This is a genomic window from Tautonia rosea, assembly GCF_012958305.1.
Lineage (GTDB): Bacteria > Planctomycetota > Planctomycetia > Isosphaerales > Isosphaeraceae > Tautonia > Tautonia rosea.
Map to the genome: position 1 here is coordinate 461,372 of NZ_JABBYO010000001.1, position 224,089 is coordinate 685,460.

Annotated in this window: 167 protein-coding genes, 1 tRNA gene and 1 pseudogene (1 of these 169 only partly in view); 102 read left to right on the top strand and 67 right to left on the bottom strand. The window is 61.2% G+C overall.

Annotated elements, in window-relative coordinates:
• Positions 1-106 carry the 5' portion of a thiaminase II gene (gene tenA, locus HG800_RS01850; RefSeq protein WP_169973067.1) on the bottom strand. The gene continues 572 nt to the left of window position 1, outside the view, so only the first 106 of its 678 coding nucleotides appear in the window; it begins with the start codon at positions 104-106; the stop codon falls past the left edge of the window.
• Between the two features lie 238 nt (positions 107-344).
• Here tenA and argH point away from each other — a divergent pair, with 238 nt between their 5' ends.
• From argH to HG800_RS01875, 5 genes are all read left to right on the top strand, one after another.
• Positions 345-1,721, top strand: coding sequence for an argininosuccinate lyase (gene argH, locus HG800_RS01855; protein WP_169973480.1), 1,377 nt, complete (start codon positions 345-347; stop codon positions 1,719-1,721).
• A gap of 96 nt (positions 1,722-1,817) precedes the next feature.
• Positions 1,818-2,747 carry a hypothetical protein gene (locus HG800_RS01860; RefSeq protein WP_169973069.1) on the top strand — a complete coding sequence of 310 codons (930 nt, stop codon included), beginning with the start codon at positions 1,818-1,820 and terminating at the stop codon, positions 2,745-2,747.
• A 105-nt stretch (positions 2,748-2,852) separates the two neighbouring features.
• Positions 2,853-4,145 carry a diaminopimelate decarboxylase gene (gene lysA, locus HG800_RS01865; RefSeq protein ID WP_169973071.1) on the top strand — a complete coding sequence of 431 codons (1,293 nt, stop codon included), beginning with the start codon at positions 2,853-2,855 and terminating at the stop codon, positions 4,143-4,145.
• A 310-nt stretch (positions 4,146-4,455) separates the two neighbouring features.
• Positions 4,456-7,275: a HEAT repeat domain-containing protein gene (locus HG800_RS01870; RefSeq protein ID WP_169973073.1), complete on the top strand. Its 2,820-nt coding sequence runs from the start codon at positions 4,456-4,458 to the stop codon at positions 7,273-7,275.
• 123 nt (positions 7,276-7,398) lie between these two features.
• A complete protein-coding gene (locus tag HG800_RS01875; RefSeq protein ID WP_390622602.1) occupies positions 7,399-8,535 on the top strand; it encodes a sigma-54 interaction domain-containing protein in 1,137 nt (378 codons plus the stop codon).
• A gap of 36 nt (positions 8,536-8,571) precedes the next feature.
• On the opposite strand, the gene HG800_RS01880 is transcribed toward HG800_RS01875, so the two are convergent.
• The 8 genes from HG800_RS01880 to HG800_RS01915 all read right to left on the bottom strand — a co-directional run bounded on the left by HG800_RS01880 (position 8,572) and on the right by HG800_RS01915 (position 17,625).
• Complete coding sequence (locus tag HG800_RS01880) at positions 8,572-9,918, bottom strand: carboxymuconolactone decarboxylase family protein (protein WP_169973075.1); 1,347 nt, start codon at positions 9,916-9,918, stop codon at positions 8,572-8,574.
• A 79-nt stretch (positions 9,919-9,997) separates the two neighbouring features.
• A complete protein-coding gene (locus HG800_RS01885) occupies positions 9,998-10,381 on the bottom strand; it encodes a hypothetical protein (RefSeq protein WP_169973077.1) in 384 nt (127 codons plus the stop codon).
• 24 nt (positions 10,382-10,405) lie between these two features.
• Positions 10,406-11,371: a DUF1559 domain-containing protein gene (locus tag HG800_RS01890; protein ID WP_169973079.1), complete on the bottom strand. Its 966-nt coding sequence runs from the start codon at positions 11,369-11,371 to the stop codon at positions 10,406-10,408.
• A 1,100-nt stretch (positions 11,372-12,471) separates the two neighbouring features.
• Entirely contained in the window at positions 12,472-13,383 is a 912-nt protein-coding gene (locus tag HG800_RS01895) for a hypothetical protein (RefSeq protein WP_169973081.1), read from the bottom strand.
• A gap of 354 nt (positions 13,384-13,737) precedes the next feature.
• Positions 13,738-14,340, bottom strand: coding sequence for a hypothetical protein (locus HG800_RS01900; RefSeq protein ID WP_169973083.1), 603 nt, complete (start codon positions 14,338-14,340; stop codon positions 13,738-13,740).
• An 86-nt stretch (positions 14,341-14,426) separates the two neighbouring features.
• Positions 14,427-14,999: a DUF4190 domain-containing protein gene (locus HG800_RS01905; RefSeq protein WP_169973085.1), complete on the bottom strand. Its 573-nt coding sequence runs from the start codon at positions 14,997-14,999 to the stop codon at positions 14,427-14,429.
• Between the two features lie 109 nt (positions 15,000-15,108).
• Positions 15,109-16,671 (bottom strand): glutamine-hydrolyzing GMP synthase, encoded by a 1,563-nt coding sequence (gene guaA, locus HG800_RS01910; protein ID WP_169973087.1) that lies wholly within the window; start codon positions 16,669-16,671, stop codon positions 15,109-15,111.
• Between the two features lie 282 nt (positions 16,672-16,953).
• The gene (locus HG800_RS01915; RefSeq protein ID WP_169973089.1) at positions 16,954-17,625 is read right to left on the bottom strand and encodes a hypothetical protein; all 672 of its coding nucleotides are present in this window, start codon (positions 17,623-17,625) and stop codon (positions 16,954-16,956) included.
• Positions 17,626-18,027: 402 nt separating this feature from the next.
• Between HG800_RS01915 and HG800_RS01920 the strand changes: the two genes are divergently transcribed.
• From HG800_RS01920 to HG800_RS01980, 12 genes are all read left to right on the top strand, one after another.
• Positions 18,028-18,795, top strand: coding sequence for a DUF433 domain-containing protein (locus HG800_RS01920; RefSeq protein ID WP_169973091.1), 768 nt, complete (start codon positions 18,028-18,030; stop codon positions 18,793-18,795).
• A gap of 149 nt (positions 18,796-18,944) precedes the next feature.
• Positions 18,945-19,433 (top strand): hypothetical protein, encoded by a 489-nt coding sequence (locus HG800_RS01925; protein WP_169973093.1) that lies wholly within the window; start codon positions 18,945-18,947, stop codon positions 19,431-19,433.
• Between the two features lie 138 nt (positions 19,434-19,571).
• Positions 19,572-20,552, top strand: coding sequence for a 30S ribosomal protein S2 (rpsB, locus tag HG800_RS01930; protein WP_182830343.1), 981 nt, complete (start codon positions 19,572-19,574; stop codon positions 20,550-20,552).
• Between the two features lie 271 nt (positions 20,553-20,823).
• A complete protein-coding gene (gene tsf, locus HG800_RS01935) occupies positions 20,824-21,696 on the top strand; it encodes a translation elongation factor Ts (protein WP_169973095.1) in 873 nt (290 codons plus the stop codon).
• Between the two features lie 201 nt (positions 21,697-21,897).
• Entirely contained in the window at positions 21,898-22,701 is an 804-nt protein-coding gene (pyrH, locus tag HG800_RS01940; RefSeq protein ID WP_169973097.1) for a UMP kinase, read from the top strand.
• Between the two features lie 99 nt (positions 22,702-22,800).
• A complete protein-coding gene (gene frr / locus HG800_RS01945) occupies positions 22,801-23,361 on the top strand; it encodes a ribosome recycling factor (RefSeq protein WP_169973099.1) in 561 nt (186 codons plus the stop codon).
• Between the two features lie 96 nt (positions 23,362-23,457).
• Positions 23,458-23,531 (top strand) — tRNA-Val (locus HG800_RS01950).
• A 110-nt stretch (positions 23,532-23,641) separates the two neighbouring features.
• Positions 23,642-24,871, top strand: coding sequence for a tyrosine-type recombinase/integrase (locus tag HG800_RS01955; protein ID WP_169973101.1), 1,230 nt, complete (start codon positions 23,642-23,644; stop codon positions 24,869-24,871).
• A gap of 697 nt (positions 24,872-25,568) precedes the next feature.
• The gene (locus HG800_RS01965; protein ID WP_169973105.1) at positions 25,569-25,910 is read left to right on the top strand and encodes a DUF1580 domain-containing protein; all 342 of its coding nucleotides are present in this window, start codon (positions 25,569-25,571) and stop codon (positions 25,908-25,910) included.
• A 324-nt stretch (positions 25,911-26,234) separates the two neighbouring features.
• A complete protein-coding gene (locus tag HG800_RS01970; RefSeq protein ID WP_206352087.1) occupies positions 26,235-26,993 on the top strand; it encodes a hypothetical protein in 759 nt (252 codons plus the stop codon).
• Positions 26,994-26,996: 3 nt separating this feature from the next.
• On the top strand, positions 26,997-28,739 hold the full coding sequence (locus tag HG800_RS01975; RefSeq protein ID WP_169973107.1) for a DNA polymerase: 1,743 nt from the start codon (positions 26,997-26,999) through the stop codon (positions 28,737-28,739).
• Between the two features lie 373 nt (positions 28,740-29,112).
• Positions 29,113-29,400, top strand: coding sequence for a hypothetical protein (locus tag HG800_RS01980; protein ID WP_169973109.1), 288 nt, complete (start codon positions 29,113-29,115; stop codon positions 29,398-29,400).
• A gap of 119 nt (positions 29,401-29,519) precedes the next feature.
• On the opposite strand, the gene HG800_RS01985 is transcribed toward HG800_RS01980, so the two are convergent.
• Positions 29,520-30,029: a hypothetical protein gene (locus HG800_RS01985; RefSeq protein ID WP_169973111.1), complete on the bottom strand. Its 510-nt coding sequence runs from the start codon at positions 30,027-30,029 to the stop codon at positions 29,520-29,522.
• A 35-nt stretch (positions 30,030-30,064) separates the two neighbouring features.
• Here HG800_RS01985 and HG800_RS01990 point away from each other — a divergent pair, with 35 nt between their 5' ends.
• From HG800_RS01990 to HG800_RS02015, 6 genes are all read left to right on the top strand, one after another.
• Positions 30,065-30,757 carry a hypothetical protein gene (locus tag HG800_RS01990; RefSeq protein ID WP_169973113.1) on the top strand — a complete coding sequence of 231 codons (693 nt, stop codon included), beginning with the start codon at positions 30,065-30,067 and terminating at the stop codon, positions 30,755-30,757.
• Positions 30,758-31,137: 380 nt separating this feature from the next.
• Positions 31,138-31,473, top strand: a complete 336-nt coding sequence (locus HG800_RS01995) for a hypothetical protein (protein WP_169973115.1) — start codon at positions 31,138-31,140, stop codon at positions 31,471-31,473.
• On the top strand, positions 31,439-31,984 hold the full coding sequence (locus tag HG800_RS02000; RefSeq protein WP_169973117.1) for a hypothetical protein: 546 nt from the start codon (positions 31,439-31,441) through the stop codon (positions 31,982-31,984). Before HG800_RS01995 ends, HG800_RS02000 begins: the two co-directional genes overlap by 35 nt.
• A gap of 37 nt (positions 31,985-32,021) precedes the next feature.
• Positions 32,022-32,444: a hypothetical protein gene (locus HG800_RS02005; RefSeq protein ID WP_169973119.1), complete on the top strand. Its 423-nt coding sequence runs from the start codon at positions 32,022-32,024 to the stop codon at positions 32,442-32,444.
• Between the two features lie 1,133 nt (positions 32,445-33,577).
• Positions 33,578-38,497 (top strand): SdrD B-like domain-containing protein, encoded by a 4,920-nt coding sequence (locus tag HG800_RS02010; RefSeq protein WP_169973121.1) that lies wholly within the window; start codon positions 33,578-33,580, stop codon positions 38,495-38,497.
• Between the two features lie 116 nt (positions 38,498-38,613).
• Complete coding sequence (locus HG800_RS02015) at positions 38,614-39,225, top strand: hypothetical protein (protein ID WP_169973123.1); 612 nt, start codon at positions 38,614-38,616, stop codon at positions 39,223-39,225.
• A 194-nt stretch (positions 39,226-39,419) separates the two neighbouring features.
• Here the strand turns inward: HG800_RS02015 and HG800_RS02020 are convergent, their stop codons facing one another.
• The 5 genes from HG800_RS02020 to mutM all read right to left on the bottom strand — a co-directional run bounded on the left by HG800_RS02020 (position 39,420) and on the right by mutM (position 48,465).
• Positions 39,420-39,608, bottom strand: a complete 189-nt coding sequence (locus HG800_RS02020; protein ID WP_169973125.1) for a hypothetical protein — start codon at positions 39,606-39,608, stop codon at positions 39,420-39,422.
• 77 nt (positions 39,609-39,685) lie between these two features.
• Entirely contained in the window at positions 39,686-41,665 is a 1,980-nt protein-coding gene (gene ftsH, locus HG800_RS02025) for an ATP-dependent zinc metalloprotease FtsH (protein WP_169973127.1), read from the bottom strand.
• A gap of 118 nt (positions 41,666-41,783) precedes the next feature.
• Complete coding sequence (locus tag HG800_RS02030) at positions 41,784-43,799, bottom strand: sensor histidine kinase (protein WP_315851948.1); 2,016 nt, start codon at positions 43,797-43,799, stop codon at positions 41,784-41,786.
• Positions 43,800-43,981: 182 nt separating this feature from the next.
• Positions 43,982-47,449 (bottom strand): carboxypeptidase-like regulatory domain-containing protein, encoded by a 3,468-nt coding sequence (locus HG800_RS02035; protein ID WP_169973129.1) that lies wholly within the window; start codon positions 47,447-47,449, stop codon positions 43,982-43,984.
• Positions 47,450-47,559: 110 nt separating this feature from the next.
• Positions 47,560-48,465 (bottom strand): bifunctional DNA-formamidopyrimidine glycosylase/DNA-(apurinic or apyrimidinic site) lyase, encoded by a 906-nt coding sequence (gene mutM / locus HG800_RS02040; protein ID WP_169973131.1) that lies wholly within the window; start codon positions 48,463-48,465, stop codon positions 47,560-47,562.
• Positions 48,466-48,704: 239 nt separating this feature from the next.
• On the opposite strand from mutM, the gene HG800_RS02045 reads away from it, so the two are divergent.
• The 16 genes from HG800_RS02045 to HG800_RS02120 all read left to right on the top strand — a co-directional run bounded on the left by HG800_RS02045 (position 48,705) and on the right by HG800_RS02120 (position 60,580).
• The gene (locus HG800_RS02045) at positions 48,705-49,535 is read left to right on the top strand and encodes a DeoR/GlpR family DNA-binding transcription regulator (protein WP_169973133.1); all 831 of its coding nucleotides are present in this window, start codon (positions 48,705-48,707) and stop codon (positions 49,533-49,535) included.
• A complete protein-coding gene (gene pduL, locus HG800_RS02050) occupies positions 49,532-50,209 on the top strand; it encodes a phosphate propanoyltransferase (protein ID WP_169973135.1) in 678 nt (225 codons plus the stop codon). The genes HG800_RS02045 and pduL overlap by 4 nt, the downstream gene beginning before the upstream one ends.
• A gap of 127 nt (positions 50,210-50,336) precedes the next feature.
• A complete protein-coding gene (locus HG800_RS02055; protein WP_169973137.1) occupies positions 50,337-50,681 on the top strand; it encodes a BMC domain-containing protein in 345 nt (114 codons plus the stop codon).
• A 4-nt stretch (positions 50,682-50,685) separates the two neighbouring features.
• A complete protein-coding gene (locus tag HG800_RS02060; protein WP_152050788.1) occupies positions 50,686-50,973 on the top strand; it encodes a BMC domain-containing protein in 288 nt (95 codons plus the stop codon).
• A 109-nt stretch (positions 50,974-51,082) separates the two neighbouring features.
• Positions 51,083-51,361, top strand: a complete 279-nt coding sequence (locus HG800_RS02065; protein WP_152050787.1) for a BMC domain-containing protein — start codon at positions 51,083-51,085, stop codon at positions 51,359-51,361.
• Between the two features lie 25 nt (positions 51,362-51,386).
• Positions 51,387-52,580: an acetate/propionate family kinase gene (locus tag HG800_RS02070; protein ID WP_169973138.1), complete on the top strand. Its 1,194-nt coding sequence runs from the start codon at positions 51,387-51,389 to the stop codon at positions 52,578-52,580.
• A 38-nt stretch (positions 52,581-52,618) separates the two neighbouring features.
• Entirely contained in the window at positions 52,619-52,945 is a 327-nt protein-coding gene (locus tag HG800_RS02075; protein WP_169973140.1) for a EutN/CcmL family microcompartment protein, read from the top strand.
• Positions 52,946-53,001: 56 nt separating this feature from the next.
• A complete protein-coding gene (locus HG800_RS02080) occupies positions 53,002-53,292 on the top strand; it encodes a hypothetical protein (protein ID WP_169973141.1) in 291 nt (96 codons plus the stop codon).
• A 99-nt stretch (positions 53,293-53,391) separates the two neighbouring features.
• A complete protein-coding gene (locus HG800_RS02085; protein ID WP_169973143.1) occupies positions 53,392-54,819 on the top strand; it encodes an aldehyde dehydrogenase in 1,428 nt (475 codons plus the stop codon).
• 22 nt (positions 54,820-54,841) lie between these two features.
• Complete coding sequence (locus tag HG800_RS02090; protein ID WP_152050782.1) at positions 54,842-55,096, top strand: EutN/CcmL family microcompartment protein; 255 nt, start codon at positions 54,842-54,844, stop codon at positions 55,094-55,096.
• A gap of 2 nt (positions 55,097-55,098) precedes the next feature.
• A complete protein-coding gene (locus HG800_RS28120; RefSeq protein ID WP_315851956.1) occupies positions 55,099-55,896 on the top strand; it encodes a hypothetical protein in 798 nt (265 codons plus the stop codon).
• Complete coding sequence (locus HG800_RS02100; RefSeq protein ID WP_315851955.1) at positions 55,799-56,023, top strand: EutN/CcmL family microcompartment protein; 225 nt, start codon at positions 55,799-55,801, stop codon at positions 56,021-56,023. Before HG800_RS28120 ends, HG800_RS02100 begins: the two co-directional genes overlap by 98 nt.
• A gap of 41 nt (positions 56,024-56,064) precedes the next feature.
• Entirely contained in the window at positions 56,065-57,024 is a 960-nt protein-coding gene (locus HG800_RS02105; protein WP_169973149.1) for a class II aldolase/adducin family protein, read from the top strand.
• Between the two features lie 77 nt (positions 57,025-57,101).
• Positions 57,102-58,208 carry a lactate/malate dehydrogenase family protein gene (locus tag HG800_RS02110; RefSeq protein ID WP_169973151.1) on the top strand — a complete coding sequence of 369 codons (1,107 nt, stop codon included), beginning with the start codon at positions 57,102-57,104 and terminating at the stop codon, positions 58,206-58,208.
• Positions 58,198-59,511: a hypothetical protein gene (locus HG800_RS02115; RefSeq protein ID WP_169973153.1), complete on the top strand. Its 1,314-nt coding sequence runs from the start codon at positions 58,198-58,200 to the stop codon at positions 59,509-59,511. The genes HG800_RS02110 and HG800_RS02115 overlap by 11 nt, the downstream gene beginning before the upstream one ends.
• A 202-nt stretch (positions 59,512-59,713) precedes the next feature.
• A complete protein-coding gene (locus tag HG800_RS02120; RefSeq protein WP_169973488.1) occupies positions 59,714-60,580 on the top strand; it encodes an SPFH domain-containing protein in 867 nt (288 codons plus the stop codon).
• A 39-nt stretch (positions 60,581-60,619) separates the two neighbouring features.
• Here HG800_RS02120 and HG800_RS02125 read toward each other — a convergent pair whose 3' ends face one another.
• From HG800_RS02125 to treZ, 4 genes are all read right to left on the bottom strand, one after another.
• Entirely contained in the window at positions 60,620-60,886 is a 267-nt protein-coding gene (locus HG800_RS02125) for a hypothetical protein (RefSeq protein ID WP_169973155.1), read from the bottom strand.
• Entirely contained in the window at positions 60,868-62,289 is a 1,422-nt protein-coding gene (locus HG800_RS02130; RefSeq protein WP_169973157.1) for an efflux RND transporter periplasmic adaptor subunit, read from the bottom strand. The genes HG800_RS02125 and HG800_RS02130 overlap by 19 nt, the downstream gene beginning before the upstream one ends.
• A gap of 96 nt (positions 62,290-62,385) precedes the next feature.
• Entirely contained in the window at positions 62,386-63,507 is a 1,122-nt protein-coding gene (locus HG800_RS02135) for a Gfo/Idh/MocA family protein (protein WP_169973159.1), read from the bottom strand.
• Positions 63,508-63,659: 152 nt separating this feature from the next.
• Positions 63,660-65,564, bottom strand: coding sequence for a malto-oligosyltrehalose trehalohydrolase (treZ, locus tag HG800_RS02140; protein WP_169973161.1), 1,905 nt, complete (start codon positions 65,562-65,564; stop codon positions 63,660-63,662).
• Between the two features lie 217 nt (positions 65,565-65,781).
• On the opposite strand from treZ, the gene hslV reads away from it, so the two are divergent.
• Entirely contained in the window at positions 65,782-66,321 is a 540-nt protein-coding gene (gene hslV / locus HG800_RS02145) for an ATP-dependent protease subunit HslV (protein ID WP_169973163.1), read from the top strand.
• A 55-nt stretch (positions 66,322-66,376) separates the two neighbouring features.
• The gene (hslU, locus tag HG800_RS02150; RefSeq protein WP_169973165.1) at positions 66,377-67,747 is read left to right on the top strand and encodes an ATP-dependent protease ATPase subunit HslU; all 1,371 of its coding nucleotides are present in this window, start codon (positions 66,377-66,379) and stop codon (positions 67,745-67,747) included.
• A gap of 18 nt (positions 67,748-67,765) precedes the next feature.
• Here hslU and HG800_RS02155 read toward each other — a convergent pair whose 3' ends face one another.
• The 7 genes from HG800_RS02155 to HG800_RS02185 all read right to left on the bottom strand — a co-directional run bounded on the left by HG800_RS02155 (position 67,766) and on the right by HG800_RS02185 (position 75,250).
• A complete protein-coding gene (locus HG800_RS02155) occupies positions 67,766-69,064 on the bottom strand; it encodes a BaiN/RdsA family NAD(P)/FAD-dependent oxidoreductase (RefSeq protein WP_169973167.1) in 1,299 nt (432 codons plus the stop codon).
• 78 nt (positions 69,065-69,142) lie between these two features.
• On the bottom strand, positions 69,143-70,450 hold the full coding sequence (locus tag HG800_RS02160) for an AAA family ATPase (protein ID WP_169973169.1): 1,308 nt from the start codon (positions 70,448-70,450) through the stop codon (positions 69,143-69,145).
• Entirely contained in the window at positions 70,447-70,908 is a 462-nt protein-coding gene (locus HG800_RS02165; protein WP_169973171.1) for a PilZ domain-containing protein, read from the bottom strand. Before HG800_RS02165 ends, HG800_RS02160 begins: the two co-directional genes overlap by 4 nt.
• 170 nt (positions 70,909-71,078) lie before the next feature.
• Positions 71,079-71,585 carry a tRNA (adenosine(37)-N6)-threonylcarbamoyltransferase complex ATPase subunit type 1 TsaE gene (gene tsaE, locus HG800_RS02170; protein ID WP_169973173.1) on the bottom strand — a complete coding sequence of 169 codons (507 nt, stop codon included), beginning with the start codon at positions 71,583-71,585 and terminating at the stop codon, positions 71,079-71,081.
• Positions 71,586-71,592: 7 nt separating this feature from the next.
• Positions 71,593-72,543, bottom strand: coding sequence for a thiamine-phosphate kinase (locus tag HG800_RS02175; RefSeq protein ID WP_169973176.1), 951 nt, complete (start codon positions 72,541-72,543; stop codon positions 71,593-71,595).
• Positions 72,544-72,556: 13 nt separating this feature from the next.
• Positions 72,557-73,699 carry a glycerate kinase gene (locus HG800_RS02180; protein WP_169973178.1) on the bottom strand — a complete coding sequence of 381 codons (1,143 nt, stop codon included), beginning with the start codon at positions 73,697-73,699 and terminating at the stop codon, positions 72,557-72,559.
• A 135-nt stretch (positions 73,700-73,834) separates the two neighbouring features.
• Positions 73,835-75,250, bottom strand: coding sequence for a trypsin-like peptidase domain-containing protein (locus HG800_RS02185; protein ID WP_315851949.1), 1,416 nt, complete (start codon positions 75,248-75,250; stop codon positions 73,835-73,837).
• A 467-nt stretch (positions 75,251-75,717) separates the two neighbouring features.
• Between HG800_RS02185 and nadA the strand changes: the two genes are divergently transcribed.
• Positions 75,718-76,656, top strand: coding sequence for a quinolinate synthase NadA (gene nadA, locus HG800_RS02190; RefSeq protein WP_235963186.1), 939 nt, complete (start codon positions 75,718-75,720; stop codon positions 76,654-76,656).
• 61 nt (positions 76,657-76,717) lie between these two features.
• Here the strand turns inward: nadA and HG800_RS02195 are convergent, their stop codons facing one another.
• The gene (locus HG800_RS02195) at positions 76,718-76,903 is read right to left on the bottom strand and encodes a hypothetical protein (RefSeq protein WP_152050764.1); all 186 of its coding nucleotides are present in this window, start codon (positions 76,901-76,903) and stop codon (positions 76,718-76,720) included.
• 290 nt (positions 76,904-77,193) lie between these two features.
• Between HG800_RS02195 and HG800_RS02200 the strand changes: the two genes are divergently transcribed.
• The 3 genes from HG800_RS02200 to sixA are packed head-to-tail and all read left to right on the top strand — an operon-like array spanning position 77,194 to position 79,879.
• Complete coding sequence (locus HG800_RS02200; protein ID WP_169973180.1) at positions 77,194-78,444, top strand: ornithine cyclodeaminase; 1,251 nt, start codon at positions 77,194-77,196, stop codon at positions 78,442-78,444.
• Between the two features lie 47 nt (positions 78,445-78,491).
• The gene (locus HG800_RS02205) at positions 78,492-79,343 is read left to right on the top strand and encodes a dimethylarginine dimethylaminohydrolase family protein (RefSeq protein WP_169973182.1); all 852 of its coding nucleotides are present in this window, start codon (positions 78,492-78,494) and stop codon (positions 79,341-79,343) included.
• Between the two features lie 41 nt (positions 79,344-79,384).
• Positions 79,385-79,879, top strand: coding sequence for a phosphohistidine phosphatase SixA (sixA, locus tag HG800_RS02210; protein WP_169973184.1), 495 nt, complete (start codon positions 79,385-79,387; stop codon positions 79,877-79,879).
• Positions 79,880-79,924: 45 nt separating this feature from the next.
• Here sixA and ppk1 read toward each other — a convergent pair whose 3' ends face one another.
• Positions 79,925-82,156, bottom strand: coding sequence for a polyphosphate kinase 1 (gene ppk1 / locus HG800_RS02215; protein WP_169973186.1), 2,232 nt, complete (start codon positions 82,154-82,156; stop codon positions 79,925-79,927).
• Between the two features lie 25 nt (positions 82,157-82,181).
• Complete coding sequence (locus HG800_RS02220) at positions 82,182-83,120, bottom strand: deoxyribonuclease IV (protein WP_235963187.1); 939 nt, start codon at positions 83,118-83,120, stop codon at positions 82,182-82,184.
• Between the two features lie 334 nt (positions 83,121-83,454).
• On the opposite strand from HG800_RS02220, the gene HG800_RS02225 reads away from it, so the two are divergent.
• Positions 83,455-83,814: a hypothetical protein gene (locus HG800_RS02225; RefSeq protein ID WP_169973188.1), complete on the top strand. Its 360-nt coding sequence runs from the start codon at positions 83,455-83,457 to the stop codon at positions 83,812-83,814.
• Positions 83,815-83,818: 4 nt separating this feature from the next.
• Here the strand turns inward: HG800_RS02225 and HG800_RS02230 are convergent, their stop codons facing one another.
• Complete coding sequence (locus HG800_RS02230; RefSeq protein WP_169973190.1) at positions 83,819-84,817, bottom strand: DUF1559 family PulG-like putative transporter; 999 nt, start codon at positions 84,815-84,817, stop codon at positions 83,819-83,821.
• 267 nt (positions 84,818-85,084) lie between these two features.
• Between HG800_RS02230 and HG800_RS02235 the strand changes: the two genes are divergently transcribed.
• From HG800_RS02235 to HG800_RS02255, 5 genes are all read left to right on the top strand, one after another.
• Positions 85,085-85,582 (top strand): DinB family protein, encoded by a 498-nt coding sequence (locus HG800_RS02235; RefSeq protein WP_169973192.1) that lies wholly within the window; start codon positions 85,085-85,087, stop codon positions 85,580-85,582.
• A 448-nt stretch (positions 85,583-86,030) separates the two neighbouring features.
• Entirely contained in the window at positions 86,031-89,162 is a 3,132-nt protein-coding gene (locus tag HG800_RS02240; RefSeq protein WP_169973194.1) for a PSD1 and planctomycete cytochrome C domain-containing protein, read from the top strand.
• A gap of 63 nt (positions 89,163-89,225) precedes the next feature.
• Positions 89,226-90,704 carry a DUF1501 domain-containing protein gene (locus HG800_RS02245; RefSeq protein ID WP_169973196.1) on the top strand — a complete coding sequence of 493 codons (1,479 nt, stop codon included), beginning with the start codon at positions 89,226-89,228 and terminating at the stop codon, positions 90,702-90,704.
• 101 nt (positions 90,705-90,805) lie between these two features.
• On the top strand, positions 90,806-92,077 hold the full coding sequence (locus HG800_RS02250) for an alpha/beta hydrolase (protein ID WP_169973198.1): 1,272 nt from the start codon (positions 90,806-90,808) through the stop codon (positions 92,075-92,077).
• A 99-nt stretch (positions 92,078-92,176) separates the two neighbouring features.
• Positions 92,177-92,977: a GNAT family N-acetyltransferase gene (locus HG800_RS02255; protein ID WP_169973200.1), complete on the top strand. Its 801-nt coding sequence runs from the start codon at positions 92,177-92,179 to the stop codon at positions 92,975-92,977.
• 46 nt (positions 92,978-93,023) lie between these two features.
• Here the strand turns inward: HG800_RS02255 and HG800_RS02260 are convergent, their stop codons facing one another.
• A complete protein-coding gene (locus HG800_RS02260; protein WP_206352090.1) occupies positions 93,024-94,088 on the bottom strand; it encodes an SMP-30/gluconolactonase/LRE family protein in 1,065 nt (354 codons plus the stop codon).
• 254 nt (positions 94,089-94,342) lie between these two features.
• Positions 94,343-95,371, bottom strand: coding sequence for a diguanylate cyclase (locus tag HG800_RS02265; RefSeq protein ID WP_169973202.1), 1,029 nt, complete (start codon positions 95,369-95,371; stop codon positions 94,343-94,345).
• Positions 95,372-95,686: 315 nt separating this feature from the next.
• On the opposite strand from HG800_RS02265, the gene uvrA reads away from it, so the two are divergent.
• A complete protein-coding gene (gene uvrA / locus HG800_RS02270; RefSeq protein WP_169973204.1) occupies positions 95,687-102,133 on the top strand; it encodes an excinuclease ABC subunit UvrA in 6,447 nt (2,148 codons plus the stop codon).
• 18 nt (positions 102,134-102,151) lie between these two features.
• On the opposite strand, the gene HG800_RS02275 is transcribed toward uvrA, so the two are convergent.
• From HG800_RS02275 to secA, 5 genes are all read right to left on the bottom strand, one after another.
• Entirely contained in the window at positions 102,152-103,129 is a 978-nt protein-coding gene (locus HG800_RS02275) for an AAA family ATPase (RefSeq protein ID WP_169973206.1), read from the bottom strand.
• Positions 103,130-103,369: 240 nt separating this feature from the next.
• On the bottom strand, positions 103,370-107,317 hold the full coding sequence (locus HG800_RS02280) for a S8/S53 family peptidase (protein ID WP_169973208.1): 3,948 nt from the start codon (positions 107,315-107,317) through the stop codon (positions 103,370-103,372).
• Positions 107,318-107,718: 401 nt separating this feature from the next.
• Positions 107,719-108,141: a DUF3467 domain-containing protein gene (locus tag HG800_RS02285; RefSeq protein ID WP_169973210.1), complete on the bottom strand. Its 423-nt coding sequence runs from the start codon at positions 108,139-108,141 to the stop codon at positions 107,719-107,721.
• A gap of 232 nt (positions 108,142-108,373) precedes the next feature.
• Complete coding sequence (locus HG800_RS02290) at positions 108,374-109,741, bottom strand: 3-deoxy-D-manno-octulosonic acid transferase (RefSeq protein WP_169973212.1); 1,368 nt, start codon at positions 109,739-109,741, stop codon at positions 108,374-108,376.
• 272 nt (positions 109,742-110,013) lie between these two features.
• The gene (gene secA, locus HG800_RS28125) at positions 110,014-113,643 is read right to left on the bottom strand and encodes a preprotein translocase subunit SecA (RefSeq protein ID WP_169973214.1); all 3,630 of its coding nucleotides are present in this window, start codon (positions 113,641-113,643) and stop codon (positions 110,014-110,016) included.
• A 381-nt stretch (positions 113,644-114,024) separates the two neighbouring features.
• Here secA and HG800_RS02300 point away from each other — a divergent pair, with 381 nt between their 5' ends.
• From HG800_RS02300 to HG800_RS02310, 3 genes are all read left to right on the top strand, one after another.
• On the top strand, positions 114,025-114,687 hold the full coding sequence (locus tag HG800_RS02300; protein ID WP_390622599.1) for an MBL fold metallo-hydrolase: 663 nt from the start codon (positions 114,025-114,027) through the stop codon (positions 114,685-114,687).
• Between the two features lie 103 nt (positions 114,688-114,790).
• The gene (locus HG800_RS02305; RefSeq protein ID WP_169973216.1) at positions 114,791-116,230 is read left to right on the top strand and encodes a UTP--glucose-1-phosphate uridylyltransferase; all 1,440 of its coding nucleotides are present in this window, start codon (positions 114,791-114,793) and stop codon (positions 116,228-116,230) included.
• Between the two features lie 155 nt (positions 116,231-116,385).
• On the top strand, positions 116,386-117,465 hold the full coding sequence (locus HG800_RS02310; protein ID WP_169973218.1) for a mannose-1-phosphate guanylyltransferase: 1,080 nt from the start codon (positions 116,386-116,388) through the stop codon (positions 117,463-117,465).
• A 21-nt stretch (positions 117,466-117,486) separates the two neighbouring features.
• Here the strand turns inward: HG800_RS02310 and HG800_RS02315 are convergent, their stop codons facing one another.
• Positions 117,487-118,464, bottom strand: coding sequence for a sugar phosphate isomerase/epimerase family protein (locus tag HG800_RS02315; RefSeq protein WP_169973220.1), 978 nt, complete (start codon positions 118,462-118,464; stop codon positions 117,487-117,489).
• Positions 118,465-118,862: 398 nt separating this feature from the next.
• Between HG800_RS02315 and HG800_RS02320 the strand changes: the two genes are divergently transcribed.
• Genes HG800_RS02320 through HG800_RS02330 form a run of 3 tightly spaced genes read left to right on the top strand, consistent with a single transcriptional unit; the run spans position 118,863 to position 124,003 of the window.
• Positions 118,863-121,382 (top strand): hypothetical protein, encoded by a 2,520-nt coding sequence (locus HG800_RS02320; protein WP_169973222.1) that lies wholly within the window; start codon positions 118,863-118,865, stop codon positions 121,380-121,382.
• Positions 121,379-122,308 carry an ABC transporter ATP-binding protein gene (locus HG800_RS02325; RefSeq protein WP_169973224.1) on the top strand — a complete coding sequence of 310 codons (930 nt, stop codon included), beginning with the start codon at positions 121,379-121,381 and terminating at the stop codon, positions 122,306-122,308. Before HG800_RS02320 ends, HG800_RS02325 begins: the two co-directional genes overlap by 4 nt.
• 27 nt (positions 122,309-122,335) lie before the next feature.
• On the top strand, positions 122,336-124,003 hold the full coding sequence (locus HG800_RS02330) for an ABC transporter permease (RefSeq protein WP_169973226.1): 1,668 nt from the start codon (positions 122,336-122,338) through the stop codon (positions 124,001-124,003).
• Between the two features lie 41 nt (positions 124,004-124,044).
• Here the strand turns inward: HG800_RS02330 and HG800_RS02335 are convergent, their stop codons facing one another.
• Together HG800_RS02335 and HG800_RS02340 are read right to left on the bottom strand one after the other, a co-directional pair.
• On the bottom strand, positions 124,045-124,917 hold the full coding sequence (locus HG800_RS02335; protein ID WP_169973230.1) for a hypothetical protein: 873 nt from the start codon (positions 124,915-124,917) through the stop codon (positions 124,045-124,047).
• A 56-nt stretch (positions 124,918-124,973) separates the two neighbouring features.
• Positions 124,974-126,977 carry a hypothetical protein gene (locus HG800_RS02340; protein WP_169973233.1) on the bottom strand — a complete coding sequence of 668 codons (2,004 nt, stop codon included), beginning with the start codon at positions 126,975-126,977 and terminating at the stop codon, positions 124,974-124,976.
• Positions 126,978-127,104: 127 nt separating this feature from the next.
• On the opposite strand from HG800_RS02340, the gene ruvX reads away from it, so the two are divergent.
• The 5 genes from ruvX (at position 127,105) to glgA (ending at position 134,165) form a co-directional block, all read left to right on the top strand.
• Entirely contained in the window at positions 127,105-127,605 is a 501-nt protein-coding gene (ruvX, locus tag HG800_RS02345; RefSeq protein ID WP_169973244.1) for a Holliday junction resolvase RuvX, read from the top strand.
• The gene (locus tag HG800_RS02350; RefSeq protein ID WP_169973247.1) at positions 127,602-128,462 is read left to right on the top strand and encodes an SDR family oxidoreductase; all 861 of its coding nucleotides are present in this window, start codon (positions 127,602-127,604) and stop codon (positions 128,460-128,462) included. The genes ruvX and HG800_RS02350 overlap by 4 nt, the downstream gene beginning before the upstream one ends.
• A gap of 65 nt (positions 128,463-128,527) precedes the next feature.
• Complete coding sequence (locus HG800_RS02355; protein ID WP_169973250.1) at positions 128,528-129,013, top strand: hypothetical protein; 486 nt, start codon at positions 128,528-128,530, stop codon at positions 129,011-129,013.
• Positions 129,014-129,770: 757 nt separating this feature from the next.
• Positions 129,771-132,785, top strand: coding sequence for a PVC-type heme-binding CxxCH protein (locus HG800_RS02360; protein WP_169973252.1), 3,015 nt, complete (start codon positions 129,771-129,773; stop codon positions 132,783-132,785).
• Between the two features lie 147 nt (positions 132,786-132,932).
• Positions 132,933-134,165 carry a glycogen synthase gene (glgA, locus tag HG800_RS02365; protein WP_169973254.1) on the top strand — a complete coding sequence of 411 codons (1,233 nt, stop codon included), beginning with the start codon at positions 132,933-132,935 and terminating at the stop codon, positions 134,163-134,165.
• Positions 134,166-134,228: 63 nt separating this feature from the next.
• On the opposite strand, the gene HG800_RS02370 is transcribed toward glgA, so the two are convergent.
• From HG800_RS02370 to HG800_RS02385, 4 genes are all read right to left on the bottom strand, one after another.
• Positions 134,229-137,648 (bottom strand): beta-ketoacyl-ACP synthase 3, encoded by a 3,420-nt coding sequence (locus tag HG800_RS02370; protein ID WP_169973256.1) that lies wholly within the window; start codon positions 137,646-137,648, stop codon positions 134,229-134,231.
• Between the two features lie 131 nt (positions 137,649-137,779).
• Positions 137,780-138,040, bottom strand: a complete 261-nt coding sequence (locus HG800_RS27165) for an acyl carrier protein (protein ID WP_169973258.1) — start codon at positions 138,038-138,040, stop codon at positions 137,780-137,782.
• Positions 138,041-138,242: 202 nt separating this feature from the next.
• Positions 138,243-138,980 carry a CPBP family intramembrane glutamic endopeptidase gene (locus tag HG800_RS02380; protein WP_169973259.1) on the bottom strand — a complete coding sequence of 246 codons (738 nt, stop codon included), beginning with the start codon at positions 138,978-138,980 and terminating at the stop codon, positions 138,243-138,245.
• Positions 138,981-139,000: 20 nt separating this feature from the next.
• Entirely contained in the window at positions 139,001-142,903 is a 3,903-nt protein-coding gene (locus HG800_RS02385) for an FtsK/SpoIIIE domain-containing protein (RefSeq protein ID WP_169973261.1), read from the bottom strand.
• 374 nt (positions 142,904-143,277) lie between these two features.
• Between HG800_RS02385 and HG800_RS02390 the strand changes: the two genes are divergently transcribed.
• From HG800_RS02390 to HG800_RS02405, 4 genes are all read left to right on the top strand, one after another.
• Positions 143,278-143,880, top strand: a complete 603-nt coding sequence (locus HG800_RS02390) for a D-sedoheptulose-7-phosphate isomerase (RefSeq protein WP_169973263.1) — start codon at positions 143,278-143,280, stop codon at positions 143,878-143,880.
• A 30-nt stretch (positions 143,881-143,910) separates the two neighbouring features.
• The gene (locus tag HG800_RS02395; RefSeq protein WP_169973265.1) at positions 143,911-144,909 is read left to right on the top strand and encodes an ROK family protein; all 999 of its coding nucleotides are present in this window, start codon (positions 143,911-143,913) and stop codon (positions 144,907-144,909) included.
• A gap of 22 nt (positions 144,910-144,931) precedes the next feature.
• Positions 144,932-146,113 carry a mandelate racemase/muconate lactonizing enzyme family protein gene (locus HG800_RS02400; protein WP_169973267.1) on the top strand — a complete coding sequence of 394 codons (1,182 nt, stop codon included), beginning with the start codon at positions 144,932-144,934 and terminating at the stop codon, positions 146,111-146,113.
• Positions 146,114-146,795: 682 nt separating this feature from the next.
• Positions 146,796-147,044 carry a hypothetical protein gene (locus tag HG800_RS02405; protein ID WP_169973269.1) on the top strand — a complete coding sequence of 83 codons (249 nt, stop codon included), beginning with the start codon at positions 146,796-146,798 and terminating at the stop codon, positions 147,042-147,044.
• A gap of 86 nt (positions 147,045-147,130) precedes the next feature.
• On the opposite strand, the gene HG800_RS02410 is transcribed toward HG800_RS02405, so the two are convergent.
• Complete coding sequence (locus tag HG800_RS02410; protein ID WP_169973271.1) at positions 147,131-148,342, bottom strand: hypothetical protein; 1,212 nt, start codon at positions 148,340-148,342, stop codon at positions 147,131-147,133.
• 253 nt (positions 148,343-148,595) lie between these two features.
• On the opposite strand from HG800_RS02410, the gene HG800_RS02415 reads away from it, so the two are divergent.
• The 4 genes from HG800_RS02415 to HG800_RS02430 all read left to right on the top strand — a co-directional run bounded on the left by HG800_RS02415 (position 148,596) and on the right by HG800_RS02430 (position 153,418).
• A complete protein-coding gene (locus HG800_RS02415) occupies positions 148,596-149,141 on the top strand; it encodes a pyruvoyl-dependent arginine decarboxylase (protein WP_169973500.1) in 546 nt (181 codons plus the stop codon).
• 161 nt (positions 149,142-149,302) lie between these two features.
• Positions 149,303-150,511, top strand: a complete 1,209-nt coding sequence (locus HG800_RS02420) for a homospermidine biosynthesis protein (protein WP_169973273.1) — start codon at positions 149,303-149,305, stop codon at positions 150,509-150,511.
• Positions 150,471-151,490, top strand: a complete 1,020-nt coding sequence (locus HG800_RS02425; RefSeq protein WP_169973275.1) for an L-threonylcarbamoyladenylate synthase — start codon at positions 150,471-150,473, stop codon at positions 151,488-151,490. Before HG800_RS02420 ends, HG800_RS02425 begins: the two co-directional genes overlap by 41 nt.
• A 290-nt stretch (positions 151,491-151,780) precedes the next feature.
• Positions 151,781-153,418, top strand: coding sequence for a hypothetical protein (locus tag HG800_RS02430; protein ID WP_169973277.1), 1,638 nt, complete (start codon positions 151,781-151,783; stop codon positions 153,416-153,418).
• 49 nt (positions 153,419-153,467) lie between these two features.
• Here the strand turns inward: HG800_RS02430 and HG800_RS02435 are convergent, their stop codons facing one another.
• The gene (locus tag HG800_RS02435; RefSeq protein ID WP_169973279.1) at positions 153,468-154,373 is read right to left on the bottom strand and encodes an alpha/beta hydrolase; all 906 of its coding nucleotides are present in this window, start codon (positions 154,371-154,373) and stop codon (positions 153,468-153,470) included.
• A gap of 341 nt (positions 154,374-154,714) precedes the next feature.
• On the opposite strand from HG800_RS02435, the gene HG800_RS02440 reads away from it, so the two are divergent.
• Positions 154,715-155,284 carry a hypothetical protein gene (locus HG800_RS02440; protein WP_169973280.1) on the top strand — a complete coding sequence of 190 codons (570 nt, stop codon included), beginning with the start codon at positions 154,715-154,717 and terminating at the stop codon, positions 155,282-155,284.
• A 240-nt stretch (positions 155,285-155,524) separates the two neighbouring features.
• On the opposite strand, the gene HG800_RS02445 is transcribed toward HG800_RS02440, so the two are convergent.
• The 5 genes from HG800_RS02445 to HG800_RS02465 all read right to left on the bottom strand — a co-directional run bounded on the left by HG800_RS02445 (position 155,525) and on the right by HG800_RS02465 (position 161,216).
• Complete coding sequence (locus HG800_RS02445) at positions 155,525-156,166, bottom strand: SpoVG family protein (RefSeq protein ID WP_169973282.1); 642 nt, start codon at positions 156,164-156,166, stop codon at positions 155,525-155,527.
• A gap of 34 nt (positions 156,167-156,200) precedes the next feature.
• The gene (ispE, locus tag HG800_RS02450; protein WP_169973284.1) at positions 156,201-157,106 is read right to left on the bottom strand and encodes a 4-(cytidine 5'-diphospho)-2-C-methyl-D-erythritol kinase; all 906 of its coding nucleotides are present in this window, start codon (positions 157,104-157,106) and stop codon (positions 156,201-156,203) included.
• A 546-nt stretch (positions 157,107-157,652) separates the two neighbouring features.
• On the bottom strand, positions 157,653-158,975 hold the full coding sequence (locus HG800_RS02455; RefSeq protein ID WP_169973287.1) for a glycosyltransferase: 1,323 nt from the start codon (positions 158,973-158,975) through the stop codon (positions 157,653-157,655).
• Positions 158,945-160,156, bottom strand: coding sequence for a WD40 repeat domain-containing protein (locus HG800_RS02460; protein WP_169973289.1), 1,212 nt, complete (start codon positions 160,154-160,156; stop codon positions 158,945-158,947). Before HG800_RS02460 ends, HG800_RS02455 begins: the two co-directional genes overlap by 31 nt.
• Before the next feature lie 19 nt (positions 160,157-160,175).
• Positions 160,176-161,216 (bottom strand): hypothetical protein, encoded by a 1,041-nt coding sequence (locus HG800_RS02465; RefSeq protein WP_169973291.1) that lies wholly within the window; start codon positions 161,214-161,216, stop codon positions 160,176-160,178.
• A 259-nt stretch (positions 161,217-161,475) separates the two neighbouring features.
• Between HG800_RS02465 and HG800_RS27880 the strand changes: the two genes are divergently transcribed.
• A complete protein-coding gene (locus HG800_RS27880) occupies positions 161,476-161,601 on the top strand; it encodes a hypothetical protein (protein WP_261345872.1) in 126 nt (41 codons plus the stop codon).
• 591 nt (positions 161,602-162,192) lie between these two features.
• Here the strand turns inward: HG800_RS27880 and HG800_RS02470 are convergent.
• Positions 162,193-162,696, bottom strand: coding sequence for a tetratricopeptide repeat protein (locus tag HG800_RS02470; RefSeq protein ID WP_169973293.1), 504 nt, complete (start codon positions 162,694-162,696; stop codon positions 162,193-162,195).
• A gap of 323 nt (positions 162,697-163,019) precedes the next feature.
• On the opposite strand from HG800_RS02470, the gene htpG reads away from it, so the two are divergent.
• From htpG to HG800_RS02485, 3 genes are all read left to right on the top strand, one after another.
• Complete coding sequence (gene htpG / locus HG800_RS02475; RefSeq protein ID WP_169973294.1) at positions 163,020-164,900, top strand: molecular chaperone HtpG; 1,881 nt, start codon at positions 163,020-163,022, stop codon at positions 164,898-164,900.
• A gap of 194 nt (positions 164,901-165,094) precedes the next feature.
• A complete protein-coding gene (locus tag HG800_RS02480) occupies positions 165,095-165,436 on the top strand; it encodes a DMT family protein (protein ID WP_169973296.1) in 342 nt (113 codons plus the stop codon).
• 50 nt (positions 165,437-165,486) lie between these two features.
• Positions 165,487-166,605, top strand: a complete 1,119-nt coding sequence (locus HG800_RS02485) for an esterase/lipase family protein (RefSeq protein WP_169973298.1) — start codon at positions 165,487-165,489, stop codon at positions 166,603-166,605.
• A 118-nt stretch (positions 166,606-166,723) separates the two neighbouring features.
• Here the strand turns inward: HG800_RS02485 and HG800_RS02490 are convergent, their stop codons facing one another.
• Positions 166,724-168,637, bottom strand: coding sequence for a POT-type proton-dependent oligopeptide transporter (locus HG800_RS02490; protein ID WP_169973301.1), 1,914 nt, complete (start codon positions 168,635-168,637; stop codon positions 166,724-166,726).
• A 723-nt stretch (positions 168,638-169,360) separates the two neighbouring features.
• Between HG800_RS02490 and HG800_RS02495 the strand changes: the two genes are divergently transcribed.
• From HG800_RS02495 to HG800_RS02505, 3 genes are all read left to right on the top strand, one after another.
• Complete coding sequence (locus HG800_RS02495; protein WP_169973303.1) at positions 169,361-171,418, top strand: S9 family peptidase; 2,058 nt, start codon at positions 169,361-169,363, stop codon at positions 171,416-171,418.
• Between the two features lie 149 nt (positions 171,419-171,567).
• The gene (locus tag HG800_RS02500; RefSeq protein ID WP_169973305.1) at positions 171,568-172,530 is read left to right on the top strand and encodes a sulfotransferase family protein; all 963 of its coding nucleotides are present in this window, start codon (positions 171,568-171,570) and stop codon (positions 172,528-172,530) included.
• A gap of 72 nt (positions 172,531-172,602) precedes the next feature.
• Positions 172,603-174,255 carry a formate--tetrahydrofolate ligase gene (locus tag HG800_RS02505; protein WP_169973307.1) on the top strand — a complete coding sequence of 551 codons (1,653 nt, stop codon included), beginning with the start codon at positions 172,603-172,605 and terminating at the stop codon, positions 174,253-174,255.
• A 15-nt stretch (positions 174,256-174,270) separates the two neighbouring features.
• Here HG800_RS02505 and HG800_RS02510 read toward each other — a convergent pair whose 3' ends face one another.
• Positions 174,271-174,804, bottom strand: coding sequence for a TlpA family protein disulfide reductase (locus HG800_RS02510; RefSeq protein ID WP_169973308.1), 534 nt, complete (start codon positions 174,802-174,804; stop codon positions 174,271-174,273).
• Between the two features lie 1,840 nt (positions 174,805-176,644).
• The gene (locus tag HG800_RS02515) at positions 176,645-177,499 is read right to left on the bottom strand and encodes a SirB1 family protein (RefSeq protein WP_315851951.1); all 855 of its coding nucleotides are present in this window, start codon (positions 177,497-177,499) and stop codon (positions 176,645-176,647) included.
• Positions 177,500-177,709: 210 nt separating this feature from the next.
• Between HG800_RS02515 and HG800_RS02520 the strand changes: the two genes are divergently transcribed.
• Together HG800_RS02520 and HG800_RS02525 are read left to right on the top strand one after the other, a co-directional pair.
• Complete coding sequence (locus HG800_RS02520) at positions 177,710-178,546, top strand: transketolase (protein ID WP_169973505.1); 837 nt, start codon at positions 177,710-177,712, stop codon at positions 178,544-178,546.
• Between the two features lie 79 nt (positions 178,547-178,625).
• On the top strand, positions 178,626-179,606 hold the full coding sequence (locus HG800_RS02525; RefSeq protein ID WP_169973310.1) for a transketolase family protein: 981 nt from the start codon (positions 178,626-178,628) through the stop codon (positions 179,604-179,606).
• Positions 179,607-179,647: 41 nt separating this feature from the next.
• Here the strand turns inward: HG800_RS02525 and HG800_RS02530 are convergent, their stop codons facing one another.
• A complete protein-coding gene (locus tag HG800_RS02530) occupies positions 179,648-180,664 on the bottom strand; it encodes a glycosyltransferase family 2 protein (protein WP_169973312.1) in 1,017 nt (338 codons plus the stop codon).
• Complete coding sequence (locus HG800_RS02535) at positions 180,624-181,739, bottom strand: sugar transferase (protein ID WP_169973314.1); 1,116 nt, start codon at positions 181,737-181,739, stop codon at positions 180,624-180,626. The genes HG800_RS02530 and HG800_RS02535 overlap by 41 nt, the downstream gene beginning before the upstream one ends.
• A 185-nt stretch (positions 181,740-181,924) precedes the next feature.
• Between HG800_RS02535 and HG800_RS02540 the strand changes: the two genes are divergently transcribed.
• The 4 genes from HG800_RS02540 to HG800_RS02555 all read left to right on the top strand — a co-directional run bounded on the left by HG800_RS02540 (position 181,925) and on the right by HG800_RS02555 (position 188,391).
• Positions 181,925-183,013, top strand: a complete 1,089-nt coding sequence (locus HG800_RS02540) for a glycosyltransferase (RefSeq protein ID WP_169973316.1) — start codon at positions 181,925-181,927, stop codon at positions 183,011-183,013.
• 77 nt (positions 183,014-183,090) lie between these two features.
• On the top strand, positions 183,091-184,656 hold the full coding sequence (locus HG800_RS02545; RefSeq protein WP_169973318.1) for a glycosyltransferase family 39 protein: 1,566 nt from the start codon (positions 183,091-183,093) through the stop codon (positions 184,654-184,656).
• A 13-nt stretch (positions 184,657-184,669) separates the two neighbouring features.
• Entirely contained in the window at positions 184,670-186,997 is a 2,328-nt protein-coding gene (locus HG800_RS02550) for a hypothetical protein (protein WP_169973320.1), read from the top strand.
• Positions 186,998-187,053: 56 nt separating this feature from the next.
• Positions 187,054-188,391: a glycosyltransferase family 4 protein gene (locus HG800_RS02555; RefSeq protein ID WP_169973322.1), complete on the top strand. Its 1,338-nt coding sequence runs from the start codon at positions 187,054-187,056 to the stop codon at positions 188,389-188,391.
• On the opposite strand, the gene HG800_RS02560 is transcribed toward HG800_RS02555, so the two are convergent.
• A complete protein-coding gene (locus HG800_RS02560) occupies positions 188,376-189,188 on the bottom strand; it encodes a hypothetical protein (RefSeq protein ID WP_169973334.1) in 813 nt (270 codons plus the stop codon). The two genes, HG800_RS02555 and HG800_RS02560, sit on opposite strands and share 16 nt — an antisense overlap.
• A 142-nt stretch (positions 189,189-189,330) precedes the next feature.
• Positions 189,331-190,446 carry a hypothetical protein gene (locus tag HG800_RS02565; protein ID WP_169973336.1) on the bottom strand — a complete coding sequence of 372 codons (1,116 nt, stop codon included), beginning with the start codon at positions 190,444-190,446 and terminating at the stop codon, positions 189,331-189,333.
• 403 nt (positions 190,447-190,849) lie between these two features.
• On the opposite strand from HG800_RS02565, the gene rsfS reads away from it, so the two are divergent.
• Positions 190,850-191,389: a ribosome silencing factor gene (gene rsfS, locus HG800_RS02570; RefSeq protein WP_169973344.1), complete on the top strand. Its 540-nt coding sequence runs from the start codon at positions 190,850-190,852 to the stop codon at positions 191,387-191,389.
• Between the two features lie 55 nt (positions 191,390-191,444).
• Positions 191,445-193,289, top strand: a complete 1,845-nt coding sequence (gene argS / locus HG800_RS02575) for an arginine--tRNA ligase (protein ID WP_206352091.1) — start codon at positions 191,445-191,447, stop codon at positions 193,287-193,289.
• A gap of 301 nt (positions 193,290-193,590) precedes the next feature.
• On the opposite strand, the gene HG800_RS02580 is transcribed toward argS, so the two are convergent.
• Positions 193,591-194,154 carry a hypothetical protein gene (locus tag HG800_RS02580; RefSeq protein ID WP_169973346.1) on the bottom strand — a complete coding sequence of 188 codons (564 nt, stop codon included), beginning with the start codon at positions 194,152-194,154 and terminating at the stop codon, positions 193,591-193,593.
• Positions 194,155-194,493: 339 nt separating this feature from the next.
• On the opposite strand from HG800_RS02580, the gene HG800_RS02585 reads away from it, so the two are divergent.
• The 12 genes from HG800_RS02585 to HG800_RS02640 all read left to right on the top strand — a co-directional run bounded on the left by HG800_RS02585 (position 194,494) and on the right by HG800_RS02640 (position 208,042).
• Positions 194,494-195,681 (top strand): hypothetical protein, encoded by a 1,188-nt coding sequence (locus HG800_RS02585; RefSeq protein WP_169973348.1) that lies wholly within the window; start codon positions 194,494-194,496, stop codon positions 195,679-195,681.
• A 367-nt stretch (positions 195,682-196,048) separates the two neighbouring features.
• Positions 196,049-196,318, top strand: coding sequence for a 30S ribosomal protein S14 (gene rpsN / locus HG800_RS02590; protein ID WP_152050692.1), 270 nt, complete (start codon positions 196,049-196,051; stop codon positions 196,316-196,318).
• 307 nt (positions 196,319-196,625) lie between these two features.
• Entirely contained in the window at positions 196,626-198,095 is a 1,470-nt protein-coding gene (locus HG800_RS02595; RefSeq protein ID WP_169973350.1) for a neutral/alkaline non-lysosomal ceramidase N-terminal domain-containing protein, read from the top strand.
• A gap of 316 nt (positions 198,096-198,411) precedes the next feature.
• Positions 198,412-198,942: a bifunctional pyr operon transcriptional regulator/uracil phosphoribosyltransferase PyrR gene (gene pyrR / locus HG800_RS02600; protein WP_169973509.1), complete on the top strand. Its 531-nt coding sequence runs from the start codon at positions 198,412-198,414 to the stop codon at positions 198,940-198,942.
• A gap of 55 nt (positions 198,943-198,997) precedes the next feature.
• Entirely contained in the window at positions 198,998-199,963 is a 966-nt protein-coding gene (locus HG800_RS02605) for an aspartate carbamoyltransferase catalytic subunit (RefSeq protein WP_169973352.1), read from the top strand.
• Positions 199,964-200,114: 151 nt separating this feature from the next.
• Positions 200,115-201,416 (top strand): dihydroorotase, encoded by a 1,302-nt coding sequence (locus HG800_RS02610; protein ID WP_169973354.1) that lies wholly within the window; start codon positions 200,115-200,117, stop codon positions 201,414-201,416.
• A 176-nt stretch (positions 201,417-201,592) separates the two neighbouring features.
• Complete coding sequence (locus HG800_RS02615) at positions 201,593-203,101, top strand: STAS domain-containing protein (protein ID WP_169973356.1); 1,509 nt, start codon at positions 201,593-201,595, stop codon at positions 203,099-203,101.
• Between the two features lie 91 nt (positions 203,102-203,192).
• On the top strand, positions 203,193-203,852 hold the full coding sequence (locus HG800_RS02620) for an NYN domain-containing protein (protein ID WP_169973358.1): 660 nt from the start codon (positions 203,193-203,195) through the stop codon (positions 203,850-203,852).
• A 367-nt stretch (positions 203,853-204,219) separates the two neighbouring features.
• Complete coding sequence (sucC, locus tag HG800_RS02625) at positions 204,220-205,467, top strand: ADP-forming succinate--CoA ligase subunit beta (protein WP_169973361.1); 1,248 nt, start codon at positions 204,220-204,222, stop codon at positions 205,465-205,467.
• A 131-nt stretch (positions 205,468-205,598) separates the two neighbouring features.
• Positions 205,599-206,483, top strand: a complete 885-nt coding sequence (sucD, locus tag HG800_RS02630) for a succinate--CoA ligase subunit alpha (RefSeq protein ID WP_169973363.1) — start codon at positions 205,599-205,601, stop codon at positions 206,481-206,483.
• 137 nt (positions 206,484-206,620) lie between these two features.
• Entirely contained in the window at positions 206,621-207,124 is a 504-nt protein-coding gene (locus tag HG800_RS02635; protein WP_390622603.1) for an NUDIX domain-containing protein, read from the top strand.
• Between the two features lie 567 nt (positions 207,125-207,691).
• On the top strand, positions 207,692-208,042 hold the full coding sequence (locus HG800_RS02640) for an RNA recognition motif domain-containing protein (RefSeq protein WP_169973367.1): 351 nt from the start codon (positions 207,692-207,694) through the stop codon (positions 208,040-208,042).
• Positions 208,043-208,491: 449 nt separating this feature from the next.
• Here HG800_RS02640 and HG800_RS02645 read toward each other — a convergent pair whose 3' ends face one another.
• Entirely contained in the window at positions 208,492-209,109 is a 618-nt protein-coding gene (locus HG800_RS02645; protein ID WP_169973369.1) for a SprT-like domain-containing protein, read from the bottom strand.
• A gap of 269 nt (positions 209,110-209,378) precedes the next feature.
• On the opposite strand from HG800_RS02645, the gene HG800_RS02650 reads away from it, so the two are divergent.
• The 3 genes from HG800_RS02650 to HG800_RS02660 all read left to right on the top strand — a co-directional run bounded on the left by HG800_RS02650 (position 209,379) and on the right by HG800_RS02660 (position 214,741).
• Entirely contained in the window at positions 209,379-210,881 is a 1,503-nt protein-coding gene (locus HG800_RS02650) for an arylsulfatase (protein ID WP_169973371.1), read from the top strand.
• A gap of 382 nt (positions 210,882-211,263) precedes the next feature.
• Positions 211,264-213,225: a DUF1549 and DUF1553 domain-containing protein gene (locus HG800_RS02655; RefSeq protein WP_315851953.1), complete on the top strand. Its 1,962-nt coding sequence runs from the start codon at positions 211,264-211,266 to the stop codon at positions 213,223-213,225.
• Positions 213,226-213,370: 145 nt separating this feature from the next.
• On the top strand, positions 213,371-214,741 hold the full coding sequence (locus HG800_RS02660; protein WP_235963191.1) for a DUF1501 domain-containing protein: 1,371 nt from the start codon (positions 213,371-213,373) through the stop codon (positions 214,739-214,741).
• A 17-nt stretch (positions 214,742-214,758) separates the two neighbouring features.
• Here the strand turns inward: HG800_RS02660 and HG800_RS02665 are convergent, their stop codons facing one another.
• From HG800_RS02665 to HG800_RS02690, 6 genes and pseudogenes are all read right to left on the bottom strand, one after another.
• A complete protein-coding gene (locus tag HG800_RS02665; protein WP_169973375.1) occupies positions 214,759-215,538 on the bottom strand; it encodes an SDR family NAD(P)-dependent oxidoreductase in 780 nt (259 codons plus the stop codon).
• A gap of 84 nt (positions 215,539-215,622) precedes the next feature.
• Positions 215,623-217,761, bottom strand: coding sequence for a DUF1501 domain-containing protein (locus HG800_RS02670; protein ID WP_169973377.1), 2,139 nt, complete (start codon positions 217,759-217,761; stop codon positions 215,623-215,625).
• A 77-nt stretch (positions 217,762-217,838) separates the two neighbouring features.
• A complete protein-coding gene (locus HG800_RS02675) occupies positions 217,839-219,212 on the bottom strand; it encodes a DUF1552 domain-containing protein (RefSeq protein ID WP_169973379.1) in 1,374 nt (457 codons plus the stop codon).
• Positions 219,209-222,484, bottom strand: coding sequence for a DUF1592 domain-containing protein (locus HG800_RS02680; protein WP_169973381.1), 3,276 nt, complete (start codon positions 222,482-222,484; stop codon positions 219,209-219,211). Before HG800_RS02680 ends, HG800_RS02675 begins: the two co-directional genes overlap by 4 nt.
• Before the next feature lie 213 nt (positions 222,485-222,697).
• A complete protein-coding gene (locus tag HG800_RS02685) occupies positions 222,698-223,738 on the bottom strand; it encodes a sugar phosphate isomerase/epimerase family protein (RefSeq protein ID WP_169973383.1) in 1,041 nt (346 codons plus the stop codon).
• 132 nt (positions 223,739-223,870) lie between these two features.
• Positions 223,871-224,089, bottom strand: a pseudogene (locus HG800_RS02690) (hypothetical protein); the annotation flags it as partial.

The window sequence follows — 224,089 nt, forward strand, 5'->3', positions numbered from 1 at the left end:
GTCCGTCTGTCAGGCCCGAGACAAAGGGGTGTTCGAGGATCGCATCGTAGATCGGCACGATCGCGTTCCAGAGCTGTTCCGTAAATCGGGGATCAAGCGGGGCCACGTTGAATTCGCTCCACCACGGACCATCGTTGTCAGGGAATGAATGCCATCATATTCCGCCTGTGATGATGGCCAGGAATTGTGCAAACGGCAAGAATTCCTCGTTGAGATCCGTGCTCGCCCCACCTCCATCGACGGCCCTCCAGCGGCCGATTGACTTCGTGAGGCGAGCCTGCCTAAGCTAGGAAATGTCCTGCTGTTTCCTTGGGCAGGTGAAGTGTCGGATGGAGGTTGAGATCGTGGCCGAGAAGCCCTGGGGAGGTCGGTTCGCCGATCAGACCGACCGCCGGGTCGAGCAGTTTACCGAATCCATCTCCTTCGATCGCCGCCTTTTCGAGCATGACATCCGGGGATCGATCGTCCATGCTGAAATGCTCGCTCGGGTCGGACTTCTGTCCGAGGCTGAGTGCGAACAGATTGTGCAAGGATTGCTTGAGATTCGCGCCGAAATCGCCGAAGGGCGGTTTTCCTTCTCGATCGGGAAGGAAGATATCCACATGCACATCGAGTCGGCGCTCATCGCCCGGCTCGGAGACATCGGCCGAAAGCTGCACACGGCCCGCAGTCGCAACGATCAGGTTTCGACCGATGTCCGTCTCTGGACACGGGATGCGATCGACACCATTGCTGGCCGCCTTCTGGAACTGCAACGCTCCTTTCTCCATCTGGCTGATCGCCACCCCGATCTCATTCTGCCCGGATACACCCATTTGCAGCGGGCTCAGCCGGTACTTGCGGCCCATTATGCCCTGGCTTACGTGGAGAAACTGGCCCGCGACCGCGACCGATTGAGCGACGCTCGCCGCCGACTCAACCTGCTTCCTCTCGGAGCTGCTGCGCTGGCGGGCACGACCTTGCCGATCGACCGGGCATTCGTGGCCGAGGAACTCGGCTTTGACGGTGTCGCGGCCAACAGTCTCGACATTTCCAGCGACCGCGACTTTCTGGTCGAAACCGTCTTCTGCCTCACACTCATTGCCGAGCACCTCTCTGGGTGGGCTGAGGAGTGGATCCTCTGGAGTACCCAGGAGTTCAACTTCCTGACCCTGCCTGATGCCGTTTGCACGGGCAGCAGCATCATGCCCCAGAAGAAGAATCCCGACGTTCTCGAACTGATCCGAGGCCGCACTGCCCGAGTCGTTGGTGCCTTGCAGACCTTGCTCGTGCTGATCAAGGGACTTCCCCTCGCCTACAACCGCGACCTTCAGGAAGACAAGCTCCCCCTCTTCGATGCGGTCGACACTGTTACCTCCTGTCTCGAACTCGCCTCCGTCGTCGTTTCGGGGGCAAGCCTGAACCACGATCGGATTGCCTCTCGCCTTGAGGAAGGCTTCCTCGACGCCACGACCCTGATGGAGTACCTGATCCTCAAAGGAGTCCCCCAGCGCACTGGACACGAAGTTGTCGGCAAGCTCGTCTCCCTCTGCGAATCCCGATCGTGCCGCCTCGCCGACCTGCCTCTCGACGACTTCCAGGCCGCCTGCCCGGCCATTGCAGCAGACGTCGTCCACTCCCTCGGCGTCGCGAATGCCGTCAAGGCCTTCCGTTCATACGGCTCCACCGCGCCCGATCAGGTTCAGAACCAGCTTGAAGAGTGGCGGAAGCGATTGGCGTGATGACAGGTCGCAAGTAGTCACATATCAGTCTGTGCCGATGCAATTTGATCCGGGTAAATCGACGATCTTCTCCGACTCCTCGATCCGGCAGCCACCATGCTCCTCGACCGCATCACCAGCCTCCTGCAATCGTGCGACGGAAACGCCCCGGCGTTGCCGCCGACGATGCTCTACAACGAGAACTGGCTCTTGCGGCTGGCGATTGACTGGCTGGCCACGCACCGGGACGAGGCGGCGGGATGTCCAATTGCGCCGAGGCCTTCGGCGACCTGGTTTGCCGAAGGATGGCTTCCGTCGGCCTTCCTGCCGAGGTTCAGGAAGGATCGCCTGGCCGAGTCGTGGACCCATGCGGACGGAGTCATCGGTCACTTCGAAACGGGCAACCGAGGGTGGGCCGACGTGGTCCTCAATCCCCTGGCGGCGCAACTCGTCGTCGTGGAGGGGAAGATGTTCAGCAGGTTGTCGGCCGGTGTGAAGAATGCCCCCTGGTATGATCAGGCGGCACGCACGGTGGCCTGCATGGCTGAAATCCTGCGACGAGCCGACCGCCACCCGATCGAACTGGACCACCTGGCATATGTCCTCATCGCCCCTCGGAAACGCATCGACGAAAGCGTTTTTGCCGATGAGATGGCGCGTGGTGCCATCCTCCGCAAGGTCCGTCGCCGGGTCGAGGACTACGCCGGCACCCGAGACGAATGGTTCCGCGATTGGTTCGTACCCACGATCCGACAGCTCGACCTGGTGTGCTTGGCCTGGGAAGAGCTGATCGAAACCATCGCCTTTCACGATCCGGCCTCGGGTCAGGAGTTCGACGCCTTCTACAACGCCTGCCTGTTCTTCAACCGTCCCCAGGCCGTGACCATGCTGCACGATCTCCGCTCCGGCCCCGCTCCTGCTCCTGAGCCCGAACTGGAAGGTCTGGACGATCATGCGATGATTCCTGCCCGCGTGGGTGACAATCTCCCCGACCTACCCTCGCCCCGTGATCCGATCCGAGAGGCCGCGATTCGCAGGAAAGGCTAATGGGCTCGCCCCGCGCAACCGTCTTCTCCGTCATCGAGCACAGAAACGAAACGAACCGTCTCTCTCTGGCGGGCTTTCGCTCGCCCAACCCGGAACGATCCCCCAATGGACCACTTCCACTACCGCGACCACGAACTCTACTGCGAAGACGTTTCTGCCCGAACGCTAGCCGATCGCTTCGGCACCCCGCTCTATGTCTACAGTGCGGCGGCGCTCGTCGGACGGCTCAACGAACTTCACACGGCCTTCGCCGAACTAAATCCGCTCGTCTGCTACTCGGTCAAGGCGAACTCGAACCTGGGCATCCTCAAGCTGATGGCCGAGCACGGCAGCGGCTTCGATGTCGTCTCGGGAGGCGAGTTGCACCGCGTCACCACGGCCGGGGGAGAGGCGTCGAAGTCGGTTTTCGCCGGGGTCGGCAAGACCGATGAGGAGATCCGAGACGCCCTTCGTGCCGGAGTGCTCCTCTTCAACGTTGAGAGCGAGGCCGAGCTCGACGCCATCGACGCCGTCGCCCGCACCGAAGGGGTGAAGGCTCCGATTGCTTTGCGGGTCAATCCCGACGTCGATCCGAAGACCCACCGCTACATTTCGACCGGAAAAAAAGAATCGAAGTTCGGTATGGACATCGACCGCGCTCTCCGGGCGGCCGATCGCGTCCTGAGCATGGATGGCCTGGCCATGACCGGTCTTCACATGCACATCGGCTCTCAGATCACCAGTATCGAGCCCTACGCTCGTGCCTCGGCCAAGGCCGCCGAACTGATCAACCAGTTGCGTGGGATGGGCCACAAGATCCAGTGGTGCAACATGGGAGGAGGATTCGGGATCGACTATCGAGGGGGAGAGTCGAAGCCGCTCGCCGCGTTTGCCGAGGTCATGGTTCCCGTCCTCAAGCCCACCGGATGCCGACTGGCGATGGAGCCCGGCCGGTCGATCGCCGGTAACGCGGGCATTCTCCTCAGCCGGGTCATTTTCAACAAACAATCGGGAGACAAGCGGTTCGTGATCCAGGACGCGGCGATGAACGATCTGATCCGCCCTGCCCTTTATGAAGGATTCCACCGCATTTGGCCCGTCCGGGTTCCCGAAGGTTTGCCGACCTGGCCCGAGGACTTCGAGGCCAACATTCCCGGCACTGAACCCCGAGACATTGTCGGCCCGGTCTGTGAGAGCGGAGACTTTCTCGCACAGGACCGTCCCTTGCCTCCGGTCGCTCGCGGTGATCTGCTCGCTGTCTTCTCGGCTGGGGCTTACGGTATGGTCATGGCCTCAAACTACAACACTCGTCCTCGAGCCGCCGAAGTGCTTGTCAGTGGTTCTGACGTCCGGCTCGTCCGTCGCCGGGAAACCTTCGACGACCTGATCGGGCCTGAGATGGTGGCGTTGGAATCGTAACGGGATTCAACCGTTCGCTCCCCATCGCCACCACGGGGCCGGTTGTGGCGATCATCTCGGTTCCGATCGATCCTCAGCCCCTAACGGCCGCGGAATTCGTGCCGGGAGAGGCGATCGTACCGCAATCTGGACAATTCCTTCATCCCGAGAGCCGTCTTGTGGACAATCATCGGTCATCATTCCTATAGCCATTGGTCTTTGGGCACTCGGTCTCTGCGTGCCTGTTTCGAGTTCCGGACCCGTACTGCGGTCAGGCAACCTTTATTCTTGTCCCTCTCGAATGTTCGACCCTAACGACGAGGCCCGCACCATGCTCCCGAACCCGATCCCCCGCAATCGCGAGCCGGGCCGAGCCGGTGCCCTCGGCCGGGTTCTTGCGACGATGGCAGTGGTCCTGGCGACTGGAGCCATCGGCCCGATCGTTCGCCCTGCGACAGCCCAGCCTCCAGGCCTCGATCGCTTTGCCAAGCCTCCGGAAACCCCACTTGAGCTCTGGTCCGCCATCTCCTATCTGACTCGGGTCGGTCTGACGGATCAGGCTGTCCCACTGATCGACCAGTTCCTTGCGGCCAACCCCGACGACGACACCCTGATCGAACTTCGTGACCGCTTCGGCATTGGCTCGATCCTCAAGCTCCAGGATGATCCCCGGACCGCCAACCAAGTGGTCGAGATTCTCACTCGACTCAACGCTGCCGTGCGTCGCAACGCTCAACGCGAGGATCGGATTCGACGCTATGTCGGCCTCTTGACCGGCTCACCGCTCCAGCAATCCGAGGCCCTGACCCGCCTCGGTGAATCTGGCCCCTATGCAGTGCCCGTCCTCCTCGAAGCGATTGACGCCCAGCCGGTGGATTCCCCCGATCGAGCCTTGCTCGTCGCCAATATGGGACGCCTGCAGCGCCGCGCCGTTCCGGCCTTGATCGCCGGGCTCGATGCTCCCAACCCGCAGCTTGCCGCCGATGTTGCCTCGGCCCTCGGGCGGATTGGTGATCGTCGCGCCTTACCCTTTCTGATTGCTGAGGCCTCCGCGACCGACTCCGATCGTGCTCCGCTGCCCGCCGAAGCCGCCGAGGCCGTGCTTCGGCTGACCGGCCGTCCACTCGACGAGATTCCCCAGCCTCCCGCGCGATTCCTTCTCGACGAAGCCAAACGCTACCTCCTCGGAGCGTACGAATTTCCCGGCAATCAGGTCGTTCTCTGGTCCTGGCAAGATGGGCAGGGGACCGTTGTCCCCCGCAACGTCGATTCCGCGGAAGTGGAAACTGTCTTCGGTCTCCGATTCGCCGAAGCGGCTCACGCGATCGCCCCGGACGATCCGGAAGCCGACGCCATTCTGACCACGTTTCAGGTTCGAGAGGTGCTTCGTCAGCGTGACCCGGCAGAACTCTCGGTCCCTGGCGAGTTGCCGGAAGATCTGGCCTCCGAGCTCCTCGGACTCGGCCCCAATGCGCTCGCCGACGCTCTGCGACTGGCCCTTCAGTCGAAAAAGTATGAGGCTGCCCCAGCCCTCATCACTGCGCTGGCCATGAGCGGCAACGCCGAGATGCTCGCCGCAGACCCCCCCTCTCCCATCGTCCAGGCCCTGTCTGCCCCCGACCGCAGAGTGCAACTTGCCGCGGCGCGGGCCATCGTCACCCTTGACCCCGCTCGGCCGTTCCCCGGATCGAGCCGGGTCGTGCCGAGCCTCGCCCGATCACTCGACAGCACCCTGGCCCAGCCTCAGATTGTCGTGGTCAGTGGCAGCACTTCGACGCTGACGACCCTGGCCTCCTCCCTCCGTGATCGTGGTTTCGAACCGATCACCGCATCCAGCGCCGAGGAAGGGTTTCTGCGAGCCGCCGAATCCGCGGGGGTCGATGCGGTGATCGTGGATCCCGCCTTCCTACGCGGGCCTCGTGATGCCCGCGACCTCCTGATTGATCTCAGGGCCGATGCCCGCACCGCCCGGCTTCCCGTACTCTTGACCTTACCGATCGACCCGGCCAGAGCCCTCGCTCGGGCCGAGGAATACCAGTTCTTCCAGTCCGAACGTGAGCCGAACGACGTTCCCGCGCGATCCGCTCCCGTCGCCTTTGTCGGCCGCCCCCGGCGTGCTCAAATCAACGGTCGATTGTCCCCCACCGATCGCCCCCCATTCGGCCAGCCCACGCGTGAGTGGCCGCCACAAGAAGTCCAGGAGGCCCCCGAGGATCCCGCATTCGCTCCGCAGGATGTCCCACCGACACCAGAGCCCGTCGCAGATATCTCCGGCGATCTCTACGCCCTCGGCACGCTCCGATCAGGCGATACGATCTCCGCAATCATCGAGCCGGCTCCTGGAAGTACCCTCAAGCCCACCGATGTGGTCCTCTGGCTTGATCGCCGTGAGGGTCCGAAGGGCGTGCCGGTTGCTCAGGGAATCGGATCGCTTTCCGCTCGCATCGACGTTCCAGGCGTTTATGACCTTCGTGTCCAGGCGGCCGAACGATACCTCTACGGGTATCTGGCCATGTACAAGCTCGATCTCAGCATTTATGACTACGATTTTGCCGTGGCTCCGCTTAGCGGCACGGTTCGTCTGAGTGTCGAGGAACTGGCCAAACAGTTCGACCATGTGTCGTTGCTCGCGGCTCCGGGCGACCCGGCCGCCCTGGAAAAGGCCCTGTACCGCGCCTGGAACGAGGCCGGTCTTCGTCCCAGTTCACCCGAGGAACGCCTGGCGATTGTGCAAACGGCCGCCGAGACCCTGGCTCAGATCGCTGAACGTCCCGATGGTCCCTTCGCCACCGAGATGGCTAGCGTCGTCCCGGCCTTGCAACGTTTGATGGCCGATCCGAGGTTCGCTCCTGCCGCCGCTCGGGCCCTTGCAGTCGTGCCGACCCTGCACGCCCAACGAGCCCTGGCAGACAAGGCCTTTGACACGTCGCGTGCCCTGGAATCGCAGCGAGCCGCTGCGGATGGACTCCGGCAAAGCGTCGGGAGGTTTGGCCCCTTGCTCTCGCTCGATCAACGGAGCCGTCTGGTTCGGGCCAAAGACCGCGCTGACGACCCCGAATTGAGATCCGCGTTGCAGGGAGTCATCGATCTCGTTCGAGGATCGCTCAGCGCCACGTCAAGCCCACCCGAGCCATCCGCCAGCACCGATTGATTCATCAACGAGAGAAAATGCTGGGCCCTGAGGATTGGGGCCAGACCTGGAAGGGTCGGTCAGCACTTGGCGATTGCTCCCGGTGCCTGACCGACCCCAGGAAGGACGCGAGACGAGATGGCCATGCCCTCACCTCTGAGTGACCGACCCGGCTTCGGCTCCCGATCGGGAAACCCTGTCGACGCGTCTTCGGGGCTTCCCGGGGTCATCAGCGGCAGCTCGATCATGCTCGAAGTTGCCAGGGTCACTCGCCAGGTTGCCCGCTCTCGGGCATGCGTCCTCATCGTCGGAGAAACCGGTGCGGGCAAGGAATTGATCGCTCGGGCAATCCACGACCTTAGCCCCCGAGCTTCCGGACCATACATCCGGGTCAATTGCGGTGCACTGACGGAGAGCCTGCTCGAATCCGAACTGTTCGGGCATGTCAAAGGGTCGTTCACCGGGGCGGTCGAGAACCGAACCGGCCGATTCGAGGCGGCTCATACCGGCACAATCTTTCTCGACGAAATCAACAGTACGTCACCCAAGCTTCAGGTGAAGCTGCTCCGCGTCCTTCAGGAAGGAGAGTTCGAACGCGTCGGCGACGTGAGTACCAAGAAGGTCGATGTCCGTGTCGTGGCCGCGACGAACCGTGAACTCCGCGAAGAAATCGACGCCGGGCGCTTTCGGGAAGACCTTTACTATCGCCTCAATGTCGTCCCGATCGATCTACCTCCGCTCCGAGACCGTCGCGAAGACATCCCGCCACTCGTGACCTTTTTCCTCGCACGCTACAGTGACCAGAACCAACGAGAGATGCGTCAGGTCGATGCGGAGGCGATGAAGCTCCTCGTTCGATACGACTGGCCCGGCAATGTCCGGGAGCTTCAAAACTACGTCGAACGTGCTGTTGTGCTGGGCGAAGGGCCGGAACTCAAGCCTGAGCACCTCCCTCCCCAACTCCGCGGCGAGGCCCCTCCCCGACCCATTCGGGGAAGGTCTCCCGATCTCGACACCTTGATCTCCGACCTCGTCCGTCGAGGCCTTCTGGCTGCTGGACCAAATGCCGATGAGTTGATTCATCGGATCGTTGCTCCCGTCGAGCGTGAGCTGATTCAGCAAGTGCTCACATCCTGCGATCGCGTGCAGATCAAGGCCGCCGCTCGTCTCGGGATCAATCGTAACACCCTGCACAAGAAACTGACTGAGTACGGGCTGGACACCCCCACCTCCAACGGTGAGCCATCCTCCCCTGCTCCGGTCGACCGGGACGAGCTATAAGTTTTCTCATCCCGGTTCGACCTCGGCACTCGATTCTCATTCCAGAGGCAGCGCGGCGGCTTCGGTCAATCGATTGAAAAAGACCGACTCGGCAACCACGGCAATGAGCTCTGCCACTTCGTGATCCGACAAGAAGGATCGGACCTTTGCCACATCGGCATCCGTCACCAGCGCCGGGTCCACGGTGAGCCGCTCGGCAAATGCCAGAACACGCCGTTCCGACTCCGTGAAGTCCGACCGATCCCCGTCCAGAGCCTGGATCTGCTCGTCCGAGGCTCCCAACGCTCGGAGTCGGTTCAGGGCATGACCGATCGCATACCAGGCTCGATCGTGCCGAGCCGAAACCCAGGCAACCTGTGCCCGGAGCATCGGATCGAGCGACCCTTCCTGCTCGGCTGCCTTGAGGATCGCGACGCGTTCGACCCCGACTCCTGGAAACTGAGCCAACAATCGCACCCAGTGGGGGAGCGGTTCGTCGGTCCCGGCAACGCGATCACCCAGCCGCTTCGCTGCCTCCTCCGGTGCAGGAAGCTCAAGAAGAAGAGGACGTTCGCGACACGCTGCCAGTTTTGCCATGACGACCTCCCACGACTCCAGGCGGGGACGCGCTTGGGGGGCGGCAACACGAGTTCCTCCCGGCGCTCGTGTCGGACCGATCGGCGCTACTCGGGTCATGACCGAGTCGAAGGTTGGGTCGAGTGAGGACAAATAATCCCGATATTCTTCCTGAGGGATGTTCAATGCTCCTGTCCAGCGATTCATGGCATTAAAGCTGGAAACAACATAGATAATCTCTGAAATCTGAGAGTCGGAATACCATGATCGGAGTGATTCGAGGGATGTTTCGCCAAGCTCAAGCGGATTGAGCGTCATCGTCTTGGCCATTGTGTACGCAGCCCGATCTGCGGGGCTTGCCTCGGACCAGTCGCCATCAAGCAGGGCGATTTCTGAGTCCGTCACTCCCACGGCCATCAGTTTGCTCTCTTGATGGCCCAGGCAATACGTACAATTGTTGGCCCGCGAGACGATCCAGAACAGTTTGGTCTGAAACGGGTATCCGAGTGACATTCCCGGTTCGTCCCGTTTTGGGAATCCCCCCGACGCAAAGCCGGCGGGAAGGTACCACTTCCTCATGCGCCCATTGTTCACGACTGACCATGCTCCCGCTCCCGCGCGCTCCTGTTCCTCGGGAGTCAACTGCGGCAGTGGCAATCGGGGGCGAGCCTCCTTCGACCACTCCAGCGCCCGCTTCAACTCGGCTCGGTTCTCGGGAATCGGATTCGGTTGATCCGCCTCCCCCTCCTGCGCAGAGGCCGGTGAGGAACCGAGAACGCCGGGCAGGAGGACAATTGTCATATATTGTAAATATCTGAGATAATTCATGAGAAATACTCCTGTGAGGTTGCGAATCAAATGCTCGGAAAATCGTCGAGAAAGACCATTCATCAAGAGATGGCCCGGATTACTCCGCTCGGATGACACTGAGGTCCGGTGCCGTCGAGATGAGGTACACGACCTGGGACTGAATCCTTCGACCCTCGGGCGTCTCAAGCGTGAGGGCGACTGGACAGCACAGCTTCTCCCCCACCACGGACTCACCCGACAGGAGCCGGTATTCGGCCAGACGACGACCGGCGAGCCAGTCGTCGTCGGCAACCCGCAAGGACGGTTCGGACTCAAGAGGATCGGTATGCGACCGCCCCGATTTCCAGGCATCAAGCACCGCGACAAGCGTCTCACGGGCACGCGATTGATCGAGACTTCGGTTCGGTGGCCGTTGATCTGTGCATCCGAGTGCGCAGACGGCGATCAAGGCCGCAAGAGGAGCGGCGTGGACTCGAGTCATGACGGAATTCCCCGAAATCAAGGTTCAGAACGCGTCGGCCGAGATGACCTCGCCACCATTCCGCGTCCCCAACGCTCTCCAGGTTTCGAGTGCGACCGTCTCCTTGATGAACCGGACCGACCCGTCCGCCATCCCGACATTGACCCCGCCCGGATGGCGGCTATTGGCAATGGTCATGATCCGCGAGGGTGGGAACATGCACGACACCGAGTTTGGAGGGCCAGAGTGCCAGTAACTCGTCGTTGAGTGATAACCGTACGTCCAGGGAGCTCCCACGTCGCTGACCCGCTGAAACTGGAGATCGCGCCAATCCATGTTCCGACACAGCTGCACGGCCTCATCGGCATTGGCCGGATAGGTCTGCGGCCAGAACGTGTCGCCCTCCCGAGTCGCTCGGGTGTTATCAAAATCCCCCAGTACGTGCTCGCTGAAGGCTGCGGTCTGGCTCAGGCCGTCGCGAATGTTGGCTGCCTTGATCCCTACCGAGGCAAAGAACAGCCCATTGGGGGCAGGTAATCCGGCGTTCACTCCGCTCGGGTCACTGGCACCATGCCACATGACGACACTCGTCCCTTCATTCACCCGATAATTCGTTCCCCCCCACCCCATTGGCAGCTCGGCCGTATCCGAAGGACAGAGTAAGAGTTCAAGATTCGTCGTCGTGACCGTCCGGTTGTCCAGGCCAGACCAGGACAGGTCAAAGTTCAACGCACTGGCGACCGTTGCCTGCTCCACATACGGCAAAATGCGGGCAATCGACGAAAATGAGGTGTCGAACGGGATGGTTCGTCCCAGCGGAAAGGTCCCATTCGCGTCGTGGTACGTATGGAGCGCAATTCCGAGTTGCTTCAGGTTGTTCAAACACTGTGCACGCCTTGCCGCCTCGCGAGCACTCTGGACCGCAGGCAAGAGTAAGGCAATCAGCACGCCGATAATTGCAATGACGACCAACAACTCAATCAAGGTAAACGCGCGTCGGCGCAAGTTCATCAGTCTGTTCCTCTCGTCTTCTTCGGGAATCGTGAGATGCGCAATCGACTCGATTGCGACGCCTGAATGGGAACGGCGACACGATAGTGAAGACGGAGTCACGCTCGTTCAAAAACGGATTCGTCCGATGTCAACACGGTTCGACCTTGGTCCTCTCCTCGGTACGTGCGAGTCACCTCGTTGCTTCGCAACCAGGAACGAACATTCCCGGAGAATCTCAGGAGAGTCCGGTCGATCATTCGCACAGTCATGCTGAGCAAACGGTCGAGAGGGACGTTTCATGCGAATTCATTGCGAAATGAGGACAGCACGGTCCGCGAGCGGACTGCGGGTTGGCAACGACGTGTCAGACGAGACTGCGACGCGCGGGCTCCGCCTCAGTCGAAGAGTCGAGGAGGATGGAAGATCCCACTGCTCAGGGGGGAGAAGTGCAGCAGGGGATCTAAAAACGGGAGGATGTGGGGATCGGTCGATGGGTTCTGACACGAAGGCCCGTTGAGTGCCCAGTGTTCGAAGGTCGGAGGCACCAACGGAGCAGGTGATGAACTTGGAACTGCCGGTGCATTCGAGCATCCCGGCCCATCGCAGGGCTGCCCCGGAGCTGGAACGGGTTTATTGGTGTTCGGGATGTGCTCAAGGTCGCCTGTCAGTCCAAGCACGTTAATAATTGCATCATCACCGGCTCGGCTCACATAGGAGCCACAGTGCTGCGCCTGGGCTGAGGAACCAAGAGACGCAACTGTCACCAGCACGATCAGCACCCACCCCAACGTGAGGAACAGGTGTTTTACCCGATCAACATCTGGAAGACGTTGCAAATCCATACGGGCGAGCGTCTCGAGGGATCGACTGGAGTGATGAGCACACGACGCATCAGGCTCGAACGGCCCGATCGAAGAAGTTGACTAATTATCAATAACGCATTCGGATCCGGATCGCAAGTGGGTCTCCCTTTCAATTTTATTCTCTCCGTTCCTGGCAGGATTGCCGCAGGCCGAGCCCGACATGGGGGAGTGCCCGGATTCTCCAATCCGGACCCTCCCCCTCGGGATTGTCCACCAGGAACGCACTGTCGATCGTTTCGCTTCAACGGCGCCAACTCAAACAGCTGGCTCCTCCGCCGGCTCTGGCGAATCAGTAGGTGCGGGCTCGTCGACCTGTTCCGGCGAATCGGTTGCCTCTGCGTCTCCAGGCGGGCTGGCCGGAGCCTCCTCTTCCGTGGCGGGCTCACCCACGGCCGCTGGAGTTGCTTCTGCTTCCGCATCGGGAGCGGGATCAGCCGCTTCGGTGCCCTGTGAAGTCAAGATGATCCGGCCATCCTTGACCTCGATACTCTCAAACTTCGAGAACAACTCGCGCTGTTCCGGATTATCCGCCATGGATTCGGCGAGATTCTGGCCCCGGACTTGGTCCATCACCTCGTCGGGAACGGGCTCCCCTTTCACCTCGGCCTCCTGAATTTGGAGGACGAGCAGGCCATTTCGGAGGAAGACGTCAAAGGTTCCAGACGCATTAAAGTAACGCCCGTCCAGCTTGTCGGTCCCGAGGAGCTTTTGCCCGAGATCCTCCACCGGAATGCTGACCTGACCGCGGAGCTTGTCCCCCTCAATCGTGAAGTGGACCCGTCCCTCGGCCTCTGCAACGACGTGCTGCGCCACGAGATTGAACTCGTCGCTGCTCAGCGACAGTTCTTCCTTGCGGCCTTCATCCATCGCCTCCTTGAAGGTCTCCCAGCGGGCGATGACCTCCTGACGCTCCTCTTCGGCGAGCTGGATCTCGGGCAGCTCGACCGGTGCGGGATCGGTGTACTCCTCGATCACACCGATCAGCTTCCCTCTGGCAAAGAAGACCAGCGCGATGATCAGGATCACGGTGACCACGAAGAGAATGCCCGAGATCAGGCATCCCCAGAACAAGCACCCCGGCCCCTTGCGCTCCGGAGGAGCCGCAGGGGCCTGAGGTTCCTGATACATGTCAAACTTCTCGGGTCCGAACGGGTCGCTTTGCGACATGGATCGCCTCGGTCAAGATGGAATCAACGAAGATGTTTCGGGTGATTCGTTTGATCGCGTGAAGTTGCGATCATGAATAACCCCTTTCAAGCAGTACTGCCGTGAACGAGCAGGCAGGCCCGTCACCGGCAAACCCTTGCAAGCGCCCCGATCTCGACCACCACGTCTTGCCTGTTCGAAGCAATCCAGGGCATCTTCGGCGGGTCGAGACGTGTTCGCGAACGAGGGCACCTGCAATCGATCGCTTGTTTCCAAAGAGTGTATCGCATCCCGAGCCAATTTCTTACGGGATCCCGCTCAAAATCGCTCGTCACTCTGCCCGGAGGTTCTCCCTCGAACCCGCGTCGGACACGATCACCGGAACTGGCTCCGGTAGATCATGGAGAGGACGTACAGTCCAATCACGGCCCATCCCATGCCGAGCAAGAGCCCGAACCGTTCGCGCCAGTGCATCGGCGCGGGTGACCGTCGTGTTCCCCGTCGCCTCCTTCGGAGCCACCCTCCGGCCAGGAGCGACGCGGTCACATACACGGCCATCAACGGCGTGCCGTAGAAGAAACAGATCTCCGCGGCCGAGGGATCAACGATCGGCGGAGACTGACCTCGTGCGCTCGATCGCCGCCCAACGATGATCGGCGGCCAGAGCAGCCAGGCGGCCGTCCCGTGTGCGAACCAAAGGAGCGTTCCCGATCTGAAGCGTCGGTGTCTGCCTCGCCGACGCTCCCAGAGCAACAGGGGCACCCCCACCAGCGAGGCCCCACCCAGCACCGCTCCACCCAGCACCACGAACGATTCACCGAGCGACGTCTCATCACGGAAGATCGGCAACCCGACGGCCAGTCCCACCCCGATCCCTGCCACCACGATCATCAGTTCGCCGATCGTCGGACGCGGTCTTCGGGGAGCAGGTGTGACTCGCGAGGTCGTCTTCGAGCCTTGACTATCGGTCGGGTCCATGACCGTTCCTCTGCGATGTGAAGCCGTCCAAGGTCATCCGATCAGCCACACCCGCCGTCGGGCCTTTCTGAATTCCAAGAGTGGATTCAATTCAATTCAGGCAACTCCGGAGGATTCGGCAAACCTTCGATGGAACGGCGCAATCCAGGGTGATGCAGCCGGATGGACCCCTTCGGGAAAGAATCATGGCTGATCGATGCGTCGCCGTGCTCAATGATCATCTGGCCATCATTCAGCCGCTGAATCAGGACGTTCGGTCGGTCGACAGACTCGAGGGCGTGGGCCGGTGCGAACGTATGCTCCGTAACGGCCATCTCACGCTCTGCACTTCCTCTCACCAAAACCATCGTAAAGCCGAGCACCACCAGCATCGTCAACACGGTGAGCCCGATCCAGACATATCCCAGGATCAGCCCGGTTCGTGCCAGGGCGTCTCCACCGAGCCTTCCGTTCGATTTCCGGATTTCTCCCCGCGCCACGTGACCCGAGACCACCGCTGTGACGGGGCCCACGACGGGAAGGAAAAACCCAGCGATCCCCGCCACCAGGCTCACGATCGCCAACCGTTCGGTCGGCAACTCGTGGGGCACCAGCTTCTCCGGCACCTCTTCGAACTCCGGGTCGTATGCGTGCTCGGTTGAGGACCAGGAGGCAGACATGGCGCATGCTCCAGGCAGGGCAAAAGGAGACGGTTCAATCGTTCGGAATCAAAGAGTCTTCGCCTGATGGCCGGCATTCTTTCCGACCAGTTCAAAAAAAAGACCTCGATCACTCCCACTCAATCGTCCCTGGTGGTTTGCTCGTAATGTCGTAGGCCACCCGGTTCACGCCCTTCACCTCGTTGATGATCCGGCTCGACGCCCGAGCCAGCAGCTCGGGGGGCAACCTTGTCCAGTCGGCGGTCATGAAGTCATCGGTGTCCACGCATCGCAGGGCGACGACGTTTTCGTACGTTCGCCCGTCTCCCATCACCCCGACCGACTGCACCGGCAACAACACCGCGAAGGCCTGTCCCGTTGCGCGTTCCAGGCCTCCGGCACGCAGCTCTTCCAGGAAGATCGTATCGGCCCGCCGAAGCACTTCCAGCCGCTCTCTTGTAATTGCTCCCAGACATCGAACGGCCAGACCGGGACCGGGGAACGGGTGACGCCAGACCTGGCTCTCAGGCAATCCCAGCTCGATCCCGAGCCGTCTCACCTCGTCCTTGAACAGGTCGCGCAGGGGCTCGATCAGCTCGAAGCCGAGTTCCGCCGGCAAGCCGCCCACGTTGTGATGATGCTTGATCGTCGCCGCGGGGGCATCGGCCGAGCCTCCACTTTCAATGACGTCAGGATACAAGGTCCCCTGCGCCAGGAACCGGGCGTTCGGAATTGACTTCGCCTCATCCCGAAACACGTCGATGAACGTGTGGCCGATCTTCACCCGCTTCTCTTGCGGATCGGTCAGGCCGTCGAGCACCTTCAAAAACCGCTCCGAGGCGTCGATCACCCGGAGTTCGGCCTTCGAATGCTTGCCGAACATGTCCACGACCGCGGCCCGCTCCCCCGCTCTGAGCAAGCCATTATCCACAAAGATGCAGACGACTCGTTCTCCCAGCGCCCTCGCCAGCAAGGCCGCCGTCACCGAGGAATCGACCCCGCCCGATACCCCGCAGACGACCCGCTCGTCCGGCCCGACCTGCCGCCGAATCGCCGACACCGCCTGGTCGAGATACGCCTCCATCGTCCAGTCGCCCGCACTTCCCGCGATCCGGTCGAGGAAGTTCCCCAGGATATGAGCCCCGAGCGTCGTGTGACTCACCTCCGGGTGAAACTGGAGTCCGTAGACCTCCTTCGATCGGTGGCGGACCGCCGCCATCGGGCATGTTGCGGTCGCTGCGAGCCCCTCAAAGTCGGGGCTGAGCGTGTGCACCTGATCGCCGTGGCTCATCCAGACCGTCGTCCCCGTCGTCACCTCGGCCAGGAGCGGCGAAGCGTCGTTGACCTGCGTCAGGGCGGCCGGCCCGTACTCGCGAGACGGGACCGAGTCGACCTTGCTCCCGAGCGCCTGACAGGCCAGTTGCATCCCGTAGCAGATGCCCAGAATCGGCACGTCCAGCTCGAACAGTCCCGGGTCGCATTTCGGCGCGTTCAGCTCATAAACGCTTGACGGGCCTCCGGAGAGGATGATGGCCATCGGGTCCAGTTCTTTGACCCGATCGGCCGTGATGTCGTGCCGGACGATGATCGCAAACGCTCTCCGCTCCCGGACACGCCGGGCAATCAACTGAACGTACTGCGAACCGAAATCGAGCACGAGAACCGGACGCCGGGACGGATCGGCGGGCTGCATCGGTGGGGCGAACCTCAAGGACGGCCAGGAAGGGGAGTCGCGAACCAAGCCGTCATCCTAATCCGACCAACCACCCTTTGAGAATCGCAATCGCCCCAAGATCCCCTGAGCCGTTCGATCCGATTGAGCATCTTCAACCCTCTCACCCGTTTGCGGGGGAGAGAATGGCCGACAGGTCGGGTGAGGGGGCCGCTGACGAATCCCCAAGCACTGCGTCCTTGCCCTCGCCCCGATTGCGGGCAAGCACGTCCTCCCGCCGACTGCATCCCCCTTCTTCCCTCATCACGATTCGACCGGAGGCTCCTGCTCCATCAGCGGCATCGGCCGTCCGGCACTCGCCTGTCTCAGCCGCGCCACGCTCGGCGGCGGGGTGAGGATTTCCGAAAGAATGATCGCCTCCCGGAGCCGATTCAGGTTCACCCCTTGCTCCCCTCCCAGGTTCGCCCAGGCCGAAAGACCCGGCGGCAGCACCGCCCCTCGTGATTGCGACCCTCGAGTCGCTTCGGCCGAAATCGGTCCCAGCCCTCGTTGAATCTCAGCCTCGTCCATCCGGGCATCATCGTAGATCGCATAGACTTGCTGGATGTCCGCCGGGACCGGGCGCGGCGTGCGAGGCGATTCCCCGACCCGGTTCGGAGGGGAAGCCGTTTCTTCCGCCTTCTTCGGTTGCGAGCGACTACTCCGGGCCGCACAGCGGTTCGTGTCTCGCGGCGATTGAGCCCGGCCGGGGCTCGTCCGCGATCGCTCTGGAGCATTTCCTCTCGGGGCTCTCGATGGTGTTTGTGGCGCTCGCGAAGGTCCGCCCGGTGGCACGGGTCGAGGACCGATGCGCTCTCGGACCGGAGGTTGCGGCGCCTCAGCTTTCCCGAAAACCTGATTCAAGGCCCAGATCACCAGGAAGATCGCAGGCACCAGATACTGAATCGAAAACTCGGCCCAGAGCAGCGGTGGCATGGCGATTCTCTCCCGGCAGCGTCGGTCGGCGGATCCCGCGTGTTTGCTTAGCCTATTCTAGGCACACTCCCCCGTTCGGCGAAACGTCGCCCTTGCCATCCTCTCTTAGGATCGCCTCCCCCGATTCGCCCCGACTCCTAGCTGATCTGGATCGCCAGAAGAGTTTTCCTCATCCGTTCAATCCATTTTTTGTGACTGGACCTCCCAGATTTCCCGATGATATCCCCAAAGACACGTCGCAATTGAGGACCGATCCGCCCCCCGCCGTTGGTCGTCGAGGGGCGGCCGAGGACCGCGCCGGGATGAGACGGCGACTTCCCACACGGCAACCGGGCTGATGATCACGGACCCGCCCGGTCATCGTGCCGCTTGAACTCCTCTCCTGGGACGCTCCTTGTCATCATGGACATGCACCCCTCGAACGGTTCGCCGTCGTCGTCGGAATCGAGCTTCAACTCCTCATCCTCGATGGCCTTTTCGTCGCTGATGAGCCTGTCTCTGGTTGATCCCGACCCCTCTCACTTCGAACACCTCACCGCGAGCCTGCTCGCCTCGGTCGATCCCGAGGATGCTCAGGAGCGCCTGCTGGTCGAACTCCTGATCCTCGCCGCCCAGCGCCTCCGCCGTGCTTCGCTCGCCGAATCCGAGGCCGAGATCCCCGACCTCTCCTGGTGCCGCTTCCAGACCCTCGCCGATCGGAACTTCCGCGCCGCCCTGAAGGACCTCCGCCAGCACCGCGACCACAAGTCCGCTCCCGTTGCCTCTCCCGCGACCAGAAACCGAAAGGGCTCCCGAACTTCTTCCCAGGCGGGTGAAGCGAATCCCCTTCCCGAGCTTCCCCCCCCTCCTCCTGAATCGACCCCCGAGGAGATTGCCGACGCCTACGCCAACTGGCGCATTCACATTGCCCTCGTTCGTAGCATGAGCGAGGAATGGCCCGTCATCCTCCGCCTCCGCCGCGAGGTCGAAGACGTCGCTGCCTGGCTCGCCGACGGCAAGACCGAGGAGGAGCTGATGACCTGGTATCCCGGCCTCACCCGAGCCGACATTGCCGCCTGCCGCGCCTGCGACGCCGAAGGCCTCTGTGGCCCATTCGACCCCGCCGACGGCCCCTACCCGCCCGGCTTGCCCGTTCTCGACGACCTGCCTGACGAAGAACCCGAGACCTGAGCGTCCCTCAATCACCAACGCCGGAGATCACACATCCTGGCTTGAGGGCCGGGGAGAACGAACGATCGACTTGCGTTTCTCAACGGAGGTTGGGACCTTCGAACTCCCCCGCGGTGACCTCTCTTCTCCCCTTCCAGGGTTCCAGATTCATGCCGCATCGAAGACGGATCACGGTCGCTCGCCTGATGGGAATGGTCGCGGTCGTCGCGCTGTGTCTCGGTGGGGTGTTGCAAGTCCGCACCTGGTTCCTGGGCTGGTTAACGGCGCACAACCGCTCACAGGCGATCGTGTCGGCGGAGGCGTTCGAGGCAAGAGAGCCGGTCGAGTTGGCCTTTGCCGCCCGGTTCCTGGACGGGGCAGAACTGGCCAGGCGATCGGGGGAACCATTCAACGCCTTGATCCTGCAAGAGGCAGCCCTGGCCTGCCTCCGACGCGCCGCCTTTGCCCGGGAAACAGCGGCCTACTGGCGGTTTGCCGAACAGACCGCCCCGGCCTGGCCCACCGGCGCGGGAACCGGCCGTGCCCGAGCCTTCGCATCGAACGCCGAAGGGAGGTTCGCCTACGAGGTCGCCCTGCCGATCCTCCGGCACTACGACGCCAGGACTCCCACGTTTGACGATTCCCTCCGAGGTCGGTAAACTTGGCGGCTCGACCGAGTCGTGTTCCGTGTTGACCGAACCCACTCGACCATCCCGATAGCAAGGCCGCCCCGAGGGCACGTCGCCCCCGGACCATCGGCCGGACGACCATCTGACTGCCCCCGGAGGGGATTGCTCGTGGCGATCGCTGTGAAGGACTTGATCGAAGCCGGCGTGCACTACGGCCACCGCGCCAGCCGCTGGAACCCGAAGATGAAGCCGTACATCTACGGCAAGCGCAACCTGATTCATATCATCGACTTGAAGGAGACCGTCCGCGGCCTTCTGCGGGCGACCAAGTACTTCAACCGCGTCGCCGCTGGCGGCGGCCTGATCCTCTTCGTCGGCACCAAGCGCCAGGCCGTCGACATCGTGGTCGAGCACGCCACGAAGTGCGGTATGCCCTACGTCACCGAGCGATGGCTCGGCGGCACCCTGACGAACTTCCAGACCATTCGCAGCCGCCTCGACCGCCTTGACGAGCTGGAGCAGACGCTCGACAGCGACATGGCCCTGACCTACTCAAAGAAGGCCCTCAGCACGCTGAACCGCGAGCGCCGCAAGATTTCGAGGAACCTCGAAGGCATCCGGCACATGACTCGCCGGCCCGAGGCCATGTTCGTCATCGACCCGCACCGCGAGAAGATCGCCGTCAGCGAGGCCCGGAAGCTCGGCGTCAAGGTCGTCGCCCTGATGGACACCGACTGCGACCCCGACGTCGTTGACCTGCCGATCCCCGGTAACGACGACAGCATGCGAGCCATTGAGCTGATCCTCGACCGCCTGACTGCCGCCATCATCGACGGCAAGGCCGCCGCTCCTCCCGAAGCTCAGCGCCCCGAGCCGGGTCAGCCGGGTGGACAGGGCCAGCGCGGTCGGCTCGAACGACGAGGCTCCGGCCCGCGGCCAGGAGACGCCCCAGGTGCTCCTGTCGCGGCTCCCGGTGCTCCGGCGTCCGCCCCCGCTCCGGCCGAGTCCGGCGAGGCGACTGCGTCGGCCGAACCGGCTCCCCCGAGCGAATCGGCTGCCGAACCGCAAGCCCCTTCGGCCGCTCCCGAGGCTCCTTCCTCACCTGAGGCCACCTCGGACGAGCCGCAGCAGCCTCCCGCGCAGGGCTGATCTTGCTCCGAGCCTTGCCTGATTCCCCGATCCCTGGCCGTCGGTCGAGTGTTTCGCTCCCGACGGCCAGCGTCGCTCCCGACCGAACGCTGCTTCGAGCCACTGCTCCGGCCCGCCGTAAGGCACTTTAGACCCAGCGTTCTCTGGCCACGAAGGTCAGTTCTGCCCATTCGCTCGGACCGAGCCCGACCGCCGCAGTTCTCGGACACGAGTCAAACATCGTCGTTCCTGTTCTCAACATCACTGCCCGCCTGCCAGGGAGACCCGCACGATGGCCGAGATTACGGCCCAGGCTGTCAACGAACTTCGCAAACGCACCGGACTCGGACTGATGGAGTGCAAAAAGCTCCTTCAGGAAGCCAACGGTGACGGTGCCAAGGCCGAGACCCTCGCCAAGGAACGCGGCATGGCCAAGGCCGCCGGTCGAGCCGGTCGCGCCGCCACCGCCGGCCGAGTCGAGGTCGTCATCTCCGAGGATGGCCGCTCCGGCGCCATGGTCGAGTTGAACTGCGAGACCGACTTCGTCGCCCGCAACGACGATTTCCGCAAGGCTTCCGTCGAACTCGCCGACCTCGTCCTGGGCCTCAGCTCGACCGGGGTCATCGACGCCTCAACCCTCAAAGATGAGAACGTCGGCTCAAAGTCGCTCCACGAGTTCCTCCTCGACCTCAACTCCCGGACCGGCGAGAACGTCCAGTTCACCCGGGCCGCCCGACTCTCGCTCGACGGCCCCGGCCGGGTCGATGCCTACGTCCACCATGACAACAAGTCCGGGGCAATCGTTTCCCTGAAGTGCCCGGACGACGCCACCGCCGGAAGCGATCGTGTGATCGCCCTGGCCAAGGACCTGGCGCTTCAGGTCGTCGCCACTCGGCCCCTCGCCGCCCGTCGCGATGAGGTTGCCGCCGACGCCGTCGCCGAGCAGAAGCGCATCTTCATCACTCAGGCCGAAGACAAGCCCGAGAACATTCGCGAGAAAATCGCCGACGGCAAGCTCAACGCCTGGTACGGCGAAATCGTCCTCGTCGATCAGGTCTTCGTCAAGGACCCCTCACGTAAGGTCCATGAGGAAATCGCCTCGGTCGGCAAGGAGATCGAACTGGGTCATTTCGCTCGGCTCGCCGTGGGTGAATCAGCCGATTGATTTCCATCGCCCGATCGTAAAACGACGTTCGTTTTTCAAAGCGTCAGCGGTTGAGGGGTCGTGCCTGGTGAGTCTTTCGTGGGTTGAATCGCCCCAGGTCGCCCCTCAACCTTGAACACTCCTGGATTTCATTGTCATTTCAAGCATTTGAACCGACGGCCTCGCGTTTCCCCCCCGCCTCTGACCTTCGAGGATGACTTCATGGACCCCGCCCCCCCCACCGACGAACCTCCTGTGTTCCGTCGCGTCCTGCTCAAGCTCTCCGGAGAAAGCTTCGCCCGCCCCGGCGAAGGGGGGATCAACGCCGAAGAGGTTCGCCGGATCGCCGACCAGGCAGCCCGGGTCGCTCGCCAAGGTGTTGAGCTGGCCATTGTCGTCGGCGGCGGGAACATTCTCAGAGGCGCCACCTTGGCCCGCGGCTCCGATGTCATCAAGGAAGCGACCGGCCACTACATGGGGATGATGGCCACGGTCATCAATGGTCTGGCCCTGCAAGATGCCCTCGAAGGCATCGGCTGCGAAACGCGCCTGATGACCCCGATTCGCATGGACGAGGTCGCCGAACCGTACATCCGCCGGCGAGCCCTCAGCCATCTCTCCCTTGGCCGCATCATCATCCTTGCCGCTGGGACCGGCAGCCCCTTTGTCACCACCGACACGGCGGCCGCGCTGCGAGGCAAGGAGCTGGAAGTCGACATCATCCTCAAGGCAACCCGCGTCGACGGGGTGTACTCCGCCGATCCGGAGAAGAACCCCCATGCGGTCCGTTACGAGGCTCTGAACTTCGATCAGGTCATGCGGGAGGACCTGAAGGTTATGGACGGCGCAGCCATCGGCATGTGCCGCGATAACCGCCTTCCGATCATCGTCTTCAACTACAAGCGTGAAGGGAACATCGAACGGGTCGTCGCGGGAGAGTCGATCGGCACGTGGGTCAGCGACAAGCCCCGTCCCACTGCTCGGTCGGCCGAGACTGGCCAGCCGGCCCCGTCCCCGTCACAATAGCAGACACTGGGACGAGACCCAATCCGCAAGAACGCAATCGCGGTCTCGTCTCTGTACCCGCTCCCGAACCCGATTCCCCGCAAGGTAGGGGCCGAGCCCATGAGTAGCGAAGAGATCACGTTCGAGGCCGAAGAGCGGATGGAGAAGTCCGTCTCCTTGCTGGCCGACCAGCTTCGGGGCATTCGCACCGGTCGGGCCAATACCGGGCTCGTCGAGTCGATCCGGGTCGAGTACTACGGCTCCCCGACCCCCTTGAAGCAGCTGGCAAACCTGAGTACCCCCGAGCCCCAGCAGATTCTGATCCGCCCCTACGACACTGGGATCATCGGCGACATCATCAAGGCCATTCAGACCTCCGACCTCGGCCTGACCCCAAACTCAGACAACAAGGTCGTCCGCCTCAATGTCCCTCCCCTCTCGGTCGAGCAACGCAAGAAACTCGCCAGTCGCGTCAAGGATCTCGCCGAAGAGGCCCGGGTCTCCATCCGCAATATCCGCCGCGACGCCAACAAATCTACCGATGCCGAGACGGCCGATAAGCTCCTCACCGAAGACGATCAGACCCGCACCAAGGATGAAATCCAGACCCTGACCAAGAAATTCGAGGGGAAGGTCAACGACCTCGCCGAGAAGAAGGAAGCTGAGATCATGGAAGAGTGACCTTCCCCCGCCGGCTCCCTCCCGGGTCTGCTCACCACCCCCTTGACCTGCCCCCGCCTCTCCGTCATAATCATCCTGGTATGGCAGACCCCTCTCGGGCGATTAGCTCAGTTGGCTAGAGCGCCAGTTCGACACACTGGAGGTCACAGGTTCGAGCCCTGTATCGCCCATTCTCCCTTAGTGTTGCCGATTCCTAGACTTAGGTAACTCATCCGACAACGGATGACGCGGCCCAAGACTCCGAGAAAGCCGGTACTGTACCGGGTTGGAGGATTGATCCGTGTCGAATCGTCCCGTTCGGACCCCTTCCTATCGCCATCACAAGCGATCCGGCCAGGCCGTTGTGACCCTGAACGGCCGAGACCATTACCTCGGACCCCACGGCTCTCCCGAAAGCCGGGCCGAGTATGATCGACTCATCGCGGAGTGGCTCTCCAATGGGCGACGATCGCCCAAGACGGCCTCCCGATCGCGTGGCCGGTCCGGCTCCGGCTCGGACCTGACCATCAATGAGATGCTCTTGGCCTACCTCCGATTCGCGGAGGGTTACTACGTCAAGAATGGGACGCCTACCCAAGAGCCGGACAACATTCGGTGGGCCGTCCGACCTCTCCGGAAGCTCTATGGACATACGTTGGCCCAAGACTTCGGGCCTCTGGCGTTGAAGGCCGTCCGCCAAACCATGATCGACTCCGGGCTCTGCCGGGCGGAGATTAACCGGCGGGTGGGTCGGATCGTTCGGGTATTCAAGTGGGCCGTCTCCGAGGAACTCATCCCGGCGGAGGTTCACCACGGGCTCCGAGCTGTCTCCGGCCTCCGGTTCGGCCGATCCGAGGCCAGGGAATCGGACCCGGTTCGACCCGTTCCCGATGCGTTCGTTGATGCCATCGAGTCGTTCGTCTCCTGCCAGGTTTGGGCGATGGTCGAATTGCAACGGCTCTCCGGGATGAGGCCGGGAGAGGTGGTCTCGATGCGGACCATCGACCTCGATACCACGGGCCGAGTCTGGACCTACACTCCGGCCGATCACAAGACCTCGCATCATGGGAAGGCCCGGACAATCTTCCTCGGTCCACAAGCCCAAGCGATCCTCAGGTCGTGGATCCGGACCGAGTTGGAGGCTCTGTTGTTCTCCCCGGCGGAGGCGGAGGCCGAGCGGAAGGCCGTGATGCGAGCGGCCCGGAAAACGTCCGTCCAACCCTCCCAGCGGAACCGAGCCAAGCCCCGGCGGAAACGCAAGCCGGGCGATGCCTACACGGTCGAAAGCTACCGGCGGGCCATCGCACGGGCCATCAAGCAAGCCAACACCGAACGGGCCGAGCGGGGCCTCCCGCCGATCCCGCATTGGCATCCTCATCAACTTCGCCACAATGCGGCGACCCGGCTCCGGAAGGAATTCGGGCTCGATGCTGCTCGGGCTGTCTTGGGCCATTCGAGCCCGATCGTTACCGAAGTCTACGCGGAACTTGATGCGATGAAGGCGGCGGAGGTGATGGAGCGTGTTGGGTGAACCATAAACTCCGGCCCCAATGGCCGGGGCCGGAGGGAGGTGAAATTGGACAAGCCAAGGTACATCTCGGTCCGATTGATTGGCGGAGAGCCTGGGAAAGCTGATATAAACAAGTGCAGGACAATAGGAGTTTCTTGGGGGAGTCATGTTGGGCCTTGCTTCCTCCACAAAACCCCCAACGGTCGCTGGATTTTGGAGCGGGTGGAATATGGGAAGGGTCCAGGGGACGGAGTCGGCTGGGAGGTGACACTCGATGAGGCGATCGAAGAATTGGTGAAAAGGTACGGGAGTGTGCCCGAGTCTATCGGAGTGTTCGAGTTCCTAGAGGATATGTCTGAATCCCCAACCCCCCCTTGGGGAGGGGAAATCGGCTGGCGTTGTTTCCGGTGCGAGGCCAGAAACGCGGCGAATAGCGAACTCGAAACCCAAATCATCGAGATACTAAAAAAAGCCAGACGACCGCTCTCGGGTGCGGACATTGCAAAACGGACCAATCGGAAAAATAACTCGAATCTCCGGTCTTCTCTGTCGAAGCTGGTCAGAATCGGACAAATCGTAAAGCTCTCCGGGAAATCGGGTTATGTGGCACCCTAGCCCATTTGTCATGACAAAACCAAGTTGGCGGGTCGAGTACGCCATTTTTTGATAGGTTCGTAATCTGACGCGAACAATTGTGTTCCGTCGGGAGACGAATCGAATGATAGAACTCTCACTCGAAACACTCATCCCCATTGGCCAGGTTCCGGACCTCATCCCGTCCAGCCGGGCCGGGAAACGGGTTCATGTCAGCACAATCTGGCGGTGGGTGTTGGCCGGAGTTCGAGGCGTCCAGTTAGAGACCGTCACGATTGGCGGTTCTCGGTACACCAGCCGGGAGGCCGTCCAACGGTTCGTGGAACGGCTCTCGGAGGCCAGGGAGAGAGGCCTCGGAGGTTCGCAAGGTGATCCGACCCCGACGGCTCGAAACCGGCGGACCGAGGCCCAACGGCTCCGAGATTCGGAGCGGGCGGCTCGGGAGCTGGAAAAGGCCGGAGCATGAAGGGGGCCGGACCCGTGCGGAATCCGACTATCCTGATGGGTCTCGGTTCCGGACAAGAGGCGTGGCTCATCGTTGAGCTGGGCACTCTCCGGTTCCGGCTCGAAATCGAGAACGGGAAATCGACCGTGGAATCCCTGACACTCGATGAGTTGAAAACTCAATACCCCCGTCAGGCGAACCTATTGGCCGATGTTCTGGCGGAGGCAGTCCGGGCGGACCCGCCTCGGAGTTGAGCAAAACGCGGAGAGCCGTCGGGGGGCCTAATCCCCGACGGCCCTCAATGGTGCTTTCTATCCCGCCGTGCGAAAGACAGGAATCCAGCACGTGAATTCTAATCGAACCAAGACCCAACACAACAGTAGCCAATCCGGGGCCGACTCTGACCGGCCCGACCCGGCCCCCGGCCAGTTGGAGTTCCCGACCGAGGGAACCGAGACCGAAAGCGAGGCCAGGCCCGTAACCTTCGCCAACGGGAGCGGCCCTCCGATCCCGGAGCCTCCCTTGACCGAGGCCCCGGTCTCCGATCCCGACCCGTTCGACCCGGCCAGGCTCCGGCTCTCGCAAGACTTCGGGGCATCGTTGGGTGTTCGCAAGGTGTTGACGCGGGTGCCGGTCGATAAGCCGAACAAGTCTTGGTGGGTCCGGACTCATCCCGATCCCGCATTCCGGTTGCCCACCGGCCTCTTGGAGACGGGAGACGACCGGGAGCGTTACTTGGTCGATCCGAACCTCTGGCCGGAGCTGGCGGCGGAGCCTACGTTCTCCCCCGTCATGCTGGTCACGTCCGTCTCCCGAAATGGAGTGGTGTTCCTCTGGCCGATCAAACTCCCCGGTCCGGACGGGAAACCCAACCCGTGGCACCAATCGGCCCTCGATGCGGCGGAGCGGGCTCGGTCCTCTTGGGTCCGGGTCTACGCCAACATGGCGTTGGGGGCCTATAGCGTCGATGAATCGACGGCGATCCGGGATGAGCCGGATTGGCCCCCCGAATCGTTCCGGGAGCTGCTCTCCATCGCGTTCCGGGATCGGTTCATCCGGGAGTGGGATCATCCCGTGTTGAAGCAATTACGCGGAGAGGCGTAGACCATGACCTCCGGCGGGCTCGATGCCTTCCGGGAGGTTTGGTTGGTCGATACGGAATTCCGGGCCGATCCCGGCGAACGGCCCGACCCCGTGTGTCTGGTGGCCCGCGAATTCCGAAGCGGCCGGACCCTCCGGCTCTGGCGTGATGACCTCTTGGGCCGTCGGGAACCTCCCTTCCCGACCGGCCCCGATGCGTTGTTCGTGGCCTACTTCGCTTCGGCGGAGCTGGCGTTTTTCCTGGCGGTCGGTTGGTCCCTCCCGGATCGCGTTTTGGACCTCTTTTGCGAATTCCGGAACCGGACCAACGGCCTCTTCCTTCCCCACGGGGCCGGGCTCTTGGGTACGATGGCCTGGCATGGGCTCGATGCGATGGCAGGAGCCGAGAAAGACTCGATGAGGGAACTCATCCTCTCGGGAGGCCCGTGGTCCGCTTCGGAGCGGGTGGCGATTCTCGACTATTGTCAATCGGATGTTGATGCGTTGGCACAACTCCTCCCGGCGATGCTGCCGGAGCTGGACCTCCCCCGTGGCTTGCTTCGGGGCCGATACATGAGGGCCGTGGCCTCGATGGAGCATCGCGGGATTCCGGTTGATGTTCCGACCCTCCGACGGCTCCGGGCCGGTTGGGAGGCGATTCAAGACCGACTCATCTCCGAGGTTGATGCCCGGTTCGGCGTGTTCGACGGCCGGACGTTCAAGGCCGATCGGTGGGCCGATTGGCTCCATCGGAACGGCCTGGCCTGGCCTCGGACCGAGATGGGAGCGTTGGCCCTCGATGATGACACGTTCCGGGAGATGGCCCGGACCCATCCCGACCTGGCCTTGATGCGGGAACTCCGGGCCTCCCTGGGAAAGCTCCGACTCCAAGACCTGGCCGTTGGCTCCGATGGCCGGAACCGGGCGATGCTCTCTCCCTTCCGGTCTCGGACGGGCCGGAATCAGCCGAGCAATTCGCGGTTCGTGTTCGGCCCGTCGTGTTGGCTCCGAGGTCTCATCAAGCCGGAGCCGGGCCAGGCCGTGGCCTACGTTGATTGGAGCCAACAGGAATTCGGCATCGCGGCGAGTCTCTCCGGCGATGCGGCGATGGTGGAGGCGTACCAATCGGGAGACCCCTATCTTGCGTTCGGCAAGCAAGCCGGTCTCATCCCGCCGGACGGGAGCAAGGCGACTCACAAGACCGAGCGGGAACTGTGCAAGGCATGTATCCTCGGAGTCCAGTATGGCATGGGTGCGGAGGCGTTGGCCCGTCGGGTCGGGAAGCCCACGGCCTACGGTCGGGAGCTGCTCCGGCTCCACCGATCGACCTATCCGAACTTCTGGAAATGGTCGGACGGGGCCGAACACCATGCGATGCTCCGAGGTTGGCTCTCCACCGTGTTCGGCTGGACAGTCCGGGTGGGTGCGGAGGCCAACCCTCGGAGCCTCCGGAACTTCCCTTGCCAGGCGAACGGGGCCGAGATGATGCGTTGGGCGTGTTCCCTGGCCTCGGAGCGGGGCCTCGGTCTCATCGCTCCGATCCACGATGCCTTGATGGTGGAGGGGCCGTCCAACTCCATCGAGACCATCGTGGCCGAGACCCAATCGGCGATGGTGGAGGCGTCGGAGGCCGTCTTGTCCGGGTTCCGCCTCCGGTCCGATGCGGAAATCGTCCGATGGCCCGATCGGTACATGGATGATCGGGGCCGGGAGTTCTGGGAGCGGGTGTCGGCGTTGCTCCCGGAGTCGGCTCGGTCCGAGGTGGGATGATGAGAGAAATAAACTTGATTGCGTTGTTTGTTGGTTCCCTCTCCAAGACTCGGGAGGTTCTGCCGGGAAGGACCCGAGTGTTGGTAGGTTCTTCCGAGTCGAGCAAGGCCCAACCTGATTCGGGAACTCACACGATTGGAGACAGTCTTACTCACTTCCCAAGGTATCGGCCGACTCGATGGTCCCGGTCCGGGTCGGGTAAATTCAAACTGATTCCGAGGCCGGTTCCCATGCACTTCCCCAAGAGGCTCTCTCGGGAGAACCTAAGCTGGAATCGACGGGCCGGAGACTCCGAGGTCCAGGAGCGTCATACTGGAAACCGACCGGCCGGGAGAGGTTCCCGGATTGGCCCAAGACCAGAGAGATACCGGCCATGAAGACCAACCATACCGCCAGTTTAATGGCCGTCTTTTTCGTTGCGGTTTTGACCATCGTGGCCGGAGCCGACGGGTTCCGTCCGTCCGTCTCACAACGGCTCTTGCAATTGGAGATGGAGTTGGAGGAGACGCTAGAGCGGGCCGAGCTGGCGGAGGCGGAGGCGGCGGAGCTGGCCATCGAGTTGGCGGAGGCCGTGGAAACCTTGGAAGTGGAACAAGCCCACCGGGAGCAAGCGGAGCGGCGGTTGGCGGAGTGTCTGGAGAACCGAGCCTCTGACAAATGACCTGTGCGGAAATGCTCCCAACCCGTGCGGAAATGCTCCCAACCCGTGCGGAAATGCACCCCCTGCCCTTCTCTGTCTACTCTCTGTTCTCTGAATAAAGAGACTATTGGGATCGCTTCTTATCTCTCCGAGCTAATCCCAAAGCCAGCGGCAAGCAGACAACCGCAGCACTCAAAAATGCCCAACATGAAAGCCAGGCTGAAGACTGCAACCGCATTGGAGTTGATTTCAGAGAGGTCCGCCGCAAAGAAGACCAACACCATCAAAAAACAGACAGCCGCCGATGCCAGACAGAACACGCTCAGGACAAGCCAACGGATAATCGACCCAATTCCCAATCCTGAAAGTATCGGGGGGATTGTCAGCGGAAGAATCAAATAACCGTAAGCCGAAACAGCGGGATGGAGTGCGACCCCCAAGGCATTGGTGACAATTCCATTTTCCGGGAGTCCGTCCTTAATCCCCGTCTCCCATAAAGAAGTGAGAAGTAGCCAAGTGCCCAAAACGATTGGCATTCCAATGACGACCAGCCCTGGAAGGATGCGTCGAGCGGGAGCGCCGTCACCACGGCGAATTGAAGGTCTCCGAGAGTCTCCCGGTTCTTCCAGGTTGATTTGAAGGTTGGCCATGATGCGGTCCTCAATGCCATTTCGGAGGTCTGTAGTTGAGCAAAACCGGACAATGCTCGCAAGCGATCCGCCTCGACCCGTTCGACCCCCAACGGCTCCGCCTCCCTGACGAACGGATCGGGAGAGCCGGGCCTCCCCGCCATGCGGAGGGAGAGCCGTTTCTCCGAGGTCCGATCCCCTATGGTTGGGTGGCCTGTGCGGCAATGCTCCCCGGTCCGGGTTTCTCCCTGGCGATGCTCTGCCGGTTCCTCCGGGATCGGTTCCCGGCCAGGCCGAAGCGATTCACGATGGCCGAGTATGCGGCCGGAGTCGGGGCCTCGGTCTGGACGGTCCGCCGGTCCTTCCGGGAGGCGGAGCGGGCCGGGTTGATTTTGGTCGATCAAAAATCCGGCCGGAAACCGACCGTGGCCATCATCGACCCGACCGAGGCGGAGACCGACTCCGGCCGTCCGCCTCTGTATGGGCCGGTCCCTTGGAGCTGGTGGTATCGGACCCTCCGGCTCCCTGGCAAGGCCCCCCAAGTGGCGGGAGTGTGCTGGACCCTGGCCGGTTGGGAACGGTCGGGATCGGTGGAGCTGGTCTTGGGCGATTGGTCGGAGTGGGGCCTCTCCCGGTATGCGGCCAGTCGGGGCCTCGATGCCTTGGAGCGGGCCGAGCTGGTGGAGGTCCGGAAGAAAATCGGCTGTGCGAGTCAGATTACTCTTTTGGGAGAATCCGGTGGCCGATAGTCGGGAACCACCAAAATGTAGCCCGGTGGTCCCACCCGTAAGTGGTGTCAAAGTCTGGGGCCGGATGAATGCCCCCCGGCTCGGAGGCTAACTCCCTCATTCGATGAGCCACAACCCTGATGAGGAGCATACAGCTGACCACATCGTGGAAATGATGAGGGCAACCGTAGGCGGCCAGGGTGGCCGCCTCTGATCTGTCGAATTTACACTCCTCCACCAGTATTCTGGCCATTTGGTTCATAGCGTCATGGCGGCTGCGAGGCTTCGGAATTGGGCGACCTTTCATCGGGATTCCTCCGTTGTGCAGGGCATGCATTCGGTAACATAGTTCACGATGACCGGGGCATTCCTCGGATCGTAGGTTAAATTGGACGAATCGCATGGGTTGGAAAACCATCAACAGAAGCCGATACTACTACCGATCCCGCCGGGAGAATGGCCGGGTCCGGACCGAATATGTCGGGTCGGGCCAGGCGGCGGAACTCATCGCAACGCTGGACCTCTCCGACCGGGAGGAACGACAAGCCGAGCGGGAGGCGGAGCGGGCCGAGAGGGAAGCGGCGGAGCGGGAGGAGCGGGAGCTGGCGGATTGGTTCGGCCGAGTGGAGGCCGTGGCGGAGGCGGCTCTCATCGCGGCCGGGTTCCATCGACACAACCGAGGCGAGTGGAGGCGGAGGCGAGATGGCCAAGACGAACACACTCCCGGCCAAATCTGAGGCCGAAACCGAGATTCCTCGAACGGCGGAGGAACTTCGCTCCCTCTTGGATCGGGCCAAGTTGGGAGACCGATCAACCCTCCCCCAAGTCCGAGCCTTGCTCTCCGACCCGGAGCGGAGTCGATGGTATGTCGAGAATCTCGGCTCTCCGCCAAATTGGCTGAAAAACCACATGGCGGAGCGGGTGGCCCCGAAAGACTTGATGGTTCGGGAGTCATTCCACCGAAAGCTCGATGAGGTCCGGGAGGAACTGGCCGGACCCGACCCGACCCCGATGGAGCGACTCTTGGCCGAGCGGGCGGCATGGTGTTGGGCGGAGGTCAACATCCGTCAGATCAGTTATGAGCAAGCCGAGAATCTCACTCTCCGCCAGGCCGAGTTCCAACAGAAGCGAATCGACGCGGCCCACCGTCGGTTCCTCTCGGCCATCAAGACCCTGGCCACCGTCCGCAAGCTGGCCCTCCCGGCTCTCCGCATCAACGTTGCACAGAACCAAGTGAACCTCGGTTGATTCGTCCGAGCGGCCCAACATCGAGCTGGAGACGATCATGGCGGACCGACCCGAACACTCCGAGACCACGGCGGAGGCGAGAGGCCAGGCCGTTGAAGCCTATGCGGCCCGGTCGGACGTTTCCGAGGCGGCTCGGATCGCGGGAGTCGATGAGGCGACGTTCCGCCGATGGCTCGACTCGAATGCGGAAATCAATGCCGAAATCAACCGGGCCAGATTGGAGCGGGCCTCCCGGCTCCGGGCGGAGGTCCGGGAATTGGCCTCGGAGGCGATGGCCTCTCTCCGGGAACTGGTGTCGGACCCCAACACTCCACCGGCCATTCGGCTCCGGGCCTCTCTGGCGGTTCTCCAAGCCTCCGAGGCGACGAAGGCCGAGACCATCGGCCCAACCGACCCGGCCGCGATCCGTTCCGAGTGGAACCAGAGAGACTTACTCTCCCGGATCGGCCTCGGTCTGTAGCCTTCCGACCTCCGACCCTCTCTCCGCCTTTTTAGGGGCCTCTGGTGGCCTCTGGGAGGCGTTTCCATTGAACGGCCGAAGTTGACCCTCCGGTCTCCGCCGGGCCGTCTCCGGGCCTCTGATGGCCCCACAATGCAAGGCCGTTGCAACGGTCCGGGATGGGTCCGCCTCCGACCCGTTTCGGTCCGAGTTGTTTACCGGATTTCTACCGGATTGGCCCGGTAGTCTCGGAGACCCGATTGGCCGATCGTCCGCCCATTTACTGACTTGCGACAAATAAGCATGAGAGGCGTTGCAATGGGTTGCGAGTCGATGGAGGATCGGCTAAAGTGCTTTCCAACGTTGGAGTTACACTGGCTTCACTCCGACGTTTTGGGCCAATCGACACACTGGAGGTCACAGGTTCGAGCCCTGTATCGCCCATTGACTTCGATCAGTCTTCGTTTTCTATACTTTAATTCACGTTCGACATCTCATGGAACTTGATATGGCCTTAGCGATGTTTCGCTGAGGTTTTTTATTGGTGGACAGAGCTCCTGAGACAAGGTTGGGATGAATCTGGCCGCTTCAGGTCAGGACAAAGGTTTCTGAGGGGCTGTGCAGAACGGAAAAGAGAGAGTTGGGGTAAATCTGTTGGTTTTGACGATCTTGCTACTTGATTTTTTTTATTGCTAAGGAATAGACTTGAGATGTGGGTTGTTCTTGATGGATGACCACGCGGCTAAGAAAGCCGGCACAAGCCTCAGGAAAGGGCTTGTGTCGGCTTTTTTGTTCATATGTCATCGTGTTCTTTTATGAAAAAGAAGGGATGATCTATGAATCGATGTCAACTTTGTGGTTTGGATGTTGTTTCCCAGGATTAAACCCTGGGGGAATGAATCGATCAGATCAGGCGATTGCACTCGCGATCGGGTCGCTTGAGGCTTCGCATTGCTTCAAGCGGCCGTGAAGTGTTGTCGCTGAGGACTTTGGTTGAGCCTAGCGCGCCGGTCGAGCGCCGGTGAGCGGGTGTTTGCGCGCCTCTTGCGGGGCACCAACGTGATCACGACGCCCCGCAATAGGAGCGGGGAGAGCATCTCATGTCTTACACTCTTCACTTATCGAGAACCCGATCTCTGTTGTGTCACGATCTCGTGACTCTGCGATCGGGTCGGACCCGGCGAGCCAGGGGCCGCCGGTTGGAACGGCTCGAAGATCGGACACTGCTGTCCCAGATCTTCGGTCAGCTTTATGAAGACATGGATGGCGACGGCCTGAGGGATGTGGGCGAAGTGGGCATCGAGGGGGTTGAGGTTCAGCTTCTCAAGTTCAATATCTTGGATGGCTCGACCTCTGCCTACCAAACGACGACCACCGATGCCCTGGGAAGGTACTCGTTTGGCAACGATGGCCAGCCCGTTCCTGTCGGGAACTACCTGCTCCAAATTGCTCCCGAAGCGGTTGGGGCCGTGCAGACCTATCCGATGGTCGAACACTCCGCCCGACCGTATTTCCTGAGCATTGATTCGGAGAACCAGACCATCGGCGCCTGGTCCGACAGTGAATTGACCGATCCGACCGCAGGCTGGATCGATGAGATTCCCACGTCGGGGCCGGAAAGTACCCACTCCTACTTCCTCAACGGCGACTTCCTCTTCCAGTTCGGTCCGCAGGGGGTCGCACCGTCTCGGGTTTCGTTCTCGGGGATGGCCACGGTTGTGACGACCGCCTCACCGGGAGGCGATGCCGACGGCGATGGCCTGGCCGACGTCTCGGCCACGATGACCTCGCTGGAACTCAACGGTATTCTCCGCTCGGAACAGCACGAGCAGGGGTACCAGGGAACAATCTCCCTTTCGCTTCAGGATTCGCCTGCGTCAGACGGACTGATCGAGGCACGACACGATTCCGAGGAACTGGCTGACGGTACCTTTGAGCTGTTCGTCTCGCTCGATGTACCAGAGCGGTTCAATGTTACCTCTCCCCTCACGAACCGTACCGCGATCGGGTTCATTGCTCGGGAAATTGCTCGCTTCCCGGCCTTTGGCCACGTTTATGAGCAACGCGGAACAGAGCCGCCGGTGGCGCTGTACAACGAAGGCGGTGAGCAGCAGGGTCAGCTGTTCTTCTCGTCGATGACACCGACACCGGGGGCCGATTTCGGGGTCTTCCGCCTCGGTGCGATTGAGGGAAAGAAGTTTGAAGATGTCAACGGAGATGGTGTCTTTGATGAGGGCGAGCCTGGCCTCGAAGGCTGGGAGATCGTCATCGAGAGCCTCGGGACCGAGCTCGACACAGATGATGGTGGGAGCCCTGGGGGTGGTCAGGCTGGCCCTCCTCCAGGACACGGTCATGCCCCTGGTGGCCCGGTTACGGTCACGACCGGACCCGACGGTTCGTACCTGCTCGAAGGCCTGGGGCCGGGCTATTACAAGGTCACCGAAAGCGTGGCGCTTCCCTGGGTGCAGACGCTGCCGGGGGCACCCGATTTCTCGTACACGATTCTCCTCACGAGCGGCGGGACGGAGATCCTGAATTTCGGCAACGTCCTGCAACTGGGCGGGATTGATTATGGCGACGCGCCCGAAAGCTATGGAACGCTGTTGGCCGACGACGGACCCCGGCACGAGATCGTCAGTGCGTTGCGGCTGGGGGGCTCGGTCGATCCCGAGGAGGATGGACAGCCTGACGGGCTGGCACTGGGAGACGACCTGGACGGCAATGACGACGAAGACGGCGTGAACTTCACGTCCGCCCTGGTCGCCGGCAGGGTCAATACGATCATCGTCAACGCCTCGGGGGCCGGCAACCTCAGCGCCTGGCTCGACCTGGATGGCAACGGGGTCTTCGACCCGACCGATCAGGTTGTGACCGACGAGCCGCTCGTGGCGGGTGAGAACGAGGTCGAGATCGACCTGACCGCGATCGGCGAGCTGGAGGAGGGCGTCGACACCTTTGCCCGGTTCCGGTTCAGCACCGACGTCGGGCTCGGACCGCTTGGCGAGGCGAGCGACGGCGAGGTCGAAGACTACGCCGTGACGATTTACGCGGCCTCGGACGTGGGGATCATCATCGGCCAGGTCTTCGAGGACCTTGATGGCGACGGGCTTCGCGATCCGACCGAAGTGGGCCTGAACGACTGGACGATCGAGCTGGTCAGACTCGACGGGGTGGTCGTCGCCTCGACGATCTCGGCCACCGATGGCGACAACGATGGAATGTACGCGTTCGTCGATATCATCCCGGGGACCTACGAGGTTCGTCAGCTCGTGCCCGAAGGGGACGTGACCTGGTTGCAGACCTACCCTGGTGGCGAGAGCGGCGCCGTCTCCTACTTCATCGACGTTGTCCCTGGCCAGATCGGCAGCCCGCCCTACGTGGTTGCTGCGAGCGATGGCACCGCGACCTGGCTGGCGGACCTGGGGCCGGGGGTTGATACGTTTCCGTTGCTGGCGCAGTTCTCGCTGCTCAGCGGGGGCGGCGGGGCCGGTCACGGCGGCGATCCCTTGAACTTGACCCTCTTCGGCACGGGGGTGGTCGAACGCTTCGCCGCGACCGACGAGGACGGGGATGGCACAGCTGAGACGGTGCCGGCGACCTTCCAGAGCCTCGAACTCTCGGGTTATGTCATGGTCGGAGGGCACGAGGGTACGCCCGGTGAGATCATGGGGCCGGTCACGGTCCGGCTCTTGCAGCCGGCGACGGGCCAGTTCGGCGGAAGCAGTGAGCACGGCGAGGAGGAAACGGAAGACGGAGCGATTCCCGTTTCGTTCTCGATGCTCCTTGAGATCGACCTGACCGAGCTGGGGATGGGGGTTTACACCAGCAGCGGTACGCCTGTCTCGTTCGACGGCGGCGTCTTGCAAATTCCTTACGTGGGCACCGACATCGCGCACGAGGGTGGTGGTCCTCCGATCCAGTTCAATGACGGTGCCGGGTCGATCTATCGACTCGTTGCGGGGCATCTCATGCCCGCCTATGGAATCGACTTCGGCAACTTCGCCGATGTCTCCGTGAGCGGCGTGGTGTTCGACGACTCCGATCTCAACGGGGTTCAGGGTCTCGATGAACCGGGCCTGGCCGGCGTGACGATTATGGTGCAACTGGCCGTGGAGGAATCGGACCACGGCGGCGGCCACGGCGGCGGCGGTTCGGCCGGTGGACATGAAGAGACTGAACCGACGGTTTTCCTCACGCTTACCGATGCCAACGGCATGTGGTCGCTGGCGAACCTGGGACCAGGAACGTACACGATTCAGATCATCCCAACAGGTGCCTACAAGGCAAGCTCGGGAGATCCGAACGATCTGCTCACAACCGTAAGCTTCGCAAGTGGCGATGTGATCACGGAGATCAATGGCGCCCTGGCGCAGCGCGATTACGGCGATGCGCCCGATCCGACCTATCCGACTCTGATCGCCTCGGACGGTGCCTCTCACGTGGTGACGGAGAACTTCCGACTCGGCGAGCTGATCGACGGGGAACCCGACGGACAACCGACGCCCGGCGCCGATGGCGATCCGAGCGACGACGGTGTGACGTTCGCCTCGACGGTGCTTCTGACGGGTCAGGAGACGACGATCACGGTGCACGTTTCGCTTGAGGGCGGCACCGGATTCCTCGATGCCTGGGTCGATTTCAATGCAGACGGCGACTGGGACGACCCCGGCGAGCAGATCTTTGTGTCGCAGGAAGTCGTTGAGGGTGAGAACCTGCTCCCCTTCACGGTGCCGATTGACGCCTCGGCAGGCGTCACGACCTTCAGTCGGTTCCGTCTCAGCCGGACCGGCGAATTGGCCCCGACCGGCGATGACGCGGCCGGCGAGGTCGAGGACTACTTGCTGTCGTTCAACGCGGCGCCGACGATCACCGCTCCGGCGGGTCAGGCGGCGAAGGAGCGAATCACTGGCGGCTTCGAGCTTGGCACGCTGGTCGATCCTGGTGACGAGGGTCCCTGGTCGGTTGTGGTGGACTGGGGTGATGGCACGATCGAGACCCTGACCGTCGATGAGGCAGGCGCGATCGATCCGAGTTCGCATCGGTATCTGACTGCGGGAACGTTCGAGGTCACCGTCTCGGCCACGGATGACGACGGGGCCGAGGGGCCGTCGAGCAGCTTCGAGGTCGTGGTCGAACCAACCCCGGCGACTCCGGGAGACATGGACCGCGACGGTCTGACCGACCTGGTTGACTACACCTCTCACGTCGGCTCTGGCGGCCGGTTTGAGATGCGGCATTCCTCGGACGGCAGTGCCCTCGTGGTGCCGCTCGGAGAGGCGGGGGACATCCCGGTACACGGCGACTTTGATGGTGACGGCATCATCGACGTGGCCGTCTTCCGCCCGAACGTTGACATCACTGGCGACGGCATTCCGGATGCCGCCGGATGGACGATCATCGAATCGTCGACCGGCAGCACGAGAGAGGTCCTCTTCGGTGCTCCGGGTATGATGGACCTGCCCGTGCCGGCCGACTATGACGGCGACGGGAAGGCCGACATCGCCACGTTCCGACCGGACAGCGACCTGACCCCTGGCGCGGCTGAGTGGTTCATCCTGCCCAGCGGCACCGGGATGGCCTATTCGTTTGCCTTCGGCGCAGCGAACCTGATGGACCTGCCCGTGCCGGCCGACTATGACGGCGATGGGAAGTCCGACATCGCCACGTATCGATCGGTGAGCGATCTGCTTGCGGCGTCGGCCCAATGGTTCATCGTCCCCTCGTCGACGAATCTCGGATATGCCGAGGCCATGGGTGATGCCGGAAACCTCGCGGCTCCGGGCGACTATGATGCGGATGGCCGGATCGACCTGGCGACCTTCAGCCAGACTTCCTCGATGTGGAGGATTCACCACAGCTCGACGCAGGATGTACAGTCGATCCTCTTCGGGACGATCAGTACCCGCACGGTTCCACTGCTGGCCCCCCTGGTGAGCCGTTTGGCCGCCACGGATCATGCCCTGGGAACGGGATCGGCCTCGGCTGCCCGGCTTGCAGCGATGAATGATCATTCGAAAGCGCTTCAGATCGTTGATCTGGCGCTGGATGATCTGGACGACTGGCGGTGGAACTGACCACTGCGCCCTGGCTCGCCGGCCGAGTATTCTCGGTCGGTGGGTCAAGGGTTTGTTGCCAAATTCTCTGGTTTGATTGTTCAGTTCAGTCTGCGTTCGAATCGGAGGATCATCCGATGAAAGTCATCTGCGATGTTGATAAGTTTGGCCTGAAAGCCTGGTCGAGGGCGGGTCGATGGCAGCCCTATGCCGTGGGTCTGGCAGTGGTTGTGACCGTCTGCCTATTGAGTTCAACGACCAGGGCCGGGGTACAGGTCAGGGACCGGGTGTCCGGTGCGGGAGACCAGGCCCTCTCGCAAGCTGAAGGTCGAAACATCCAGACGTTACTGTATCACCATTCCCTGCTCATTCGGCACGTCGTTTTTGATTATGAAGATGAGCATGGATCTGGGGTAATGACCTTGACCTGGGTAAGCGATCCCGACTCCTATCCGTGGCTCGTGGAAACGCTCCAGCAACACGTTGCACAGATGCAGGACCGTCTGGAGCGTGGGGCAAGGATTTACCAACGTGATTTGGTCTTCCGGGCGATCTTTGATTTTGCGAGCGAGATCAGCTTTGAGTCTCAGTTCATCCCCGGTGGAGTCCTGGTCTTCGAGACGAGCCACAATCCGCTGGTCGCTGAGTTCATCCGGCTCCATGCGGAGAAGGTGAACCTCTTTCTTGAACAGGGACAGTCAGCCTTGCTGCCAGTCTCTGCGCGAGGAGGTCGGGGACCCAAACCATGATGATGATGGATAGGGGTCTTTGGAGCGGGTTTCGAACCGTCAGATCGACGCTCCGAGGATCCGGGGAATCCTGATTAAACGTGACCGGCCCTGATGGGATGACCCATCAGGGCGGCTTTGCGTTGGAGGTGGGAGGACTCCTGAGGGTCGATCAGAACGGAACCATCGCGACCGGGAGTTGTTGGAGCTTCGCGTCAAAGCTCTGGGACCGAGGATTTCCCGTCCCCCGAATCGGGGTGCATTCCCTGGTGGATCATGGCCATGCGTTCGCGGTGGCGGAACCAGGAGTTGAAGATTCCAGCAACGGAACCGGAAAGAATTGCGACAATGGCGATCCACGCAAACCAGGGGATCGAACCGATGGCGGTCCAAACACTCGACATGAGGAAGCCTCCGACACGAGCAAGGAGCAGAATTGCCTGCGACGCCCAGCATGATCGAGCGGGCGAAGACCAGGTGTTCAGGAGGGGGTTCGCTGTTCCTGTAGATTTCTTGTAGAATTACGTTCGGGTTCAGGTTCGTTCGGATCAGTGGTTTCTTGGAGGAATGATCGGGTCGGGTGCGGACTGGATTGGTCCGGATCGCCCGGAATCGTCGGCGAAGGAGCCGGGTCGGGGTAACGATTGAGGACTGAGAGGAGCTCGGCGGCGTCGATTGTCTCGCGATCGAGCAGCCGTTCAGTCAGGGCGACGAGGGCATCCGCACGGCGTCGGAGCACGGAATGTGCCAGGGCGAGCGCGTCGTCGAGGATCCGGCGGACCTCAAGGTCGATCTCTCGGAGGGTCCGTTCGCTCCAGCCGGGGCCACCCTGACCGGAGGAGGGGTCGATTCCGTAGCAGACCCGGCCGAGGTTGGGGCTCATGCCGAAGTCGGTGACCATGCGGCGGGCGATCTGGGTGGCGCGTTGGAGGTCGCTGGTCGCACCGTCGGAGATGGAGCCGAGGGCAAGTTCCTCGGCCGCGGTGCCGCCGAGAAGCCCGGCAAGGCAGTGCAAGAGCCACTCGGTCGTGTGGAGGAAGCGGTCTTCCTCGGGTCGATACATGGTGAAGCCGCCCATGCCATTGCCCCGGCCGATGATGGTGACCTTGTGGACGGGGTCGGTGCCGGGAAGGCTGGCGGAGACGAGGGCGTGGCCGGCCTCGTGGACGGCGATGCGTCGGCGCTCGTCGGGCCGCATGATCCGGCCACGGGTCTCGGGACCGGCAAGAATGCGTTCGAAGCCCTGTTCGAAGTCGGCCCGCTCGACGCGGTCCTTCCCCTTGCGGGCGGCCAGCAGGGCGGCCTCGTTGACGAGATTGGCCAGCTCGGCACCGGCGAAGCCGGAGGTCATGGCGGCAACCTGGCGGAGATCAAGCTGATCGCAGAGGGGGATCTCTCGGGAGTGGACCTTGAGGATTTGTTCTCGGCCGGAGAGGTCGGGGGGATCGACCCGGATGTGGCGGTCGAATCGCCCAGGGCGGATCAGGGCGGGATCAAGCGTTTCGGGGCGGTTGGTGGCCGCCATGACGATGATGCCGCTATTGACATCGAAGCCATCCATCGCCACGAGGAGCTGGTTGAGGGTCTGGTCGCGCTCGTCCTGGGCTCCGGAAGCGCCGGAGGACCGGACCTTGCCGATGGCGTCGATCTCGTCGATGAAGATGAGGCAAGGGGCCTTGGCCTCGGCCTTGGCAAAGAGGTTGCGGACCCTGGCGGCGCCAACGCCGACATACATTTCCATAAAATCGGAGCCTGATAAGGCAAAGAACGGGACCCCTGCTTCGCCCGAGACGGCTCGGGCGAGCAGAGTCTTGCCGGTGCCGGGTGGGCCGACGAGGAGGACACCTTTGGGGATGCGACCGCCGAGTGCGGCGTAGCGTTCGGGAGTCTTGAGGAAGCCGACGACTTCCTGGAGTTCCTCGACGGCCTCGCGAAGCCCGGCGACGTCGTTGAAGGTGACGCGACGGGTCGATTGGTTGCGGGCGTTGGATTTACTGCGAGTGAAGGCCATCGCGGGGCCGAGCCCGCCTCCCCGGGTGATCAGGAAAAGGCCGAGCAAGAGGAGGACGACCAGGCCGAGGGTGGCGATGCCGGAGGCAAGGGGGCCGATGTCTCTCGTGAATTCATAGTCGTCGGCATGTTGATCGAGGAGTTCGGTCAGGTTCGGGTCGGCCTGAGCGCCCGACCAGGTGGCTCGGACCCGTCTCGGCTGGCCGTCGGCATTGAGGGAGCGGAGCTCGGCGTCGAGGCTCCGCGTCCCCAGTTGGACCGACTTGACCTGTCCCTCGATCAGGTTGCGTCGGAACTGGCCGTAGGTCCAGGACTCGATTGCCGAGGCGCGATGGTTCATGATCGCGGCGATGGAAAAGAGCATCAGGACGGTGGCGATCGCAAGGCCCCAGATGAGGGGTCGATTCCATTCTGACGCGTTTCCTGAGGAAGGTGACTGATGCGCGCTCATCGGGGTTCGTCTCGGTGATCGATGTCAGGGCGAAAGCGATGGGAATCCGTAGTCGACGGTCAATCGAAAAGACGAGAGAATGGTGATATTTTAGAAAATGTTGAAACGAATTGTCGTATTATGATTCAGAATCTCCGGGATCGATCCGGAATCCAGAGCGGGCCTTGAAGGCTTCGGGGCGGGAGCGTCGATCGGGAGTGGCCGGGATGGCTACGCCAATGGTCGAGGCGGCGGGGTGGTGTTCGATTCGGCGGGCTTTGGACAGGTCAATGGTGCCGTCGGAGAGGGCGACCTCGATGCGACGATCGCCGGGGAGTTGCTGGGGAATGATCACGGTGAAGGTGCTACCCCGACCGGGTTCGCTGTCGAGGGTCACGTCGCCGCCGAGCATCCGGGCCAGTTCCCGGACGATCGAGAGGCCGAGCCCGGTTCCCTGGTGCTCTCGGATCAGGACGTCGGCCGACTGGCCGGGGATGCCGGCCTGGCGGAACTTCTCGAAGATGACCTCGCGGTCCTCGGCTGCAATGCCGACACCGTTGTCGGCCACGGCGACGACGATGGATCGGCCTTCGGCTTTGGCCGAGAGGATTACGCGGCCTCCTTCGGGTGTAAACTTGATGGCGTTGGAAAGGAGGTTGTAAACGATCTGTCGGAGTTTCCCCTGGTCCTGTCGCACGAGCGGGATGGCCTCGTCGAGCCGGCATTCGAGCTCGATGCTTTTGCGCTCGGCCATCGGGCGCATTTGCACGGCGAGGGTTTCGCAGACTTCTCGGACGGAGAAGTCGTCGGAGCGGACCTCCATCTTGCCGGACTCGATTTTGGCGAGGTCGAGGATGTCGTTGATCATCGCGAGGAGCATGCGACCACTGTTCTGGATGTTCGACGCATAACGGCGCTGTTTCTCGCTGAGCTGTTCGTTTCCGGAGAGGACTTCGGAGAAGCCAATAATGCTATTTAAGGGTGTTCGGAGTTCGTGGCTCATGGTGGCGAGGAAATCACTCTTGATCCGGTTCATCTCGTAGAGGGCCATGTTGGCCTGGGCCAGCTCATCGACTTTGCGGTCGAGATCGCCGTTGACGTCGCGCAGTTCCTGCTGCATGGCGACGAGGTTGTGGAGCATGCGGTTGAAGGCGTGGGAGAGCTCCTCGAACTCGTCTCCGGTCTGGATGCGGCTGCGGATATTGAGTCGGCCGGCGGCGATGGCGTCGGAGACCTCGCGGAGGTGCTTGACCGGACGGACGATGATGTAGCGGACGATCGTCCAGGAGGCGAACATTGCCAGGATGGCTGTAACCAGGGCCGTGGCGATCAGGATGGCTCGGTTGCGGTTGATGGCCTTGTTGGTCTGCTCCATCGGCAGCTTGACCAGAACGACGCCGGCGAGGTCGCCGGGTTGGGTGCGGGCGTACTTGCCCGTCTCGTCGAGGCGGATCATGTCATGATACTGGGCGGCGTAAGAGAGGCCGGGTTCGTCGTCGAGGGGGGGGGGCTGCGGATCGATCTGTTGCAGGCCGGAGGTGGGGGCGTCGTCATCCACGCTGGTCATCTCGATCGGCACCATCGCAGGGACCGAGTCGGAGGCGGGGCTGGCGTGGCAGGAAGCAATGCAGCCGGGACGAAAGAGAACGGCTTGCACATAGGTATATTCCGAGCGATCCTGGCCGATTTCGGTGTATTCGGCCGGAGTACCGTCGGGGAAACTGTAGGGGCGAGTCACGCCGTTGACGTCCCAATCGCCGCGCTGGCGGACGGCGGCCTGGAGAAAGCGATCAACGATCCGGCGTTCGAATTCGTCGCGAGGGCGGCGGTCGGCGTCCTCGGCAAACGGCTTGACGACGTGCCAGTCGAAGTGCTGGAAGCCGTCTTTGGGGGTCAGTTCCCGAGACACCTTGTCGACGATCGGGGCCAGTTCGGGACGGACGAGCGCAGCCTTGAGGTGAATCTCCTCAAGGATTGGCTTGACCTGCATCCGGGCGGCCTGACGGCTCTGGCCGATGACCAGGCTTTCGGTCTTGCGACCGTAGATGTAGAAGCTGATCGTGACCAGCAGCAGAATGCCGCCGCCGAAGATAAACCGGCACTTTCGCTCCAGGCTCGTTTCGCCGAGCAGGTGCTTGAAGGTGCGATACGACACCGGCGGTCTCCGTCGGGACGCTCGGAGAACGAAACGATCCGCCGACGGACGCGACGAGGTCCGAGCAGCGGGTCTTGAGACGCTTGCGATCGTCGGCGCGGGTCCTTCCTGGATTCAAATTCAGGATACCCGATCGTGGCAAGGCCGCCTAGATGACCCTCGCCGCTGCCCCGGAGGAGGGATTATTCGTCGGACGGATTGCCGAGGACGGCTCGAACGGCGAGGGGACCAGCCGAATGATCGTTGGCCGGAGGGACCTCGATGACGAGCGGCTCAATTGTGCCCTTCACCTGGAGGGTGTGTGTCCCGGTTTCCAGGCCGTGCAGGAGAGCCGAACCGGTCGTGTCGGTGCGGAGCGTGAGCGGCCATCGGGCTGCATACGGACCCTCGGAGCGGACGACCCGAAACGGCTGGTCGGGGGCAGGCCGATCGTTGGCATCGACGAGTTGGAGCAAGACAGGGACGCCGGGCTCCGGGATGTCGAGGGCAAGGTCCGGGAGGGGTTCCCCGTCGGTGACCAGGAGCTCGATGCTGGGTGAGGTCCAGACCTGATCACGAGCCGCCTGGACGAGGTAGCGGCCGGGAGTCAGACCGGAAAGGGCGAACGAGCCGTCGGCCCGGGAGGTGGTTTCGAGACTGAGGGCGAGGGAAAGCGCACCGCTTCCTTGATGTTGGGCCGAGACCTGGATCTGGCCGAGGCGGTCACCGATCGGTTTGCCTCCGATGGTGACGAGTCCTGAGACGGTGATCGGAGGCGGAAGGACCACGCGAGGCGCTTCAGCGTCGGCATCGTCGGCCCGGAAGACGATCGCGCCGTTCGACCCGGGAAGGCGGACGGCGACGGAGGGGCCAGGGAGTCGGCCGGCAGGCTCCTCATTGCTGAGGGAGATCCAGCCGCCTTTCCAGAAGAGGCGGCCCGAAGCGTCGGTGATTCCTTCGCCGATTGGCTGCGCGAAGGAGGGGGAAAAGAGCAAGGCTCGAGCGCCGAAGGCGGGGACCTCGCCGTTTTCGAGGAAGACGCGAGCGGCCGAAGGAGGGACTGGGAAGCGTTGCTCCTGGGAGGCTAGGGTATTCGCAGGGGCGGCGAGTTCCAGGCGATTGATGCCCTGGGCTAGCTCGACATCGATGGGGCCAAGCGACTGGTGGTCCTGGTCGATGGCCCGGGTGATCCAGAGGGACGCGGTGCCGACCGGGAGCGGCCCGATCCGGAATCGGCCGGTTTCGCGGTCGTGCAGGACGCTCGGCTCGAACCGTCCGCGTGCAGGATCGCGGGCAACATCGACCCGATCGTTTCGAACCTGGAGGCCGTGGCGGGGCAGCAGGAGGCCGTCGAGGTAGGCGACCGGTTCGGCCCGGAGTTCGACCTTCTGGTCGTCGTCGGAGTTCAGTTCGATGGCGCGGCCGAGGATGGCGACCGGGGCACGGAAGAGCTTGGCGGCCGGGTTCTCGGAGAAGGTGAAGATTGGAGGTGGTTCGAGGCCGTCGAGGATACCTCGGATGCGGTAGGAACCGCTGGGAAGTTCGGTGAAGCGGGCCAGGCCGGTCTCATCGGTGGTTGCGGCGAAGTCGGTCGATTCCTCCCAGTCAACGAGCAGGACCGTTCCGCGGGCGGGCTGGCCGTCCGTGTTCTGGAGTCGGACCTGGAGCGTGGCGGGGCCTCGACGAACGGCTCGGAGCGGGATCGGCTCGGCATTCGGCTCGGCGGCGGAGACGGCGACCTGGGCGGTGGCCTCGTAGAACGGCTCGGCGCGGTCGGGGTTGGGGTGAAGCTTCGAGTCGCGGAACCGGACGAGGACGAGATGATGTCCAGGTGCCTGGAAGGCGTGGGATCCGATGCCGCTGTCATCAACCGCGAAGGAGGAGGAGGAACCGGACTGGGGCAAGGTGATGAAGAAGTCTCGGGAATTCAGTGGTGTCCCATCGGGGAAGAGGACCCGAAAATGCCGCTCAGTGGGGCGGGGTTGGAGCGACAGGGAGTGCGCGACCGTCTGGCCGTCGGCGACCTCGATGCCCTCGCTGATGCCGAGGACGGGAGCCTCGTTTCCGACTCTGGGGAACATGACACGAGCCTGAGGGAATTGCCCCTCCCCCGCTTGAATGCGATACGTCCCAGGCAGGAGGTACTCGAAGCGGACGACTCCGTCGGGGCCGGTGGAGCCGATCGGGAAGATCCGGGAGAAAGGGTCGACAGCGTCGGGGGCGCGAGGGATGCCGATGATCATGGTCCGAGGGAACAAGTTCCCGTAGGGACTCACGTAATCGAGCCGGACCCCCGCGTTCGGAAGGGGCCGGCCATCCTTCAGGACGGTGACGAGCAGGGTTCCCCCCCGATCGGCCAGCGTGATTTCGAGAGGGGGGCGATCGGGGGTGTCCGGGAAAGGAGGCGGGGCGTACGCCACTGCCGGGGGCTTGTCCTTCGGGGAGACGATGACGAGGAGGGTGCTTGTGAACTTATGGAACGGGCCGGTGATGCGGAAGTTGCCGTGGGCGTCGGTCGTGGTCGAGCGTTGCTCGCCCACGAACCGCATGCCGGTGTTGAACTCGGCCCGGACAGCGACATAGGCCTCGGAGACGGGAAGGCCCCGGGTATCGGTGACGATCCCTTCGATCCAGGTGATTTCCTGATTCTCGTTGGCACGACGCACGAACCCGGGCAGATCGTGCGGGACGCCGGGCGGCCGCTCCGTGGCGGGGCCGACGATGAGCCCTTCAATACGGCGGCCGGGGACGACCGTGGGTTTCACCTGCTCGACCCGAACCGGCTGGCCGTCGAGGAAGGCCCGGAGGGTTTGCGGTCCAGGCTGAACCTGGCGGAGGGAGAAGCGGCCGTCGGCGTCGCAAACGGCCCGAGAAGCGTTCCAGGGGGTTTCTCCGATGCCGACGGTGTCGATCTTGCCGATCAGGCCGGGAGCAATCCGTCCTTGAACCTCGCCGAAGCGGGCCAGGTGGGGGACCTGTGGCTGTACGGTCTGACCTCCGACGACCTCGAACCAGCCGGTCGCACCGAAGCCGATTTCGGGGACGATGAAGCGGAGACGCTGCATTCCCTCGACCCAGCGGAGGCGAAGAAGACCATCGGCGTCGGTCTGGGTGGAGAGTCGGGCACTGGTCTCCTGATGGAAGCCGAACCGGCGACCCTCGGGAAACAGTTCAACGGAACAATGAGCGAGGGGGAGACCGTCGGGGCTGAAGAGCCGGATCTCGGAAGTACCGGTCGGGGGGCAGAGAACCTGGAGGCGGGGTTCTCCGCGTTCGCGCATCCAGCGGGTCTCGGCAGAATCGATGTACTGGTCCTCAGCCCTGCGCCGGAAGGACTCGTTGAGTGGGCCTCGGCCGAGGTGGATGATGTCCCAGGTTGAGGTTCTGGTGTCCTGAACCTGGACACGGCAGAGTGGGCCGTTCGATCCATCAGGTCCGGCGTGGAGGTTCAGGACGCGGAGCGGAGTCCACTGGAAGCGGCCATTCGCGTCGGTGGTGACGGTCGTTTCGGGGTGACCCCCTTGCGAAAAGGAGAGGGAGACGAAGGCGGCGGGCTGGTCGGTCCCGACGAACACGGCTGTCCCCTCGACCACCACAAGCCGATCATCGGATGAAAGTACCTGGGAAGGAATCAGGAGCATCCCGAGGAAGGCGAAAGGCAGGCGAATCATGGGAGTCGCTCCGATCGGGCCGCTGCGTCCGAATCGTCGAGGAGAAACCACGCCCTGAGACGCTTGAGCGTCGTTGACGATTCGATCGGATGAGAAGAGTTCAAGAATTCTTATGATGGGGTGGTGTGATCCTTCCTGGGTCGTTTGCGAGTGGGGGGAAGCGACTCGACTGGGCCATCGCCGGGCTGACAGGTGGGGCAGAAATGGCTGGAACGGCCGATGAGGCCGGCAATTCGGGCGCGGACGATCGGAGTCTGGCAGACCTTGCAGGGTTCGCCGGTGCGTCCGTAGACATGATTGATGGCGAGGAAACCACCTTCGAGGCCAAGAACGGTGCGGTACCCCTGGTCGAAGCTGGAGCCCTCGGCGGCGATGGCGTCGGCAAGAACCTCGCCCATGGCACGGTGCATGAGGTCGATGGAGGGACGATCGAGCGAGTTGGCAGGACGCTCGGGATGGATGCCGGAGCGGTGGAGGATCTCATCCGCATAGATATTGCCGATGCCGGCGAGCACTTTCTGGTCGAGCAAGGTGGGCTTGATGGGACGGGAGGTCCGGGAGAGCCGGGCGGCAAGGTCGTCGGCCGAAATGAGCAGGGCGTCGGGACCGTGGGATTTGGAAAAGGCGAGTGTGGCGGAATCGAGGTCGGGATACCAGGCGATCCGGCCGAGCCGCCGGGGGTCGTTGTAGTGAACGGCGGCGTAAGGTTTGGGATCGGCCATCGAGAAGGTGAGCCGAATGTGCCGGGCCAGCTCGGAATCGACCAGATAAAAGGCTCCGGTCATCCTCGGCTGGATGACGATGATCCCTCTGGGTGCAGTCAGGATGATCACCACCCATTTGCCGCGGCGATTGACCGATTCGACGCGTGCGCCTCGGCCGTTGCGTTCGAGGCTTTTGGCGTCGCAATTGGAAAGGAGATGGGGATCGATGACCGTGAGTTTGCGGATGATACGGCCCTGCAAGGCGGGCCGGAGGCCGCGAACCATGGTTTCGACCTCGGGAAGCTCGGGCATGGGAGTCGACTCGATCGTGATCGGGGATTCCAGGGAATCGAAGAAAACGGAAAACATTGAATTGTATTGTACGCCTTCGCGGATCGTTCACGAGCGAATCACCGATTGATCGCAAACGATCAGAAATGTTTCCGGAATCGCGCAGAAACGATCATTTTCTCCAGCAGGTTCTTGACGGGGTTCGGTCAGTATTGGAATCTAGTGAAGGATCGTGTGAGAACGCTGCCGGAAAGGGTGACATGTTGGTCGAATCGCGGCGTCGGACCTTGCTAGACCTGGTGAGCCGACAGGGCTTTGCGACCCTGGAGGAACTGGTGAAGGCGACCGGAGCGTCGGAAAGTACGATTCGGCGCGATCTGGAAGCCCTGGATCAGGCAGGGGCGATCAAGCGGACCCACGGCGGAGCAGTTTGCTCGGGCGAGGTGCGGTCGATGCCAGCGCTCGATGACCGGGTGACGACTGCTGCCGAGGAAAAGCGGGCGATCGGCCGGGCCATTTGCGACCTGATCGAAGATGGCGAGACGGTCTTACTGGACGGTGGGACGACCACCCTGGAGGTGGCTCGGGCTTTGGTGGGGCGGCCCTTGCAAGTGGTGACGAATAGCTTGCCGATTGCGGCGCTGCTGGCATCTAGCAAGGAAACCGACCTGATCCTGATCGGCGGGTACGTTTACCCCCGAACTGGCGTGGCGATGGGGCCCCTGGCCGTGGCCACGATGCAAGGCATCCGAGTACGCCGGGCAGTGCTGGGAGCAGGTGGAATCACTGGTGAAGGCGTGTTCAATTCGAACAGCCTGCTGGTCGAGACCGAGCGACAAATGATGACATGCGGGCAGGAAATCCTGATCGCCGCGGATCATTCGAAGTTTGGCCGCCAGTCCCTTTCGAAGCTTTGCGGGCTTGATGAGGTCGACCGCGTGGTGACGGACTCTCAGCTTTCCGACCCGGATCGGGAGATGCTGGAGGAGGCCGGTGTGGCGCTGACCATCGCTCCGATCAACCCGATTGAAGACAACTCCGACCATCGAACGTCGGCCCGAACCCCTGGATCGAGGAGCGTCTCCCGATGAGCGCGACCGCCGCGATCAGCCGAGGACAGATTGAACAGGTTGTTCGGTCGATCCTTCAGCAGCAATTCAACGGCAACGGCCAGCAGGCAACCGGATATCGACCAAACCTGGTGGTGAATATCTCAGCCAGGCATGTCCACCTGACGCAGGAACATGTGGACATCTTGTTCGGCCAGGGGTATCAGCTCACCGAGATGAAACGGCTTTATCAGGCGACCGATTTTGCAAGCAACGAGACGGTGGCGGTCGTGGGCCCACGTCAACGGATGATTCCGAACATCCGCATCCTGGGTCCTTGCCGGAAGTTCAGCCAGGTCGAGCTGTCATTCACCGATGCGATTAGCCTTGGGATTGATGCTCCCGTACGAATGTCGGGGGACATCGAAGGAACGCCGGGCTGCTTGTTGATCGGGCCGAAAGGGAGCGTCGAACTGACCAAGGGGGTCATCCGGGCCGAGCGGCATGTTCACATGGGGGATCGTGACGCCGAGTACTACGGCGTGAAGGCGAAGGATCGGATGAACCTTCGGATTCATGGCCCCTGCCCGACCACACTGGAGGGCCTGCTGGTTCGGACCCATCCGGACTGGAAGCTGGAGGTCCACATCGATACCGACGAAGGAAACGCGAGTGACCTGGTTCATGCGACCAAGGTTGAACTGATCAAACCGTGAGGTTCGGAGCGAGGCCGCTGGGCTTCGATCGCCGTCACTCACCGACACCGACCGACACCACTACGAACCATGCCGAGGATTCGGGGAGCGTGACCCCGGTCGACGGCCGAACTGCAGGGGACCGATCATGGCCAATGGATCCATCCACGAAGCACTCGGGATGATCGAAACAAAAGGATTCGTCGCGTTGGTCGAAGCGACCGATGCGATGCTCAAGGCGGCCAACGTTGAGCTGGCCGGCTGGGACAAGGTCGGCAGCGGCCTGGTCACGGCGTTTGTCGTCGGCGACGTCGCGGCGGTCAAGGCAGCTGTCGATGCTGGAGCCGCGGCCGCAAGTCGCATTGGCGAAGTCCTGAGTGTTCAGGTGATTCCGCGACCGCATGAGGAGCTGGGCGGTGTCTTGAGTTTTGCCAAGGCCAAGGCGGCAGCTCAGGCCGGCACTGCGTCCACCCCCAAGAAAGAGGGAGCCTGATCCCATGGCGAGCGGAAATGCTTCCGGAGAGGCGCTCGGGATGATCGAGTGCCGAGGACTGGTCGGCATCATCGAGGCGACCGACGCAATGCTCAAGGCGGCCAATGTGACCCACGTTGGTCGGATCAGCGTGGGCGGAACGTACGTCACCACGGTGGTTCGTGGGGACGTGGGGAGCGTTCGGGCAGCGGTCGAAGCCGGGGCCGAATCGGCCAGCCGGGTGGGAGACCTGGTCTCGGCACATGTGATCCCGAGGCCGGACCCGGCCGTGCTTGGCACTTTCTTCGCCTGAGTCGGTTCGGCCGATCGGGCCGATGATTGTCCTGGGCAGTTGTGCGGGAGGGCCTGTCCTCCCGCCTTGCATCGCTCCTCTCACCCCATTCCATGATCGAGAACCATTTATGAACGGCTCGGCACTGGGCCTGATCGAGACGAGAGGGCTCATCGGCCTGATCTACGCGTATGACGCGATGCTCAAGGCTGCGAATGTTGAAGTTGCCACGGCGGTCATCAAGCTCGACGGCGGCGTGGTCAGTGGCATTATCCGGGGCGACGTGAGCAGCGTTCGGGCCGCGGTCGAAGCTGGGGCTGAGGCCGCGGCCCGTTGCGGCGAGCTGCACGCGGCGCATGTGATTCCCCGGCCCGACCCGGCCGTGGTTGCCGCTTTCGTCGGCAAATGACCCGGATGCTTGAAAGGGACGCGCGATGAAGATTCTGGTCGCCAACCTCGGTAGCACCAGCTTCAAGTACCGCTTATACGACCTGGGCGCCCCGGGAGAGCCGATGCTGGCTCGGGGAGCGGTCGAACGAATCGGTGCGCCGCAGTCGAAGGTGGCATTCAGCTCGTCGAAAGGGAAGACCGACGGCGAGCAGCCGATCCCTGATCACGGGGAGGCGGTGCGGCTTTGCCTGGCGCAACTGACCGATCCGATGCTGGGGGTGATTGCATCGGCTGACGAGGTTGCCGCGATCGGATTCAAAGCGGTTCATGCGAAAGGTGTCAGCGGCGTTCAACGGGTTGATGAATCGCTTCTGGTCGCAATGGAAGCGTTCAATGATGTCGCTCCCGCACATAATCCCCCTTATGTGAAGGCGATGCGGATGCTTTCCGAGCGGTTCCCGGCGATGTCGCTGGTCGCGGCCTTCGAAACCGGATTCCATGCCACAATCCCGGACCGAACCCGACGGTACGCGGTACCAGAAGCATGGGCGACGGAACACGGCGTGCTTCGCTGGGGATTCCACGGCGCAAGTCATCGATACATCGCAGAGCGGTCGGCAGAGCTGATCGCACGTCCGGGCTTGAAGGTGATCTCGTGTCACCTTGGGGGAAGCTCGTCCCTATGCGCAATCAAAGAAGGAAAGTCGGTCGCCACGAGCATGGGAATGAGCCCGCAATCGGGTCTCTTTCAAAACAACCGAGTGGGAGATTTCGATCCGTTCGCCTTGCCTGCGGTCATGCGGGCGACGGGGATGTCATTCGAGCAAACCCTTAGCGTGCTGGCGTCTCAGTCGGGATTGCTGGGTCTCTGCGGAGTGAATGACCTCAGGGACGTGGAGGCGGCGGCGGATTCGGGAGATGCGAAGGCCCAGCTTGCGCTGGAGATGTTCGTCACCTCGATCCGGCACTATCTCGGCGCCTATCTGGTGGAGCTGGGGGATACAGACGCAATCGTGTTCACGGCGGGCATCGGTGAAAACTCGTCCCGGATTCGATCGATGGTCTGCCAGGGGCTTGAGTTCTTCGGCATTCACCTGAATACCGAGCTGAACGAAGCGGTTAGCGGCGAACACAAGATTTCGTCGGCGGACAGTCGTGTCGAGGTCTGGGTCATTCCGACGAATGAAGAGATTATTGTGGCTCGCCAGGCCCGTGATCTGTTGTCGGGAGCGGTCTGAGTGGTGGGAACCGGTCTTCAGGAAATCGGAGCGCATTGATGTTTGTTGCCCGAGTGACCGGATCGGTGGTCGCGACCCAAAAGGTTGTGTCGATGACCGGGCACAAGCTGCTGACGGTTGAGCCGTACCGGGTCGATCCCGAGTCGAACACGCGTCTGGTTCCGACGGGCAGAACGTTCGTGGTGGTCGATACGCTCGGGGCAGGGCTTGGTGAGATGGTCTTGATCTGTCAGGGGTCAAGTGCCCGATTGACGCCAGAAACGGAGAAACTGCCGATCGATGCGGTGGTGATCGGATTGGTGGACACGGTGGACATTGGCGGTACGGTCGTGTTCTCGGGTCGAGACGATGCCCGTAACCACTGATGATCACCAGACAGGAGCCGAGACGGTGGGGGCGATTCGGATGCGGACTGGAGATCATGCTGGCCATCCTTTTTGCCCTGGTCCACTCCGCGGTGGCCTGGCAGGTGTCGGGATGGTGGCCACAGGTGCTCTCGTTACCACCGAACGCACCGGCGCGAATCCTTTTCTCAATCTACTGGTGGCCACCGATGCGATTGCTTGGAGTGGTTGCCGCCGAAGCCGGGGCTCCGGCGGGAGGGATCACCAACCTGATGCTCCTTCCACTGGGCTGGATCACCTGCTTCGTGTACGGGTGGCTGACCGCGATCGCCATCTGTTTTCCCTTTCGAATCAAGAGACGTCGATAAACTGAATCACGAGCCCATCGGCCGGTCGATTGAACGAGCGGTTGATGCCGGGCGCGGCCCGGATTGGGCCAAGCCCTTCGCCTTCCCAGGGTGATCGCCATGCAACCGATGACCGAGGACCTGATTCGCAACGTGGTGCAGCAAGTGCTGTCTCAGATGGGCGGCAACGGCTCGCAGGCGAGTCCGATGGTGTCTCGCCCGAGCGGGAACGATGGCGTCTATCCGACGGCGGATGCTGCGGTGGCGGCGTCGGAGGCAGCCTTCCGAGCCTTCCGCCTGCGTCCCCTGGCCGACCGGGACCGGGCGGTGAAGGAGATCAAGCGGCTTTGCGTCGAGCGGGCCGAGGAGTGGGGTCGGAAGGAACTGAGTGAGACGAAGATCGGTCGCCTCGATCACAAGATCGCCAAGCTGCGAGACGCGATTCCGCCGATCCCGGGGGTGGAGTACCTGCGGACCGAGAACAACGCCGGCGACAACGGGTTGACCCTAACTCAGTATGCCCCGTTCGGTGTGATCGGCGCCATCACCCCGGTCACGCACAGCCTTCCGACCCTGGCAAGTAACGCGATCAACATGCTTGCAGCCGGGAATACGGTGGTCTTCAACGCGCATCCGTCAGGGGCAAACATCGCGGTGGAAGGGGTTCAGGCGTTTAACCGTGCAATCCGGGAGGCGATCGGCCTGGATGACCTATTGACGATTATTCATCCGCCGACGATTGAATCGGCCGACGCGCTGTTCAAGCACCGCGGGGTGAAGTTGCTCGTGGTGACTGGTGGGCCGATGGTTGCGCGAGCCGCCCTGGCGAGTAACAAGCGAGCCATCGTGGCAGGACCGGGGAATCCGCCGGTGGTGGTGGATGGGACGGCCTGCGTCGACAACGCGGCCAAGTCGATCATCACCGGGGCAGCGTTCGATAACAACCTGCTCTGCATCGGTGAAAAGCAGGTGTTCGCTACCGCGGATGTTTTCGATAAGTTGATGGATGCGGTGGGGCGTTTCGGGGGCTATCGGCTCGATCCGCACCAGATCGACGCCTTGACTCGGGCGGCATTCGTGAAGGGGGATGATGGGAAAGCCCATGTGAACAAAGATCTGGTCGGGAAGGACCCGGACGTGCTGGCGCGGTTTGCCGGCGCGACGATTCCGGCGGGGACCCAGATCTTGTTCGGGGAGACCGGAGCGGATCATTTGTTCGTCGAGCATGAACAGATGATGCCGTTTATCCCGTTTGTGCGAGTCACGAACGTGGATCGGGCGATCGAGCTGGCGAAGCAGTCGGAACACGGCTACGGCCACACGGCGATCCTGCACTCTCGGGACACGACCGTGATGGACAAAATGGGGCGAGTGATGGACTGCACGATCTTCGTCATCAACGGGGCTTGCGTTGCGGGGCTCGGAACGGGAGGCGAAGGGGTGGGCTCGTACTCGATTGCTGGTCCAACGGGTGAAGGGGTGACGACTCCGTTGACATTTACCCGCCAGCGACGCACGGCGATCATCGGCGGCATGCGATTTATTTGAGAGCGACTCGGAGGATTGACCCGTGCAGATCGGCCGTGTTCTTGGTTCAGCGACCTCGACAATCAAGCATCCGACGTTCCAAGGGGAGCGGTTGATTGTGGTGCAGCTGGAAGGAACCGACGGCCGAGATGACGGTGATCCGGTGCTTGCCTTCGACCGGCTCGGGGCTGGGAAGGGAGATCGGGTGATTTTGACCAGTGATGGACGAGTCTTACAGGGGATGCTGGGCCGGAATACGCCTGGCCGGTGGAGTGTCCTGGGGTTGCCGGATTCATGACCGTGCCAACGATCGGACAGGTCGATGATGCTGTAAAGGCCGTGCTGGAAGGCTTTCGCCAAGCACCGCGGCCCGATCGTCGATCGTCTGGCGTCTTCGCGGGACGATTACTCGGTGAACGTCAGGTGGAACGATTGGGGGGCGAGATTCGAGAAATTCGGATTGCTCCCACAACGGTTATTACGCCCATCGCCCGTGATCTCTTGAAGCGTCGAGGGATCCTGATCCGATGGATTTCTGAGCGGCTCGCGGGACGAACCGGAGAGTGGGGCTTCGTGATTGAGGAAGGAGTGGCGATGTCGGATACGATCCGGCGGTCGCTGCTCGCCTCGGAGGGGGCCTGGAACGAGGCGGGTCAAGACGTTTTCGACGCGGCGAATTGGGTTGCGAACGAGGAAGGGCGGGGTGCGGTCGTCCTGACCGATCAAGGGTCGGTGGCGTGCTGGCTGGCTGCACAGATGGCCGGCGTTCGATCGGCGGCTCCAGGAGATGCGGACGGGGTGGCCCGCGCGGTCGAGCATCTGGGGATCAATCTGCTGGTCCTTGAACCCGCCAGACATTCGCTTCCTTCGCTCCTGCACTGCGTGAAGGTATTCAGAAAGTCGGGTGCTCCCGAATGTCCCGACTGGCTTGATGGGAGGCCCGACGATGCGAATCGGCGAGGTGATCGGCCGCGTGACCTGCTCTCAGCTGCACCCGAGCGTGCGAAATCCCCGATTTCTGGTGGTCGTCCCGATGACTCGGGAGGCCATCACCGAAGGCTCGTCCAGGCGAGGGGAGGAGCTGGTCGTGTTCGATGAGCTGGGTGCGGGCCGGGGGGAGCTCATCGGAATCAGCGAGGGGGGAGAGGCGGCCAACCCATTCGGACCAAAGAAGGTTCCGATCGACGCGTATTGTGCCTGCCTGCTTGACCAAATCAACGTTTGAAATCACCGCGAGCGCGATCTCAATCACAGGAGCCTTAGACGATGTCAGTCAACGGAAATTTCATGGGAGAATGGAAGCTTCGTGAAGAGATGTGCGAGGTGGGCCGTCGGGTCTACGCCAAGGGATTTGCCGCGGCCAACGACGGAAATATCAGCTACCGGCTCGATGAGAATCGAGTGCTGTGCACGCCGACCCGAGTCTCGAAGGGGTTCATGAAGCCGGATGACCTGTGCATCGTTGACCTCGACGGCAATCAGGTTTCCGGAAAGCGGAAGCGATCAAGTGAGATTCTGCTGCACCTGACAATCATGAAGCAGCGGCCGGACGTTCGGGCCGTTGTGCACTGTCATCCGCCGCATGCGACCGCCTTCGCAGTGGCCCACGAGCCAATTCCGAAGTGCACGATGCCGGAGTTCGAGGTGTTTTTGGGAGAGGTGGCGATCACCCCGTACGAGACGCCGGGTGGTCAAGCGTTTGCCGATACGGTGATTCCTTACATCAAGGATACCGACACGATTCTGCTTGCGAATCACGGCACGGTGACGGCGGGCAGTGATCTGATGGATGCCTATTTCAAAACAGAGATCATCGACGCCTATTGCCGCATTCTGATCCTGACCAAGTCGCTGGGGGGGCCGAAGTATTACAACGACGCAAAAGCGGCCGAACTCATCCGGCTGAAGCCGGGGATCGGTGTGCGAGATGTACGGTTGGAGCTGGGGCTCGAAAATTGCGACCTCTGCGGGAACAGCCTATTCCGTGAAGGCTACAGTGAGTCGTTCAAGCCGGAACCGCATGCGTTTATTCCCGATAAGTTCCAGCAGGCCGTGCAACAGGCTGCCTGTGCGATGCCGAACCAACCCGCAAAGGCGGATGGAGCTGAGTTCGAGGCGATGGTTCAGGCGATCACCGATCAGGTGATGCGGGTGATGGGGGGTGGTGCGGGATCGTCGGGCAACGGGCAGGCAGGCGGATCGGGATCGTACGCAGGGGCGTGCTGACACTCTCGGCGCGAGGCGTCGGGAATTTCTCCCAGATCACGACGGAACAGAATCGCGAACGAGAAGAAGGTGGAGAGATGAGAGTCAGCATCGTCGGTGGCGGCGGCCTGGTGGGATCGTGCACCGGTTTCGCCTTGCAATGCGGCGGAGTGGTGAGCGAGATCAACCTGATCGACGTGAATGGCGACCTATGCCGAGGCCAGGCGCTGGATATCCTTCACGGTGCTCCGCTGGTCGCCGATCAACGCATTCGGGCAACCGGATACGAGTCGATCCCGGAGACCGACCTGGTGTGCATTACTGCCGGGTTGCGTCGGAAGCCGGATGAAAGCCGATTGGACCTTATCAATCGCAACGTGGAGTTGTTCCTGAAAATTCTCGACGATGTGATGGCCGCTGGCCTGCGACGCGACTCGGTTGTTCTCGTGGTTTCGAATCCGGTGGATGTGTTGACTTATCTTGCGACCAAACGGACGGGGTTGCCGTCGTCACAGGTGATCGGGCTTGGGACGATGCTCGACTCATCGCGATTCCGAGGGTTAATTGCCGAGGCCATCGGCTTGCCGGCCACACAGGTGACGGCGACGATTCTGGGCGAGCACGGTGACAGCATGGTTCCCATCTGGTCGGCAGCACAAGCGGCGGGGCTTCCGCTGGAGAAATATCCGGGCTGGACACCAACGACCGGTGATGAGCTGTTCAAGCGAACCAAGGGCAGCGGTGCCGAGGTGATCAAGCTGAAGGGGGGAGCGGGCTTTGCGGTCGGGATTTCGATTCGCGAAGTGATTCATGCGATCGCCCTGGATTCGAGGCGCATCTTACCCGTCTCTTCGCTGGTAAACGGGCAATACGGGATGAGTGATGTGTGTACCTCGGTCCCGACGGTGGTGGGTCGTGGAGGGGTACGGGCTCAACTCGAGATCGACCTCTGGCCGAAGGAAGTGTCAGCTTTGCAACAATCCTCTCGGGTCTTGCGAGAGACGATTGACATGGTTCTGCAGAAGAACCCAGGGGCGGCGAAGGCGGCCTCGGGGGCTGGTGTCTCTGCAAAGCCTCAGGGTGGCGGCCTTCCTTCGGGCAACGGAGCTGCTCGGGTCACGATGGGAAGCGGTGGGGCGAACGTGGCGGCCCGTCCGAGGGTGACCATCTCCGGGCAGTCGGGCGGAGGACGAAGTGGTTACTAAGTCGCTCGATCGCAAACTGGCGGCGATTCATGCCGATCCGCAGGGATGTCGGGAGTTCATCCTGGCCGACGCCAAGGATGCGGACATGGCCTTCGGCATCGGTGCGCCCGGGCAATCTCCTGAGAATCACGCCGGAGAGGTCCGCTTCCGGACGTTGCAAGAGTATCGTGATCAAATTCGACTGAATACGCGGCAGGGGTTGATCGACATCATGTTGATGTCGGCCAGCTCAAACTATCAACTGACGATTGAAGAACGATTATTTGATGGCTCGCACGTGACTCCGGCTATTCGGGCGAACGATGCCACGGATGTTCACCTGGCCAGGGGGTCTCGTTACGCGCAATATCCGGCACAGCCGCATCGGTCGGCTTTGCTCGATCATGCGATGTGCGGTCATGTCGATTGCGCTCCGGAGGAGCGATCGCTGGGGGCCGATCTGGGCCTGTATAGCGTCACGTTTAACAATATTCCTGAGCACGATTTTCATACGCTTGAACAATTTCATGTGTTTCGAGAGGAAGCCGAGCGGAAGGGATTTCGTTATTTCTTGGAAGTGTTCGACCCAAACGTGTCAGGGACGATTGATCCGAACGTGTTGCCGCACTTCCTGAATGATATGATCGCTCGGATGCTGGCCGGGGTGGCAGGAGCGGGACGCCCGGTCTTCCTGAAGATCGTCTACCACGGGCCGAAGGCTCTGGAAGAACTGGTGCGGTACGATCCTCATCTGGTGGTTGGTATCCTGGGAGGATCGGCGGGGACCACCTTTGATGCGTTCCACCTGCTGGCCGAGGCGAAGAAATACGGCGCGAAGGTGGCGCTCTATGGTCGCAAGATCAATAATGCTGAAAATCAACTTGCGTTTATTCAATTCTTGCGATTGATCGCCGATGGAGAGATTGGCGCGTCCGAAGCGGTTCGAGCCTATCACGCGGTGCTGGATCATCTGGGGATTCGTCCTCTCCGACGGCTGGAAGACGATCTGAAGCCATTGGCGACCTCGATGAGCTACGGAGGGGGATCGACCTCGGTTGTGGTCCCGCCGAAGCCGGAACCGTCGTCCCATGAATTAGCGGGCGATGGGGCGGGAACGATCGCCGTGAATGTTCCAAAGGCCGGTTGTGACTGCGGATGTGGCACCTGCGGAGATGTCCGTCCGTCAACGTTGAATGCGGACGCGGCGAGCAAGCACGATCGGGATGGGTTTCCGACCCGAGAGGGGGGCTTGCCTGATTTCGCCAGGATGGATGTTGCCCAGCGGCTTGAGTATCATCGTCGCCGCCTGGGGCTGGGACGCTGAGACGAAGCCGAGACATATTGACCTTTCTCGTCGACCGAGACCAAGACACCGTGATTGGTGATCGACCGACTTAATGAACCGCCTCGAACAGCGAACCTACTCCGGAATCCGATCGTTTTCGAATCGATTAACTGGGCCAGGTGGCCCCGGAGTGGTTGCGATGGATGAACTGGACGATCCGACCAAGAAGCCCGATCAGCCGATGCTGGAGTTCGAAGTGGATCCGGTCTCGGGTTTCGCCTGGCTGGCAGGTTTCCTGGTGTTGCTGGGGTTGGCGATCCTCGTGCTGATCATCGGCGCGGTCAACGAATCACCCGCGTCGATTATCGGGTCGATTATTGGGATCTTGGCGGCGATCGTGGGTCTGGCGGGCTTGTTCACCGTTAGCCCGAATGAGGCGAAGGTTCTCCAACTGTTCGGCGAGTACAAGGGAACAGTGCGGAGGCCGGGTCTCCGGTGGGTCAATCCGTTCTATTCGAAGGTGGCCATCTCGACGCGGGTGAGGAATTTTGAGAGCGGAAAGCTGAAGGTCAACGACCGCAACGGCAACCCGATTGAGATTGCGGCTGTGGTTGTCTGGAAGGTGGTGGACACGGCAGAGGCTCTGTTCCACGTCGATCAGTATGAGCATTTCGTCGAGGTCCAGAGCGAGGCGGCGCTTCGAAACCTGGCGACCGGATACGCCTACGACGCTCATGTCGAAGACGAACTCTCGCTCAGGGGGAATACGGCCGAGGTCGCCGATCACCTGCGGACGGAAATTCAAGATCGGCTGTTCAAGGCCGGGGTCGAGGTGATTGAAGCCCGCATCAGCCATCTGGCGTATGCTCCGGAAATTGCCGGGGCGATGCTTCAGCGGCAGCAGGCCGATGCCATCATCGCGGCTCGGTCCAAGATCGTTGAAGGGGCGGTCGGCATGGTCGAGATGGCACTGGGGATGCTCGAAAGCCAGAGCCTCGTCGACCTGGACAACGAGAAGAAGGCGGCGATGGTGAGCAACCTGCTGGTTGTGCTTTGCAGCGACCGCGGCACGCAGCCGATCGTGAACGCCGCGCACCACTCGCAATAAGCGATACGACTCTTCCCCGGCCTCGTGAATCGTTGAGGATCAGAGGTCGGGGTCGATCAGGTAGGGGATGTCGGGATGGTCCGGGCAGGCGTACTCGCCGGGCCAGGGACGCCCGGTGGCGATGCGGAGGAACTTTGCCACGAACGGCCGGCGATCGCAGTAGGACCAGTCGCGGGCGAAGGCCCCTGGGATTTGAGGGTCGGGGCGGAGGTGGCGGCTGACGGGGACCGTCCGGAACAGAGCGATCAGGAGCCAGAATCCGACGGCAAGGCCCGCGATCGCTTGCATCAAGGATCGGGTGGCCATCGGCTCCCTTCCTTTCGTCGGTTGTGTCGTCTGGGGAGGAGGAGGACGGTCTCTCCCGACTCCAGTCCCTCGAGGACGACGAGACGATCCGTCGTCCCGCGATCGACGCGGACCGGTCGCAGTACCTGTCCGAGAGGGGTCTCGACGACACAATAAGGGCCACCCTCGTCCCAGGCGACGGCCACGGAAGGGACGGTGAGTGCCGGGGTGGACGGGCCGGTCTGGAGGACGACCTCAGCGGTCATCTCGGGGAGGAGACCGGACGGGGCCTCGTCCAGGGCGAGCCGTACCCGGAACTGGTGCCACTCGCCGAAGTGATACCAGTCGGGGGTCGGGAGGAGATCGACGCTGCTCACCCGCGCCGGAGAGGAGCGGCCAGGGAACGCCTCGAACGAGGCGGTCGCCTGCTGGCCCTCGTCGACGAGGGAGGAGAGCCGCTCGTGGACCTGGATCTCGACCTCGAGCCGGGAGAGATCGGGGAGCACGAAGAGCGGGAGATGGGGATAGACCTCCGCCCCTTCGCGGACCTGATAGTATTCTCGCCAGGCGATGTCGGCGTAGAGGACCGTGCCGTCGTGGGGGGCGGTCATGGTGCAGTGGGAGACCTGCTGATCGAGGTGTTCCTGCCGGGCCTCGGCCGCGTTGAGGGCCTCGGCGGCGAAGGCCCGAGAGGTCTGGGCACGCTCGACGCGGGCTTCGAGGTCGCGGAGCTGCTTCTCGACCGTGGTGCGGAGGAACGTCTGGAGCGCGAGCTCGGCGTTCTCCCGGGCAATCTCGGCGCGGAGGCGGGCCAGTCGCTGCTCGGCCAGGTCGGCGGAGGCGAGGTAGCCGAGCGTCCCCATGCGTTGGGACCAGCTCAGCGAGTCCTCGGCCCGAGACAGCTCCACCCGAGCCATCGCCAGCTCGGTCTCGAGGCGTCGCTCCTGCTGGACGCGATCCCCCTCCCGGAAGGCGATCAACTCGGCCTGGGCGACCGCGAGGTCACGTTCGGCCACGGCCAGGGACGATCGACAGCGGTCGACCTCGATCCGCTGGAGCCGCGCCTGTTCCTCATAGACGCTCGGGTCGAACCGGCAGATCGGGTCGCCTTCCTTGACCGTCGAGCCTTCGGGGACGATCTCGATGATGCGGGTCGGGAGTGCGATCCCGAGCGTGCCGAGGGTCGGAGGGACGCCGGAGACGAGGTCGATCTCCGGGATCATGGTCGTCTGCGTCGCCGCCCGGACGACCCCCGAATGGACCAGGGTCGGCCCGACCGGCTCGACCCGGACACGCCCCCTGCCCTCGTCGAGCCAGCCGGGACCATCGCCATCGGGAGTCTCCCGATGGGAGAACGCCAGGGCGATCGGGACGACCGACAGCACGAGCCATGCGGCCCGCCCGAGTCGGAGTTGAGCCCGCATCAGGAGACCCCTTCCTGCCTCTGACAATTGTCATCTCGGGGCGATTGTCGCAGGAGTCTGACAATTGTCAAGAGGCAGGAGGCGATCGCTTGGGGGTCAGGGGGTTGCGAGGGGGGTGTCGATCCAGGTTCGCTCGGCGTGGGAGCGGAGGGTGGCGTCGGCGACGAGCTGGGCGTTAAGTCCGTCGAGGAAGGAAGGGACGGCGTCTCTTCCTTCGACAATCGCGGAGACGAACTCCCAGATCAGGTCGTAGCGGAAGATGGTGGCGGGAGCGCCCTCGTTGGGGTCTCGGGGGCTGGAGGCGGGCTTGAGGTAGTGCGGGGGGACCGGCTCGGGGGCGAGGTCGTGCCCGGTGCGGCCGATGAGGATGGTATTCGGCTCGTGCAGGCGGTAGACGGCCGAGCCTTCGGAGCCGTTGATCTCGGCCCATTCGTGGCCGAAGCCGTCGCGATGGTAGCCCTTGGCGAGGGTCGTGCCCTCCCAGACACCGGTGGCGCCGGATTCGAACTCGCCGATGATGCTCGACCAGTCGTCCACCTGCGAAGGGGGGCATGAGGCGCCATCGGCGGTGCGGTCGCGGGGAGCGAAACGAGCGACGGCCCCGCAGATGCGAGCGATCGGGCCGAGCAGGTCGATGGCGAAGTCGATACGGTGGATGGTCATGTCGAACAGGTCGCCAGCACCGGCGGTGTCGGTGTACTGTCGCCATCCCCAGCTCGTTTCGGGCCAGTCGAGGAAGCGTTGCGAGCGGAAATGACGAGGCTCACCGAGGGCACCAGACTTGACCAGATGCCGGAGGTAGCGCATGGAGGGGGCGAAGCGGTAGGTGAAGGCGGTCATGTGGACCACCTGAGCATCGCGGGCCGCTTCGTACATGGAGCGGACCTCGGCGGCATTCAGGCCAAGGGGTTTCTCGCACATGATGTGCTTGCCGGCCTTGGCGGCGGCCTCACTGATGGGGCGGTGGGTAAAGTTAGGGGTGGCGATGACAACGGCGTCAACGTCAGGGTCATTGACGATGTCTTCATAATTTGTGGAAACCCGGTCGATCCCCCACTCGGTTTTGCGACGTTCGAGCATTGCGGGGTCGGTGTCGCAAGCGGCGACCAGCTCGGCTCGGGGGTCGATGCGGATACCGGGAACGTGGTGATAATCGCTGACGGCCCCCGCACCAATCAGTGCAATGCGGACGGGAGGCTGGTTGGATCGGATCGACATGGCTAGGGGGTGATTCCAGAGACGGAGATCGAAACAAAGCGTTCCCACGCGATTGGAACGCGAACGATCCCATCATCGCCGGATCGAGGGCGATTCGCACGCCTTCGGCGGCTGGACCACCTCTGTTTTTTCCAAAGGCAGCGCCTGCTGGGTCAGGATGGCCACGCGCGAAGGATGACGCTTGCGGGGCCTTCGAAGCGGATCGAAGGGGCCGGACCGTCGACGGAGATACCTGGAGCACGGCCGTCGGGGACGAACGGGCGATCGTCGGTCGTCAGCACGAGCTGGCAACGATCCAGGGCCAGGCCCTTCAGTTCCGGGCGGCCGACCAGGGAAACGTCGGCCGGCCCTCCCAGATGCATGCAGATGAGGAGAGAAGGGCCGTCGGAGGCGTTTTGACGGAGCAGAAGGGTTTGGTCCGACAGCGGAAACGCAAGGGCGGATTGCATCTGCCCATCGCGCAGAGCAGGTTCCGAGCGTCGAAGAATCGTGAGGGTTCGGAACAGTCGAAGGGTCGAGGCGTGAGGCTCTCGCTCGGGTTCCGACCAGTCGAGCTTGCTGTTCGTGAAGGTGGATTCGGCCTGGGGATCGGGGATACGGTCGCGGGAGTCAGGATCGGCGAAGGCGGCGAAGTGACGGAACTCCTCGCGTCGGCCTTCGGTGACGGCACGACCGAGATCCTCGTTGTGATCGGTGAAAAACTGGAACGGGGCCGAGGTTGCCCACTCTTGCCCTTGAAAGATCATGGGCGTTTGCGGGCCACACAGGAGCAAGGCGGCGGCGGCGCGATAGGCGGCAGGATCGCAGAAGTGGTGCAGGCGGTCACCGAGGGCCCGGTTGCCGATCTGGTCGTGGTTCTGGATACAGACGACCATCCGGGCGGGTGGTATGCCGGTCGGGTCGGTGCCTCGATGTTCGTCACGGTTGAGCGAGTGTTGGCCTGTATAGAGCCATCCTTTGTTGATGCAGGTTGCGAGTTCAGTCATCGATCCGGTGAAGTCACGGTAATAGCCTTCGTGCTCGCCGGAGAGGGCCACTCGGACGATGTGGTGGAAGTCGTCGGCCCAGACTCCGTCGAGGCCCCATCCCCCCTGCCCTTCGGGGCGGATCATGGGGGCGAGATTGCGGTGATCCTCGGCCACGATCACGAGCTCGCGGTCGGAAACCGACTGGCGAACCCGGGCGGCGAGGTCGGCAAGGAACGGGCGGTCGCTGTCGTCGATGATTGCGTGAGTCGCGTCGAGTCGGAGTCCGTCGAAGCGGTATTCGTGGATCCAGTGGAGCGCATTCTCGATGAAGAACTGCCGGACGAGCGTATTGTGAGGGCCGTCGAAGTTGAGACTCTGGCCCCACGGGTTTGTGTGGGTTTCGGAGAAGACGTAGGGGCTGAAGGCGGGGGGATAGGAGCCGTCTGGCCCGAAGTGGTTGTAGACGACATCGAGGAGGACAGCCAGGCCGAGTCGGTGGGCTTCGTTGATCAGAAGGCGAAGGTCATCGGGCGAGCCGTAGCAGCGGGCGGGAGCATAAAGGGCCGCGCCGTCGTATCCCCAGTTCCGGTTGCCCGGGAAATCAGCCACGGGCATCAACTCGATTGCGGTGACGCCGAGATCTCGGAGATACGGCAAGCGATCAAGGACGCCAAGAAAGGTACCTGCTGGGGAAAAAGTCCCGACGTGAAGCTCGTAGACGATGAGATCTTCGAGCGTAATGCCGGTCCAATCAGGATCGGTCCAGCGGAACTGGTCAGGATCAACGACCTCGGAAGGGCCATGAACCCCTTCGGGTTGAAACCGGGAGGCGGGGTCGGGGAACGTGCCGGAGCGAATCGTATAGCGGTAGCGCGTTCCAGGACCGAGCCCAGGGACGAGGGCGCCGAACGTGCCATCCGCGAACCGCTCCAAGGGTTCGGCGCGAGGGGAGTTGCCTTCAATGACCACGGACACCGTGTCTTCCTTCGGAGCCCAGACGCGAAAGCGGACCCCATCGGCTTCGGGCCAGGCCCCAATCGAGGGGCGCCAGTGAGAGACGGGGGTTTTCGATCGAGGCTCGGCGGACATCGATTTCCCTTTGGTGTTTGTTGAGAGATCAGAGGTTGGAGTGTGCCAACCTACCGTGCTCAGTCCCCTTCTCGCAATCGAGAGGAGAATGGTTGTCCCGTAGGAGGGGGAACAAACGTCCCTTGGCGAGCGGACGATCGCGGGCATAGGATGCCAGCATTGCCTCGCACCTTGCGTGCCGAGCAATCCACACCGTTTTCGGAGGAGAATCGACCCGATGACCTGGCATGCGACCACCATCCTGACTGTTCGACGAGGAGATCGCGTCGCTCTGGGAGGCGACGGCCAGGTGACCCTGGGCAACCAGATCATGAAGGCCGACGCCGCGAAGGTCCGCCGATTGCTCGACGGCCGGGTGCTTGTGGGGTTTGCCGGTAGCGCGGCCGATGGGTTTGCCCTGCTCGAACGGTTCGAGGCGAAGCTGAAGGATTATCCCAACAACGTCCCGAGGGCGGCCATTGAGCTGGCCAAACTCTGGCGGACCGACCGTGCTCTACGGCGGCTTGAGGCCCTGTTAATCGTGGCCGACGAGCGGCATAGCTTGCTATTGAGCGGGTCGGGAGACGTGATCCAACCGACTGATGGCATCCTCTGCGCTGGATCGGGAGGGGCCTATGCCCTGGCCGCAGCTCGGGCTCTCGTTGCACACACCCAACTCTCCCCGGGCGAGATTGTGCGGGAATCCTTGAAGATCGCTGCGGGGATCGACATTTATACGAATGAGAGCCTCACGGTCGAGGAACTTCCGGGATCATGAGCGTGCGAAACCGGCAAGATGCTTTCGACTTCCCCCGATCATCGGAGTTTCCCGGATGAGCGACGACCTGACTCCCCGACAAATTGTAAGCGAACTGGACCGCGATATCGTCGGTCAGCACGACGCCAAGCGCGCCGTCGCCCTGGCCTTACGCAACCGATGGCGACGCCGACAGTTGGATGAGGAGATTCGGCGTCAGGTGACGCCGAAGAATATCCTGTTGATCGGCCCGACGGGGGTCGGCAAGACGGAGATCGCTCGGCGGCTGGCGCAACTGGTGGGGGCTCCCTTCGTCAAGGTCGAGGCGACGAAGTTCACCGAGGTTGGCTATTACGGGCGCGATGTCGAGAGCATGGTCCGCGAGTTGGTCGAGGCGAGCATTCTGCTGGTCAAGGCCGAGGAGCGTCAGCGGGTTGATTCGGAAGCGAGGGATCGAGCCGAGACGAAATTGCTCGACCTGCTCTTGCCCGAGGTGCCGGCACCGTCTCGAGGGGCCTGGGCCGCGACGCCGACCGGGGAGGTGGATGAAGCCGCCGAACGACGGAAACGGACCCGGGAAAAGATGAAGACACGCCTGTCCGCGGGAGAGATGGAAGACGCCGAGGTCGAAATCGTAATTCCTGGTCGGTCGATGGCCCCGGTCTCGATTCTCGGGGCAGGAAACACGGAACAGATGGAAATGGATTTACAGGGCATGTTCGAAAAACTCATGCCCAAGCCGAGCCAGACCCGGCGCATGGCGGTTCGAGATGCCCGGCCCCTCTTGATCGAGCAGGAGGCCGAGGCCTTGCTCGACCCGGAGAAGATCAACCGGGCGGCCTTGGCCCTGGCTGAGGAGTCGGGGATCATCTTCCTTGATGAGATTGACAAAATTGCAGGAGATGAAGGGGCGAGCCGAGGACCGGACGTCTCACGACAAGGGGTTCAACGCGATCTGCTCCCGATCGTTGAGGGGACGACCGTGACGACCAAGTACGGCCCCGTCCGGACCGATTTTGTGCTGTTTGTCGCGGCGGGAGCGTTCCACCGATCGAAGCCTTCGGACCTGATGCCAGAGCTGCAGGGTCGGTTTCCGATTCGGGTTGAATTGAACGACCTGACTCAAGAGGACTTCGGCCGCATTCTCCGAGAGCCCCGTGCCTCACTCGTCCGACAGTACCAGGCGTTGCTCGGCACCGAGGGGCTAAAGCTTGAATTCACTGAGGATGCAATCGACGCGATGGCCGAGATCGCCTTCTCTGTCAACCGATCGACACAGAATATCGGAGCAAGGCGCTTGCATACGATTTTAGAACGGGTGGTTGAGGAGATCAGTTTCGACGCTCCCGACCGGAGAGGGAAGCGGGAGGTAATCGATGCGAACCAGGTGCGGTCAGTGCTTGCTCCGCTGACCGAGGATGAGGACCTGAGCCGGTACATCCTCTGAGAATCGACGTATGAGGACTCAGACCGAGTCTCCCGCAAGCCATCCGGTACTCCAGGCACCCTGGAAATTGTAACCGCCGATTCGGCCGTCGAGGTCGAGCAGTTCGCCGATCAGGTGAACACCTGGCTGAACTCGGCTTTCGAGGGTGGCGGGATCGACCTCGTCGAGCGCAACGCCTCCGCTGGTCACCTCGGCCTTGGCAAATCCGAGCGTTCCGGCGATCGGGATGCGGAGGGACTTGATTCCGGCAAGAAGTCTGCGGCGCTCATCCCGAGAAAGTTCGGGGCCGACGCGGTCATCGGGCACGGAGCAGGCACGCATCAGGGCGGTTGTCAGTCGTCTGGGAAGCTCCTCCGGCAGCAGATTGGAAACCAGACGGCGGCCGGATCGAGCTGAGGCCTGGAGCTGGGCATCGAGTGCTTCGAGGCGGATATCGGGAACGAAATCCAGTTCGAGCGTCAAGGAACCCGGACCTTCGTAACGGGCGACAGGGCCACTCACATCGAGAATTGCCGGGCCGGTCAAGCCGAAGTGGGCAAAGAGAACCGCCTCGCGACGTTCGCTAAGTTTCGGGCCTCCAGGGACAAGAACGCGGGCCAGGGTGTCGGGGATCGTGATTCCTTTGAGGTCACGTATCCAATCGGCCTCGATGCGGAGGGGAACCAGGGCGGGCCTGGGTTCGATGATCGTGTGCCCGAACGATCGGGCAATTTGGTATCCGTCTCCCGATGTGCCACAACCGGGATACGACTGGCCGCCCACGGCAAGAATCACCCGCCGGGCTCGGAGCGGTCCGTCAGGAAGATGGATGAGGAAGGCGTCGTCCTTAGCTTCGACCTCCCTGACCGGGCAATAGGTCCGAAGCTCCGCGCCGCTGCGTTCGAGGCGACGAACCAGGGCGTCAAGCACGTCGACCGCACGGTCCGAGACAGGAAAGAGCTTGCCGTTGCCTTCAATCTTGGTGGCAACGCCTTCGGTTTCGAAGAGTCGGACGGTTTGTTCCACACTCAACGCTTTCAGAGCCGGCGCAAGGAAGCGGCCGTTGGGACCGAAAGCCTCCATGATGCTTCGGGAGCCTCGGGCCTCCTTCGGGTTGAAGGCGGGGTCGATGGCACCAGAGACAAAGGAGTGGTCTTTCAGTCCGCGGGCGTTCGTAATGTTGCAACGAGTGCCCCCAGACATAAGGATCTTCACGCCCGGGCGGCGGTTTTTTTCCAGCAGCAACACGCGGCGGCCTCGCTCGGCTGCACGGAAGGCGGCGAACAAGCCCGCAGCTCCGGCACCGAGCACAGCAACATCATAGTCAACATCGATCACGGGATGGCCTCAGGCGCGGTGGGGGGATTCGCAAGCATTATAGCGAGTCACGTGACGCGTTGAGGCGAAGGACAGGGTTCAAAGGACGGTGAAATAGTTCCCCGCGGCGAAGTCAAAGTATTCCGGTTTCAGTTCGAGAGGCAGGTCATTGTAAATGCAGTAATTGCGGATCTGGAGCAACAGGTCGCGTGGTTGGCAGCAGCGGAACGGGCGGTTGACGCGGGTGTAGTGTTGGGCGATGAGATAGTCGACAGCCTCCTGGTCAATGACTTCGAATCCGAGCTTGGGGGCGAAGATGCGGATCATCTGGCGGAACATGTCCTCGGTCGGATCGACGGCATTAATCTTGTAGGGGATGCGGCGAAGGAAGGCTTCGTCAACAAGGTCCTTGGGTTCAAGGTTTGTTGAGAATAAGATTAGCTGATCGAAAGGGACCTGGATCTGTTTGCCGTTGGGGAGTCGAAGATAGTCGTAACGTTTTTCGAGGGGGACGATCCAACGGTTGAGCAACTCGATCGGTGCCATGCGTTGACGGCCGAAGTCATCGATCAGGAAGGTCCCGTTGTTGGACTTCATCTGCAGGGGAGCTTCGCAGATTTTGTTGTCCTTGTCGAAATAGATTTCAAGAGCGTCCATGGTCAGTTCGCCACCAGCGACGATGGTGGGTCGTCGGATCTCGACCCACCGATCATCCTGGTCGTCTTTACGGAGGATTCCTCCGCGTCGGGCCTCGATCGGCTCGTGATTGGTCGGATCGAAGAGTTTGAGGATCTGACCTTCGACGAGGATCGTACGGGGAATCCAGACGGTCGTGCCGAAGCATCGGGTAATTCGCTCGGCGATGCTTGTTTTGCCATTGCCGGGATAGCCGTAGAGGAACATCCCCTTGCCTGAATTGATTGCTGGGCCGAGCACCTGAAACATGGATTCGGAGATGAGAAGATCAGAGAATGCGCGGCGAAGGTCGGCCTCCTTGGGATGTTCCTGGGCAATGGTCTGCGCTGAGACGGATTCCAGATAATCGGCGAAGGGAACCGGAGCCGTTCCGACATAGGCACACTCTTCCAAATACCCTCGGGCTCGGGATCGACCTGCGTCTGTGAGCGAGAAGTAGTAGTCGTTGGCGGCGGCGGTATCGGTGTAGGTGACAATCTGATTCGCCTTCAAGCCACGGAGGAAGTCAGGAAACGGCCCGAAGGGTAATCCCAACTCGTCGGCAATGCGACGCCCTGAGGAAACGCCGACACCGAGCAAGAACTTCAAAACGAGCGACTCAACCAGTGCGGGATTCAGACCGGCCGAGGAAAAGTCGGTCACCACCTTCGGCCGAAACTGCCTGGAATCGGAGGATTCGAAGGAGGGAAGGGTACTTGGTCCGGCACTCATGAGAACATCCCTCCAGATCGTGGCAAGGGGGGAGGAATGAGCTTCTGCTCTTCTCGGGAAACGCCGAGACCGAAGAGAGCGGCTCGAAGGGTTTCCCAGGTGCAGTCTTCCCGGAATCGGAGTCCGACTTCGGAGGGACAGCCCATGACAATTCGGATCAATCCGGGGCGTGCGACCCGGATGACGGTTCCTTCAACCCATGCTTTCTGCCCGGGGTCTTTCGGACAGAACCAGACGGCAGACCGTTGAGGAGGAGCGGAGTGGATTCGGAACCCGGCCCCACTCTGGCTGATGTCCCGAAGGGCCGCGCTCGTGATCCGCCACGCTCCACCTTGCCACCAACCGATCCAGCACTCACTTCCGTTCGAGGCATAGCGGGTCTGCTCTCTGCGGTCGAGGATCTTTTGGACCTGCTGGGAATCGACAACATAATCGTCGAAGTGTCGCAACTTGGGCATGGAACGACTCACAAGGGGATGGAAGGGAGGTTGACTCCTTTCGGACATCCGACCCGCTTGCGTCTCATGACCGAGCAACCAGGCCGGGAAGCCCGAGGCGCGGATCGATCCCCCTCTCTCGCCGAGCGCTCAGGTTCCCGGCAGAAGCGTAGGTCGCGGTCTGAACGTGGTCAACGATTCCGGAAGGCTTGATCACTGAAAGGGAGTCGGTCGGCGATTTGCTTCAGGATTGATGGGCGAGCACGGATCACCAACCGTCGCGATTCAACACCGGTGGGCTGAAGGTCGAGCCACCAGGAGGTTGCGGGAAGCCGGTCGGCAAATCGATCGGCCCACTCGATCAGGCAGACGCCCGGTCCTTCGAAATCATCGACGATGCCCAGGGAGTCAAACTCTTCCGGATCGTGAAGACGATAACAATCAGCGTGAAAAACAGGTAGCCGGCCTGCATATTCGTGGATCAAGAGAAACGTTGGGCTGGCAATGGCTCCCGGAGCAACACCAAGGCCCTCGGCAATCGCTCGGCTGAGCCGCGTTTTGCCTGCCCCGAGTGGTCCGACGAGGCCAATGACTGTTCCTGGCTCGATGACCCCGGCGCTTGCGTGTCCGATCTGCTCGGTCTCGGCTTCCGAGGCGAGTTCAATGATCAGGGAGTCCGCATTGAGGTGAATCTGCATGAGTTGGTCACTGATCTGAGGCGAGGTGGTCGAAGCCCTTTAGCTGGATCGGCTCGATAAGAGAGTCGAGACGGCGAATTCTCATGCCGGGTTCAGATTCGATGGTCCCAACCCGGTGCAAGCGAACACCCGAAGGAGGAGAGGCGAGGAGGTCCTCTGCGGCCTCTGGGGCAAGAACCACGCACAGCTCGAAGTCTTCCCCGTCGCAAAGCGCGTGATCCAAGGGGGAGCGGCCGGAACGATCCGCGAGCATCTGGGCATCGGGGTGGATCGGGATGGCGTCTGCGTTGAGTATTGCGCCGAGGTTGCCACTTTGCTCAAGAATATGTCCAAGGTCGGAGACGAGTCCGTCGGAGAGATCAATCAAGGCGTGCACGAAAACTCGATCGAGCAATGCAAGCGCCTCGTCGATTCTGGGCTCCGGGTGCAGATGACGTCCGAGCAGGCTGCCACCAAGGGGGCCGGTGACGAGGACAGCATCGCCGGTTTTGGCTCCGGATCGAAGAATGGGGCCGGGCGGTACTGCCTCTCCGGTCACGGTCACGCAAACGACGAGGGGCCCATCCCAGGCATTTGTGTCGCCTCCGGCGAGCGCGACACCGAATCGATTGGCCAAAGGGGTCATCCCGTTCATCAAGCCATCAGCGATCGACGCGGCTTGATGTCGGGGAAGGGCGACCGAGACAAAGGCTGCGACGGGTCGAGCAGCCATTGCGGCAATGTCCGAAAGATTCACGGCCAGGCATTTGTAGCCCACCGCCTCTGCGCCGTGTTCGGCCAGCAAGAAGTGGCGGCCGTCGAGGAGCATATCGGTTGTCACAACAATGGGAACGTTCTCGGAAGGAGGACGGAGCAAGGCACAATCGTCGCCAATTCCGAGCATGACCGCAGGATGGGAGGAGGCACGTTGCTGGATGCGTCGAATTAACTCAAATTCGCCGATGAACCCGTTGGGCATGGTTCAGCCTCCTTTATGCACGACCTCGCCCGGCCAGGAAGGCTCGCACGGCCTGCTCGGAGGCCCGTTCGAGCAAGGAAGCGGCATGGGCGATGGCGTCTTCGAGGCTCATCGGGCGGTCGCATAGACTGAAGTAGGCCGAGAGACCTTGATCCAGGAGCGCTTCGGCTCCTGGCTGGATGCTTCCGGCAAGGGCGAGGACCGGACATCCGTACTCGGCCGCCGAGCGGGCAACTCCGGCGATTGTTTTGCCGTGTGCCGTCTGTTCGTCGAGGGAGCCTTCAGCCGTGAGGCAAAGGTCCGCATCCTTGAGACGATCGGCGAGACCGATGGTCCGGGAGATGAGATCAACTCCCGGCTGGAGCGTTCCTCCGGCGAAGGCGACCAGCCCCGCACCGAGCCCCCCGGCGGCTCCGGCTCCGGGTTGATCAGCGACCGAGCGGCCGAGGTCACGGGCGATCACCTCGGCAAGCCAAGCGAGATTGCGGTCGAGTTGCTCAACCATCGACGAATTCGCCCCTTTCTGGGGGCCGTAGACGGCAGAAGCACCCTGAGGACCGCAAAGGGGGTTGGTGACATCGCAGGCCACGGCAAGCTCGACGTGATCTAGGCGAGGATCCCGGTTTGTAGAGTCGATCTGATCAAGCCGAACGAGTGCCCCGCCGCCGGGGGGGAGGTCTCGGCCATCGACGTCGAGCAGGCGGAATCCGATGGCCTGGGCCATCCCCGCGCCTCCGTCGTTGGTGGCGCTGCCACCGATCCCCAGGACGATCCGGTCAACTCCTTGATCAAGCGCGGCAAGAATCAGATCACCGGTCCCACGAGTGGTGGTGAGGGTCGGATCGCGCTGGGACTCGGGAACGAGGACGAGTCCGGACGCGGCGGCCATTTCGAGGAACGCCGAGCGACCGTCTCCGGAGAGTCCGAAGCGAGCGTCGAGCGTTTGACCGAGCGGACCTGTGACCGCGACGGTCCGGAAGGTGCCGCGGGTGGCGGTGACAAGGGCATCGACTGTGCCTTCGCCCCCATCGGCCATCGGAATTTCATCCAGGGACGCTTGAGGACACGCGTGAAGGACCCCCCGAGCGATGGCTTGGGCGGCCTCGACGGCTGAAAGACTCCCTTTGAATTTATCGGGGGCAATGACAATTTTCATGGAACATCTCGGGGGTCGATCGAGTGCTCAACGATAGCCTATCGGCCAGGCTCTTCCAAGCAAAACGCCGAGAGGCGTGAGCAATCAGGGCTCCCGCCTCTCGGCGCGTAGGATGGAATGAATCTTCGGAAGCGATTATCGCAGGGTCGATCCTTCTGCCTGAGCCTGGTAAACCTCGGTCAGACTGAGTGTACCCTGGTGAAGAATGCTTTGTCGCACAATGTAGTAAGGAACCGTTTGTGATCCGACTGATTCCGCCTGTCGGAGAATATACAGGATGTTATCGGGTCGAATCGTTTCGAGATGACGGTCGCCAACGTGCATGCCAACCAGAATGTCTCCGGGGCGGATCGCGGCACGGTCTGCCAGGCCTCCGGGAAGGATTTCGCGGACGTAGAGTCCCCCTCGGAGCTTTGTAGAGGCGATGGCGACATATTCTTCCGAGACGTGCTGCGTCTTGAGTCCCAGCAATCGCCAGAGTTGCTCCTCGGCGCTGGGAGCGGGAGCGGCCGGGCGATTCGATCGGCTGATCGGCCGAAGTTTCATCGCGAGCTCTTGACGGCGGCCTCCTCGCTCGACGATGAGCGCTGTCGGTGTGTCCTGGCTGACGTCGAGCAAGGCACGTTCCAGATCGATCGGGTTTGTCACCGCAAGCTTATCAACCTGAACGAGTTGGTCACCGGGCTTCAATCCTGCATCTTCAGCCGGACTTCCGCCTTCGATCGTGGAAACGACGACCCGACGGACCCCGTTGATCATTCGCTCGGCAGTGATCAGACCGTGCCACGATCCCGAAAGCTTTCGGGTGCTAAGCATCTCGGCCGCAACAGGTTTGACATCGTCGATCGGTAAGGCAAAGCCGATCCCCTGAGCACCGGCTCGGGTGGCGACGTTGATGCCGATCAACTCACCATCAATATTGATGAGCGGGCCTCCCGAATTCCCGGGATTGATGCCGGCGTCGGTCTGGATCAAGTTCCGATAAATCTGATCATCGGCGAGCGTGACGTTTCGGCCGAGAGCGCTGATGATGCCGGTTGAAGTTGTATTTTCGTATCCGAAGGCGTTGCCGATGGTAATGACAGTTTCACCGATCATCAGATCGGATGAGGTCCCGATGGTAATGGCCGGTAACGACCGCCCTGCATCTACTTTCAGCAAGGCCAGGTCCATCGACCGGTCCTCCTGGAGGACTCGGGCCGGATAAGAGGAGCCATCGGAGAGATAGACGCGGATATCCTGCACCTTATCCACGACGTGCTGATTCGTCAGGATAAAGCCGCGTTCATCCAGGATGACCCCGGTTCCCATGCCGCTGACTAGGGGGCGACGGTTTTCCTCGGGAGAAAAGGGCCATCGACTGTTCGAGGCAGCTCGCTTCTCGCTGGTAATGTTGACGACGGCGGGGAGCGACCGTTCAATCGCTTCGACCAGAGGCGTGCGTCGGGAGGTCGAGTCCGCGAACGCGGTCGATGCGTCCCAAGCCAACGCTCCGACCGTCGTCAACAACAGCCAGAACATCCAACGCCGCTTCATCCAGGGCAAGAGCACGTTGGTGGTCCTCTCTGGGGGTCCGATGTTCGCCTTCGCCGAGCCGCTCGCACGGTCGGTCATGATTGTTGCTAGAGATCGTCTCTGGTGAGGATTGGCTTTCGCCTCTGGCAAGGCGGTTTTGGCAAGGCAACCCGAAGGCCCGTACGACCCGAACAACCGACCCTGGATCGGGCTTGATTTTCGGAGTTTTCGTCATTCAGCCGAGCGGTCGAAGCGAAGCGAACGGCGCGGAGACAGGAGACTGGCTCATCGCTTCTCTTTGAAATTGATGCCGAGGTCCGGCAAGGTGAGCGCTCGGAAATGCGAAGCGGTGGGAAAGACCTCGCACGGCCTTCTCGGATTGCCCATAATGAACCGAACACCCCTGGGTGTCGTAGAAGTTGGAACACCTGTCCGCCGGAACGAGAGGACCGGCTGGTTCGTGGGTTCTTCCTCCGCCACGTAAAAAACAAGGAATTCCAACCTTGCCTGCCACATCGATCGATATTTATGACGAAATCGAGGCCCTGAAGGTCGAGAAGGATGCAACGATCCTGGCGCACTATTACCAGGACGGCGAGATCCAGGAACTGGCCGACTTCACCGGCGATAGTCTTAAACTCGCCAGGGCCGCGACCACTGTCGACACGGGGACCATCGTTTTCTGCGGCGTTCACTTCATGGCCGAGACAGCCAAGATGCTGAACCCGGAAAAGCGTGTCCTACTGCCCGACCTTCAAGCCGGTTGCAGTCTGGCCGATAGCTGCCCGGCTCCGCTCTTAAAGCGTCGGCAAGATGCACTGCGGGCCGCCGGAAGGCATTTTCAGACAGTCACTTACATCAATAGTTCGGCGGCCGTCAAGGCGATCTCCGACTGGATTGTGACCTCAGGTAACGCTGAGGAGATCGTTCGAAAGATCCCCGAGGACGTCGAAATCCTCTTCGCGCCCGACCGGCATCTCGGCTCGTATCTCGAGGAGGTCACCGGTCGGAAGATGATTCTCTGGGAAGGGGCGTGCATGGTGCATGAGGTCTTCAGCGTGACCGATTTGCTGAAGATCAAGCGCCGCAAGCCCGAAGCGAAGACCATCGCTCACCCGGAATGCCCGGTAAACATTCGGGAACATGCCGATTATATCGGCGGGACCGAAGCGATGATTCGTTTCGTGGAAGGCTTTGCCGAGCCGACGGAGTTCATCGTTGCCACCGAGGCCAATATGCTCTGGCAGTTGCAGCATGCGGTGCCCAGACACACCTATTTGCCCGCGCCCGGGATTACCTGCGCTTGTAATCTTTGCCCTCACATGGCACGCAATACGCTCGAAAAGTTACGGGACTGCCTGAAAACGGGCGAGCCAGAGATTCAATGGCAACCAGAGTTTGAGCGTGCAGGAGAGGTTCTCCGCCGCAGTCTCTTGAAGTGACAGGGACGCTGAGAGACGCGGTCGAGTCCTGCTGGGAATGCTCGACCGCGTCTCAAACTGCTCATCGTCTTCGCTTCTCGGCCGAGGCGAGTCCCTTGGAGATGAGGTCGAACGCTTCCGCCGGCTTGAGGTCTTCCAGGATGTCGAACATGACCGAGAGAACCCGGCTCACATCGGCCGCGTTGATCTGAACCTTCGGCGTGTCGGCCCGACGGGCGACTTCTTGATAGAATTCGGTGAGTTTCATCGGCGCGACTCCTCGTGGGTTCCGTGGGGCGATCGTCAGCGTCGTTAGAGACCTGGATCGGAGGTTCACAAACTCCGACCTGCTTCAACGATTCCATCGAAATGAGTCGTTTTTGGAGTTCAACGCGAAGAATTTGGCTTTTTGATTCCGATTCTTCCGACTGAGGCGATGATTCGGTCCGCAAGCCAGGTGATTTCTTCCTTTGTGTGTTTGCAAATGCAAGACATCTCACTCGTCTGTCTGGCACAGGCGTACGAGGTCTACAAGGAACCCGAAGGAGTCTGACGGTCATGGCTCATACTGAGGCGAATCCTGGAGATTCCGGTCCGATCGAGGAGATCGAGGTTCGGGGTCACATCGTCGATTCGCTCCTGTTGCCGAAGATCCTCGACCGCATTCTCCAGATGGGAGGAACCTTCGAAATCCGAGAGTGCTCGATCGGTACGCGTCGGATCGATCCGAGCCGAGCCCTGATTGCGGTCAGGGCGGGCACGGCCGATCGACTCGATGAAATCGTCGGCGATCTGATCGAGCATGGGGCCTGGCCGATCCACCCTGAAGATGTCCGGAGTGAATCGGCAGATGTGGCGGGGGCCTTCCCCGAGGGGTTTTACAGTACGACGAATCAGCCGACGCAAGTGCGCATTGGTGGCCGATGGATCGACGTGTCGGATCAAGAGATGGATTGTGGGATCACGATCAACGAGGCGGAATCGACGGCGCGGTGTCTCCCAATGGCGGATGTGATGTTGGGGATGCCGATCGTAGTCGGCCACGATGGTGTTCGTGTCTTGCCAATGGAGCGCCCGAGAGAGTCCAGTCCGTTTGCGTTCATGAGTTCGAGCGTTTCGAGTGAGAAGCCAAAAGCCGTCAGTTTAAGGGGTGTTGCTGAGTCAATCCGAGCGATGCGAGACGCTGGGAAGAAGGTACTTCTCGTGGGGGGACCGGCGATCGTTCATACGGGGTCGGCCGGACATGTGGCGCGGCTGATCCGAGAAGGATGGATCCAGACCCTATTCGCCGGCAACGCTCTGGCAACCCACGATATCGAACAGGCTTTCTTCAACACGAGCCTGGGTGTAGACCTGGAGCAAGGTGAGGCCATTGAGCATGGTCACGAGAACCATCTAAGAGCGATCAACACGATCCGAAGAATCGGAGGAATTCGCCAGGCGGTCGAGAGGGGCCGATTGACCTCGGGAATCATGTTCGAGTGTATTCGGGCAGGGGTCGACGTGGTGCTCGCCGGTTCAATCCGGGACGACGGTCCGTTACCCGATGTCATTACTGATACCCTTGAGGCGCAACGAGCCATGCGAGCCGCCTGCAAGGACGTTGGGTTTGCGCTGCTCATAGCCTCGGCCCTTCATGGGATCGCCACGGGGAATCTCTTGCCGGCGTCGGTTCAGGTGGTCTGTGTCGACATCAATCCGGCGACCGTGACGAAACTGGCGGATCGGGGGACGTTTCAGACAATCGGCATGGTAACCGATGTCGAGCCGTTTCTTCGATCGCTCGCGCTGGAGTTGACCGGCGCGTAAAGGGGTTTCCGGGGAATCGTCTCTCCGATCGATCGGGAGTGTTCGCCATGTCCTCGACGCGACGGATCTTGATGTGTGCGCCGAAGCATTTCAGGATTGAATATGAGATCAATCCCTGGATGAATCGGCGCGTCGGGAGTGATCCGGACGAGTCGGGTCGGCAATGGCAAGCACTCCACGATGCGTTGATTGCACTGGGCGTGACCGTCGAATTGATGGACCCGGTTCAGGGGTTGCCGGATCTGGTCTTCACGGCCAACGCAGGCTTGGTGTACCGGGATCTCTTTGTCAGCTCACGATTTCGATACGGAGAACGGCAGGGAGAAACGCCTATCTTCGATCGCTGGTTTGCCGATCATGGATTCACCGTTGAGCACACGCCGAGCGATCACCACTTCGAGGGGGCCGGCGACGCCTTGTTCTGTGGCGAAACCTTGTTTGCGGGCTATCGGTTTCGCTCCGACGCAAGGACGATGCAGTGGGTCGGCGACCGGATTGGGGTGGAAGTCTTACCCCTGGAGCTCGTCGATCCAAGGTATTATCACCTTGACACCTGCTTTTGTCCGATTGCTCCGGACGCGGCGATCTATTTTCCTGGAGCGTTTGATGAGTATGGTCGATCGGTCCTCTGGGACCGTATCCGATCCTTGATTGAGGTGTCGGCAGAGGAGGCGTTCTCGTTCAGTTGCAATGCCGTTGTGGTCGGCCGATCGGTGGTCCTGAACGAAGGAGCGCCGAAATTGGCGAAGGCTCTCGAACGCCACGGCTACCGGGCGATTCCCTTGAAACTGACCGAATTCATCAAGGCCGGAGGCAGTGCCAAGTGTCTCACCTTCCGGCTCGATGGTGAGGATGCCGCCCTATGGCGTTCGACCGCGGACCGATCCAAGGCCGTCTGACACAGCCGTCAGCGCGTCAATTTCCGAGAGGTTCTCAAGCCGTGCGACAGCTTTTTGTCTTGCGACACGGAATCGCCGTGGCTCATGGGACTCCGGGATATGAGGATGATGAGCGTCCGTTGACCCCCAAGGGACGAACACGATTGAAAGAGCAGCTTCGGGGGCTCAAGGTGCTCGAAGTGATCCCCGATCGGATCCTGTCCAGTCCCCTGCCCCGAGCTCGAGAGACGGCTGAAATCGTGGCGAGGGGCCTCGGGATCGAGGATCGCCTGGAGTTGGTTCCTGAACTTCGTCCGCACGCTTCGTCATCATCGATCCGTCGTTGGCTGGACGTGATACCCGGCGATTCGGTCATGATCGTCGGCCACAATCCTGCCTTCTCGGAATTGATTTCTGTCTTGCCGCTTGGCCCGGGAACTCCGTTCATCGCGGAGCTGAAAAAGGGCGGTCTTGCCAGCTTCCAGGTCGATCCAAACGGGCGATACACGTTGGAGTGGTTGATGACGCCTCGAGTGTTGAGACGGCTTCGAACGTGATCTGAACGACTCAAGAGAGGCTCAACTCGTGTGTCGGGTAGAGACTTACTCCGATCCTGGACGATCGGGCAACTGGAGTCGACACAGGGCGTCCCGCATGGCTTCGGGAAACTCGCGACGGACGGCTTCTTCTTGCAAGGCGGTCTGGGCACGCAGGGGGGGGGCATCCGGTTCAGGACGGAGCCGCTCGTAACTGCCGTCAGGGCGGAGAAGTCGCGATTTGGTGTTGTCGACCAGATAGACGCCGAGCAACTCTCGGACAATCCGAGCGTGAAGTCGGGGATCTTCGATCGGAAACATCAACTCGACGCGGCGATTGAAGTTGCGCGGCATCCAGTCGGCCGAGGAAAGGTACACCTCAGGATCGTTGCCATTCTGGAAGTAGGCGATCCGGGAGTGCTCCAGGAACTTGTCGATGATACTCAGGACCCGGATGTTTTCCGAGACTCCCGGAATTCCGGGTCGGAGGCAGCAGATCCCTCGAATGATGAGATCGATCTGCACGCCTGCCTGAGAGGCGGCATACAGCGAGGCGATGGTACGGGGGTCGACCAGTGAATTCATCTTGGCGATGATCCGGGCCGGTTTGCCGGCCTCGGCGTTCCGACGCTCGCGGTCGATCATCTCCAGGACACGGTCGACCAGGTGATACGGAGCAACCACGAGTTTCTGCCAATCGTGGCCCTGGGAGTATCCGGTCAGGAGGTTGAACAGGGCCGAGGAGTCGTCACCGAAATCGGGGCGACAGGTGAACAGCCCGAGGTCGGTGTAGAGCCGAGCGGTCGTCGGGTTGTAGTTCCCTGTGCCGAGGTGGATGTACCGACGAATCCCATCCGGCTCTCTCCGGACGACGAGCGCGGCCTTGCAGTGAGTCTTGAGGCCGACCATCCCGTACACGACGTGCACACCGGCCTTCTGGAGCATCCGGGCCTTGACGATGTTGTTTTCCTCGTCAAGCCGGGCCTGAATTTCGACCAGGACCGTCACTTGCTTGCCGTTGCCGGCGGCCCGGGCGAGGGCGTCGATGATCGGGTTATCCTCGGCGGTTCGGTAGAGGGTTTGCTTGATGGCGAGGACTTGGGGATCGACGGCTGCATGTTCGACGAACTGAACAACGGCGTCGAACGATTCGAAGGGATGATGGACCAGGATGTCCCGATCTCGGATGGCCTCGAAGATACTGGCGTTTGAGGCCAGGGCCGACGGAAGTCGTGGCTCCCAGGGGGTTTCCTTGAACTCCCGGTACCCTTCGATCTTGCAAAGCGAGGCCAGGGCCGAGAGGGCGACCGGGCCGGGAACCCGGTAGACATCGCGGTCGTCGAGGTCGAGCGCCGGGGCATTCTGAAGCAGCGACACAAAGGTCTCATCGGCCCGATCGGAAATCTCCATGCGGACGGCATCGCCCCACATCCGTTTGCGGAGATTTTCCTGAATAATCGAGAGGAGGCTCGATTTGACGTCGCTTTCCTGGATGCTCAGGTCGCTGTTTCGGGTCACGCGGAAGGCGGCATGATCGACCACTCGGAAGCCGCCAAAGAGGGAATCGAGTCGGGGACCGATGACGTCTTCGAGCAGCACGAGGCGATGCTGACCAACCTCGTCGGAAGGAAGCCGAACCAGTCGGCTGAGAACCGAAGGAACCTGGAGCACCGCGTAGAGCTGCCGGGGGGCCTGGGAATCAGTCCGATTGCGGTTGCGCTCCTGACGCTCTAGGCGGAGGATCAGGTTGAGACTCTTGTTGTGCAGGTGCGGAAAGGGGTGGGCAGGGTCAATCGCCAGAGGCGTGAGAACCGGGTAAACCTCGGTTTCGAAGTAGGTGTCCAGAAAGGTATTCTCGTCAACGGTCAACGCGTCGGGGCTGACGACCACGATACCGGCCGAGGCGAGCTTGGGCAGTAGGTCGTCGATCCAGGTTTCGTATTGGCGGGCGACAAAATCGCGGGATCGACGGCCGATCTCGAGCAGTTGGGTCAGAGCGCTCAGGCCATCGGGGGGAGGATCCTGCGGTTCCAGTTGCTCGTAGATCTGAGCCTGAAGTCCAGCGACACGAACCTCAAAGAACTCGTCGAGGTTCGAGGCGGTGATGGCCAGGAACCGGAGCCGTTCGAGCAAGGGGACAGAGGGATCGCGAGCTTCTTCAAGGACTCGCTCGTTGAAGTCGAGCCAGCTTAGCTCGCGATTGATGAACAGTGAGGAATCGAGCGAGAGGCCGTCGGGAACCCCCTCGGGAGTCGCGTAAGGGATGGGGATGGTCTCAGATCGCGTTGGCTCGGACATCTCGGACGTGCCTTCCTCGCCAAATTCAGGAGGCCCGAGCGGCTCGGGAGGCATCAGTCGCGTCGCGTCGGGCCCGAGTCTCCAGATCGCGGAGCACTCGGAGGTTGATCGCGTCGAGGTCCTCGCCGCCCTCGGTCCCCTTGGGCGTTTCCAGGATCATCGGCAGCGCGGCGAATCGCGGGTCGGCCACGAGATGGCCAAACGGCTCCAGACCAAGCTGGCCCCGGCCGATCCCCGCGTGGCGATCGACGCGGCTCCCGCACGGCTTGACGCTGTCGTTGAGGTGCCAGACTCGGACCCGATTCAGGCCTACGATCCGATCCAGCTCCCCGATCGTTTCATTGTACTCGTCTCGAGTGCCCAGCCGATAGCCCGCCGCGAAGACGTGGCAGGTGTCGACGCAAATTTCCAGGCGATCGGCATCGTGGACCCGGTCAAGAATGGCCCTCAAGTGCTCGAACCGATGCCCAAGGCAACTTCCCTGTCCCGCCGTGGTCTCCAACGCGATGTGAGCCTCAAATCCGCTCGTTCGTCGGTGAATCTCATCGAGTCCCAGAGCGATGCGGGAGAGCCCAGCCTCCTCGCCACTGCCAACATGAGCGCCAGGATGGGAGACGAGATGCAGAATCCCGAGTGCCTCGGCTCGCTCAAGTTCGATCACCATGGCGTCAATGGACTTGTGCCAGAGTTCATCGTCGGGGCTGGCCAGGTTGATCAGGTAGGAATTATGGGCGACCGGAGATCCGACGCCGGTTTCCGAAAGGCTCTGGCGGAAAGCGGCCACCTGTTCGTCGGTCAGGGGTTTCGCCTTCCATTGATTGTTGCTTTTGGTGAAGACCTGAACGCAATCCATCCCCAGCGCCGAGGCGGCCCGCACGGCTCGATCGTGTCCCCCGGCGATGCTCATGTGGGCCCCAAAGGTCCGCGAAACCCATTTCGATTGCGAGCGAGCCTTGGTGGGCATCCTCGTTCCTTTCCGAAGGCGGGTGGGTGGACGGTCCAGGGTTGACCTGATCCGGGGCTGTTTCGGCACTGTATCGCAACCCCAGAAGATCGGCCATGTCAGGTCTCAACCCGGCAGACTGAGAATCCCATTGGTGATAGGATGGTTCACCATTGAAACCCCGTCCGAGTTTCGCCCCGCCTCCTTGACGCCATCAAGCCTGAATCCCTCCTCGACAGCCCATCGGAACGCCGTTATGCCCCGCATCTCCTCACGGTTCTTGACGGCGATGGTGGTCACTCTCGCGACAATAGGAGTGATTGGGGCGGCGGGTTTGAATTGGGGAGGGCACACGATGGCCATTCCGGGAGGTCTCGGAGGCGGGATCGGCGAGTTCGAGACGACAGGATGGGCAGGTCGATTGATCGTCGGTCCCTTCTGGTTGCCGAACTGGATGGTTGTCTTTGCTGCGGGAATCGTTTGCTGGTGCTCCTGGCTCCGGGCGGTTGGGATCGGACGGATACCTGCGGTACTGCCCATTGCGTTCGTGCTCTATGGGATTGCGCACGCGGGGGCGATGGTCTTCCTGTTCTCGGGAGGGCCGAGGGCGACCCTCGGCCCCGGCGCTCCGCTGACAGTTCTGGCGTTTGCAGCGATGTTGCTGATGATTCTTCAAGACGTGCTTCTTGCCAGCAAGCATGGGCAGTCGCAATGACGGATCAGGGTTCGCTGGGTTCGGGAGGCGAAGGTGCCTCGGGAGATTCGTCTCCGGTGAGGTCGCTTCGATAGGTCCCGAGCGAGGCCCAGACCGCAGGGTTGATCGTCCGGGCGTACACCCGGACACTCCCATCCATCAGGAGCACTCGCACCCCTTCCACATGTCCGCTCGATGCTCCCATGAGGGCGGTCCGTCCTTGTTCGTCGATGCAAGACCGAGGGTTCTGCGGCGCGGAAGCGTGGGTATAGAGGGTTGATTGCCAGCCGAGCTCGAGCCAGGAACGACCGGCTTCGGTCTGGAGGAGAACGTCGGGAAGGTCGGGACACCCCTCCCGAGGGACCGGGCCGGGAACGAGCTGGTAATCTCGAAGTGTTTCGCTTGAGGTTGCGGCTGTGCCGACCAGTCGTTCAGAGAACGCTGCGGTGTAAGCCGCACCATCTCCAGCCTCCACCTCGGCGAAGCTCATCGAGATACCCGGTGCAAACGGCCCGCGCCGGCCTTCGGGTTGGTCTCCGGTATTGGCCCGATAGTTCAGCGGTGCTGGAAACACGCGAGACGTGGCGATCGGGTCGGACGGGCAGACAAAATCGGGGAGGTATCGCTCCGAAAGTGGTTCGGTGAGGGGTGGTGCCGGTTCAGGATCGATTTGGAGATCGATTCCGGTCACTTCGGTCCTTCCCAATTGTTGGAGCATCAATGCCAGAGGTCCTTGCGACGCGTCATTCAGGTCATCCAGCGGGGCAATGTAGGGCGTAAACTGGGTGACCTGTTCATACAGTTGCAGCGCGAGTCCGATTTGCTGCAGGTTTCGGGAACAGGTGGCCGATCGAGCGACCTCCCGGCTTTTCGCCAGGCCGATCATCAGCAATAGGGCGAGGATGGCGACCACGACGATGACGACCAGAACCTCGGCCGGTCCAATTCCCCTGCGGATTCCTCGACGAGCGTCGTTGTGATCGAGCCGGGCTGTCGTGCGGAAGGTGTTGGAGCGTGCGTGCATGGGGAATTCCAGTCAGTTCTGGGTCGACGTGGTCGTCACTGTGAAATCGGTCCAAGAAAATCGTTCGGCGAATGATCGATCGTCAGCCAGCAGCAGTTCAAGCGTCGTGTCCGAACCGGATCGAACGCCCAAGGCCGATCGAGTCTTCGGGAAAGCGGTTGCGACGATGACGGATTCTACGGAATAATTCAGTAGCGTGAGTCTCTCTCCTCTTGTCCACCCACAGTGATGATCGCTCGACGTAGTCGCGGGCGGAGAACGTACGAAATGGCCGACGAAACGCTGCTGGACTTGCTCGACGACGTACGCGGCAAGACGCTCAAGGAATTGCAGAACCTCGACGACACCCACGCTCGCTGGGCGCCACCCGGTCTTCAGAACTCGTGCCTCTGGCATGCCGGCCACGCCTATGTGGTCACCGAGTTTCTGACCATGAAGAGCCTTGGGCGAGAGCCCCAGATTCCCGAGGGATGGTTCAAGATGTTCAGCTGGGAAAGCAACCCGGCGCACCTTTCCCCGGACAACTGGCCTCCTCTTGAGGAGGTCGTCGCGGCCCTGAAGGCACAGCACGAACGGCTCCGAGGCGTGATTTCGGATCTGACTCCCGAACAACTCGCCGCCAACGAGCCCGGCAATCCGAATCATTCGGTCCGGTACGGCATCGTCCACGGACTTCACGACGAAGCCCGACATAGCGGCGAAATCTCCCTACTCCGGAAACTGATGAGTCGGACCTTCGTGGTCCAGTCTCCTCCAAACTTCTGATCAGAATTGGTGGCCTCGCAACGGACCACGGCGAGGAAAGTCGGACCCGGCCTGCGTTACGGACTGGCAGGCCCGGGTTTGACTCTTATACTATTTCTGATCAACATTCGCCAAAGCGGGTGAACGAATCCCCTCGTTTTGGCGTAGAACGGAAATCTGAGTCACGAGAACATCTTCGTCACACGGGAGTTGGGCTGAGGAGTTCACTCACGAAATTGGTCCATGAACCGACGATCATAAACCCCACCCACCCTGGCGGCCGGAGTGGAAGCGTTCGGAGACAATCGATCCCGATCAAGCCAACGGGAATCAGCGTGTACAACCTCGATCATTCCGCTTCGCAAACAGCCCCCATCCCTCCCCACCTCCGTTGACAACGAGCCTGGCCGAAGACCCAGGCCAAGTTACCCCCGCCACCAAAAACCGAGCCGACTCGGGAGCCGAATCGATGAGACCGCCGACCCTCGCGACGACGCGATCCCTCGTTCTGGCCGCCTGCTGGGCGGTGTTTGCCACGGTGCCATCGCTGGCCGCCGATGATGCGAAACCCGAACGTCGGATCGACTTTGGCACTCAGATCCGCCCACTGTTGTCGGATGCCTGCTTTGCCTGCCACGGACCGGATTCGGCGACTCGAAAGGCCGATCTTCGGCTCGACCTGCGCGACGAGGCGCTTGCTGATCGGGGAGGGTATTCCGCGATCATCCCCGGCGACGTCGACGCAAGCGAGTTGTTTCACCGGATCACAAGTGAGGACGAACTCGATCGAATGCCTCCGGATTCGCACGAAGCGTTGACGGCCGAGCAGATCGAGTTAATCCGGACCTGGATCGAACAAGGGGCCGAATGGGAGGACCATTGGGCGTTCGTTCCGCCAACCAAGCCCCAGCCTCCTGCGTTTGAGGATGATTCCTGGGTCCGGAACCCGATCGATCGCTTTATTCTTGACCGATTGATCAAGGAAGACCTGGAACCGTCTCCCGAGGCGAATTCTGAGGCCTTGGTGCGGCGGGTCTATCTCGACCTCACGGGGCTTCCCCCGACTCCGGCAGAGGTCGATGCTTTTCTAACGGATGATCGCGAAGACCGTTACGAACAACTCGTCGATCGGCTCCTTCAATCGCCTCGATACGGCGAACACATGGCCCGATTCTGGCTTGATGCGGCGCGATATGGAGACACGCATGGGCTGCACCTCGACAACTATCGAGAGATGTGGCCCTACCGCGACTGGGTCGTCAACGCCTTCAATCGCAATCTTCCTTACGATCAGTTCGTCATCGAACAACTCGCAGGAGACCTCCTGCCTGACCCGACCCGCGAACAGCTCATTGCCACCGGATTCAATCGGGCCCACGTAACCACGAGCGAAGGGGGATCGATTGAGGAAGAGGTCTATGTCCGCAACGTCGTTGAGCGCGTCGATGCAACCGGGACCGTCTTTCTTGGCCTTACCGTGGCCTGCGCCCGATGCCACGACCACAAGTTCGACCCGATCTCGGCGAAGGATTACTACTCGCTGTTCGCCTTTTTCAACTCGATCGACGGCAAGCCACTTGATGGCAATGCCAAGGCCCACCCGCCGGTCATTCAGGTCCCCTCGCCCGAGCAGGAGGCCGAACGAGCCAGGCTCGACGAGCAGCTCGCGGCGATCAAGGGGCGCATCTCCGAAGCTGTTTCCGCTGTCGAGTATGACCCCGCCGCCGACGATGACCGTGGTGAGTATGTGCGCCGCAACGACTTCGTTTGGATCGACGATACCCTTCCTCCAGGTGCCAAGCCCTCGGCCGAGGCTGACTGGTCGTTTGTTTCCGAACCGGATCACCCCGTCTACTCGGGTGAGAAGGCTCATCTACGAATCGCCGAGGAGCAGAGTCAGCACTTCTTTACCGAGGCGTCCCAGGGTTTGCTCGTGGGTGAAGGAGACACGCTATTCGCCCATGTCTTCCTTGATCCAATCAACCCGCCGAAGGAGATCATGCTCCAGTGGAATACCGGATCGTGGAAGCACCGGGCCTACTGGGGAGAGAATGTGATCGACTACGGGGCCGATGGCACTACCGAGCGGCGCTCGAAGGGACCATTGCCAACCACCGGGGAATGGGTCCGGTTGGAGGTTTCTGCCGCGGAGGTTGGCATCGAACCCGGCACGACGATCACTGGGATGGCGTTCACCCAGCATGGCGGCAAGGTTCGGTGGGACGCCGCCGGTCTACGTACCTGGACCCCGCAGCCGGGGAAGACCTACACGAGTCTCGCGTCGTGGGTGCGTGACCAAAAAGTTCTCGGCGACAAGGCCGGGCTTCCGGGTCCGATCCGCGCCATCGTCGAAAAAGCCCCGGCCGATCGCTCGAACGACGAAACGCAGCAGCTTCGTGACCATTTTGTTCGCCACGCTTACGCCCCATCCCGATCGACGTTGAGCCCCATGCTCGACGAGCTGGCCGCGGTCGAATCGGCGAGCAAGACACTTGAGGAGGCGATCCCGACGACTCTGGTCTGGAAGGAAATGTCCGAACCGAAACCCGCGTTCATCCTCAATCGAGGCGAGTACGAGGAGCGAGGGGAAGAGGTTGGTCGCGCGACTCCTGAATTCCTTCCCGCCATGCCCGAGGGAGCGCCGCTCGACCGCATGGGTCTGGCACTCTGGCTCGTCGATCGCTCCAACCCCCTGACCGCCCGGGTGGCTGTCAACCGTCTCTGGCAGCAGGTCTTCGGCACCGGCCTGGTGAAGACCTCTGAAGACTTTGGTTCTCAAGGGGACCCGCCGAGTCATGAGGAACTGCTCGACTGGCTCGCCGTCCAGTTTCAGGATGATGGCTGGGACGTCAAGACGTTCATGAAGCGGTTGGTCACGTCTGCGACCTATCGGCAAACGTCCCGGAACACTCCTGAACTGAACACGCGAGATCCGAAAAACGTGTTACTCGCCCGGGGACCGAGGTTCCGGCTCGATGCCGAAACGCTCCGCGACCAGGCGTTGGCCGTGTCTGACCTGCTCGTCGAACAGGTGGGCGGTCCGGGTGTCAAGCCCCCGCAACCGTCCGGACTCTGGGAGGCGGTCGGTTATACAAGCAGCAACACGGCGAAGTTTCAGGCCGACACTGGGCGCGAAAAGGTCCACCGCCGCAGTCTCTACACCTTCTGGAAACGGACGGCTCCGCCGCCGCAGATGACGACCTTCGATGCTCCCTCTCGGGAGTCTTGCACGGTGCGTCGAGAGCGGACGAACACGCCGCTCCAGGCATTGCTGTTGCTGAACGACCCGCAATATGTCGAGGCGGCCCGCGGCCTTGCCGAGCGGACGCTTCAGGAGGCTGGCCCGTCGGTCGACGATCGGCTGACCCACATGTTCCGTCTGGCCACCGCTCGTCGTCCTGAAGCGGATGAACATCAGGAGTTGCGTGCGGCCTTCGAGGAGCTCCTGACCTCCTATCGATCCGAGGTCGAGGAGGCCCGGGCGCTCATTACTGTGGGCGAAACACAACCCGACCCGGCGTTCGATCCGGCCGAACTTGCCGCCTGGACCATCATCGCGAATACCTTGCTCAATCTGGACGAAGTGATTGTGAAGGGCTAACCCCCCGCCCCTGACCTCTTCCCCGCATCCACACACCGACTCGGAATCGAGAGGAACGCGAGCATGGACCCGATCCTCGAACGCATCCAGACGATGACGCGGCGTCACTTCTTCGGCCGGGGGGCCGTGGGCCTGGGCACCGCAGCCCTTGCCTCGCTCTTGCCCGATCGAGCCGCCCAGGCCATCGGTGCCGATCAGGACCGACCGCCCCTCTCCTCCGGTGGCCTGCCCGGCTTGCCTCACTTTGCCCCAAAAGCGAAGCGGGCCATTTACCTGTTCATGTCCGGAGGGCCTTCACAACTCGATCTGTTCGACTACAAGCCGACCATGAACGAGTGGTTCGACAAGGATTTGCCCGAGTCGATCCGCCAGGGGCAGCGGCTGACGACGATGACCAGCGGTCAGACGCGGTTCCCGATCGCACCGTCGCGTTATGCGTTTCAGCAGCATGGGAATTCGGGTGCCTGGGTCAGTGAACTCTTGCCGCACACGGCAAAGATGGTTGACGACCTGGCGATCATCAAATCCATCAACACCGAGGCCATTAACCACGACCCGGCGATTACCTATATCTGCACCGGCCACCAGTTACCCGGCCGCGCGAGCATGGGATCTTGGCTCGGCTATGGTCTCGGGTCGATGAACGAGAACCTGCCCGCGTTCGTGGTCATGACGCCAAGCTGGACCGGCCGAAAGGATGCCCAGGCGCTTTACAACCGGCTTTGGGGTTCCGGATTCCTGCCGAGCAAGCATCAGGGGGTTCGCTTGCGGACAGACGGTGATGCCGTGCTGTTCCTTTCCGACCCTCCGGGGGTCACCTCGACGAAACGGCGGCGGATGCTCGACTCGCTGGCGACGCTCAACCAGAAGCATTATGACGAGTTCGCCGACCCTGAAACGCAGGCACGCATTGCCCAGTATGAAATGGCCTTCCGGATGCAGTCGTCGGTTCCCGACCTGATGAATCTGGCCGACGAACCGAAGCATATCCTCGATATGTACGGCCCGGATGTTCAGAAGCCTGGAACCTTCGCCTACTGTGCCCTCATGGCTCGTCGCCTCGCTGAGCGAGACGTGCGTTTCGTTCAGCTGTTCCATCGCGGCTGGGACCAGCACGGCAACGTGGCGGGCGATCTGCCGAAGCAGTGCCAGGACATCGACCAGCCGAGCTGGGCTTTGGTTCAGGATCTTAAGCAAAGAGGGCTGCTCGACGATACGTTGGTCATTTGGGGAGGTGAGTTCGGACGAACCATTTACTGTCAGGGCGGTCTGACCCGAGAGAATTACGGTCGAGACCACCACCCGCGCTGTTTCACCATCTGGATGGCGGGTGGTGGCATCAAGCCTGGCATCGTTCACGGCGAGACGGACGAATTCAGTTACAACGTCGTTCAGGATCCGGTGCACATTCATGAGATGAATGCCACGATCCTGCAATGCCTCGGGATCGACCACAAGCGATTGACCTACAAGTTCCAGGGGCTCGACATGCGATTGACGGGTGTCGAGGATCACGGCCCGGTTCGAGCCTTGCTCGCCTGAGCTGTCTCGGTCATGCTCAAGAGGCCCACGGTTGGCTTTGTCCAGTCGTGGGCCTTTTCGCATCCAGTTCGACTGCTTCCTGATGAGAAGGAATCCCTGGGATGAACGCCCCTGCCCTGCTCCGTTGGACTGCGTCGCTGACGCTGGGTCTGCTATTGATTGCACCAGAATCGATGGCCCAGCCTGAAGGATTCAACTACGACGAATCCAAGGTTCCTGACTATTCCTTGCCCGATCCCTTGCTCGCCGAGGATGGCTCAAAGGTGACCAGTGCCGACGAATGGCGTCTTTCAAGGCGCCCCGAGGTCCTCCGCCTTTTCGAGGATTACGTCTACGGCAAGACTCCGATCGGTCGTCCCGAGGGGATGCGATGGGAGGTCTTCGAGTCCTCCGAAGGGGCAATCGGCGGGCTTGCCAGGCGTAAGCAAGTTCGCATTTTCTTCAGTGAAGACGACAACGGCCCTCGGATGGACCTGCTCCTCTACACGCCGTCCAATGCTGAGGGACCGGTTCCAACATTTCTGGGCTTGAACTTCAGGGGGAATCACACGGTCTTTCCCGACCCTGCGATCCGCTTGCCCGAGGGTGGCGACGACTCCGTTCGAGGAGAACGCCGGGGAAGATGGCCGGTCGATACGATTGTCTCGAACGGCTACGGCCTGGCGACGATCTGGTATCACGACATCGATCCCGATGTCAAGGATCAGTGGAGTGATGGAGTTCATCCTCTGGCCTATGCCGAAGGCCAGTCGGAACCGGGATCAGGCGAATGGGGATCGATCGGCGCCTGGGCCTGGGGTCTCAGCCGGGCCCTCGACTATCTGGAAACTGATGATCACGTCGATGGTTCTCGTGTGATCGTGATGGGCCACTCTCGACTTGGCAAGACCTCACTCTGGAGCGGAGCGCAGGACGAACGTTTTGCTCTGGTCATCTCGAATGACTCAGGGTGTGGAGGGGCGGCTCTCAGCCGCCGTCGGTTTGGCGAAACGGTCGAACGCATCAATACCTCGTTCCCCCACTGGTTTACGGATCGGTTCAAGCGGTTCAATGGAAATGAAGATGAACTTCCGGTCGACCAGCATATGCTCATTTCGCTCATCGCTCCTCGGCCCGTTCTCGTCTGCTCGGCGGAAGAGGATTTGTGGGCTGACCCTCGGGGCGAATACCTTTCCGCCAAGCATGCCAGTCCGGTCTACGAATTGCTTGGAACTGACGGCATGGCAAGTCGGGAGATGCCGGGCCTCAATGAGTTGATCTCGAGCACGATCGGATATCATCTCCGTCCGGGTGGTCACGATGTCACCGACCGAGACTGGGAGGTGTTCATTGAGTTCGCCAACAGACACCTCGGGAGATCAAACTCGCAGTGATCAAGGGTTGAACCGCGGTTTCATCATTTCCTGAGGTTGAACTGCGGCCAATCGTCCTTCGATCGGACCCACGAGTCCAGTCAGAGGCAGGGGCGTTTAATGAGGCTTCCTCGCAGTCCGGTCGTGTCCTGGGGGCGGTCGTCGAAGGACCTGCTGTTTGGTCCGCTCGACCCGCCCGAGACTCGCTCGGAATTTCTCACTCACAAACGGCCAGGATTCGAGTTCCGGTTGCGGGACGGACGCTTGGTATTCCTGACACCGGTTCTTCCGGAAGATCGTCTCCGACTCGAAGCGGCGTTTGAACAATTGTCCGATCAGTCTCGCGTGTTCCGATTCTTCCGCCAGCGCGATCGGCTCAGCGAGGAGGAGATCCGGCAGTTCATCCAGGTAGATCAGGTCGATCACGTTGCCTGGTGTGCGCTCGATCTCCCCGATCCGCCCTTCGATGGTCTTGGCAGTGGCCGGTTGATCCGAGATGCGAGCGATCCGGAGACGGCGGAGGTTGCCGTCACCGTGATCGACGCGGCTCAGGGGTATGGCCTCGGAACGGTTCTGCTGGCTGTCCTGGTGCTCCGTGCGAGGATGCTGGGGATCTCGCGGATGAAGGCATATGTCTTGCCGGCAAATACTGTGGTAGTGCAGTGGCTCAAGAGTCTCGGATGGTCGACGGTCCGGGACGAGGATTCTCTTGAGTTTGAATTCTCAACGATTTCCGATCCGATACAGGCTCCGCAGTCCCCCTCCCGGCAACGGTTCGAACAGCTCTTGCTCGAACTGCAGCGGCCATTCACCGATTCGCTCAATAGCCTGGCGAATCCCCGGTCGAGTGACAGTCCGACACCAGTGAGCGGTGACTTGGAAGGCCACGTTCCCGCTCCGGAAACGGATGAGGCATCTTGACCGAGGGATCTTCTGTTTGGCAGATCCCTCGGCGCGATCAAGAGTGTTAATCCTCAAAACCAAGGCCCTGAGTTGCGGTCTGGATTCGGCAGAAGTGCATATCAGCCGAAACATAGAGCGTGCTGCCGTCCTCACCCCCGAAGGTGCAGTTGGCAGTTGCCTCACCGGTATTTAGCGTGCCGAGGTGAGTCCCGTCGGGAGCGAAAATCAAGACGCCACCGGGTCCGGTGGCAAAGAGGTTGCCGAGTCGGTCGACAGCCATTCCATCAGGTAATCCCTTCACCTTGCCGACCTGATCGGTCGCATCGGCGAAGACCGTGCCCTCACCGAGCGTGCCATCTTCCTTGACGGGAAAAGCCATCCAAATTGCCTGTTCCGGGTCGGAGTTGGCGACGTAGAGGATCGATTCATCGGGGGAGAAGGCGATCCCGTTCGGACGGGACATCTGATCGGTTAATAGTGTTAACGTTCCGTCGGGAGACAGGCGGTAAACCCCCTGGAACGGGAGTTCCTTGGCCGGGTCGTCGACGTTCTTCGGCAAACCGTAGGGGGGATCGGTGAAATAGAGCGAGCCGTCGGACTTGAACACGGCGTCGTTCGGGCTATTCAGGCGTTTCCCATTGTATGTGGCGGCGAGGGTTTCGAAGGTCCGGTCCTCGTTAAGGCGTGCGACACGTCGGTCGCCATGCTGACAGAGAATGAGCCGTCCATCAGCATCGAACAACAGGCCATTGGAGCCGGGTTCCTCGCCAGTGAACTGGTTCGAGCCCGTATACCCACTCGGCTTCAGAAAGGTCTTAAGCTCCCCGTCCTTCGTCCAGGCGAAGACGGTGTTGCGGGGGATGTCGGAGAACAGGACTGCCTGCTGTTCCGACCACCAGACCGGCCCCTCGGTCCACTCAAAACCGGACGCGAGAATTTCCAGCCGGGAATCCGCTGAAATCAGGTTCCGAAAGCGCTCGTGTTTGACCTCGATCGTTCCTAGTGATTCATAAGGGGCAGTCGCCGCCTCCTGGGCCTGTACGGTCAGCTGGATCGCAAAGGCCAGGGCCATCAGAACAGCAGCCGAGGCCCACGACGCAGGCCTCGCTTTGTGTCGAAATCGATTCATGGATCGGCTCCGGGAGAGGCGAGCAGGATCTGCTTGACCCACGGAACTACGGGATCGAGATCACCGGCCCTGCTCGCCTCAAGGCCGGTGGAGACGATCGAAGTTAGTCGAGCCTGGTCTGTCGGGCAACGGGCCGGCGCAGGTCAGAGTGGTTCCCGGGTCCGATTTCTGGAGATAATCCGATCCCTTCTCCGCCACGAATCAGCGGGCCGATCCGTGAGCCAGGAGATCGAGCGTGATATTCGATCCGTTGCTTAATGAGTTCCCGTAGTAGGTAATTTCAAGGGGATGGGAGAACGAACCGAAGAGTTATGCACAATCGGCGATCGGTCGTGACGTGGACTCAGTTCTCGGAAGTGGGTGACACAATTCCGTCCCCGTTGCTTCGAGCGGTAGAGGGCCTGATCAGCGTGATCGAGCAGCATGTCCGGGGTCGACGTTGATGGGCCCGACGTCCCGACGCCGAAGCTTGCCGTGATCGGTGCTTCACGCCAGACCCGATCAGCAATGGAACGTCGGAGTCGCTCGGCCAGGGCAATTCCCTCCGGAGCACTGACTCGGGGCAGGAGCACCACGAACTCCTCGCCGCCATAACGCGCAATCAAATCGCGATTTCGAACATTTACCCGAAGAACGTCGGCGACGCCAATCAGGACCTCGTCCCCCGCGGGGTGCCCATAGGAGTCGTTGTAGTGCTTGAATCGATCCACATCGAGTAGAATTACGGTCAGCGGTTGGGACGACTGGTGACTGAGCTCGAAACTCGATTCGAAGAGCCGATGAAAGTGACGGCGATTTCGAAGACCCGTCAACGCGTCCGTAATCGCCATGTCCGCCAGCCGCTCATTGCGCAGCTCCAGTTCCTGCTTCAGGGCTTCGAGTTCGTCGGAGCGGCGGACCAACTCCTCTTGCATCTCCAGAATGCGTCGGGCAATCTCAACCCGCGCAACCAACTCATCGAGATTCAAGGGCTTACTCAGGAAGTCGTCAACCCCGGCGCGATAGCCTGCCATCCGGGCATCGATTCCCGAGCGAGCCGTGATGAGGATGAAATACGTATAGAGTGATTCGGAACGACCCCGGAGACGTCGACAGAGTTCCAACCCATCAAGCCCTGGCATCATCCAGTCTGAGATCACCAACCGGATCGATCGATCCGCCACCAGTCGGAGTTCTGCCTCCAGACCGTTGGGAACAACCTCGATTTCATGTCCCAGCCGCCGCAACGCACCGACAATCAGGGTCGCGCTCACCGGGTCGTCTTCCGCGACTAGGATTTTCATCAATTGCATCGATGGGCGAATCCGGGATTGGGACGGCGATCACGAATCGTCAGGGAGAGCCGAGCGGTTGAGGCTGGACTCTCTCGATTCCTCGTATCGGACAAAGAACCCTAGAGCGCGGTTTCCTTGAATTCAGGTTTGTGTGGACACAATTCGACTCTTGATGCTTGCATGCAACGTAGGTCGTCGTTCATCGCTGGGTTTTCACGGGGTTGACTCCTGGACAGACGTACTCAACCCCGCTAGACTCTACGTCGTTGAACGGTTTGCAGAATCTGCACCAAGGATCGGATAAGACGGAAGGAACCTGCAGGGATGGCCAGCTCCGACATCGTGATCCGGGGCGCCCGAGAGCACAATTTGCGGGATATTTCCTTGCAATTGCCTCGTGGTGCGTTGATCTGCTTCACGGGAGTGTCGGGATCGGGAAAAAGCTCGATGGCGTTCGACACGCTGTATGCCGAAGGGCAGCGGCGTTATGTCGAGAGCCTTTCCAGCTATGCTCGGCAGTTTCTTGGCCAATTGCCGAAGCCCGATGTGGATCGGATCGACGGGCTAAGTCCTTCCATTGCGATTCAGCAGAAGACCGGCGGTCGAAACCCTCGCAGCACGGTTGGAACGATCACCGAGATCCACGACCATCTGCGCGTCCTCTTTGCCCGGGTTGGTCGGCAGCACTGCCCATCGTGTGGGCAGTTGGTTTCGGCGCAGACCCGCGAACAAATTGTCGCCCAGATCCTCGATCAGCCGGTCGGAACGGCGATCACCCTGCTTGCTCCGATGATCCGTGGGCAAAAGGGGGAACATCGTGACTTGTTTGCCGACCTTTCCCGAGCCGGATATGTCCGGGCCCGAGTCGATGGCCGAGTCATCGCTCTGAGCGATCCTCCCGCGCTCGACCGTCAGGTCAAACACGAAATCGAGGTCGTGATCGACCGGATCAAGCTTGGGCCGTCCGTTCGATCGCGACTGGCCGAGGCGGTCGAGTCTGCCTTGAAGCTGGGTGGCGAGACGGTCATCGTGGCGATCGAAGGGCGGCCGGATCTGATCCTCTCCTCGCGGTATGCCTGCGTTCCGTGCGGGATCGGCTTTGATGCTCCAAGCCCTCAGCTCTTCAGCTTCAATAGTCCGCAAGGGATGTGTCCATCATGCGATGGGCTCGGCATCCGACACGATTTCGCCGCCGACTTGCTGGTACCCGACTTAACACTCTCGGTCTGGGAGGGGGCCATTGCCCCACTCGGACCGGTCAGAAAACTTGGGAAGTGGAAACGGCACCTGTTTGAAGGATTCGCCTCAAACCTCGAAGCGGACGAGGGTGGTCCGAAAAAAGGAACGCTCCTTCGTTCCCCATGGGAGGAACTCGCTCCCGAGCACCAGCAGGCCTGGCTCTATGGAACCGGCGATCGGGTGATCGTATATCGATGGAAGAACCGAAGCCGTCACTGGTCGCACCCGGGAACCTGGAAGGGAATCGCCAACGAACTCCTCGAAAAGTACCAGCATGCCAAGGGAGGTCCTCACCGGGCTGGGCTTGAGCCGTACATGAGGAGCATGACCTGTCCCGACTGCGAGGGTGCCCGGCTGAACCCCAGGGCTCGCGCCGTTCGGGTGGGCGATCGTTCCTTATCCGAATTGGAGGCGATGGACCTTGGTACCCTCTCTCGATGGTTCGAGCGTCTCAGTGGCGCGGGGAATCCAGAACTCCCCAGCGATCCCGAGCCGTTGACTCCCCGATCCCTGACGATTGCCGAGGAATTGCTTAAGGAAATCCGAGGCAGGCTGCGGTTTCTGACCGATGTGGGCCTGGATTACCTGACGCTCGATCGCTCGGCACCGACCCTTTCCGGAGGTGAGGCGCAACGCATTCGGCTGGCGAGCCAGGTCGGGGCGGGGCTGGTCGGGGTGCTTTACATTCTCGACGAACCTTCGATTGGGCTCCATCCGCGAGACAATGACCGACTCATCGCCACCCTTCAGCGGCTTCGAGACATCGGAAATACCGTTGTCGTCGTTGAGCACGATGAAGACACGATGCGGGCAGCCGACACGATTGTCGACTTCGGACCTGGCCCAGGCATCAAAGGGGGGGAAGTGATCGCTCAGGGAGATCTGGCCACCATCTCCAGGAATCCCAAAAGTCTGACTGGACAGTACCTTTCGGGGCGGAAATCCATCACGGTGCCAGACCGCCGCAGGGGACCCGCAGAGAAGGTGCTGAGGATTGTCGGTGCTCGCCAAAACAACTTGAAAACCATTGACGTCTCGATCCCGGTGGGTCGATTCGTGTGTGTGACCGGGGTGTCGGGCTCGGGGAAAAGTTCGTTGATCGGAGACATCCTTCGGGAAACACTTGCCCGCGATTTGAACGGAGCGAAGACCGAGCCGGGCCTGCATGATCGGATCGAGGGCGTCGAACTGTTCGATAAGATCATCGACATCGATCAGTCGCCGATCGGTCGAACACCGCGATCGAACCCGGCCACCTACATCAAGCTCTTTGACGAGATTCGAGACCTGTTCACGAAACTCCCCGACTCGAAGACCCGAGGGTACAAGCCCGGCCGATTCAGCTTCAATGTTCCCGGAGGCCGTTGCGAAGCCTGTCAGGGGAACGGGTCGAACAAGCTGGAGATGGATTTCCTGGCCGATGTCTGGGTCACGTGCCCTGTGTGCGAGGGAAAGCGATTTAATCGAGAAACGCTTCACTGTCGATTCAAAGGCAAGAGTATCAGTGACGTGCTCGAAATGGACGTTCAGGAAGCGCTTGAACACTTCGCCAACGTGCCGAAAATCGGGGCAATGCTCAAGACCTTGCACGATGTCGGACTCGACTACCTGAAACTCGGCCAGCCCTCACCAACCCTCTCCGGCGGCGAGGCCCAGCGGATCAAACTGGCTCGGGAACTGGTGCGCAAAGGGACCGGGAAAACGCTTTACGTCCTTGATGAGCCGACAACCGGCCTGCATTTTGAGGATATCCGCCGCCTACTTGATGTCTTGCACGGTTTCGTTGAGCAAGGAAACACGGTGGTCGTGATCGAGCACAACCTCGATGTGATCAAGACCGCCGACTGGATTCTCGACCTTGGACCCGAAGGAGGGGCTGGCGGTGGTCAGATCGTTGCGGAAGGAACTCCCGAGGAGGTTGCCCGGGTACGGGAGAGTCACACCGGCAAGGCACTCGCACGGATTCTCCGACCTGATTCGGGTGGTCGACTTCCTTCAACCAACGGAAATGCTCGAAAGAAATCCGGTCATGCTCGATCGACTCGCGAACTGAGTACGATCACAATTGAGGGGGCCTCGCAACATAATCTCAAGGAGATCACGGTTCGGATTCCCCGAAACCAGATGACCGTGTGCAGTGGGCCGAGCGGTTCGGGAAAAAGCTCGCTGGCGATGGATACACTCTACGCCGAAGGACAGCGGCGCTACGTCGAGAGCCTCTCCAGCTACGCCCGTCAGTTCCTCGCTCCGTTGCAGAAGCCCAAAGTTGAACGGGTGACCGGGCTCTCACCCGCGATCAGCATCGAACAGAAAACGACCAGCAAGAGCCCTCGCTCCACCGTCGGAACCGTGACGGAAATTCACGACTACCTGCGCATTTTGTTTGCAAGACTTGGTCATATGTACTGTCCATCGTGCGGAATCCCGGTCGGTACGCAGACCTCAGATGAAATTGTTGAGAAAATACTTCATCATCCTGAAGGGACTCGCATTTTCGTCATGGCCCCACTCCATCGAAACGAGGGGGATGATTATGAAACACTCTGGAATGACCTTCGTGGTTCTGGATTTGTGCGGGTTCGCGTTGATGGAGTTTCCCACAGCCTCGATGCTCCTCCCCAGCTGAACCGTCGCGAGTCGCATTCGGTCGAAGTCGTGGTCGATCGGGGAATTGTGCGACGTTCGACCCGCGCTCGATTGGCCGATGCGGTCGAAGCGGCCCTGGATCTGGGTCGGGGAGTCATCCACATTGCCAAGGTTCTGGACGACTCCGACGAGTCGCGCTGGCCCATTCGACGCTTCAGTCAGCATCGTTCCTGTGACGGCTGCGGACGCAGCTTCGAGGAATTGTCACCTCACCATTTCTCCTTTAATAGCTCCCTCGGCTGGTGCCCATCGTGTGAAGGGCTTGGGGTTCAACTCGGCGCGGATCCGGCAGCCTTGATTCCCGACGGACGCAAAAGTCTCCGCGGCGGTACAGTGGCGGTCTGGCCCGCGTTCGAAGAAAACCCTATGTTCGGGCGGATGATCGCGAGCCTCGCCGATCGCCAGGGCATCGACCTTGAGACGCCGTTTGACGACCTGGAAGCCCGCCATCGTCGGATGATCCTGTTCGGTACCGGGGCCACCTGGTTCGAGGTGCCTGCTGAGAAGGATCAACCCGGGTTTCGCTTCCAGTACAAGGGACTCTTCCCATCACTGGAGGAAGCTGGGAGGCTCTCTTATCTCTACCGGGCGAAACTTCGAGGCATGGTTGCCGAAACCTCCTGCTCGACCTGCATGGGAGGACGGCTGAGAGACGATGCTGCCGCCGTACGGTTCAAGAATTTTACAATCGATCAAATCAGCCAATGGCCACTCGGTCGGGCCCTCTCGTTTTTCCAGAGGATTAAGCTATCTGCCGATGAACGCCACATCGCGGGGGACCTGATTCGGGAGATTCGCGATCGGTTGAAATTCCTGGTTGATGTCGGTCTGGAGTATTTGTCTCTCGCCCGATCGACGCCAACCCTCTCGGGGGGAGAGAGTCAGCGCATCCGTCTGGCCAGTCAGATCGGCAGCGGTCTGACCGGTGTCCTTTACGTTCTTGATGAGCCCACCATCGGTCTGCATCCGAGAGACAATACCCGGCTCCTACGAGCACTTCAGCACCTGAGGAACCTCGGCAATACGCTGGTCCTCGTTGAGCACGACCGCGAAGTGATCGAGGCCGCGGACCATCTGCTTGACTTTGGTCCCGGTTCGGGCGATCTCGGCGGTCGGATCACTGCGTATGGTGCTCCGACCAAGGTTCGAAACGCCTCGAAGTCGTTGACGGGCCGGTATCTGAGCGGTCGCGCGTCGATTCCGGTTCCCTCGAATCGTCGCAACACGGAGGGGGCCGCTCTGGTGATTCGCAACGCGAGACACCACAACCTGAAAGAGATCGATGTTGCCTTCCCGATCGGTGTGGTTACAGCGGTCACGGGGGTCAGTGGCTCCGGGAAAAGTTCTCTTGTCGAAGACATATTGATGAAGGCATGCGCTCAGCATCTTCACCGGTCGCAGGTGGTGCCGGGCTTGCACGACGAGATCGAGGGAATTGAAATTATCGACAAGATGATTGGTGTGGATCAGACACCCATCGGAGGCACTCCGAATTCGACTCCAGCGACGTACACCGGTGTTTTTGATCTGATCCGAGAATGGTTTGCAAAGATGCCGGAGTCGAAGATCCGCGGATACGGTCCTGGGCGTTTCAGCTTTAACGTCCCGGGTGGTCGTTGTGAGGCGTGCGAAGGCGCGGGACAAACGCGGATCGAGATGCACTTTTTACCCGACGTCTGGGTCCCCTGCGAATCGTGCGGGGGCGCCCGATTTACCGGTGAAACGCTGGCCGTGACCTATCGCGGCAAGTCGATCGCCGATGTCCTGGCCATGAAGGTTGACGCGGCGCTCGATTTGTTTGCAGCTGTTCCCAAGATTCGACGTGTCTTGCAAACCTTGCAGGATGTTGGCCTGGGTTATGTTGCCCTGGGTCAGTCGGCTCCCACCCTTTCCGGAGGAGAGGCACAACGAATCAAGCTCGCCGCCGAACTGGCCCGTCCACAAACCGGTCGGACACTCTATGTCCTCGACGAACCGACCACCGGATTGCATTCGGACGACGTTCGAAAACTCCTTGATGTCATCCACCGGCTTGCGGATCTCGGGAATACCGTGGTGATCATCGAACATCACCTTGATGTGATCAAAACGGCTGATTGGGTCATCGACCTTGGACCCGAAGCGGGAGAGCGTGGGGGAACGGTGGTCGCGGTCGGCCCTCCCGAGGTGATCGCAGCCAGCCCTCAAAGTCTGACCGGGGGTGTCCTCAAGCCCGTGCTTGACGCGGGTCCTCTTGCCCCTCGAAAAGGATACGACCCGGTGGCTGAGGCTCGAAAGGAACTTGCCGATGCCCGTCGGGTGGCCGAAACCATTGGCGAGGTCGAGGCGATTGCCACCCCCTGGGAGAGCGATGGCCGACGCTGGCACACCCGTGATCGATTGACACGAACAGGCAAGCCGGCCCGGTGGGATGGTCGTATTCTGGAGTTCATCGTCGATCGGCTTGCCAAGCTCGGTTCGTTCGGTGAGCCGGACTGGTCGAAGCGAACCCTCGTTCGTGTTTCGGTGCCAAATGCTTCGCGGACGACACCACCGTTCTTCGAAGCGAGCACCGGTCAAGAGTGGGTGGTTACGCTTCGCTTTCGTGTGCCGATGCGTCAGTCCCAGAATCTCGATCGGATCCAGAAGGATCTCGGGCTTAAGCCCTTCGACTCCCTGGAGACTCCCGTCGTTTGTGATGCCCCCCGTGTCTCGGCAGGATTTGCTGGTGCCGGGTTCCGGGAGGTCGTGATCATGGCTCATTCGGCCGAGGAACTCTGCACCGTTGCATTCGAATCATTCATCGATCGGATGGCAAACGGATTCCTTGGGCAATCCATGACGGACGAGTGGGGCGATGCCAAGGCCCGGATGGCCTCTCTTGTGACCGGTTCCGATCGAAAGTGACGTTGGTTGATGGACTCGTTACTGTCTCGGCACTTCGACCGATCGAAGCAGTTCACCTAACAGGTCATCGACGCGTCGTCCTTCAATCTCGGCTTCGGGTGTCAGAATGACTCGGTGCCGGAGAGCGGGCAGGACGACTTCGACCACATCATCCGGAATGACATAGTCTCGGCCTTCAAGTGCGGCCGAGGCTCTGGCCCCGCGCAACATCGCCACACCGGCCCGAGGAGAGGCCCCAATCGAAAAGGCAGGCCATTCTCGGGTGCGTCGCACAATGGTTGTAATGTATTCGATCAGCCGATCGTCAGTGAGGATGGCACCACAGCGCCGTTGCATCTCAAGGACTTCCGGCGGGGAGGTCACGGTTTCGACTCGCTCGGCGAGGATTGAGTCAGGGCTGCGGCCTTCGGTGTGAAGTCGAAGGATGTCGGCTTCTTCGCGCAAGGAGGGATAATCGGCGATGAGCTTGAAGAGAAACCGATCGAGCTGGGCCTCGGGAAGGTTATAGGTTCCTTCGGATTCGATTGGGTTCTGGGTGGCCATGACCAGGAAGGGGGGTTCAAGCCTGTGGGCCTGGCCGTCGACCGTAACCCGTGCTTCCTGCATGATTTCCAGCAAGGCTGCGTGAGTCTTGGCAGGTGATCGGTTGATCTCGTCGGCCAGAAGCAACTGAGTGAACACTGGGCCGGGTCGGAATCGGAAGGCCCCGGTGTGTTCCTCGTAGATTGAGGTTCCGGTGATGTCCGAGGGCATCAAGTCGGGGGTGAACTGGATGCGATTGAAGTGACATCCCAGCACTCGGCCCAGAACTCGGACGAGCAAGGTCTTGCCCAGGCCCGGAACACTCTCAATCAGAACGTGCCCCTGAGCAAGTAAGGCGATCAGGACGCCTCGGACCAGCGGTTGCTGGCCGACATAGACCTTGTCGATTTCTTGCTTGACGCGAGAGGCCCACGCCGCAACGTCGAGGTTCGCGGGGTCGTCATTCGGGTTCATCAACGGTTCTGACCTGCGTTCGTCTGTTCAGTGGGAAAGGTCTTTGTGAAAACGAAGTCGGTTTGTGGAAGATTTGGATTGCTTGGCGGTTCGCAATCGACTCTATCAGACGATTGGTGAGGAGGTCTGGTCAAGAAGCCAGTCCGAAATCGGTCGGATGAAGATGCAAAACGAGCCGGTCAACCCTCTTGCAAGGGTCGACCGGCTCGTTGCAAGTGAGGATCAGGGAACGAGCCCAGATCAGGTCTGGTCAGGTCGAAGCCGGGAGAGGGCGGACTTGACCCTCGGGTTATCGGAGTCCTCGCCGAACTGGCCGAGGATCAGGTCGAAGGCTCTCGGATCGCGTTGCGGAGGGGTTGTAGTTTCATTCCCTTCGCTGGTCGATGCGGCCGTGGTGAGCGATCCGGGGGTCCGGATGGTTCTCTGGGCCACGCCAAGGTAGCGATCGTAGAACGATCCGACGTTGATCTCCGAAGCCGTGAAGGGGGGACGGGGTTCGGCGGGGGTTGGTGACGCCACGGGAGGAGTCACAGGGTTTTCCGGTTGAGCCGGCCCGGGATTCGTTGGAGGTTGAACTACCTCGGGACGATTCCGAGCAGGAGGCCTTGCAGCAGCCCGCTGGCCGGGTTCGGTCTGGAAGAGGGCGTAGAACGGTCCTGCCCCCGGATCATTCACACCCACTCCTCGATTAATACCGAATCGGTTGGGGGTGAAGTTCCGGAACCGCTGGGTGATCTGAGGAGGCACGAACGCATAGGTCGGCAGAAGTCGTTGCAGGTCGGCCCAGTTCCGCACCGGGGTCCCGTCGATGAGATAGCCGCCGGCCGAACCGCGTTGGCGATCGAAGATCACAAAGCTGTCCGGAGCTGGCAGGAGGGTGTGGGCCAGCATCTCGAATTGCTGGACCGAGACCACACCGTCAAGCTTGCCGTCAGCCGAGTAATCGAAGAAGTTGAAGCGGCGCTGGTAGACGTTCAGCTCTCCCGGCTGTTCGAGCTGGCTCGTCAAGCCGAGGGGCGCGACCTCATCGGTCAACACGCCGGACGTCACGAAGTCGACAGGCCCCAGGACAGGGTCTTCACCAGGCGGACGAGCCGTTCCACCGAGCAACCGAGCCATCGCCCCTGCTTCGGGCAGGCCGACGGTATTGGCCCTGGCGACGAAGTTTTCGATCTCCTGGGCCGTGATAAACCCGTTGTTGTTGGAGTCGATCAGGTCGATCGCTCCGGTGTTGAACAGGTACGGCAGAGCGATGGAACCCTCAATTGCCGCGACAGCGTTGCCAACATCCACTCGGGAGAACTCCCGGTAGAAGGCCGGCTGTCCGAGTGAGAAGGGCTGGAGCTGATCGACCAGCTCATCGCCCGGGAGGTCCGCATCCTCGGCCGGGACGGCGGTCCATTGCAGGATGGAGTTGATCCCGTGCGGATTGGCATAAGCTTCCAGGTTCCGGATCATCCCAGGACCGAAGTCCAGGGAGGTCGAACCGACAGGAGAGGTCAGGTAGGCGCTGACCGTCGATCCGTTCACAGAGAGCTTGCTGTAATAATCGAGTGCCGAAGCAAGCAGCGAGAACGACCCGGTCACCATACCCGAGGAGAGTGAGGTCCCCGTCTCGTCAAAGACGAGATGGCTGTTGCCGTCTCCGACGAACGTGCGTCGGTAGGTCGGCACACCGATCGCCGGGGCGGCGAAGTCGGTCGTATGGGTCCGATTCGCAGCCGAGAGCAGGCGATCCGCGAAGATCGTCAGATCGTTTGCCGCGATGGCTGGAAGGGTGGTAAAGTCTGGCGAGACCGCGGCGGGCGGCAAGAGCCGGCCAAGCGGTCCTGGCGCCGGATCGGTCGGAGGAGTCGTCGGTCCGAGTCGGAACGGGAACGGATAGGAGCCAGTGACCGAGATCACCTCGTTGAGAATCGCCGGAATCGGCTCACCATTAATATTGCCGATTTCGGGGACGTTTGGATCACCGAACTGACCCGAGGCGGCAATCGGTGTGATTCCCCGGTGCAGCAGGCGCTGCATCTGGTTCTTCAAGGCGATGACGAGCTGCTTATTCTGGCGGAAGGCCGTTCCTTCGGTGTCGAAGGTCGTCGTCGTACCGAAGCCAAAGTTCGAAGCCACCACCCGATTGACCTGTCCCGGACGGACCGGGTCATTCACAAAGGGGGTGTCGGCCACGAACCGGATGGCATCGTAGAAGGCCTGGTTGGTCGTGCCCGAGGCGAGCGGGCTGAACACATTCACCGGCTGGAGCGTCGCCTGAGGGACGAACTGAGAGATGACCCCTGCAACGAGGGTTCCGTGACCGTTTCCGGCGCCGAGGTCGTCGTTCCCGGCGGCTCCGGTAAAGATATTCCGGCCCGGTGCGACCCTACCTCGAAGCTGAGGGGTCAGGGCGTCGATGCCGGTGTCGACCACCGCAACCGCCGTTCCCTCACCCTGGAACGGCACACCAAGGGTTCGCAAATCGCCCAATCCAACCTGCTCTCCAGCGGTCGAATACGCCAGGCTGAGCGTGGACTTGAATTGCCAGATACCGTCATTGTCGGCGACGTAGAGCGTCGTGCCATCGGCCGAGAAGGTGATACTCAGGCTCGACTCAACGAAGCTTCCCGAACCTCGCACTCCGGAGGTGTTGAAGCCCTCGGCGAAGGGGGTGATGGTGCCGTCGGGAAGGACCCGGACGACCCGGCCACCCACGTTGCTGCCGGGAACATCGATGGACAATTGCGTTGGGTTGGCAGGGTCGACCACAATACCGCCAACGCCGCCTCCCTGGACTGGGAGGACCAGGGTTCCTTCCAGACCCCCATCCACATCAGGGATATCGACCCCGACGGCAAGTCCGGAGGCCAGGTCTGCCACGAACATGCTGCCGGCAAAGGTTGGGTCGCCAATGACGGGTAACGCGCCTGCCCCTGCTCCCTCAACCGTCGTTCCATAGGAGAAGAAGCCGAATTCGTCAAAGGCGATGTCCTGGAACCGTCGGAACGGTGTTCCAAGGGCGGAGATGCGGTCGATCCCGGAAGGATTCGTCGCATCGGCCTGAGTCGACGCGAGTTCCACGAGCTCTTCGGGGAATGGTCCCAGGACCAGACCCTGAATTCCGGCATTCGCAACAATCACGTTGTTTCCAGGACCGGTATTGTTGCGAATCAGCAACTCACCGTTGTTGCCCTGAATTCCACTAACCCCCGGATCGGGATCACTGAAACCCGGAATTCCCGGGGTTCCGAAATCCGTGAAGGCGGAGTACACCCGAGAGGCGTAATCATTATTCGCAGACGTCAGGCCAACTTCGGGACCAAACGTCAGTCGCGTGTTGCTCACCCCCTGAGGGAGAGGTCCTGTGAGGACCTGAGCCCCTTGCATTTCATTGGCATCGAAGAACAAGGCGGTGAAGCCTGGAGCGTTGGTTCCCGAACCGGCGAACATGCCCCGCAGGAAATCTTGCTGCTGAGCTGGGGGAACGTGGACCGCGCTCGGGCGTCGAACCAGGTTTCCGGTATCCTGACCCTCTGCGAAGACCAGGTACAGCCCCAGGAACGTCCCGTCCGGAGCAATCCGGTAGATCGCGTTCTTCAAGGCGTCGGTGCGATCAACCGAGGCGACGAACATCGACGGCAGTCCGTCAAAATACCCCTCGGAATCGAACGTGATGTCATACCAGTTGACCAGACCGGTCTCGATCCCGGCAGAGTTCTCGGCGGTGGTGCCTGGCGAAATCTGGTTCAGGACCGTGTTCAAATCAAAAAAGACGTTGGCATTACCCGTGGCAGGGTCAACGCGATAGATCACACCTGGCCGACCTCCGGTGACGATCGGAGGCCCGGCGTCGTTGTTCCCTCGAGTGATGGCGTAGACCCCCTTGCCGAAGTCGCCACCAGGCCCGGCTTCGATCCGGACAATGTTGTTGCCGAACGTCGCGGTGGGTGTCAGTTGCGACACGGAGACATAAGGCGCCGCGCTGAAGGCCGAGGTCTCACCCGCTTCGACCGTGATAATGCCGCGGTTCACATTATCCGGCTGGTTGTCAAAGGGATCGAACACGGCGACACGCGCCGCAGTAGGAAGATAAGGCGCAAGGAGTTGCTTCGTTTCGAGTTGCTGGATCGACTCGATTTGAAGGCGTTGGCGACTTCGCGGCTTCTGGGCCCGCGCCCGCGAGCGGTTTGGCTGGGACATTCGGTTCTCTCCTTAGGGCTGACTCGACCATCCTGGACCGAGGCCGAAACGCCCGGCGCCCCTCGGTATCGGCGTCGAGGGCACCCGCATCTCAGCAATTCTCGAATCGGCACCGGCGGCACTCGCAACCGGCGCGATCAGCGGGCGCAGGCCGCTCATTCAGACTCATCGTTTTGATCGGACAGTCGACGGGGTCCACATGAGTCAACCCGAATCAAAGAAGCCGAACGTGCGATGGAATTTGATCGAATCAAGGGGAATTTGCCGGAGGCTGCGTGCGGGGCCAGCAGCGTCCCAGACTCTACCGCGCGCAAAAAAACCGGAGCCGTCGAGTTGCAGACGGCTCCGGCGAGGCGATGGCGTGATCCGTCAACGGATCCCCGAAATCGAGGAACTGACGATCAGTCGGAGGTGGGGCCAGGAGAGCCTACAACCCCCTGAGGTCCGGTCCCCCCGCCTTGCGGGCGGGTCTGAGCCTGGAAGGCCCCGGCGCGTCGTCGGACGTCCAGTTCAATCGAGCCGAAGGTCCCTTCATGCCGTTGAATGGTCATCCCCAGCGCAGTCAGGAGGCGCTTGGCGGTGTAGAAGTTCATCACCAGCCGCTGATTGGCTTTGACGTCCTGACGACCCGTGGCGAACGGCTGAGGGTTGAGGCCGAAGTCGAGAATGACTTCTTCCGGAGTCGCCGTGACCCGGCAGAAATTGGAATACGACGGCACCGTGCTCGAATCGTCGACGAAAACCTCGGTGGTCGCGCCCTGGGCCTGGCCTTGCGCCGCAGCCTGGCCTTCGTTTTCCGGGCCCGCTCCTTCGCCGCTGCTCATGGCATACTCCTTAATGCTTCGGATGGAATCCGTAAAAAGATACGGTCAGTCGGGGGTCGAACCACCGCAGTCAGCCTGAAAACGCTGGAAGATCACCCATCATCGGGTGCATCCGATGGGGAGGACCGATTCCGAGCCGCTCAGGAGTTGCGGGAAACTCGGTTCGGGAATGCCCCGACGCGCCGCCAGTCTGACGGAAGCTTCGCTGTCAATCAAGGCAATTTCCAGCGAATCATGCGGCCGACGAGGCGGCTTCGGAGGCAATTCGCAGTGAAGCCCCAGAGAGAATCTCGCTTTGGTGAGGACGACCGACGAGGCGATCAAGCAGCGCGAGGGTTCTTCCGGTTGCTCCTCGTTGGTCGAGAACGAAGCTTCGGGCCGCCTGGCCCCGAGCCTGGGCCGACGTCGGATCAGCCAGGTCGGCGCGAAGCGCCTCAGTCAGTTCGGTGACATTGTGGACGACCCGGGCAGCTCGACGTTCGAGTAAACCCTCGACAGCTTCCCGGAAGTTGCTTGTGTGGGGACCAAACAAGACTGAAGCACCAAAGGCGGAGGGCTCCATCATGTTCTGGCCTCCCCGACCGGGAAAGAGACTGCCACCGACGAATGCCAGATCGGCCATTCCCCAGATGCTCGACAGTTCGCCGACGGTGTCGATGAGAAGGACCGGGGGCGAGCTATCCAAGCTCAAGGACGCAGGGGGCTCCTGATCAACACTTCGACGCCAGACCGAATGCCCCTGGCTCTCGATCCAGCGGGCGAGATCGGGACCTCGTTCCGGATGGCGAGGGACGATCACCAACCGTAGGTCGGGATGATCCTGGCGGGCTGCCTGGTATGCTTGAAGCGCAACGGCTTCCTCCCCGTCCATCGTGCTTCCGGCCACGAATATCGGCCCGGCTGCATCGTCTAGGCCGATCGCCCGGCGGAGGTTTCGAACCTTGGGGACGTCTCGGAGGGATTCGAGACCGTCGTACTTGATCGAGCCGGTGACCGTCACTCGGTCTGAGGCCACCCCGATGTCGCGAAAACGCGAAGCTGACTCTTCCGACTGGGCTCCGACCACGTCGAGCCTGCGAAGCGTCGGACCAAGCAATGCTCGGAATCGGCGGTAGCGGGGATGACTCCGACGGCTGATCCGGCCATTGATGACGGCCACCCGTGTCCCCTGATTCGAGGCTGCTCGGATCAGGTTCGGCCAGAGTTCCGTTTCGACCAGTACCAGCGCCGTTGGCCGGACGCGACTCAGGGCTCGCCGCACTGACCAGGAGAAATCCAGAGGAGCGTAGAAGGTGACCAGATCGGGAAAGGTTCGCCGGGCAACCTCAAGGCCAGTTGAAGTGGTGGTCGAGATCACCAGCTCCCAGTCCGGTCGCCGCCGGTGCAAGTCGGCGATCAAGGGACGAAGGAGGAGTACCTCTCCGACGCTCACGGCATGGAACCAGAGACAAGGAGCGCTTCCCAACCGTCTCGGAACACGTCCCCAGAGTTTCTGGGCATGACCGTCCCGATACTTGCCCGTTCGCCACGCTCGGACCAGCAAGATTGGCGAACAGATCGTGAGCAAGACGAAGTAAGCCGCATCAAGCAGATAGGGCATCGAGGCATCCTTTCCTGACCCGCCTCGCCCATAGGGCGATCAACTCATCGCGGTCGAGATCGAATCGGACGCGGGAACATCCCTGGATCACCGCGAAACCGAATTGCCGAACGGTTCACGCAAGCAGGATGCCAGTTTCGCGCTATCACAATGCTCGCCGAGAATCTTGGGGAAGGAAACTCATGCGAGAGAAAACCGAAAACGTATTCGTTGCAGGAACTTAGCGTCCGGTGATAGACGAGCGATCGATCACCGGACGCGACGATAATCGGTCAGAAAGGGGTTCCATCCCCTCCTTTTTTCATGCAGCACGCCTTGAATTTTTTACCTGACCCGCACGGACAAGGGTCGTTTCGGCCGACCTTTTTTCCGACCTTCCGAACAGGTTCGACCTTGGTTGTTTCTCCCTGTCGCTGGCTGGCGGCAATGGCGGCGTCCTGCTGGGCTCGCATGGTTCTGCCATCCGAGGAGACAGCCCCGATCGGTTCTCCTGACGACGAGGCATCTTCCTTGATCGATCGGGCACGATCGAGTTGCCAGCGAGCCCCAAGGTACGACAGGAAGTCTGGATCAACCTGCTCCATGCGAAAGACGAGGTCGGTGATCTTGTCCGAAACGCCTTGCCACATCTCGTCGTAGATTCGCTTACCCTCGCGCTTGTACTCGACCTTGGGATCGACTTGCGCGTAGCCTCGGAGGCCGACGGAACTGCGCAGGTGGTCCATGGTCCGGAGGTGTTCCATCCAGCTCTGATCGAGAATCTGGAGCAGGAGGACTTTCTCCATCTCGCGCATCTCAGGGCGATGGCGCGTGTCGAGCGCACCGATGAGCTTTGATCGAGCCCCCTGAGGACCGAGGCTGGTCAATTCCTCGACGGTGGTTTCGATCCCAAGCTCTTGCCGAGCCCAGTTCGACAGCTCGGCCAGGGCGGCGGGGTCGGTGTCTCCATTGTCTTCGAAGGCGGCGTCGAGCTTCGTCTGCAGCTCATCGTAGAGTTGAGCACCGGTATAATGCTCGTGAGCGACCTCAACGAGCATGGATTCCATTTCGGGACGAAGTAACGGTTTCAACGCTTCGATGTCCACTGTGGTTCCGAAGCGTTCCGAGGCCCAGGCTGCCAGCCCTTCGCGGTCGTACTTGGCTGGCTGGCCCGGTTTCGGTTCGACCAGGAACCGGCTCATTCCCACCCGGACTGGGAATTCGGCTTCCTTGCGGGCGTAGAGGTCCCGAGCCTGGTGCTTCAGCTCCGAGGCGACTTCCTCAGCCGATTTCCCGGACCATTCGGCCGGATCGGTCGTCAGGCCAAACTTGCGATGCGTCCAACCGGCGAGCGATCGGATGCCCCAGTCTCGGCTCACAAATTCTCTGGCTGGTTCGAGATCGGTCTTCCGAATCGTTTCGACCGCCTGATCACGAAGGAAGTCGGCCAGTCCAAGGCGGTCGATTTCGGGCTCGCCATCCTCCGTCCGGACAAATCGCCTTAAATCGCGATCCTTCACATTCAAGCTGTAGCGAGCATTGGCCCAGCTCGTCAGGGCGAGCCAGTTCCATTCGGACGACTCGGCTTCGGAAGGAAGGTTTTCCTCGATCGCCTCATCGATGGCGTCGGCAGCTTGCGCCTCTGCGCGATCCCGGGCTCGCTCGACGGCTTCCTCGAAAGGATCCCCTCGGAAGTCTCGGCCCTCGAACTCGACACCGAGCCGCTGACCGACCCAGGCGGCAAAACTGGCCAGACCGTAATCCGGGTCAAGAAACTGAGCCACCGCGGCATCGATCTGACGATCGATCATCGTCAGGATCTCATCCTTGGTCGGAGCACCATCGAGCAATCGTTGGCGGAACGAGTAGACCCCCTTGCGCTGAGTGTCCATGACCTCGTCGTATTCGAGGAGGTTTTTCCGAGCGTCGAAATTTCGTTCCTCAACCTTTTTCTGAGCCCCTTCGATGCGTCGGGAGACGAGCCTGCTCTCGATCGCCTCGCCTTCTTGCATCCCAAGCCGTTCGAGGACACCGGACACCCATTCGCCGGCGAACTTGCGCATCAGGTCGTCCTGAAGCGAGAGGAAGAAGCGCGAGCTGCCCGGGTCTCCCTGGCGACCGGATCGGCCGCGGAGCTGGTTGTCGATCCGTCGCGATTCGTGCCGCTCGGTGCCGATGATGTGTAGGCCGCCGAGTTCGGCAACTTCACGACCTTCAGCCTTCATTTCTGGCTCGTACTGATCGACGGTGTCTTTCCAGACCTCGGGTGGGACTTCGAGCCGGGTCGGGTAGAGTGGGCGGCCGTCCTCGTTCTTGAGACGACTGAGATCGGCCCAGGCCATGAACTCGGGGTTGCCGCCTAGGATGATGTCGGTGCCTCGGCCTGCCATGTTGGTGGCGATCGTGACCCGACCTTTTCGGCCTGCCTGGGCAACGATCTCGGCTTCTTGCTCGTGGTATTTCGCGTTAAGCACCTTGTGAGCGATGCCGTAACGCTTGAGCATGTCGGAGAGCAACTCCGACTTCTCGATGGAGGTTGTACCGACGAGAATCGGACGACCGGTTGGATGGACTTCTCGAATCTCGTCGATGATGGCCTGGAACTTTTCCTTTTCGGTCCGGAAGATCACATCCGGCTCATTGACACGCTGCAAGCCTCGATTGGTCGGAATGGCCACGACGTCGAGTTTGTAGACTTTCCAGAACTCGTTGGCCTCGGTCATGGCCGTGCCGGTCATGCCTGAAAGCTTGGTGTAGAGCTTGAAGAAGTTCTGGAGCGTGATCGTGGCGAGCGTCTGGTTCTCTTCCTTGATCTTGACGCGTTCCTTGGCCTCGACCGCCTGGTGCAGGCCGTCGGACCACTGACGGCCGACCATCAATCGGCCGGTGAACTCGTCGACGATGATGATCTCGCCCTTGTCGCTGACGACATACTCGCGATCGCGTTTGTACAGGTGGTGGGCCTTCAACGCATTGTCAATCAGGTGGGGCCATTCCATATTGCCAGGGGTGAAGAAGCTCTCGACCCCGGCCAGACGCTCGGCCTCGCGAATGCCGACCTCGTTGAGGTGGGCGGTTCGTTCCTTTTCCTTGACCTCAAAATGTTCTCCTTCACGGAGCTGCCGGGCGATCCGGTCGGCCTCGGCATATTTTTTTACGTCGTCGAAGGCGGGGCCGGAGATGATCAAGGGGGTTCGGGCTTCGTCGATGAGAATCGAGTCGACCTCGTCGATAATCGCGTAATGAAGCGGTCCCTGAGCCTGCGACTCTCGGGACGGCTTCATGTTGTCCCGCAGGTAGTCGAAGCCGAATTCGTTATTGGTGCCGTAGGTGATGTCGTAGCCGTAGATCTTCTGACGCTGGCGGGGATCCATCTGCGACTGGATCGCGCCCACCGTCAATCCCAGTCCGTTGTAGAGCGGGCTCATCCACTCCGCGTCTCGGCGGGCGAGATAATCATTGACCGTGATGACATGGACCCCTTTGCCTTCCAGGGCATTGAGGTACGCCGCCAGGGTCGCGACTAGAGTCTTTCCTTCACCAGTGACCATTTCGGCGATCTTGCCCTCATGCAAGACCATGCCGCCGAGCAACTGCACGTCGTAATGACGCATTTTGAGAAATCGGCGTCCCCCTTCCCGGCAGACGGCGAAGGCCTCGGGCAAGAGGTCGTCGAGGGTCTCTCCCGAAGCAAGCCGCTGTCGGAATTCGGTCGACTTCTGCTTCAACCCATCGTCGGAAAGCCGCTCAACGGCTGGCTCCAACTCGTTGATCTGGGCGACGATCGGCTGCATGCGTCGGATCTGACGCTCGTTGGAGTTCCCGAAGACCCGAACTAGGCCGTGGGAAACTCCTTCGCTGAAGGCATTCAGTGCGTTGGTGGTCTTGTCCCACAGGTCACTAAGAAGAACCGTCGCCTCCATGACTGTCGACCGCCTCCCGCGGAAAAGGGTGTGCCGCTCTAACTTCAATGATGAAAAGATTTTATTGAAAGTTGAGATCCTGGTCAAGCGAGGCTCGATCAGGTCTTTCCAGCACTATAGGACGTGCCGACATGCCGGGCTCGCGGCGCAAGGTTTCTGTCGTTAGAATCTTAAGCGTTCCCTGTGTCTTTCAAATAAACCCGCACCCAACCAGAGGAGCACCGCACGATCGTGGAGGATTCCGAAACGCAGGAGGCAGCCGGATCGTCTCGCCGACTGATCATCCTTGGCAGCGGGACCTCGACCGGAGTTCCGGTACTCGGTTGCGATTGCCCGGTGTGTCAGTCGGAGGATCCGCGGAATGTTCGAACTCGGCCCAGCGTGCTGGTAAGACTGCCCGCAGGGGACCTGTTGATTGATACACCCCCGGAGCTTCGACTGCAATTACTCCGAGAAGGAATCCCCCGGGCCCACGCGATTCTCTTCACCCATGCCCACGCCGATCATCTGTTCGGGCTTGATGATGCTCGACTCTTTCCCAAGATGATCGGCGGTCCGGTCCCGATCTACTGCGAGCTTGAGGTGGAGGAGGCCATTCGCCGGGCCTTTTCCTACGCCTTTGACGAACGAGCCTTGCGAATTCCTCGAGGAGGGGTGCCGCAGGTCGAGTTCTCCCGGATCGGCCCCGACGAATCGTTTTGGGCGCTTGGCGAACATATCATTCCAATTCGCCTGCATCACGGCCGATTCCGAGTGCTTGGCTTCCGAATTGGCGGGCTCGCCTATTGCACGGATGTTTCGGAGATTCCCGAGGAGAGCGCTACGAAGTTGGAGGGGCTCGACACCTTGATCCTCGATGCGCTTCGACCAGAACCGCATCCGACCCACTTTAGCCTTGATCAGGCGTTGGCGACGATCGAACGGTTCCGCCCGCGTCGAGCCTTTTTGACCCATCTCTCTCACTCGTACGATCATGGGCCAGCCGAGGAACGCTTGCCCCCTGGAGTCCGGTTGGCCTACGATGGCCTTTCCATCCCCTTTTGATTGGGAGTATTCGAGGCGAAGACCGGGCCGATCGGCGATGCTCAGGCCTGGCTCTCGCTCGCGAATCATGCCCCTTGATTGAGCGATAAGGAGCCGACTTCCGATGCCCGCCGACCCAGCGATGGTCGACCTTCTGAACCAAATCGGTCAGAACCATGTGCTTCGATTCTGGGATGAGCTTGATCCCGAGGGTCGGAATCGTCTGATCGGCCAACTGCAGCGCCTTGACCTGCAGCGATTGGCCCTTTTGATTGATCGCCTGGTGCTGAACACCTCCAAGGATGAGTCCCTGGCGCTTGACCCGGAACAGGTCGAACCGGTCGATGTCCGACGGGTTCCTCAGACCGATTCCGAACGCGTGATTCGTCGGCGAGCTGCTGATCGAGGAGAAGCGGCGCTAGCGGCAGGTGAGGTCGCGGCCGTCCTGGTGGCCGGTGGTCAAGGAACGCGGCTCGGGTTCGACGCGCCGAAAGGAACCTATCCGATCGGTCCCGTCTCCGGAGCCAGCCTGTTTCAACTGCACGCCGAAAAGCTGGCTGCGTTGGGGAAACGCTTCGGGAAGTCGATTCCGCTGTACATCATGACCAGCCCCGAAAACCACGAGGCGACCACCTCCTTCTTTGCGGATCACGACCAGTTTGGACTCGACCACGTTCGCTTCTTCGTACAGGGGCAGTTGCCTGCGGTCGATGCGGCCACCGGCAAGCTCTTGTTGGCCGAAAAAGATTCGCTTGCGCTGAGTCCCGATGGCCACGGGGGAACGATCACTGCCCTCGCGGCTCGCGACCATGCCGATCAGCCGAGTTGTTTGGAGGAGATGCGTGATCGAGGCATCCAAACTCTCTTTTATTTCCAGGTCGATAACCCCCTCGTTCAGATTTGCGATCCGGCCTATCTTGGGCTTCACCTGATGGCCGAGGCAGACATCTCGTTCAAGGTCGTGGAGAAGCAACGTCCTGAGGAGAAGGTCGGCGTGGTCGTGCAGGTCGAGGGACATGCCCAGGTCATCGAGTACTCCGACTTGCCGACCGAACTGGCCGAACGTCGAGAGCCCGATGGCGGCCTCCAGCTCTGGGCCGGGAGCATCGCAATTCATTGTTTCGATCGTGCATTCCTTGAACGCCTTGTTTCCGGTGGAGGTCAACTCCCGGTTCACAGAGCCTTGAAAAAGGTGCCGTATCTTTCCGAAACCGGAGAGCGAGTCGAGCCCGAGGCGCCCAACGCGGTCAAGTTCGAAACCTTTATCTTCGATGCGCTTCCCTTGGCGGATCGCTGGTCGATTGTCGAAACTGAGCGCGCGATCGAGTTTGAGCCCTTGAAAAACGCCACCGGACCAGACTCTCCCGCGACCGTCCGACAGCGCCTTAGCGATCTCTTTGGTGATTGGTTGGAACAGGCTGGAGCAAGTGTTCTGCGAAGAGGGGACGGCTCGGTCCCGTTTGGGATCGAGATTAGCCCTTTGTTTGCACTCGATCCCAGTGAGCTGAAGCAAAAGATCGAACCGGGACTGGTCGTCGATCGACCGATTCACCTTGGCCCTTGACTGGAAGGATCGCCAGGAGATTGATCGGAGTCGAGCCCGAAAGGATCGGCAACCCGCATCGGCGATGATTCTGCTCGTGTGAGTTCGTTCCCGTTGTCGAGTGAGGCCCGACCCGTCGCCGCGTGGCGATCACGTCGGACAGGAGGTTCGTTGTTGTGCTCCACGCCGTGATCATGGCGGGTGGTAGTGGCACCCGATTCTGGCCCAAGAGCCGCCGCAATTGTCCCAAACAACTGCTCCGCCTCTACGGCGAAGCTACGATGCTCCAGCAAACCCTGGAGCGAATCCAACCGATCGTGCCGCCCGATCGCATCTGGATCATCACGGGAGCCGATCAGGCCGCGGCAACCCGCGCGCAACTCCCCGACCTGCCGGCCGATCAGGTCGTCGGCGAGCCTTGCCCGCGCGATACGGCAGCCTGTGTGGGCTTGGCCGCCTCCCTGGTGGCGAGCCGGGACCCGGAGGCCACCATGATCGTCATGCCGGCCGATCATGTGATCGAGCCGGCCGAGGCCTTCCACGCAACGGTTCGGGCGGCTGCCTCGGTCGTGAACGACGATCCGACCGCCTTTGTCACCTTCGGCATCGCACCGGATCGGCCTGAGACCGGATACGGCTACATCGAACGCGCCGAGGAACTCGGCCGCCCCGAGGGAATCCCGCTCTATCGGGTGCAGCGGTTCCGCGAAAAGCCGGATCGCGCTACGGCCGAACAATTTCTCAGCACCGGGCGATTCGTCTGGAATGCAGGGATTTTCATCTGGCGAGCCCGAGCCGTCCTCGACGCCCTGAATCGGCATCGTCCCGTTCTCGCCGATTCCATCAGCCGAGTGGCTGCGACTCTTGGGACTCCAGCGTTTCAAGAAGTGCTTGGCCGTGAATATCCTGAGATGGAAAAGATCCCGATCGACAAGGCGGTGATGGAACATGCGGAGAACGTCAGAGTCCTTGAGGTTCCGTATCGCTGGAACGATGTCGGCGACTGGCGAGCGCTGACCGCCTTGGTTCCCCCGGACAACCGAGGGAACACGATCCAGGGGCCGGTTCACGCGGTCGAGACGTCCGGTTGCATCATCGTTTCAGACGAGGGACGGCTCATTGCGACCCTCGGCGTTGAGAATCTCGTCATCGTGCAATCATCAGGGGCGACGCTTGTGGCCCGCAAGGATCAACTCGATCGCCTCAAGGCCCTGGTTGAAGGCCTTGGTGCGGCGGGATTTGGCGAGACCTTGTAAGCCGACGGCGGCCACATTGGCTCAGGAGAAGTGTTTTCTCAGCAGAGCGAGGCTCTCGGGAACGCCGACCTCGGCATCGTCGTTTCCTTCGAATTCGAGGGAGATCCACCCTCGGTAGCCAGAGTTGCGAAGGATGGAAGCGATTCGGGCATAGTCGAGGTCGAGCGAGTACCATCGACCTCCACCGAAGTAGGTTTTCGCCTGCACGAGGGTGAGCGGGACCTCGCTCGACGCCATCGCTTCCATCTGCTCGTAAGCACGTTCCAGGAAGTTGCCGGTGTCGAGCGTCATCTGAAGCCAGGGAGAGTCAATCGCCTCGACGATCCGAAGAACGCCCTCGGCTGTCCGGCCGAGGCCCCAGTGGTTTTCCAGGCCAAGCACCACGCCGCACTCGGCGGCCTTCGGCAGGAGAGATTCAATGGCGGCGATGACCCACTCAAAGGCCTCGTCCTCGGAGTGACCCGGCAAGGTCGGCTCGATCCCCTTGTTGGCCATCAGTTCATCGAAACTGCCGCTGGTTCCCCAGCGGCCGGTGTTAATCCGCATGGTTGGAATGCCCAGGCGATAGGCGAGTTCGATCTGACCGAGTGTTTTCTCGACCTCGGCACGGCGGAATTCGGCGTCGGGGCTGACGAATCCCTGGTGCGTGGAGAAGCCCATCAACGCCAGGCCGAGCGAATGGGCGCGGCTCTTGATCGCCTGTAAGGCAGGGTTCGATGTGTCCCGCATCTGCACCAGCAGGATCTCGACACCGTCGAATCCCATCGCCGCAGCCCGGTCGATACACTCAAGGATGCCGAGACGCTCGCCTCGAAATTGCCAGAACGAATAGGTCGAAACGCCGATTGGATAGCGGTGCCGATTCGACTCAACTGGGGAATTCGCCGTCTCGTCGATGGCTGCTGAGGCGATACGGGTGGAGAAGGATCCTCCCAGCCCGATTGCCCCCGCAACAACTCCGGCTTGCCCCAGAAATCCTCTCCGGTGGATGTCAACCATCGATTTGAGTCTCCTCGGTTGCCGCCGCTCCGAGAAACCGGACCGGGCGGGGTTCTCGTGATTCACCGACGCGAGATGCCTGACAAGCCCTGGATGGCTTCGCCGACGATTCGGGATCTTACACAAGAGAATGGGTCGTTGATACGGTCTCCATCGGATCCCTCGTACCTCGATCGACCCGAATCATCCCCGGTCGACGTGGGCATCACAGCAATGTCACGGTCTCCTCCCATTCCTTCGGATCAATGGTGGTGCTCGGCCTCTTTCGGTGGGCTTTCCACGAGAGTACAGTGAATGAGCATCTTGGTGGTCGGAGCCAAGTCACGCAATTCTGAGACGAACTGCGTCGGAAGGATGTGATCGTGATTCAGACGATCCTACAGGTTGGACGAGGATTGATGACGCTAATCCTGGTCCTCGCAGCGGCCTCCTCGGTCGCCCTGGCGCAGGACCTCGGTCTCGAAGACGATCTCGAGCCGATCGAAAGCGAATCTGTCCGACGGTTTCGGGAGCTGACCGATCCCGAAGCCAAAACGGACCCGTCGCGGAAGAATCAACGTCCACCGTTCGAGTTCTATCGCACTCAGGTTGCACCGTTCGATGTACTGACTTATTTCAAGCCCAATCACTGGACCACCCTCACCCAGGAATTACAGGCCAATCTTGCTGATTACGAAGGCCGATTACGAACCGCGCCGATTCCTCTCCGAAATATGCCTCGCGCGGTGGCATTTCGCAGAGAGGCTCGATTACCCGAAGGGGAGTCGATGCGGCTGAGTTGGCCGGCCTTTCTCCCTCACGAATCCCGAACCCTCGACATCGAGCTGGCCCGTCCCGGAGCGATTCGACCGGATGACTCGACCCAGGCCCAGCTCTTGCCCATGATGCCGCACCAGATGCTCTGCGTCGTGCTTTCCAACGATCCGGCGTCCTTCGACATCTGGAAACGCTATCAGGCGCTGGTCCCCGCGACGACGGACCTCGGCGATCAGCAACAAGTAGAGCGAAGCAGTTACTACCGGCTGGTGATTCCCCAGGAAGCCGGCAAGCCGAATCTGCCCACGCATCCCCTGACCTGGACAACGATCAGCCACGTTCTCTGGGACGGGTTTGACCCGAGTGAGCTTGATGTCGGTCAGCAGCGTGCCCTGATCGACTGGTTGCACTGGGGAGGCCAGCTCATTATCTCCGGAGGAGCCACCTCAACCCTCGCTCTTCTGGCCGATTCCGAGAGTTTTCTCGCCCCTTACCTGCCGGCGGAGCCCTCGGCCGATTCGACCACACTGACAGAGAACGACCTGCAAGCGCTGGCTCGCCACTATCCTCCTCCGGTCTGGAAAATTGAACGGCTGGAGGATCCGCAGGGCGATTGGACGTTGCCGGGCATGCGGCCTCCCTCGCGAAGTGCCACGCCGAACTCGCGCTATGGCCCGATCGAGCCGATCGATCTGCCCGCCGATCGCCCTCTGCTCCTATCTGGTCTGGCACCGCTTGCCGACGATGTGCAGTGGATCACCGACGACGAGGGGCGTCGCTTTGGAATCGAGCGTCGCGTGGGCCGAGGTCGAATCTTAAGTCTTGCGTTCGACCCCAAGGAAGCCCCCCTGCTCCGATGGAAGGGCTATGACACCTTTGTGCGCCGTGTCATTTTTCGACGCCCCGAAGATCGATGGAACCCGGCCGATCCGAACGCCCTGTTCGTCCTTCCTGGTCCAGATTTAAGCTGGTATCGCTTGCTGGGGCGCGATCTCGAACCGGAAGCGACCCAGCCTCGACGGACCGTGTTCGCCAGCCCCGAACCGTTCACTCCCCGAGGGCTCGGTCTCGACGAGCCGATCGACGCCGCACTTCCGAGCGATCCAGTCGCGGCCTGGCTCGACACGGCGAAGTTACCCAGCCTGGCAAGGCAAGGGCTGGTGGCGGCATCGGGTATCGAGGTTCCCGGGGCACCGTTTGTCCTCCGGGTGATTTTGGCCTACCTGGTGGCCCTGGTGCCCTTGAACTGGCTCCTCTGCCGATACGTCTTGAGGCGTCGCGAACTGGCCTGGGTCATTGTGCCGTTGCTGGCCTTCGGCTTCGCTGTGGCAGTGGAACGGGCCGCTGCCATTGATACGGGGTACAATCGAGCCTGCGATGAGATCAATGTGCTCGAGCTTCAGCCGGGCTACCCTCGGGCCCACCTCAGTCGATTTGCTGTCCTTTACTCGACCGGTCGCGAGTCGTTCTCCATCTCCTATCCTGGCGAACCCTCCGCGCTCGCATTACCTCTCAACGCCAATCTCTCCATTCGAGGGGAACAGACGATCGCATCGACCTGGCAATCCTCGCCTGAACCCTCTCTCCTGGAATTCCGGGTAGAACCGAGGAGTCTCGCGATGGTTCGGGCTGAGCAGATGCTCGACCTCCGAAGCGGCTTGTTCCTGCAACGCTCCGCAGAGGGTCTGGAGACAATCATCAACCCGACCGAGTTGAACCTGCGTGATGCGGTCCTCGTGGACGTGGGGTCAGAATCAACCGGGGGACAAAACCGCTACACACCGATCGGAGCAATTTCCGCAGGTTCGAGCGTCGCACTTCCAGCGGATCGGCCATCGTTCTCCGAGGTCCCGCAACTTCCGGACGATTCCGCCGAGGAACGACCCGACTGGATCAACGTGCAGGGATTTCTCGACGAACTGTGTGCGTATCGTTGGGAGCGTCCTGAGGATGCCGGCGAGCTTCGGCTAGTTGCCTGGACCGACGAACTGATGCCGGGCCAGAACCTTGAGCCAAGCGTCGACCGGCACAGAGGGTTGACCCTCGTGGTGGCTCACCTTCGTTATGGCCCTCCTCCATCTCCCAATGGGCCGTGGTACACCACCGTGCGACCTGGCCCCATGCTGCAAACTCGAACGTCCGCGGAGTCAGACCGGCCATGATCGAAGTGCGGAACTTTACCAAACGCTACGGCGAGTTCGTGGCCGTCGATGATCTGAGCTTCTCCATTGGCGAGGGGGAGATTTTCGGCTTCATCGGCCCCAATGGCGCAGGAAAAAGTACCACGATTCGATTCCTGGCAACCCTGCTCCGCCCTAGCTCCGGAGAAGGGTACATCGCCGGTCACTCCGTGACCGAAGATCCGATGGCCGTGCGCAAGGTCATTGGCTTCATGCCTGACGACTTCGGCGTTTATGACGGCATGAAAGTATGGGAATTTCTCGATTTTTTTGCCGTGGCCTACATGATTCCCCGGACCTCTCGGAAAAAAATTATTGCCGAGGTCCTCGAACTGCTTGACCTCACTCACAAGCGCGATGACTACGTCAACGGTCTCTCCAAGGGGATGAAGCAACGCCTTTGCCTGGCGAAGACCCTCGTCCACGACCCCCCCGTCCTAATTCTCGACGAACCGGCCTCGGGTCTCGACCCTCGGGCCAGAGCCGAAATGAAGGCTTTGTTGACGGAACTGCGGTCGATGGGCAAAACGATCCTCGTCTCGAGCCATATTTTGCCCGAGCTGGCCGACTTCGTGACCTCGATTGGGATCATCGAGCGTGGCAAACTCCTTGCGGCCGGGAGCGTTCAGGAGATTCAGCGGCAGCTTCGTACCCATCGCCGTCTGGAAATCCGTGTGACAGACCCCGATCTGTCCCATGCCGAGGCGATCTTGCGCGCAGATGAAAAGGTTCACGACATTACCAGTTATGATCATACCCTCACTGCTGAGGTCGATGGTGGCGAGACAGAGATGGCTCGTCTTCTTCACCATCTTGTCTCGTCGGGTGTCAGCGTTCAGTCCTTCTCCGAAGTTGAGATGACGCTCGACGAGGTTTTCATGACGGTCACCAAGGGCATCGTCAACTGAGGCGGCCTCGGGGCCGGCGACCGCATCATGATTTTCCGAGAGAATCCTGTTCTGACCCGAGAGCTACTCGTCAATCTTCGCTCGTCGCGGTCATTTCTGCTGCAGTTGGCGTATGTCTCCTTCCTCGGTGTTGTGGTGTACTTTGCCTGGCCAGCGGGGTCGGAAGCAACCAATCAGGTTGGGCCTGGCGTTTCGCAGCGGTTGTTCAACCTCTTTTTCCTCGGGCAGTTCTTTCTCGTAGCCCTGGTGGCACCGACCTTCGCTTCCGGAAGCATCTCGGGAGAGAAGGAGCGAAAAACCTACGAAATGCTTCTCGCCAGCCCCCTGGAACCGTCAACGATCCTGGTGGGAAAACTCCTCAGTTCGTCGACGTATCTCATCCTGCTCATTCTCTCAAGTCTCCCGTTGATGATTCTCTGTTTTTTGCTTGGTGGAATCTTGTTGTCGGAGATTACCCGGGCGTATCTCATTCTGATCCTGGCGGCGGGCACTTTCGGACTGATCAGCGTTGCCTGTTCCAGCTTTTTCGGGCGCACGAGTTCGGCCCTTGTGGTCAGTTATCTGGTCATTCTGCCGCTGGCGTTGATCACAGTCACGGTGACCCAGACGAACAATGTCGTCCTTCGCGACGCGGTTTCGATCGCGGTCCTGCCCCCCTGGTGCATTGCGATCTGGGTCATTGTCGGCCTCCTGATCAATCGTCGCCTACTCTATCCGCCGGATGTGGGCAGTGAGGGCAAGGAGGTCGTGGACGAGGAAGAAGAGATGAAATATGCCGTCGGGGTCGTGATCGATCGAGAGATGTTTCCCGATATGCTGTTCGCTCCCGCCAAGCGGACCGACCTGATGCCTGACGGCACCAACCCTGTACTCGACAAGGAACTGCGGAGCGAAATCTTCAGTCAGGGTACCTTGATGCTTCGCCTGGTGATCCAGGTCAGCATGTTTCTGTCGATCCCTTTGATGGCCTACTTGCTCTTTCTTCGGCCCGAGCTGACGGGATACTACGTTGGCTATGTGCTCGTGTTCAACATGCTCGTCGGGCCTGTCTTCTCATCGGGAAGTATCACCCAGGAGCGCGAGCGAAAAACCCTTGGCCTTTTGCTGACAACGTTGCTCCGGCCAGGAACCATCGTCATTGCGAAGCTCCTCGCCTCGGCTCGGGTTTCGACGGTGTTAACCTTTCTGCTTACCGAGCAAATTCTGCTTGCCTATATTTTGATTCCGGAACTCCGCGACCGCTGGTGGACCCTCTTGATCTTTCTGGCCTTGATTGCGGCCACCTGTCTGACGACCACTTCGGTCGGCCTGCTTTGCTCGGCGCTGAGCCGGAGAACTTCGGTGGCAATGGTCATGACGTATCTGGTGTTGCTCACCCTGTTCATTGGCCCTGTCGGACTGGTCTGGTACCTGCAGGGATACACGCAACTTTCCGAACAACAACTTTCTTCACTGACCATCACAAGCCCGTTTGCCGCGTCGTTCAGTATCCCGATTCCTTCGACCGAGGATGGAAAGCCTTACATCCCTTCATTTCTCGGTTCGACAACCGTAGCCGTTCCGTTTGTCGACGATACTCGGGTGCCGATCTGGGTGGCTTTTCTCGCCGTCACCCCGCTGATCGTATTGACCTTGAACCTCATGGCCTATCTCGCGTTTCGTTGGCGATGGTGGAGGGCGGGGATGACGATCTGATGCCCGACCGACCCTGCGTCCTTCATCCGGGCCAATCGAACTCAACCGGGTGGCAGACGTCCCTCATCGAGGTACCACATCCGATCCGGACCGCGCGAAAGCGTGGTTTCGACCCAGCTTGAATACAGAGGCTTCTGGTCCTCGCGTCCCCTCAGAAAGAACGAGATCCGGTAGGATGCCTTGACGGCTTCCTGCCCCGCGCTCTTGTCAGATTTGAATTCGTCGATTCGAACAAACAGCGGAGTGAACCCCCCTGCTCCATTGCGTTTCAGAGACCGGATCGTTTCTTTCCAGTAGGCGAGGAAGGTCGCATACGAGGAAAATTCCGGAGCCGAACGTCCTGCCGAGCTGAGTAATAGCCACATTCTCCGACGATGCGGGAGATGATGAGCCAGCGCCCCGTAATAGTCACGCACGGCGTGTTCCGGAGTCATCCGAACCGGGCGTTCTAGGGTGATCGCAATCGGGTAGCTCAGCAAAATCACGACCCCCATGCCGACGCCGAGCAGTGCAAGTGATCTCATCAGGTGCTCGGCGGAGAAGCTCCAGTACACCAAGCCGACCAGGACGATAAGAGCGATCGTGATTCGACCGAGGGTCGGCCCCCACTCTGCCAGTCGATTCCAGGGTTGCAGGACAGGAGCGGGGGTGAGTTCCGAGGGTCGGTTGACCCCCGCGTCGGATCGCTCAATCTCTGGGACACCCTCGGGATTCACCGACGGCGGTCGCCGCCTGGGACGACCCGGTGAGGCGCGCTCGGCCAGATCGTAGCTTTCCTGGTTGGACTCTGGCGCCTCGGTCAGGGGTGCTCGGTCATCGTCTTCCGACCGATCCTTCGGAGCCGAGGGTGTAGGACCATTGTCAAAGAGAAACGCAGCATCGGCAATCTCGCGGGTGTCGTCGGAACGAGGCATGGTGACGTGCACCTCCGTGTCAAACCCTCGGCAGGACTTCTGCGTCGCACGATCGTTTACCAGCGAAGGAACTCCCGGGGAATCACCTGCACCGAGCCACCCGTGGAACCGAAGAGCAGGTCCAGGGAGCCTCGGCCGGACCAGTCGACTCCGCTGGGGCTGATTCCGTCGTCTCCAATAAGAAACGGGCGGCCATCGGCCAGGTGAACGGGCTTCGGGATCACCACGCCGTCCCCTTGGTTCTCAAGTACCAGCAGATTCGGGACCTCATCGAGCGTTGAGTATGAAATTCCTGTCATGCCGGGAACAACGAACCGAGCATCCCGCGGAAGCCCGAGCAACAGATCCGGTCGTCCCGACTCTGTCCAGTTGCCTGCCCAGAGGCTACAACGTCCCCCCAATCCAAACGCACCGTCGACCCGAATCAGGCGGCCGAAGCGGTCGACCAGAGGTTCGGGGGGGGCCACGTCCAGGGTGTCAACCCGTTTCCAGACCGAGAGGAATCCCTGGAAATCGGGAGCGATCAGGTCGGGCAATCCGGTGCCGCACCAGTCGATCGCTGCGGGCTGAACGCGGGACGGGAAGACCAACGGGCGGCGTTCGCAACGAAGCGGTTCGGCGTGATCGAAGCGGGGCTGGGTGGAATGCCCGTTATTCCGAAGAAAGAGGACGTCCCCTCCCCGGCCGGTGACAATCAGGTCGGGCCTACCATTGTTCTTCCAGTCCACAAGCACGGGGCTGGACGAACCCATCGGCGGTTCGAGAGGTCCGAGTAACTGGCCGTCGGTTCCGGGGCTGATCCGGAACGGAACTCCTCCGGCCTCGATGGGTTCTAGGGGGCCATAGCGATGATCTCCCGGTCCACCGAGGTCCATAAGCCAGTGCAATCGTCCGGAAGCATCACCCGAAACGAGGTCCAAACCGCCATCGCCGTCGAGGTCGCCGACGGTCACCACCGCCCCTCCCGGCAGCCGGAGGGTTTGCCCCTCCTGAACCACTGGGCCAACAATCCGCCCAGTGTCTCGTTTCGACCCCGGATGCACCGCATACACAGACCCTTCCAGGGTCCCGAAGATCAACTCGTCGCGCCGATCGCGGTCGAGATCGCCCACAGAGATCACCGTGCGATCGTCCGGGAATCGGAGGGGGTGACCATCTTCCTGCGTCAGGGGCCGCGGTTCCATCAGCACAGGAGGTCGTTGTCCTCCAAAATTGCGGAAGAACCGCAGGGTGCCTTCAGAGTGGATCGCTGCCACCTCGACCGCACTGGAACGCCCCCAGGCGATCAGGACGCAGGCCGGCCGAGGGCCAACCTCGGCAAGCGGTCCATTGGGGTCGATCAGTTCGGGCTGCCCGAAGCGAACGATGCCATCAGACTCCCCACGATTGCGACACCAGTACAACTTGCCGATCGGAGCCCGCCCTCGCCATTGTCCCGAGCGGTCGAAACCCGGGTGCGTGCCGGACTCGTCCAGGCCGACTTGCTGAGTGGTCGGAACGTCGGGATCTGGCCAGTAGCCGTCGAGGCCCTCGATCCCGAGCACAAGATCGACCTTCCCATCGCCGTCCCAGTCGATGGGGAGCATCTGAACGATCCGAGCATTGTCGAGCCCAAGGTCTGCAGGCAAATCCAGTACGATTCGATCGCTGAAGCGAGGTTCATGCGCGCTTCCGGTGTTCCTCAACAAAACTAGTCCTGCGCAGCCGAGCGCGACCAGATCGAATCGGCTCTCTCGCCCATTCGGAATGGGACACGGAAGTCGAAGCCCGTCGAGGGCCGGCAGCTCGATCCCCTCGTCGAATCGAGGAGGTGTCTCTCCAGAAGACGAGCGCAATCGGTAAACGCGGGAGCGTCTCCCTGACGACCCTCCTCGAGCACTCACCAGAAGGTCGGGCTCTCCTCGTCCGTACCAGTCCAGCACAATCGGCTCGGCTTCGGTCCCACAGCCGAGCGGCTGAGGTCCGACTGACTCATCCCAGGCCAGAGTGACGACTCCAGATGAAGCACCGCTGCTGGGCATCCGCTCCGCATCATGCTTCCATGTTCCGACGCTTGCCATGACGATTCTCTATGAGACTTGGCGGCTCGGCCAGCCGGGAGGGACCATTCGACCGCGCTTGAGGAGGAGGGAGGACACTCGGTCATTTCCGCAAGACATGCAAACCGGTTCCCAGGATCATGGGGGCTTGCGTAAAATCGCGGGAATGAAACGAATTCTCGGTCTCGATTACGGACTTCGTCGCGTTGGGATCGCCGTTTGTGACCCCGATCGGCGCGTGGCCTCGCCAGTCGAGGTCTATCAGCGACGCAATGATCGACTCGATGCGACCTATTTTCGATCCCTGGTCGCAGAATTCAACATCGATCGGCTCTTGGTCGGCCTTCCGTTGCGTGGCGATGGAGCCGAAAGCGAATCGGCTGAACAGGCAAGACGCTGGGGAACGTGGCTCTCGGATCAGACTCGGATCCCCGTCTCCTTCGTCGACGAACGCTATTCCACCGTCGAGGCCGAGGAATTATTGCGATCCTCGGGCGTGAAAGCGAGCCGTCGACGATCCCTGCGTGATATGATCGCGGCGCAGTTGTTCCTTCAAGCGTTTCTCGACGCCGGTTGTCCCGATTCGGATTCCCCCCCTACTCCGCTCGACGATCCTGCGTTCGACCTCAATGAGGACGATGATTCGTGAGTACCCTGATCATCGGTTGTGGCTATTTGGGAATTCGAGTTGCTCGTCGCATGATGGCGGCTGGCCATCGCGTCTTCGCGACGACTCGGTCTCGCGACCGCGCGGAATTGCTTGCCAGGGAAGGAATGGAACCGATTCTCGCGGATGTCCTGATTCCTGAGTCCCTCGATGATCTGCCTGCGGTTGAACGAGCCCTTTACTGCGTTGGCTACGATCGTTCCTGTGGAGCTCCCATCGACCGGGTCTACGTCGATGGTCTGAGGCACACAATCGGTCGGCTCGCTTCTCGGGCGAAACGGTTGATTTATGCCAGTTCGACCGGAGTCTACGGCGACCTTGGTGGTGATTGGGTCGATGAGGAAACCCCTGCCGATCCCCAAACCGAATCGGGGCGAGCCTGTCTCCGGGCCGAGCACTTGCTGACCGAATTTGCCAAGTTGTCGATGTACCCGGTGACGATCCTCCGCTATTCCGGCCTGTACGGTCCGGGACGCTTGATGCGTCGCGAGGCCCTCCGCTCGGGTCAGCCGATCGCCGCCGATCCGGAGTCTTATCTGAATCTTGTCCACATCGACGATGCAGCCTCGGCGGCCGTTCTCGCACTTCGGACTCCGAAGCCGGGCCCTCGGTACTTGGTCAGCGACGATCGGCCTGTCCTCCGTCGCGAGTTCTACGAACTTCTGGCCGAGGCCCTCGGCGGACCGGCTCCGACCTTCACCGAAGCCAGTGGCGATGGTCCGATTCGGGGCAATGCAAGCAAACGCATCTCCAACCATCGAATCAAATCGGAATTGGGCTGGACGCTCGACTTTCCCGATGTAACCACAGGAATTCCCGCAAGTCTCGCCGCGGAATGACGAACATCCCAGCTCCCATCATTGGGAAGCACCGCGGTCCTTCTGAGAGGCCTGGAGTCGCCACCATGTCCTTCTCCAACCCGGCTCGACCGGGAATTCTCGGTCCACTCGCGTTTTGCAGCCTCTTACTTTCGTTTCTGAACGTTGTGTGGATTCTCATCCTCGCGGTGGTCGCGATTCTGGCCGGTGCGGTGGGATGGCTATTCGGCCCCGTGGTCGGGGTTCTTGGATCGCTCGTGGTCGGTCTGTTCGTCTTGATGTTGTTGGTGCAGTCCTTGCTCAGCCTCTTGCTGTTTTTGGCCGCCTGGAAGACCTGGAGACGTCGACCATCGGGACGATCGCTCCACCTCACGTGGGCCTGGATCACCGTCATCCTCGACCTCCTCGACCTCGCCTTTACAGCGGGGATCGACGGTGGAGCATGGATTCGTCTGATCTATGCAATGATCGTGATCTTCGTCTTTAATCGAGACGACGTCCGAGCGTACTTTGCCCGAGGGACCTCTGGCCTTTCCCCGGCCAAAGCAACAGCCGTCGACGACTGGTCATAAATTGCCTGATTCGACGGATCGGGGAATGCCCGCCATCCCAATACGGTCTGCACGATTCATAGGCATGCTGGTGACTTCTCAGGCGGTCTCCCACAGGTCTTGCATGCATTTTCCCGGAGAAACGCAATCCCGAAAAAGAATCTGGAACAACATAAACCAAACACTAGAAAGGAGAAAAGGTTGACGTTTTCGACGGATTCTGGCAAACTGTGAGCCTCGAGAGATCAATTGGCATCTGGTTTTCGTTGCTTGAGATGATCGCACTGTTGGCCCTTCTCCATCTTGTATGGATAAACTTATTTTGGAGGTCGATCGCAAGGTCGTACGGTTATGGGGAGTCCCGGAAAGTCTGCGGATCGGATCGAGGCATTGCGTTCCATCCTGGATCGCCTCTGCGCCCCCGATTTGACACTGTCCGAGGCAAAGCAACTGGTCCCCAGCCTCTCGACGATTCTGGAGTCGGAGGCCCCATCAGTGGACCACGAGCGAGACAGAAGATGCCGTTCGAGGTCGACCTGTCAGGACTTCTGATGACCTCTTGAGTGTCGTGCTGAGAACGCTCGGGGCAGTGACTTGAAGCTCCCCGCTTGCTTCGGTTACACCGGAGAGATGCCGCCACCTGCGCGGCTCGGCGTCGCAATAATTCTCTCCAACCGAGGCACCTGAACGGCTTCCGGTTGATCTCCGATCCCGCTGGATCGTTCATCGGCCGTAGCCCTTCGTCATCCTCGGTGGCCTTGCCGAGGCATTGCGGATCATGTGCCAGTCTCTTCAGCATGCGGTCGCTCTGGCAATACTGGGGCTTGCAACGACGATCGCAAGCGGTCAAGTGTTTCCCCAACCCTATGACACCCAGGATCCCCAGGGAGGGTTAACTCTGGCCTCTGACGCCCTGCAGGCGCTCTCCTTGCCTGAAGGTTTCCAGGCTACTGTGTTCGCTTCGGAACCCGACGTGCGGCAGCCGATCGCTCTGGCGACCGATGCCCGAGGCCGGCTCTGGGTCGCGGAGAATTACACCTACGCCGAGCGCGAACTCAACTTCGACACCGACCTTCGAGACCGCATTCTCATTCTGGAGGATGCGGATTCCGATGGCCGCTTCGATCATCGTACCGTCTTTTGGGACGAGGGAGTTCGGGTATCGAGCGTCGAGATCGGCTTTGGCGGAGTCTGGGTCCTTGCTGCCCCCTATCTGCTGTTCCTCCCAGACCGCAATGGGGATGATCGCCCGGATGGTCCCCCCGTTGTGATCCTCGACGGTTGGGAAGCGGACGCGATCCGCCATAATTTGGTGAATGGACTGCGTTGGGGGCCGGATGGTTGGCTGTACGGCCGGCACGGTATTCAGGCCACGTCCCGAGTCGGGCGACCGGGGACTCCTGAGGAGGACCGTATCCGAATCAACTGCGGCGTTTGGCGTTATCATCCGACCCGGCAGGTGTTCGAGGTGGTTGCTCGAGGAACGACCAATCCCTGGGGAATGGACTGGGATGAACATGGTCAGCTGTTTTTGATCAACACGGTGATTCCCCACCTTTGGCATGTGATCCCGGGTGCTTACTATCAACGGATGTACGGAGAGCACGATCGTTCGAACCTTTACGCCTTGCTCGGTCAGACTGCCGACCACGTCCACTGGGATAGTCGCGAGGCCTGGAGCGACATCCGAGACGGTGTGTCCGCCTCAACTGATCAGGCTGGGGGAGGCCATGCCCATGCCGGCCTGATGATCTATCAGGGAGACAACTGGCCCGATCCCTTTCGAGGAGACGTTTTTGCGTTGAACTTCCACGGTCGACGCATCAACCGAGATCGAATCGAACGATCGGGGGCTACCTATGCCGCCAAGCACCTCCCTGACCCGATCGCCTGGTCCGACCCCTGGTTCCGAGGCATCGAGATCCTCTCGGGGCCTGATGGCGGGGTCTTCGTCGCTGACTGGTCCGACACTGGAGAGTGCCACGAGAACGACGGGGTGCACCGGTCCTCGGGACGAATCTACAAAATCACCTTTGGCGATCCTTTGCCTCCCTCCGTGCCAGATGTGGCGGCACTTGATCCACTGAGCCTGGTCGACTTGCTCCGGCACCCGAATGTCTGGTACGCAAGGCAGGCTCGTCGGGTCTTGCAGGAACAGGCTGCGTCGGGAGCCGATCTCGCTGAGGCCCGCGAGGCGCTTCGTTCCCTGTTTCGGACCCGCGAGGACGAAGTTCTCCGACTCCGAGCCCTGTGGACCCTGTTCGGGATCGGAGCCACGGATGAGGATTGGCTGATCAGCTTGCTTGACGATTCGAGTGAACACGTCCGAACCTGGGCCGTCCGATTCCTCGTTGACACGGGAAATCCCTCAGACTCGGCGGTCGATGCCCTGACTCGCCTGGCTGATCAAGACCGTTCGGGCCTCGTGCTGACCTTCATCGCGTCGAGCCTGCAAACCATACCGACGGATCGTCGCTGGCCTCTTGCCTTGGCGATTGCCTCTCGCTCTGAATTCGCAGAAGATCCGGTCCTGCCTCTCATGCTCTGGTACGGCATCGAACCGGTGGTTCCTGATCATCCCGATCGCGCGGTCGAACTGGCTGCTCAGTTTCCCTTCGGACCCCTTGCTCGGTTCGTTGCGAGAAGACTGATGGTCGCTGCCGCCAATGACCCCCAACGGGTTGCTCCGATCCTCCGTCACACAGCGCGATCCGATGATCCTGCCCTTCAACTCGCGATTCTCTCCGGAGTCAACGACGCCTTGCAGGGATTACGTCGTGTGGATCCCCCTCCAGGCTGGAACGCCATCGTTGACGGACCTGGAACGAGCCGGAATCCCGAGCTGCGTCGCCTGGTGCTTGCCCTGTCCGTCGTCTTCGGTGATGGCCGGGCGCTTGAGGAGCTTCGCGTGATCGCCTTGAACCCGGAGGCGGACCTGTCCGCGCGTCGCGACGCGATGGAGAATCTGGTACGGAGCCGTGCCGACAATCTCCTCGGTCTCCTTGGGGGATTACTGTCGGACCGTAACCTTTCCCGAGATGCTGTCCGAGGGCTCTCAACGCTCAATGATCCTTCTGCCGTCGAGCTGGTGCTCGATCGCTTCACACGACTTCCTCCGGAGGCTCGCCAAGAGGCGATCAGCTCCCTCGCATCTCGTCCCGAGGCTGCCGGTCGGCTGCTCGATGCGGTGGAGGCGGGGCGAATCGATCGAGGTGACGTATCCGCCTTCCTCGTTCGACAACTCCGGACCCTGGAAGACCAAGGAATTACCGATCGTGTTACCAAGCTCTGGCCCGAGTACCGACCAATCTCCGAGCAGGCCAGAGTTCGAATCGAAGCCTTACAACAAACAATGACCCCCGAACGTCTCGCCTCTGCAGACCCCGCCCGTGGTCGGATCTTGTTTTCCCAGTCGTGCGCTCAGTGCCACATCCTGTTCGACGAAGGCAGCAAGGTAGGACCTGAATTAACTGGGGCTCAACGCAGCGAGCTGTCCTACCTGCTTGAGAATCTGGTCGACCCGAATGCCACGCTCGACGACGATTACCGGATGACCATCTTCGCCCTGGCCGATGGTCGCATCATCAACGGCATGATCGCCGAGCAGACCGACCGGACCGTGACCATCCAGACCCCTTCTGACCGCATCATCGTGCCGGCAGACGAGATTGAGGAAAAACGGACCTCCGAACTTTCCCTGATGCCCGAGGGACTCCTCGATCCCCTTGAGGAGCAAGAGATCGCCGACCTGCTTCGTTATCTCCAGTCTCCGGCTCAGGTTCCGCGTCCATGAAGAAACCTGGGGCCTGGTCTCTTTGATCTCTGAATTCCGTCTGACCGTTCGATCGCGACCACTCTGGGGCGTGGCATCCGACGCACGCTCGGCGTATCGTCAGGGAATGCGGCGCTCCCGTCGCGTTCTGAGTTCGAGGGGTGTTCCATGCGTATCGCGATCCTGACCAACGAATATCCTCCGCACATCTACGGCGGAGCCGGTGTGCACGTCGAATACCTGACCCAAGCCTTGAACCGGGTCGAACCCGGTCACCATTCCATTCAGGTCCTTTGCTTCGGCGATCAGTCAATCGAGGAGCCAACCTTCTCGGTTCGGGGCATCGAGCCAAAATACGAGTTGCCCTACCTCGACCCTCGACACAAAAAATTCAAGGAGACGATGCTCCGAAACCTGATCATGGCTGGCATGCTCGAAGATGTTGATGTGGTGCATTGCCATACCTGGTACACACACCTTGCTGGCTGCCTGGTCAAACAACTCGCCGGTGCGAAACTCGTCCTCACGACTCACTCCCTTGAACCCCATCGCCCCTGGAAACGTGAGCAGTTGGGCACGGCCTACGACGCCAGCACCTGGCTCGAACGCACTGCTTACCAGAATGCCGACGGTGTGATCGCAGTTTCCGATTCCATGCGCGATGACGTGCAGGAACTCTACGGTGTCTCGCCCGATCGGATTCGAGTGGTCCACAACGGAATTGATCTTCATCAGTACACGCCGACTCATGATCCCACCGTGCTGGATCGCTACGAGATTGATCGCTCGCTTCCGTTCGTCCTCTTTGTGGGTCGAATTACGAGACAGAAAGGGATCATCCACCTTGTCGATGCGATCAAGCACATTCAGTCAAACGTTCAGGTAGTTCTCTGTGCTGGAGCTCCCGATACCGAAGAAATCGGCCGCGAGATGACCGAGCATGTCGATTGCGCTCGTCGCGAAGCCCGCAATCCGATCCTCTGGATCCCCAAGGTCCTGCCCAAGGAAGACATCATCGCCCTTTATTCTCAGGCTGCGTTATTTGTCTGTCCGTCCGTTTATGAGCCCTTCGGGATTATCAACCTCGAAGCCATGGCCTGCGGGACGCCGGTTGTTGCTTCGTCCGTTGGCGGGATCAAGGAAGTCATTGTGCCCGAGAAGACCGGGCTGCTTGTTCCCTTCGAACCCCGGGGAGGTGCCGACGATCATCAGGCACACGAGCCGAACGACCCCGCAGAGTTCGCGAGAGACCTTGCCGCGGCCATCGACCGGCTTCTGAGCGATCCAGAACAGCTCAAGGATATGGGGATACGCAGTCGAGAACGGGTGGAACACTTTTTTAGCTGGGAGAGTGTTGCCCGATGGACAATGGATTTCTACTGGGATCTCGTTCAGGCATAATGTGGGTGTCCAAGGAGCCACGACCCAATCGATCGTGAACGAACTTGCGGAGGGCTCCAATCGTCATTTCTCCGATCGGAGCAAGGCTGCGCCAAACGTAAACCCGCCTCCAAAGGCCGTCAGGCCGATCGTGCGTGCGGCGTTCGTTCGTTCATGTGCTGTTGCAATGGCGAGCGGAATACTCGAAGACGATGTGTTCCCATACGCTCCCAACTCGATCAACACACGATCGGCGGGGAGCTTTAATCGCATGCGAATATCTTGAATAATCCTTGCATTTGCCTGATGAGGAATGAGCAAGTCGAGATCGCCAGGAGTGAGTTTCTCTCGCTCGCAAGCCGTTTCGAGCAGCGTGATCATCCTCCGCACAGCTTCCGCATAGACCTTCAACCCGTCCATCCTGATGTGACCATCTCCAGCAGACGGGACACGAAGAACGGTTCCCTGCTCACCTCGAGCCGAGAGAACCGGACGTTGAAGCTTGCCGAGGATTGATTCTTTGGGCAATTTGGATTCTGAGCCACCAATCAAAGTTGCGGTGGCGGCGTCTCCAAAGAGTATCGCCGTATCAAAATCATTCTGGTCTGCCAGAGGCGAGAGTGCTTCGGCAGTGACCAGGAGAACCCGAGCGCCGGGATGCGATCGCGTAAAATCATACGCGGTCGCTAATCCATAAAGGTAGCCCGAACATGCCGCAGAAAGGTCGAACGCCGGCACTTCTGGGCTCGTCGCCGAGGCTTCACCCAGCGCATGCAGAATTCGACACGCCAGCGATGGGGTCATCACGCCGGGAGTCCCCGTGCAACAGATCACCAGATCAAGATCCGTGGTAGTGATCCCAGCCGAGTCGAGCGACTGCTGAGCAGCCGAAACTGCGAGCGAAAGTACCGATTCATCACCTGCGAGGCGGTGGCGGCTTGAGATTCCCGTGCGCTTCAGGATGTCGTCCGTCGATCGCCCGGGAAAATGTTCTATCAACTCCTCATTGGACACAATCCTTGACCCAACCGCGACGGTCGGACGCACCAGCCGAATCGACGTGTCCGCATGGGCCGCGATCGAATGGACTGCGTCAGGTTGAGTTCGATGACGAAGAATCGGGCGACCGTGTTCCTCTCGCGTCGGTCGCCGCCGCAATGCCTGGACCTGGTTGTCGAGCGGTTCCAGTTTCAGTAACGGTGCACCAACTCGCAGGCTTTCTCCTTCCGAGGCAAGCAGGGTACGAATCCGACCACTGATCGGAGCGACAAAATCGAAGACTGCCTTGTCTGCAACCAACTCTGCGATCGGCGTTCCACTGCGAACGACGTCGCCTACGGTCACCTTCCAAGAGAGCACGGTCACCGATTCATCTGCCGGGCTCGGCCCTCGGGCTTCGATCGTCGTCGTACAGGGATCCGATTCTCCAGCATCCCAATCAAGCTTCAGCGTGAGGATCTCCGCAGCTGCTTCCAGGGTACGTCGGTACGAGGGTAGCACTTCAAGCTGAGCGGAGAAATTGCATGGAATATAGGTGTCAGGTCGTGTCACCCGTTTGAATTGTACGGTTGAACCAACGTGTTCAGCGACGTCGGCAACGACCTCGGCCCCGAATCCACAGGTCTGATTGTCCTCGTGAATCACGATCAAACGACCCGTGCGACGAGCCGATGCCCGCACCGCGTCCCGGTCCCAGGGGGAAAGCGATCGAAGATCGATCACGTCGCTGCGCAGCCCGGTTTGATCCTCAATGGTATCAGCAACCTTTTCCGCAATCGAGACGGTTGCCCCCCAGGTCACGAGGGTCAGCGCATCACCATTGCGGCAGAGTCGAGCGTGACCGATCGGCACAAGCTGGGTGGTTACATCAGCCGAGGTGGTCCGGTCGCGGTCATTGAGTGCGGTTTTTGGATAAAGGATGATGGTCGGCCGACCAGACTCGAAGGCCGCATTGAGCAACCCCGCGGCATCACCCGCGCTCGACGGCATGACCACATCCACACCAGGCACGTGGGCGGCCAAAGCTTCCATCGTCTGAGCATGGAAGGGACCAAGCCCCGGACGATACCCGCCGCAGGCAACCATCACGATGACAGGACAGGAAAAGCTGCCTGCACTTCGCCACCATAGGCTGCCGAGTTCCGAATGAATCTGGTTGAAGGCTACTGGTAAAAAGTCTGCAAATTGAACGAACGCCACCGGGCGTTCTCCCACGATTGCGCGTCCGATGGCACTGCCGATGATGGTCGACTCCGCAAGTGCTGCATTGATCACCCGACCGGGAAACGCGGTGCTCAGGCCCCGAGTGACGCCGAAGACGTCCCCCTTCGGATCTTCGATGTCCTGACCAGAGAGCGTGACACGTGGGTCGGTCTCGAGTCGGTGGCGAAGAACCTCTCTCATCGCCTCGATCATCGTCAGGCGGACGCCATTCTCCGCTCCTCGGTACTCGGACGAGGGATCACTCAGTCTTGGAGGCAAAGGCGCCTTGGCGGCAAAGACCGGCGCCGGTTCTGCCGCGTGGAGGGCCTCCTCCACCGCCTCTCGAACCACGCGATCAACCTCAGCGTCGATCTCATCAAGCATTTTTTTGGGAACGGCCGATTCAATCATCCGTTGGCGGAGGATTGCTAGGGGATCGCCGTGCTGTCTCGCCCGATCAACGTCTTCCGGTGCTCGATAAACGCGATCGTCATCCGCGTTCGAATGACTGGACAACCGTTCGAGAGAAATGACCGCGAGCGCAGGAAGCCGCTCGGCCCTCACCCCTTCGATGACCGGAGCGAGTTCCGATTGCAGTATCACCGGATCGCGTCCATCGAACCGATGAACGGGCAAACCGTAGAAGAGCTCGGGCTCTGGGTAACCTTCAGGAAGGGAAAAAAAGGTGGATCCCGCCGTGTGGGTCGAGATCGCGAGTCCATTATCCTCGATCAAAAACAACACCGGCAGCGACCGGCGCACTCCCTCGGCAATTGCCTCCAGCACCTCGCCTTGCTGCGACGCACCATCCCCCATCGAACACACGACTATCGGTTGGCCTGGGCGAGCAGCCATTGCCGCAGCAACCCCCACAGCCTGCAGCGCATGATTCCCGACAGGAACATTTTGACAAAGCAAATGTAAGGCAGGATCACCCAGAAACGGGGTCATCTGTCGACCCGCCGAAGGGGATGACTGACTAGCGACCAGATTGTGCAGCATTGACGAGGCCGTAACGCCTCGACCGAGGACGAGAGCTTTATCGCGGTAGTGGAGATGCAAGTAATCAGCGTCGCGGAGCAGCGGTGCGAGTACGGCCAATGCTTCATGGCCGATCCCAGAACAGGAAAAGAAAGCGAGCCCTCGAGCGGTTAGGTCCGCCTCGGCCTCATCGACCCGTCGAGCCGTCGCCATCGCCCGGTAGACAGAAACCCATGCGTCTCCGGAGATCGCCGGAACACGTTGGGTGAAACGACGATGCACGACGGGGGGGAGCCCCCTGCCTTGTTCCTGCTGATTCATGTCCCGTCCCTGGGTCGAATCCATCGAGGCAGGCCATTCGTACCACTCGGGCCTCATGTCATCCTTCGAGGCCAGGAGGGGGGAGCCGAAGGACCGGCTCCCTCGAACGTGCGTGTTTTGGAATGACGCGATCAGGCGGCAGACTTCAAGCGAAGCTGACGCCCCAGCTCGGTCATCAAATCGGAAACGTTTCGGAAGTCAGGAACTGCGTCGAGATCAAGCTCGATACTGTGCGCATCTTGAAGTCGCATCAAGACGGCCACCAGATCGAGTGAATCAAGCGACAGATCCTCGAACAATCGTGAATTCGGTTCGATGGCGGTTTGCCGGGCCGCTTCGCTGCAATCGCGAATCGCCTCGGTCACCGATCGGAACAGATCCGGTTCCGTCACGGGTCTCTCCCACCTCTGGCGTCTCTGCGATCGGTATCGGATGTCCAGCTTGAGTCAATCTGGTCCGAAACCGTGTTTGTATTCCTCTGAGCTCGGGGCAATCGCTTACGCGACCACCCGGGGAGTCATCGAGTGATTTCGGCCTGGGGAGGAACGTGACTTGAACGTTCTGCTTCCTTTACTCATCGCAACGCAGTCCGCGTCACATCGATGGGCGAAAGAGCACGTCGTAGCCGATGATTACGATCGCTACGTCGGCGAAGATGTGACTTACGTAAGAAGGCCAGAGCGTGCGGTCGTAGGCATACAAAGCCGACCAGACCACTGCCCCGAGGAACACCCCGACACTCCCAAGGATCACCAGGCCCCCGCCCACCCATGCCGAAAGGGCAACCACATGATGAATCGAGAACGCCAAGGCTGAGAGCCCCACCGCAATCCCTTGACGAACGTATTGCCCCATCCGTCTGGGAATGAGCGTTTCCAGGTTGCGAAAGACAAACCAACGCCAAACAAATTCTTCCAGCAATGAGTTGAGCAGAATGATGAATCCGAACATGGCCGCGAACTGGACCGGGTTGTCAAACCCGGTTTGCTGTGCCCGGTTTCGAATCTGAGTCAGATCCATCTGATCGGCGACCAGTCCGTAGCACCCCAGCATGACAAGCATCATGATGATCCCCGTCACAATGCCTGCAACAATACCAGACAGGCTCGGCCATTTGAGCAGAGGCTTCCGACGTTCGATCCGCAAGGTCCACAAGAGAGGGAATAGGACCATCCAGACCCGGCTCAGCAGATTAATGCTTAGTCCGATCGGGCCTTGCAAGGCAAGCAACATCGCCGCCACCCCTAAACTTTGGGCGGGGACGATCAGAATCAAGGCCGTGACAGCTCGACGCCGAGCTTGATCAAGTGTCTGCATCATAGCAATTTCCAAGTCGATCCATCCTTGAGGTGTCACAATCGACGAGTCAGGCGGCCGACCGCCTCTTCGACCCATCGCTCGGACGGCGGTCCGTACGGGCGGAATTTCTCGAACTGTCCCGCCTCCTCGGACACCAGCAAGGCGCGTTGCATACCGAGGCGATTGGCCAGCGGTGAATCGATCAACGTGGAGGAATCGGCCGACGACATCTGGAACAGGACCCGGTGCTCCAGTTCGCGAAGCGTCGCCCGGTCGAATGTTCGGTTCAGGTTGTTTAGCGTATCGACCCAAACGATTACATGGACTCCGTGCACGGGTCCATCCCGAAGAATCGTTCCGAGCAACTCCGATGGCTTGGCCGGCTCGTTCGGATCTGGAGTAGAGAAACTAAAATCGTCTTCACCCTTGCGAATTTGTCGGAAACGTTGCAGGTCGTGAATGAGCAGAAAAAGCGGAGCAGCATCGGTGATTCCCTCATCCCGCCTCCGCTCCACCTCGTTGGCAACCTCTGCGATGCTTGACTCCACCTGACCCCAGGAACTTGCGATCGCCTCGTTCGGGAGTGCTTGCGTGATCCGAGAAAGATCGCCCGCCCTCGGATCATCCCCCGGTGTTCCATCAAGCAAGACAAATCGTGCATCGGGCCGATGAGCAGCCAGGCTGATGATCGCCGTTGCCATCAAGCCTCGGGCGGCCTCCTCGTTTTGACCGACAATCAAGAGATGAGAACCGGCCAGTCTCCGAAAATGCATGGCTGTCGGGGCCTTGATCGCCACCGGCTCTCCGAGCCAGGCAAACGTGGCTTTCGGGAGCGGATCAGGGTAAGCCTCCGCCTCAAGCAACGTCGTCAACGGCTCGTTGTTGGCCGCATCAGGCGCAATGTTCCCCTCGAAGACGATCGGCTTTCGAATTCGGATGCCCCGATCGGTGGCCAGGTTCTCGATTCGACGAAGATAGTCCTCGCGACGCTCGTCGGGTAGCCAGACCACCTGAAAGATGTTATTTCCTTCAAGTCTTCCGTTTGCATCGTTGTAAATCGCCTCGCCGGGTCGCGAGAGCAGCCGAGCGGCGGTGTTGTCGTCGCTGAGGATCAGGCTGGCGTCTGCCTCGCTACACTGAAGCGCGATCCGCACCGCCATCTGACCGATGGTCGCCCTGGCGAGTGTGTACGCTCCGGCCAGCGTCTGCGAGCCGAGGTGCACGTGAATCCCGAACGCTCGCCCCTGGCGGACCAGGCGGTCAAGCAGCAGGGCGGCCTCCTGGGCGATCTTGTCGTCCTCGACGAAAAACTCCTGAAACTCATCGACGATCAACAGGATGCGAGGCATCGGTACGTCAGGACGAGCGGCCCGGAAGGCGGCGACATCCTGGGTACCCGCCTCCCGAAACCGATCGCCTCGCGATCCCAGTTCCGCATCGAGCCGTTGCAGCACCGAAAGGCCGAACTCGCGCTCGCTTTCCACCGCGATGACGCGGGCATGCGGCAAGCGATGCGTCGCGTAAGCCTTGAACTCGACCCCTTTCTTGAAGTCAATCAGGTACAGTTCAAGTTGATCGGGGGCATAGGTCAATGCGGCGCTCGTGATCATCGCATGGAGAAGCGTTGACTTTCCTGAACCCGTCTTTCCTGCAATCAACACATGCTGGGACGTTCCCGATCCAAGCTTGAGCTGCTGAATTTTCGTTGCTCCGGCCCGGCCAAGCGGGATCGATACCCCTTTCCCGCTATCCCCTCGCCAGTAGTCCTCTGGACGTGGTGCCAGGAAGTCGAACGGGACCTCGACCCGACTCGCCCCTTCAGCCCGCTTCCCTACCGCCCGTACGAGGCCCGAGAACACCTCGGGCGGCGGAGGTTCATCGAGCTTCAAGGGGAACCCGCCTTGCAGCGGATCGGTCCACCGCACCCGGCCTTCCCGCCATTGCAAGACCGCGCAATGCCGTTCGAGATCTTTCAGGTCGATTCCCTGCGGAAGTTCCTGACGAACATCTACGAGAACGATCACATGAACACCGCACCTCGGTCCGCTCTGTGCGATACTGAGGAGCCGTCGCGCTGCTGCCTCGTTGAAACGAATCGGAAAATCGGCCACGACAAGGAACCGGAACGGCTCGGCCACTTCCCCGGCCTTGGCATTGTATTCGGTGATCGATTGGTATTCGTTGCGCAAGTACTTTTGAATCACGTTCTCCATGTGCTCGGTCAGGTCTTGCAATCGCTGTTCGATATGCTGTGTCTCGGTCCAGACGCGGCTGGTCACGAGTTGCTCGTCGACATCGGCCAGGTGCATGAACGCGGCAAAGGTCTGACCTAGCCCAACCGGGTCGATCATCGTGAACCGTGCCTTGCCGGGTGGAAATCCGGTCAAGATGCGGAGCATGATCGCCTGCATCGCCCTCAGCACCGCCGGTCGTCCTTCCGCATCGGCCTTCAGCAGAAATGAGCAGCCTTCGGGGCACCGAACGATCGCTGGGGGATCAAAATGGTCGGGAAGCCCTTCCATCAAGGTGGGGTCTGCTGGCCTTCCCTGGGGAAACATGTCCAGATCCACTCGGAGCCGACCGAACCGCAGCGCCGGGGGTACCTCCTTCGGAACAGGGGCATCCTCTCTCCCCGCCTCCTCAAACCTGGGAAATCGGCTGGTGATCTCTTCATCGACCAGCGCTAGGGCATCGCGCACCTCGGCGAGTCCGTTACGCCAGCGATTGGCCAGAGCGTCGGCCTCGGCTTCGGTGTGCTGCCGAGCGGCCAGGGTCGCCTGATCATATTCGGCGTTCAGGCGATCCCGTTCTTTCTCGAATTGAGTCTGGATCTCCGGTGTCATTCGAGCCACCTCCTCAGTGATGCGGCGGAGGAGGTCGTCTCGCGTTGTGGTGGTCTCTGCGATGGCAGTCTGATGGGCCTCGTTGGCCGAAGCGAGAATGGCCTGGGCTTCGGTTCGAGCCTCGGCCGCGGCGGTCTTGGCTCGGGCATCGGCGGCAGCTTGCTCGCGATCGCGAGTGCTCAGGAGTTCCCTTTCCCGACGATCATGAGCAGCGACCGCCTCCTTGCGCGAGCGGACGACCTGATCGGTGGCACTGCCGATTGCCTTTTGCAACGGTCCCAGGGCCCGCTGAACCTGAACGCGAGCCGTCGCATAGAGCCAGATCGTCAGGATGACTCCCACCACCACGCCGATCCCTCCACCTGCCGCCGGTCCGATCCAACCCTCGCGGAGAAAGAAACCCGCAATGGCTCCCAGGATGGTGGGGCCCAGCACCATTCCCGCCGGTCGAATTCCTCGAAAGAGCCTGGGAAGGGCAAGGTTGCGCAGGTCGTCGAAGCGGTTCTCCGCCTCATCGAGTGCAAGATTGGCGGCGTCGGCCGTGGGGTGTTCGTCCGTCGTTATGTTTGCCCCCGGCTCGACCTCAAGTCCCTTGACTGCCGATTGCAGGCGGCATGCGCTTAAATGCTGATCAATCTCGGCCCGAATGGCGATCAGTCGGCTGTTGACCTCGGTCAGTTGATTTTGGGTCCGTTCGAGTTCCCCTTTGGCGTCGTTGAGCCCCGCCTCGCAAATCGTACCGACCTCCCATCGATGGTCGGCCTGAGCTTGCTTGATGGTTTCGATCCGCTCCCGATACTCCTGCTCGGCGCGGGTTTTTTCCGACTTCAAGGTGGCGTCGGCCTCCGCTTTTCTGGCTTCGAATGTGGCAGTTGCCTTAGCAGGAATCTCCTTCGCGCGTTGATCCAGTTCGGCACGTTGCTGCTGAAACCTTCGGTCGTTCGCCTTGTTCGCGTTTTCGAACGCTCGACGGGCGGCCTCGGTTCGTTGTGCGTGATCCTGATCCAGCTTGGTTTCAGCCTCGACTCGTTCAGCCACCCGCTGAGCGAGTGCCTTCAATGCGGACACCAGCCGTCCGACGGGTTCTTGAGCGTTCCTCATCTGTTCCGACATCGGGACGTGCCCTCCGCTTGCGATTGGCTCGACTTCAACGATGGATGGCCCGTCCCTGCGTCTGAGTTCGACACCTGGAGGATCGTTGCAAGGGCGTCGAGATTCCCTCTGCCCAGTTCCTCATGCACGATGACGTGTTCCACCGATCATTTCCGCCCAGCCCTTCTGAGACAAGAGGGCCTTGGTCTTCCTTCCCAACTGCGTTACGTCTCGGACCGCGTGATCGGACCGACCCGAACGAACCCAGAGAAACCCGCGTTCCCGAAGTCCCGCTCCTGGAATTGGCGCGATCGACTATCCCGGCTATGCTCGGAATCAATCGCCTAAACACCTCCAAAGGGCTCCGAGTGACCTCATCAAGGACGGACCCCCTCATGCTCGCCGCGAACCTCGGTGCCAGGGAGTATCTCGATCGTGTCTGCCGCGAGATCCAGCGGATCGACGCCGCGCAACTTGAGACGGTGGCCGAGTTGATCGAGCGTGCCTACCACGCTAATCGGTTCGTCTTCGTCATCGGGAACGGCGGTTCGGCGTCGAGTGCCTCGCACCTTTGCGAGGACCTCAACAAGTGCACCCTGCGTGACTTCGAGTCCCAAAAGCGCCTCAAGGTCCTGAGCCTCACCGACAATACTGCGGGCATCATGGCCTGGGCCAACGACGAAGGCTACGACCGCGTCTTCCTCGAGCAGTTGAAGACCTACGCCTCACCCGGGGATCTGCTGCTAGCAATCTCCGGATCGGGGAACAGCCCGAACATTCTCAAAGGGGTCGAATGGGCCAACGCCAACGGATTAACGACCGTCGGTATCACCGGCTATTCCGGCGGCAAGCTCTTGGAAATGGCTCATCACAGCCTCCACTGCCCGGTCGATGACATGGGCACGGCTGAGTCGCTGCACCTGGTTGCCTTCCACTGGCTCATTGGTGACCTCTACCGACGCATGTCCGGGTCTGATGCCTCGGAATCTTCGGCTTGACCCCTTATTGAGCCTGAGAGGCGGCTCGTCATGGCCAAACCGCTCTTGCTCGGCGTCGAGATCGGCGGCACGAAACTCCAGGTCGGCCTCGGTCATGGCGATGGCTCAATCGTGCAACTCCGACGAGCTCGGATCCATCCGGCCTCCGGGGCCTCGGCCCTCCGCGATCAGATTCTCGAAGAGGCTGACCGCGCCTGTTGGGCTCACAGCCTGACCCGAGATGCGATCGAAGGCGTCGGCATCGGCTTCGGCGGCCCGATCGATGTGGAACAGGGAATCACGATCACCTCGCACCACGTTTCCGGCTGGGATCGCTTCCCCTTACGTGACTGGGGCCGATCGCAATTCCAGACCGAGGCCGTATCGATTGAAAACGACGCCGATACCGCTGGCCTGGCCGAATCCCGCTTCGGGGCCGGCAAAGGGGGAGCCTCCCCCTTGCTCTACGTCACAATCGGGAGCGGGGTTGGCGGCGGCCTGATCCTCGACGGCCGAATCCACCGCGGGACCGGTCTCGGCGCGGCCGAGATCGGCCACGTCTGGGTCATTCCTCCTGACTCGAATGGCCAGGGGGGCCGGACCGTCGAGCAATCCGCCTCCGGCTGGTCGATCACCCGGTTTGCCCGAGAGGCGATCGCCTCTGGACAGCCAGGGGCGGAAACCCTCTCTGATCTCGTTGATGGCGATCCCGAACAACTCAACGCCGAGGTCGTCGCCATGGCCGCCGGCCTGGGAGACGCCCGTGCCCTCGCGATTCTCGAACAGGCGACCCAGGCGCTCGCCGCTGGCCTGGCCCATGCCGTCACCCTGATCGGGCTCAAGCGTATCGTTCTTGGAGGCGGTGTTTCCTTGATCGGAGACGACCTCTGGTTCGCTCCGATCCGCCGTCGCCTCGATCAACTCGTCTTTCCCGGCTTCCGAGGTTCGTTTGACCTCGTCCCTTCTGCCCTCGGCGAGTCGGTCGTGATCCAAGGCGCTCTGGCTCTGGCTCGTGATGCCTGGCTCGCAAGCCGACAGGGTTCCCGATGAGGAACAAGGGGGATCGTCGCGTATGCGGATCACCGATCTGGAAGTCCTGGTTCTCGGAACGTCCTGGCGGAACCTCACATTCGTCAAGCTGATGACCGACGACGGCCACGTCGGTCTCGGCGAGGCTCGTCTCACGAACCGGACCGAGGCACTTCTGGCCTACCTCAACGCGATCAAGGATCGCTACGTTCTCGGCATCGACCCCTTCGACACGGAAAAGCTCGTCCACACGATGATCCACGGCGATCAAGGAAGGCCCGGCGAGATCGTCACCACGGCCATTTCCCTGATCGAGATGGCCTGCTGGGACCTCAAGGGTAAGGCGCTTGGCGTCCCGGTCTACAAACTTCTAGGTGGAGCCGTCCGAGACACGATCCCTGCCTATGCGAACGGTTGGTACCGCGTCGATCGCTCTCCTGAATCCTTCGCCGAGGCCGCTCGACGGGTCGTCGCCCGAGGTTACCGCGGCTTGAAGTTCGACCCCTTCGGCACCCTCCACGGCTCGTTGTCCCGGTCCGATCTGCTGGAAGTCGTTCAGCTCTGTGAAGCCGTTCGCGAGGCGATCGGGCCGGATGTTGAGTTGTTCCTCGACATGCACAGCCGGTTCGGCGTAACCGATGCGATCCGAATGATCCGGGCCCTCGAACCGCTCGACCTCGGCTGGGCCGAGGAACCGGTCGATCCGCTCGACGCCCAGGGGCATCGCCGCGTGGCCGACGCCGTGTCCATTCCGATTGCCACCGGGGAACGGCTTTACCAGACAGGCGAATTTCTCCCCTTCCTCGAACAGCGATCTTGTGCGATTCTTCAGCCCGACCTGACGCACTGCTGTGGGGTCTCCGAGCTGAAAACCCTGGCCTCACTGGCCGATCGTTTCGGAATGCTCGTCGCTCCCCACAATGTCGCCGGGCCGGTCGCCATGGCCGCGAACCTTCACATCGCGGCCACCTTGCCAAATCTCCGGATCATGGAGACCTTCAACGATTTCGAGGCCGATGCTCCCCTGCCGTCCGGTCAATCCGGCAATCCGGCCCTGGCTGCGGCGTCTGGATGCCCAGCGGTCTCGCAAGGGGTCTTCCCACTACCCGATGGACCTGGTTGGGGAGTCACTCTCAATGAGGAGGTCATTCGATCCCTTCCCTTTCGACCAGGACATTTCAACATTTTCGCTCCCGACTGGCACAAGCGGCAGGCCCTGGAGTAAGGGGCCTTAGCTCGGCCAATCCCTCGTCAACCTTCTTGGCACGAATGCCCATTCCTTGGGCATCATGCCGTTTCGAGAATCGACTGCCAAAATGTCTCATCTCCCCAGGAACGGTTTCGTTCAAGGTTTCCGATCGTCCCTGGGTTCCGTGTCTTTCCGTCGTTTCCGGTTCCAAAGACTGCCGGAACTTCCCGGCGAACACAGCAGCGCTCTTTCCTCAGAAGCGTAACGCTTGATTGGACAAGGGGCTGCGGTGAGTTCTCCAGGGTCTGGCAATCGGGTGAACTCCATCCACGTCCGTCGTGTCATGTTTTCTGAACGAAACATCGGGCGAAATCGAACGCGATTGGTTGGATGGAATTCTGTGCCTTTTCCTGGACCCGGCCCCTGGTTTGCTCCTACAGTTCTCATGTCCGAAGTCAGTGAGGGTCACGCTTCCGATTCCGGAAGTATCGACAGAAAGGATTCAGCCCTTCGAGACACGTCGGGGCTCAAGGGCGGATCAGGTCTCAAATCTCCCGGCAATTCAATCCGAGGGTGATTGGTTCGACCCGAACTTCGAAGATCGAAAATCGAGCCGTCCAGCGTCACTCGGGTTTTCTATCGTCTACATTATCAATGGGGCGTCTCACGACGCCGAGACCGGCCAGGGATGGTCCTCATACCGCGGGGGGACTCGCCGATGCTCTCGACGAAGAAACTGTCCGATGTCCAGCTCTGGCAGCGCAACCTCGCCTCGTTGATCCGGTCGGGGTTGTTTCTCCGAGCGGACGTCGGCGAGTCGAATGGGCTTCGTACCATCGTCGGAATTTACGGTGATGGGTCGTCCTCGGCTCCGATGGCGAAATATGCTGATCTTCGAAGGGCCGAAGACGCCCTGGAGATCATCAACCGTCTCGTCGAATCGGGCCAGGCAGCTGAGGTCAATTGATCGTCGCCTTCTTTTGATATCATCGACCGGCTGGGAAAATCACTGACAACTCCTGGCATTCGCCCCATCGCCCGAACGATCGTGTTTCACGGTCGTCTCGGGCGTTTTTCATTTGCCGAGGGAGCTTGACCTCGAACCGGATTACTCCGCAACGGACGCTTCGGGCCGGTAGGTCGATCAGTTGGAGACGCAGCCCAGCCGATCTCAACGGCGGTCAGCGGGTCCACGTGCAGTCGTGAAAGGGATTCGATTCCCAGGACCATGATATCGCGTTCACTGACGGTCCCTCTCGGAAAGCTGGCAAGGGAGACGTCGTACTTGTCACTCGCACCAAAGAGGTGCATCAACTCGTGAACGAAGGTGATCGGATCGGCGAACGGTGGGCCTGCCATCGGAGCCTCGAAGTCATCTTCCCGGGCATAGCAAACGGCCACGGCCACTCCGGGAATCCCGGTCGCGTCACTCGGCAAGGCGATGGACTTGCCGGCGCGTCGGACATGCAGCAGCCAGACGATCTGGTCGGCCTCGATTCGGCGGCCGATCCGACCGAGCAGATCTACGGGGTCCACGAAGCCGAGCTGACTCGCCGATCGGCTGAGGATTCCGAGAATCCGAGACTCGGCGTCCGGGTCGGGCAGTCCGGCATCCCCCCATTCATCGGGTCGAAAGATCGCAACCTCGCGGTCGGTGTCCTCCTCGACGGTTGCAAAGAAGCATTCGGCCAGGTCGAGATTGACCGGAACCTGCCATCGAATCGCCTCCCGTTCGATCCAGGCTCCCGCCCTTCGCAAGGCGCGATGGGCCTTGATCAACTCATCGATCGACCAGGCCTTCCCATCCCGACCCACAAAGAGCGAGACCATCGCCACCCGTCCGAGTAACGGAGGAAACCGACGTCCCCAGACTCGATAACTCCGGAAAACTCCCTCCTCCGGACGCGGCTCCAGCCCTGCAAACCGGCGGAACTCCCATCCCTCGACCGGAGAAGCCCCCTTCACTCCCACGATCGGAATGACGCCCACCTCCCCGTCTGCGGGACGCTGGTCGTGAGGTGTTGATGAAGGCGCGAGCGTTCGATCGGTCGAGAATTCGTCCCCATCGTCCTGATCCCTGCGTCGATGCCGTGTCGAGACCACCGCCAGGAATCCCAGTCCACAGCCGACCAGGACTCCGAGCCCGATCGGCAGCCAGGCGATCCCATCCTCCGGGTTCCGATTGATCGTGAAGAGCGCGGCTGATCCGAGGACCAGGCCTGCACCGATCCACCCGGTCTTCCATTGCCAACCCGACTGACGCATCGGTGTCGAAGCCTCGGCTCCGGTCTCCTGGAATAACGACCTCGTCCTCAATGATTGATCTTACCCGAACCGAACCGACGAAATCGCAGCTTCCCGAGCCTTCGAGGAACTGCGACTGCATCTCTTGTCGAGAGGGTCCTCGAACGGATACAGTGATCCATTCGATTTCTCCGGACCCTCCGGGCGACTCGTTTCGCCACATCCTGGTCAACTCCGATCCGGGATGGCTACTCACGGGAGCAAGAACTCCGAAATGTATGTCCCCAAGAAGCTGTTCTTCACCAAGGGCGTTGGCGTGCATCGTGAGAAGCTTTCAAGCTTCGAGCTGGCTTTGCGTGATGCTCGGATCGCCTACTATAACCTCGTTCGCGTATCGAGCATCTTCCCTCCGAACTGCGAGGAGATTTCGATCGACGAAGGGTTACCGCAGCTTCAACCCGGCCAGATCGTGCATTGCGTCATGAGCGAGTGCGCCACGGCCGAGCCGAACCGACTTTGCGCCGCCAGTGTCGGCGTGGCGATCCCTCGCGATCGCAACCGCTTCGGCTACCTCTCCGAGCACCACGCCTACGGCCAGAGCGAGAAGTTCGCCGCCGACTACGCCGAGGACCTGGCCGCCGAGATGCTCGCCACCGTGCTCGGCGTTGAATTCGACCCCGATAGCTCCTGGGACGAGAAGCGCGAGATCTGGAAGATCGCCGACGTCATCTACCAGACCAAGGAAGTCACCGCCACAGCCGTCGGCCATGCCCGAGGGCACTGGACCACCGTCGTCGCCGCAGCCATCCTCTTGCCCTGAGTGTCTAGATCCGTGCGGCCGTGATTGATCCAGGCGCCGACAATGGGCGGGGAAGCGAGCCTTGACTTGCCTCCCCGCCGGGCGAAGCGTTTGGATCGAGTTCATCGATCCCTCCTGTCACTTGCCTCGTCGTCCGAGACCCCCCTTTTGAGGGTTGGTTCATGGCAGAGAACGCGTATCTTCATCAGATCAGTCGTCACCGGATTGCACCTCCCTCGGTCACGGGCGATGTGTCGGCGGCCGACCTGATTGACCAGGCGATGCTGAGCTACAACGGCGGACGGCTCCGCGAACTTTGCCAGGTCTTCACCCGCAAGATGCTCGAACCGGATTGCACGGTCGGCCTGACGATCTCCGGGGCCTTGACCCCCGCCGGCCTCGGCATGAGCTGCCTCATCCCCCTCATCAAGGCCGGGTTCGTTGACTGGATTGTCTCCACAGGGGCGAACCTCTACCACGACACCCATTACGCCCTCGATCTGCCGCTCCACCAGAGCCTTCCCGGCCTCGACGACTTCCGGCTCCGCGAACACGACATCATTCGCATCTACGACATTGTCTTCGACTACAAGACCCTGCTTGATACCGACGCCTTCTACCGCGAACTGCTCGCCAGCGACGCCTTCTCGCGATCCATGAGCACCGCCGAATTCCATTTCGAGGTCGGCAAGTATCTTCATGCCCGCTCGAGCGCCCTTGGCGGCACACCCGGCAACAGCTTCCTCGCGGCTGCTTACGAGGCCGGTGTCCCCATCTACACCTCCAGCCCTGGCGACAGCTCCATCGGTATGAACGCCGCAGAACGGTCCCTTGCCGGCGGGGCCTTGCAGCTCGATACCCTCCGCGACGTGAACGAAACCGCCGCCATCGTCTACGACGCCAAGCGCAGTGGTGGCACCTCCGGCGTCCTGATCCTCGGCGGCGGCAGCCCGAAGAATTTCATTCTTCAGACCGAGCCGCAGATTCAGGAAGTCCTCGGCCTCGAAGAATCGGGACATGACTACTTCCTCCAGATCACCGACGCCCGCGCCGACACCGGCGGCCTCTCGGGGGCGACGCCTCACGAGGCCATGACCTGGGGCAAGGTCGATCCCGAACGCCTGCCCGACGCTGTCGTCTGCTACACCGACAGCACGATTGCGCTCCCCTTGATCACGGCCCACGCCCTCGCCCGGTGCCAACCCCGACCACTGAAGCGGCTCTACGATCGCCGCAACGAGCTGTACGAGACGCTTCGAGCCTCGTACGAGGACCGTGTTTCCAGCGGCCTGCCCACCGGCATCGCCGCCCGGCAGAAGCAGAAAAGCCAGGGGACCGACGAGCCCTCCCGTGACCCGAGCCACCCCGATACGATCGATCGCGCCCGATAACCCGGACGCCCCGGCCCTGATCGAGGCTGCCGAGATCCTCCTCGCCGGCGGTCTCGTCGCCTTTCCGACCGAGACGGTCTATGGCCTCGGTGCCGATGCCACGAACCCTGAGGCCGTTGCCCGCATCTTCTCCGCCAAGGGCCGACCATCCACCAACCCCTTGATCGTCCACACCGACGGCCCCGAACTCGCTCGCCGTTGTGTTTCCCACTGGTCCGAAGCCGCGGAAACCCTTGCTCGGCACTTTTGGCCGGGCCCATTGACGCTCGTCCTCCCTCGATCTGCCCTCATCCCCGACCTTGTTACCGGCGGACGCGATACTGTCGGCGTGAGAGTGCCCGATGTCCCGGTCGCAAGGTCTCTTATCTCCCGGGTCGGCCGCCCGTTGGCCGCGCCGAGTGCCAATCGCTCGACCGGCATCTCTCCCACCCGGGCAGAACACGTCTCCCAGGCCCTCAACGGACGGATCGATCTGATCCTCGACGCCGGCCCCACCGCCGTTGGGCTTGAATCAACTGTCCTTGATCTGACGAGCGATCCCCCTCGCATCCTCCGTCCCGGCCCGATTCAGGCGGAGGCCCTCTCACTCACCCTTGGTCGAACCGTGCTCGAACGTCATGCCTTGACGTTCGAGCACAACCTCGATGAGCCCGCCGCCAGTCCAGGGTTGATGGCGATCCATTACGCGCCAAGAACCCTTGCGATTCGGGTTGAGCCCGGCGAGCCGATCCCACCGCTCCCATCTGCCGACCGAATCGCTGTGCTCTCGATCGGACCCGCTGCCGAAGCCTTCGGTCCGTTCGGGGTTCGGCTTCGAATCGATCTGGCCGACCCCAAACGCGCTGCCCGAGTCCTCTACGATGCCCTTCATCACTGCGATGCTTCCGGTGCCGAGCTGATCCTGGTCCTGATGCCTCCCGACCTCCCCGACTGGGCCGCTGTGCGAGACCGACTCCTCCGAGCGACCCAACCGGCCTGATTCGATCAGGTTCAAAACGTCACCAAAGCCGAGCGTCAGACATCCTCGGCCTGTCTCTGAATCGTCGAGCGTCGGTTGCGATGTCGAATTTGACGCGGTTCAAGTCAGGTGTTACCGTCAATCTGTGTCGAGGGAAGGTGCGACCCGGGAAGAATTGACCGCGCCATGCCCTGGACCAAAAAGGACGGGGAAATTCTCCCGGTGCATCACGAAACCGATCAGCACTGTTCGTGTCGTGTTCGCCTGGCTACGTCGCATCCTGCCAATCCCTTCCAGGATCAAGAAGGGGCGTGACCTTGGAACCTTGGCCGACGCGGTCGATCTGGCTCTGGGCCGTCCTGACTGTGGGGTTTGTCGGACTCTTCCTGGCACGGTTCCCAACGGTCTCGACCTTTGACAACTTCCTCTTCGCCGACTGGGGCGCGAACCTAACGGTACAAGCGCTCCTTGATCGCGGGGAGCAACCGATTGTCGACTACTTTTATCCGTATGGCTTACTGCCGCTTCTGTTGGGTCGATTCGGGTTCGGACTCTTTGAGAAAACCCCGCAGACCTACCTGGGCTTCATGGTCCTGAGCCATGTGTTCGCGGCCTGGGGAATGGCACGATTGGCGTCGGCTCTGCGCGTTGGCGTGCCAGGCGTGGTGTTTCTGATCGTGACGATTCCTTATGCCTTGCCTTCGACCCATCCCAGCCTAAGCCATGCCCTGGAGACGGTCTTGATCTGTCACGCCCTGGCCGAACAGGCCCGAGGGCGTCGCCACATTGCGCTTGCCCTGGCCACGGCCGCCGTCCTGACCAAGCCGAGCATGGCCTATGTGCTCGGCCTGGTCCTGCTGGGTTTCATCGCCAGGGAACTGATCGGTCGGACGTCAGACCGGTTACGCGAAGGCTGGTCTCAGATCAGACCAGCGTTCCTCACTGCGCTCGGATTCGGTGTCGTACTCGCCGTGGTGTTCGGAATACGACCGCTCATCGGAAGTATTCTTCCACTTCAGGTTGCCTCGCTCTATCGCGATGCGGATTACGGCTTTTTCTTCGGAACAGGACGTCGATTCTGGCTTCCTGACAATGCGGGAGTTCGCCACTATCTCGGAACCCAACTCGGGTTCTGGTTGGCCTCGACGGTTGCCTTGATCGCGGGGGGGCTGAGAGTGCTGGCCCTGGCGATCCGACGTGAGGGGCGTGACGCACGGAACGAATCTCTCTCACATGGTCACGTAAGAGAGATTGTCTTGACCTGTGCAATCCTTCACATGAGCTTTCTTTGCTTCTTCTTCGCGGGAGAAGTTTCCTGGCTATACTACTCGTATCTCTTGATATTGGGCATAACGGCCCTCGGCGGGCTCGGCGCTCCATGGCCCCTGGTTGTCGCCATCCTGGCCACCCTTGCGTTGGTCGCGGATCGAAGCATTCCCGGAGAGGTCGTCGCGGCCTGGGACGGTGGCAGCTTCTCGGCCGATTCTCGCGGACTCTGGACGAGCCCTGAACAGCAAGCGGAGTGGCAGGAGGTCCTTCGTCGCGTAGAAGGCCACCCCACAGCGGTTCTTTCCATGGCGGGTGCGGCTCCGGTCCTCTATCCCGATCATTTTTTGCCTTCCGTAACCCTGTTCCTCCTGCCTGGGATGGAAGGAACCATCGATACGCATCGCATGGCCAGGCACATCCAGTCCGCCGAACTTGTCCTTGTTCCGACCCGCTCCGCACAGGGGATGGGTGTTTACCCGTTTCTGCTCGGATGTCCTGAACTTCGATTGGCGTTGAACGCGAAGGATCCCATCTGGAAAGGATCGTCTTACGCGATCTATCGAACGGGAGAGGATGAATCAAGAGACAAGGACTTCTCGCCGGGTTCGATTTGCCGTAAGGACGACTTCGAATCGCTCGATCGTCCTGAGCACCCTTCCGCACCCAGTGTAACCCCATGACTCCTTTCGAGCCCAATCGGCTGCCAGGGCAAATCCGCTTCATCCCCGGTCATCGACCAGTGGAAGCGACGTGTTCCACCAGCCGCGAGAGTTCGGCCTGAATCCGATCACCCCCAGCGAGAAAGAAGTCATTGTGGTCTGTCGGCACCCGAAAGCTCATCACCGGCCCTCCGGCTGCCCAGGCCAGTTGGTCCGACATCTCAACGGGAATCATCTGATCGTCCGAGCCATGGCCGATCAGGGTCGGGCATCGGATGCCCTCGATCTTCTTCAGGTTCTCGAATCGGTGCTTGAGGAACAGGCCGAGGCCCGGGATCGGGTAGAACCGGCGCACCATGTCCTGCATGCTCGTGAACGAGCAGAAGACCGCCAGCCCCGCCAGTTCCTCCCGGCTTGCCAGGTCCACCGCCACCGCCCCGCCAAGCGACCACCCTGCGGCGATGATCCGACTCGGATCAATGTCCGTTCGACTCCTTAAATGAGCCAGTGCCGCGTCAGCCGTGGCGTAACATCCCTGTTCGCTGGCCTGACCGCCGCTGAGGCCGTAGCCGAGATACTCGGCGATCATGACATTCGCACCCAGCCTCCGAAACGATTCGAGCTGTTGCAGATTTCCGGCCAGGCTATCCCCATTGCCATAGAAAAACAAAATCGTCGGCCGTCGGTCGGCATCCTCCCGGGGCGAACCGTCTGCCTCAAGGGCCGCGCCGAACAACCCGACCACCCGCTCTCCCCCCTCGGCCGTCATTTCCACGCGTTCCAGCCCGTCGCGGGGAACGACGGCGTACACGGCCAGGCCTTGTGACGCCTGGCCGGGAAAGATCAACTTGGCTTGGAATCCTGAAAGCACGAGCATCAACCCCAGGTACACCAGCAGGACCATCCGGATCAGACGAAACAGGACCGCACGCAGCCGGAACGATCGGGAAGCTGGACCAGCGATCGCTTCGTTCATGGTTGTCCGGTGCTCCGACTCCTGGCTACGGATTCTCTCAAAGGATTTTAGTGCACAGACGACGAGAGGCCAGTACCAAACGCATTCTGAGCAGCCGAGGATCCTCCGAAACAGGGATTGCGTAGATCGCTCCCATAACGTCCCCGATCAACTCTCCAGCAGCGAATCAATTCGGGAATTTCCTTGACGTGCTCTCCTGTGGTCAGGAAAGATCATGGAGTGGTCATTACGACAGTGATTCACTTTTTTTTAGTTGTTCAAACACGGACAAAATCGATCCAAGCGCACCAGCGGCCTTGCCGGTTCGACAATTCCCTTACCACCACCAAGGAGAGGTCACGATGCATCGCAATACCCTGGTCGGTTCCTGCGTTCTCGCAGCGCTCTGCGTTGCCTCCTTCCTGACCGCAACTTACGTGGTCGATGCGAAGGTCGTCCCTCCGACGAAGCCCCCTCAGGTCACCATCACCGAGTCAGAGGCCCCGGCTGGTCCCCCGAAGAACGACCCTGGCAACACCATCACCTTGACTTCGGACCAATACCCATCGGCCACGTACTCGGTCAGGATCAAACACCTGGAATCGACGCATAATCATATCGATGTCTCCGCGATTCTCGATCTTCGCAACTCCGCGAGAACCATGAACTTCATTTGGAAGTTGGATGTGACGACTCAGGGTGAACGATTGCCGGTCTTCTCTCACACGTATGGGAACCAGATTGGATCGAGTGCGAAAGGGACTCATATTCGTCCCACCTTCACCGAACGGATCCCGATGTTACCAGGCGATTATTGTGTGACGGTCTCGATTCTTGAGGTCCCTTTTCTTGGGGTAGACGCGTTGAGCGACGACACGGTTGCCCGGAGAAATCTGCTTGCATCCGATACCGGAAAGGTTTCGATCGAGTAACGGGTCCTTGCGATCGGGCATTCCAAGAGTGGTCAGTTCGAAGGGTTGCCGACTTTGTTGAGTCTCCCCCAGGCTTAAGATGCCGTCCATCGCGGACCCTGCCCGAACCGAGATCCAAGACGGACAAAGGCCCACCCCGGCCGAACAAGAAAGAAACGCCGATCTCCTCGCACCTTGCGAGGAGATCGGCGGTCGTTGAGCACCGATTTGTGACGGTCGAGGCGACCGCACCGTCATCGCTCAGAGTCCCGAGCCGAACTCGGCGTCACGATCGACCGGGGCGCTCTGATGATGCCGGGCATCGGAACGCGGGGCGACGTGCGGCCCCCGCAGGACCGACTGGCCCCCCCGGGCGTGCTGGGTGTGGCTTCGCAACGGCCCACGACGCAGCGGAGGGCCGGCCTGGGCGGCAGGCACCGAGGTCTCGTAGGGGTTGGCGGCCGGCATCGGGTCGAAATCGTCGTCGAAATCGTCGTACCGGCAGACGTAACCGGGCATCTTCGAGCGTTCCAGCTCCTCGGCGTAGCTGGCCAGGACTGCGGCCTGGATCTTCTCCCGGCAGCCGGAGTTGATCGGGTGCGCGATGTCGGCGTGCAGCTTGGCACGGCCGTCGGCATCGCGAAGAGCGCGATTCTCATCCAGGCGGGCGCCGCACTGGTTGCAGAACCGAGAGCGCAGGTGGTTCTTCGTGCCGCAGTGGTGGCATCGGTCGGTCAGCTTGCGCGATGGCATGGCCACGAAGAAGCCCTTGGCCCCCTCGATGATCTTTAGATCACGGATGACGAACATGTCATCAAACGTGATGCTGCAGAAGGCCTGCAGGCGCTCGTTGCTGCCGGAGTTGTCCTCCATGAGCTTGATGCGCACTTCGGTGATTTCCACGGCCGTACTCCTTTACGCGGGGTGAATGTCTGGCTCAGGGACCGCATCGGACAACCCGGACCATCCCGATCCCGAGGTCGCCGAGCCGGCTGGCGGCGAGCTCTGCCGCCTCGCGGTTGCGAGCGAGGCCGAAGTAGGCCGAGCCGCTGCCGCTCATCAAGTGCCCGTCCAAGACAGACGAGCCGAGGTCGTTCAGGGCCGCTCGGACCCGGCTCAACGCCGGTTGAATCCGTTCGGCCACGGGTTGCAGCCGGTTAAACAGGCGCCTGCCCAATCGCTCCGAGTCGCCGCTCCGCAAAGCGTCGATCACCGGCTCGATCGGCTCGGGCCGATCCGGCGGGGTCAGCCCGGCGAAGGCGTCCGCAGTGCGAACACCCACGGGCGGGCAGACCAGGATGGCATGGAACCCAGCAATCGTGTCCGGGTTGAGTTTCAAAGGCTCCACGCGCTCGCCCCGGCCTCGGCAGATGGCCACGGGGGCGTCCAGAAAGAATGGAACATCGCTGCCAATCTGACCGGCCAGCTTGCGGAGCCGGTCGGCCGGGGTGTGAAGGTTCCAGAGGTGATCCAGCGCCACCAGGGCCGCCGCGGCATCGCTCGATCCCCCTCCCAGACCGGCCTGGGCCGGAATGGTTTTCTCCAGGGAGATCCGGGCGCCGAGCTGTTCTGTGGCGTCTGATCCGGCCTCCGCTCGAAGTGTCTCGGCCGCCTTCACCACCAGGTTGTCCTTGCCGGTCGGCAGGCTCGGGTCGTCGCACGTCAGGACGATCTGCCCCGAGTCGTCGGCGGCGAGGGTCAGGCGGTCATGAAGATCGATGGCGACCATCAACGTCTCGAGTTCGTGGAAGCCGTCGGGCCGTTTGCCCAACACCTCAAGGAAGAGATTCAGCTTTGCCGGAGCGAGCACTTCCACGCCCTCGGCAAGGGGACGGATAACCATGGAGGCGTACCCTGGTTGTCGTCGCGATGAGCCCCAGAGGAGCCACCCCAATCGTCAATAAGGTTCGGGAACGTCGCGCCGAAGACCGACCCGAGGGTTCGGGTCGATCCCGTCTGGTGATTCAAGGTCGATCGCCGGATGCGTCGCGAAAGCTCGCTCACACGCCAGCCGATCGGTCCCGATCACCGGACCGGGCGTTTCGTCTCGCCTCGCGGTCCCGTCTCGTTCGGCGGTCGTTCTATAACGATCCCGGAAACCCCGCAATATAGAAAAAGTACAATCTCGGAAAACCGATCCGACTGGCGACGGCATTTTTTTCAAAACGGTGGATTTTCCTTGAGCCGACCCCTCTCACCCCCGTTGCCCGCGAACCCCCCTTCGCACCACCTCCGAATCAGTTCGATCCTCCTCAAACCTGCCCGCGCACGATCCGGATCCTCAATGCCAGGCTTCCCTTCCGTCGTCACCAGCCCTTCCTGGCGAGCCATCACGCGCACCCCGTCCCGAACCTCCGGGACAAACGATCCGGGGGCCGGTCGAACTTGCTCAGGGGAGCAGGAACTCCAATCCGGACGAATCCCAGGCCCTCGAAGGAGCCTGCGAGGAACCGGGCCGAATCTCCGAGAAAAACCGACTGTACCCCGCCTCCAACACCTCAGCATCCCAGCGGCGTGCCTCTTCGCGAGCCCGGCGGCGGTGCTCCTCGAAGAAGCCGGGGTCATCCCAGAGCCGTATGATCGCCTCGACCCACGGCGCGACCTCCTCGGCCGTCGGCAGCGTCCGCGTGCTCGGCGTCTGGCGATCGGGCAGCGGCAGGACGATGCCGGCGTCGCCGAGCGTCTCCGGGATCCCCCCCCGATCCGAGCCGATCACCGGGATGCCGTTGATCATGGCCTCGACGGCCACCAGCGGCTGATTCTCCCACCAGAGCGACGGCATCAGGCAGACGCGGGTCTTCCCCCAGAACCGCCGGGGATCGGCCGTGTGGGCCATCAGGAAGACGTTGCCGTGGACGCGCAAATCCAGCCCGCAGGAGGCGAGCGTCCGCTCAGTCCCCCGGGCCTCGACGACGAGCAGCGGGATCTCCGGCCGCCTCTCCCCCAGTCCCTCGGCCATCCTGGCGAACGCCAGGACCCCCTTCTCGAACGACGGATTCACGAAGGTCGTGAAGCGGGGCACGACCTCCCCCGCCTCGACCCGATCGCGATCGACCAGGTTCGGGAGCACGCGACACCGCAGCCCCAGAGCCTTGCCATAATACCCGGCAGCGAATCGGGAAGGGACGCAGACGTGGTCGACGTCGGCGAACGGCCGGCGATCCCCGTAGTGGAGGTTGTGCAGCATGAAGACGGTCGCGATCCCCGAGGCCCTCGCCCTCCGGAAGACCTCCCCGGCCAGCCGACTGCCCCCGTAGCCGACGACCACGTCGGGCCGGAAGCGACGCCGGACCTCCTCGAAGAGCCGGAGGAACTCCCGCCCCTCTTCCTGGTGCGGGTTGTGTGGCCTCGTCGTCGCGTGCAGGTGGACCGTGACCGGGACGCCCCGGACGTCCAGCTTGAGGGAATCCGGGGTCTCGCCCTGGACCCCACGAGCGTCGAGGGTCCACGCCCGGTCATCCCCCTGCTCCCACCCCGCGAACCGCCCGGCGACCCAGGCCCTCGGGTCGTAGTCCTCATCGAGGTCGAGCATCGACCCGCTCAGCACCTCGACCCCGAACCCCCGCCTCGCCAGCGCCTGCATCATCTCCCGGCTCGCGACGGCCGCGCCGTTGGAGTCGTCGAGGTAGCAGTGGTGCGAGGCGAAGAGGATGCGGCGAATCGAAGGAAAGTCTCCGAGGTTTACCGCCACCGGAGATACGGGACGTCCCATATCGTCAGCGGCTCGAACGTCATGGAGCCGCCACCCCCCGGATTCCGCTCGAAACCGGTCTCGGCGAAACCGCCCGAGACGATCCTCAAGCGATCCGGTAAGAACGAAATGTCACGCACGTATCCTGCCGGACCCCAGGCCGCCTGCCGATGACGGCCCTCTCGAGTCTCCCAAAGTCGGATGACGCCGTCCCGATCGCCGGAGACGAGCATGGATCCCCCGGGGTTGAAGGCGAGGAACCGGGGACCTTCTCGAAAATCCCCCACAATGACATCAAAGACCCTTCGATGCGAGTCGAATTCGATAACCTTAATATGATTGTCGCGACCGCCCGCGGCTACCGAGGCGCCATCGGGGCTGATCGCGACCGACCAGATTGCTCCGATGCCGACGTCGAGCATCCGATGACTCCCCGCGTCGGCGTCCCAGAGGCTGATGGTACGCTCGGGGTGTTCGACCTGACCAGGGTCCACGATCGGATCGAGCGAGACCGCGCGACGCCCGTCGCGACTCGCGCCGAACCGCGATTGGATCGAGGGCTGCCAGCCGACCCGGCTGCTCGCCTCCGACCCCTTCACCTCGAAAACCTTCTCCCCGTCGAGGAGCGACCAGGCATGAAGGGTCGAGGAATCGTCGAGCGCCACCACCGTCGCGTCTCCCGCCAGGGCGAGGCCAAGAACGTTCCCGTTCGTCCCGGTGTAATCCCGCTGCCAGCGGCTCGTGGACGCCTCCCACGACTTGACAAGAGAATTCTCATAACGGACATCGCTGACGAACGGACTTCGCCCTCGGAACTCGGTGGAACCCGAGGGCGAGGCCGACAGGATTCGCCGGCCGTCGGCCCCGAAGGCGAGGGCCTGGATGGGGCCGGAGTGCTCCGAGAAATTCAGAAGCTCACGCCCGTCCGCATCCCAGGTTTTGAAGACGTTCTCCTCGAACACGGCCGCCGCGATGATGGAACCGTCAGGGCTCATCGAGACGGCGTGCATCCGCATGAGCGGGCCGCCCCCGATCGCCGCGCGGGGCGTAATCCGCCGCATCGCCAATTCGTTCGGCCCATCCTCTCCCACCGGTCGAGGCACGCGTCGATCCACGCCTTGACCCTGCCCGAACGCCCATGACGCGATGCTCCGGGCCGCGACCCCCGCCAGAGTCGCTTGCAACCAGGTTCGCCTCTTCATCGGTCTCACTCCTTGGTTCTCACGGGGCAACCGGTTCAAACCGATAGTTCGCGCCCAAGCCATCCCAGCTCGGCCCGATCGGCGGTGGTGTGCGCAGCGTCGCCGCTGGCCCTCTCGGCGGGTTGTTCTGGTCCGAGATGAGATCGCCGTTCGTGTCGCGGATCATCCCCCCCGACCACTTCCAGTCCAGTTGAGCCAGGGCAACCCAGACTCCGTCTTGTGGCCGATACATTAAGTAAGTCTGAAACGTCTCGAAGATCAGATTGGTTGGAACACCCGGCGGGACGATTCCGACTTGCATCGAGACAACAGCGTCTGCGTTCGAGTGACCAGTCCAGGGAGTATCACCCATCCGATTCTGTTTCGGCCCAGCCCACGCTACCATGTCCCATTGAGCGGCGATGGGCGTCGCCGACGTGCTATCCGTGATGTACGAAATCTGGGTATTCGGGTAAGAGTCTAGGGCAGTTCCACCTACTCCATCTGACCAGACATAATCTTGATTCCCCCCTCCGAAATTGACAGTCAGACTCCGTTGTGGCTGGATCGTTTGCAAAAACATGAACGAACCACCGAATTCATAAGTCGTCGTGGTCGCCTGGATCCTCATGCCTGCGTTGGCTGGAAAATGTGTCGAGCCAGGACCATGATTGTCCCAGTTGTCGTACTGAATCAAAGCCGCACCGCCGTTTGGTGGTGGATAAGAGGGCTCGATTTTCACAGTTCCTTGATCATAAACACTTAAGCTTGCCGAAGGTTTTATCGAGTCAAATGAGGCTTGAACCTGGACGGAAGTTCCCAGAGCTTGCACATACGTCACACTCACAGATACTGTGTATGTGCGTGGATTCGAATCTACAATAAAGTAATATGACTGGCCTGTCGTGTTGGCGTGAGTCGAGACCGACATCGATGCGGGCGGGGCCTGGCTCGCATCAGCGGAGAGATAGGATGCATAAGGCGTCCCTCCCGACCAATCGATCGTCGCAATCTGCCAATTGAGGGGATCCGGTGACTCAACCCAGAAATACACGACTGAACCTACCGGAACATTCCCCATGTGATCGTAATTCGGTGGATCCCCATTAGGACCACTCAGGCCGCCTCCCGAAGCCCAGACTTCAGGGTAAGGAGGGCTGCCCCCACTACCCCCGCTCCCTCCACTGCCCCCGCCACTACTACCCCCATCCCCACCACTGCCTCCGCTGCGTGCGGAAACCATTGCGTCGAGACCATCCCCGTCGGCTGCGGACGGCGGCAGCGTCATCGGCCGAATCCCGTCGTCGTCCGCCAGGGCCACGGGTGCCGACGAGTGCGGCATGCCTGGCGCCGAGGGCGTGCTGGCGGTCGTCGGAGCAGGCTCCGCGGAGACCGTCCCCGAGGCCTGCGGTACCGCGACGTGCGTGGCGGGGATTGCGAAGGACTCGAACGAGGAAGCGTCGTGATCGACTCCCGAGGGAGACACGATGAGGACCGACGGGATCGTCGGCTCGATCGACGTCTGGACGAGCGGTCGAGTCAGTTCCGAGGTGAGGGATCTTCGAGAAATCGCGGCGCGATCCTGAATCACCGATCCGCGTCGTCGGGACAATTCGGCCGACTCGGACTCGATCGGCATGGCGAGCGAGACGCTTCCGCGTCCTTGCACGGGTCGCGAACGCCCCTCCACCTCCTCCCCATCATCCGAGAGGGATGGTCCCGGCCCGGTGACCTCCGCGAGCATGCCCGGAGCCGACGGAGAGATCGGCATCGGCAGCAGGAAGACCGAGACCGGGCAGATCGCATCGAGGGCCTCGATCAGCGGTCGAGCCACGCGCCGCCGACGGCCCGAAGATTGGGGGGGGGGGAATGAAGAGGTTCATGGAGATGGGTCCCGCTCGGTGTCCGTCCAGGAGTCAAGACGCTGAACCTTGAGCGATTGCGCACGTGAAGGAATGGCGCACCACTGATGTGAGGGCGCAGTAGACTCCTCCGCCATCTCCGTGTCAAGAATTAACCCGGGAAAATGATCGGGAATCATGCAGACGACGTCACGATTACGACCGTCCCAGCCGTTCTGCCTGAGTGCGGATCCGCATCGCCTCCCCCTTCTTCCCGAGCCCCTCATAACAGGCCGCAAGTCCTTCCGCCGCCTCAAAAAATGGCGTGTTCCCCGGGATCTTCCGCGGCAAGCGTCCGGCGAACGATCGGGGCAAGGCCCGCTCGACCAGTTCGAAGGCGTACCCGAAGTGCCCTCGGGCGAGCGAGAAATCCTCGTCCCATTCCAAAGCGATCCGCCCCAGGGCCACATGGACCCAGAGATTGTCTCCGCACCCTTCCAGCGCGAAGCGAAGGGCATCGCGAGCCCCTTCCGGGTCCCCCTCCTTCCAAAGCGTCAAGCCTTCCTCGTAATCGGACCGCCGCTGCAAGACGCAGCGCGGGTGAACCAGCTCATAATCCTCCGAATCGTGAATCCGGCTGATCCCAATCATCCCCCGCCGCCCCCCCTGAGGCGATCCGGGGCCTTGCCTGCGGTCTCCCTGTCCGTGTTGGTCTGACATCGCGCTCGCCCCTTCCTCGACGCTCCACTGACGATTCCGAACACCACCGGTTCCGATCTTCCTATCCTATTCAAGGCGAAGTCACGGTGACAGAGACCGGCCGCGCTTTGGCTGCCATTCTGGCAGGATTGGACACGACCAGGCGAGGCCCCCACGGCCAAACGATTCTTGCGTTACTCTCGATCATTTCAGGAGTTCCGGCAATTCCTCCTCAAGTGGCACGCTGGCTGCGTCTCGGTCCAGGCGAACGCAGGCTCCTTGTTGATTGACCTGCACGTCCTGATGACGATCCATCATGTCGTTCTCAAGGAGAGTCTCGATCCATGTCGACGGCCACCCGAGAGCCCGAGCAGTTCACCTTCCGGGCCGAAATTACTCAGCTCCTTCACCTTCTGGCCCACTCCCTCTATCAGAGCCGAGAGATCGCGCTCCGAGAGTTGATCTCAAATGCCTCCGATGCCCTCGACAAGATGCGCTACGTTTCATTGACCGATGAGGCGCACCGCGAGGCTGCCGAGAACCTCGCCATCACCCTCGAAGGCTTCCCCGACTCCCGCGACCTCATCGTCCGCGACAACGGCATCGGCATGACCCGCGACGAGCTGGTCGAGAACCTCGGCACGATCGCCCGCAGCGGGTCGCTCGAATTCCTTCGCAAGCTTGGCGAGGCCAAGGCCGACATTTCGCTCATCGGTCAGTTCGGCGTCGGGTTTTACTCCGCCTTCATGCTCGCCGAGCACGTGACTGTTCGTTCCCGAAGCTACCGAGACGACCAGGGTTGGGAGTGGCGCTCCGACGGCTCCGGCCAGTTCGAGATCCGCCCCATCGCCAAGGACGACCGCGGCACCGAGATCATCCTCCACCTCAAGAACGACGTCCGCGACCTGACGCGAGACGACCGCATCACCCAGATCGTTCGCACCTATTCCCGCTTCATCCCCCACCCGATCAAGGTCGGCGGCGAGGTGGTCAACGACGTCCGGCCCATCTGGGTCGAGCCGAAAGGGCAGGTCATCGACGAGCAGCACGCCCAGTTCTATCAGCACCTCGCCCACCGAGGGGACGAGTCGCCCCTCTGGCACCTGCACATCGCGGTCGATTCTCCAATCCAGTTCCGCGCCTTACTCTACTGCCCCCGATCGAACCTCGAACGCCTCGGCCTCGGCCGCACCGAGCACGGCATCAACCTGCTCGCCCGCCGAGTCCTGGTCCAGAACGATTGCCGCGATCTCCTGCCCGACTCCTTCCGCTTCCTCTACGGCCTGGTCGACAGCGAGGATTTACCGTTGAACGTCTCTCGCGAGACGCTCCAGGACAACACCGTCATCCGTCGCATCCGGGGGGTCCTGGTTAAGGCGGTCCTCGATCGCCTTGCCAAGCTCGCTGAGGACGACCCCGAGACCTTCCGCGCTTTCCACGACCAGTTCGCCCCGATTCTTAAGGAAGGGGTCGTCTCCGAGTTCGAGCACCGCGACCGAATCGCGTCCCTGCTCCGCTTCGCCTCGTCCCGAGACGAACAGGGCAAGGAGTTGACCTCGCTCGGCGACTATGTGTCCCGAGCCCAAAGTGACCAGACCTCGATTTACTACCTTGGCGGACCCGACCTTTCCTCGATCCGCAAGAGCCCGAACCTCGAAATCTTCCGCCGCCGAGGGGTCGAGGTTCTCTTCCTGACCGACCCCATCGACGAGTTCGTCATGGCCACGCTCGGCCGCTTCGAGGGCAAGGACCTGAAATCGATCGACGCGGCCGATCTCAACCTGCCTGGTCCGGAGATCGAGACTCCTCCGACCGAATCAACCGGCTCGGGCTTCTCACGAGTCCTGGAACTGTTCCGGTCAGCCCTCGGCGACCGCGTCGTCGAGGTCCGCGAATCGAAGCGGCTGACCGACAGCCCATGTTGCCTCGTCAACGCCTCGGGCGGCCTGAGCACCCAGATGCAGCGTATTCTTCAGCAGGCCAACCGCGACGTTCCCCCTATTGGTCGCGTTCTGGAGCTGAACCCCAAGGCCGTGCTCATCGCTCGCCTGGCAGAGCTTTCGAACAACCCGTCCAACGAGGCGTTCATCCATCTCTGTGCCTTGCAACTCTGGTCCAATGCCCTGGCCATCGAAGGGACCCTGGTCGATCCCGAAGACATGGTTGCCCGGGTTCAGGACCTCATGGAGCAGGCCGCAGCCGGAAAGTCCTCCATCATTCATTGATCTGTGACGCATCGGGCCGAGCAGGATCGGCCCGATGCGTCGTGCATCGTTCGGCGAGGCCGGCCACCTCATCTCCACCAAACGAGTCGCGACTCCTATGATAGACTGGCTTGTCTGACGATTGACCTGAGCGTGCCGGCCACCGGGGCCGATTCTTCTGGCTTCGGATGCAAGCTCCCCTGGGGGTTCCGGAGATGTCTCGGGTCGTTGTCTTGATCCTGGGATTGATGGCGAGCAACGTGTTCATGACGATCGCCTGGTATGGCCATCTTAAGGGCTTCAAAGAACGGCCCTGGCTGCTCGTCGCCCTGGTCAGTTGGCTCATTGCCTTCTTCGAGTATCTGATCCACGTTCCCGCGAACCGGATCGGGCATCAGGTCTTGAATGTCGGACAGCTTAAGATTCTCCAGGAAGTCATCACGCTCAGTGTGTTCGTCCCGTTTGCAATGCTCTACCTCGGCGAGCCGCTTCGGTGGAATTACCTCTGGGCGGGGTTCTGTTTGGTTGGCGCGGTTTACTTTATCTTCAGGGGCTGATGGAACGGTTCCCTCCCCTTCCTCACGGACTTCCGGATCGAGGAGATCCCATGCTGCCGACGCTCGTCTTCCTGCTCGCCGGATGGTCCCCCCTGACCTCGACCGAGGCTCCCCCAATCGTCGTCGCGTCCCCAGACGAACCCGCCCGTGCCGAGTCACCGAAGGCTGAGGCTCCCGCCCGCCGGTTTCGCCCCCGACTCAAGGGGCTCAACCCCCGCCCCTCCTACCGACCCAACGACCCAACCCGCCCGACGGTTTGCCTCATCCACGGCATCAACTCCACCTCCGGCTCGTTCGTCCACCTTGCCCCGTTGCTCGAACGCCAGGGCTACGGCGTGGTCCTTTACGACTATCCGTACAACCAGGAACTCTCTCAGACGATCCCCGCCTTTATCGAGTCCCTCAAATCGTTTCGAAACGAGCACAACGACGCGCAGCCCTGGAGCATCCTTTGTCACTCGATGGGGGCCTTGCTCGCCCGAAGTTACGTGGAGGGGCCAAACTACAACAGTGATGTGGCTTCCTTGATCTTGATCGGCCCTCCCAATGCCGGGTCGGCCCTGGCTCCCGCTCAGGACATCCTTCAGGTGCTGGAAGCCATTCGGGCCTCGATCGACCCTGAAGGCCGTACCTTGATGGTCCTCGGCGAGCAGATCAGCGCCGCTGCCAAGGACCTCTCGCCCGGCAGTCGCTTTCTCTCCCGACTGGCCCGGAGTCGTCCCCGAGAAGGCGTGCCCTATTACATTCTGGCCGGGGACGTTGGCTTCCTCTCGCGAGAGGTCCGAGAGACGATCGAGGCCCGCTACCGCCAGGTTCAGCGCCGCGCCGGCTTCCTCGGTGGTCTTGCTGGACTCGCGCTTCGAAACTTGCCCGACGTGCTCGACGTGCTGACCGAAGGAACCGGAGACGGAGCCGTTGCCGTCGCCTCAACCCGTCTTGAGGGGGCAACCGAGCATGTTGTCATCCCGGTCAATCACGTCGAGCTGATCCGGGGCCCGCTGTTCTATCCAGAACCTGGCCCGGTTGCCTGCGAGCCCTTCGTCTCGCGCTGGCTGGCCGAGTCCTTGCCGATCACGAGCCTCACCGAAGTGAAACCCGACTCGCAGACGGACGTGGAATCCCAGACGAAGACCGAAGCCCCCGTCGAGATCGGCGGGAACGGCTCCTGAGCAATCGTTCCTGGGCCCACTTGATTTTCTTGGGAGCCTCGGCCGGTCTCTCCACCCGAGGCTCCAAACCTCGTTCCGCCACACTTCTTCCGAAGGAACGAGCGTCTCGATCGACGGCTCAATCTCCCGGCGGAACGTGCCCCTCGATCGGCCCTTCGGGCGGGTTTCCTTCCGAGTCGTGATGCGAGGCTTCCTCAGCCTTTAACCGCTCGACCGATCGGTTGAACCGTCGAGCAATCAAGAGGAAGGCCATCGACACGGGAATCATCATCACGGCCATCAGAATGAAGAAGACATACGCCGGCATCTTCGGGTACTGCGGCGTAATCACGGCGTTCAGCTGATTGGCAAAGAAGACCGTCAGCAGGAAGCAGCCGGTGATGAACCCCTTCATCGACTTCGGCGCGGCCGTGAAGGCCAGCTCCAGGCCGACAACCGAGATGCATAACTCCGCCACCGTCACAATCACATAGGCAAGAATCTGCCAGATCACGGACGGCTTGGGCAGTTCGATCGCCCCTTGATACCGCTTCGTCACCGCCTCAACCAGCTCCGGCCCGCCAACTCCGGGACGAACAATCCCCGGATAGCGCTCTTCAATCGCCCCGACAAGTGCCTCGGAGGCTCCCGTTCCTAGATCCCCCGCGCCGAGCATCGCCACCCGCTCGGCTCCCGGCTCGATCTCCAGGGTCGCCACCTCCTCCACCGACTGAACCCGAGCGACCCGGTTCGTCGGCGATTCGGTCCGATTCAACTGAAGCTTCAGGGCCAGATCGGCCTTGTCGCTCAGCGTGATGAAGTCGTACCCGTCGGAGATGTAATTGGCATATATCCCTTCAGGAGACAACGGAAGCTGGGGCACGTACACCACCTGCGGCGAGCCGTCCAGCTCGAGCGCTTGCACATCGGCGACCGTATGAACAATCGAGTATCCTCCCCCTCGCTCAGCGATCTCGGCCACCTCGGGGGTTGCCTCGTCGTCAAAGAGAACGAAGTGCGCCCCGTCCTGCGAGAGTCGATCGACCGTCTGGTGCGCCATCCACGCCGGAACGGCCATCATCGCCATGCTCAGGGCCGTGAAGACAAAGCCAACGAGCATCTTGTCGGTCGCCCGAAGCGGATAGCCCCACGCGGCCAACCCTCGCCAGCCGAGGGTCACGATCGGTAAGAGCGTCAAAACGAAGACCGGGTTGAACGCCTGCACGGCGTCGGGAGCGAGCGTCACACCGAAGAGGCTCAGGTCGAGCAGGTCTCTCGCGAAGAAGGTCCAGGTGCTCGCCTGCTGATCGAAAATGCTCCAGAAGAAGCAGATGACAAAAAAGAGGCCGAAAATCCGCCGAATCACCTGCCGGCGCTGAAGTTTCTCTTCCGGACTTGGCGGCGTCCGGTCGATCACCTCCACCGCGTAATGCTTCTTCCCCGCCGCGAAGAAGACGAACGCCACGGCCATCAAGACCGCCGGGAACAGGAAGGCGATTGCATAGCCGTACTGATCTCGGAGAAACGGCAGCATGAAGGTCGAGATCGCCGATCCGATGTTGATCGCCGCGTAGTACATGGCGAAGGCGTCGCTTCGCAGTTGTTCCTCTCCCGGACGTTTCTGATCGTAGGTCAAACCCATCAAGGTCGAGATGTTTGGCTTGATCACCCCGCTTCCCATCGCCAGCAAGGCCAAGGCGATGATGAGAAACGGCACGCTCTCGACCCCAAGAATCACATGGCCGAGAATATAAGGAATCGAAAATCCGACAATCGTCCAGTACTTGCCGAAATAGTTGTCAGCGATGTACCCCCCGACCAGGGGCAGAAAATACGCTGCGGCGATGAACTGGCTCATCGCGAAGCTGGCCATCTGGTCTCCCAGGCCGAGCTGGGTCGACATGTACAGCAAGAGGATGGCCCTCATGCCGTAGTAGCTGCTCCGCTCGGCCAGCTCTCCCCAGAAGATGAACCAGAACCCCTTCGGATGGTGAGCCAGGTAGCCGAGGAGTCCCCGGCGCGAGGCTCCACTCGCGTCTGCCGCACTGCTCATCGCGTTCTTGCTCCGTGGAATCGGATCAGCCCCGACCGCGCCGACGATTCGAAACGGGTGCAGCCCGCACCCGCTCGGGGATTCCAAAAAGCGGGCTCGGAGAGAGGAACAAGCCGGCCGCCGACGAGGGGCTCTAGGTCGATCGACGCGGACATCCTGCCAGATCATCCCCCCGATTGCCAGGCCGCCCCGACCTCCGGGGGCTTGCGCCAAACCCTCCAATCGTGTAATCTGCCTGTCAATCCGCCCGGAGCGTTCCCCGTCCCTTCGGAGAGATGTGGCACGATCCCTGGACAGCAATCTCTTGATCGAGTGACTGCCCAGGCTCGGTCTCACGATACTTACAGAGGAAGGCTCGCAGGATGGCGAGATCGGCCTCGAAGCTTTCGGCTGGTCTCGCAGCTCGATCACCAGGCCTGATCACGTGCCACCTTTCGACCCGTCCCTGAACATCCTGTTGAAAAGGTTCCGAAACGAGCCGCGACAATTCTCGCAAACTCTGTTAAGAAAACCATTTCCGCCCGAATCTCCTGGCGCACCCGAAGCGCACCCCGTCAGAACCTGGAAACGACTCATCGCCCGCACCTGATCCCACACCGTCGATTCCCAAAACGAACACGCACCTTCGGTCCAAGTCATGCTCTCGCTTGAGTTTCCATCAAGGCGATTCAGCGCACCCGAAGGCGCACCGGCCCGCGCACCTCGATTGAGGATTGACCCCCAATGACCCGACTCGTCCCGCTCTTACTCCTCGTTTGTCTTGCGTTCACCGGCCGCCTCCTTGCCGCCGCCGGCGGTCGACCGATGACGGTCGATGACCTGCTCGCCATCAAGAGCGTCTCCGACCCCCAGGTCTCCCCCGACGGTTCGAAGGTCGTCTACGTTGTTTCCGAGGTCGATCGCGAGGCAGGCCGATCCAACAGTTCCCTCTGGCTCGTTCCCGTGGTCGGTGGCGAACCCAAGCAACTGACCACCGCCAAGGGATCGAACGCCCACCCTCGATGGAGCCCCGACGGCAAGTCGATCGCCTTCGTTTCCTCCCGAAGCGGTTCGAGCCAGGTCTGGCTCCTCCCCCTCGACGGAGGCGAGGCCCGGCAACTGACCGACCTGCCGATCGACGTCGACGGCCCCATCTGGTCCCCGACCGGCGATCACCTGGCGGTCGTCGCCCATGTTTACCCCGGCCTCTCTCCCGAGGACACCGCCAAGAAGGACAAGGAGAAGGGGGAATCGAAGACCTCCGCCCAGACCTACGATCACCTCATGGTTCGTCACTGGATGTCCTGGGATGAGGGCAAGCGTAGCCATCTCTTCGTCGTGAACGCCCAAACCGGAGAGGCCCGCGACCTGACCCCCGACCTTCCCGTCAACGTCCCCCCTGCCCCCTTCGGCGGCTCGACCGACTACGCGTTCTCGGCCGATGGCAAGACGCTTGCCTTCACCGCCGAGCCGCTCGAAAACCGCCCCTGGTCGACCAACTCCGACCTCTGGACCGTCCTGGTCGAGGGCGGCGCGCTGACGAACCTGACCTCCGCCAACCCGGGAGCCGACGCTCACCCCTCGTTCTCCCCCGATGGTAAGTGGTTTGCCTATGTCAGTCAGGCGAGATCCGGATTCGAGGCCGATCAGTGGGTCCTGAACGTCATCTCCGTGGCCGACCTCGGCACCGGAGCGCCGATTCCGTTGACGGCCGTGATCGACCGCCCCGTCTCCTCCTTCTCGTGGGAACGCGACCGACCCGCCTTGCTGGCGATCGTCGACGATGGCGGCGACAGCGTTGTGTACGAGGTCCCCGCACTGGCCCGGATGGCCCCCCGACCAATCCTCTCCGGTGAAGGCTCGTACGGGGATGCCCAGCGCGCTTCCGACGGAGCCATTGTCTTCACCCGGTCGTCCGCATCGCGGCCGACCGAACTCTGGGTTGATCCCCCCGGTCCCAACAATTTCCGACCACTCACGGCACACAACGATGACCTGATCGAGTCCCTCGACCTTCCCCCCGCCGAGTCCTTCACCTTCGCCGGGGCCGATGGCGACGAGGTCCAGGGCTGGCTCGTCCGGCCTCCGGGGCTGGAGGAGGGCAAGAAGGCTCCCGTCCTGTTTCTGATCCACGGCGGGCCGCAAGGCTCGTGGCACAATAGCTGGCACTCCCGGTGGAACCTCGCCCTCTTTGCCGCCCCCGGCTATGCCGTCGTCGCGGTCAACCCCCGCGGCTCGACCGGCTTCGGCCAAACGTTCACCGACCAGATTAGCACCGACTGGAGCGGCCGGGTTTACGAGGACCTGATGAAGGGGCTCGATTTCGCCCTCGAAACCTACGACTTCCTCGATCCCGACCGCATCGCCGCCGCCGGAGGCTCCTACGGCGGCTACATGGTCAACTGGATCGCAGGCCACTCTGACCGCTTTAAGGCGCTCATCTCCCACGCTGGCGTCTTCGACCTGCAAAGCATGTACTTCACCACCGAGGAACTCTGGTTCCCCGAGTGGGAATTTGGCGGTACCCCCTGGGAGAACCCCGAGGCCTACCAGATTCACTCACCGAGCAACTTCGTCAAACACTTCAAGACGCCCACCCTGGTCATCCACGGCGCGCTCGACTTCCGTGTTCCCGATGCCCAGGGGCTCGGGATGTTCACCGCCCTTCAACGTCAGGGAGTGCCCAGCCGCTACGTCTTCTTCCCCGACGAGGGCCACTGGATCGCCAAGCCCGCCAACCGTGTCACCTGGTGGAACGAGGTGCATCAGTGGCTGGCGACCTATCTCGGTGAGGAGTCTTGAGGAACGCTCACATGGTTGGGAGTCGTCAATCTCGGGCGACTTCCGACCCGATCCCGGCGACCCCGACCGCAGGGCAAACGTTGTTGCCATGACGGTGATGAAGTACAGTTTTCAAAACGACTCCCGACCCTCTTTTCAAACACACTTCGATGACATCCTCCTTGATCGAGCATCCGGTCTTCCTGGTCGGCTCCGAGCGCAGCGGGAGCACGATGCTTCGCCTGATGCTCCAGCATCATCCCCTCATCGCCTACGGTTCCGAAGCCGAGTTCATCGTCCAGATCCTCTCCGATGACCGGAACGCCGAGTGGCCGGATCATGAGAAGGTCCGCAATTTCCTGGAACTCGATCGAAAATTCCGCAAGTACAACCTTGAACTCGACCCTTCGCTTGCCTATCCCGACCTTGCCCGGAGCTTTCTCGCCCAGATCTTGGAACGCAAGCCAGGCTCACCCGAGGTGGTGGGCGTGACGATCCATTACGATTACCACCGGCTTCCGAAGCTCTGGCCCAACGCCCGCTACATCCACCTGCTCAGAGACCCCCGAGACGTCGCCCGATCGGTCATCGGTATGGGATGGGCCGGCAACGTCTGGAACGCGTCAAAAGTCTGGAAGAAGGCCGAACATCAATGGGACGTTCTCCGATCCCAGATCGATCCCGAGCGCTTCACGGAGATCCGATTCGAGGAACTAACGGCCAATCCGACTGAGGAGCTGACCCGGCTTTGTTCCTTCCTCGGCATTCCCTACGATGCCGCAATGCTCAGTTATCCCGAGCATTCCACCTACGATGCTCCCGATCCGAAGCTCACCTATCAGTGGAAGCGAAAGCTCTCTGAGCATGAGGTTCAGCTCGTTGAGTCCTTCCTGGGCGACGTCATGGAATCCCGAGGCTATCCCCGCAGCGGACTCCCCCGCATCGACGTTGACCCTGCCGAACAGAAACGTCTCGATCGCCAGAACTACTGGTACAAGGTCAAGCATCGGATGAAATTCATGGGGCCGTCCCTGTTCACCGCAGACTACCTCGCCCGACGCATTGCACCTCCCGCGATCCGAAGGATGGTCCAGCAACGTGTTGATGCACTGGTCAATGCAAACCTGAAATAATGCGTACTTATCGAAGGAACGACCCCGGGCGAACACTTCGGCCGGGCCGATTTTGGGGAGCCTGGCACACTAATGGCTGATTCTCTTCAACGACGACCGATCACCGAGGTCGCTCATGACCTCGGCATCCTCGAATCCGCGCTCGAACCTTACGGGCGAGACAAGGCCAAGGTCCGCCTCGATGCCCTTACTGAGGCCGGGGCTCGGCGGCCCGAGGGGAAGCTCATCCTCGTCTCCGCCATCACCCCCACTCCGGCCGGCGAGGGAAAAACGACCACCTCAATCGGCCTGGCCCAGGGGCTCCGTCGGATCGGCAAGGATGCTTGCCTGGCCCTCCGCCAACCCTCGATGGGGCCGGTCTTCGGTCGCAAAGGCGGGGCCACGGGCGGCGGAGCAAGCACGGTTGAGCCGTCGAATGTGATCAACCTCCAGTTCACTGGCGACTTTCACGCCATCACCGCCGCGCACAACCTGCTCGCCGCGGCGATGGATAATCAGCTCCACTTCGGCATGACCGACCTCGACCCCCGCCGGGTCCTCTGGAAGCGGGCGATGGACATGAACGACCGCTCCTTGCGGCGGATCGTCCTCGGCCTCGGTGGCCCCGGTCAAGGCGTTCCGCGCGAGTCGGGTTTCGACATCACGGCGGCCAGTGAGGTCATGGCCATCCTCTGCCTGGCCGAGTCGTACGAGGACCTCCGGACTCGGCTCGACCGCATCCTCCTCGGCTACAATCGCCAGGGAGAGCCTCTGCTTGCCTCCTCGACCGGCGTGACCGGCTCCATGGTGGCGATCCTCAACGAAGCCTTGATGCCGAATCTCGTGCAGTCGGTCGAGGGCGCTCCCGCCTTCGTCCACGGCGGCCCGTTCGCCAACATCGCCCACGGCTGCAACTCGGTGCTGGCCACCCGGATGGCCCTGGCCCATGCCGATTACGCCGTGACGGAGGCTGGCTTCGCCTTCGACCTCGGGGCCGAGAAATTCTTCGACATCAAGTGCCGATCGGCCGGCTTGAACCCCTCGGCCGTGGTCATTGTCGCCACCGTCCGGGCCTTGAAGATGCACGGCGGTGTCAGTCTTGATGATCTGACACACCCCGACCCCTCGGCCGTCGAGCGCGGCCTGGAGAACCTGGCCGCTCACCTCGACGCCGCACGGCACTTCGGCAAGCCCGTCGTCGTCGCGATCAACCAGCGTCGTGAAGACACCGACGGCGAACTGGGCGTGATCCACGCCTTCTGCGAAGGGCTTGGGATCCCTTGTGCCACCGCCGACGTCTTCGGTCAAGGTGGAGCAGGAGCCACCACACTGGCCGAGTTGGTCGTCACCGCGGCCGACCAACCCCAGACCCCCTACCGACCGCTCTACGACCTCGATCAGACTCCCGAAGCGAAGATCGAAACCATCGCCCGATCGATCTACGGCGCCGACGGCATCACCATCACCGCCGAGGCCCAGACAAAGCTTCGCAAGCTCGAACGTCTCGGCTACGGCTCGCTTCCCATCTGTATGGCAAAGACCCAGGACTCGCTCTCCGACAACCCGAAACTTCGCGGACGTCCCCGAGGCTTTACGATCACCGTCCGGGACATTGAGATCGCCGCCGGCGCCGGCTTCCTGGTCGCCCTCACCGGGGAGATCGTTCGGATGCCGGGACTACCTCGTCAACCAGCGGCGCTCCGGATCGATGTCGATCCAAGTGGAACCATCACCGGACTCTCATAAAATCATAGATTCTTATCACCGTTTTGTCACCGTCATGACTGATTCGTCCATCGCGGCAGCAATCGCCCGGTCGAGCCTCATGATCTTGTCTCCCGTCGCTCCCGTCTCGCGGTGGACGACGTTCCCCTGTCGGTCGAGGAGAATGAAGGTCGGATAGTATTGAACCTCCATCGCGCTGGCCACCGGGCAAGGCTGGTCGGTCGGGGCCAGGAGGATCGGATAGTTCAGGCCCAAGCGTCGTGAGAGTCGAGCCAGGGACTTCGGCCCCCCCTCCCCGTTCCGCTGGTAGGCAATCGAGACGACCCGCAACCGACTGGGACCAAACTGTCGCTGGAGGTCCGCCAGATGAGGCATCGCGGCCACGCACGGATCGCACCAGGTGCCCCAGAAACAGAGCAAGATGTGGTCCGATTCCGTCTCTTTGAACTGGAAGCTCTGTCCCTGAAGGTCGGGAAGAATGAAGTCCTCCAGCCGATTCCGTGCTGAGTCAAAACGAACAACGGGTTCGACCGAGGGCGTCGTTTCTGAGGCGTCCTGTTCCCTCGACACCCACTTCAGGAGCCCTTTCGACCAGCGTCCCGGGCCATTGGATTCGGAAGTACCCGCTACTCCTTGCTCGTTCGACGCAACTCCCTCGTTCAACGGACTCGGCGGGGGGAGGTCGGACCATCGGAAGGTCCGAGTGTTCTCTTGAGCCCTTGGGACTGTATCCCCCGTGATGACCTCCTCTTCAATCGATCTCGGCCTATTTCCTCGGTCGGCATCGGCCATTTTTGCATCAGGGGAAGGTTCCGAGAAGCTGCTGGACAAGCCGGTCTGAGGCTCGATCTTCGTGTCTCGAGTCAGAAGATTGTCGGAAGAGTCTGAAGGCTCCGGGAACGTGAATCCCTCTTCAGGAGCGTGAGAGACACCGACCGGGACTCCGGGCTGACTCGCTGGCTCCTCGGTCGCCGGGACAGGCTCGGACGTCGTTTGTGATCCCGCAGTGATGGATGACCCCGAGCGGATCGGCGCGTCAGGCAGCCGCATTGATCCCGGTTGCGAGTCAATAGCGGTCCTTGAGGGGTACTCAGACGCAACTTCACCGGTAAGTTCATCAGTCTCGGGAGGTGCATCTGTCATTAAGAGGGGCGGGTCGGGTTGTTCTCGGTCCTGATCCGTGGCGGGTTCGAACCGCCTGACCAGTGGCACGGTTTCAACCGTCGTCCTGGGAGAATCCGACGCCATCGGCCTCGGCTCTGGCAACAGGCGTGTCGCCTTCCTCCCGATTCGAGCATCCGAGGATCCCTGAGGGACGGTCCTCGACTCATTTCCCGAAGACATCGGCATCGGGAAGTCGTTCGGATCGACATCCGAGGACTCCTGAAGGATTCCGGGATTTCCCTCGAAGCGATCAGGAACGGCCCCAGTCGCAGAGGAAGATCGCTTCTGATCCTCCGCGATCATGCTCGAAGGTGGTTCGAACGAGCGGTCGGATTCAGGGAAACGTGCGTCCTCAACCCAGTCATCGAATCGCTGAGATGGATCAAGCGATACCCGGTTGACCGAGTCAAACGGGATCCACCCTGTCCGATTCCTTGCTGGTGCCCGATCCGCTCGCACGGGTGACTCAGTCGAGTCCTGCGGTCGATTGTTCAAGATCGAGACCCGTTCCAGGTCCCGATCATTTCGGCTGTACGAGGCGGCTCTGGAGGATTCCATTCCAGCGCGTGATGTGAACGCTGGTCCTTCCGCACTCTCGACCGAGGCCACTTCGATCCGAACCTTCTCCGAGGGCGCCGAAACCGACGATCGGCCGAGCAGGAACTCGTTGCCGTCATCCCATTCAGCGATCAAGGTGTACTCTTCGCCGCGACGTAGACCCTTGAGCAGAAACTGGCCGGATCGGTTCGTCGTCCCGACCACCTCTCGACCTCCGGGGGTGCCATCAACGGCCAGTCGAACCTGTGCATTGGCGACCGGGACACCGCGATCATCGACGACCTGTCCGATGACCTCATCGGGCTCCTCGCCGGCGACAGGCGGGTCGACTCTACTGGAGATCGTCGAAGGAGCTCCCTCCCGGATCGCCAGACGTTCCGGACCGATCCCAACCCCGGCAATAGTTCTGACATCCGGACCGCGACCGAGTCCACCCCTGGGCAGATTCCGGCAGCCGGTCAGTCCGACAACCAGCAGCGCGGTCGTGATGATCCATCCGACCCTTCGCGTCTGCAAGGACACTCCTCCGTCCCCCTGTTCCGCCCGTCGAAACGGCGGTCCAGAAGGCACTCCAGCGATCGAGGCGGAACGCGTCCGACCCAAGGACGGGCCGCTCGCCTCTTGCTCCTTCATCTTTCTATCGGCACGCTCTCGGAGCATCTTGAACCGATTGTGCTTATCGTTTCGATCAGTTCGCCCCTGGACCCCCCTCCTGGGCCTGCCGGTGTCGGGCGTTGAGGATCAAGGCCCGGATCGTTTCGGCATCCGGGGCCTGTCCGGCTTGCTCCAGATAAGCGGAGAGCTGTTCGATTCCCTCGTCCAGCCGATCGATTCCCAGAGCAACGATCCCGAGGTCTCGCCTATACCCCGCCTCCTGGGGTTCGAGGGCCACAAGTCGCGTCAAGACGGCGGAGGCCAGCATGGCATCGCCGCTCTGCAAGTGAATGGCGCGGAGGTTCCGGAGCATGCGGGCCACGACCTCGGCCGTGGACATCGGCCGGAACTGCTCTTCGGAGAGATCGACTACCGTTCCGCTTCGAGAGGAAACGAGGTGCCGACAGCCTTGCCGATCGAGAATTCTGCCACCTTGGAAAGGATCGATGAACATCGGGTCTTTCAACCCTTGATCGGCCCTGAGCACAAAATGTGCAGGCAGATTCACTCCATCCAGACGCAGTCCGAGCCGTTCGGCCACACCCAAGTACAGCACTCCGAGGCTGATCGGAATTCCGGTGCGGCGGTCGAGCACTTCGTTCAGGTAACTGTTGTTGGGGTCAAAGTAATCGTCGTCGTTCCCCGTAAAGCCTTCCTCGACATACAGGACCCAGTTGATCTGCTGGATCAGCTCCTGTGTCCCAACCTCCTCGGGAATTCGAAGCCGAACCCGCTTGGCGAGGTCGTTGATCCGTCGCAAGTACGGTTCAAAGACCAGGTCAGGGCATGCGTCTCGGGCGATCTCCAACGCAATTCTCACGAGGTCTGCTCGGGAATTTCCCTTGAGAAGCTGGAGAAATTCAGGACTATCGGGAACAAATCGGGGCACGATCGGAGTCTCGGTCGACGGTCGAAGTTCTCGGAAGCGACGGGGTTCAGCCACGTCTCGACAGGCCTCGACGCCTGCGATAACGATCCTAACACGAGCGTCGAAACACGAACATCAGCCTCGGCTTCAGGAGAAGCGCTCTTGCCCAAACCGACACGGGATCCTTATGTTCAAGGGCCGTTTCGACGACGCATCCTGGAGGAATTGACCGTGCCCGCCAACCTCGAAGAGCTGAAACAGCGCGCCAAGGCCATTCGCATCGAGATTCTCAAGAGCACGACCGAGGCCGGGTCAGGACACCCGAGCAGTTCGATGTCGGCCGCCGAGGTGGTGACGGCGCTGTACTTCGGCGGGTTCATGAACTACGACCCGAAGCAACCTCATTGGCCCGATCGCGACCGCTTCATCCTCTCCAAGGGGCACGCCGCACCAGTCCTCTATGCGGCGATGGCCGAAGCGGGTTACTTCCCAAAAGATCAGTTGATGACCCTCCGCAAGCTGGGTAGCCCGCTGGAAGGGCACCCGAACATGAAACGCCTGCCGGGGATTGAGGCCTCAACCGGTTCGCTCGGTCAAGGGCTCTCGATCGGGGTCGGCCACGCCCTGGCCGCTCGGGTCGATGGCAAGTCGTACCATACCTATGTGATGACTGGTGACGGCGAGCTGGGCCAGGGCCAGATCTGGGAAGCCGCCGCCTCAGCCGCGAAGTACAAGCTCGAGAACCTGACCTGCATCGTCGACCGCAACCACTTCCAGCAGACCGGCGCTGCCGAAGACGTGCTGAACATGGACCCGATCGACGGCAAGTTTGCCGCCTTCGGCTGGCACACCCAGGTCATCAACGGGAATGACATGAACGAGGTCGTGACCGCCCTGGAACGCGTCCGAGCGGTGAAAGGGCAGCCAACCTGCATCGTCTCCTTGACCCACAAGGGCCAGGGAATGCTCAAGCTTCTGGAAAAGCTTGGCGACACGAACTTCCACGGCAAGCCGATGAAGCCTCAGGATCTCGACGAGGCGATTGCCGAGGTCGAAGCAAGCGCTTGAACGTGGCTGAGCCTTCGACCCAATACGCAACGATCGAACATTCAAGAATATTCCACACAAGACAAAGGTGACATTACTCATGGCGGGCGCTTCCTCTGCGTTGCAGTCCAAGCGAGCGATTGGCAAGGCCACCCGGGACGCGTTCGGCCGTGCCCTGGAGGCGCTCGGCGGCGACTATCCGAACGTGGTCGTAGTCGATGCCGACGTTTCCAACTCGACCCGAACCGAATGGTTCGGCAAGAAGTTTCCCGACCGCTTCTTCAATATTGGTATTGCCGAAAGCAACCTCGTCGGCATTGCCGGCGGTCTCGCCTCGTGCGGGAAAACTCCGGTGATCGCCAGCTTCGCCGCGTTTATTCTCTGCAACGCGTATGATCAGTTGCGGATGGCAGTCGCCTATCCGAAGCTGAATGTCAAGGTGGTCGGCAGCCACGCGGGGATCTCCATCGGCGAGGATGGTGCCTCGCAGATGGGAATCGAGGACGTGAGCCTCGCCTGCTCCTTGCCGGGATTCGTTGTGGTCGTCACCGCCGACGAGGCCTCGACCCGAGCGGCCACCAAGGCGATTCTCGACTACCAGGGGCCGGTCTATCTGCGTACCGGCCGCCCCGACGTACCCAAGGTTTACACCGACGAACAGGCTCCGTTCACGATTGGCAAGGCGAACGTCCTCCGCGAAGGAAGCGATGTTAGCATTATTGCCTATGGCTTGATGGTTGCCTCCGCGCTCGATGCCGCTGACGAACTCGCCGGAAAGGGAATCGAGGCTCGCGTCATTGACATGCACACGATCAAGCCGCTCGACCGAGAGGCGGTGCTCGCCGCGGCTCGGGAGACAGGAGCCATCGTCGTGGCCGAGGAGCACCTGGCCCACGGCGGACTCGGCAGTGTCGTGGCGATGGCCATTGCCGAAGCTCAGCCGGTGCCCATCCGCTACGTCAATCTCAACGACTCGTTTGGCGAGAGTGGATCGCCCGAGGCCTTGCTTGAGAAATACGGCCTGACTGCCTCACGGGTTGTCGAGGCCGCGGAAGCCGCCGTTCTCGCCAAGAAGGCCTGATCCGACCGGAATCAACCGCAGGATTGACAATCACCGGAGCTTTACGGATTGGCGTAAGCTCCGGCCTTCATCGGTTGAGCAAGATGATCGACCGCTGCCTGAACCGGTGCGACCCCCAGCCGAAAGTTCGGCTTTGAAACAGCCGTACTGGCAAGCCCTCGCCGATGAGCCCGACACTTCAGGAATCGGGGAAGCTCGGCGACCGCATCACATTTACCAAGCAAAAACGCACCCGCCCTTCCCTTCGACAGCTTCCAGAGCAGTTGGACGGCGAGGAATCCCAGATGCGGGATCAACGCTGCGGCCAACCAGCCCAGCGGCAAATTCGACCAGAACAGGGCCTCGGCATTCTTTGCCATGCGGCGGTGTAGGCTCGGGTTTCCGTGGTCATAGGTGGCGGAGACATCGTGCAAGATTCGGCATTCCGGCTCGAAGACGCAACGATACCCCGCCCATCTCAGACGAAAGGCCAGATCGACATCCTCATAGTACGACCCGTACGAAGGGTCGAACGGACCAACCTTGCGTAGGGCCTCGGCCCGGTAGAAGGCGCTTGACGCGCTCGCTCCGAAGACCTCTCCTGAGGGTTCGACCCTCCATCGCTCGGCCGGCTGGCGGTGCCCTCGCTTTGATGGCCAGCCGAAGAAGGCATAGCAATCACCGGCGGAATCAACCCGATCAGGCTGGGATCGGACAAGGACCAGCGGCGCGACTGATCCGACATGGGCATCTTCAAACGGTGCAAGCCCCGCCTCGGCCCAGCCTTCGCAAACCTCGGCATCATTATTCAAGAGCTGGATGATCGAGCCCCGGGCTGCGGCGATCCCGGCATTGGCGGCCACGCAGAAGCCCCCGTTCCGTTCCAGGCGGATCAGACGGACTTCGGGAGCGTGTGCCTTGACCCAGTCGGCCGAGCCGTCGAGCGAGGCATCATCGACGACAATCACCTCCAGGTGCAGCCCTTCGGGGCGGTGCACGCGGAGGCTTTCCAGGCAAGCGGGTAGCAGGTTTCGGCCGTTATGCGTGGGTATCACGACCGAGAGCGTCGGTCGGTTCACGGTCTACCCTCCGGTTGCGAGGCATACCCCAATCCACCTTGCCGAAGGCGACGTGCAGGGCGGTCATGAACAGAATTTTGATGTCGAGCCAGAAGGACCAGCGGCGCACGTAGTCAAGGTCATACTGAAGTCGCTTCCTGATCGACGTTCGGCCCCGCCAACCATGCACCTGAGCCCAGCCTGTCAGTCCGACCGGAACCACATGGCGCAACGGGTAATCCGGCACCTCCTCTTGAAATCGCTCGACGAAGATCGGTCGCTCGGGACGAGGCCCGACAAGGCTCATCTCACCTTTCAGGATGTTGATCAGTTGTGGCAGCTCGTCAAGACAGGTATGCCGCAGCCAGTCACCGATCGGCGTGCATCGGTCGTCGTGGTTTGCGGCCCAAATGGGGCCGGTCTCGATCTCGGCGTTCGGTTTCATGCTGCGAAACTTGATGATCTTGAACAGTCTGCCACCCTGCCCGATTCGTTCCTGGGTGTAGAAGATCGGCCAACCCGAGGTCTTGTAAATCAGTAGAGCGATAGCCGCAAAGAGCGGAGAGAGCACCAGAAGGCCGAGTGCCGCGAAGGCCAGATCGAGCAGTCGCTTGGCGATTCGGCCCGTGTGAATCGACTCGCCGATGGTGTGCGAAGGTTGGTAGCGGTGGTGAGGGATGTCAGTTCGAGAACCAATCGCGTGTGAGGGGGTTCCCGTCTCGTCAGACATCCAGTGCACTCGTAGCTCGGGGTTTTGGAGCGCATGAAGTTCCGGATCGGAATTCCGGCTCGGGTGATCGGAGAGTGCCACGATGATATGCGTTGCCCGAGAACTCCGGATCACTTCCGAGAGTCGTTCCAGGCGGCCAAGGACCGGAATCGGCTCGGAGCCGGGATGAATGGCCAGTTGTCGCCCTCGGCCCGAGCGATCCACGAACCCGACGATCCGTAATCCAGACCAGGGACGTTGATCGAGCATGGTTCCCAGGCGCCGAAGCCGGCGACGTGCCCCGACGATCAAGACGCGCCCCGATTCCGAAGAACCGCTTGCCCGGGACGAGACGGAGGGCTGATCAGGGGAGGATGATTCCTTCATCGGGTCTGCACCGTTCCCTCGGTGTCGTGGGAAGCGGCCGGATTCGAGCCGGCCACGCGATTACCGCGAAATCGGCCTTCAGCGAATCGGCTCAAGCGTTACCATCGGTCTGGTTGTCCTGGAGATTCCAGAGATTCTTACGAATCCTTCTCCGGCGCCATTTCCCGAACGAGGGCCGAGCTCGGATGACCATCGCAACGCTCGAAGGGCCGCAATGCCCAACGCCCCCGACTCTGGCGATTGTGATCGTCAACTTCAACTCCTGGCCCGATTGCGAGCGTCTGGTTGAGGCGATGGCGAGTTCTCTGGAGCGGATCGACGGCCGTTGCGAGCTGATCCTGGTCGACAATGCCTCGGAGACTCCGCCGCCATCCCATTTCGAGAACCGATCGGGGATTCAGATCATTCTGTGCCCTGACAATGCCGGTTTTGCGGCAGGAGTCAATACGGCTTGGCGACGGACTACCGCGCGTTGGCTGCTTCTCCTGAATCCAGACACCTTTGCCGACGCCGATTTTCCCGAGAAAATTCTTCACCGAATCGCCTTCTACGAGGCCAGGACCGAGGGTCCTCCGGGTCTTGTCGGTTTCGCCTTGAGCAACGAAGACGGAACCCGGCAACACTCGGTAGGATCATTCCCGACACTGGCCGGCTGCCTTCGCGAAGTCTGGACCCCGCGATCACGTAGGAAGTACTGGTCGCTGGGCCGAACACGACCCGGACCCGTTCCCTGGGTGACAGGAGCCTGTCTGCTCGTTCAGGCGTCGGTCATGGAGCAGATCGGGGGGATGGACGAAGACTTCTTCCTGTACCATGAAGAAGTCGCGCTGTGTCGCTTGGCAAGGGATCGGGGATGGACCGTTGAGTTCGACGACTCGATCACGCTCGGGCACCTCCGCCCCTTGCAGTCGAGACGGGTGAACCCGGTGCTTCGGGTCGTGACGCGACACAGTAAGTTGCTGTATTTCCTGAAGTTCCGTCCACGCTGGGAAGCGAGGATCTTGGCCTGGGTGATCACCTTTGAGGCGCATGTCCGTCATGCCTGGTGCCGGTGGATCGGCCAGACGGAAGACGCGAACGCGTGGAGGGCTGTCGGATCGATTGCCCGGACGCTCGGCTCGGATCGAGGGCTCCGGGGGATCGAGGTACGCCGGTTTGCCGAACAAAGCGTTCGAGACACGGCCCCCGGCTGCCGCATGGGGTCCCGTCGAAGGCTCAAGGGATCCCGCGGGGATCGGCCGATTCGCCTCGACGCTCGGAAGCGATCGCGGTAAAACCCGCTGATCAGAGAACCATCCTGCCACGAATCGTGACGGGAGGCTGGGGATCTCGCGTCCCAGGGAGGGGTCGCATGAGCCGATTGCAACATGGATTTATCGTCGTCCTGCTGATGATCGCGGCCGGGAACCTCTTGATCTGGAAGACCTCGCGGACGTCGATCATCTACGCCGACGGTCTCCGCTACATTCGCCAGGCCAAGGTGATTGAAGCCGGAGAGATCGTCGGGGGATTGCTGAAGTCAATCGATCATCCGGCTTACCCGGTCGCCATTGCACTGGCTCATGGGTTGGAAGGGGGAGACGAACCGCTCGACTGGCAACGCGCGGCCCAGTTGGCCTCGGTCATGGCTGGGATTCTCCTGGTTGTGCCGATGTATCTGGTCGCCCTGGAACTGGTCGGGGCTCGGGCAGCCTGGATGGCTTGCGTCCTCTCCTTCGGTGCTCCAGTGCTGACAAACGTCCTGGCGGATGTGCTCAGCGAGGGGAGCTTCCTCCTGTTCTGGACCTGGGGAGTTTGGGCCGGTCTTCGGTTCCTGAAGGATGGGAGGTTCGTCTGGCTCGGTCCGATGATCGCCGCCACCATCCTTTCGTATTTCACGCGTCCGGAAGGCCTTTTGCTTCCCCTTTCCATGATCATGACGCTGGCCCTGATGCCGGCCTTGAAAACGACCCGTCTGGAGTGGTCACGCTGGTGGGCGGCGGTTGGGATTCTCGTCGTTGTCCCGGCCCTCGTCATCGCTCCATTTATGGTCAGCAAGGGAGGTATTGGAACGAAGCCGGCCATTGCTCGACTGATCGGGACCGCGGCCCCGTCCGGAGCCGAGGCGGTGGAACGCAATCGGCCCTTCGACCCGAATCAATCAGTCGGCAAGACGTACCTGGTCGCTACCAAGGTGGTGTTCGAATCGATCCGGGATGCGGTCACCGTTCCGATCTTGCTTCTGGTGCCTATCGGGTTGTACCGGGCCAGACGAGACGCAAGATCCGCTCGGCAGGGGCTCTTCTTCGTCGTGCTTCTGCTGATCGCCTTCCTCGGGCTCATGAGACTGCATGCGACGGGCGGCTACTGTAGTCCGAGACATGCCATGATCCCGGCGATGATCCTCATCCCGTTCGCGGCGCTCGCCGTCGATTTTCTCCTGCGGTCGATCACCATTCCGGGACGCCTCCTCGGAGCCTCAGGAGAGGCGATCCGACCCGGCCCGATTTTCTGGCTCCTGGCCCTTGCCGCATTGATCTTGCCTTCGGTTCCCCGACATCAAGAACCCTTGAACGGACCCTTTGCGGCGTACCGGGATGCCGCCGAATGGCTCGCCGATCATGTGCAACCCGGTGAGAAGGTTGTGGACCTGACCGGCTGGAGCCAGTTTTACGGGAACTATTCGGGTTACACGTTTGCTGACGTGATCTACGCCGGAGCCGATCAGGACGCTCGATGGGTGGTAGCGCGAGAAGCTCACGTCTACGGGAAGTGGGATTACTGCGAAATCCTCCGGTCCTTGATCGGTCCGCTGTCTCCCGAAACCATCGTTCCCAAGGGAGCCGACCCCGATCAGGCTCGCGTCTACATCTTCGACCGGAAGGTCCCGGGCGACCTTGTGCTGATGGGAACCCCTTCCGATGTCGTCCGACGCTGAGGAGACAACCCTCATGCTTCAGGATCGACGACGCGAACTCCTCCATCCTCCCTCTGCGAATGGGGACCGGTACGTGGGCACCAATGCGACCGATCACGACCCCTCGACGCTCGATCGCAAGCACTCCTGGTGGACACCCTTCGCGGTGTCTGCCCTTTATCTGATGGCGATTGTGGGGGCGACCTGGCCCTTTGCCAGAACATTCACCACACGGCTTCCATCGACAGCCGATCCCCTACAGCATCTCTGGGTAATGCGTTGGTACAAGCAGTGCCTGATGCAGGGTCGATCCCCCCTGGTCTGCCCCGATCTACAATTCCCGCTCGGTGCCCCGATAGGGAACTTCTCTCCGCTTCACCTGCAATCGCTGATCTATTTGATCCTCTCGGCGATCACAGACAACGACGTGCTCTGCTTCAATCTTCTCTGGCTGTTCGGCTTCCTGCTAACGGGTCTGGGAACCTTTTTCCTGGCACGCTCCGTGCTTCGGGATGAGGCCGCGGCCATGCTGGCCGGTCTGCTGGCAATGCTGAGTGGTCCAGTTTTGGTCCACTCACATGCTCATCTTGAACTTATTTACGTTGGTGGATTTCCGATCTTCTTCCTCGCCTGGATGCGGCTGGTCGAGCGGCCGGGATGGGGACGATTGATGGCCGCCGTGGCGGGGTTCATCCTGCTCGCCATGTGCGCGGCGTATTTCATGGTCTTCGCCATCTTCCCGGCAGCCCTGTATCTGGGTTGGAAGGCGTCGAGGCAGCCCAAGCAAGAGGTTCTCGGCTGGCTTCGGGTTCGAGGACGCTGGATCACCGGCTTCGTCGCAGTTTGTCTGCCGTTTCTGATGCTGCTCTTCGCCGGTCAGATCTGGAACGTCCTCAACGGTCAGGCAGGCATTCGACCCCGATCAGAGTTCGATCGTTATGGGGCTCCCTGGTGGGCCTATCTCGTTCCGATGCCGGGACAGGTCCTCCAGGGATTTTTCCCGATCGACGTGTACGGCGCGACTCGGACGCCGGGCGAGGGCATGGCCTATCTCGGGATCGTCTGTCTGGCGCTTCTCGCGCGGGCCTGGTGGGGAAAGGTCCAGTTTCGGGATGCGGGCTTTTGGTGGTGGTCGGCGGCAATCCTGGTGCTGCTCTCGCTTGGATCGTCTGTGCAGTACGGTCCTCACCGCATCGCCATGCCAGCCGGCTGGCTTCGAGACTGGGAATGGTTCGTTCCCTTTCGCCTGATTCGTGTCCCCGCGCGGTTCAAGCTGTTTGTGCCGGTCTGTACGGGAATCCTCGCCGGAGCGGCCTGGATGCAGCTTCGCACCCGATGGACCAAACCGATCACGAGAGGTCTTGCCCTGTCCGTCGTTTTGCTCATTGCGGTGGTGGACCTGGCTCAGGTCCCTTACGGGGCCGAGGAGCTGCCTCCCATGCCAGGAGCCTATGCCTGGCTCCGCGAGCACTATCCCGATGACGCCTGGGTCGACATCCCGCACATGAACTCCGGAAATGCTCATTCATTCAACGCACGACTCACGTACTGGCAATCGCTGCACGGCGGACAGACAACCGCCGGTTACTCCGGACATCAGAACCGGCCCCACGACGATCTGATGAGCTGGAATTCTCCCTTTGCCGACACACGGATGATGCAAGCCACCTTCCCCGGTCCCTCCGGGACGGAACAGTTTGATCTCATCCGAAATGCTGACTTCCATGATTATACCTGGCTCTATCTCACACACCACGACTTGCGCTTCGTGGTCCTGCATCGGGCAAGTGAGTTCCCAACCGATCAAATCAACCGAATGGCCGAAGTGCTCGATCATGCCCGCTGCTACGACGATGGATCCGTGGTCGTCTTCGACCGTGAATTGATGCCGAAGCCCCGAGCACCAGTCGCACTCTCCTCCCAGAACTGGGGAGGCTATTATCTCTTGCCCAGGGATGGATTCGTTCGCCTCGCAACCGAGTCTTCTGCGATCGAGTTCGCCAATCCCGACCCGAACGAGCCCCTTGTCTTTGCCTTCGAGGCCCGGGCACTCGGTGGACCTCGGACGGTGACTTTAAAGGAAGGGGATCGGGACCTCTGGAGCTGGAACGTGGTTCCTGGGGGATTCAATCTTTACGTGAGTCCCCCATTCACACTGCCTGAATCTCAAGGCAAGTTCCGCCTCGAAAGTGACGGAGCACTGGCACTGTCTCGGGTCCGAAAACGGTTTGAAGGAGAACGCTCAGCCGTCTCGATGGTTGTTCGGGGTGTCTGTCTTCGACGGGCCAACGACGAGGAGCGATTGTCACAACGCGTGCTAGCGTTCGGGCCAACGAGTTCGACACCGAGCCGGATCCAATGACGGAGTTTTCGATCGAAGAACCGAGCGACCTTCCCGACGCGAGGAGAGATCGACCGATGCGGATTGCCTGGTATACCCATCGCTATGCCCCGTGCCTCGGAGGCGCGGAAACCTACGGTCGAGCGATGGTCCGCCGTCTGGTCGATCAGGGTCATGGCGTCGATGTCCTCACGAGCGATGCCCGCGATCTCTGGTATTTCAACGATCCCCGGCGTGCCCGACTCGATGAACCGCCCGTTTCGACCATTGACGGGGCTCGTGTGCGTCGATTCCCCGTCCGACACATCCCGATGCAACGCTATTTCGGGAAGCTCCTGAGCTACGCCCCGCACTGGCCGACGCAATGTCGGTTCGCCTCGTACATGCCTCTGATCCCGGAATTGGAACGGACAAGTGAGACCTACGACGCCGTGTTTGCGGTCGGTTTCCCGTTCACAAACTTTTCCTTCGCGGCCTGGAAGAAGGCTCGATCGTGCGGAGCGCCGCTGATTCTCACCCCGTTTCTCCACCTTGCGACGCCGGGCGATCCGGTCCACCGCCATTACACGAAACCGCACCAGTTACGATTACTTCGGGAAGCCGATGCGGTGGTCGTCGTCACCGAACTGGAATCCGAGGCCGTGGCGGGATGGGGAATCCCTCGATCCAGAATCGTCAAGGTCTCAATGGGATATGAGCCGACCGAGGTTTGCGGCGGTCGCGGCGATCGGTTCCGCGAAACGTACCGGATCGGCCCTTCCCAGCCGATGATCGGCCACCTGGCCACATTGGATCCGAACAAGGGGACGAACGACCTGGTCCAATCGGTCATGGCCCTGAACGCCCTCAGAGCGGCCGATGATCCGGTCGCGCTCGTTCTGGCAGGGGTCAGCTCACCCCATTTCGAGCGATTCGCGGCGGAACTCCCGTCATCGACGAAGCGCTGGCTGATCCGCACCGGCCCCCTCTCAACGACCGACAAGGCAGATTTTTTTGACGCCATCGACGTCTTCGCCATGCCCTCTCGGACGGATTCGTTTGGCATCGTCTTTCTCGAAGCTTGGGCGAATGGCAAACCGGTCGTTGCCGCCGCTGCTGGCGGGGTGGCCGAGGTTGTGGAACATGACCGGACGGGGGTTCTCGTGCCGTTCGGCAATGTTGAGAAACTCTCCTCGGTGCTGGAGTGGCTCATCGATCAGCCGGAAACGGCCCGACGCCTTGGCGAGGCCGGACGCCAGCGAGTCGCACAGGGCTGTTCGTGGGACGAGTGCTTCGCGACCATCGCAGCGCAACTCAACCGGTTGATCAGGCGAAATCTTCGAATGGACCCGCAAGCAACGGCCCTCCCCGAATCCACTGACCGGATGATCCAAACTAGGCCGATGAACGTCGGTCGGTCTCAGGTCGGGCGTTGATTCCGGAGGCGATCGCGCCGAACCAATCGCTCGCGACGATTGCGCTCGCTCCGAAGCCGAATCAAGGGCGGTCGATGGGGGTTGCTCGGTCGATCGGTCTGATCGTACCGTGCGTCTCCGGCATTTCGGGTCGTGGCCTTCCTCGTCCTTCCCCCGTGTGAGGGAACCCAATCGGGGGCATCAAGCCCCCAGCGATCGCAGCAAAGACAGTAGGCGTGCGCCGGAAGGGGACGCGATTGACAGGCAGGGCACACGTCTGATCCTGTTTCCTGGCTTCCCGACCACCCACTGAGGTTGCTTCCGAGCAGAAGCGTTGGTCGGGGTGGCTCACCCTGCCCTGCCCCTCGACGGAAAGTCCCGAATCGGCCGTTCGCCTGGTATCGGGCCGCGCGCTCATTGGCTTCGATCTCGAACTCGGGACCGGGGTGAGGGTCGATGATCGCGAACAACGGCGCCATCGAGGTCGATCGAGTCACCTGCGGAGGTGGCTCCGCCTCTCCTTCCCTGGCCCACCGGAGAGTCCGGGGAGGATCAATTTCGATTAGGTGGCACCCGAAACGCTTGGCCGCGAGGACCGAGAGCGTAACAACCAGACCGTCGGGACGCTCCCAGACATCAATCCATCCTTCGATATCCATGTCAGCGAGTTCGTCGATCAGGGCCTCCTCGTCAATTCCGGTCGCCTCGATCACGTCGTCCGGAGTGCTCCAGGCGTATGGAGCGTTGACGATGGCTTCGACAATTTGAATCCAGCGTTCAGGGATCGCTCTGCTGGAGAAGGAAGGGGCTGTACTCACCGCTCACACTCCGGTCGAAGATCGCTCGCGCCCCGAGGTAAGGGCGCGTTGGCGAGAGGTTCGAGAATTTATCAGAATGGTCTTCAAATTCTTGTATGTGAACACTTGACTATGTCGCGGGAAGTGCGATGCGAGCGGATGCTCAAGGGTTCGAGCCAAGATCCATCGAGGCGTCATGCTCCTCCGTTGCCTTCGCGCCGAGGACCGAGAATTCCTCGGGCGTGAACCCTCGGCGACCCATGACCAGGCCGATCGGTTCGTCAGGACCGGCCAGTGGCATTCCCTCGACGCGGGAGGCTCGCTCCAGATCGGCATCGGACGGAGCCTGAAGTGCCGGCATCGCTGCTTCTGCCTCGATGATCATGGCGATGCGATCGGCCTCGGCCCGAGCGACCTCCGATTCCTCGGCTCGGGCTTCCGCTTCCCAGGCTCGAAGGGTCACGAGCGCGGCATCGGGAAAGCGATCGAGCCCATTGAGCACCCGTCGGACCCAGCCGAGCGAAGCGCCCTCAGGAGCATTCCTGGCGAGCATGAAGGCGGCGACACAGGCGTTCGCATCGTGAGCAGCGAGCGCATGCTCGGCGAACGCTTCCAGGTCATCGGTCGATCCCCCGTCGAGCTGCTCAAGATACCGACCGACGAGTCGAGGATTGACCCGATCGGGCCGATCGCAGACCAGATCAATCTGGCGCTGATCATCCGGATCGGGGGCCATGGGGCGATAGGCTTCGAGCTGTCGCCTGGCCCATTCCCGGGCTGCTTCGTCCCGAGCGAGCGTGGCGATTTCGTGAAATCGGAGCAGGCTGTCCAGCGAAGGGGCCGGAACGCCTCCTGCCACCGGACGAAGGTACGCCTGTCCCTTGAACTCCTCCTCCCGGTTGCGCAGTTGCTGCTCGATTAGCGAGTCGCGTAGCAGTCGGTTCGTCTCCCGTTGCAGTGATTCGAGTGAGGCGGAATCCCGGGATCGCTCTCGCGTTGAGGCAACCTCTGCCAGTCGATCGAGAAACGACCTCGGGACCGCGCTGAAGCCGACTGATTGTTGCGAAAGCGACTGGCGAATTTCAGCGGCGGTCTCCGCAGCGAGTCGTCGGGCCACCTTGGGGGTTAATTCGCCTCGCCGGACGTTGCGTTGCAGCTCGTCGCGGCGTGCTCGGAATCGGGCAAGCTCCGCCTCGGCTTCGATTGAAAACGCCGAGCTGGTTTCAACGCTTCGGACACCAAGAGGACCAAGCGTTTTTCGAAGGGGATTCAGCGCCATTTCGATTCACTCCACGGTGCGAGTCACATGAGGGTGTTCAATCGAGAGCGACCCAATCGTCCACTGCACAACGAGAACGCCGTGCCCAAGGAGGGTCGTCGATGACAAGGGTTCAAGACCAGAAAAGACCGGGCTTCTGCGATAAGGACAAGACCTTCGTCCTTCGGCCCTTACCATCACTATCGAGATTCAACCGACTCTTAGTCACAAAACCGCCAAAGTTTTTCCGATCCGAACAGCCTGACGGGTTCTTGCGGCCGTGGTCGAGGAATGCGAGGACTGGTAGAATCAACCAATCGCACGAACCGGAAACGGTCGTTTCGGGTCAATTGAGATCTGCTTCCTGACTCTCCGTTCAGTCTTCTCCCTCGCTCGGATGATCCGAGCCCATTCGCGAGCTCCCATGCCCGACACCAACGCTCCCAAACCCGAAGGCTCGCCCGACGAGGAATCGCTCCGAGAGGAATTCCCGGTCCTCCCGCGCCGAGCTCGATACCACGACGTCCAGGACGACATCGACCCCGCCTCGGTGTCGCGATCGAGTCCCGAGCGACAGGAATCAGCCCTCGCGCTGGCCAAGGTCTGCGCCCGGATCGCGCAGGAAAACCGCGCTAAGGATGTCGTGCTGCTTGACCTGCGGCAATCGACGCCGTTGTTTGATTACTTCGTCGTCATCACCGCCCCATCCCGCCGGCAGCTTAACGCCATCATCTCCGAGATCGATCACGAGATGAAGCAACGCAAGGAGTTCAAACTCGGGATCGAAGGGTCCGAGGAAGGTCGCTGGACCCTGATTGACTACGGCGATTTCGTCGTTCATGTCTTCTCGGAAGACGCCCGAGAGTTCTACTCCATCGAGGACATCTGGGGCGATGCCCCCCGCATCGAATGGAATGAGGACTCCTCCTCGTTTCCGACTGCACCTGACCAGCCCTCCGCTTGATTTCCAGAGATCCCTCGCCTCCCCCAAGACGCCGCTGCCACCCATGAACGTGTTGATGCGCCTCCGCCGAGCGTTTGCCGACGCTGCTCCCGAGGGAGTCTCCCCCGACGAATTCGCCCAGGCCGTTCGCCCGAGCACCGACCCCAAGTTCGGCGACTACCAGGCCAACGGCTGCATGGCAGCGGCGAAGCGCGCGAAGCAAAACCCCCGCGAACTCGCCGCCCAGGTCGCCGATCGTGTCACGCTCGATCCGATAGCCGACCCTCCCGAGATCGCCGGCCCCGGCTTCCTCAACGTCCGCCTGCGCTCAGAATGGCTGACGGAGGTGCTTGAAACCCTCCTGAACGATGATCGACTCGGTGTCGAGCCTGTCGAGGCTCCCGAGACGATCATCATCGACTACTCCTCGCCGAACGTCGCCAAGCCGATGCACGTCGGCCACATCCGTTCCACCGTCATCGGCGAGAGCCTGGCCCGTCTCCTTTCCTGCCTTGGTCACAAGGTCATCCGCGATAACCACCTCGGCGACTGGGGCCTCCAGTTCGGCCAGATCCTCTGGGGATGGAAGTATCACCGCGACCCCGACGCCTACGGCCGCGACCCCGTCGGCGAACTCGCCCGCCTCTATCGCCTGGCCGCCTCGAAGATGAAGCTCGCCGACGACTATGGCCCGAAGCTCGACAAGGTCCGCTCCCTCGAAGTTGAAGGCAAGGCCGAGGAGGCCGACGCCCTCTTTGCCAAGCTCCTCGGCGATTCCGGCCTGTCCCGCTCCGAAATCGAATCCGCCGTGGCCGAAGGAAAATCCGTCGTCGAGCAGGCCCGCGACGAAACCGCGAAGCTCCATGCCGGCGACCCCGAGAACCGCCAGCTCTGGGAGCAGTTCATGCCCCACTGCCTCGGCGCCCTCGAAGGCATCTATGAACGCCTCGGCGTCCGCTTCGACGTCCAGCTCGGCGAGAGCTTCTACGACGCCATGCTCCCCGCCGTGGTCGACGACCTGAAGGCCAAGGGGCTCGCCGAACCCAGCGAAGGGGCCACCGTCGTCTTCACTCAGGCGACCAAAGCCCCGATGATCGTTCAAAAACGTGACGGCGCCTTCACCTACGCCACCAGCGACCTGGCCAAGGTGAAGTACTGCGAGGACGAGTTCCACGCCGATCGCCTGCTCTACGTCGTTGATAGCCGCCAGGGAGACCACTTCAAGCAGGTCTTCGACGTGGCCAAACGCTGGGGATTCGCCGACGTCCGCTTCGACCACGTCGCCTTCGGCACCATCCTCGGCGCCGATCGCCGCCCCTTCAAGACCCGATCCGGCGACGTCGTCGGCCTCGAATCCCTGCTCGACGAGGCCGTCGCCAAGGCACTTGAGGTCGTCAACACCAACAGCCCCGACCTCTCCGACGACGAACGCTCCCGCGTCGCCGAGGTCGTCGGCATCGGCGCCGTCAAATATGCCGACCTGTCGCAAAACCGTCTGAGCGACTACGTCTTCGACCTCGACAAGATGGTCGCCATGACCGGAAACACCGCCACCTATCTCCAGTACGCCTACGCCCGCACCCGCTCCATCTTCCGCAAAGGGGAAACCACCCCCGAGGCGATCCGCGCCGCCCGCCCCCCCATCCTCCTCACCCACCCCGCCGAGCGTTCCCTCGCCCTCACCCTCGTCCGCCTCCCCGAGACCCTCGACACCGCCGCCTCGGAGCTGAAGCCGAACATCCTGACCGACTACCTTTTCGGCCTCGCCAACGACTTCAGCTCCTTCTTCGAGCAATGCCCCGTCCTCAAGGCCGAGTCCCCCGAGCGCCGCTCCAGCCGCCTCGCCCTCTGCGATCTCACCGGCCGCACCCTCGCCTTCGGCCTCAACGTCCTCGGCATCGACGTTGTCGATCGCATGTAAGGCGATCAAGCATCGGCCCCACGTTTGTGTTATTGTGTGCGCGTGCTCATGTCTCAATCGAACGCTGGGTGCCACTGGCTCTGCCAGTGCTGGGCCGGACCGGGGCACTGGCAGAGCCAGTGGCACCCAGATATTAGCACCTTTCATCCGCCAGTGCCGCCCCGCCGTCGCTGTCATCGATGCCCGGCTTCTCCTGAACGCCTCTCATCGCTTCGCGAACCGGACAACTCGGAAGTTGTCCGGGCCACCCGCGGACAAACTTAACTCGGAAGGTGATCTGGCTACTCACATACGCGCTGCATTACAGACGTTTGATGCTGATATGAATTGTCTGTCCAGAAGTCTTGACACCTTGGAATTTCTTACTCGTATCATAGGCGCTCCCATCAAGCGGGATAGAAGACTCGTTGATATGGATGTCGAAATCTCCACACCACTCGTCGGCTCCGTTCGTGGCACCGTCCCGATCCATAACCCAGCCAGAGAGACGGATGACTGCACCTTTCCCAACGTTGATCATCTTGGAAGCATCGAGATCAATATTCCGCCCTGGGTCGATGCTCAGGTCTTGGTTTCTCGGTCTGTGGACCACTTGCTGTCCGTTGATGTCGAATTGCCAATAGTAATCGCCATTATTGCCAGCAAAAAATGTGTCCGGTTTTCCATGAATATCGAGACGACGGTAGGTGACCTGAAGCTTGACCGGTTGGCTGGTATCGCCCTTCTCGCCCTTTGCAACAATCTCCTTCGCGAGTTTCTTGTATTCTGTCAGCTCCGCGTGTTCCTCTTGTGCATGGGTTGCAGACGAGCAAAGCGAGGCGATCAGGCAGGTGCAGGTTGCCACAGGCCAGTACAACCTTTGCATGTGAAGCTCCTTTTGTGATACCCGGGTTGAAATGCTTGGGCGAATATCTTCGCTTCAACACCAGATCGTCCATCTAACCATATGGGGGTTGGTTGAGACGGGACAAGCGAAAATCGAGAAAAATATTGACGAAAGGCGTGAAGCAACCATGCCCAAACTGCTCGATCCCCGCCTCACAACCCGGAAAAAGTGACTACGACCCTCGATTTTCTCGATGATCTCAAGTGTGAGGCCGATCCCCGTCCGCGCCGACCGACCTTCGGCAAGGCAAGCGAGGATCAGCCAGGAATCAGACGCACCTTGTGACTCCATCGCACCCCATCGAATCGAGGCGGCACCATGACCCCGAACCCTTCGCACCCGATCGGCCCGAACTCCGAGACAATCCAGCAATCACCCGGCGCCAACGCAATCACCCACGGCCTGACCGCGAAACGCCTGCTCTGCAATCAGGAACGGGAGCGCATGGAGGTCATCGTTGCGCAGTGGACGACCAAGGCGTTCCCGGAAACGCCGCCGGAACAGGCGTTGATCGCGTCGGCGGCAATCGAATATGTGCGCTATTTGCGGTGCGTCGATGCCGAGGAGGCACGCCTCAGGCCGGGCATCCATCAGGCGATCAAGGACTGGCAGGAGCAGCGCCGTCATGCCATCCGTCGCAAGGCCCAGGACCTGAAGCACAACCCCGAAGCTGTCATCGCCGAGATGCACGAGAGCGCCTTCGGCATCGACTGGATGCTCCGGCACTGGACGCAGTTGCGATCGGCGATCGTCTCGGGGAGAGGCTGGATCGGCTCCGACCTGATCACCGCCATGAACCTGCTCGGTCACGCGCCGACCCGTCCGACCGACCCGCGAGGCGAACCTGCCTTCGTCTGGGAGAACGCCGCCGTCGGCTTCCCGAAGACCTTCCACCACGCCGGCGAGTCTATCGGCGACCGTGCCGCCGCCGATCGCCTCCTCGCCTTCGTCAACGACCAAATCGCCCGGCTCGAAACCCTCCGGCCGATCGTCTGGGACGAGGTCGACGCCCCCCAGGCCCAGGCCGTCGAGGCCGCCGCCCTCGTCGACACCTCCAAGGAGGGTCAGCTCCGCCACCGCTACCGCCGCGACGCCTTCCGCGACTTCCACAAATCCCTCAACGCCTTGACCCGCCTCCGCTCCGAACGCTCGAAAACGTTCGCCCGCGAGACGAAGCTCATGAACGCCTCCTCCTCCCGACGTACCGAGGCACCCGCCTTCGTTCCTCCTCCGCCCCCTGCCCGTCCCGCACCGACCCCCCTCGATTCTCGAAACGAACCTCCGCAGCGGCCCGATTCCGAGGGGGCCGATTGTCATAACCCCCAATCAGATCAGGCGATCCGCAATACCACTTCCGACCCTTCCTCCCCCGTCTCTCAGCGCACCGAACCGCGCACCGAGGAGCGCACCGAAACCGAGCGGACCGATCCGAACCCCCCGTCCGCTGCGATCGTCCCTCCGCAATCCACCCCCCGAACCCCCCGAGATACGCCGAATTCACGCTGACCGACCAATCCACTCATCCCAGCCACCTCCGAAGCCCCTCGGATCTGAGGAGCCGCGTCCAACGTCCCCTCCGCGGATTCCCCTTCTCCCTTCGGATTGGACCTTGCGAGCATCCTTGAGACGACGGCCGCCCCAACGTGAACCGCCCTTGACGTCGCTCCGATCCACCACGAGCCCCACGTCCCTCGCTCCTTGGCAATTCGAAATCGAACGGAAGCAGAAGAACCATCTTCCCGGAAGGCGTTGCGGGCGGGTATGATCGTCTGATTCGAAGCCTCGCGGTCGATGGTCCCCTGCACGGACCAACGTGAGGGAGGAATTCCGGGTCCGGTCCGGGTATCGCTGAGTCCTGAGTTGGAGGGCCGAGATGGCCTCGAAGTCAAGCGTCGAGAAGATGAAGAAGATCGAGGAGCTGATCGCCAAGTACGCCGAACGGCGCAAGCAGCTCAAGGAAGCCGGCGACTACGCCGCCCTGGCCCGCCTGCCCCGCAATTCGAGCAAGGTCCGCCACCGCAAGATGTGCGCCCTGACCGGCCGATCCCGCGGCAATTACCGCAAGTTCGGTATCTCCCGCATCATGCTCCGCCAGCTCGCCCACGAAGGCAAGATCCCCGGCATGAAGAAGGCCAGCTGGTAACTTCGCTTCCACAGGGCCGGGCGGTTTCCGCGTCTGTCCGGCCTTCCGTCCGCTCGGTGGGATGCGCCCAACTCCTTCCCGTCGAACCCCCCTCCGCTCCAGAGCCAGGCCAGTCGGCCCTTTTCTTCTGGGGCTTTGGTGATGACGGCCGCCGTCCCCCATGCGGCGGTCCCGTCAGGCCCCCGTGATTCAACGCAGCATCCCGCGTTCGGGGCCTTGCATCGTTTGACCGGCATCGGGAGACTGGCCTTCGTGGTCCGGGACCACCCGCGACCCTCGATTGTCCACGTCGACAGGATTCGATGCCATGACGAGAATTCCCCCCGATCGGTTGGTTTCCCGAAGGCTCCTCGCTGCATGCCTTGCGCTGGCCTCGATGCTGGTCGGCTCCTCGACGATCAATGCCCAGGATGCCGAGCCTGCCGGCCTTCGCGCCGGGGCGGCGACGAGCAACACCACCCCCGCCCTGGGGTCGTCTCTCAACGGCAACATGAGGGACCAGCTCGCCTCGAACGTTCACGACGAGACGCACGCCCGTTGCCTCGTCCTCGACGACGGAACCAACCGCCTGGCCATCGTCGTGGTCGATCTCTGTATGATTCCGAGAGAAGTGGTCCTCGACGCCAAGCAGCAGATCGAAGCCGCCACCGGCATCCCGGCCGATCACGTCCTGATCTCGGCGACCCATACGCACTCGGCCCCGACCTGTGCCCCGGTCTTCCAGAGCGACACCGTTCCGGGCTATCCCGAGTTCCTCGCCCGACGCATCAGCGACGGTGTCCGACGCGCGGTCAACAACCTCGAACCGGCCGAGGTTGCCTGGGGAGCCGGATCGAACGATCGCCAGGTCCACAACCGTCGCTGGCACCTGAAGCCCGAAGTCACCCTCACCAACCCGTTTGGCGGGACCGACAAGGTTCGGATGAATCCGGGGGCCGGCAGTCCCGATCTCGTCAAGCCGGCCGGGCCGATTGATCCGGAGGTCTGGGTCCTCTCCGCGCGATCCCGAGACGGCCGCCCGATCGCCCTCCTGGCGAACTACTCCCTCCACTATGTCGGCGGGACCCGCGGTGGCGAGGTGTCGGCCGACTACTTCGGCATGTTCGCGAACCGGGTTGCCGAGTTGCTCGACGCCGACCGGCTCGACCCTCCCTTCGTGGGGATCATGTCCAACGGCACCAGCGGCGACATTAACAACATCAACTTCCGAGAGCCCCGGGCCGCTCGCCCGCCTTACGAACAGATGCGGCTCGTGGCCGACGAGCTGGCGACCGAGGCGGCGAGGGTGGCCCAATCGCTCGACTACCGATCCGACCTGACCCTCGACGCCCAGACCACTGAGCTTCAGCTTGGTGTCCGCTTGCCGAGTTCCGAGGACCTGGAGCGAGCCCGAGCGATTGTCGAGGCCGCCGAAGGGCCGATCATGACCACGCTCGAACAGATTTATGCCCGCGAATCGATCCTCCTGAGCGAATACCCCTCGACCGTGCCCGTTACCCTCCAGGCGCTTCGGATCGGCGACCTCTCGATCGCGGCCATTCCCTGCGAAGTCTTCGTCGAAATCGGCCTGCAACTCAAGCAGGAAAGCCCGTTCCCCTCAATTTTCACCATCTCCCTGGCCAACGGCTACAACGGCTACCTGCCCACCGAAGCCCATCACGAGCTGGGCGGCTACGAAACCTGGCGAGCCCGATCCAGCTACCTTGAGGTCGACGCCGCCTCGAGGATCACCCAGGCGGTACTCAACCTGTTCTCCACCTTGAGGTCCAGGAAGTAGACTCCCCTTGGACCCATCAACCAGAACTGCGAAGTGAGGAGCGACGCGTCTCATGAAAACTTCATCGAAGCTTTGACGTTTCCTGAAGGACTGACGCCTTGGAATCTCGTATCCTTCTCTCAGTCACATCCCCCTGGGCCAACGCTGGGTTGCACGACCCCTACCGACCCCCCCGGCGTTGGCCTTTCCCCTCCTTCTCGATCCCTTCTCCAACGGCTGGGACAGGCATCGCTTGCTTGTCGGACGCGCCTTCGGCTGGTACGATCGCCGCGTCGAACTGGTCGTGCGCTGATCGAGAACCGAGGTCCATCGGATGATGTCGCGAGCCGAATCACGCCTCTGTGGGCCGGACGTCATGGACGAGTTGCTCCAGGACCTTGCCCGGCAGATTACCGAGGGACGGATGCCGCAGACTCCCCTCTGCCTCATCGGCATCCGGACGCGAGGCGTGCCCATCGCCGATCGTCTGGCCGAGCTGATCGGCGGAGCCGTCCCACCGGTCGGCGCAGTCGACATCACCCTCTACCGCGACGACCTGGGCCGTCAGGGCCACTGGCCGGTGCTTAAAGGGACCGACATTCCCTTCGAGGTCGACGACGCCGAAGTCGTTCTGGTCGACGACGTGCTCCACACCGGCCGCACAGTCCGCGCCGCCTTGAACGCCGTGTGCGACCTGGGACGACCGGCCCGCGTTCGGCTAGCGGTCCTGATCGACCGAGGCGGCCGTGAACTCCCGATCCAGGCGGATTACTCGGGAAAGTTGCTCGAAGTTTCCACCGGCGATCGGATTGAGGTCCGCCTGACCCCGATCGACCCGGCCGACGAGGTCGTCCGCGTTGGCCCGTGACTGCGCAAGACCCGCCTTCCTGACTGATCGGCTTTTCGGCGAAGGAGGAACCGCCGTGAGCACTGTGCCGGCCTCGGCCGCGACCTGGACACGACGCCACCTGCTCGGACTCGAAGACCTCTCCGCCGAGGAGATTATTGCGATTCTCGACACCGCGGAGTCCTTTGCCGAGGTCTCCGACCGTCCTCGCAAGAAGGTTCCTGCGCTGCAAGGCAAGGTCGTCTTCAACCTGTTCTTTGAAAATTCGACCCGCACCCGGACCAGTTTCAGCCTGGCCGCCAAGCGTCTTTCGGCCGATGTCCAGGACTTCTCGGCCAGCACATCAAGCCTCTCGAAGGGGGAGTCGTTCATCGACACCGCCCGCAACATCGAGGCGATGGGCAGCGACGTAATGATCGTTCGCCACTCGATCTCCGGGGCCCCTCACCTGCTGTCCAAGCACGTCCGTTCGTCAGTCATCAACGCCGGGGATGGTGCCCATGAACATCCCACCCAGGGCTTACTCGACCTCCTGACGATTCGTCGCAAGAAAGGACGGATCGAGGGTTTAACCGTCGGCCTGGTCGGCGACATTGCCCACTCCCGGGTCGCCCGTTCCAACATCTGGGGCCTGACGAAACTCGGGGCAAAGGTGATTCTCTGCGGTCCTCCCACCCTGGTTCCCCGCGGTTTCGAGCAACTCGGCTGCGAGGTTGCATATCACCTCGATGAGGTCTTGCCACGGCTCGACGTGATCAATGTGCTTCGCATTCAGGCCGAGCGCCAGCAGCGCGGCCTCTTTCCTTCCGTATCGGAATATTTCTACTTCTACGGTGTCACCCAGGAGCGAATCCTTCGGTCTCGCCCCGATGTCCTGCTCATCGCTCCCGGCCCGATCAACCGAGGGGTCGAACTGACTCCCGAGGTGGCCGATGGTCCCAACTCAGCGATCCTTGATCAGGTCACCAACGGGCTGGCGGTTCGCATGGCGGTCCTGTACCTCGTCAGTGGGCGAGCCGCCCTTGCGAATCAGCCCGATTGACCATTGGCCCGCCGCCGACCAACAGAAAATGGGATGATGAACGGCTCGTCGTCATCGACCCCGACGTGCAGAATTCTCTACAAGTCGAGGAGACCCCGCTCGTGCTCGTCGGATGCGAGGTCGCCCGTGTTGCCGTGAAGGACTCCTTGCCGTGAGCACCATCCACATCAAGGGCGGCCGCCTCATCGACCCAAGCCAGGGCATTGATGCAACGCTCGACCTCTGGCTCCGCGAGAAGCAAGTCCTGGCCGTTGGTCGCGACGGCCCAGATCAGGTGGACGAGGTCATCGACGCAACCGGGTTGATCGTCTGCCCCGGCCTGATCGATTGCCACGTTCACCTTCGCGAGCCAGGCAATGAGGAGGACGAGACCATCGCCACCGGAGCCGATGCGGCCCTGGCCGGTGGTGTCACTACGGTCGCCTGCATGCCGAACACGATCCCTCCTCTCGATACCCCCGGGGGGGTCGAGTACATCGTCCTTCAGGCCAAACGCGCAAAGAAGTGCAACGTCTATCCCGTCGGCGCCGTCAGCAAAGGGCGAAGCGGGTCCGAGCTGGCCGAGTTGGGCCGCCTGGTCGAGGCCGGTGCCGTTGCCTTCACCGACGACGGCGCTCCGGTTGCCAACCCCGCCTTGATGAAGCGAGCATTGCAATATGCAAGCATGTTCGACAAGGTCATCATGCAGCACTGCCAGGTCATGGAGTTGACCGAAGGCGGTGTGATGAACGGGGGGTTCCAGTCGATGCGCCTCGGGATACCCGGCATGCCTCCCGAGGCCGAGGACATCATGGTGGCTCGGGATATCCGCCTGGCCGAGGTCACGGGGGGCCGACTGCACATCCAGCACATCTCGACCGCAAGGGCGGTCGAATGTGTTCGGGAAGGAAAGCGACGCGGGGTTCGCGTGACGGCCGAGGCTTGCCCCCATCACTTCACCCTGACCGACGATCGGCTCGCATCCTTTGATTCACACTTCAAGATGAACCCGCCCTTGCGGACGCAGTCCGATGTCGAGGCTGTGATTGAAGGGCTGACCGACGGAACGATCGAGGTTCTCTCTACCGACCACGCGCCTCACGCCCCGGAGAAGAAGGCCCGCGAGCTGAACCTGGCTCCCTTTGGGATCATCGGACTCGAAACGCTTGTGCCATTGACCATCTCGTACCTGATCGAACCGGGGCATCTCGACTGGCCGACCGCGATCCGGATGCTTACGATCGCCCCGGCCCAACTGCTCGGTCTAGAACATCGCAAGGGAAGTCTTCGCCCCGGATTCGACGCAGACGTGACACTCCTTGACCCCGCAGCCCGATGGGTCATCGATCCCAGTCGTTCACGATCAAAAAGTCGAAACACCCCGTTCGGCGGCTGGGAAGTGACCGGACGGGCCCACACGGTCATTGTCAATGGTGAGGTCCGGTTCCGTTCTGGTGAGCTGACCACTTCGTGATTCCCCTGGGCTAGAAGATGGCTTCCTTAAAAAAGTCGGGCCGGACCATGCGCCGATCACGCTGAAGATCATCGTAAGGTTCGACGCGGTTTGAACCGAACGATTGGTGGCCCGGCTCGTCCAAGCACCCTGCCGGGCTCCTCGACTCCACTGTTCTCCTCACCTGGGGAGCCTTGATGATGGAATGCGCGCGCACCTCGGCGGCCAATCGGGCCGATCGCGGACCGCATGAGGTCCGCGCTCAGTGTTTCGGAGAGCGGGAATCAGACCGTCTGGTTGAGGACTGGATCACCTCTCGCATCGAGGGAGTTTCTCGACGATCGGGAAAGCGCTCCGGTCCTGATCAGCTCCCGATTGATTCCGCCCTCCGCCGAGTTCGCAATCCAGAATCTCTCGAAACGCAACGGACCTTTCGGCATCAGGGCTGGAAACGGCTTCGGATCGAGCATCGGGGTGATGTGACGGTCGTTCAATTACTCGACCAACGCCTGACTCATGATGTTCCGTTGGCGGAACTGCGCGGTGAGCTCCGAGACTTGACGACCGCCGGGTGTTTGCGAATTGTCTTGAACCTGTCTCGAGTCGAGCAAGTCTCCAGCCAGTTTCTTGAGATCCTCACGACCCTCGATCGCCTCTGCTCAAATCGACCGGGAGGTCGAATGAAGCTCTGCAATGTTGGTGCGGAGGTTTTGCGAATCATCGACCTTTGTGGCCTCGAAGAGATGCTCGAAGTTGCTCCGGATCTTCATTCCGCGTTGAGCGGTGACTGGCCGGTCGCTGTCAGTCCGGTTCCGGTCGAACTGTTCGACGTTTTGAGTCAGCGATCGGATTCGCCCTCGGAGTCTCGTCAGGTGATCGAAACTCGACCTTCCCAGGCTGATGAGTTGCACGCGGTCCGATCCCAGATCTATCTGACCGTTCAACGCGATGGGAATGTGCTTGGAACTCTTCGAATTCCCGAAAATGGCTTACGGATCGGGCGTGATGCTCCGTGTGAACTTCGGCTCCGCCATCCCTCGGTCAGTCGAGTTCATGCCTGGATTGGTCTTCGAGACGGTCAATTGTGTCTTGATGATCTGGGTTCGAGCAATGGAACGGTGATCGGTGCACATCGGTTCCGATCGACCTCGGTTGCAATGATGATGGGTGGCGCGTTTTCGATCGGTCCGTATCGTCTCGAGCCTTCCGCAATCGGCTCTCCGGTGGGGGGCCAGCAATCGCCCCACAGGGTGATGGAAAGGAATTTCAGGGAGGAAACTGGGAATGGTGAGTCGGGAGGGAACTCAGAGACGATCGAAGGTTCGTCGTCTGACCTCGACGTTCAAACACCCTCGTGCATGCGAATTGAGCAGATTGACGATGTGCTTGTCCTTTCCCCGACAATCAGCCAGTTCGATCTGGATGACACGATTGAGCCGTTGCGCGATTGCCTGGACTGGCTGACTCGACAGCCGAACGCGATCGTGAATGTCGTGATCAACCTTGCTCCCGTCGCCTCGCTCTCGGGACGGGCCATCGGGGTTTTGATGGCTTATTCGCTCAAGCTGAGACGTCATGGGGGGAACCTCCGGCTTGCACAGCCATCGCCGACGGTCCTCGTTGCACTCGAAATCGTCGGGCTTCCAACGCTGATCGAGACGTTTCCGAGCCTCGATGAGGCGGTCCTGAACCGCTGGCCAAATTGAACGGCGCGTTTGCCGCAACGCCGGTTCTTGACTATACTTTCGTAAAGGAGCCTAAACACCGAACTGCAGCATCGTCGACCGGGTGATCCCGATGAGATTGCTGATTGACGGCTACAACCTGATGCATGCTGCCGGACGAATGAACCGTCGATTCGGTCCGGACGGATTGCGCAGGGCTCGGCTCCGATTCCTGAATGAACTCGCGCTCAAGCTTGGTGTGGACCAATCCAGTACGACGACGATCGTCTTTGATGCGTCAAGCCTACCGCTCAATCAGGCCCCCGAGTCGATCTGCAAGGGGATGACGGTCATCTATGCGATCGACGATGACGACGCCGATACCAGGATCGAACGTCTGATTGCTCAGGATTCGGCCCCTCGATCGCTCATGGTCGTCTCCAGTGATCGCCGAATTCGCAGAGCCGCAGAGCGGCGCAGGGCGACGTCTCGCTCCTCCGACGATTTTCTCGATGATCTTGAGACGCTCCGGTCGGATCGACATGCGCACGTGAAGGCAACGATGCGTTCGAACGAGGCAGATCGGGCACAATTGGACCCGCTTTCTGAGGAAGAAGTGGATGCCTGGGTCCTTGAATTTGAGGAGCCCATCGCCTCTCTCTCTGCCTCAACTCAAGACACGCCCCCGTCTTTGGATTGGTGGACTGATCTGGACCTAGATCAAGTCTCCAAGGAGGTTGAGCAAGAATTTCGCCACGATCTTCGCCTGATTCCCCGCAAACCTCGACGTTGAGGTCGTGCAGTGGGGACTGGCAGTGCGCCTCGCTCGTTTGGTAAAACCAATCGCAGCCACGATGCGAGGATTCAAGAGAGACGTTTCGGTTTGTCCTGCGTTGAGCTGAGCGATTCGTTGCGATCGACGGTGATGATCCGGGATTCTCGGCCCCATCCAGCGATTCCATCTTCCACGAAGTGAACCGCTGAGACCTGGAACCTCGTCGATTGATTCGAGGCAATCTCTCGATCTCAATCGATCAGGAGTCCTCTGCTCCACGACCAGTCAGTGTTTTTCCCTCGAACATCCCTGTATGGGACACCATAGGTTCGAACGACTCCAGAAGTCCGAGGCCGACTCGAATTCCGAAGGATAGCGACCGACGATGAAGATTCACGAATACCAGGGCAAGGACCTCTTGAAGGCCGCCGGAGTCGCCGTCCAAGAGGGGAAAGTCGTCACGACTCCCGAGGAAGCCGCCCGAGCGTTTGGGGAACTCGGCTGCGCGCTGGCCGTGGTCAAGGCCCAGGTTCATGCCGGTGGCCGAGGCAAGGGGATCGCTATCGGTCCGGACGCGGATCGAGCCGAGGCTTTGGCCATTGCATCCGGTCAGACGCCTCGCCCCGAAGGTGTGGCACGAGGCGTTCAGCTCGTTCGATCCGCTGAAGAGGCGAGCAAGGCTGCCGAAAGCCTGCTGAACAAGACCCTCATCACGTATCAGACCGGAATCGAAGGAGCGAAGATCAACAAGGTTCTCGTTGCGGTCGGTCATGACATCTCGCGAGAGCTTTACCTTGGCCTGGCAGTTGATCGTGCGGTGCAAGCTCCGGTCTTGATGGCCTCGACCGAGGGAGGGGTTGAGATCGAGGATGTCGCTCAAAAGACTCCCGAAAAGATTCACCGAGAAACGATTGATGTGGGAATGGGACTGGCGGATTTCCAGGCCCGCAAGCTGGTGAAGGCCCTTCAGCTTGAGGGACCAGCAGCAAAGAATGGTCAGAAGTTCTTCAAGAATTTCGTACGATTTTTTCTAGATTCCGATTGCTCACTTGCCGAAATCAACCCGCTCATTGTCACCGATGCCGGCGAAGTCCTCGCGCTCGACTGCAAACTGAATTTCGATGACAACGCGCTATACCGGCACCCCGACATTGCCGCCTTGATCGACCCCGCCGAGGAAGATGCGAACGAGATGAGGGCCGCCGAGCACGGCCTCTCCTACGTTCAACTCGACGGCGATATCGCCTGCCTGGTGAATGGGGCCGGGCTGGCCATGTCGACCATGGATGTCATCAAATATCATGGTGGTGAGCCGGCGAATTTCCTCGATGTGGGTGGTGGGGCGAACAAGGATCAGGTCCTGGAAGCATTCCGGATCCTCCTGGCATCGGACAAGGTCAAGGCAGTCCTGGTGAACATTTTCGGTGGAATTATGAAGTGCGACACGATCGCCGCCGCACTTCTGGCCGCCTATGACGAGATTGACTTCAAGCTCCCGCTGGTCGTCCGACTTGAGGGGACAAATGTCGAGCAAGGCATGAAATTGCTCGAAGAGTCGGGACGAAAGATCATCACGGCGAAGGGCCTGACCGACGCGGCCCAGAAGGTCGTTGCCGCGGCGAAGTCTGCCTGATCGGTCCTGGCACGATCCTCGATTCCCGATTGTCGTAGAAATCACGACGGAATCCTGTGGGGTGGGCGACGCCCATCGTTTCTTGATCGGTGGGTTTGCCCACCTTGACACGCCCAGAATCCCAGAAGACCATGAGCATCCTTGTCGATAAAAACACCCGACTGATTTGCCAGGGCATTACCGGAAAGGCCGGAGCCTTCCATTCCGAGCAGTGTAAGGCGTACGGGACTCAGCTCGTGGGTGGTGTCACCCCCGGGAAAGGAGGAACGACGACCCTGGGAGTTCCGGTCTTTGACACGGTCGATGAAGCGGTGAACGAGACGGGAGCCGATGCTTCCATGATCTTTGTTCCCCCTCCCTTCGCAGCTGATTCCATTATGGAAGCGGCCGATGCTGGCATCCGGGTGATTATTGCGATCACTGAGGGGATTCCGGTTCTGGACATGGCCCGCGCCATGGCCTATTTGAAGGCACATCACCCGTCTGCCCGCCTTGTGGGTCCGAACTGTCCAGGAGTGATCACTCCGGGAGCCTGCAAGATTGGGATTATGCCGGGATATATCCACAAGCCGGGACGAGTTGGAGTGGTGAGCCGATCCGGTACGTTGACCTATGAAGCGGTCTGGCAGTTGACGAACCTCGGGATTGGCCAGAGCACCTGCGTCGGCATTGGTGGGGACCCGGTCAACGGGACCGACTTTGTCTCGGTCCTGAAAATGTTCCAGGACGATCCTGACACGGATGCCGTAATGATGATGGGAGAAATTGGCGGCAACGCCGAAGAGCAGGCGGCGGCCTATGTGAAGTCGGGGGCATTTACCAAGCCGATCGCGGCCTTCATTGCCGGTCAAACCGCTCCTCCAGGCAAGCGTATGGGGCATGCGGGTGCCATCATTTCTGGAGGATCAGGCAAGGCTTCGGACAAGATCGCCGCGCTCGAACAGGCAGGGATTCTGGTCGCAAAGAGTCCGGCCGACATGGGGGTCACGCTGCAGTCGGCCATGGCCAATGCCTGACGGGATTGCTCCTGGAACCAGGCCTCAACCCTTGGAGCCATCCGTTGGCGTCTGATCGATCTTCGAAATCACTTCATCGCAACAGCGAAGGCCCGACCGGAGGGGTCAACAATCCCTGGACGACCCTTTCCGGCTCGATTCACTATGAAAATGCCTGGATCTCCGTCCGGGAAGACCAGGTGATTCGACCTGATGGGGCTCCTGGGATTTACGGAGTCGTTCACTTTAAAAATCGAGCGATCGGCGTGCTGCCGGTCGAAGAGGATGGCTCGGTCTGGCTCGTGGGCCAGTACCGATATCCGCTCGATGCCTATTCCTGGGAAATCCCAGAGGGGGGATGCCCTCCAGGGGAGTCTCCGGAGGAAACTGCCCGGCGGGAACTGGTCGAGGAAACCGGTCTGACTGCCGGGCATTGGGAGTTCCTCGGGACAATGCATCTGTCCAATTCCGTGAGTGATGAGGTGGGATACCTCTATCGAGCCACCCAACTGACTCCTGGACCAAATCAGCCCGAACCAACGGAACAACTGGAAGTCCGACGCGTTTCCTGGATCGAGGCACGTGCGATGATCGATCGAGGCGAAATTACCGATTCGATGAGTGTGGTTGCCTTGCTCAAAGAGGCCCTTCGTCGTTTCTGAGATTCCGCACACGATCACACTCTTTCAGAATCGTGCAGGAGAAGGAGCGCCGTACGGGCTCAATTTTGGGGCATGCCGAGAGCCCGATTTGAGTCGATTTAGAATAGTTCACATTCTGAATTAAGCACTATTTAGTATTATTTGTTCGATCATCGCTCCAGGACGGAATTTCTCCCGTGATTTCAAAGCTGACCTGATTCGAGTCAATGGCTGTGTGTATGTGCCTGGTCATTTCCTGGTCGGCAATCGAAGGAAACTGGAACTCCATCGCTCCGGTTCGGGGTCGAAGCTAACGAAGTCTTTCTTGAGCATGGAATGAGGTCGCGCGACAGTTCTGATTCGATCTTCCCTCCGAATCGAAGTCAGATGCTATCTTCGCTGCCAGTTCTCTGTTATCATGAAAACCGGTTGGTTTGACGACCGAGTGAGCGAGGTGGGACCGTTACTGGCACCTGCATCCGTCTTCCTCCTTCGCCGTTCCCGCCAATTCGGGCTTACGCTGAGCCCCTTTCTCTCCGGCCCGGAAAGTCACGAAGGGCCGGTCTGTTTGCGTCCAGGAGAGCAGTGGTGGGCAAGAAACTCTACGTCGGCAACCTGACCTACTCGGTCAATAGTTCAGACCTGGAGCAGTTGTTCTCGCAGTTTGGCACCGTCCAAAGTGCGCAGGTCATCGAGGACCGGGAAACGGGTCGCAGCAAGGGATTCGGCTTCGTGGAGATGGATACCGAGGCCGAGGCTCAGGCTGCGATCGACGGCTTGAATGATCGCGAACATGACGGCCGTCGGCTGACCGTGAACGAGGCCAAGCCCCGTGAAGACCGGGGTGGTGGCGGGTACGGAGGCGGCGGCCGAGGCCGGAGTGGCGGTGGCGGCGGTTACGGAGGCGGTGGTTATGGGGGCGGCGGTCGGCGTTATTGAGCTGCCGCTACGATGGGTTCATTCGAGGAGTTCGCGTGTGCGGGCTCCTCGATCGCTCCGGCGGTCGCCCCTGGAACGGCTTCCTCGGTGACCTGTTCCCCTTCCACCGGGAGCCCTTGATGAATTCGAAGCATCTGCATACCCCGGTCTCGACCCGCGCACGCTGCCCTGTCTGCCAGCAGCCTGTTTACTCGCGGGCCGGGATTCATCCGCAATGCGCTGTACGACAGGCCGAACTCCCGCGTCAAAAAGTCAAGGCGACGAAGTCTTCTCCTGAATCGTCGACTCCCATTGCCGGGGGCACCGAAGCCGTTTGAGGTCCACACCAGGGTTCGGTTTTCCACTCCGCTTCGTCTGATTGTGCTTGTCCCGTCACCCTCGGGTGTCCGGAAGAACCATGGTTCTTGGTGCGCGCATGTCGTCGATTCTTGCTCGACGACCCGACGTGTTCATTCAGGTGTTCTCGGACGCCAGACGAGTTCAAGACGTTGTGAGCATCGACAGCGGTACACCCCACTCTTTGGTCTACGAACTCGGAAGTATTGCGTTCCGCACGCTGCACAGGTCGATTCCCATCGAGCGTTGCACTGCGCTGTGAGTGGTACTTCAGGCATTCGAGCCGGATCTCCTTTGTACTCAAAGGTCAAGGGGGAGCGGGCGGCACATTTGCAACGGTAGCCGCTCAGGCTCTTCGGTTGGCGATAGTAGTGGACGGTTTTCTGACACGATGGACAGGTTGCCTGCCAGTCTCCTGGCTGCACGGCAAGGGTGTTCGATGTCTCGCAGGATCGAGGAGTGGCTCCCAGTCGGATCGCGACGGCCTTCCAGGCTGGGCCGTGTCCGGCATCTGGCCCGGCGATCGCGTGAGCAATTTCGTGCAAGAGGGTGTCACGCACCATCTCGTCTGGGTTGTTTCGGACGTGATATTCGGCAATTTCGATCCGTTTAAGTCGATACTTACACGCTCCGAGGCGGCGTTTGGTCTGTGCCAGTCCGAAGGTCCACCCGTGCAAACCTTGTTTGCGCAATTCGTGATGGGCGATGGCGTGCAGTTGCTCCAGATCCATGAGTCTTTCTCATCCATTAATGGCTCATGAGGAATCGGTCGAACCTGGCGTTGCTTTGAGCCTGTAAGGTCCGAATCGCAAGGGACCGAACGGTTCTGGTTGGGTTGTTGGGGGGATCCCTTCGAACACTGGCGGAAAGGTCCATGGAGGTTCCCTGGCGGCAGCTTCCTGTTTGATCCTCGGAGAATCCTCCGAGAGGATGGTCGACTCGGGGTGCGGATTGGAATCGAACTTTGAGGAACGCGGCCGATCAAGACCGAGGATATGCCATGAGTCGATCGCAGACGACCGTGATTGTTCGAGCCGTCTTCACCCTGATTCTTGCTTTGGGAGGAAGCAACAGGGTCCATGCGACCGACGACCGTCCTCCAAACGTGGTGCTGATCTTGGCCGACGACCTCGGTTACGCCGAGCTTGGTTGCTTTGGTCAGAAACGGATTCGGACACCAGTTCTTGATCGACTGGCCTCACAGGGAATGCGACTCACCTCATTCTACAGCGGCAGTCCTGTCTGCGCCCCGGCTCGCTGTACCTTGATGACTGGCAAGCACACGGGCCATTCCTTTATTCGGAACAATGGCAATCCTCCGGGCCGAATCCGGGATGACGATCGTGGGCTCTTTCCCGGCCAGAATCCCATTCCTGACCGAGAGGTCACGCTTGCCGAGTTGTTCAAGGAACGAGGGTACGCGACCGGAGCGATCGGGAAGTGGGGACTCGGCTTTGAAGGGTCGTCCGGCGACCCGAACCGGCAGGGATTTGACCTGTTCTTCGGCTATCTCTGCCAGGCTCACGCACACAATCACTATCCTCGCTTTCTCTGGAAAAATGGCGAGAAGGTGCCGCTTGCCGGAAACGATCGGGGCCAGACGGGGGCCATCCACGCTCAGGAGGCATTCTCTGATGAGGCACTCCGGTTCGTCAAAGAAAACCAGGATCGCCCCTTCTTTCTTTACTTGCCGGTCACGATCCCTCACGTCTCGATCCAGGCTCCCGAGGAGTGGATCGCCCGGTACCGTGGCACGCTGGGCGATGATCCCGAATGGATCAACGAAAACCCGAGGGGATATACTTCGCATCCGACGCCCCACGCGGGGTACGCAGCGATGGTCAGCTATCTTGACCATGAGATTGGCAGGCTTCTCGAAGCCATCGAAGAACTCGGCTTGAACGACGACACGATCGTCTTTTTCTCGTCTGACAACGGTCCGACACACGACCGGGTGGGCGGCGCCGACAGTCCATTCTTTGACTCGACCGGTCCCTTCCGAGGGCTGAAAGGGCAGGTGTACGAGGGGGGCCTCCGCGTGCCGACGATCGCTCGGTGGCCCGGCCGCATCCCGGAAGGAACCACCACCGATGTCGTCGGATACTTCCCGGATATTCTGCCAACACTGCTCGACCTGGCAGGCTCGGCAGACCTGATCCCTGACGACATCGACGGTCTGAGTCTGGCTCCAACCTTACTCGGCAGACCTGAGGATCAGTCGCGGCACGCGTATCTCTACTGGGAATTTCCTGCCTACGGAGGTCAGCAGGCGCTTCGCCTCGGCAACTGGAAAGGGGTTCGCACCGACTTGATGCGAGGCAAGGATCTGAGCATCGAACTGTACAATCTCGCATCTGATCCTGGAGAGTTGCACGACCTGGCTAGCGAACACCCCGAGCTGGTTTCGAGGATTGAGCGGCTCATGTTCGAGGCCCGAACCCAGTCTCCGCTCTTTCCCTTCCCAGCGCTTGACGCTCTGGAAGCTCCGCCTGAGCTCCGATGAGGTACGCGGTTGGTCAGGAGTCCGGAGTTTCTCAGAAGGAGGAATGGTGTTGCTGGACTCCATGGACCGACATCGCTAGAATCTTTGTTTAACCTCGAATGATCACGGTCGTTGTATCACGCCAACCCGATTCTTTTGAACCGACGCGAGGACGGGCGGGCTGGCCCTGCAATGGGTCTTGAGGTGAACCCGACAATCCTCGCGAGGTCTTCCCCCGGGCGAGAGGATCATGGTCTTCGCTTCCCCTGGCCGGCAGACTTCCCTGGTAAGGATTCGAGGGATCAGTGTGTTCCTCGGGTTGGTTCTGAGCACGACGGTTCCCTCGATGGTTGTGGGGGAGGATCTCGCAGATTGGGCCTGGACGCCTCCGGATCGTCCGACCGTGCCTCAGCCGATGTTGATCGACTGGGTGAAAAATCCGATTGATGCCTTTATCCTGCGGGGGATGGAGGAGTTCGGACTGGAGCCTGCACCGTCTACCGATCGAGCAACCCTTCTCCGCCGAGTGAGCTTTGATCTGACAGGACTCCCCCCGACGCCCGAAGACGTTGAGGCGTTTCTGGGTGACTCGAAGCCGGATGCCTATGAGCGGGTTGTCGACCGACTTCTAAACTCACCGCATTATGGAGAGCGATGGGGAAGGCACTGGCTTGATGTGGTCCGATACGCGGACAGTGACGGATACGAGTATGACGATGCTCGCCCCCATTCCTGGCGATACCGCGATTGGGTGATCAATGCGCTGAACGATGATCTGCCCTACGACCGTTTCGTTCTCGAGCAAGTTGCGGGCGACGAGCTTTCACCGGATGATCCGATCGCCCACGTTGCAACGGGTCTCCATCGGCTCGGGCCGCTTCGTCTGAACGCGGGCAACCAGGAAGAGGAGAAGAACCGACAGGAAGTCTTGACCGAGATGACCGACATGATCGGATCGGCCTTCCTCGGTCTGACGATCGGCTGTGCCCGATGTCATGACCACAAGTTCGATCCGATTCCTCAGGCCGACTACTTTCGTCTTCAGGCGTTCTTCGCCGGGACTGAATTTCGAGACCTCTCGCTCGCCTCTGACTCGGAGCAGCGGGCATTCGACGAGCGATTGGAGCGATGGAAGTCGAGACGCGATCGGCTCCGAAAGGAGTTGCGTTCGCTGGATGAATCAGGATCAGGAGAAGACCCTGCTCGCCGCGACGAGCTGGTTACCGCGATCGACGCCCACGACGCGACCAAGCCTGAGCCTCCGGCCGGGGTGATGACCGTCTCAGAGGTTGAGTCACATGCGCCGCCGACGTTCATCCTGTTTCGTGGGGAACCTGGTCATCATCTCGACCAGGTTGATCCTCAGTTTCCGGGAGCGATCAACGGTCCGGACCCTCATCGGATGTCAAAAACAGCGGCTCAGTCGGGGACGGCGGGGCGTCGCGCATCGCTGGCAAGGTGGCTGGCTGATCCATCGCACCCGCTGACGGCTCGCGTGATGGTCAATCGCCTCTGGCAGCACCACTTCGGACGGGGGTTGGTGGCCACCCCGAATAATTTCGGCATTATGGGCGAGCCGCCGACCCATCCGGATTTGCTTGACTGGTTGGCGGTCGAGTTCGCCGAGGGTGGCTTCCGATTGAAGGCGATGCACCGGTTGATGGTCACTTCAGCAACGTATCGGCAGTCGTCGAAGGGATCGGATCAAGGTCTGGAGGAGGATCCGGATAACCTATTGCTCAGCAGGATGCCTCGGCGTCGGCTGGAGGCGGAAGTCTTGCGTGACCAAATTCTTGCCGTGGCCGGTACTCTGAACCGGACTCCTGGAGGGCCGGGAGTTCGATTACCCCTGGAACCCGAGGTTGCGAATCAGGTTTACAAGGGGAGATGGGAGCCGACCCCCGATCCCGATGAATACACAAGGCGAAGCATTTACCTGTTTGTGAAGCGCAATATTCCGCTGCCCTTCATGGAAGCGTTCGATGCGCCGGATACGCTGGTCTCTTGCGGTGAGCGGAACATCAGCATTCACGCCGGCCAAGCGCTGGCCTTGTTGAACAGTTCGCTTCTCGACGAACAGTCACGAAACTTCGCGAGGCGTTTGCTCGCCGAGGTTGGGCCGGACCCGGACCTTCTGGCTGACAGAGCGATCGAGTTCGCGTTGTCACGCCCGGCTCGGCCAGAGGAACGAGCGCGAGCCCGGCAGTTTCTTGAAGGCCAGACCGCACTGTTGGAGGCCGAGGCCGAGGCGAAGGCCCCAGTTCCATCACTCCGTTCCGAAGGAGTTGATCCGGCCCTTTGCGCAGCGCTCTCGGACCTTTGCCTGGTCCTGATGAATCTCGATGAATTCCTTTATGTGGATTGATCAGTGCGATCATCCGCAGTCTTTCTGCCCCAGGGGTGATCTCGTGCGAAACAATCAGGCGTCGCACCCTGCCTTCTGCCCGGGGGCCTCGATCGCGCGGAGTCGCCGGGAGTTCCTTTCTCGAAGCGCACTCGGATTCGGATCGATGGCCGCCGCCTCTCTGCTCGCCCGGGACGGCCTCCTGCCCAAGGCGATGGCGGAGGAGGGACGTCTGAACGATCCACTCGGCGCCCGCGCTCCGCACTTCGAGCCGAGGGCCACGTCGGTCATTTTCCTGTTTCTGACGGGCGGGCCGAGCCAGATGGAGACATTTGACCCGAAGCCGATGCTCAACCGGCTCCACGGTCAGCGTACTCCGGAGAGCTTTGGCAAGGTCACGTTTCAGCAGACAAGCGACGAATCGCTGTTGCTCGGCTCGAAGCGGACCTTTCGGCCGTGCGGAGAGAGTGGCCTGGTGATGTCGGACCTCTTCCCGCACCTGGCGACCTGCGCGGATGACCTGGCGGTGATCCGTTCCTGTCACGCCGACAGCATCACCCACGCTCCGGCGATGTATCAGATGAACACCGGTCGAGAGTTGATGGGCCACCCGAGCCTCGGCTCCTGGGCGGTCTATGGGCTGGGGAACGGAACCGAGAACCTGCCGGCCTTCGTCGTGATGCTCGACCCTGCCGGCCCCTTGACGGGCGGGCCCCCTTGCTGGGGGTCAGGTTATCTGCCACCGGTCTATCAGGGGATGCCATTCCGGTCGGGAGAGACGCCACTCTTGAATCTTCGGCCCTCGGGGGGACGGAGCCGAGATCGACAGCGGGCTGCGCTCGACCTTCTACGCGACCTGAACCACGCCGGAGATCGGGATGCGGTCGACCCGGTTCTGGGGGCCCGGCTCGCGTCGTACGAGCTTGCCTTCCGAATGCAATCGCATGCAGTCGAGGCCGTCGATGTTGGCGGCGAGACGGAAGAAACCAAATCGCTTTACGGGCTCGACCGGCCCGAAACCGAGGAGTTCGGCAGACGCTGTCTGCTGGCTCGACGTCTGGTCGAGCGAGGGGTACGGTTCGTCCAGCTCTATCACGGCGGTGGGCCGGGCAACATGACCTGGGACGCCCATGGTGATATCGAGGAGAACCATCAGCGGATGGCAGGAGAAGCCGACAAGCCGATCGCAGGCCTCCTCACCGACTTGAAGCGTCGAGGATTGCTCGATTCGACGCTCGTGGTCTGCGGTGGCGAGTTTGGCCGTACACCGATGTCGCAGGGGAGCACCGGACGCGATCACAATCCCTTCGGTTTCAGCATGTGGCTCGCGGGAGGTGGGGTAAAGGGTGGTGTGATGGTTGGTGCAACAGACGAGATCGGCCTCCGCGCTGTCGAGTCGCCCAAGCACGTCCGAGACCTGCACGCGACCATCCTCCACTTGCTTGGGCTCGATCAGTTCGCGTTGACCGTGATCCACGACGGTCGCGAGGAAAAGCTTACGGATACTGGCGGACAGGTGATTTCGGAGATTCTCTGATCCGATCTGCTTGAGGCTTACCAGAGCGTGTAACCGCCGTCGATGACCAGGGTCGCACCGGTCATATACGATGAGGCGTCGCTGGCCAGGTACAGGGCAAGCCCGGCCAGTTCGTGGGGTTGGCCGAGCCGTCCCATTGGAACCATCGATTCCATGCTTGTGCGCAACTCGGGGCGTTCGGTGAACCAGCGGACGTTCGGATCGGTGAGAAAACCGCCGGGGGCGATTGCGTTGACCGTTACGCCGCGATCGGCCCAGTCGGCCGCCAGAGCCCGGGTCAACTGGATCATGGCGGCCTTGGCCGATTCGTAGCCCCGACCGCCGATCCCCTTGGTGGCGATCAGGCCGCTGATCGAGGCGACGTTGATTATCCGGCCCCACCCTTGAGAAAGCATTGCGCCGCCCAGGATCTTTGACCAAAGGAAGCAACTAGTCAGATTCAGGTCAATGATCCGTTGCCAATCGCTCAGGTCGAGGTCCTCGGTTGGGGTAGGGATGCGGCGTCCGCCGACGTTGTTGACAAGGATGTCGATCGAACCGAACTCGTCGAGTACCCGACAGGCCGCTGCCTCGCTTGACCCGGGGTCGCCCACGTCGACCGAAAGAAGGTCGATCCGACGGCCGGTGGTCGAGAGTTCCTGCTGTGCTGTGGCGAGTGTTTCGGGATCCCGGCCAATCAGGACGAGATCGGCCCCGGCTTCGGCAAGCCCTCGGGAGACCGCCAGTCCCAGCCCTCGGCTGCCACCCGTAATGCAGGCTCTCCGGCCATCGAGGCGAAATTGATCCAAAATGGTCATTACGATTCCTTGATTCTTCCGATCAGATTGGTCCGTCGTTCAGGCTGTTCGGATGGGCTCAGGGTGAGACGTGGCAACTTGAGATCAAAGCATATTCTCATGGCGAGGTCGGGCACTGAACCTCAACGAGACGTGATGGATCCTGAGCGCTGCCGAAGGGCTTTCCTGAGTGTTCGAGCCCTCAATGGCCTGCCCGGTTGTGTTCTGGACAACCACTGCAACCCCGAGGCCCTGGCCGATTGCGAAATTCACGTTCCCGGATGTCGAGCCGAGGTAGCGCTCAAGGGTGAAAGAGCGGGGTTCTCCAAAGGTTGGCCGGAAGTCGATCGAAGCGAGTTCCTGAACCTCTCTCGGATTCTTCGAGGAATTCGCAAAACGAAAGAGGACAAGTCGGCAGGAGAATCGACCGAGAAACTCCTCGTCGAACTGTTCCGGCGAGTCTCCGCTGCCGCTAGCGGTCACGGTGAAGGTGTATTCGCCTCCGCGAGCGGATCGGATCTCCTGCGCAAGGATAGCACTGGCTCCTGAAGCGACGGTGGCATTGGGAGCGACACCGAGAGCGATCTGGCGATCGGGGGTCTCGATTGGCCGGACGATCAGTCCGTTCGGCTCGGTTTCGGAACCGATTGGCCAGGCTCTCCAGCCTTTGTCTCGGCTTGAAGGAGTCACCGCGATGAGTGGTCGACCCGAGGAAAAGTCGGTATCGAGCAACTTGCTCGCGTCGTATGGGGGGACAAACGCCGGGTCTCCCCCCGGTTCGCAACGATCGAGCGTTGCAGGAGCATTACCGAGGAGCGAATACAAGGGCTCGCCACGTGTGATTGGCTGTGGGCGGCCGAGCTTATCTGGGAAGGTGCCGTGGTGATCGATCCCGAGTAAGTGGAAGATGGTGGCGGTGAGGTCGTGGGGCCGGATCGGTTCGGAGGCCGGCAGCGCACCGTCGCGATCGCTCGAACCGAAAACCTGTCCTCCGGAAATCCCGGCACCTGCCATCACGAAGCTGAAGACATTGCCCCAGTGATCGCGACCACCCTGCGCATTGATCCGAGGCGTTCGACCGAACTCGCCGATGGCCACAACCAGCGTTTCGTCGAGCAGTCCTCGCGATTCGAGGTCCTCAAGTAAGGCCGTAAAGGTGACATCGAACTGGGGGCAGAGGACATCCTGAAGGCGGTCGGCATTCTGTGCGTGGGTATCCCACATCGGATTATCAACGGCGGAATCGCCGGGTTCTCGGGTCCAGTTGACATGGACCAGTCGCACGCCGGCCTCGATCAGCCGACGAGCCAGCAGGACGGTCTGTCCCCAGGAATCTCGGCCGTAGCGATCACGAACCTTCGCGGGTTCCTGGCTCAGATCGAATGCGGCCCGAGCCCGACCCGAGGAGACAAGGTCGTAGGCATGCTGGGCATATCGATCCCAGCCGTCGAGGACTCCGCCCTGTTCAACCGCCCGGAGGTGTCCATCGAGCTGACCGAGCAAGGCTCGACGACGGTCGACCCGAAGTTGGGGAAGTTCGGGAGGAAGTTCGAGACCCTCAATGTGATAATCAATCGCTGCGGGATCACCGACGAATCGCTCCGGCTCCCAGGCTCTGCCAAGGAACCCAGCGGTTTGACCGGCGGGGGTCACACTGTCATTGAGCCGCATCAGGTCGGGAATCCAGACCGTCGAGAGGGCCGGCATCGTCTCGCTTGGCCGGAGCATCTTGACGATCGAGCCGAAGTAGGGCCAGTCCGTTGGCTTGATCTGGCGAGCGCTACCGGGGCCGTAAGGATAACCCGTCAAGACCCAGTAGCCGCTGACGTCGTGGTTCGGGTCGTCGGTGGCGATCGACCGGACGACCGCCAGTTTGTCCGCTATGCGGGCGGTGCGAGGGAGCAACTCGCAGAAGTGAATGCCAGGAACGTTGGTGGCGATGGGACGGAAAGGACCGCGAATCTCAGCGGGAGCGTCGGGCTTGGGATCGAAGGTTTCGTGCTGAGGGGGGCCGCCCTGGAGCCACAAGTAGATGACGTTCTTCGCCCGACCGAACGTCACGCCATCAAGCCCATGAGCGAGTGGAGAGGACGTCGGTCCGGCAATCGCCGGATTCGGGACGGCACCCGCCCGGAGCAGGTCGCCCAGGCCGAGGCCGAGAACGCTCAGGCCGCCGATGCGGAGCCATTCACGACGGCTCTGACCATCGCAGAGCCTCGTTGGTTGATCGTCAAGTCCGAACATCCGTCTCCTCCCCTCCGCGGAGCAAGTCCTTACGAAATCCCTGTTCAACGTATCGATCGAATCGACGACCCGCAATCTTACAGGTCCGCAAGAGGTCGATCAGCATCACCGAACTGGGTCAAGGAGACGCCCATCCGGTCCATCAGGGAGAGGTAGAGGCTACAGGCGCGGCGGTCCTCGTGGTTGCGATCGAGGTAGTCGAGCACGCGTCCGGTCGATAAGTCTCCACCTGCCCTGCCTGCCAGGAGGATTGGCATTTCGTCGGCCTGGTGCCGATCGCCGTCAAAGAGGTTTGAGCAACACATAAGTAGTGAGTGATCGAGCATTGTGCCGTCGCCTTCGGGAATCTGCTTGAGGCGGTCGAGCAGATAGGCGAACTGAGCGACATGGAACTGGTTCGTCTTGAGGTACATGGCCTCGAGTTCCGGCTCGCGTCCGTTGTGCGTCAGGTCGAGGTGTAGGCTGCCAGTTACGCCTTCGAGGAAGCCGAAATTCATCTGCGAGAGGTCGTTGTTGAGCATGCAGGTGACGATACGGGTTTTGTCCATCTGGAAGGCGAGGACGATGAGGTCCATCATTAGCCGCATGTGATCTGGGATGTCTTGCGGGATCTGATCTCCAGGACGAGGCAGATCGGGCTTCTCCAGCGTTGGTCGCCAGCCCTCAAGTCGGCCGTCTTTCGAGGCGCGATCCATGCGTTGTTCGACGTCTCGAATGGATTCAAGATACTCGTCCAGCTTGCGGCGGTCGTCGCGTCCGATCTGGTGTTTGAGTTCGTGGGCATCATTCAGCACATGGTCAAGAATTGAACGATCGAGGCGTCGGCCCTCGGTGTCTCCCACGAGAAGATCGTAGACCCGAGAGGGGTAAATTTCCTTGGTCGCCGGCTTCGTGTCGGTTGCCCATGAGATGCTTGAGCCGTAGATCATCGAGAGGCCGTCTTCGAGGCGAAGCTCGGTTGGCTCAATCCCAAGGACGAGGCTCGGGACGGTGGTTTTGCTGCCGATCTTTCGGGAGAGGAGCTGATCCATCGTCTGGCCGACACGGATCTCTCCCTGGTCGGTACTGACCCAGGCTCCAGAGAGGAGATTCGGCATTCGCCCGAGGTGGGCGCTTGCATGCCGAACGGCCTGCTCGTTGAACAGACCTCGGAGAAAAATCATGTCTTCACGGAAGGGGCGCATTGGTTCCAGGCCGGGGCCGATTTCCATGCCTGCGCCCCGCCCCCTGGCCCACCAGTGCTCCGGCTCGACACCATTGGAGAAGTAGATGCAAGCGAAGCGAACGGGTGGTCGAGAGTCATTGGTCGAGACGTAGCGCTTGCCCGTGTCCTCGGCTCGGATCGGAAATGAATCAAGCCAGGGAAGAGTGAGGGCCAACCCGCTGCTACCACGGAGGAACCCTCTTCGACTTATTGGGCGATCGCCCGCCGGATTCCGAGCAACGGTCATGATTCCCCTCCTGCCTCGCCTCGATCGGGAGGCACGATCGAGTCAGCGCGACGATTTCGGAACTGCTTGCTGGAGACGATCTGGATGATGAGCTCAGAGAATCGAGCGCCGTGGTTGAGCTCGTCGGTCATACGCTCGATCAGTGGTCGATCGGATGCCATCTCGGCTCGGCCGAGCGCATACCCCAGGAGCTTGGTGCTGAAGGTCTTGTAAAACTGGAGTCGTTCGCGATGAAGATAGTCCCGAAGTCCGTCGGGTCCAGAGATGATGGTCCCGTCGGCGAGTGTGCCGGAGGGGTCGATGGGTTGGCCGTCTCGGTACGAGTTGCGCCATCGCCCGAGCGGGTCAAACTGTTCGAGAGCGAAGCCAAGCGGATCGATCCGAGCATGGCAGTTGATACACGAGGCATCGGAACGATGGGCCTCCAGGCGCTGTCGAATGGTCAGGCCGTCGCCTCGAACGTCGTCGGCCGGGATCGAGCCCACATCAGCCGGAGGAGGAGGGACCGGCGTGCCCACCACGCGTCGCAACACCCAGTCCCCACGCTTGACAGCACTCGTCCTCAAGGGAGCGGAGGTCGCTGTGAGTAAAGCCCCGAGGCCGAACAGACCTCCTCGATGCTGGCGATCGAGTTGATTGACGCGAGTGAATGCATTGTCTGAGAGCGATTCGGATGCGATTCCGTAGTGCTCGGCGAGACGACGGTCGAGGAACGAGTAGTCCGCGAACAGGATGTCATCGACTGGTCGATCTTCACGGACGATGAACTCAAAGAAGGTGACGGCCTCCTCATACATCGAAGCCCGGAGCAGCTCGTTGAATTCGGGGAACCGGGTGGTGTCGATTCCCTGGTAGCGGTCGAAGCGATAGAAGCCAAGCCACTGGCCAAAGAACTCGGTCGCCAGTCTTCGTGCCTTTGGATCGCGGAGCATCCGACGGATTTGTCGATCCAGCTCGGTCGGGTCGCTCAGCCGGCCGGTTGTTGCCGATTGCAATAGTTCCTCATCGGGCATGGAGGACCAGAGAAAATAACTGAGTCGATTGGCCAGCTCCCCATCGGTGAGCGCAAAAATGCCGTCTTGATCAGTGGGTATGGACTCGACTCGATAGAGGAACGCTGGTGAAACGAGGATACGAGCCAGCAGCGTTCGGATGGCACGGTCGTGATCCAACTCGTGCACCACCCGTAGATCGCGATAGAAGCTTCGAAGGCGTTGCCGATCGTCCGGTGAGAGGGGACGCCGCCATGCGCGTTCCGCAAGGTGCAACGCATCCTCTACGTGACCCGGTTCGGCGTCTCGAAGCGCCTGTTGACTTGCGTCGTAGTCGTCTACAAGGCGACGGACGAACGCGGCAGGCTCGGGGGGTAAGCGGTCGATGTGAATCTGATCGAGTTCAGTGAGGGAGGAACCAGCAAGATCAAGGGAGAATTTCTCGATTGTGAAGCGAAGATTCCGATCGTGGTAGTCGAACGAGGTGAGCAGGTCCGTCCAGGCTTCATCCAACTGTCGTCGAGTCTCATCGTCGGCAATGTGTTCGACGAGGAAGGCGTCGTCACGGTGGTATTTGATCGCTGTGTGGAAGTGATTGCGTTCGGCAGTATTATAAGCGTTGTCGAACGGGGCAGGAATCGGATCACGATCCGACGGTGCCGGCTCGCGATGTGAGATGCTCGGGAGCAGGCGAGCGAACGCCGAAGCCCCCTGCCGCCATTCGTCGACAGACGGGTCGTTGGGGTCTGCCAGGAGTGACGATGTGCTGGAAAGTTCGGCGGGGATCGCGTTCCCGTGGTCCCAGTCCGCGATCCGACAGCGAACGACCCCAGACGTCGTGTCTGAATCTCGGAGAACGACGTCGACCATCAACCGGGCCGAGTCCGCCCCGACCGGAATTTGCAAGTCGACCTGGATGGTGGCTTCGCCAGTGATCACGAAGTCGTCTTCGCCGATTGAGGTGCCCTGCGGGCCCTGACCGAAGGATAGCCGTTGGGCCGTTTCTGGTGTCACGGAAGCGCGGAGCGGCTGGGGATCGCCTCGCCGACGTTCACGACTTTGGAACTGAACCCGAGGGTTTTTCCAAATGGTGAAGCCTGACCCGCCCGGTGGGTCACTGACCGTTGAAACCGAGACTTCAAATCGAGCAATTGGGGTGTCTTTGGGCCAACGGATCGGGACAACAAATGAGTGCTCTCGATCGAGCTGCACCGCACCGTCCGCCAACACGGCGGCTTCCTCCACGTCTCCGGTGGCTGCGGCGAGCGTGGATTGCCATTCGCGGAGGTCTTCAGCAAGCTCCTCGATGAGGATTCGAATCTCGTCCGCGTTTCGTTCTGAGGGCGACGGTAAGCATTGCCAGCGTTCGACAATCTCTGAGAGTGGGGACGCCATCTTTTGACGATTGAGGATGTCCCACAAATGTTCGCACAGTCGAATGCTCTGACCCTCACGTTGGGCAAGCTCGGGGAGGTCAACGTCACCCAGTCCGAGTTCGTTGCGGAATCTGTACTGCCAGGCGACAGCCATTGCCGCAGGGTAGCGTTCCAGTCCGAACGGCTCAGCCCCCTCCCCTGCACCAGCCCGAAACCCGTGCTCACGGTAAAGTTGCTGGATCCGAGAAATGGCAGACAGTTCGCGGCCAGTCTGGCCCGGGTCCGAAAAGAAGCGGAGAGGACCAGCTCCGACAACGGCGTGATCCGCGACGATCCTGGCCGCGTCCAGGTAACGTTCCAGGGTCGAATCTTGCATGAACTGTGCGCTGCCGGCATTGGTGAACCCTTCGCCGGAGACGGCGTCGCTTACGAATTGGTCGGAGACATTCAGATCGAGCCCTGTGAGATCGCGAATGGTGTAGGAGTACTCGGCACTGGTGAGCCGCCGCATGACGACCGGGCCTGGGTCTCCGGCGTGCTGCTCAACGTCGCGATCGAGGCCCTCTTGGATGGACCGGAGGATCATTTGTTTCCGAAGGTCCCCGGGCTGAGGCATGTACTCCGGTGGCATGGTACGCTCACGGAGGACGCGAGAGACTTTTTCCCACTCCTTGAAGTTTCGACCGAAGGCTTGTGTCTCGGCCATCGCTTCAAGGTTTACATGAGCCTCGGTCACCTCGTGGCCGTGGCATTCGATGCAATACCGTTGAAGAAACCGAGTCAGTTCCGGGACGGGCTCTTCGCTTGCCGCACGCTCAGAGGCGATACCCGTCAGTAGGCCGGTGAATAGTCCGACAGCAATCGCGGACCAACCCGAACCCTCGGACATCGAGGGGATTCGCATCTGAGCCTCCACTCCACCACGACCCCGAGCGAGGGATTGGAGATCCCTCAACGCTCAGCTGAGGAGATTGTTTAAAATCAAATTGACCATAGCCGCCAGGTCCACCGAATCCAAGAAAAAAGGGAAGGATTGGATCGCTCGATCGTGTTTCCGAGTGCGCGAAATGGCTTATTGGAGATCGTTTCAGGAGGGAATCGATTGATCTGAAAACGCTCAACGCCCGGCAAGGTTGGTCCGGGCAAAATCAAGGCAGGCAAGAACATTCGCGTCTTCGAGTTCGATTTGCTGTTCTGGAGGGAGTCCGCTCACCTGGGTTAGTTGATCCGATCGATTCTGACGGACCAGTCGAAGCGTATCGGCCAATCGGTGCCCAGACGCCTGGGACGAGTGCCAGTAGGAATCCTCGAGGCAAGGGACAACCAGCGGATCTCGGGTGATCATCTCCAAAGTCAGATTCAGACGCGGATTCGCGGAAAGCAAGATGCGGACCAGAGCTGGGACATCAATCATCCCGAGTCCGAGGGGGGCATCGTCGAGCAGAAAGCCACTGGGCGATTCGGAAAGACGGGCATCCTTCAGATGGGTCGAGACCGCGAAGGGAGCGAGCAGACGGACCGTCTCCTCAGGTCTCATGAGCAACGCGAGATCGTTGCCGATGTCCACAGTGGCGCCGATCGCCTCACTGCCGAGTTGAGTCAACAACTCAGCCAGTTCACTCGCATCACGGTCCTTGTGATTCTCGACGGCCAGGCGAATCCCTTCGGCTCGGGCGATCGGCTCGGCAAGTTGCAGCGATCGACGAGAGGTCTTGAGGAAGGTTTGGTAGGTGTCGGCCGAGTCGAAGGTCTCATATCGTCGACCGGATGCACAGACGGTTCGTACGATGGTGCTGCCACACGCTCGGACGCAACGTAACTCGGCCCGGAAACGGTCGAGATCGTCCTTCGATTGTGGAAGGCCAACCGATCCTTCGATGTACATTTCCCAATGCTCAGCCTGACGATGCATCTGACGAGCCTCGGCGAGGTCGAGCACTCCCAGCGGAGCCTGAATCCCAGCCGCCCCTCGGTCCCTGCAGAAGGACAGGAACCGTGGAGGCTTGAGAAACTCTCTTCCGTACTTTCGAGCGCGGATCGAGTAGGACGCAGTCCCAATCCCGATCGGAGCCTGGACGTCTCGATCGCTCGCCCCCATCACCATCGAGGCCGGGATTCCTGCGGTGCTGGCGAGGAAGGATCGTCGGTTGATCGTCATCGGTCATCCCTTCCTCGGGTCTTTCGGTAGGGGAACAGCAATGCTTCGGCTCATTAACCAGAGATTTCCCGATGGACACTCAACGACTGGATGACCATTCCGAAACCTCTGACATTCGTTCCGCATGAAAGATCAAGCATTCAATCCGGGCAGCCATTTCAAGGCATTTTCTCGAAAGATTTTTTGGAGGATCGGTTCGGGGAGACCGAGCCCCAACGTCGTCCGACCTTCGTATTCCATCGGCTCCTCGCTCGCAAAGAAGGTCCAGTCAAGCTCGTGACGGGCATTCATAACGCGGGCGGCCGAGGTTTCGTCTCCTCCTCGATAGGAAAAATCGGTCCCGTAAATGAT

Coding starts and splice junctions, on each gene's coding strand:
- HG800_RS02355 (WP_169973250.1), top strand. CDS start 128,528: ATGTCCTTCTCCAACCCGGCTCGACCGGGAATTCTCGGTCCACTCGCG.
- HG800_RS02410 (WP_169973271.1), bottom strand. CDS start 148,342: ATGCGTCAGTCGGGTTGGCAATGGAAGACCGGGTGGATCGGTGCAGGC.
- HG800_RS02305 (WP_169973216.1), top strand. CDS start 114,791: ATGCCCGCCGACCCAGCGATGGTCGACCTTCTGAACCAAATCGGTCAG.
- HG800_RS02615 (WP_169973356.1), top strand. CDS start 201,593: ATGATGGAATGCGCGCGCACCTCGGCGGCCAATCGGGCCGATCGCGGA.
- HG800_RS02550 (WP_169973320.1), top strand. CDS start 184,670: ATGCTTCAGGATCGACGACGCGAACTCCTCCATCCTCCCTCTGCGAAT.
- HG800_RS02540 (WP_169973316.1), top strand. CDS start 181,925: ATGACCATCGCAACGCTCGAAGGGCCGCAATGCCCAACGCCCCCGACT.
- rsfS (WP_169973344.1), top strand. CDS start 190,850: ATGCCCGACACCAACGCTCCCAAACCCGAAGGCTCGCCCGACGAGGAA.
- HG800_RS02420 (WP_169973273.1), top strand. CDS start 149,303: ATGGCAGAGAACGCGTATCTTCATCAGATCAGTCGTCACCGGATTGCA.
- HG800_RS01880 (WP_169973075.1), bottom strand. CDS start 9,918: ATGAATTATCTCAGATATTTACAATATATGACAATTGTCCTCCTGCCC.
- hslU (WP_169973165.1), top strand. CDS start 66,377: ATGAGCGACGACCTGACTCCCCGACAAATTGTAAGCGAACTGGACCGC.
- HG800_RS02060 (WP_152050788.1), top strand. CDS start 50,686: ATGGCGAGCGGAAATGCTTCCGGAGAGGCGCTCGGGATGATCGAGTGC.
- HG800_RS02205 (WP_169973182.1), top strand. CDS start 78,492: ATGTCCTCGACGCGACGGATCTTGATGTGTGCGCCGAAGCATTTCAGG.
- HG800_RS02665 (WP_169973375.1), bottom strand. CDS start 215,538: ATGACCATTTTGGATCAATTTCGCCTCGATGGCCGGAGAGCCTGCATT.
- HG800_RS02315 (WP_169973220.1), bottom strand. CDS start 118,464: ATGGTTGACATCCACCGGAGAGGATTTCTGGGGCAAGCCGGAGTTGTT.
- HG800_RS02130 (WP_169973157.1), bottom strand. CDS start 62,289: ATGCGGGCTCAACTCCGACTCGGGCGGGCCGCATGGCTCGTGCTGTCG.
- HG800_RS02230 (WP_169973190.1), bottom strand. CDS start 84,817: ATGCACGCACGCTCCAACACCTTCCGCACGACAGCCCGGCTCGATCAC.
- HG800_RS01875 (WP_390622602.1), top strand. CDS start 7,399: ATGCCCTCACCTCTGAGTGACCGACCCGGCTTCGGCTCCCGATCGGGA.
- HG800_RS02020 (WP_169973125.1), bottom strand. CDS start 39,608: ATGTCGAGTGTTTGGACCGCCATCGGTTCGATCCCCTGGTTTGCGTGG.
- HG800_RS02035 (WP_169973129.1), bottom strand. CDS start 47,449: ATGATTCGCCTGCCTTTCGCCTTCCTCGGGATGCTCCTGATTCCTTCC.
- HG800_RS02595 (WP_169973350.1), top strand. CDS start 196,626: ATGACGAGAATTCCCCCCGATCGGTTGGTTTCCCGAAGGCTCCTCGCT.
- HG800_RS01915 (WP_169973089.1), bottom strand. CDS start 17,625: ATGCCACCGCTGCTCTGGGCCGAGTTTTCGATTCAGTATCTGGTGCCT.
- HG800_RS02390 (WP_169973263.1), top strand. CDS start 143,278: ATGCTCGCCGCGAACCTCGGTGCCAGGGAGTATCTCGATCGTGTCTGC.
- HG800_RS02330 (WP_169973226.1), top strand. CDS start 122,336: ATGATTTTCCGAGAGAATCCTGTTCTGACCCGAGAGCTACTCGTCAAT.
- HG800_RS02440 (WP_169973280.1), top strand. CDS start 154,715: ATGCATCGCAATACCCTGGTCGGTTCCTGCGTTCTCGCAGCGCTCTGC.
- HG800_RS02275 (WP_169973206.1), bottom strand. CDS start 103,129: ATGAACCCGAATGACGACCCCGCGAACCTCGACGTTGCGGCGTGGGCC.
- HG800_RS02110 (WP_169973151.1), top strand. CDS start 57,102: ATGAGAGTCAGCATCGTCGGTGGCGGCGGCCTGGTGGGATCGTGCACC.
- HG800_RS01885 (WP_169973077.1), bottom strand. CDS start 10,381: ATGACTCGAGTCCACGCCGCTCCTCTTGCGGCCTTGATCGCCGTCTGC.
- HG800_RS02070 (WP_169973138.1), top strand. CDS start 51,387: ATGAAGATTCTGGTCGCCAACCTCGGTAGCACCAGCTTCAAGTACCGC.
- HG800_RS02500 (WP_169973305.1), top strand. CDS start 171,568: ATGACATCCTCCTTGATCGAGCATCCGGTCTTCCTGGTCGGCTCCGAG.
- HG800_RS01905 (WP_169973085.1), bottom strand. CDS start 14,999: ATGTCTGCCTCCTGGTCCTCAACCGAGCACGCATACGACCCGGAGTTC.
- HG800_RS02400 (WP_169973267.1), top strand. CDS start 144,932: ATGCGGATCACCGATCTGGAAGTCCTGGTTCTCGGAACGTCCTGGCGG.
- ftsH (WP_169973127.1), bottom strand. CDS start 41,665: ATGAGCGCGCATCAGTCACCTTCCTCAGGAAACGCGTCAGAATGGAAT.
- HG800_RS01860 (WP_169973069.1), top strand. CDS start 1,818: ATGCTCCTCGACCGCATCACCAGCCTCCTGCAATCGTGCGACGGAAAC.
- ispE (WP_169973284.1), bottom strand. CDS start 157,106: ATGGTTATCCGTCCCCTTGCCGAGGGCGTGGAAGTGCTCGCTCCGGCA.
- HG800_RS02260 (WP_206352090.1), bottom strand. CDS start 94,088: ATGAATCGATTTCGACACAAAGCGAGGCCTGCGTCGTGGGCCTCGGCT.
- HG800_RS02120 (WP_169973488.1), top strand. CDS start 59,714: ATGCTGGAGTTCGAAGTGGATCCGGTCTCGGGTTTCGCCTGGCTGGCA.
- HG800_RS02000 (WP_169973117.1), top strand. CDS start 31,439: ATGGCCAAGACGAACACACTCCCGGCCAAATCTGAGGCCGAAACCGAG.
- HG800_RS02125 (WP_169973155.1), bottom strand. CDS start 60,886: ATGGCCACCCGATCCTTGATGCAAGCGATCGCGGGCCTTGCCGTCGGA.
- htpG (WP_169973294.1), top strand. CDS start 163,020: ATGTCGACGGCCACCCGAGAGCCCGAGCAGTTCACCTTCCGGGCCGAA.
- pduL (WP_169973135.1), top strand. CDS start 49,532: ATGAGCGCGACCGCCGCGATCAGCCGAGGACAGATTGAACAGGTTGTT.
- HG800_RS02415 (WP_169973500.1), top strand. CDS start 148,596: ATGTATGTCCCCAAGAAGCTGTTCTTCACCAAGGGCGTTGGCGTGCAT.
- HG800_RS02480 (WP_169973296.1), top strand. CDS start 165,095: ATGTCTCGGGTCGTTGTCTTGATCCTGGGATTGATGGCGAGCAACGTG.
- HG800_RS02675 (WP_169973379.1), bottom strand. CDS start 219,212: ATGACCGTTGCTCGGAATCCGGCGGGCGATCGCCCAATAAGTCGAAGA.
- rpsN (WP_152050692.1), top strand. CDS start 196,049: ATGGCCTCGAAGTCAAGCGTCGAGAAGATGAAGAAGATCGAGGAGCTG.
- HG800_RS02580 (WP_169973346.1), bottom strand. CDS start 194,154: ATGCAAAGGTTGTACTGGCCTGTGGCAACCTGCACCTGCCTGATCGCC.
- HG800_RS02670 (WP_169973377.1), bottom strand. CDS start 217,761: ATGTTCGGACTTGACGATCAACCAACGAGGCTCTGCGATGGTCAGAGC.
- HG800_RS02340 (WP_169973233.1), bottom strand. CDS start 126,977: ATGGCAAGCGTCGGAACATGGAAGCATGATGCGGAGCGGATGCCCAGC.
- sucC (WP_169973361.1), top strand. CDS start 204,220: ATGAAGATTCACGAATACCAGGGCAAGGACCTCTTGAAGGCCGCCGGA.
- HG800_RS02005 (WP_169973119.1), top strand. CDS start 32,022: ATGGCGGACCGACCCGAACACTCCGAGACCACGGCGGAGGCGAGAGGC.
- HG800_RS02535 (WP_169973314.1), bottom strand. CDS start 181,739: ATGAAGGAATCATCCTCCCCTGATCAGCCCTCCGTCTCGTCCCGGGCA.
- HG800_RS01890 (WP_169973079.1), bottom strand. CDS start 11,371: ATGAACTTGCGCCGACGCGCGTTTACCTTGATTGAGTTGTTGGTCGTC.
- HG800_RS02455 (WP_169973287.1), bottom strand. CDS start 158,975: ATGGGACGTCCCGTATCTCCGGTGGCGGTAAACCTCGGAGACTTTCCT.
- HG800_RS02585 (WP_169973348.1), top strand. CDS start 194,494: ATGACCCCGAACCCTTCGCACCCGATCGGCCCGAACTCCGAGACAATC.
- HG800_RS01975 (WP_169973107.1), top strand. CDS start 26,997: ATGACCTCCGGCGGGCTCGATGCCTTCCGGGAGGTTTGGTTGGTCGAT.
- HG800_RS02525 (WP_169973310.1), top strand. CDS start 178,626: ATGGCGGGCGCTTCCTCTGCGTTGCAGTCCAAGCGAGCGATTGGCAAG.
- ppk1 (WP_169973186.1), bottom strand. CDS start 82,156: ATGTCCGAGCCAACGCGATCTGAGACCATCCCCATCCCTTACGCGACT.
- HG800_RS02620 (WP_169973358.1), top strand. CDS start 203,193: ATGAGATTGCTGATTGACGGCTACAACCTGATGCATGCTGCCGGACGA.
- HG800_RS01895 (WP_169973081.1), bottom strand. CDS start 13,383: ATGTCGCAAAGCGACCCGTTCGGACCCGAGAAGTTTGACATGTATCAG.
- HG800_RS02280 (WP_169973208.1), bottom strand. CDS start 107,317: ATGTCCCAGCCAAACCGCTCGCGGGCGCGGGCCCAGAAGCCGCGAAGT.
- HG800_RS02080 (WP_169973141.1), top strand. CDS start 53,002: ATGCTGGCCATCCTTTTTGCCCTGGTCCACTCCGCGGTGGCCTGGCAG.
- HG800_RS02470 (WP_169973293.1), bottom strand. CDS start 162,696: ATGTCAGACCAACACGGACAGGGAGACCGCAGGCAAGGCCCCGGATCG.
- HG800_RS02545 (WP_169973318.1), top strand. CDS start 183,091: ATGAGCCGATTGCAACATGGATTTATCGTCGTCCTGCTGATGATCGCG.
- HG800_RS02225 (WP_169973188.1), top strand. CDS start 83,455: ATGGCCATTCCGGGAGGTCTCGGAGGCGGGATCGGCGAGTTCGAGACG.
- pyrR (WP_169973509.1), top strand. CDS start 198,412: ATGTCGCGAGCCGAATCACGCCTCTGTGGGCCGGACGTCATGGACGAG.
- HG800_RS02660 (WP_235963191.1), top strand. CDS start 213,371: ATGGCCGCCGCCTCTCTGCTCGCCCGGGACGGCCTCCTGCCCAAGGCG.
- HG800_RS02325 (WP_169973224.1), top strand. CDS start 121,379: ATGATCGAAGTGCGGAACTTTACCAAACGCTACGGCGAGTTCGTGGCC.
- argS (WP_206352091.1), top strand. CDS start 191,445: ATGCGCCTCCGCCGAGCGTTTGCCGACGCTGCTCCCGAGGGAGTCTCC.
- HG800_RS02495 (WP_169973303.1), top strand. CDS start 169,361: ATGACCCGACTCGTCCCGCTCTTACTCCTCGTTTGTCTTGCGTTCACC.
- HG800_RS02385 (WP_169973261.1), bottom strand. CDS start 142,903: ATGTCGGAACAGATGAGGAACGCTCAAGAACCCGTCGGACGGCTGGTG.
- HG800_RS02485 (WP_169973298.1), top strand. CDS start 165,487: ATGCTGCCGACGCTCGTCTTCCTGCTCGCCGGATGGTCCCCCCTGACC.
- treZ (WP_169973161.1), bottom strand. CDS start 65,564: ATGTCCGCCGAGCCTCGATCGAAAACCCCCGTCTCTCACTGGCGCCCC.
- HG800_RS02465 (WP_169973291.1), bottom strand. CDS start 161,216: ATGGGGAATGTTCCGGTAGGTTCAGTCGTGTATTTCTGGGTTGAGTCA.
- mutM (WP_169973131.1), bottom strand. CDS start 48,465: ATGCCCGAGCTTCCCGAGGTCGAAACCATGGTTCGCGGCCTCCGGCCC.
- HG800_RS02250 (WP_169973198.1), top strand. CDS start 90,806: ATGAACGCCCCTGCCCTGCTCCGTTGGACTGCGTCGCTGACGCTGGGT.
- HG800_RS02085 (WP_169973143.1), top strand. CDS start 53,392: ATGCAACCGATGACCGAGGACCTGATTCGCAACGTGGTGCAGCAAGTG.
- HG800_RS02075 (WP_169973140.1), top strand. CDS start 52,619: ATGTTTGTTGCCCGAGTGACCGGATCGGTGGTCGCGACCCAAAAGGTT.
- HG800_RS02160 (WP_169973169.1), bottom strand. CDS start 70,450: ATGAGTGCCGGACCAAGTACCCTTCCCTCCTTCGAATCCTCCGATTCC.
- HG800_RS01920 (WP_169973091.1), top strand. CDS start 18,028: ATGGACATGCACCCCTCGAACGGTTCGCCGTCGTCGTCGGAATCGAGC.
- tsaE (WP_169973173.1), bottom strand. CDS start 71,585: ATGCAGATTCACCTCAATGCGGACTCCCTGATCATTGAACTCGCCTCG.
- HG800_RS02245 (WP_169973196.1), top strand. CDS start 89,226: ATGGACCCGATCCTCGAACGCATCCAGACGATGACGCGGCGTCACTTC.
- hslV (WP_169973163.1), top strand. CDS start 65,782: ATGACCTGGCATGCGACCACCATCCTGACTGTTCGACGAGGAGATCGC.
- uvrA (WP_169973204.1), top strand. CDS start 95,687: ATGGCCAGCTCCGACATCGTGATCCGGGGCGCCCGAGAGCACAATTTG.
- HG800_RS02055 (WP_169973137.1), top strand. CDS start 50,337: ATGGCCAATGGATCCATCCACGAAGCACTCGGGATGATCGAAACAAAA.
- lysA (WP_169973071.1), top strand. CDS start 2,853: ATGGACCACTTCCACTACCGCGACCACGAACTCTACTGCGAAGACGTT.
- HG800_RS02680 (WP_169973381.1), bottom strand. CDS start 222,484: ATGCGAATCCCCTCGATGTCCGAGGGTTCGGGTTGGTCCGCGATTGCT.
- HG800_RS02285 (WP_169973210.1), bottom strand. CDS start 108,141: ATGAGCAGCGGCGAAGGAGCGGGCCCGGAAAACGAAGGCCAGGCTGCG.
- HG800_RS02180 (WP_169973178.1), bottom strand. CDS start 73,699: ATGAAAATTGTCATTGCCCCCGATAAATTCAAAGGGAGTCTTTCAGCC.
- HG800_RS02490 (WP_169973301.1), bottom strand. CDS start 168,637: ATGAGCAGTGCGGCAGACGCGAGTGGAGCCTCGCGCCGGGGACTCCTC.
- HG800_RS02685 (WP_169973383.1), bottom strand. CDS start 223,738: ATGACGATCAACCGACGATCCTTCCTCGCCAGCACCGCAGGAATCCCG.
- HG800_RS02255 (WP_169973200.1), top strand. CDS start 92,177: ATGAGGCTTCCTCGCAGTCCGGTCGTGTCCTGGGGGCGGTCGTCGAAG.
- HG800_RS02370 (WP_169973256.1), bottom strand. CDS start 137,648: ATGAATCAGCAGGAACAAGGCAGGGGGCTCCCCCCCGTCGTGCATCGT.
- HG800_RS02165 (WP_169973171.1), bottom strand. CDS start 70,908: ATGCCCAAGTTGCGACACTTCGACGATTATGTTGTCGATTCCCAGCAG.
- tsf (WP_169973095.1), top strand. CDS start 20,824: ATGGCCGAGATTACGGCCCAGGCTGTCAACGAACTTCGCAAACGCACC.
- HG800_RS02045 (WP_169973133.1), top strand. CDS start 48,705: ATGTTGGTCGAATCGCGGCGTCGGACCTTGCTAGACCTGGTGAGCCGA.
- sucD (WP_169973363.1), top strand. CDS start 205,599: ATGAGCATCCTTGTCGATAAAAACACCCGACTGATTTGCCAGGGCATT.
- HG800_RS02195 (WP_152050764.1), bottom strand. CDS start 76,903: ATGAAACTCACCGAATTCTATCAAGAAGTCGCCCGTCGGGCCGACACG.
- HG800_RS02105 (WP_169973149.1), top strand. CDS start 56,065: ATGTCAGTCAACGGAAATTTCATGGGAGAATGGAAGCTTCGTGAAGAG.
- HG800_RS01870 (WP_169973073.1), top strand. CDS start 4,456: ATGCTCCCGAACCCGATCCCCCGCAATCGCGAGCCGGGCCGAGCCGGT.
- glgA (WP_169973254.1), top strand. CDS start 132,933: ATGCGTATCGCGATCCTGACCAACGAATATCCTCCGCACATCTACGGC.
- HG800_RS01980 (WP_169973109.1), top strand. CDS start 29,113: ATGAAGACCAACCATACCGCCAGTTTAATGGCCGTCTTTTTCGTTGCG.
- secA (WP_169973214.1), bottom strand. CDS start 113,643: ATGGAGGCGACGGTTCTTCTTAGTGACCTGTGGGACAAGACCACCAAC.
- HG800_RS02650 (WP_169973371.1), top strand. CDS start 209,379: ATGAGTCGATCGCAGACGACCGTGATTGTTCGAGCCGTCTTCACCCTG.
- HG800_RS02200 (WP_169973180.1), top strand. CDS start 77,194: ATGGCTCATACTGAGGCGAATCCTGGAGATTCCGGTCCGATCGAGGAG.
- pyrH (WP_169973097.1), top strand. CDS start 21,898: ATGGACCCCGCCCCCCCCACCGACGAACCTCCTGTGTTCCGTCGCGTC.
- HG800_RS02555 (WP_169973322.1), top strand. CDS start 187,054: ATGCGGATTGCCTGGTATACCCATCGCTATGCCCCGTGCCTCGGAGGC.
- HG800_RS01925 (WP_169973093.1), top strand. CDS start 18,945: ATGCCGCATCGAAGACGGATCACGGTCGCTCGCCTGATGGGAATGGTC.
- HG800_RS02435 (WP_169973279.1), bottom strand. CDS start 154,373: ATGAACGAAGCGATCGCTGGTCCAGCTTCCCGATCGTTCCGGCTGCGT.
- HG800_RS02265 (WP_169973202.1), bottom strand. CDS start 95,371: ATGAAAATCCTAGTCGCGGAAGACGACCCGGTGAGCGCGACCCTGATT.
- HG800_RS01985 (WP_169973111.1), bottom strand. CDS start 30,029: ATGGCCAACCTTCAAATCAACCTGGAAGAACCGGGAGACTCTCGGAGA.
- HG800_RS02290 (WP_169973212.1), bottom strand. CDS start 109,741: ATGCCCTATCTGCTTGATGCGGCTTACTTCGTCTTGCTCACGATCTGT.
- HG800_RS27880 (WP_261345872.1), top strand. CDS start 161,476: ATGCCTGGCGCCGAGGGCGTGCTGGCGGTCGTCGGAGCAGGCTCCGCG.
- HG800_RS02335 (WP_169973230.1), bottom strand. CDS start 124,917: ATGCCTCGTTCCGACGACACCCGCGAGATTGCCGATGCTGCGTTTCTC.
- HG800_RS02065 (WP_152050787.1), top strand. CDS start 51,083: ATGAACGGCTCGGCACTGGGCCTGATCGAGACGAGAGGGCTCATCGGC.
- HG800_RS02395 (WP_169973265.1), top strand. CDS start 143,911: ATGGCCAAACCGCTCTTGCTCGGCGTCGAGATCGGCGGCACGAAACTC.
- HG800_RS02240 (WP_169973194.1), top strand. CDS start 86,031: ATGAGACCGCCGACCCTCGCGACGACGCGATCCCTCGTTCTGGCCGCC.
- HG800_RS01965 (WP_169973105.1), top strand. CDS start 25,569: ATGATAGAACTCTCACTCGAAACACTCATCCCCATTGGCCAGGTTCCG.
- HG800_RS02460 (WP_169973289.1), bottom strand. CDS start 160,156: ATGAAGAGGCGAACCTGGTTGCAAGCGACTCTGGCGGGGGTCGCGGCC.
- HG800_RS02505 (WP_169973307.1), top strand. CDS start 172,603: ATGGCTGATTCTCTTCAACGACGACCGATCACCGAGGTCGCTCATGAC.
- HG800_RS02360 (WP_169973252.1), top strand. CDS start 129,771: ATGTGCCAGTCTCTTCAGCATGCGGTCGCTCTGGCAATACTGGGGCTT.
- HG800_RS02220 (WP_235963187.1), bottom strand. CDS start 83,120: ATGCCCACCAAGGCTCGCTCGCAATCGAAATGGGTTTCGCGGACCTTT.
- HG800_RS02645 (WP_169973369.1), bottom strand. CDS start 209,109: ATGGATCTGGAGCAACTGCACGCCATCGCCCATCACGAATTGCGCAAA.
- HG800_RS02320 (WP_169973222.1), top strand. CDS start 118,863: ATGACGCTAATCCTGGTCCTCGCAGCGGCCTCCTCGGTCGCCCTGGCG.
- HG800_RS02565 (WP_169973336.1), bottom strand. CDS start 190,446: ATGGCGCTGAATCCCCTTCGAAAAACGCTTGGTCCTCTTGGTGTCCGA.
- HG800_RS02135 (WP_169973159.1), bottom strand. CDS start 63,507: ATGTCGATCCGATCCAACCAGCCTCCCGTCCGCATTGCACTGATTGGT.
- HG800_RS02405 (WP_169973269.1), top strand. CDS start 146,796: ATGCTCTCGACGAAGAAACTGTCCGATGTCCAGCTCTGGCAGCGCAAC.
- guaA (WP_169973087.1), bottom strand. CDS start 16,671: ATGCAGCCCGCCGATCCGTCCCGGCGTCCGGTTCTCGTGCTCGATTTC.
- HG800_RS02235 (WP_169973192.1), top strand. CDS start 85,085: ATGGCCGACGAAACGCTGCTGGACTTGCTCGACGACGTACGCGGCAAG.
- HG800_RS01900 (WP_169973083.1), bottom strand. CDS start 14,340: ATGGACCCGACCGATAGTCAAGGCTCGAAGACGACCTCGCGAGTCACA.
- HG800_RS02175 (WP_169973176.1), bottom strand. CDS start 72,543: ATGCCCAACGGGTTCATCGGCGAATTTGAGTTAATTCGACGCATCCAG.
- HG800_RS01995 (WP_169973115.1), top strand. CDS start 31,138: ATGGGTTGGAAAACCATCAACAGAAGCCGATACTACTACCGATCCCGC.
- HG800_RS02015 (WP_169973123.1), top strand. CDS start 38,614: ATGAAAGTCATCTGCGATGTTGATAAGTTTGGCCTGAAAGCCTGGTCG.
- frr (WP_169973099.1), top strand. CDS start 22,801: ATGAGTAGCGAAGAGATCACGTTCGAGGCCGAAGAGCGGATGGAGAAG.